Raw genomic sequence first — 227,674 nt, forward strand, 5'->3', positions numbered from 1 at the left:
CATCATGGAGCCCGGCTCGCCGCGGCTGACCAGCCGGACCTTGAGGTCGGGGTACGCCTCGGCCGCCTCGGTGGCGGCCTCGATGCCCGTCAGGCCCGCCCCGGCCACGGTGAACACCCCGGTCGGGTTGTCGCGCAAGGCGACCGCCAGCTTCGGGTCGTCGATCGTGTACGCGTTCGGCACCTGCGGGGTGCGCGATCCGAGCGCGTACACGAGCGTGTCGTAGTGGAGGTCGCGGCCGTCGTCGAGGACGACGCGGCCCGCGGCGGTGTCGATCGCGGCGGCCCGGCCCAGCACGAACCGGACGCCCGCGGGCTCCACCAGATCGGGGATGCGGAACTCGGCGAGCTCGTGGCCCGCGGCGGCCTGGTGCTGGCGCAGACGCTCGTTGAAGCGGTCGACCGGGTTGAGGATCGTGACGCGGGCGGCCTTGGTGCGGCGGGCGACGCCGACGGCCGCCATCATGCCGGTGTACCCGGCGCCGATGATGAGGATGTCGTTCATGCCCCCAAGGACGGGCGCCGGAACGCATTCGTGAGGCGCAGTGACCTAATTCACAGAGCGCCGAGCTTCTCGGGGTTGGAGACCAGGTGGATCTCCTCGATCACGCCGTCCACGAGATAGAGCATCACGACCGCCGCCGCGGTGCCGCCGGACCGGACCACGACCGCCGGACCGCCGCTGACCTCCTCGAACGTGACGCTCGGGTCCTCCGGCATGCGCCTCGTGAACGAGATGAGCGCGTTCGCGACCAGCTCCATGCCGGTGAGCGCCCGCCGCGGGGCCGGGGCCAGGCCGCCGCCGTCGCACACGAGCACCACGTCGGGCGCGAGCGCCCCCAGGAGCGCCGCGAGGTCCCCGCCCGCGCACGCCGCCATGAACGACTCCGTGGCCCGCCGCCGCGTCGCCTCGTCGGTGTCGTACCTGCGGCGCTTGGACTCCACGTGCTCGCGGGCCCGCATCGCGGTCTGCCGCACCGACGCCTCGCTGCGGTCGACGATGCGCGCGATCTCGGCGTGCGAGTACCCGAACGCCTCCCGCAGCACGAACACGGCCCGCTCCAGCGGCGACAGCGCCTCCAGGACCAGCAGCATCGCCGACGAGACGGTGTCGGCCAGCGCCAGCCGGTCCGAGGCGTCGCCGCCCGCGGGCACCGGCTCCGGCAGCCACGGGCCCACGTACGACTCCCGCTTCGCCTGCGCGGACCGCAGCCGGTCGATCGCCAGCCGCGTGGTCACCGTGACCAGGTACGCCTCCGGGTCCTCGACCACCGCGGCGTCGACGCCGTTCCAGCGCAGCCACGCCTCCTGCACGATGTCCTCGGCGTCGGTGACCGTGCCGAGGACGCGGTACGCGACCGCTTTCAACAGTCCACGCTGCTCCTCGAACACGTCCATGCGGCCGAGACTACAAAGAGGCCGGGGCCGCGCGTCCGCGGCCCCGGCCCGTTCCTTCATGCGCCCCTTACGCGGGCAGGTTCCACACCTGCGTCCAGAGCCCGTTGCAGTCGTAGATCTGGAGGTCGGTGCCGTCGGCGGTGCCGCCCGCCGAGATGTCCAGGCACCGGCCCGACTGCGGGTTCAGCAGCGATCCGTTCGCCTGCGGCGTCCAGACCTGCGCGCCCGAGCCGTTGCACTCCCACAGCTGCACCTTCGTGCCGTTGGCCGTGCCCTGCGCGTCGACGTCGAGGCACTTGCCGAACGACCGGAGGGAGCCGTCCGAGTACCGCGACCAGTCCTGGCCCGAGGCGATCCCGCACGCGTAGATCTGCGCCCGGTTCCCGTTCGCGGCCGTGTTCGTGTCCACGTCGAGGCACTTGCCCGTCTGCGGGTTCACGACCGCGCCCGTCGCGCCCGGGACCGTGCCGATCCCGAACCGCACCTCGCACTGGTTGTTCTGGCCCAGCCAGGTCGCCGCGAGGTACAGGTAGCTCGTGCCGTCCTCCCGCGGGATCGCCGGGGTCGAGTAGCCGGGGCACGACGGCACGCCGGAGGCGTACCCGCCCGTGGGGTTCACGGTGACCGGGGCGGTCGCCTCGAACCAGTCGCCCGCGCCGAGGTTCCGGTTCGCGAACAGCACCGTCCCGGACTCGGCGAGCACGGTCTTGTTCCCGGTCGGCCCGGCCACGACGCGCTGGCCGGAGAGGAGCAGCGTCCCGTTCGGGCCGCCTGCGGGCGTCCACGAGATGTACGGGGTGTGCAGCAGCTCGCGGTCGTCGGAGGTCTGCACGAGGGTGCCGCGGTCGCCCGCCGCGCCCCAGTTCAGGCCGTCGTCGGAGTACTTGATGTAGACCTCGCACGCGTGGTCGGCGTTCGTGGCGTCGCGGCACAGCTCGTAGCTCATGACGAAGCGCCCGTCGGGCAGCTCGGCGAAGGTCTGCATGCCCGGGCGCAGCAGGTTGTCGGCCGGGAAGACCACGTCGTCCTGGATGCCGGAGCTCCAGGTCGCGCCGCCGTTGGTCGACGTGTAGTGCGCGATCTTCTGGTTGTTGGTGGCGCTGTTGGAAGGCCGCTCGTCGGAGATGAAGCACGCGAGGGTGTTGTTGTCGGCCACCAGGAACGTGGGCTCCCAGATGCCGTGGCCCCACGTGTTCGGCTCGCCGGAGGTCTGCGTGCAGTTCGACAGGTACGTCCAGGTGACGCCGCCGTTCGTGCTCTTGAAGACCTCGACCTTCTGCGCCGAGTAGTTCCCGACGTCCCAGGCGGTGCCCGCGGCGAGCAGGTCGCCCGCGTTGAGCCCGTTGATGTTCCGCGGGACCTCGAAGAGCGTGGGCGCCTCCAGGTCCCAGCCGGGGGTGTTCGAGGTGATCGTGGAGATCTGGGTCCAGCTGGCGCCGCCGTTGGTGGAGCGGTAGATCGGGAGGTTCGTCGGGGCGTTGTGGCCGCCCTTGGCGAACGTGGCGAGCATCGTCTCGTTCGACGAGCCGTCGTGTTCGAGCCCGATGGCCCGCGGGTAGCCCGCCGTGCCGCTCGGGTACGTGGTCAGGTTGGGGGAGTAGAGCACCGTGCCCGGGTACGCGGCCTGCGCCGGGGTCGCGACGAGGGCCTGCGCGCCGGCGGCCGCGAGGACCGCGGCCGCCAGCAGCACGGCCCAGCGGCGCGCCGCAGCGGCCAGCCGTCTAATCACCGTCATGGGTTGCCTCCTGTGAGTGGGTGCGCCCGCATCTTTGCAGACGTTGCAAACACCATGCCAGCAATTTGCCTACGTTGCAAGAGGGCAAATCGGGCGCCTGAGCCGCGCTCAGGCCCCAGTGGACTCCCGGACCACGAGCCGGTGCGGGGCCACGACCTCCTCGGCCGGGACCGACGGGTCGTCGATCCGGGCCGCGATGCGGCGCACCGCCTCCCGCGCGATGAACGGCGTGTCGAGCGAGACCGTGCTCAGCGAGGGCCGCGCGAACCGGCCCTCCTCGATGTCGTCGATCCCGATGACCGCCACGTCCTCGGGGACGCTCAGCCCGGCGTCGAAGACCGCGCGCATCGCGCCGACCGCGAGCAGGTCGGAGAAGCAGAAGATCGCGTCGGGCCGCGGGTCGAGCGCCATGAGCGCCGTCGCCGCCTCGTACCCGTCGGTGCGGCTGTAGTGCGGCGCCGGAGTCGCGTACGCCGCCGGGACCTCCAGGCCCGCCTCCTCAAGGGCCGCTTCGTATCCGGCGGTGCGCAGCAGCGGCGTCGAGTACTCCTCCAAAGGCTGCGCCCCGATCGCGGCGATGCGGGTCCGCCCGGCCGCCACGAGGTGCGCCACGGCGTCCCGCGCGGCCTGCACGTTGTCGATCGCCACGTGGTCGAAGCGCCCGTCGAACTCGTGCTCGCCGAGCAGCACGAGCGGCATGTGCTCGGAGCGGTGCATGTCGAGCAGCTCCGACTTCGTGACGAGCGGGCTGAAGAGGATGCCGTCGAACAGCATCGTCCGGTCGTCGCCCATGAGGAGGCGCCGCTCGCGCTCGTGGTCGTGCCCGGTCTGGTCGATCATGACGCGGTAGCCGAACTCCGCGGCCGCGTCGATCACGTCCCGGGCGAGCTCGCTGAAGTACGGTACGTCGATCTCGGGCACCACGAGCGCGAGCATCCCCGTGCGGCCGGTGCGGAGGGTGCGCGCGACGGGGTTCGCGCGGTAGTCGAGCTCCTCTATCGCGGCGAGCACGCGCTGGCGCATGCGCTCGCTGACGTGGGCGTATCCGCTCACGACGTTGGACACGGTGCGGACGGAGACCTGCGCCAGTTCGGCGACGTCGCGAAGTGTTGCCGGCATACGGCCCATCCTACCGTTTGCAACGTCGGCAAAGGGGTGCTAGGTTTTGCACACGTTGGAAAATCACACAAGGGAGTGTTCCATGCAACGCCATCTCCTCCGGCGACGCGCCCTGCTCGCGTCCGCCGGGCTCGCCGCCGCGGCCCCCGCCCTGGCCGCGTGCGGACCCGACATCGCCTCCGACGAGGAGTCGGACGCGTCCAGCCTCCTCAAGGCCCCGGACCGCACCGAAGGCGAGATCACCGTCTGGGACCGCTCCGGCGACCTGTTCGAGGTCTTCGAGGGCGCCATCGCCGCCTTCAACGCCAAGTACCCCGACATCACCGTCAACCACGTGGCCATCGACATCGACGCGAAGCTCCAGAACACGCTCATCACCGGCGCCGACGTGCCCGACGGCGTGTTCCTCGACGACGCCAAGGTCGGCGGCTTCACCGACTACCTGTGGGACCTCAGCGACGTGCTCGCCCCTTACGCCGCCGACATCGCCCCGCAGAAGCTCGACGTCAACACCGTCGCGGGCGGCGTCTACGGCGTGCCCTTCGACCTCGACCCGGGCCTGCTGTTCTACAACGCGACCGCGCTCGAAGCCGCCGGGATCGACATCGACGCCATCGCGACCTACGACGACCTGCTCCAGGCCGCCCGCGACTACCAGGCCGCCGTCCCCGGCTCGGCCCCGATCCACCTGGAGCAGTCCGCGTTCCTCGGCCAGCTCCAGCTGGAGATGTACGCGAGCCAGCTCGGCACCTCCATCGCCGACGCCGACGGGAACCTCCGCCTCGACACCCCCGAGTTCGAGCGCATCCTCACGTTCCTCGACACCGTGCGGCAGGAGGGCCTCGGCACCCGCGCCGAGTACCTGACCCCCACCGACATCGCCGAACTCGACAACGGCAACCAGGTGTTCTACCCGTGGGCCATCTGGTTCTCCTTCGCGCCGCAGCAGGTCCTCACCGAGACCACCGGTGACTGGCGCGCCGTCCAGCTCCCCGCCTGGGACGCGGGCGGCGCCCGCTCCGGCGCCATGGGCGGCTCCTCGTTCGTGCTCCCCAAGGACGGCAAGAACGCCGACCTCGCGTGGCTGTTCTACGAGTTCCTCATGTTCGACGAGGCCGGGTACACCGCCGTCTGGGGCCCCGGCGACGTCTACCCCGAAGGGCTCGCCACCTCCATCCCCAGCTACACGCCCGCCGCCGACCCCGCCAAGCCCCTCTACAGCGGGATCACCGCGCTCGGCGGCCAGGACCTGTGGACCGTCGCCACCGAGGCCGGGGCCCAGATCCCCGGCGGCACGCCCACGCCCGCCTGGTGGACCGGCGCCGTCGACTACCTCGGCAACGACCTCCAGCGGATGCTCGACGGCGACCTGACGCCCCAAGAAGTCCTCGCCCAAGCGAGCGAGGACATCCAGACGAACCTGGTCGACCGCCAGTGACGGCGCTGTCTGCTGCACCCGCGACCCGGCGCGCCCCTCGCGCCGGGCGCGGCCCGCGCCTGCGGCGCCGCCTCGCGCCGTACGTCTTCGTCCTGCCGTTCGTCGCGGTCTTCGCCGCCTTCAGCGTCTACCCGCTGTTCTTCACCGCCCGCCTGTCCTTCACCGACTGGCGCGGCACCGGCGCCGCCACCTGGGTCGGCTGGGACAACTACACGTACCTGCTCACCAACCCCGCGTTCTGGGCCTCCCTCGGCAACTCCGCGGTCCTGTGGCTCCTCATCGTGCCCGTCCAGATGGTCCTCGGCATCCTCGTCGCCGTCCTGCTCAACAACGCGAAACTGAAGCTCCGCGGCCTCTACCGCGTCGCCTTCATCGTCCCGTTCGTGACGCCGCTCGTCGCCGTGGCCCAGATCTGGGTCGTCCTGTTCGACCAGCGCTACGGCGCCGTGAACGCCTTCCTCGGCCTCTTCGGGCTCCCCGACACCGGCTGGCTCACCACCAGCGCCTGGGCCAAGCCGACCCTCGCGCTCCTGTTCCTGTGGAAGACCACCGGCTTCATCGTCATCATCCTGCTCTCGGGCCTCCAGTCGATCAACGCCTCGATCTACGAGGCCGCCGACCTCGACGGGGCCTCCAAGACCCGCCAGCTGTGGAGCATCACCGTCCCGCTCCTGCGGCGCACCATCGGCTTCGCCGTGGTCCTCCAGACCCTCGCGGTGTTCCAGATGTTCGCCGAGCCGTTCGTGGTCACCCAGGGCGGGCCGTACAACTCCACCACCACCGCGGGCTACTACCTCTACAACCACATCACCCGGGCGGACCTCGGCACCGGCGCGGCGAACTCGTTCCTCCTGGTCGTCCTCGTCATGGCGCTGTCGCTCCTGTTCGTCCGCCTGCTGCGAGCGAAGGACTGACGATGGCCGCCAACCCGGAACGCACCCGCCCGCACGTCGGCTCGCACGTGCTCCTGATGATCCTGCTCGTCGCGTTCCTCTTCCCCGTCGGCTGGGCGCTCCTGTCCGCGTTCAAGCCCGCCGACGACATCATCAGGTCCCCGCTGACGTTCGACTTCGGGACGTTCACCCTCGACAACTACACCGCGATGTTCCAGGACGTCCCCATCGGACAGGGCTTCCTCAACACCGCCGTCGTGCTGCTCTTCAAGGGCGCCGCCACCATGTTCCTCGCCCCGCTCGCGGCCTTCGCCTTCGCGAAGTACCAGTGGATCGGCAAGAACCTCGTCTTCGGCGCCGTCCTCATCACCCTCATGCTCCCCACGATCGTGCTCATCATCCCGCTGCTGCTGGAGATGAAGGAGCTCGGCTGGGTGAACACCTACCAGGCGCTCATCCTCCCCGGCGCGGTCGACGCGTTCGCGATCTTCTGGATGCGCCAGGTCATCAGCGCCGTCCCCGACGAGCTCCTCGACGCCGCCCGCGTCGACGGCTGCGGCGAGTTCGCCATCTTCTGGCGCGTCGTCGTCCCCGTCATCCGCCCCGGCCTCGCCGGCCTCGGCGTCCTCACCGTCATGAACATCTACAACGACTTCGTCTGGCCCGTGGTGGCCGCGAGCTCCGAGCGCATGGCGACCCTCCAGGTCGTGCTCTCCACCCTCGCGCAGAACATCACCGGCAACCGCATCGGCGCCGACTACGCCACGGTCACAGGCGAACTGCTCGCGGCGAGCTCCGTCGCACTCGTCCCGCTGCTGGTGCTGTTCATCCTGCTCCAGCGGCACTTCATCAACGGCATCCTCGCCGGCAGCGTGAAAGGCTGACGCATGACCCTCCCACCCGCAACCCCGCGACCGGAGTACCCGAGGCCCGACCGCGACCGCTCCGCGCGCTGGCTGAACCTCAACGGCGCCTGGGACTTCGCCGCCGACGGCTTCGCAGGCCCGATCACGGTCCCGTTCGCGTGGGAGAGCCGTGCCTCGGGGGTGCGGCGGACCTGGCTCGAACACGGCACGTACCGCCGCACCGTCACCGCACCCGCCGAATGGGCCGGGTCCCGCGTCGTCCTCTCGTTCGGGGCCGTCCACCACCACGCGGTCGTGCGCATCGACGGCACCGTGATCGGCGAGCACACCGGCGGTTACGAGTCCTTCGAGTTCGACGTCACCGACGCCCTCGCCCCCGGCGTCCCGGCCGTCCTCGAAGTCGAGGTCCACGCCCCCGCCGACAAGCGCGCCATCGCCCACGGCAAGCAGCGCTCGATCCCGCGCGACGACTACGACGGCGTCTCCTTCACGCCCACCTCCGGGATCTGGCAGACCGTGTGGCTCGAAGCCCGCGGCCGCACCTACGCCGAGTCCGTGGCCCTGCGCGGCGACAGCCTCACCGGCATCGACGTCACCGTGCGCCTCGCGGGCGACGCCCCCGCCGGGGCCGCCGCCACCGCGACCGCCGACACCGGCGAGACCGTCGCGCTGACCGCCGACGCCGACGGCATCGCCAAGGGCCGCATCGAGATCCGCGACCCGCGCCTGTGGAGCCCCGCGCACCCGCACCTCTACCGCGTCGAAGTCCGCACCGGTGAGGGGGACACCGCCGACCTCGTCGCCGCCACGACCGGCCTGCGGCACTTCGAGACCCGCGGCGAGGAGCTCCACCTCAACGGCGAGCGGATCTACCTGCGCGGCGTCCTCGACCAGGGCTACTGGCCCGACACCGGCCTCACCGCCCCCGACGCCGCCGCGCTCCTGCGCGACCTCGAACTCGCCCGCGGCCTCGGCTACAACCTCGTGCGCAAGCACCTCAAGTTCGAAGAGCCCCTGTGGCTCCACGAGGCCGACCGCACCGGCATGCTCGTGTGGGCCGAGCCCGCCTGCCCGAGCCGCTTCTCGCCCGAGGCCGCCGCCGCGTTCGAGGCCCAGCTCCCCGCCATGGTCGAACGCGACGGCAACCACCCCTCGATCGTCATCTGGGGCCTGTACAACGAGGAGTGGGGCCTCGACTGGGACATCCCCGGCAGCCCCGCCCGCGCCGAGGCCGCCGTCCACGCCTACGAGGCCCTGCGCGCCCTCGACGCGACCCGCCCCATCGTCGAGAACTCCGGCTGGTCCCACGTGCGCACCGACCTCCTCGACTGGCACTACTACGAGCCGAGCATCGCCGGATGGAAGGACGCCGTCGCGCGGCTCGCCTCCGGCGAGCAGGAGGACTTCCCGGTCCGCCTCGGCCCCGACTTCGTCGTCGACAAGTCGCTCTACGGCGGCGAGGACTTCCCGCGCGCGGGCGTCCCCATCGTCAACAGCGAGTACGGCGAGGGCTTCACCAGCCTCGAACGGGCCTGGCACCTGCGCTGGGAGACCCAGGAGCTGCGCCGCCACGACCGCTTCGCCGGGTACGTGTACACCGAGTTCGCCGACGTCGAGCACGAGGCCGCGGGACTCCTCGACGCCGACCGGCGGCCCAAGGACTGGGGCGGGGCCGTCCCCGCCGACGTCAACGCCGACACCGTGCTCGTGCTCGACCTGGTGCCCCTCGCCGCGGGCGCGGACATCGAGCCGCCCGACGCGCCCTTCGCGCTCGACGTGCACGTCTCGCATCACGGCCCCGGCGCCGCCTCCGGCACCGTCCAGGCCGCGTGGGTCCCCGCCGGGGCCCCGGTCGGCATCGCCGTCCCGCAGCCGCAGACGGCCACCGACCCGGTCAAGGCCGAGCCGTTCCGGCTCTCACCGGCCGTGACCCTCACCGTCCCGGCCCACGCCGGTCCCGGGCGCCTCCTCGTCTGGCTCGCCGACGACGAGGGCCGCACCCTCGCCCGCGCCTACCTCGACGCCGCCGAGACCGAGCCCCCGAACCGCCGCGGCGCCCGCCCCGGCGAGTTCCAGGACGCCCCGGTCCCCGGCCTCGCCTGAGACCCGATGGCCGGCGCCCCGAAAAGGGGCGCCGGCCCGGTCCGGACCCTGGGATTGCGTTGACACCCGGCCCCGGGCGACCTAGCTTGTACAGGCAAGGTTGTACCGGTAAAGCAGACCAGGCTCAAGGAGCACCCACCCGTGAATCGACCGATCGTCCGCCACGCGCCAATCGTCGGACGCGTCCCCCACCTCCTGCACGGCGGCGACTACAACCCCGACCAGTGGCTCCCCACCAAGGAGACCACCTGGAAGGAGGACATGCGGCTGGCCCGCCTCGCCGGGATCAACACCCTCTCCGTCGGCATCTTCTCCTGGGCCGCGCTCGAACCCGAAGAGGGCCGCTACGAGTTCGGCTGGCTCGACGAGATCCTCGACCTCATGGCCGAGAACGAGATCACCGCCGTTCTCGCCACCCCCACCGGCGCCCGCCCCGGGTGGATGAGCCGCAAGTACCCCGAGGTCCTGCGCGTCAACAGGGACCGCACCAAGAACCTCCACGGCGGCCGCCACAACCACTGCCTCACCTCGCCGGTCTACCGCGAGAAGACCACCGCGATCAACACCGCGCTCGCCGAGCGCTACAAGGACCACCCGGCGCTCGGCGTGTGGCACCTCTCCAACGAGTACGGCGGCGAATGCCACTGCGACCTGTGCCAGGAGCGCTTCCGCACCTACCTCCAGGGCCGCTTCGGCTCGCTCGACGAGCTGAACCAGGCGTGGTGGACCGGCTTCTGGGCCAAGACCTACACCGACTGGTCGCTCATCGAGTCGCCCTCCGAGCACGGGCGCGGCGAGCAGGACATCCACGGCCTCAACCTGGAGTGGATGCGGTTCACCACCGAGCAGTACGTGGACTTCTACCTCCACGAGACCGCCCCGCTCAAGGCGATCACCCCCGACGTGCCGCGCACGACGAACCTCATGGGCACCTACCCGGGCATCGACTACTACCGCCTCGCGCAGGTCCTCGACGTCGTCTCCTGGGACTCCTACCCCGAGTGGACCGGCACGGACAAGGACGCCGCCAAGGGCGCCCGCGCCTCCTTCCTCCACGACCTGACGCGCGGCCTCAAGGGCAAGCCGTTCATGCTCATGGAGTCCTCGCCGTCGGCCACGAACTGGCGCCCTGTCGCCAAGCTCCACCGGCCCGGCGTGCACCTGCTCCAGTCGCTCCAGGCCGTCGCGCACGGCTCGGACACGGTGCAGTACTTCCAGTTCCGCAAGGGCCGCGGCGGCTCCGAGAAGTTCCACGGCGCCGTCGTCGACCACGAGGGCACCGAGAAGACCCGCGTCTTCAAGGACGTGGCCGAGGTCGGCGCCCGCCTGGCGGAGCTCGACGGCGTCGTCGGCACCGACACGCCCGCCGACGTCGCGGTGGTCTACGACTGGCACCTGCGCTGGGCCCTGGACGACCAGAAGGGCATGCTCCAGCAGCGGACCGCCTACGAGCGCACCGTGATCGACCACTACCGGGCGTTCTGGGAGCAGGGCGTGCCCACCGACGTCATCGACTCCTCGCTCATCGCCGCCCCGGGCTACCTGGACCGCTACAAGGTCCTCGTCGCGCCGATGCTGTACATGCTGCGGCCCGGCGTGCCCGAGGCGATCGAGGCGTTCGTGCAGCGCGGCGGCACGTTCGTCGCCACGTACGCGACCGGCTACGTGGACGAGCACGACCGCACGTTCCTCGGCGGCTTCCCCGGCCCGCTCCGCGAGACCCTCGGGATCTGGGCCGAGGAGATCGACGCCCTCTACCCCGAGGACCGCAACGCGATCGAGTGGGACGGCCGGTCCTATGAGGCCGTCGAGCTCTGCGAGCTGATCCACGCCGAGACCGCCGAGCCCTTGGGCGCGTACGGCGCCGACTTCTACGCGGGCCGCCCGGCCCTGACGGTGAACCGCCGCGGCGAGGGCAAGGCGTACTTCATCGCCGCCCGCACCGGGGACGACTTCCTCGCCGACTTCTATGGCGGCCTGATCGCCGAGTCCGGTGTGGAGCGCGCCCTCGACGCCGACCTCCCGGCGGGCGTCACCGCGCAGGTCCGCACCGACGGGACCACCGACTACGTGTTCGTCCTCAACTTCACCCCGGAGGCCGTCGCGTTCGAGGCCGGCGGAGAGACCGTCGAACTCGCCGCGTTCGGCGCCAAGGTGATCGAGCGCCCGCGCGCGTAGCGACGACGCGAAGGGCCCCGCCGAGTCGCCTCGGCGGGGCCCTGTCCCTTTCCGCTAGTTGATGACCAGCTCGAACGTCGTCGTGTTGTTCCTGATGTCCTCGTGGTTCCCGCTCAGTTCGAGGCCGTTGAAGACCGCCTCGCCGACCGCCGGGCCCTGGCCCGCCTCGGGCATCTCGTTGACCCAGATGCCGATGCCGGACTTGGACTGGAACTCGTCGCCGCTGAGCTGCGCCCCGGTGATCGTGATGTCGGTGAAGACCGTGTCCGCGACCGGGAACTCAGGCTGGCTGCCGGTGTACTTGGTCTGGAACATGATCCCCGCGTAGGTCGGGTCCACGATGTCCACATCGCTCACCCTGATCCCCTGGAACACCTTGGACGCCGAGAACAGCCAGATCCCCGGGAACGTCTGCTGCCCCCAGAAGTGCCCGCCCGCCCTGACGACGGAGATGTTGTCGAAGTCCGTGGTCGGACTCGACCCGAAGCCGTCCATCGGGTACCCGAAGTCCAGCGAGCTGATCGTGATCCCCGAGTACACGAGCGTGTCCGCGATGTGGATGTCGCGGAACGTGTTCCCGGTCCCGCCGTAGACCGCCAGGCCCGCGGCCCGCCACGTCAGGATCGAGGTCAGGTTCTCGTAGACGTTCCCGCTCTGGAGCCCGCCGCCGGAGTCGGTGGCGGCGAACAGCGCGAAGCTGTCGTCGCCCGAGGCCCGCGACTCGACGTTCTGCACCAGGTTGTCGGTGCTCCCGTTCGTCATGTTGATCGCGTCGGCGAACAGGTTCCGGGCCCTGGAGTCCGTGATCCGGATTCCATCCATGTTGGAGCCCCAGAACATGCACACCTGGTGCTCGGTCCACGTGTTGTCGATCGTCATGTCCGAGACGTTCTGCCAGTCGAAGACCTTCCCGGGCCCGTCGATGCGGCTGGTGTAGTTCCCGAAGTACGCGAACCCGGAGAACGTCGAGCCGTTCGCGGTGGCCTCGGCGCGGAAGCCCACGTCGGTGTTCTCCTGGCTCTGGGGTGCGTAGAACCGGGTGTACCAGGGCCCGGCGCCGATGACCTCGACCGCCTTGCCGTACACCTGGAACTTCTGCGCCGTCGAGTAGTCGCCCGCGGGCAGGTACACGCCGTCGAGGTTCCCGGTGGTGTCCATGCGGACCTGGTCGAGCGCGTTCTGCACGGCCTGGTGCGTGAACCCGCTGGGCTCGACGTACCGCGCCGGGTCCGGGTTCGCGATCGGCGCGACCTCTTCGAGGCTGATGAAGTCGATCGCGTAGTAGGCCGCGGTGTTCGCCGCGTCCTTCTGGAGCCGGATCGTGCTCCCCGCGGGGATCACGTCGTCGAGCAGCACGTTCGCCTCGTCGTAGATGTGCCTGGCCGGACCGGAGCTCGGCGAGTTGTTCGGGCTCGCCTCGGCCCCGTACAGCCACGCGTACTTCGAGGTGAGCGTGACCGGTTGCAGGTACTGGCCGTTGACGTACAGGTTCAGCGTCGCGGTGATGCCCCCGCCGCCCGCGGCGTCGGGGATCGCGAAGCGGGTCACCAGCGTGTTCGTGTCCGCGGTGGTCGTGAACTGGACGTACTCGCCGGTCCCGTCGAGGACCACGGCCTGGCGCCCGCTGGCCTCGCCCGCGAGGTCGCCGATCTTCCGGTTGGGGGCGAGGATCTGCGCGCCGCCGCCGGGAGTCGCGTGCTCCGCTTCGTCGAGTGTGTACGGCATGTCGGCGCCGCGCCCGACCGACAGGGTCCGGCTCGCGGTGTTGTTGCCCTGCTTCACTTCATGCTCGTTGCCGTCCACGGCCACCGCGACCTCCACGGCGTACTGGCCGTCGGCCGCGGTCCACGAGCCCAGGTCGATCGCCCCGGAGCCGCCGCCCGCCGCGATGACGCCGCTGTACGAGCCGGTGAAGGTCCGTACGACCGCGCCCGTGTCGCTGTTGACGAGCTTGAGCGTGACGCCGTGCGCGCCGCTCGCCGACGCCAGGCTGCCCTGGTTCCCGATCGTCACCGAGAAGTCGACGGTGTCGCCCGCGGACGGGCTGCTCGGCGACCACGTGACCGCCGAGGCCACCAGGTCCGAGGTGGCGATGGCGCTGACCGCCAACGGGTCCGGGTGCGTGTACTCGTTGTCGGCTTCGTCGCTCTCGACCACGGTCCCGTTCGGGTCCACCGCGGCGCCCACCTCGTGGTCGCCCGCCGTCAGCGAGCCGATCGGCACGCTCACCGTCGCCGCCGCACCGGCCGCGAGGCCCGGTACCGCTGCGCTGCCGATGATCTCGCCGTCCACCGTGAGGTCCACGGCGGTCGCGGGGGAGGACACCTCGCCGGTGTTCTCCACGCGGGCCGAGAGGGTGACCGCGTCGGTCTCGCTCGGCGCGGCCGGGCTCCACGACATGGCGGTGACGGCCAGGTCCGCGGCGGGCGCGGCCTCGCCGAACACCTGGAACTCGGCGACCTGCCCGTTCGGGGCGCCCGTGTTCCCGGTGAACTGCAACCGGATCTCGCCGTACGTGCCCGAGACGGGGATGGAGACGGTGTTGCCCGAGGCCGGGTCGAACGCGTACTGCGCCGACGCCTTGATCTGCGCGAAGTCCCCGCCCGCGGCGTCGCGCGCGAGCACCGAGAACGTCTGCGTCCGCGCGCCCCAGACCGGATCGGGGTTGAGCTTCACCACGATCCGGTCGAGCTCGGCGTTGAGCCCCAACGCCACGGTGAGCGTGCTCGGGTAGGCCCCGTTCGCGCCCTCCCAGTACGTGGTGACGTCCCCGTCGTTGGCGTTCGCCGCCGCGAACGTGTGCACTGTGGAGGACGCGGTGATCGGCTTGTGCACGGCCAGCTCGCCGGTCTGCGAGGGCGCGCCGGACTCGCCGTAGACCTCGAACTCGCTGATCTGCGCGGCGGGCCAGCCGGTGTTGGCGGTGACCACGAGCCGCACGTAGCGCACGTCGGCGGCGTCGAGGTCGATACTGACGGAGTTGCCGCTGTTCGGATTGAACGTGTAGCCCTGCGCCGCGGCCAGGGTCGTGAAGCTCGACCCGTCGGCGCTGCCGCGCACCTCGATGGTCTGGGTCCGGGTCTGCCAGGCCGGGAGCGCGGGCAGTTCGAGGACCACCTCGCTCACGTCGGCGGCCGACCCGAGGTCCACCTGGATCCACTGCGGGAAGGCGCCGTTCGCGCTCTCCCAGTAGGTGCCCTGGTTGCCGTCGGCGGCGTTGGCGGCCGCATAGCCCTGCGTCTGGCTGCTGGCGGTCATCGTCCTTCCCGCCGCCAGGTTGTCGTCGCCTGCGGCCTGGACGGCCGCGGCGGGGACGAGCGCTGCCGCCGCGGCGACGACCGCAGTCGCCGCCGCGATGGCGAGGCGCATGAGTTTCATGATGACTCCTTGTTCGGGGGAGGCGCGTTCCCGGTCCACTGCAGGCGCATTCCGCGCAGCATGCAGTGGATCGACAAGCGTCGATCTCTTAGGGAGTTTGGAGGTATGAATCGGCTGGGTGAGATAGGTTTAGCGCTATACCTATTTCGTGATTCTAATCCGGAGAAATTACGCTTGTCAATACGTCGCTCTCGTCGTCCCCATGGGAGCGATGGGCAGAAATGACCGGGCCCCGGCGCCGCCTGCACGGTGGCGGTTCCGGGGCCCGGTCTGCTTTTTCAAGCGGCGCTACGCGAAGGGGTCGTCGTCCTCGTCCTCCGGGCCGCCGCCCCAGGTGTCCTCTTCCTCGGCGAGCCAGTACTTCATCTCGTGGTCCTGGTCGTCGCCGGGGCGGCCGCCGGGGGCGCCGCCGCCGACCATGCCGCCGCCGTGCGCGCCCGAAGCGCCCATGCCCTTGCCGCCGGCCGCACCGGCCGCGCCCGCGGCACCGGCGCCCATGCCGCCGCGCAGGCCCGAGCCTGCACCCGTGCCGCCGACGCCGCCGCCGCGAAGGCCCGAGCCGCCGGAGGAGCCGCCGAGGCCGCCGCCGCCCTTGAGGCCCGAGCCGCCGCCGAGGCTGCCGGGCTTGTTCCCGCCGAGCCCGCCGACGCCGCCGGGCTTGGAGCCGCCGGGGCCCGCGTTGCGGATCGAGGTGTAGCCGGGGATCTTGCCCGGCTTGGTGGTGCCGGTGGTCGAGCCGGGCTTCAGGCTGCTCGTGGGCGGGCGCAGGCTGCTGGGCACCAGGCTGGTCCCGCCGCCGTAGCCGCCCGGGATGCCGCCGCCCCCACCACTGCCGGTGAGGCCGCCGCTGCCGCCGATGCTCCCCGGAGTGGAGCCGAGGCCGCCGCCGCCCCCGGCGAGACCGCCGGAGACGTCGTCGAGGTCCGGAGGCGTGGGGGAGGAGTAGGACCCGTTGCCTCCGAGGCCGTCGAGGCCGCTGCCGCCGCTGATGCCGCCGGGAGGCGCCCCGGTGCTGCCGTAGCTGCCGAGGTTGTCGGGGTCCTGGCCGGAGTCGAACGGGTTCTCGTCGTTCAGGCCCTGGAGGTCGCTGCCGCCGCCGTAGCCGCCGGGCGGGTTCCCGGACCCGTTGATCGGGTTGCCGTTCGCGTCCAGGCCGCTCCCGTTGAGCCCGCTGCCGTTGAGGCCGCTGCCGCCGGGGGTGTCGCTGAGCTTGGTGAGGTCGGTCGGGCCGGTCTGGTTGCCCAGGCCGGAGGTGTCGACGTCGGGCATCCCGCCCGGGCCGCCGCCGTCGTCGAGCCCGTCGGAGCCGGGGAAGTCGGTGTCCGGGCCCTCGTTGAAGGTGGTCTGCTCACCGGGCTTCGAGTCGGGGGCGATCTCGGTGACCTGGGCCTCGACGTTGCTGTGCCGCTCGGTCACCTCCTCGTTGACGCGCGCGGCCTCCTCTTCGAGCTGGCTGGAGCCCTGGGTGCCGAGCGTGTCGAGCCGCTGCGTGGAGTACTCGTCCGCTTTGGACTCGGCCAGCGCCTGGCCCTTGAGGCCGTTCTCCTCGTAGTCGGGGTTGGCGGTGACGTACTCGTTCCACATGTCGTACGTCTGCTGGCGGCCCTCGCTGACCTCGTCCACGATCTGCGGGTCGAACCCGGCCAGCTCCAGGGCCGCCTTGGTCTCGTCGTTCTCGCGGATCTCGCAGTTGCGGAAGAACGGGGGGCGGATGTGGATGCGGTGGGAGCCGCAGCTGGTGCCCTCCATGTAGAACTTCGGCGCGGGGTAGACGCACGCGGTGCCGCCCTGCTGGTCGAAGATCTCCGACTGCTTGGTGTCGAGGACCTTGATGACGCCGTCGGCGCCGTCCTCGCCGCCGATGTCGTTCCCGATGGTCTTGCAGTTCTTGAGGACGGTCTCGACCTGCTCCTCGAACGCGTCGAAGTCGTCGCCCTTCCAGCCCGAGGACAGGGTGGCGAGGCCCTGCTCCAGCTTGGGCCCGACGGTCCGGAAGTCCTCGTAGAAGTCCGTCCAGGCGTCGCGGATCGTGTCGAGCGCGTAGTCCGCCTCCGGCTGGGGCCGGATGGACTTGACCATGCTCTGGATCGTCTGGCCCTCGGGGAGCATCATGGTCCCCTCGCGGGCCGCGCGGAGGTTGTTGATCTGGGAGGCCTGCGGCACGGCCGACATGAGCTTGACCCAGGCCGCCTCGGCGGGCTCCTCCACTTTGCACGTGCAGTCGCCGGTCTCGCAGGAGGGCTTGACCAGCAGGCTGTTCTGCGCAGTGGTGAACTGCGAGCCCGACTGGCCCTCCTCGATGTCCCCGTAGTCTTCCTTCTCGATCTCGGCTGCTTCGGTCATGCGCCCGTCTCGCTCTCGGCTCGCTGGAGGATGTCGGTCTGGATCTGGGTGAGGTGCTCGCCGGTGACCCAGGCGACGAGATCCTCGGTGGTGAAGGGGTACACGGCCATCGCCTCGGGGCTGGAGTCCGGGTAGAACTCGGGCGCCGACTCGTAGGCGCTCGCGCCGGGGTCGTGCAGGAAGTCCACGGACAGGTAGACGACCCAGTCGCCCTTGCGTCCGTAGGCGTCCAGGTAGGTCCGCTTCTCGGTCTCGGCGGTGATGTAGAGGCTCTCGTCCCACTCGCCCGCGAGCTCGCCCTCGGTCTCGCCGGTGTAGGCGATCCCGGCGGCGTTCTCGCGGCGCTGGGCGACGCGGTCGGCGAAGTTCGCCTCCGCCTCGGCCTCGTCGTTCCAGGGGGCGAGGCCGCCGCGGATCGCGGCGTCGCCGGTCGAGGAGTACTCGAAGGTGCCCTGGACGTCCTCGAACGTGGCGAGGTCGAACAGCCCCGCGCACCCGGCGGCCTCGGCGTCGACGCCTTCCCCGATGGCGTCGCTCTGGAGTTCGCCGTCCACGGCGGTGACGCCGAGCTGCGCTTGGAGATCGGCGAAGTCCCCGAAGACCTCGCAGCCGAGCCAGTCGCCCATGACGGCGTATGACCCGCTCGGCGCGTCTTCGTCGGTTTCGGTGCCGGTGGCCGAGCATCCGGCCAGGGCGAGGGCGGCGAGGGCCGCGGCCGCGCCGCTCATGCGTCGCGACACGCTACAGCTCGCCCTCGTAGCTGGTCATCTCGTTCACGGTGGCGTCGTCGGCCTCGTCGGACAGGTCGATGGAGTCCTGGAGGGTCTCCATCATGCCGCTCAGGGAGACGCGCAGGTTCTGGAGGTTGTCCCAAGTGGTCGAGTGGAAGGTCTCGTAGTTCGTGCGGGCCGTCGCCGAGGCGTCGAGCTGGCCGAAGGCGGGGAGCCGTCCGAGGACCTCGCCCTTCTTCAGCCGCGGGATGATGTCGTCGAGGTGGTCCAGCTGCTCCTGGATCAGGGTCTTGTACTCCTGGAGCGCTTCAGTATCGAGTGTCCGCTCAGCCATGGGGTCGCCGATCTGTGTGTCCGAAAGGGTATGAATACTCGGTATTTGATTACGGTTGTCCACCATACTGATCGACCGCCACACGGACCGCACCGGGACAGAGAGCGTTCTCTCAGCTCGGCCCCGGTGCGCCCTACTCCGGGCGCGGGCGGGGCCGGATTGGTTGGCAGGCCAATATTATGCAGTCTTTTCGGAAGTATGGGACCGGCGGGCCCTGAAGTCAACGAGGGCGATCATTCGCTCACGGTGCGGTTACCGGAACGTCATCGCCGCTTCACGGGAGAGCGCGATCCGTTCACTCCCGCGCCGCGCCCGCGAACCCGTCGAGGAGCGCGGCGAGCGCGAACTCGAAGCGCCCGTTCAGATCCGCGGCCCCGCCCTGCACCGCCGCGGCCAGCAGCGGGAACGCTTCGGCGTCGACCGCGTCCGGCCCCAGCGGATCCGGTCCGGCGCCCGCCTGCACGGCGGCCTCGCCGATCGCGAGGCCGGTGATCGCGTGGATCATCCGCAGGCCCTGCGCGGGGGAGAAGCCCGCCTCCCGCAGCGCGCCCAGGACCGCTTCCACCGTGGACATGGTGCGCGCCGTCAGGGCCGGACGGCCCGCCAGGAGCGGCACGACCTCGGGGTGCGCGAGCAGTGCGCGCCGCATCGCGAGCGCGTATCCGCGCAGCGCCTCCTGCCAAGTGCCGCCCTCGGGCCGGGCGGCGACCGCGCGCTCGACGACCCGCTCCACGAGCCCGTCGAGCAGGGCGTCCTTGTTCGGCACGTAGTGGTAGAGCGACATCGCCTCGATGTCCAGCTCGGCCGCGAGCCGCCGCATCGTCAAGGCGCCCAGGCCTTCCCGCTCGACCAGCCCGAGCGCGGCCTCCAGCACCCGCTCGCGGCTCAGGCCCGCGCGCTGCCCCCGGGTCCGCTTCGCGCCCATGTGGCTCCCGTCGCGTTGACGATTCTTACGTTGTAAGTCTAGCATTGCCCGCAGAAAACTTACGTTGTAAGAATCCGGATTCCGGGAGGAACCATGACCACCGCGACCGCCCCCGCCGACACGCGCATGCGCCGAATTCGCCTGGCGCTCTGGACCGGCCTCGCCCTCCAGCTCGCCCTCGCCGCGCTGCCGCTGCTCGACCTCGCCACCCTCGACACGATCACCGGCCACGTCGAGGCCGCCTACCCCGACTGGAGCGCCGGAGACGTCGCCCTGGACCGCAACGCCATCACCTGGTCCCTCACCGGCATCGGGGTGCTCGGCGCGATCGGCTGGCTCACCGCGCTCGCCCGCGCCCGCCGCGGCGCCCCGCGCATCGCCGTGACCGTCCTCTTCGCACTCGGGCTCCTCACCTCGCTGACCGTCCTCTCCATGGGCGGCGAGCAGTACGACCTGATCGTGCCGCTCGGCTACGGCCTCCTCGGCCTGCTGCCGGTGCTCGCCGGGCTGGCGGCTGTGGTCGCGGTGTGGCGCAAGGACCGATAGGCTGGCGGCCATGATCGTGGCCGGAGCCGAATCCCGCCCGGGCTCGGCGGCGCCGAACGAGGACCTGCTCCTCGTCGCCGACGCCTGGGCCCTCGTCCTCGACGGCATCACCCGCTACCCCGACGACGGCTGCGTCCATGACGTCCCCTGGTACACCGCCGCCCTCGCCGAGACCGTCGCCGTCCACATGTCGGGCCCGCCCCGCCCGCTCGCCGAAGTCCTCACGGCCGCAATCGAAGCGGTGAACGCCCGCCACGCACCCACCTGCGACCTCGCCAACCCCGTCACACCCGGAGCCACCGCAGCCCTCGTCCGCTCCCGCGGCGAGGCCCTCGACTGGCTCGTCCTCGGCGACTGCGCGATCACCTGGCGAGACCGGGACGGCAAGTGCCGCACCGAGACCGACGACCGCCTGGACCGCCTCGCCGACCCGCCGCGCGGGCCCGGTCGCTACCCGGTCGAGTACATCGCGCAGGTCCGCAACCGCGACAACGGGTACTGGGTCGCCGCCGCTGACCCCGGCGCGGCCGCCATGGCCTACACCGGCACCGCCGAGGGCGTCGCCGACCTTCTGCTCTGCACCGACGGCTTGACCCGCCTCGTCGAGCGCTACGGCCGCACCTGGCCCGACCTCATGGCCCTCGCCGCCGACCGCGGTGCGGGCGCCCTGCTCGACCTGGTCCGCGAAGAGGAGCGCAATGACGGCGCGCCCGCCCGCAAGCGCCACGACGACGCCACCGCCGTCCTCCTCCGCTTCGCCGACCACCCGTTTGCATCGTTGTAGAATCGCCACCGACTGAGGAGGTGCCATGGCGGTGACCCTGCGCGACGTCGCGGAACTCGCGGGCGTGTCGTTCAAGACGGTCTCGAACGTCGTCAACGGCTACCCCCACATCCGGCCGGCGACCCGCGAGAAGGTCGAGCGCGCCATCGCCCAGCTCGGCTACCAGCCCAACCTCAGCGCCCGCAGCCTGCGCTCGGGCCGCACCGACACGATCGCGCTGGCCGTCCCCGAGCTCAACCTGAGCTACTTCGCCGAGCTCGCGAGCTTCGTCATCGCCGCCGCCGAGGAAGCGGGGCTGGTGACCCTCGTCGAGCAGACCGGCGGCGACCGCGACCGCGAGCTGGCGCTCCTCCAGAGCCCCCGCCTCAACCGCACCGACGGCCTCATCCTCTCCCCGCTCGGGCTCGGCGCCGAGGACGCCGCGGCGCTGGCCGGGCCGCTCCCGGTCGTCATGCTCGGCGAGCGCACCTTCGAGTGGCCCTGCGACCACGTGACCATGCAGAACGTCGCGGCCGCCCGCGCCGCCACCGAATACCTCGTCGACTCCGGCCGCCGCCGCATCGCCGTCATCGGCGAGAACGAGGCCGAGGTCATGGGCTCGGCCCGCCTGCGCCTGCGCGGCTACCGGGAAGCCCTGGCCGCCAAAGGCATCGAATACGACGAGCGCCTGGTCGCCCGCGCGACCCTGTGGCACCGGGCCGACGGCGCGCACGCCATGCACGACCTGCTCGACCGCGGCGTCGAGTTCGACGCGGTCTTCGGCTTCAACGACACCCTGGCCCTCGGCGCGATGCGCGTCCTCCAGGAGGCGGGCCTGCGCGTCCCGCAGGACGTGGCCGTCCTCGGCTTCGACGACCTCGACGAGGCCGCGTACGCGATCCCCTCGCTCACCACCGTCGACCCCGGCCGCGAGTGGATCGCCCGCACCGCGGTCGCCACCCTGCTCGCCCGCATCAGCGCCGACGGCGCCGACGCCGAGCCGCAGACCCGCGCCGCGGACTTCTCCGTCGTGGCGCGCGAGTCGGCCTGATCCGGGCGCGGAATCCCGTTTACAACGTTGTAGAAACACCGCCCGGGTTTAGCCTGTTCTGGTGTATCCGCAGGTGGCCGCCATGATCACGAAACGGGAAAGAATCGCGCCGAGTGCCCGCGCGGCGTTGACATCCGGAGGAGGATGTTCCTACGATCCTGAAGTTACAACGTTGTAGAACGAAGGTCTCCGGCGTTGGACCACGCGCAGACAGCGCAGTCTCGCTTTGAGAGGGAACTCCGAAATGACACGCAAGCGAATCCTCGCGGGGGCCGTCGGCGCGGCGCTCGCCATCACCGGCACGGCCGCCTGCTCCGGCGGCGACGACGGCGGCCCCGTCGAGCTGACCTTCTGGCACGGGTACACCGAGGCCGACGGCGACGTCCTCCAGGGCATCGTAGACGACTTCAACGCCGCCCACGACGACGTCGAGATCAAGACCGAACTCAAGACCTGGGCCAGCATCGACGACACGCTCCTGACGGCCCTGTCGGCCGGCGAGGGCCCCGACATCGTCGCCATGCCCGCCGAGCGCCTCCCCGTCTACGCCGACAAGGGCGCGTTCGCCGAGCTCGACGACTTCTACGCCGACGAGTCCAGCAACACCGCGAACCTGAACCCGGGCGCGGTCGACATGGAGACCGTCGACGGCGTCAAGTACGGCGTGCCCACGGGCTTCGTGCCGCTCGCCGTCTACTACAACCAGGCGCTGTTCGACGCCGCGGGCGTCACCGAGTTCCCGCAGACGTGGGACGAGTGGGTCGCCACCTCGCAGCAGCTCACCGTGGACGAGGACGGCGACGGCACGCCCGAGCAGTACGGCGTCGTGCTCCCCGACCACGCCACCGTCGCGAACGGCCTGTGGCCGTCCCTGTTCTACGGCAACGGCGGCGGCATCGTCGAGGACGGCCAGGCCGTGATCGACTCGCCCGAGAACGCCGCGACCCTGGAGTTCTGGAGCAACGCCATCGTCGGCGACCAGATCTCGCCCACCGGCGTCGACGGCGTCGGCGCGGACGAGCTGTTCAGCGGCGGCCAGGCGGCGATGACCGTCGGCGGCCCGTGGATGGCCTCGATCGCCACCGAGAACAACATCGACTACGGCATCGCCGCGCTCCCGGCCGGGCCGCAGGCCCAGGCCGCCTCCGCGATCGGCGTCTCCATGGCCGTCACCGTGGACTCCTCCAGCGCGGAGCAGGAAGCCGCCGAGGAGTTCTTCTCCTTCTTCCTCAACGACGACAACTCCGTCGCCTGGTCGCTGGGCTCCGGCTGGCCGCCGCTGCGCACCGACATCCCGGCCGAGGCCGTCGCGGAGAACCCGGTCGTCGCCTCGCTCACCGAGATCGCGGGCACCGGGCAGCCGCTCCTGCCGGGCGTCGTCAACACCACCGACGTGCTCAGCGCGGTCGACGAGCTGACCCAGCAGGCGGTCGCCGGGGGCGACATCGACGCCCTGCTGGCCGAGGCGCAGACGAAGGTCCAGGAAGCGCTCGACGAATAGCGGTCCGGCGGAGGCGCGTCCCCTTGGCGCCTCCGCCGACCCTTCCCGCCTTCGTTCCGTCCGGAGAGGAAGCCATGTCCACCGAGAACCCGACCGCCCGCCGGTACCGGCCCCCGGCGCCGCTCGGCGGGCGCCGCCGCGCCACCGGCAGCCCGCTGGGCCGCAACGCGAAAGCCTGGGCGTTCCTGGCGCCCGCCCTCATCATCCTGGCACTGTTCGTCGTCTGGCCCATGATCTCGGCCCTCCGCCTGTCCTTCATGGACGCCAGCGGCTTCGGCCGCGAGGAGTTCATCGGCCTGGAGAACTACGTCACCGTCTTCACCGACCCCGACGTGCGCGACGCCGTCCTCAACACCCTGCTCTACACCGTCCTGTTCACGCCCACCGCCGTGATCGCCGCGCTCGCGCTCGCACTGCTGCTCAACAGCCCGCGCATGCCGTTCCGGTCGTTCTTCCGCACGGCCCTGTTCGTGCCGTTCGTGGTCTCCTTCGCCGTCGCGGCGTTCGCCTGGAGCTACCTCATCGACCCGCAGGTCGGCCTCCTCAACTACTGGCTGCGCGGCATGGGGATCCAGATCGGGAACGTCCTGGAAGACCCCCGGCTCGCCATGCCCGCCGTCGCGCTCGTCGCCGTCTGGAAGCTCTTCGGGTTCTACTTCGTGATCTTCCTCGCCGGGCTCCAGGACATCCCGACCTCGCTCTACGAGGCCGCCCGCATGGACGGCGCCGGGCCCTGGAACCGCTTCCGGAACGTCACGCTCCCCCTGCTGTCCAACACGATGGCGTTCGTCCTCATCTTCGCGATGATCGCCGCGCTCCAGGCCTTCGACCAGATCTACGTCATGACCGGCGGCGGCCCCTACGGCCACACGCAGACCCTCGTCATGGAGATCTACGAGTCCGGCTTCCGCAAGCTCGACCTCGGGTTCGCCTCCGCACTGTCGTACGTGCTCCTCATCGCGACCCTGCTGCTCAGCCTCGTGCAATTCCTGTTCTTCGGCCGCAAGGAAAAGGACCTGTCCTCATGAGCGCCCTCCGCCTGCGCCTGCGCGAGACCAGGCCCTCCACCGTCCTCGCCGTCATCGCGCTCGTCGTCGTCTCCGCGATCGTGCTGCTGCCCATCGCGATCATCGTCCTCACCGCGTTCAAGCCCGCGGCCGAGGTCAACGCCTACCCGCCGAGCCTCCTGCCCGACCAGTGGACCCTCGACAACCTCAAGGAGGTCACCTCCGAGCTGCCGTTCGCGCGGCTGGTCGGCAACAGCTTCCTGTTCGCCGGGGGCGTCACCGCGTTCGCGCTCGTCTTCGACTCGCTCGCCGCGTACGCCCTGGCCCGCATCGACTTCGCCGGGCGCAAGGTCCTCCTCGTGGCGATCATCGCCACCCTGATGATCCCGTTCCAGGCCACCCTGATCCCGCTCTACCAGCTCGTGGCCGACTTCGGCTGGGTCAACACCTACGCCGGGCTCATCGCGCCCCGCGCCGCCGACGCCTTCGGGATCTTCTTCCTGCGCCAGTTCTTCCTCTCCCTGCCCCGCGACGTCGACGCCGCGGCCCGCATCGACGGCGCCTCCGAGTTCCGGGTCTTCCGCTCGGTCGTGCTCCCCAACGCCGTCCCCGCCCTGCTCACCTTGGGGCTCTTCACGTTCGTCAACAACTGGAACGACCTGCTGTGGCCGCTGGTGTTCACCACCGACGCGGACATGGGCACCATCACCTCCGGCCTGACGCTCCTCACCGGACCCAGCGGCATCGTCCCCCACGGCGTGATGATGGCCGGATCGCTCATCGCGATCCTGCCGCTCGTCATCGCGTTCCTCCTCATCCAGCGCCGCTTCATCGAGAACATCGCAACGACAGGACTCAAATGACCTCCCACCCATGGCACCGCGACGGCAGGCTCCACTTCGCGGTCGGCGTCGAGGACACCTTCGTGCCGCAGTCGCGGCCCGGCGAGCGCGCGATCGACGAGTACGCGCTCACCGAGCACTACGACCGGTGGCACTCGGACCTCGCGCTGGCGGCCGACGCGGGCGCCGAGCTGGTGCGCTGGGGCGTGCCCTGGCACCGGATCGAGCCCGAGCAGGGCCGGTGGGACTGGGGCTGGCTCGACGCCGTGATGGACCGCTTCGCGGAGCTGCGGCTGCGGCCCGTCGTGGACCTCATGCACTACGGGACGCCGCTGTGGATGGAGCAGCAGTTCGCGAACCCCGACTACCCGAAGCGGGTCGCCGAGTACGCCGCCGCGGTCGCCGAACGCTATGCGCACCTTGGCGTCACGGACTACACGCCGGTGAACGAGCCGATGATCCACGCGCTGTTCACGGGGGAGTACGCGTACTGGCCGCCGTACCTCTCGGGCCCGGAGGGTCTGAGCGCCATGGTCGGGCAGCTCGCGCGCGGGTTCGTGCAGACCCAGCGCGCGGTGGGCGACGTCCTCGACGGCGCCGTGTTCGTCCACGTGGACGCGGGGATGCGCTTCACCGGCGACACCGACGCGCCCGAGCACCGCGAGCACGCCGCGCGCCTCAAGGAGCAGGTGTTCCTGGTGGAGGACCTGGTGACCGGCCGCGTCGGCGACGCGCACCCGCTCGCGCCGTTCCTGCGCGGCCACGGCTGGAGCGACGCCGACTTCGCGTGGTTCGCCGAGGCGCCCGTGCGCCCCGATGTCGTGGGCGTCAACTACTACCCGCTGCACTCCACGGAGGTCTTCGAGGCGGGCGTCTTCCACACCGGCGGCTTCCCCGACCCGCGGCCCGTCCAGGACGACGGCACCGCGGGCCTCGCCGAGCTGCTGCGCGGCGCCGCCGAGCGGTACGGCGCCCCGGTGATGCTCACCGAGACCTGCGTGACCGGCACCGTCGAGGCCCGGCTGGCCTGGCTCGACGAATCGGTCGCGGCACTGCACGACCTGCGGTCGTCCGGTGTGGACGTCGTCGGGTACACATGGTGGCCGCTGTTCGACATGTACGAGTGGACCTACCGCCACTCGGAGGCCCCGCGCGAGGCCCACCGGCTCACCATGGGCCTGTGGGAGCTCCGGGAGCGCGAGGGGGGCCTGGCGCGCGTGCGCACCGCCATCGCCGACCGGTTCCGGTTCCATGCGCAAGCGGCGCAAAGAAACTGAGATAATTCGGCGTCCCTGTGCATAGTCCCGTGGGAGGCGGGTAGTCGCCTGTCGGAAGGACTTGCGTCCAGGGGACGAGGCCGTCGACCCGGCACCGGGGGGATTCGGGTCGGCGGCCTCACGCAACCGCGAGGAGCCCCACGGCGACCGCCGCGACCCCCAGCCCCGCGAGTTGACTGCGCTGCAACCGCTCCCCGAGGACGCGCCGCGCGAGCAGGACCGTCCCGGCCGGGTACAGCGCCACGATCACCGCCACCACCGCGAGGTCGCCGCCGCGCGCGGCCAGCAGGAACAGCAGGTTCGCGATCGAGTCCAGCGCGCCCGCCGTCGCCGACAGCGCGTATGCGGGCTTCTCGTCCCCGAGCCGCCGGTGCAGCAGCGCCGCGGCCGACAGCGTCAGCGCCGACGCCACGGCGCGGCCCGCGATGAGCGGCGCGACCCCGCTGTCGGCGGGCGCCTGGTGCAGGAACACCAGTTGCAGCGCGATGGCCGCCCCCGCGCCGACCGCGAGCAGCAGCGCTTTCCTTGCGGGCCTTGCCGACCGCGCGCCGGGCCCGGCGCTCACCAGCACCACCGCGGCCAGCGCCAGCGGCAGCCCGGCCAGGCCCGCCGCGCCCAGGTGCTCGCCCTGGACCAGGCCCACCGCGACCGGGAGCATCGCCGAGACGAGCGCGGTGACCGGCGACAGGACGTTCATCGGCCCGATCGCGAGCGTCCGGTACAGCAGCAGGAACGCCGCCGCCGAGGCGACGCCCGAGGCCGCGCCCCACCCCAGGCTCGCCGGAGTGAACGTCGCGCCGAGCAGCGGCCACAGCGCCAGCTCCACGACCAGGCTCGCCGGGGCCGCCACCATCACCGTGCGCAGCACGTGCGCCTTCCGCGCGCCCAGCCCGCCGAGGAAGTCGGCGGCGCCGTAGGCGAGGGAACTGCCCAGCGCGAGCACGAGTGCGATCAAGGCGACCTCCGGGTTGTACTATCTAAACGACCGGAACGAATACTAGACCGACCGTCGCGGTTCATCAAACCGACCGCACCGACCATTCGAGCGAGGAACGCCACATGGCCGAGGCCGACGCCGCGCTGCGCACCGTCGCGCACAACGTCAAGACCGCCCGCACCCGCGCCGGGCTCTCCCTCGACGAGCTCGGCCGCCGCGCCCAGGTCAGCAAGGGCGCCCTCGTCGCCCTCGAAAAGGCCCAAGGGAACCCCAACCTCGCCACCCTCGTGCGCCTCGCCGACACCCTCGGCCTGTCCGTCTCCGCGCTCATGCAAGGGCCCCAAGCCGACCGCGTGCGCATCGCCGACGCCGCCGACACCGCGCCCCTCTGGACCGGCGCCCACGGCGGCGAGGCCCGCCTCATGCTCACCACCCCCGGCCCCGCCCCCGTCGAGGTCTGGCGCTGGCGCCTCGAACCCGGCGACGCCTACCCCAGCCACCCCCACCAGGCCGGCGTCCACGAGACCGTCAACGTCCTCACCGGCGAGATGACCCTCGTCCTCGACGGCGCCGAGCACCCCCTCCGCGCGGGCCAGACCGCCGCGTTCCCCGCCGACGCCCCCCACGCCTACCTCGGCGCCGGAACCGGGACCTGCACGCTCCTCATGACCGTCCACCTCCCTCCGGGGCCCGCCTCCGCCCCGGCCGCTCTCGATGGCAGCATTGGGGAGTGATCAACTTGCCGCAACTCGGCGGCGCCGGGGCCCCGGCCGAGACCACCGACACGGCGACGCACGAGGCCGCCGCGCCCGACGTCCCGTGGACGACGATCGTGCACAACGACCCCGTCAACCTCATGAGCTACGTGTCGTACGTCTTCCGCACCTACTTCGGCTACACCGAGTCCATGGCCGAGAAGCTCATGCTCGACGTCCACAACAAGGGCCGCGCCGCCGTCTCCAGCGGCAGCCGCGAGGAGATGGAGCGCGACGTCCACGCCATGCACGGCTACGGCCTCTGGGCCACCCTGACGCAGGACAAGTGATGCAGGGCTTCGAACCGTTCCCCGGCGGCGCCGCGATCCGCCTCGGCGACGCCGAGACGAGCATCCTCCGCGGCCTCGCCGACCAGCTCACCGACCTCCTCGCCACCCGCGGCGAGCCCGCCGACGACCCGATCGCCGCGATCTTCGAACCCGGCCCGAGCCAGCCGCCCGCCGACCCCGTCCTGGCCCGGCTCTTCCCCGACGCCTACGACGGCCACAGCGAGTACGCCGCCGAGTTCCGCCGCTTCACCGAGAACGACCTCCTCGCCCGCAAGCGGGCCGACGCCCGCGCCCTCGTCGCCGACATCGACGCCCTCGGCCCCGGCGGCGGCGTCCTCAGCCTCGACGCCGACGACTGCCGCCACTGGCTCGGCGCCCTCAACGACCTGCGCCTGGCGCTGGCCGTGCGGCTCGGCATCGAGACCGAGGAGGACGCGGACGCGCTGTTCGACCTGCCCGAGGACGACGACCGGGTGCCCACGGTGATCGTCTACTCCTGGCTCAACCTCCTCCAGGACACGCTGGTCGAGACGATGATGCCCTAGGCCCGTCCCAGATCCCGGACCAAGATTGCTTTAAACCTATCGAAGACGTAGGATTCGCAGGCTGCCCCCTATGCCCGAGCCGAATCCAGGGAGTGACCGCCCGATGCGCCGACTCTTCAGCTTCCCGAACCCGGTGAACGAGGTCGCCGCGCGCCTCGTCGCCGCGGGAGTCGTCCTCATGGGCGTCGCCGCGCTGGTCTTCCAGGCCGAGTGGCTCGTCGTGGTCATCGCCCTGGGCTTCATCGCCCGCGTCGCCACCGGCCCCACCCTGAGCGTCCTCGGCCAGCTCGTCACCCGCGTGATCGTCCCGCGCCTCCCGGTCGAGCCCAAGCCCGTCCCGGGCCCGCCCAAGCGCTTCGCGCAGGGCATCGGCGTCGCCTTCTCGGTGACTTCCGCGCTTCTGCTCCTCGTCTTCGACGCCGACCTCGCGGGCTGGATCGTCCTCGCCGCCCTCGCCGCGGCCGCGACCCTCGAATCCGCCCTCGGGTTCTGCCTCGGCTGCAAGATGTTCGCCCTCCTGACGAAGGCCGGCCTCATCCCCGCCTCGGTCTGCGAAGCCTGCAACGACATCACCGCCCGCACCGAAGCGAACCTCCGCCGCAAGGCCGCGGCCGTCTGACGCCGGTCCTAACCGCCGATGGTGCTGAACACCTTCGGCCACCAGGCCCCTTCCTCGAACGCCCGCTCGTCTACCGCGCGGAGGGTGAACCGCATGCCCTGGTTGAAGACCGCCCTCGCGTCCCGGGCGCCGGTCGCCTCGACGGCCGCGCCGATCCGGCGCAGGAACTCCACGAACCACCGGTAGTTCGAGTTCACCCCGCGGACGGCCGTGTTCGCGGCGTCGAACTGGAGGACCTCGGCGGTCCCCGGATCGAGCACGTACAGGAGGCCCGACCCCGGCCCGACGGCGCCGAGCACGATGAACCGCACGTCGAGATCGGTGCCGTCGGCGCTGAGCCGGATCTGGTCGAACACCTTGAGGCCGTCGGGGAGCTCGGTCGAGAACACTTCGGGGAGGCTCTCGGGGACGTCGAGGTCGTCGGGGAGCGACGCCGCCGGAATCCCCTTCGCGATCCAGGCGTCGCGCGGGTACTTCATCGCACGCTCACCTCAGGGTTCCTTCGAGCTGCATGAGGGCGATCGACCACCAGGACTCCCGGTCGGCGAGGGCCGCGGGGTCGACGGCGTGGAGGGCGGCGCGCAGGGCCTTGGCCCGCGCCGGCCGCCCGGCGGCGCCGGAGTCCGCGTCCACGAACCGCGCGAAGTGGTACAGGAACTCGGTCAGGGCCTTGAACGTGGAGTTGACGAGTTCGAGCGTGCCCTCCGCGACTCCGAGGAGCAGGACGCGCCCAGAGGCGGTGTCGAAGCAGAACAGCATGTTGTCCCGGTCGGAGGGGACGCCGCCGATCACCTTGAGCTGCAACGCGCCGTCGCCGCCGAGGTTGACCGTGTCGTAGAGCTCGAACCTGCCGGTGAGGTAGGCCGTGTACACGGCCGACATCTCCACGGGGAGGAAGTCCACGTCGGGGTAGGCGGCCGCCGGGGCCGCGAACTCCCGCATCCACTGGTCCCGCGGGAAGCGGATGATGTTGTCGGGCTCCCACGCCCGCACGTACGCGTCGCGGTCGGTCACTGCCCCTCCTCGACGAATCCGGCCTCGACCAGGTACAGGTACCAGGGGTCGGTCTCCCACCATGGCTCGCGCTGCCTGTCCACGGGGCCGCGGATCTCCTTGTGGCGCGGGCCGATCGCCACCGTGTCGATGAACTCGGGGACGTCGGCGCAGGTGAGCACCGCGGGGGAGTCCCAGCCGTACTTGAAGTACGAGCCGACGTACACCATGACCTCGCCGGACTCCGCGTCCATGAGGAGGGCGTCCTCGTAGCCGATGTCGCCGATCCGCACCCACTGCCGGTCGTCGATCGGCTCGCCGGCCGCGTCGACGGGCCGCTGGGGGGCGATCTGGTCCTCGGGCCTGACGTCGACCCCGCCGAAGCTCGCCGCGGCCGTCAGCCGGTAGAAGTCGCCCAGGCCGCCGGGCCACTCCCGCGCCGGCTCGGCGCCCTCCGCGATCTCCACGACGACGTAGGTCGCGTACGGCGGGTCCTCGTCGGCGTCCTCCCAGCGGCGTTCGAGCTCCTCGACCGCCCCGGTCGAGCGCAGCTGCCCGATCTTGCGCGCCATCGCGTCGGGGTGGTCCATATCGCGCCTCACTTACACGGAGTATCGGCGCAGAAGGTCCCGCTGGTAGTCGAGGACGGCCTGCTCCCTGTCGGTTGTCTCGGTGGGCTCGCCGACCACGATGCCCGGTTCGGAGTACCTGGTGTAGTCGGCCTGGTAGCAGTGGTCGAAGATGACGACGAGCCGCTGCGGGGTGAGTTCGGGGCCGGTCTCGGCGAAGCACAGGTAGTAACTCATGAGGAGGTCCGACGCCCCGGGCTCGGCCGACTCCTGGATCGCCTCGTCCATCCCTTCGAGCAGCGCGTCGTCGGTCGGCGCGATCGCCAGCCCCGCGTTCACCGCGGCCCGGACCGCGGCGCCCGCCCGGGCGACGAGGTCGGCCACGACCGGATCGCCGATCGGTGTCGCGAAGTTCCCGACCGTCCACTGCAAGTGCTCGGCGGCGATCGCGAGCCGACGCGCGGGGGACATGGCCGCGAAGATCGCCTCGAACCGCCCGATCTCGTTCAACGGGAATGGCATGTGGGTCCTCTCTACCAGCCGACCAGGCTGCCGCCGGGATCGGCGTCGCTGTCAGCGCGGCAGTCCTGCTTCGTCTTGTTGTTCGGATTGTCGTCGCAAGGCGCCTTGCCTGGGGAGAACCGTACCGGGTCCTGCGGCAGGCTGCGATAGGGTTCAAGGTCGCCGTGTCCGGCGGCCTCGGCCTTCCTCCGCTCGGCGAGCGCGTTGAGCATCTGCTGTTCGGCGTGGTTCTTGCCGTCCTGGCGGATGTCGTCGCCGGAGACGCGGTTGTACCCCATCTCCTCTGCCTTCATGCGGAGGTAGGCGTCGGTCTTGGCGTTGGCGCCGTTCGTGGTGTAGTAGAGGTTTCCGTTGGCGTCCTGCGCGGTCGCCACGGTGAACCATTTCTTCGCCGACGGCCCGTAGAGGTCGACGAGCAGGCCTTCGAGGGTCTCGGCGTCCTGACGGAGCTCCTGGTCCGTCTTGTGCGGGATGTTGTTGTTGTGATCAGTGGTGACCTCCACCTGCTTCTCGACGTTCGAAGGGTCGACGCGCTGCACAGAGACGCGCGCGTCCAGGACCCGGGTTCTCGTGTCGACCTGCGCGCTGGTCTGGCCGGTGGAGCTCAGCCGATGGAACTTCCGCTTGCCTTTGCGGACGTGCAGGCCGAGGAGCGCGAGGAGCAGCGGGAGGACGACTGCTCGGCGGAGTGTGTGTCGCATGCGGGGTTCCTCATCCGAACAGGAGGTCGCGGAGGGCGGAGATGGAGTCGATGAGGCCGGTGATCCAGCCGAAGATCTTGCCGACCCATTCGGTGATGCGCATGACGGCCTTGGGGATGACCCAGGCGGCGCCGATACCGACGGTGAAGGCGACTTCGGCGGCCCAGGCGATGAGGGAGCCGATGCATTCGGCGACGAAGTCGCGCACGAACTCGCGGACCATGGACACGAGCTGCCCTGCGCCCCGTGTCGCCGTCGCCATGGAGAGGGCGGTGCCGCCGACGCAGGCGAGCACGTCGACGTTGGCGTCGGCCTTGTCGCGGTAGGCGTCGGATGCCGCGCCGTCCCAGGACTCGACCTCGGCGATCGCCGCGTCGAGTTGCGCGGACATATCGAAGCACTCGTTCGCAACATTGTCCCAGGTCATCGCGTGGGACTCGACGAGCGTGGGGTTGCCCGCGAGCATGTCGAGGGCATCCTGGAGGGGCTGGACGTGCTCGATGAGCCAACCGACGCCCGCGGATGCGAGGGTGCCGATGGGATCGACGACTGCGCCGACGGTCTCCAGCGCCACGCCGAGTCCTGCTACGGAGGCGTCGATCCAGGAGCCGGAGTCGATGGCCATCGCCAGACCCGCATAGGACTCGACGATTCCTGCGCCTGCGAGACCCGCGCCCGGCTGCGCGGGCACGTCGCCTTCGGTGGCAACGAGGTCGTTCAAGGGGTCGCCTCCGTTGTTCAGAGAGAGTTCTGGATGTCGCGGTGGGCCGCGGCCACATCCTCGTCTGCACTGTCGTAGCTGTCCGCGGTGGTGCGCAGCGCCTCGGCGAGCAGCTCTAGGTTCTCCCGGGCCATAGTGGTGAGTTCCTTCTGCTCGTCCTGGCGCCCCTGCAAGATCGGGGGCAGGAACTGGCAGATGATCCCGTACGCCTCGTTGTCCTGTGCGATGGTGTCGATCGCGGAGAGAATCGAGTCGAATCGCTCGCGCACGGCGTCGATACTGACCGCATGGGTGCGCAGGTCGTCGGAGACGACTTCGAAGTGGTCGCTCACTGCTGCTCCTCCTCCTCGGGCTCCGGGAACCGCATCTTGATGGAGTCGACGAGGGCCCGCGCGGTGGGGGAGGACTCGGAGAGGCGCTCGTTGACGGCGGCCTTGGCGGCTTCGAGGAGGTTCTGCCCCGCGGCCTGGTACGCCTCCATGAACTGGCGTTCGGCGTGGCGCAGTTGCATGCGCTGCATCTCAGTGGAGAACTGGACGCCGATGACGGCCCCGGCGGAGTTCAGCTTGACGGCCACGACCCCGTTGCGGTCCATGCCGATCGCGGTCAGCTCCTGGACGGCCTCGGAGGCCGCGACGGCGTCGGCCGCCATCTTGTCGGCTTTCTCCTTCCAGTCGGCGAGCGCCGCGCGCGCATCGTCCGGACTGGAGATGTTCGCGTAAGGGTTGTCCATTGCTGCTCCGATCCGGTTGGGGGCCCAACACAGAAATATAAGCCTTCTTCACCTTCGGTGGGGAACCGGGCGTGGCGCAACGGAATCAATGAGTGCTATTGGGACTGGAGTGTCGGAAGGGGTGGATGGCTTGGCATGAATTGGGGATAAAACGATGTTCGCGGCCTCAGTCGGCCGGGAGGTGCCGCGACACGATGCCCGCGGCCGCCTTGACGGGCACGGCGCCGTAGGCGAGGCCGCGGTCCGGGCCGAGGCGGGTGGCGCAGAAGGCGTCGGCGACTTCGGCGGGGGCGTGGGCGATGAGGAGGGACGCCTGGAGGGCGAGGCCCAGGTCCTCGGTGAGGCGCCGGGCGGAGCTCTGGTCCGCTCCGGACATGAGGAGGCGCTTGACGCCGTCGAGGTGGGTGGCGAGGCGGGCGTCCGCCGCCGCGGCCGGTTCGACCTCGGCGAGGAACGCCTCCGCGGACTGCGGCGAGGTCGAGAGGGCCCGGAGCACGTCGAGGCAGATGACGTTGCCCGATCCCTCCCAGATGGACAGCAGCGGCTGCTCGCGGTAGCGGCGCGCGAGCGGCGCCTCCTCGATGTACCCGTTGCCGCCCAGGCATTCCAGGGCCTCGGCGGCGTGGCCGGGGCCGCGCTTGCACACCCAGTACTTGGCGACGGCGGTGGCGAGGCGGCGGAACGCGGCGTCGCCGGGGGTGTCGTAGGCCGACGCGAGGCGCATCATGACCGCGGTGGCGGCCTCCGACTCGACGCAGAGGTCCGCGAGGACCTGCGTCATGAGCGGCTGGTCGACCAGCCGCGCGCCGAACGCACTCCGGTGGGCCGCATGCCAGGTCGCCTCGGACACGGACTGCCGCATCCCCGCGGCGGTGGCGATGACGCAGTCGAGGCGGGTGTGGTTGACCATCTCGATGATCACGGAGACGCCGCGGCCCTCCTCGCCCACGCGGTGCGCGAGGGCGTCGTGGAATTCGATCTCCGCGGAGGCGTTGGACCGGTTGCCGAGCTTGTCCTTCAAGCGCTGCAAGCGGATCGCGTTCAAAGTCCCGTCGGGCAGCACGCGGGGGAGCAGGAAGCAGGTGAGCCCGCCGGGCGCCTGGGCGAGGACCAGGAACGCGTCGTTCATCGGCGCCGAGCAGAACCACTTGTGCCCGCGCAGCGCGTACACGCCGTCCGCGGTCGGCGTCGCCCGCGTCGTGTTCGCGCGCACGTCGGAGCCGCCCTGCTTCTCGGTCATCGCCATGCCGACGAGGACGCCCGCCTTGTCGGCGGCGGGCCGCAGCCCGAAATCATAAGTGCGCGAGGTGATCCGCGGTTCCCACTCGGCGGCGAGCGCGGGTTCGGCGCGCAGGGCCGGGACGGCCGCATAGGTCATCGAGATCGGGCAGCAGTGCCCCGGTTCGATCTGCGCGAGCAGGGAGAGGATCACGGCGCGGGCGGCGTGCGCGCCCGGTCGCGTTTCGGCCCAGGGCATCGCGTGGGCGCCGTGCTCGACGGCCAGGCCCATGAAGCGGTGCCAGGAGGGGTGGAAGTCGACCTCGTCGGCGCGGTTGCCGTACCGGTCGTGGGTGCGCAGCACGGGCGGGTAGCGGTGCGCCTCCTCGGCCCAGCGGGCCGCTTCGGCGCTCGCGAGGACCTCGCCGAGCGCCCGCGCGTCGTCGCCGATCCAGGCCGCGCCCGTGCGCGCCGCGGCCTCGACGAGTGGCCGGTTGGCGTCGAAGAGGTTGCGGCCCACCAGGGGCGGGGGCTGGTTGACGACGGTGTGGGTCTCGGTCATGGCGCGCTCCAGGCTCGGCGGTTCCCACATGGTAGTTCGGCGGCCGGGCCCGGGGCTCGGCCGCCGCGGCTCGTCCGTCTAGTAGGGACCGACCGGGAGGCGCCGCGCCGAGAGCGCGGAGGTCTCCGGGAAGTCGAGGTTCGGGCAGCTCAGGCCCTGCTCCGGCTTTTCGCGGTCGACGAAGTACGCGTTCACGGCGTCGTCGACGCAGGCCGAGAACCCGCCGTAGATGGTGTGGAAGTAGCCCTCGTAGGTGATGAGGTGCCCGTCGGCCTGGTCGGCCGCGGCCAGCGTCCACGGGTAGACCGTGGCCGGGTCGTGCTCGTTGCCGATGAAGACGATCGGCGGCGCGGAGCGGGGGATGTCGAGCTCGTCGCGCTCGTTGGTGTAGTCGATGTCCGAGCCGATGCAGGTGAGCGCGTGCTGGTTGTACGGCGTCCACTCGACGTTCGGCGAGTCCGCGGCGAGGTCGCCCAGGAGCGACTCGAACTCGTCGTAGTCCTCGATCTCCCAGCCCCAGTCCTGGCACCAGGCGGGGTAGTAGAGGTACTCGAACAGCTCGGGCTCCTCCTGGAGCAGCCCGGGCTCGGAGGGCAGCACGGCGCCGTCGCGCATGGCCTCGTACTCGATCGCGAGGGTCGGCCAGGCCTGCGGGTAGTTGGCGGTGAAGGTGTAGAGCTCCGACAGCGTGATGAAGTCGAGCGGCAGGCCCTCGTACGGGTCGATGAGCTCTCCGGCCCGCGCCTTGTCCTTGATCCCGGCGTAGACGGTCTCGACGTCCTCGCCGTAGAGCGCGCACTCGGGGGTCGACTCGCACCAGGCGGCGAACTCGGTGAAGTTCTGCTCGACGGCCGCGGTCTCGGTCCGCATGAAGTCCCAAGTGGACTCCAGGCTGTGGTCCATGTTGCCGTCCAGGACCATCGTGCGGATGTTCCGCGGGTACTGCTCGGCGTACTGCTGGCCCATGATGGTGCCGTACGAGTAGCCGAGGTAGTTGAGCTTGCCCTCGCCGAGCGCCCGGCGGATGCGCTCCATGTCCTCCACGGTCTCAAGGTTCGAGACGTGGTCGAACAGGCGGCCGGTGTGCTCGCGGCAGTCCTCGGTGAGCGCGGCGTTGGCGTCCTCGCGGGCCTCCCAGCTGGCCTGGTCGGTGGGGAACGGCGCCTCGACGGCGTCGAGGAGCGCGTCCTCGCTGCACAGCACCTGCGTGCTGGTGTTGATCCCGCGCGGGTCGAACCCGACGATGTCGAACCGCTCGGCGGCCTCGCCGGTGAGCGGGCTGCCGTTCATGATGGACCCGGCGCCGGAGCCGCCCGGCCCGCCCGGGTCCATGAGGATCGTGCCGATCTTCTCGTCGGGGTTCAGGGCCTCGCGCTTGGCGAGGCCGATCTCGATGGTGCCGCGCCAGGGCCGGTCGTAGTCGAGCGGCACCTTGATCTGGGCGCACTCGACGGGTTCGGCCGGGTCGACCTCGGGGCACGGGCCCCAGTCGATGCCGCTGCGGTTCGCGTTGGCGGCCAGCGGGGACGCGGCGAGGAGGGTGAGCGTGAGCGCGGCGGCCGAAGCGGCCGCCGCGAGGATGCGGGTGCGTGGTCTCAAGCCGGAGTTCCTTCCGATCGAGGGGGTCCGAGAGCGTGGTTCGCTCGGTTCCTCTCAGGATTGTAAGGAACGCACCGAATTGTCGGGGCCCGCAGTCGACATCCCTTTAGTCCGTCAAAGCCCTTGCGTCCCAACACTCACGGCAGCAGCATCCGCTCCAGATGGGACTTCAGCTCCGCGTCGATGTCCACCGACGCCGGGTCGTAGAGCCACTGCACCTGGAGCCCGTCCCACAGGGCCACGAACCAGGCGGCCTCGCGGTGCGGGTCGCGGTCGGCGCCGATCTGCCCGCTGTCCTTCAGCATCGCGAACACGGACGCGAAGTGCGCCACGACCCACTCGAATCGCCGCTTGAAGTACCCGTGCGCCGGGTGCGCGAGCGCGGTCGCCTCGCCCGACAGGACCGTGTACAGCTCGATGAGGCCCGGCCGGGCGGCGTCGCCGCGCGCGCCCTCCACGACCTCGCGCAGGAACGCCCTGGGCGCCAAGGGCTCCCGGATGCGCTCGTTGACGCGCTCGTCGCGGCGGGTGAGGACCGCGGTCAGCAGCGCGTCCTTCGACCCGAAGTGGTGCAGGAGCGTCGACTTGGAGGAGCCGACCCGGGACGCGATGTCGCTCAAGGAGGTCGAGGAGAACCCGCGCTCGGCGAACAGCTCGGTGGCCGAGTCGAGGATCTTCGCGCGCCGCTCGCGCCCCGGCGCGTACCCCGACGCCTCGGCCTCCGGGCCGTCGAGGACCGGCACGGCCATGCCCGCCTCCGCGTCCGGCGCTTCGGCCGAGAGGTCGCCGCCGGGCCCGGCGGGCCGCGCGTAGTACGCCTCCAGCTCGGTCGGCACGTCGAGGCCGTCGAGGTACAGGGACATGATCTGGAGCCCGTCCCACACGGCGATGAGCGCCGAGTCCACAGTGTGCTCGCCGTGGCTGAGGGTCCGCAGCTGCGCGTAGCGGCGCCGCACGTGCTCGTGGGCCGGATGCGAGGCCGAGGCCGCGTCGCCGGTGAGGGCCGCGAACAGCTCCACGTACCCGGTGGTCTCGGCGTTCCGGCGGGCCAGCGCCGGGACCGCGGTCTGCGGCGGCAGGTCGGCGTGGGCCGCGTACCAGTCCTGGTTGGCGTCCTCCCAGCGCCCGAGCAGCGCCAGGAGCAGCTCGTCCTTCGAGGCGAAGTAGCGCAGGAGCGAGGCGTGCGAGATCCCGGCCTTCGCGGCGATGCCGCGCAGCGAGACGCCGCCGAACCCCTCGGCGGCGAACAGGTCGCGGGCCGCGTCGAGCAGCTCCTCGCGGCGGGCGAGGCCGGGCGCGTAGCGGCGCACTTCGGGCACGCGGGCTCCTTTCGGGCAGTACCGCCTGGAAGCGGCACGGATGCGCCGCGCCGCCAAGCCTATACGTCCTTGAGGAAATTCCGAGGCCAAAAAGCTAACCAGTCGGTCAGGATTCGAGCTACAGTCCAGTCAGCGGGGGCGACGGCGCCCCCTCTGGAGAAAGGTCCCCCGATGACGACGATGTCACCTACGGCCGCCGAAGCGCCCCTCGCTCCCGCCCGTGAACCGCGCTCGTACCCCTTCGCGCTCGCCGGAGCCAACTTCGGGCTCTACGTCGCGCTCCTGACCCCGGTCATGGTCTCCATGGCCTTCAAGGTCCAGCACCTCACCGCCACGCCCGGGGAGGCCGCCTCCTCGCTCGGCCTGGTCCTCGGCGTCGGCGCGTTCTTCGCCCTCGTCGCCAACCCCCTGGTCGGCCGCCTGTCCGACCGCACGACCTCCCGCTTCGGCATGCGCCGCCCCTGGATCCTCGGCGGCGTCGCCACCGGCTTCCTCGCCCTCGCGCTCATCGGCGCCGCCCAGTCGGTGTGGCTCGTCCTCCTCGGCTGGTGCGTCGCCCAGGCCGCCCTGAACGCGGTCATGGCCGCCGCCAACGCCACCCTCCCCGACCAGGTCCCGGCCGAGCGCCGCGGCAAGACCTCCGGGATCGTCGGCATCACCACTCCGCTGGGCATCCTCGGCGGCTCGTTCCTGGTGAACTTCATCGACGGCGACTTCGCCCGCTTCACCGTCCCGGCCGTCCTCGCCGTCGTCCTCTGCACCCTCTTCGCGCTGACCCTCAAGGACCGCGTGCTCACCGAGAAGCCCGCCCAGCGCCTCACCTTCGGCCAGTTCCTCGGCTCGTTCGTGTTCAACCCGGTCAAGCACCCCGACTTCGGCTGGACCTGGCTCACCAAGTTCCTCGTCATGTTCGGGTACGCCGGGATCGCCGCCTACCTGCCGTACTACCTCACCGAGAGCTTCCACCTCAGCGAGTCCGAGGCCGTCTCGACGATCCTGCTCGCCAACATCGCCTCGATGGTCATGATGGCCCTGTCCAGCCCCATCGGCGGGATCATCTCGGACCGCCTCGGCAGGCGCCGCGCCCCCGTCGCCTTCGCCGGGGTCGTCATGGCACTCGGCCTCGCGATCCTCGCGTTCGCCCCGAACACCGGCGTCGTGATCCTCGCCCAGGGCGTGATCGGCCTCGGCGCGGGCGCGTTCTTCTCCGTCGACCTCGCGCTCGCCACCCAGGTCCTGCCCAACCCCGACGACACCGCGAAGGACCTCGGCGTCCTCAACATCGCCAACGCCCTGCCGCAGTCGATCGCCCCGGCCATCGCCCCCGCGATCCTCGCCGTCGGCGGCGCGACCCCTCTCGGCGGCTACCCGTTCTGGTACCTGTTCGGCGCGGTCGTCGCGCTGGCGGGCGCCGTCCTGGTCTACCGCATCAAAGCCGTGAAGTAGGAAGGGAAACCGCAATGTCCGATATAGACACCCGCTACCGGGACGCCGCGCTGCCCGTGGAGGACCGCGTCGAGATCCTCCTCTCCCAGATGACCCTGGAGGAGAAGGCCGGGCTGTGCTTCCACACCATGATCGTCCCCAGCCAGGACGGCGAGCTGGCCGGACCCGACCCGATGTTCGGCGGGCCGTCCAACGAGGAGTACGTGAACGGGCTCCTGATGAACCACTTCAACCTCCTCGGCGGCATGCCCTCCGCGCGCCTCGGCGCGCGCTGGCACAACCGCCTCCAGGAGGCGGCCCTGAAGACCCGCCTGGGCATCCCGGTCACCATCTCGACCGACCCGCGGCACGCCTTCAGCGACAACCCCCTGGCCGCGTTGGCCTCCGGCGCGTTCTCGCAGTGGCCCGACATGCTCGGCTTCGGCGCCCTCGGCGACGAGGGCCTGGTGGAGCGCTTCGGCGACATCGCCCGCCGCGAGTACACGGCCGTGGGCATCCGCGTGGCCCTGCACCCGCAGATCGACATCGCCACGGACTCGCGCTGGGCCCGCCAGCTCAACACCTTCGGCGAGGACCCGGCCACCGTCGCGCGCCTCGGCGCCGCCTACATCCGCGGCTTCCAGGGCCCCGAGCTCGGCCCGGAGTCCGTGGCCGCCATGGCGAAGCACTTCCCCGGCGGCGGCCCGCAGAAGGACGGCGAGGACCCGCACTTCCAGTACGGGCGCGAGCAGGTCTACCCCGGCGGGCGCTTCGAGACCCACCTGGGGCCGTTCGAGGCCGCGTTCGCGGCGAAGGTCTCGCAGATCATGCCGTACTACGGGATGCCCGTGGGCACCGAGTACGAGGAGGTCGGCTTCGGCTTCAACAAGTCCGTCATCACCGGGCTCCTGCGCGAGCGGTACGGCTTCGACGGGATCGTCTGCACCGACTGGGGCCTCATCTCCGATTCGGAGATCATGGGCCAGCCGTTCCCGGCCCGCGCCTGGGGCGTCGAGCACCTGAGCCCGCGCGAGCGGATGGTCAAGATCCTCGACGCGGGCGCCGACCAGTTCGGCGGCGAAGCGATCCCCGACCTCCTGGTCGACATCGTCAAGGCCGGGGAAGTGAGCGAGGAGCGCCTCGACGTGTCCGCGCGCCGCCTCCTGCGCGAGAAGTTCGTGCTCGGCCTGTTCGACCGGCCGTTCGTCGACGAGGACGAGGCCGAGCGCATCGTCGGCTCGCCCGAGTTCGCCGCCGCCGGGGAGGCCGCCCAGCGCGCCTCCGTGACGCTGCTGACCAACGACGGCATCCTGCCGCTCCCTAAGGGCCGCAAGCTGTACGTCGAAGGGATCGACCCCGAGACCGCCGCCGCGTACGGCACCGTCGTCGCCACCCCCGAGGAGGCCGACGCCGCCGTCATCCGGCTCCAGGCGCCCTTCGAGGAGCGCGGCACCGTGTTCGAGAACTTCTTCCACGCCGGGTCGCTCGACTTCCCGGACGAGACCCTCGCGCACCTCGCGAAGGTCGCCGCCGCCGTCCCCACCGTGGTGGACGTCTTCCTCGACCGGCCCGCGATCCTCGGCCCCGTCGCCGACACCGCCGCCGCCCTCACCGCCACCTACGGCACCGGCGCGGCGGCCCTCCTCGACGTCCTCACCGGAAAGGACCGGCCGCGCGGGAGGCTCCCGTTCGACGTCCCGTCCTCCACCGAAGCCGTCGCCGCCAGCCGCCCCGACGTGCCCTTCGACACGAAGGACCCGCGCTTCCGCTTCGGCCACGGCCTCTCCTACTAGTCGAGTTCGCGGCATGCGGGGACCGTGTGCTACGGTTCCCGCATGTCCGCCGTCCGCTGGTATCAGCGCTTTACGCAGGCTCCGGGTGGAGCCCGCGGTCACTTGCGCTGACCACACGGACACCCGGAGCCACGCGGCAGAGACATCCGTCTCTGCCGTTCGTCGTTGAGGCGGGCCGGCACCGGGCAGCTCTGAGTGGATTCCCACCCGCCTCTGCACACCAGAGGAGACTTCCGCTCGATGAGCACGCCTGCCGAACACACCACCGGCGACGCCCCGCAGACCAGCGACCTGCGCATCCGCGGCTTCCAGCCGCTCGTCGCCCCGGCCGTCCTCCGCGGCGAGCTGCCGCTGGGACCCGACCGCGCCGCCCTCGTCGCCGACAGCCGCGCCGCCGTCAAGGACGTCCTCGCCGGCGACGACGACCGGCTCCTCCTCGTCGTCGGCCCCTGCTCGGTCCACGACCCGGCCGCCGCCCGCGACTACGCGCAGCGCCTCGCCGCCGCCGCGGCCCCGCTCGCGGACGACCTGCTCGTCGTGATGCGCGTGTACTTCGAGAAGCCCCGCACCACCGTCGGCTGGAAGGGCCTCATCAACGACCCGCACCTCAACGGCACCCACGACATCGCGACCGGCCTGCGCCTCGCCCGCCAGGTCCTCCTCGACGTCCTCGATACGGGCCTGCCGGTCGGCTGCGAGTTCCTGGAGCCGCTGAGCCCGCAGCACATCGCCGACGCCGTCTCGTGGGGCGCGATCGGCGCGCGCACCACCGAGTCGCAGGTGCACCGCCAGCTCGCCTCCGGGCTGTCGATGCCCATCGGCTTCAAGAACTCCACCGACGGCGACCTCGGCGGCGCGATCGACGGCTGCCGCTCGGCCGCCGGGGAGCACACGTTCTTCGGCGTCGACGAGGACGGCCGCGCCTCCATCGTCTCCACCAGCGGCAACCCCGACTGCCACATCATCCTGCGCGGCGGGCGCGGCGGCCCGAACTACGGACCCGCCGACGTGCGCGACGCGCTGGCGCTCCTCGCCAAGCACGGCATGACCGAGTCGCTCGTGGTCGACGCCAGCCACGCCAACTCCGGCAAGGACCACGTGCGCCAGGCCGAGGTCGTGCGCGAGGTCGGCGACCGGATCGCCGCGGGGGAGCGGGGCATCGCGGGCGTCATGATCGAGAGCTTCATCGAGCCGGGCCGCCAGGAGCCCGCCCCGCTCGACACGCTCGTCTACGGCAAGTCCGTCACCGACGCCTGCATCGGCTGGGACGAGACCGAGCGGCTGCTGAACGAACTGGCCGCCGCGGTCCGCGCCGGCCGCGAGCACCGCGCCTGAGAAACGACGAACGGCGCGCCCGGTACCGGGCGCGCCGTTCACTCCGCGTCGGGGTTGATCACCTGGTACAGGGCGTGGTCCTGCCAGCGCCCGGCGATCCTGAGGTACGAGGGCGCGAGCCCGTACCGCACGAACCCGTTGCGCTCCAGCACTTTCTGCGACCCGGTGTTGTGGACGAGGGTCTCGCCCTGGATGCGGTGGAGCCCGAGCTCGCCGAACGCCACGCCCTTCGCGAGCCGCACGGCCTCAGTGGCGATGCCTTTCCCGTTGGCGCGCTTGTCGACCCAGTACGCGATGCTGCACGACTGGAACGCGCCGAGAATGATCGAGTTGAGCTGCACCTGCCCGGTGATCCGGCCGTCGTCGAGGATGACGAGGCTCCGCCCGGTCCCGATCTCCGCGCCCGCGATCGCATTGGCGATCACCTCGGCCGTGCCGCGCTCCGTGAAGTGCTCGTCCGACCGCAGCGGCTCCCACGGCGCCAGGTGGTCGCGGTTCTCGCGCCGCAGCTCCGCGACGGCGGCGGCGTCGCTCAGATGCACGGGCCGGATCGAGATCATGCGGACGGCTCCTAGCGCTGGGGCGGGTATCCGGGCGGGGGCTGCTGCCACTGGCCGGGCTGCTGCGGGTACTGCTGGGGCTGTTGGCCCGGTTGAGGGTACTGCTGCTGCGGGTAGGCGCCGGGCGGCGGGTACTGGCCGGGCTGCTGGGGGTAGGCGGCCTGCTGGGGGTACTGGCCGGGCTGGGGCTGGTGCATGGCGACGGCCGGGTTCTGGCGGCCGCGGGCGATCTGGACGACGGTGAAGACGCCGAAGGCGGCCATGCCGACGCCGACGATGAGCAGGATGACGCCGGTGCCCTTGTTGTCGCTGCGCTGCTCCTCGATCGTGCGGTCGGTCGAGCTGCCGTCGTCGTACGTGGTGCAGATGTCGCCTTCGGCCATCGTCTGGCCGCCGCAGTCCACCTCGTCGGAGGTGGTCATCGTGATGCCGCCGTAGAACATGAACGGGGCCATGATGAGCGCGATGATGCCGTAGAACTTGGTCCTGCCGGACACGGGTGCTCCTCGCAGGGGTAGGGAAATGGACGAGGGCGACCCTATACGCCCGGTGCAAGAATTCTAGTACTAGAATAGCGGCATGGACGCCCTCACCGACGCCGAGCTGACCATCCTCGGCCTGCTCGTGGAGCACCCGCGCCACGGCTACGAGCTGGAGCACGTCATCGAGGAGCGCGGGGTGCGCAACTGGACCGCGCTCGGGTTCTCCTCGATCTACTACGTGCTCGACAAGCTCGCCAAGCGCGGCCTCATCGAGGCGATGGGCCCGCGCGCCTCGGCGAAGTCGCGGGTCCCCTTCGCGGCCACCGAGGCCGGGCGCGCGCAGTGCGCCGCCGCCACCCGCGAGGCGCTCGCGGAGCCCTCGCCCGTGCGCGCCCGCGTGCTCGTGGCGATGGCGAACAGCGCCGCGCTCCCGGACGCCGATGTCGCCGCGGGCCTGGCCGAGCGCCGCGCGGCCCTGCGCGAGCGACTCGCCGAACTGCGCGCGATCCGCGCCGCGCAGGAGCCGCTCCCCGTCGCCGCCCGCGGGATCTTCGACTACAGCGAGGCGATGCTCGAAGCCGAGATCGCCTGGGCCGACACCACATTGACGACCTACGACCAGGAGACCGCCATGGAGAAGTACGACGTCAAGCAGGCCCGCAAGGACCTCTACGCCCCCTCGGCGAAGGACTTCGCCGTGGTCGAGGTGCCCGAACTGCGCTACCTCGCGGTCGACGGCCACGGCGACCCGAACGCCGACACCGCCTACAGCGACGCCGTCGAAGCCCTCTACAGCACCGCCTACACCCTCAAGTTCGCGAGCAAGGCCGACGGCCGCGACTTCACCGTCGGCCCCCTCGAAGGACTCTGGCGCGCCGACGACCTCTCCGCGTTCGTGGAGCGCCGCAAGGAGGACTGGGCCTGGACGATGCTCATCAGCCTCCCCGAATGGATCACCGACGACCAGGTCAAAGCGGCGGTCGCCAAGGCCGCCGAGAAGAAGGACAACCCGGCCCTCGCGAAGCTCCGCGTCCTCACCCTGAACGAGGGCGCCAGCGTCCAGATCCTCCACCGCGGCCCCTACGACGACGAGGCCCCCACCCTCGACCGACTCCACAACGCCTACATGCCCGCGAACGGTCTCGCCTTCAACGGCGACCACCACGAGATCTACCTCAACGACCCCCGCCGCACCGAGCCCGCCAAGCTCAAAACGGTGCTGCGCCAACCGGTCCGCCCGGTCTAGGACTCCTCGGTCCGGTAGACGCGGAAGCCCCGGGACTCGTAGTTGCGGAGGGCCACGGGGGAGTCGTCGGTGCAGGTGTGACCCCAGACCCGCTGCGGGGATTCGATTGCGGGCCAGCGGGTGTGGAGCGTCCAGGCTTTGGCGATGGCTTCGGTGAGGAGGTGGCCGCCGAAGCCCTTGCCGATGAAGTCGGGGAGCAGGCCGAAGTAGGCGAGTTCGACGTCATGCGGGTTGGTGCCGTCGAGTTCGGCGAAGCCGATCGGGGTGCCGCGCACGCAGCCGACCCAGGTCTCGACGCCGGGGCGGTCCAAGTAGGCGCGCCATTCGGCCTCGGACCAGACGAGGCGGTCCGTCCAGTTCCAGTCGCCGCCGACGGCCGTGTAGAGGAACCGGCTGAACGCGGTGCTCGGGATCTCGGCGCGCACCAGGGAGACCGGCTCGGCCGGGGCCTTCGCCGGGTTGAGGCCGGCGCGGTCGCGCATCTCGAAGTACCAGGTGGTCAATGTCATGCGGTCCCTTTCTCGCGGTCGCCGGATGATCGCACATGCGAGGATCGGGAACCGTGACCGCCCTACCGCACGACGCCCTCGCCTGGACCGCGCTCGCGGTCGGCGCGCTCTTCATCGGCTTCGCGAAGGCGGGGATCAGCGGCACCTCCTCGATCGCGATCGTGCTCTTCGCGGCCGTCATGCCCGCCAAGGAGTCGACCGGGGCGATGCTCCTGTGCCTCATCCTCGGCGACCTCTTCGCGATCCGCTACTACTCCCGCCACGTCGAGTGGCGCATCCTCGCCCGGCTCGCCCCGTGGACCGTCATCGGGGTCGTCGCGGGCGCGCTGGTCCTCGACGCCGTGAACGACGCGGTCGTGCGCCCGCTCATCGGTGTCATCCTCCTGGCGCTCCTCGGCCTCCAGCTCGCCATGAAGTACGCCCGCCGCGGCAAGGACGACGCCCCCGAGCTCCCGCCGCTCCTTCGCCACGGCGCGTCGGCCGCAACAGGGACGGCCGCGGGCGCGGCCACGATGCTCGCGAACGCCGCCGGGCCGGTCATGGTCCTCTACCTGTTCCTCGCCGGGTTCTCGAAGCTCCAGTTCCTGGGGACGATGGCCTGGTTCTTCCTGGCGGTCAACCTCTTCAAGGTCCCGTTCAGCGTGGGCCTGGGCATCATCGACTGGGGCACCGCGCTCCTCGCCGCCTGCCTCCTCCCGGCCGTGGCCGTCGGCGCGCTGGCGGGCCGGGCGGTCGTCAAGCGGGTCGAGCAGCGACAGTTCGAGATCGCGACGCTCGCGATGACCGCGGTCGGCGCGGCGCTCCTCATCGTGTGAGGCGGCCCGCCGCGGCCTGGAGCGCGGCGGCGAACGCCGCGGTCGCGGGCGGGTCCGGCGGCTCGCCGTAGGTGAGAAGGTGGATGCGTCGGCGGAAGCCGGGGATCTCGGTCGCCTGCACGCCCTCGCGGTGGTGGGTGCGCAGCGCCAGGCCCGGGTTCGCGGTCACGCCCAGTCCCGCGGCGATGAGGGCGTGCTGGACGACGATGTCGTCGCTGGTGTACGCGATGTCGGGCGTGAAGCCGACCGCCGCGCAGGCGTCCAGGAGCTCCTTGCGGCACCGCGGGCAGCCGCCGATCCAGGCGGAGTCGCGATTGCCGAGCAGCGTCTGGTCGGGTTCGACGCTGGTCAGGTACATCGGGTCGTCGAAGAGGTGCACGCCGCGCACGTCAGCGGGGAGGTCGTCGTCGTAGCGGAAGACGATCGCGGCGTCGACCTCGCCGTCGCGCAGCAGCCCCAGCGAGATCTCCGGATGGGCCTCGACCAGGTTGACCTCGATCCCGGCGTGTTCGCGGCGCATCGCGGCCACGGCCTCGGGGACGATGGTGCTCAGCACCGACTGGAACCCGGCGAGCCGCACCCGCCCGGTCCGCAGGCCGACCATCGCTTCGAGCTCGGCCTCGGCGGCGTCGACGCGGCCGATGATCTCGCTCGCCCGCCGGGCGAGCATCTCGCCTTCGGGAGTGAGCCGGATGCCGCGGCCGACGCGCTGGACGAGCCGCGCGCCGGTCTCGGCCTCCAGCCGGGCGAGGTGGTGGCTCACCGAGGGCTGCGCGTAGTGGAGGTGCTTGGCGGCCTTGGTGACCGAGCCGTGCGCGGCCACCGCCGCGAGGACCCGGAGCCGCACGATATCGAGCATTCATCAATCCTATCGATCGGTTTCCTCAGAATCCGGCATTGGACTGATGGAACGATCCGGGGGAGGCTGGAGCCATGACCACCACGATGATCACCACGCCCGGCCTGGCCGACGTCACCACCGGTATCCGGTACGCGCTCCGCAGCGCCGCCGACTGGACCGACGCGGCCCGCCTCGTCGCCGACGAACTCCGCGGCCGCCTCCCCGACATCGCCGTCCTCACTCCCGAGCAGCGCCTCGGCGACCCGGACAAGCCGACCGGCCACCTCCTCCACGCCGAGCCCGACGGGAGCTTCTCCGTCACCGCCGTCGTCTGGCGGCCCGGCCAGGCCACCCGCATCCACGACCACATCACCTGGTGCGTGGTCGGCGTCCTCCAGGGCGTCGAGCACGAAGAGCTCTTCGACGCCGACCTCAATCCCGTCGGCGTCAACGACAACCGCCCCGGCGAGGTCACCGGCTTCGCCCCTCCCGGCGACATCCACCGGATCGTCAACTCCGGCACCGAGACCGCGATCTCGCTGCACGTCTACGGCACCGACCTCAGCCGGGTCGGCAGCAGCGCCCGCCGCTACTACGAGCCCGCGAACGCGGAGAACTGAGGCATCCCATGGCGACTCGCCAACTCATCGTCCAGCAGTGGACCACCGTCGACAACATCGTCGCCGAGGAGGACGGCGGGCTCAGCTTCGTCTCCGGAGAGCCCTTCGACGACGACGTCCAGAGCCCGTTCAAGGACAGCGTGATGGGGCTGATCGACTCCGTCGACACGCTGATCCTCGGCGCGAACACCTACAACATGTCCAAGGGCTACTGGCCGTACGCCGAGGACCAGGGCGAGTACGGGCGCAAGCTCAACGCCCTCACCAAGTACGTCGCCTCGTCCACACTGGAGGAAGCGCCGTGGGGCGGCTTCCCCGCCGCGACCGTCACCCGCGACGCGGCCGCCACGATCCGCGAACTCAAGCAGCAGGACGGGAAGCACCTCTGGCTGTGGGGGAGCCTGACGCTCATGCGCTCGCTCATGGACGAGGGCGTGGTCGACCGGTTCCGGCTGATGGTCTGCCCGGCCTCCCGCGGCAAGGGCACCCGCCTGTTCGAGGACCGGCACGACCTGGAGCTGATCGAGGCGGCCGGGTTCGACAACGGCGTAGTCGTGCTGGACTACGCGGTCAAGCAGTGAACGAGGCAGGAGACTTCCCATGAGCGACAACGCCACCGCCCAACGGGCGACCCGACTGCTCACGCGGCCGTACACGATCAACGGGCTCGACCTGCGCAACCGCGTCGTCATGGCGCCGATGACCAGGGGCCAGTCGCCCGGCGGCGTGCCCGGCGAGAACGTCGCCGCCTACTACGCCCGCCGCGCCGCGGGCGGGGTCGGGCTCATCGTCACCGAAGGGACCTACGTCGGGCACGCCTCGACCTGGGCCAGCGACAGCGTGCCGCGGTTCCACGGCGAAGCGCCGCTCGCGGGCTGGCGGCGGGTCGCCGAGGCCGTCCACGCGGCGGGCGGCCGGATCTTCCCGCAGCTGTGGCACGTCGGCGCCGACCGGGACCCCGGCACCGGGCCGGTGCCCGACGCCGACGTCCTCAGCCCCTCCGGCCTCGGCACCGACGGCGAGCCGAAGGGCCGCGCGATGACCCGGGCCGACATCGACGCGGTGATCGCGGCCTACGCCGAGAGCGCCGCCGCCGCAGAGCGCCTCGGCTTCGACGGCGTCGAAATCCACGGGGCCCACGGGTATCTCATCGACGAGTTCCTGTGGGCGCACACGAACCGGCGCACCGACGCCTACGGCGGCGACCTGTCCTCGCGCGCCCGCTTCGCCGCCGAGACCGTCGCGGCCGTCCGTGCCGCCGTCTCCCCGGATTTCCCGGTGAACTTCCGCTTCTCCCAATGGAAGGGCGGCGCCTACGACGCCAAGCTCGCCGCCAGCCCTATCGAACTCGAACAGCTCCTCGCGCCGCTCGCCGACGCCGGAGTCGACGCGTTCCACGCCTCCACCCGCCGCTACTGGCTCCCCGAGTTCGACGGCAGCGACCTCAACCTGGCGGGATGGACGAAGAAGCTCACCGGCAAACCCGTGATCTCCGTCGGCTCGGTGGGCCTCGACAAGGAGTTCATGGGCCCGGAGGGCATGGCGTTCACGCCCGGCACCACCGGCATCGACCGGCTCCTCGACCGTATGGAGCACGACGAGTTCGACCTGATCGCCGTGGGCCGCAGCCTCATCGCCGACCCCGACTGGCCGCGCCGCATCACCAGGGGCGAGCCCACCAACCCGTTCACCGCCGGACTCCTCGGCTCCCTCGCCTGAGGCCGCTGGGCCCGATCGGGGACTCCCGGCGAAATGCCAGCTCGGAAGGGTTGGAACGGGATTGGTAGCATCGCGAAATGACCTCCTCCGGACAAAAGCGCGCTGAACCGACCAAGCAGCGCGGCTGGCTCGCGGCGAACTACAGCATTCCGGCGCGGATCGTGACGGTGGTCGGGGTGCTCGCGAGTGCGTGGGGCCTGGCGGCCGCGGTCGGCGACACCGAGGGGGAGAACCCCGTCAGCTGGCTCATGTTCATCGGCCCCGCGCTCGCGGGCGCGTTCCCCACGATCGAACTCGCGTGGCGCCGCGACCGGGACCTGTCGATGGCGACGGTCAAGCCGCGCTGGTTCGTGTTCCCGCTGTTCGGGGCGCTCGGGGCCGTGATCGTCATGGGCGTCACCGAGATCGTCATGCGCGCCTCGGGCGCGGTCGCCGCCGCGCAGGCGCAGAACAAGTGGCACTACTGGTTCGCCGAGGACGGGCCGTCCGCGCCCTCGATCGCGTTCGGCCTGCTCGGGTACGTCGCCGGGCTGCTGCTCGCCGTCGCCGTCTACGTCGTGGTGCTGTGGCCGCTCCAGATCCTCCTGCGCCCGCACCAGGCGATCGACGAGAACATGATGGACACCTCGGAGGAGAACTTCCGCCGCAACCGCGCGGCCCTGGCCCTCATGCCGATCATCGTGGTCGTCGCCGTCGTGATCGCCATCGGCCTGACGTCGGAGAACACCGTGCTCGCGGTGGTGGCGATCGCGGTCGAAGTCGGCCTGGTCGTCGCCGGGATGGCGCTTCAGCGGGTCGACAGGAAACGGCGGGCCGCGGCCGGCGTCGGCACAGGCGTCGAGATCGGGCGGAAGCGCTCCTAGCCCCTGGCGAGCTTCTTCGCGTAGGCCACGTCGTGCTCGCGGGTGTCCGTCTCGGTCACGAGCGGGATGTCCTTGAGCAGGGGTGTGCGGGCGGCCGCACGGAGTCCCTTGTCTCCCAAGAGGCCCTCGCCGAGCGTCGCGTGGCGGTCGCGGCGGGAGCCCTGCGGGTCGCGGCTGTCGTTGTAGTGGACGAGGCCGATCCGGTTCGGGCCGATGTCGTCGGTGAGTTTGCGGAGGGACGCGGCGAGCGCCCGGGCGTTCGCGAGCGGTTCGCCCGCGGCGTGGAGGTGGCAGGTGTCGAGGCACAGGCCGACCTCCTTGATGCCAACGGCGTCAAGGTATTCGGCGGTGGTCTCGAAGGTGTGGGCCATCGCGTTCGAGGCGCCCGCGGTCGGCTCCACGAGGAGTCGCACCGAGTCGGGGGCGTTGTCGAGGACCGCCCGGTACGCGGGGCCGATCCGGCGGAGGGCCGCGTCCCGGTCGCCGTCTTTCGAGGAGCCCGCGTGGACCACCACGCCCACCGCGCCGAGCTTCGCGGATTCGACCAGCGCCGCCCGCAGGTGCTCGACGGACTTCTGAAGCGCGTCCTTGTCCGGGGACGCCAGGTTGAGCAGATACGAGGCGTGGACGTACACCGGGAGCTTCCGCTCCGCGCACTCGTTGCGGAAGCGCTCGGCCAGCGACGCCTCGACCCGCGGGAGCGCCCACCCGCGCGGGGAGCCGATGAAGATCTGGATGACCTCTGCGCCGATCGCGTCGGCCTCGGCCAGGCCCTTCTTGACCAGGCCCCCGCCGACCGGCACGTGCGCGCCGATCGGCCGCTTCTTGGCTGCCACCGCTCTGTCCCCCTTCGTCGCCCCACATTGTTCCGCATCGGGGGCGCGGGCGGCGGGGGTTCCCCGGTCAGCGCCAGACGACGCGCAGGTTGTCGCGGTGGCCGAGGCGTTCGAGGTTGACGGCGAGGGCGTCGCGGAGGTTGGAGAGGGACGCGCCGTCGTCGGCGGTCACGAGGAGCGAGAGGGACTCGGGGCCGAAGTTGAGGAGGCCCTCGCCGATGCCGAAGTGGAGCCGGTAGCCGCCGGGCAGCGGCTCGACGGGGACCTTGCGGCCCAAGTGCTCCGCGAGGAGGTCGGCGTAGCTGGCCGATCGCTGGGTCGCGACCTCGGCTGTGGAGGCCAGCAGGCCGCCCTGGTCGTTGCGGATGGTGGTCGTCTCGATCATGCGTTCCCCTCCGAGAACTGCGTTCCGTTGCCCCGTCCCGTCGCCGTTCGGGTACTCCCGCAGGCTAATCACCGGGAGGCCTATTTGTCAATGACGACAACAAATCCAGCGAGGGGCCAGGTTGACACAGGTGTTATCGATAAATATATTGATATCAATGTGACCGTGCACATACTCCAGATAGGAGCACTCTATGCCGTCCTCACCTCTGAGTCGACGCCGCCTCTTCCAAGCGGCCGGAGCGGCCGCCGTCGCGACCGCCGTGGCCGCTCCCGGCACCGCCCACGCCGCCGTCGCCCCCGTGCGCACCGACATCGGGAACCTCGCGCAGCCCTTCGCACTCGGCCGCGTCAAACTCAATGCCGGGCGCTGGCTCGACAACCAGAACCGCACCCTCTCATACCTCCGCGACGTCGACGTCAACCGCCTCCTCTACAACTTCCGCGCCAACCACGGCCTCTCCACCGGCGGCGCCGCCGCCAACGGCGGCTGGGACGCCCCCGACTTCCCCTTCCGCACCCACATGCAGGGCCACTTCCTCACCGCCTGGGCCCAGGCCTGGGCCGTCCTCGGCGACACCACCTGCCGCGACAAGGCCAACACCATGGTCGCCGAACTCGCCAAGTGCCAGGCCAACAACGCCGCCAAGGGGTTCGCCGCCGGATACCTCTGCGGCTTCCCCGAATCCGACTTCACCGCCCTCGAAAACGGCACCCTCTCCAACGGCAACGTGCCCTACTACGTGATCCACAAAACCCTCGCCGGGCTCCTCGACGTCTGGCGCCTGATCGAGAACACCCAGGCCCGGGACGTGCTCCTCGCCTTCGCCGGATGGGTCGACACCCGCACCGCCCGCCTCACCACCACGCAGATGCAGAACGTGCTGCGCACCGAGTTCGGCGGCATGAACGCCGTCCTCGCCGACCTCTACCAGCAGACGGGCACCGCGCGCTGGCTCACCGCCGCCCAGCGCTTCGACCACGCCTCGGTGTTCGACCCGCTCGCGAACGGCACCGACGCGCTCAACGGCCTGCACGCGAACACCCAGGTGCCCAAGGCGATCGGCGCCGCCCGCGAGTACAAGGCCACCGGCACCACCCGCTACCGGAACATCGCGGACAACTTTTGGTCGATCGTCACCAGCGCCCACACGTACGCCATCGGAGGGAACTCCGAGGCCGAGCACTTCCGCCCGGCGAACGCCATCGCGTCCTACCTGGACACCGACACCTGCGAGGGCTGCAACTCCTACAACATGCTCAAGCTGACCCGCGAACTGTGGCAGCTCGACCCCGAGGACGCCTCCTACTTCGACTTCTACGAGCGCGCCCTCCTCAACCACCTCATCGGCTGGCAGGACCCCGGCAGCGCCCACGGCCACATCACCTACTTCACGCCCCTGAAAGCGGGCGGGCGCCGCGGCGTCGGCCCGGCCTGGGGCGGCGGCACCTGGTCGACCGACTACAACTCGTTCTGGTGCTGCCAGGGCACCGGCATCGAGACCTTCACCAAGCTCATGGACTCGGTGTACTGGTACGCGGGAACCACCTTGTGGGTCAACCTCTTCACCCCCTCCACCCTCACCTGGTCCGAGCGCGGCATCACCGTCGCCCAGTCCACGACCTACCCCGTCTCCGACACGACCACCCTCACCGTCACCGGCTCCACCAGCGGCTCCTGGACGATGCGCCTGCGCATCCCCGCCTGGACGCAAGGCGCGACCGTGGCCGTCAACGGCGCCGTCCAGAGCATCGACACCACCCCCGGCACGTACGCCGCCCTCACCCGCACCTGGGCCTCCGGCGACACGGTGACCCTCAAGCTCCCCATGCGGCTCGTCGTCGAGCCCTCGAATGACAACGCTGAAGTCGCTGCCGCGATCTACGGCCCCACCGTCCTCTCCGGCAACTACGGGTCCACGACCCTGAGCGCCCTCCCGGTCCTCGAACCCGAGTCGATCCAGCGCACGAGCACCTCATCGCTCGCCTTCACCGCGACCGCCAACGGCGCCACCGTGAACCTCGGCCCGTTCTACGACGCCCACGGCCACAACTACACCGTCTACTGGAACACCGGCGGCGGTAGCACCGACGCACCCGCCTACAAGCTGTACAACGCCAACTCGAACCTCGTCCTCGGCGTGCGCGACATGTCCACCGCCGACGGCGGCCTCGCCGTGCAGTGGAACGACACCAGCACCGCCGACCACTTCTGGGAGCTGGTCGTCTCCGGCTCGGCCCTGAAGATCCGCAACCGCAACAGCGGCAAGGTCCTCGGCATCCAGGACATGTCCACCGCCGACAACGCCGCGGCCCTCCAGTGGGCCGACAACGGCACCGCCGACCACCTCTGGACCCCCGTCGACCAGGGCGACGGCACCCACAAGCTCCGCAACTCCAACAGCTCCAAGCTCCTCGGCATCTCCGGCGCCTCCACCGCCGCCGGGGCCCAGGCCGTGCAGGCGCCCGACGACGGCACCGCCGACAACCGCTGGCGCTTCGTCCCCGCCGGGGCCCGCCGCATCCAGAACGTCAACAGCGGCCTGGTCATCGGTGTCCAGAACATGTCCACCGCCAACGGCGGCCTCGCGATCCAGTGGGCCGACAGCGGCACCGCCGACCACCTGTGGACCGCGGTCCTCGACACCGGCGGCTACTTCAAGCTCCGCAACTCCAACAGCGCCAAGGTCCTCGGCGTCGAGAACGCCGCCACCGCCAACGGCTCCCGCATCATGCAGTGGGACGACAACGGCACCGCCGACCACCGCTGGCGCCTGCGCTGGGGCAGCGGCAACGCCTTCCGCATCCAGTGCGCCAACGGCGGCCGGGTCCTCGGCGTCACCAACGCCTCTACCGCCTCCGGCGCGCAGATCGTCCTCTGGGACGACAACGGCACCGCCGACCACCTGTGGAGGTTCATCTAGCATCGAAGGCGTCGGCGGGACCGGTCTCCGCTGGACCGGCCCCGCCGCCGCGCGTCCGCCTCGGAGCCCGGACGATCGGGGAGGCATCGGGGAGGCCCAGTGGTGTACGGCAAGACGGACCAGGAACGCTACGAGCAGAAGACCGCTCAGCTCAAGGCGTTCGCGAGCGACGACGACGAGCACGGCCTCACCGTCTCGCCCCGCACCCGCGCCCGCGCCGCCGGCCGCGCCCTCAACGCCGCCGAGTCCCACCTCTCCCGCCTCGACCCGCTCCTCACCGACATCCGCTCCCGGTACGCCGAGGCCCTCTTCCGGGCCGGAACGGGCGCCAGGCGCCTGCGCGACCACCTCGGCTACGTCATCCGCGAAGCGAGCGTGGTCCACGGCCCCGACTCCCCGGAGGTCCGCAAGCTCAAGACCATCCAAGCCGAGGAGCGCCCCATCGGCGGCGCCCGCGCCCTCCGCAAGATCGAGCGCATCCGCGCCCAGGCCGACGAGCTGCGCGAGACCGGCGGCCTCCCGTACGCCTTCGCCATGCAGGACCTCGCCGAACGCCAGCGCGCCGCGGGCCGGCATGCGGATTTTCAGGAGACCGTCGGCTCCCTGGTCCGGGACCGGAATGTTTTGGGCCTCACCGATGACGAGCAGCTCCTCTTCGCCCAGCTCGTCGGCGCCGCCCTCATGGAGGCCGGAGAGGTCGAACTCGCGCTCCCGCTCCTGGAGGAGGCCCAGCGGCAGCCCGGCCGGCCCGCCGAGGTTCTCCCCGGCACCGGCGACTGGGAGACCCTGTTCCTTGCCGTCACCACGGCCGCTTGCGAACTCGCCAACGGCAAGCCCAAGGCCGCCGAGGACGTGCTGCTCGGGGTGCTCACCTCGTTTACGGATGATGCCGACGACCCGGACAAGCACCTCGTCAAACTCCGGCATCGCACGGTGTTCGAACTCGGCACCGCGGCCTTCCTCCAGGGCCGGACTGGTGAGGCCGTCGAGCGCTTCCAGGATGCCTGCGACCTCATTGCCCGCACGGCGAGTCCGCAGGAGGCTACCTTCACGGCCTACCGCAATACCAGGGTCTATGCGGAGATTCGCGCCCGCGGCGAGTGACCCTATATCCTATAGGAAATAGGATATAGGGCTCTGATGCTCGTTCCTGGCCGGTGGTGGTGGGGGTTAGATCGGGCGGCGACGATGGGGTGCGTTGGCGAGTGGGGTCGGGTCGGTTGCCTTGGGGCGGTTGGGGGTGCGGCGGGTCCGGGTGCGGAATGTGAGGGTATTGCCCACCTGTGGGTGATGACAGTGGTTGGTGGGGCAGGGGATACTTGGGGTACGCACAAGGACAGGGAAATCGTACAGGTGTCGAGTAGGTGCAAGCAGACTAAGCCAAGCCTCTGGCCTACTGGCAAACCGGACTTCTTCCGAGGCAGCGCCCCCGTCGCGAGATGTCGGACCAGGCGGATCTCATCCTCGCAGTGCTATCGCGACCCGCAGCAGTCAACCATCCCGCAGGGGACATGGTGATCGGGCGGCAGACCCCCGGGAGGGATCACCCCGACCGGAGGCAGTGCTCCTTACGAGGCACACGACCGGACCGCCACCGCGACCGACCACACCAAGGCCACCAGCGCGAACCAGAGCGTGAACGCGGGCAGCAGCGCCACCCGGCCGGGCATCAGAGGACCCGGCACCGACGCCACCGCCCACGATGCACCGCTGCGATCGCACGCATACCGGCCACTGTCCGGACCGCCACCGCTATCTACTGTGCGCGCGCTCCCGCAGTCGCTCGGCGAGGAACGAGACCACCTCGGCCCGCGCCGGCTTCGCCGCAGGGACGAGGCCCGGGGTGCTGATGAACCCGTGAGTCGCTCTGGGGTACACCGCGATCCGCGCGTCCACGCCGTCCTCGCGCAACCGGTCCACGTACCGCTGCCCGTGGTCGAGGGCCATGTCGAGGCCGCCGACCACCACCAGTGCCGGCGGCGCGCCCGCAAGGCTCGTGAACGTGACAGGGGAGTACGCGGCCCGATCCACATCGGGAGGGAAGGCGAGGTCCGCCGACCGGCGGAACTTCGGGACCGACAGCCCCGGCTGATGCGCATTGCGCTCGACGGAAGGGTAGTCCATGAAGGACACGGACCAGTCAGTGGCAGGATTGGCGAGCACCTGGGCCCGGATCTTTGGGCCCTCCTCGCGGGAACGCAGCGCCATCATCTCGGCGATGGTCCCGCCCGCCGACTCGCCGAACACCGCGATCGACTCGGGGTCCACACCCCAGCCGAACGGGTCCGATGCGAGCGCGTCGAGGGTCTCGATACCGTCTTCGACCGGAGCCGGGATCGGGTGCTCAGGGGCGAGCCGGTAGTCCACGCCGACCACGACCGCGCCCAGCGCGGCCGACATGCCGCTGTTCACCCAGTCGTTCTGCTCAGAAGCACCCGCGATGAACCCGCCGCCGTGGAACGACAGCACCAGCGGCAGCGGCCCTTCCGCGCGCACGGGCCGGAACACGCGCAGCCGCAGCCGCCGCCCGGGCAGGTCGAGGAACCGCTCCTCGACCCGCGCGCCCGGATCGGGCCGCCCGGTCACCAGCCGCAGCAGCGGCGAGGCCATGAGCTTCTCGGACTTCGCGCGCATCGCGACGACCTCTTTCGGGCCGACCGCCTCCCAGTCGACCTTGTCCTTCATCAGCAACCGGACGCCGAGGTGGGGTTTCAGGGACATGGCTTCCTCCGATCTCGAATACGCTACTCGAAGTAGCGTAATTTCAGGATAGCCTGTCCGGGTGCCAGCATCTACTTCGTCGTCGGCCGGACGGCCGCGCGCCGACCTGAACGCCACGGTCTTCGCGGCCACGCTCCGCACGGCCGACGAACTCGGCTACGCGGGAGCGACCATGGACCGCATCGCGGCGGCGGCCGGGACCGCGAAGACCACGCTCTACCGGCGCTGGCCTTCAAAGGGCGCGTTGATCATTGATTGTCTGTTGGACGTCTTCAGTCCGATGCCCGAGCTGGGGGAGGACCGCACGGCGGCGCTTGCGGGCGCGGTGCGCTGGCTCGCCGGGAAGATCGGAGAGCCGGGTGTCGGCGCCGCCTTCGCCGGGGTCTTCAGCGACGCGGTCAACGACCCGGCTCTGCGGGAACTGCTGAGCACCCGTTTCCAGGCGCCCTATCTTGAGATGTTGAAGGACTACCTCGGCGAATCTGAACAGCGGATCCTGATGTTCATCGACGTCATCACCGGCACCTTGCTCCACCGCATGGGCATGATCGGCCGCCCTATGGACGACGAGGATGTCGAGATTCTGATCCCTATGGCGCTCAGAGCGTTCGAATAAGCGCGGAGAAGTCCTGCTCGCTCAGATCGAACATCGGAGAGCCGTCGCCGAGTTTCGAGTCGCGAACGTGGAAACCGGCGTCCTCGCAGGGGGCGATTTCCACGCAATTGCCGCCACCGCCACTGTCGCTGAGGCTGCTCTTCCTCCAGGAACGGCGCAGCTCGACGCAGTTCCCGCCGCCGCCACTGCTGCTCCGGGTGCTCTTACGCCAAGCGGTTACGTTCTGCATCAAGGAATTCCTCCAAGTCGTTGCAGCGGGTCCAGTTCCCCTTGATGCGCTCATGGTATCCCTCGACCCGCTCCAGCTCCTCGATGCACCAGCTGCGGTCATGAATCTGAACGTAGACGAATGGCGGACCCGCGGTCCTGCTCTTGCCTGGGACATATACCTCGAATGGTGCGCCGAGATTGCTCGGACCGACCATGACCCGGATCTCCCAGTTGGGCAGGGAGTTCCACTCCCGGATCGCCTCAATCTGCTCATGGCGGGCGGCGGCGTCCATGACCTTGAGGTCGTAGAAGCAGGTCGCCCCCATGATGATGCTCATCCGGTAGGGGTCGGTGCGGAGCTTGATCCCTACCTGCCGCTCTTGCTTGAAGTCGGCACCGAACTCGGTCTCCTCATTGGTCATGCCCTCAGCCGGCTGCAACACCTGCTTGTCGTACTCCCGGATTTGGAGGATGCCCGGGACGAGGTTCGACTCGTACTTCCAGATGGAGCCGTAGTGAAGCTCGGCCTTCGCAAGCCCCAGCGCGTTGTATCGCGGCACGTTCTCCAGGTTGAGGCTCAGCTTGTCGCGGGCGATGTTCGCCAGGAACTGGCTGATCTCCTCACCCATCCCGAGCTCCTTACCGATGCCGATCATCTCGGCGTAGGTCGGGATCGTCGCGCTCTTCTCCCAGTTGCGCACCGTCTGCTCGCTGATGCCGAGGATGCCCGCAAGGCGCTTCGGCGTGAGGTTCTGCTTGATCCGCGCATCGGCGAGATGGGTGCGGATATTCCAGCTTGTAAGCGGCGAGGGATCGGCCATGTGCACCTCCGTCGTACCTGGTGGGACATTTAGGTTCCCATGTCCCCAGGGCAAACGAGAACCGCCACGGGCGGCTAGTTCCTTTGTGCTTTCAGCGGTCCCAAAACTTGCGCGCAAGAAATCGGCCAAAAAATTTGGGTCCCCCTGCGACAGAGTCAGATCAACGACAAATCCGCTCGAAACCGTTGCGGGGCAGGTAGCATCCGCTGCCCCGCCAACCACGCACTCGCCGAGACGGTGTTCAGCTTGGGCTGTATCGCGACCGAGCGGCGTTAAGCCTTGCCGTCCGCTTCGAGGGACTTCGCGAGCGGGCGCTCGACCTCGGGGGAGCCGGCGGCCTCGGCGAGGTGCTCGCGGAGCACCCGCAGGTAGGTCGGCCGCGCCTCCTCCACTTTGGCCCGGCCCGCCTCGGTGATCTGGGTGTAGACGCCGCGCCGGTCGTTCGGGCAGACGTACCGCTCGGTCAGGCCCAGCTTCTCCAGGCGCCCGACCAGGCGGCTCAGCGAGCTCTGGTTCAGCGGGATGGCGTCGGCGAGGATCTGCTGGCGCAGGTGGCCGTCGTCGTCTGAGAAGTGAAGTGCCGCAAGGGCGTTGTACTCCGAGAGCGAGAGGCCGTGCTCGGCGGTCAAGGCGCGGTTCGCGGCGTCGTCCACGGCGCCCTGGAGGATGCGCATCGACTGCCAGTGCCGCTCCAGCTCCGAGGGGAGCAGGATGCTCGGACTCACCGTGGTGACTAGTGGCATGCCATCGACCTCCTGGACTCGCGGCGCGTAACGGCGCTGAAACCACTTTATCATGCACCTCCATAACTTGCGCTTGCAACTCATGCATAGACGTATTATGCTTGTGCATAGAATGGCCCGCGAGTCCAAGCATTCCCAGAGAAGGAGTCCGGAGCGCCATGCCTCTAGCCCTCTTCGCGCTGATGATCAGCGCATTCGGTATCGGCACCACGGAATTCGTGGTGTCGGGCCTGCTGCCCGAGATCGCCGACGAGATGAAGGTGGGCCTGCCGACCGCGGGCCTCCTCATCTCCGGCTACGCCCTCGGCGTCGTGATCGGCGGCCCGATCGCCACCGCCGCCGGGACCCGCTTGCCGCGCAAGAACATGCTCATCGTGCTCATGGTGCTGTTCATCGCGGGCAACATGATCGCCGCCGTCGGCGTCTCCTACGGCCTCTTGATGACCGGCCGCATCGTGGCCGCCGTCTGCCACGGCGCGTTCTTCGGCGTGGCCTCCGTGGTCGCCGCCGACCTTGTCGACGAGTCCAAGCGCTCGCGCGCCATCTCCATGGTCTTCACCGGCCTCACCGTCGCCAACGTGGTCGGATCGCCGCTCGGCACCTGGGTCGGGCAGGGCTACGGCTGGCGCGCGACCTTCTGGATGATCACCGTGTTCGGCCTGGTCAGCCTGGCCGGCATCGTGTTCCTCGTGCCGCGCCAACCGCGCCCGGAGGAGACCAGCCTGCGGCGCGAGCTCGCCGAGTTCAAGAGCCTGCAAGTGTGGCTCGCCGTCGCCATCGCGGGCCTGAGCATCGGGGCCCTGTTCGCGGCCTACAGCTATGTCGCGCCGCTCATGACCGAGGTCGCCGGGTACTCGCCCGCCGCGCTCACGCCGCTGCTGGTCCTGTTCGGCGTGGGCCTGGTCATCGGCAACCTCCTCGGCGGCCGGTTCGCCGACCGCGCGCAGGTGCCGACGCTGCTGGTGACGACGGCGCTGCTCGCAGTCGTGCTGGTGGCGTTCACGTTCACCGCGCACTTCCAGATCGCCGCGGCCGTCACGCTCATGCTCGTAGGCGGCGCCGGGTTCGCCACCGTGCCGGGCTTCATGACCCGTGCCATCGACAAGGCCAAGGGCGCCCCGACGCTCGCGTCGGCAGTCGCCTCGTCCGGTGCGAACCTCGGCATCTCGATCGGCGCGTACGTCGGCGGCCTCACCATCGGTGCAGGGCTCGGCTACACCTCGCCGGTGTGGGTCGGCGCGGCCATGGCGGTGCTCGCGTTCGGTGTCACGGCCTGGTCCGGGGCGCTCGACCGGCGACCGAACCGCGTTGCGCCGCAGCCGGTCCCGGTCCACGAACCGGCCTGAACGCAGGGACCGGCCGCGCCCGCGCGGCCGGTCACCGGGCCCCGGCCACCAGCCGGGGGAGCAACTCGCCGATCGGCTCGCGCAGCACCGCGTCGGCGTCCCCGTCGTACGGGGTGGGCTCGGCGTTGACGATGACGAGCCTGATCCCGCGGGCCACCGCGTAGTCGCACAGCCCGGCCGCCGGATACACGCCGAGCGAGGTGCCGACGGCGACGAACAGGTCCGCGCCCCTCGTGGCGGCCACCGCCGTCTCGATCACCTCGGGGACCAGCTCCTGTCCGAACGAGATGGTCGCGGACTTGAGTATGCCGCCGCACTCCAGGCAGGCCGGGTCCGTTTCGCCCGCTTCGATGCGCGGCAGTACGTCGAGCATCGGGTTGCGGTCGCCGCAGTCGAGGCACACGACCTCCCGGACCGTGCCGTGCAGCTCCACCACCCGCGACTCGGCGGACCCGGCGGCCTGGTGCAGGCCGTCGATGTTCTGCGTGAGGATCGCCCGCAGGCGCCCCGTCGCCTCGTAGTCGACCAGCGCCCGGTGCCCCGCGTTCGGCTCGGCCGTCCACACCGGACTCACGAGTCGCGCCTCCCACGCCTGCCTCCGCACGCCCGGGTCGGCCAGGTAGTTGTCGATGGTGAACATGAACTGGGCCGCGGGGTTCTTCGTCCAGACCCCTTGCGGCCCTCGGAAGTCCGGAATCCCGGACTCGGTGGAGATGCCGGCGCCGGTCAGCACCACGGCGGCCTCGGCCTCGGCGAACCACTGGGCGACCTCGGAAACGGATGCGTCGTTCACCTGTCGCAACCTACCGCACGGTATGCGCATAATGGAGTCCGTGTCTCGCGCACCCCTCCGGAAGGCACCGCATGACAACTGAACCACTGTCACCCCTCCGCCGACTCGCCCGCAGGGTGCCTGCCCCGCTCAAGCGCGAACCCGTGGCCGCCGCGGTCGGGAACGCCTCGCTCCTCGGGGTCGGCTACCTCATCCTGGGCCGCTACCGGCTCGCCGGGCTCGCCGCCGCAGGCTCGCTCGTGCTGGTCATCGGTGTGGCCGCGAGCGAGCCGCCCGCCTGGCCTTGGCGCGCCGCCCTCCTCGTGTGGTGGGCCGCCTCGATCGCCCACGGCTGGTACGCCGGAGCCAACCGGACCGACTGGCGCGCAAGCGAACCCGCGCCACCCCTCGGGCGCCGCCCCCGCGAGATCGGCCTCGGGGCCGGAGCACTCGTGCTCCTGGCCGTGCTCGCCGTCGCGGTCCACGCCCGCGCGGTCGGGTTCGGTGTCGCACAGGCCCACGAGGACGGCGACTGCGCCACCGCGAGCGAACGCGCCCAAAGCCTCGGCGCCCTCGACCGCATCGTCGACGGCCTCGCCGCCGCCGACGCCCGCGACCAGACGGAAGCCTGTGCGCTCCTCCTTGCGGCGCAGGAGATCGCAGACGAAGGCCCCAGCGCCGCCGTCGCCGACCTCACCGACTACCTCGATCACCCGGGCGCACGCTGGGACGGCGCGCTCGACCTCCGCACCGACGTGCTCTTGGACCTCGCCGCTTTGGAGCTCACCGACGCGCTCTCCAGCGGCGCCACCCCGGCCGAAGACGGCTTCGACCACCTGGCGACCGTGCTCGACGCGACCCCGAACCGCGCCGAGGAGGCGCAGGCCGTCGTCGACGACTTCCTGGCCGCGCTGCCCGCCGCCCAGCCCTGCGCGGTCATGGACGTCGCGGCGCGGACCTTCGCGGACCCGGAGCGATTCGGCGGCTTCGAGGGCGTCGACTCCTCGGTCGAGGCCGCAGCCCCCGCTGCGATCCTCGGCTGCGGCGCCGAACTGACGGCCGCAGGCGACTACGACGCCGCCGTCGCCGCCTATGAGCTGTTCCTCGACGAGTTCCCCGACCACCCCGACCTTGTGACCGCCCAGGGCGGCTTCGACCTGGCGACCGTCAGGCCGCTGCTCGACGGCTGGCCGGAGGACCCGACCGTCACCGCACCGAGCTACTGCCGACTCCCCGAGCCGCTGTCGACCGCCCCCGACTACGCGGGCGCGGGGCCGCACCGCATGGCGCTGTTCGGGTTCGACCACTCCGACGCGCTCCCCGGCGACTGGATCGCCGGCGACATCACCGAGGCGTCGATCGCCGTGTGCTCGGGCTCGCTGGAGGAAGGCGAGCGCGTCGGCTCGTGCGACTACGAAGGCGGTGTGACCGTCGAGTTCTTCACCAAGCGGTTCCAGGTCACGGTCATCAACGTGCGCACGGGGGAGCAGATCTATGAGGGCCCGATCGACGTGGGCGGCGACTGCCCCGACACGATCTACTTCTTCGACGAGCCGCCTTCGTCAATGTCGGTCGACTCCACCGACGCCGACTTCGAGGCCGCGTTCTCCGCCTTCGTCAACCCCTGAGCGCGAAGCGGCGGGTCGGCCCCGGGGAGGGCCGACCCGCACTGGTTTCCTTGAGGATCAAGCGATCTTGCGGTGGTAGGCCGCCATCGCGAACACGTACGCGACGACGAGGATGCCGACCAGCCAGGCGAGGGCCACCCAGATGTCGTCCCCGACCGGCTGCTGGGCGAACAGGGCCCGGATCGTGTTCACGATCGAGGTCACCGGCTGGTGCTGGGCGAACCACTCCACCGGCGCGGGCATCGTGTCGGTGGGCACGAACGCCGAGCTGATGAACGGCAGGAAGATCAGCGGGTAGGAGAACGCGGACGCGCCGTCGGGCGACGAGGCCGTGAGTCCCGCGATCACCGCGAGCCAGGTGAGGGCCAGCGTGAACAGGATGAGGATGCCGGCCACCGCGAGCCACGCGAGCGGGCCCGCCGAGGTGCGGAAGCCCATGAGCAGGCCCACGAGGACGATGACCGCCACGGAGATCAGGTTCGACACCAGCGAGGTGAGCACGTGTCCCCACAGGACGGCCGACCGCGCGATCGGCATGGAGTGGAACCGCTCGAAGATCCCGGACTGGAGGTCGCCGTACAGGCGGTACGCGGTGTAGGCGATGCCGCTGGCGATGGCGATCAGGAGGATGCCGGGCAGCAGGTAGTTCACGTAGTTGTCGGTGCCCGCCTGGATGGCGCCGCCGAAGACGTACACGAACAGGAGCATCAGGGCGATCGGCGTGATCGTCACGGTGATGATCGTGTCCAGGCTGCGGGTGATGTGGCGCATCGAGCGCCCGAGCATGACGCCCGCGTTGCTGACGGTGTGCGCGCTCATAACCGCTCCTCCTTGTCCTGCTTGCCGTTCGGGGTCTTGTCGCCGACGAGCGCCAGGAAGACCTCTTCCAGGCTCGGCTGGCGCTCCACGTATTCCACGGTCGCGGAGGGCAGCAGCGCGCGTAGCTCGGCGAGCGTGCCGTTCACGATGATGACGCCCTGATGGAGGATCGCGATCCGGTCGGCGAGCTTCTCGGCCTCGTCGAGGTACTGGGTGGTCAGCAGGACCGTGGTCCCGTTGTCGGCGAGGTTCTGGACGATGCCCCACACCTCGATGCGGGCCTCGGGGTCGAGCCCGGTGGTGGGCTCGTCGAGGAAGATCACCGGCGGGTCGCCGATGAGGCTCATCGCGATGTCGAGGCGGCGGCGCATGCCGCCGGAGTAGGTGGCGACGCGCCGCCCGCCGGCCTCGGTGAGGCCGAAGCGCTCCAGGAGGCCGTCGGCGACCTCCTTGGGGCGCTCGACCTGCCGGAGCTTGGCGATCATGACGAGGTTCTCGCGGCCGGTGAGGATCGGGTCGACCGCCGCGAACTGGCCGGTGAGGCTGATGGACTCCCGGACCTTGCCGGGCTCGGCGGCGACGTCGAAGCCGTTGACGGCGGCGATGCCCGCGTCGGCCTTGAGCAGGGTCGAGAGGATGCGGACGACGGTGGTCTTGCCCGCGCCGTTCGACCCGAGCAGCGCGAAGATGCTGCCGCGGGCGACGTCGAAGTCGACGCCCTTGAGGACGTGGAGGTCCTTGTAGGACTTCTGGAGTCCGCTGATGCGGATCGCCGGTTCAGGGGTGTTCATGGCTCCTCGGTTCAGTGGTGGATAGAGGGTGAGCAGCAGGCCCAGGTCGAGCACGGCTCACTCGCAGAAGATGCGGACCTTGGTGTCGGTCTGGTCGACGTCGAGGGTGAGCTCGTCGAGCGCGTCGACGAGGTCTTCGAGCTGGTTCGGCTTGATCTCGGTCAGGTCGATCGGCACGCCCTGCTTGACGAGCTCCTCGTTGGCGCGTTCGAGCGCCTGCGGCGGCACGAAGACCGCGAGCCGCATCCCGGCGCGCAGCAGCTTGAGCGGCACGCGGATGTTCACCTTGGTCTCGCCGCTGTGCTCGTCGTTCGCGTCCACGATGAGGCGCAGGAACTTCGGGCGCTTCCCGCGGACCGCGGGCGCGGACTCGGGCTCCTCGGTCTCGACGGCGGTGAGGAGGCGCTCGGCCTCGTCGGCGGTGATCTTGCCTTCTGCCAGCATCTGGAGGATCTGGCGGCGCTGTTCGTTCATGGTTTCCTGGTTTCCTTTGCTGTTACCTGATGGAGAGGAGCAGGTCCGTGCGGCCCTGCTCGACCTCGATGCGGGCGCCCGGCAGCGCCCAGAAGAGCCGCCCCACGCCGGCGAGTGTTCTGAAGGGCGGCAGGTCGTACATGAGGCACGCGATCACCCCGCCGATGACGGCGAGCACGAGCAGCGGCGAGAGCAGCAGCACGATGGGGATCACGGGCAGGAAGAGCCGCCGGTAGCGGCCGTCGCGGCGGCGCCAGCGCGCCGTCACCAGCTGGGGGATCATCGGGACCTCTCAAGTTCGGCCAGCGCCTCGTCGACGCTGATGTCCCCTTGGCGCAGGCGCTCGATGACGTCCGCGCCGGAGGGGGCCGGGTCGGTTTCGATGAAGTCGAAGTGCCCGGCGATGCGGTTGAGCCGGGCCTTGACCGTCGGGTAGCTGATCCCGAAGATCCGCTCCATCTCCTTGATCGAGCCGTGCGACTTGACGAACGCGACCACGAAGACCTGGTCCTCGGCGCTGAGCTGGGCCAGTTGCGGCGGCTCGAACTCGCCTTCGACGGCGATCCCGCTCTCGGTGAGGCGGACGCGCTCGACGACGAATTCCTGCCCTCGGGTCAGGTCCGTCAGCTCCTGCCAGTCCATCTCGGCCCCTTCTCGTCGGTGGTGTGTTCCTTCTTCATTTGTACTTTGAGATTCTCAAGGTGTCAACTCCAGAATCTTGAGTTTCTTAAGTTTGAGTTTGAAGGCATGAAAAAACCGCCCCCGAAGGGGGCGGTTCGTCCTGCTATGTGTAGTTGTGGTGCGGCGGTCTAGCCGATCGCGGGGTAGGCGGCGACGCCGCCGCCGTCGCCCCACGTGCCCGCGACGGTGTCGGCGACCGCGGTGTACTCGTTGACGACGTACGGCGCCACGCCTGGGGAGATCCCGGTCGGCTGGCCGGTGCGCACGTCGAGGGCGGCCGGGGTGGTGTTGTCGGCCAGGCCGTACGCGATGCCGTGCCACACGGCGGTGACGTTGATTCCGGGTTCGGCCTCGGTGGTCTCCCAGAGCCATTCGCCGGTCGCGGCGTCCAGTGCGCCCATCCAGAAGCCCGGGGCGCGGACGAAGCAGACGACGGTCTCCTGGCCGTCGAAGCGGCACTCGTGGCTGCTGAAGTCCCGGTCCTCCTGGCGGACGACGTTCCCGGTCGCGGTCTCGAACAGCATGTTGTACGGCTCCTGGCCGTTCTCCAGGGAGATGTGGGAGCCGAGCGCCACGAAGTAGTTCGGGCCCGCGGCCTGGAGCTCGTACATGCCCTCGATGGCGAGGTCCTTGTTCGCCCACTTGGGGGTGCCGTCGGCGATGAGGAGCCCGTCGTAGTTGGAGCTGGTCTCCGTCGACGGCGCGACCACGACGTCGCCGCTCACGAGGTAGGGGGCCAGTTCGGCCTCCCACGCGACCGACTGCGCCGCCGTGTCGAAGGCGACGGTGTACACGTCGAAGACCTTGATGAGGACGACGCCTCCGGACTCGCCCATGGCCTCGGCGTGCTCGTAGCCGCCGTAGGCCAGTGCGGGCAGCTCGACCGGGACGTCGAACACGACTTCGCCGGTGGCTCCGTCGACCGCGACGACGTCGAGGTCGTAGTTGTATTCGGCGTCTTGGACGATGAACGGCGCGATGACCAGCGTCGTGCCGCCGGACTCGATGACGAGCGGGGCCTCGAACGGGTTCTCGCCGACCATGCCGGTCGTCTGCATCGGCGGCATCGGCGTGCCGGAGGCGGGCACGACGTCGGGCAGGGCCTCACCGGTGGCGGTGTCCACGACCTGGAGGCGCTCGGCGGAGGCGATGAACGCCTTCGTCCCGACGAGGGCCACCGGGAGCTGCTGGACGTTGGAGCCGGTGGTGTTCATCTTGGAGGCCACGGCCTCGGGCGGGAGCGCCACGCCCGCTTCGAAGTCGAACTCCTTGGGCGGGTCGAACGCCTGGGCCTCGGTCTCCTCTTCCGCCGCGGCGGAAGTCGCGGCCTCATCGGGTTCGTCGATGGTGCCGCTGTCGTCGCTGCACCCGCTCAGGAGCAGTCCCGAGGCGGCGAGGCAGCACAAAGCCGCTCTGATCTTCATGGTGGATGCGTTCACTTTCCTGCCGGGCAATGACGGAGAAACGCGGTCATTGTAGGCGCGGACCACCACTGCTGCCCGCAGCGCGCGCGAGGGCCGCGGCGCCGTCTCCGGCGGCGCCGCGGCCCCTGACTCCTTTCCCCCCGCGGCCTACTCGTCAGGGACGAAGTCGCCCACGAGGTGGAGGTTCTGGATGGCGGCCATGCCCCACTGGGCGGCGTCGTTGGTCGCCATGCGCGGCCACCAGTCGGTCGGATTCAGCGTGGTCTCGACCCGTTCGAACGCGGGCCAGTCGGGGGAGTCGCCGCGCCAGTACTCGGCCTGGGTGCGGAAGACCTTCCAGGTGTGGCGGGCCTGGTCCTCGTCGCCGGTGCGGGCGTAGACCTGGGCGTTGCCCCGCGAATACGCCCACAGGAACAGGTCGCCGAAACGCGAGCCGTACTCGGCCTCCTGCTCGGCGCGGGTGGCGGTGTAGAAGCGGCTGTAGCGGAGCCAGTCGGCCTCGAACGCGGGCATGTCGACCTGCTGGAGCAGCTCGGCGACGATCTCGAAGCGGCCGAAGCCGCTGGAGAGGTTCGAGCGCTCCACCACGGGGGTCTCGGCGATCGCGTACCGGCCGGTCTCGGTGTTGTAGAGCGCGCTGCCCTGCGCGAAGCCGTTCGGCTGCGCCGCAATGGTCTCCATCGTGCCGAGGACCTTGTCGCGGCAGAACTCCCAGTCGGGTCCGCGCCGCTCCCATTCGGTGAGCCAGGCGGCGGCGAGCGGCGCCCAGCTGGTGCCGAAGCCGATATCCACGGCCGTGGGGTCGGGGTCCCACGGGTCGGTCTCGGGGTCGCGGATCTTGCGGCCGGTGTCGAGGACGAGGGCGGTCAGCTCGGAGTCGTGCAGGGAGTGGAGGATGTCGCCCACGCGCTCGTCGGCGGTCAGGTAGTAGAAGTACCGCCAGTAGTTCGCGTTGGAGATGCGCACCTGCTTGGACGAGTCGCCCCAGTGCATGACGCCGTGCCGCGTGCCGAGCCCCGCCCAGTCGCCGATGTGGTAGGTGTTCACCTCGGTCGTCTTGCGGGTCATGGCCTCCGCGAAGCGGAACGACTCGGCGGTGCCGGTGTGCAGGTAGTACTGCCACAGCCACTGGTCGGTGGAGAACTCGGAGTTGTCCCACGCGTAGCCGCCGACGTCGTAGCGCCAGACCTTCCGGTCGCCGTCCTGGGAGTGCATGACGTCGCCGTAGTCCCAGAAGCCGTACCAGTGGCGCTGGCCCTGGGCCGCCTTGTAGTACTGGAAGTTCGCGTCGAGCACGTCCTCGGTGAACTCCTTGAACGGGTGCGAGCGGTCCACGGGCCCCACGAGCCCGCCGAACGCGCCCGCGGCCGCCAGGTGCTCGGGCGGGGCGGCGACCTGCGGCTGGGCGCGGACGGCGTCGGCCATGGCGCCCAAGCGATCGTGGCTCGGGGTCGCGTCGAGGGCCCAGAACAGGAGCTCGGTGGTGCGGGCGACGCCGTAGGGGGTGTCGAAGCCGGCCTCCCAGTCCTCGTAGGTGATCTCCAGGGCGTCGAGCTGCTTCGCGTAGGTGTCCTGGCCGAGGCCGTCGTGGTAGAACCGGTTGTCCATCGGCTGGGCCTCGGGGGACCACATCCACACCGTCACGGAGGCTTCGTCGGTGTGCGCGCCCCGGATGTCGAGCCCGGAGGGGTGGCGCTGCCAGAAGTCCTTCATGCCGAACGCGAACCCGCCGGAGACGCCGCCGACGTACCCGAACCCGGAGGAGCGGCGGCCCTGGTCGACCGGGACCCAGGCGTGGCCCTCCTTGGTGCGCTTCTTGATCTGGTAGCCCTCGGAGGTGAGCTGGGTGAGCGAGTAGTCGCCCCAGTCCGGGATCCATTGCAGGCGCGTGGTCACGCGCTGGTCCCACGTGGACGGATCGGGGAGCGCGGTGCCCGCGATCTGCGCTTCCCGCACGGCCGCACCGGGGTCGCGCCGCATGCCGGTGACGGCCTTGACGGCCTCGGTGAGCTGGCCGTGGCCCTCGCCCACGAACCGCACGTGCCGGTCGTACATCGCGTCGGACATGGCGACCTTGAAGCGGACGCCGAGTCCGGCGATGAAGGCGTCGTCGCCGTCGGAGTCGTAGACGAACGTGTGGACCATGCGGAACGACTCGCCGCCCGCGTAGAAGTACAGGCGCACGGTGAACGGCAGCCAGGAGCGGCCCCTGCCGCGGGTCTTGCGGTGGGTGCCGTCGATGCGGACGACCGCGCGCAGCGGGCCCTCCTGTTCGACGCTCACTTCGTCGATGTCGCTGGCGTAGCGGTCGCGGGTGACCGAGCCGGTCTCGGGGTCGGGGGCCTCGGCCTGGGTGATGTTCACGAGGTGGCCGGAGGACGCGATGGTGCGGTCGCCGCGTTTGACGTGCTTGACGAGGTCGGTGCCGGACTTGCCGATGCGCACCGAGATGACGCCCGTGTCGATGTCGATGTGGCTGCGGGACTTCGAGACCGACACGACGTGCTCGGACTCGGCGGGTGCGCCCGCTTCGAGCGTGAAGGACTCCTGCCTGGCGTCGGGGCCGATGGCGTGGGCGGTCCACTTCAGGGAGCCGTCGGGCCAGTAGGCGAGGGGCCAGGTCTGGACGGGGACGGGGGCGCCGTCGGCGCCGGTGAGCTTGAACTGCTGGTCCTCGGCGAAGCGGCCGGGGCCCCACGGGACGCCCCAGGTGGAGCCGGGGGACTCGGCGGGGGCGCCTTCGAGCCAGTCGAGCCGCACCGAATCCGGTCCGGCGTCGGTCGAGGGGCCGGTCTGGGCGTGCGCGGGCGCGGCCTCGAACAGGGCGGCCGCCGCCGCGACCCCCGCGCCGGCGGCGAGGACGCCGCGGCGGCTGAAACCGGTGCTGGACATGGGTTCCGGAGCGGGTGAAGGGCTGGTCACGTTGCCTCCAAGAGGGGGAGCGGACGGGTCTGACTTAAATCGTTTTAACTCAGGGGGTTCAATATAGTCACACATCGATGTATCGTCAACCGATCGAGGGTGAGCCACATTCGGCCGACGCGAATGTCGGGTACGGGGTCTGGCGGCGCGCCCATTCCACCGGCATACTTGGAGCGATCATGAAAACGTTTAAGCGACTCCCGGCGATCGGGGCGGTGATCGGCCTCGCGGCCGCTACCGCCTTCGCCGTGGGCGCCACGACCACCCACGCCGAAGAGCCCGACGTCGGAGCCCAGCAGACCGTGCGCACCATGGAGGACCTCGGCCGCAGCGTCGTCGCCGTGCGCAACGGCTCCAGCGTCTTCGTCAGCTGGCGCCTCCTCGGCCTCGACCCGAGCGGCATCGGCTTCAACGTCTACCGGTCCGCGAACGGCGGCGCCTGGACGAAACTCAACTCCTCCGTGCTCACCGGCGGCACCAACTACACCGACACCGCCGCGAACCTCGCGCAGGCCAACGCCTACCGCGTCGTCCCCGTCGTCGGCGGCGCCGAGCAGACCCCCAGCGGCTCGTTCACCCTGAGCGCCAACCACGCCGACGAACCGGTCGTGCGCATCCCCATGCGCGCCGGCGGCCCCGTCAAGTTCACCTGGACCGGCGACCTCGACGGCGACGGCGAGTACGACTACGTGGTCGACCGCCAGACCTCACCCCAGTCGATCGAGGCGTACACGAGCAGGGGCCAGTTCCTGTGGTCGGTCAACCTCGGCCCCAACTCCACCAACCAGGACAACATCGAACCGGGCTCGGCGACCATCGACGTCGGGCACTGGGACGGCGTCACCGTCTACGACTTCAACACCGACGGCTTCGCCGACGTCGCCCTCAAATTCGCCGACGGCACCGTCTTCGGCGACGGCCAGACCTGGACCCACGCCGACGACAATCGGCAGTGGATCGGCATCCTCGACGGCCGCACCGGGGCCCTGCGCAACTACGTGAGCATCGCCCAGGACTACCTCGCCGACGGGCCCATGGCCGCCCAGTTCGGCGTCGGCTACCTCGACGGGCAGCGCCCGTCCCTCATCGCCTCCATGAAGAACCGCCAGGACAGCGGCGGGTTCAACATGATGATCGCCGCCTACTCCTGGTCGGGGCAGAACCTCACCCAGCAGTGGAAGTGGAACCGCGGCTCCACGAACGCCGCCGACGGCCACAACATCCGCATCGTCGACGTCGACGGCAACGGCACCGACGAGGTCGCCCACATCGGGTTCGTCCTCAACAGCAACGGCACCCTCCGCTACTCCCTCGCCGACCAGGGCATCCAGCACGGCGACCGGTTCCACATCGCCGACATCGACCCCGCCAACCCCGGCCTCGAAGGCTACGGCGTGCAGCAGGACAACGCCTCCGGCCTGCGCGAGTACTACTACGACGCCGCCAACGGCCAGATGATCTGGCAGCACACCCTCGAAGGCACCGCCGACGTCGGCCGCGGCATGGCCGGCGACGTCGACCCCCGCTACCCCGGCATGGAGGTCTGGTCCTTCGACGGCCTCTACAACGCCTCCACCAACACCCTCACCGAACCCGACACGTCCCTGCGCCCCTGGCCCCAGCTCGGCCTGTGGTGGGACGGCGACACCTCAATCGAACTGCTCAACGACGGCAAGCTCGAAGAGTGGGACCCCCTCAACCCCAAGCCCACCAACAGCCTGCCGCGCATCGAGACCGTCACGAACTACGGCGCCGTCAAGGCCGCCCAAGGCGGACCCACCCTCGTCGGCGACCTCCTCGGCGACTGGCGCGAAGAGGCCGTCTACACCAACGCCGCCTACGACCAGCTCATCATCTTCACCACCGACAAGCCCACCACCACCCGCCTGTACACGCTCGCGCACAACCCCGAGTACCGCAACTGCATGACCGTCCACGGCTACATGCAGTCCCACCACGTCGACTACTACCTCGGCTCGGGCATGACCACCCCGCCCGCGCCCCCGATCACCTACTAGCGCCGCACCGCGGGGCCGCCCCGGCGGCCCCGCCCGACCCCATGGATTGAACCGACTGTGACCACTCCCTTGCGGGCCTTCGGCCCGCTCGACCAGACCCGCACCGGCTGGCAGCGCGCCGCCCTCGCCATCGGACGGCCCGGCCTCGACCTCGCCGTCCAAGGCCCCGACGCGATGCCCGTGACCATGTCGAACCACACCCACAACGAGAACTGGTTCGAACAGCTCATGCGCCCGCTCTGGGGCCTGGCCGCGGCCGCCGACGCCGTCCCCGACGACCTCTGGGACGCCGTCACCGCCACCATCGCCCGCGCCGTCGACCCCGGCGACGACTGGTACGCCGGGGACTTCCACGACGGCGCCCAGCGCTGCGTCGAGGCCGCCGCCCTCGGCTGGGCCCTCGCCACCGCCCCCGAACGGCTCTGGGAACCCCTGGCCCCCAAGGCGAAGGACCACACCATCGCCTGGCTCTCCCAGGCCTACACGACCGGAGTGGTCGACAACAACTGGCACTACTTCCCGGTGCTCGTGGGCCACGGCCTCGACGCGATCGGCGCCGACCGCGACCCCGCCGTCGCCCGGGCCCACCTCGACCGCATCGGGGAGTTCGACCTCGGCGGGGGCGTCTTCAAAGACGGACCCCAAGGGCGCGTGGACTACTACAACCCCTTCGCGTTCCACACCTACGCGCTCCTGCACTACCGCCTCGGCGGCGACGACCGCTTCGTGGAGCCCGCCGCCGAGTTCGCGCGCGGCTTCCGGTCCTGGTTCGCCGCCGACGGCGCGGCCGTCCCCTACGGGCGCAGCATGGGGTACCGCTTCGCGCAAGGGTCCCTGTGGGGCGCGCTGGCCGCCGCCGACGTGGAGGCCGTGCCGTGGGGAGAGGCCGCCGGACTCAGCCGCCGCCTCCTCGAATGGTGGTGGGACAAGCCGATCCTCACCCCGGACCACCGGCTGAGCGTCGGGTACGGCTACCCGAACGACGCGCTGGTCGAGCAGTACCTGACGGCCGGATCGCCGTGGTGGGCCTCGAAGGTCTTCACCGGGCTCCTCGCCCCGGCGGACCATCCCTTCTGGACCTCTGAACCCACGGACCTCGAACCCGGGACCGCGGTGTCTCCGGCGGCGAAGACCATCCACGTCAGGGGCCACGACGGCGACGTGATGCGCCTCAACGGCCAGGACTGGCGCGAGAAGATGCGCGGGGGCAAGGACACGTACGCGCGCCTCGCCTACTCCTCGCTCGCGGGGTTCTCGCGCTCGGTGGACGGCCCCGGCCTCGAAGCGGCCGCGCCGGACGGCGCGCTCATGCTCTCCGACGACGGCGTCCACTGGCGCGGCCGCGAGGACTCCGTGGAGTCCCGAGTGGGGGAGCAGGGCCTCACGGTCGCCTGGTGCCCTTGGGAAGACGTCACGATCATCTCGGAGGTGGAGGCGTTCTGGAGCGGATGGCAGGTGCGCACCCACACGATCGAGACCGCGCGGCGCCTCCACACCGGCGAGGGCGCCTGGTGCGTCCCGCGCGACGGCGCCGAGACGATCGCCGGCGAGTTCGCGGCGATCGCGACCTCGCGGGGCATCCGCAGTTCGGTCATTCCCGAGGACGGGCGCGAGCGCAGCGTCATCTACCCGGTGCCGGGCACCCACATGTACTGGCCCGCAACGGTTCTGCCGGTCGTCACCGGCGTGCTCGAACCGGGGACCCACGTCCTCAAGGCCCGGTTCTACGTCGGCAGGCACGAGCGACCCGCTTGACAGGCTTCGAAACCGCGATCTAAGGTGACCGCGACACAAGTTAAAACGATTTAACCCCCACGCCCCATCCCCTCACGAAGGAGTTCAATGATGAGCCGCAACCCGATCCGCCGCCGGACCCTCCTCACCGGCGCCACCGCCTCAGCCGCCCTCGCCGCCGCCGCAGCCTGCGGCGACGACGGCCCCGCCGGGACCGCCGACGACCCCGTCGAGATCAGCTTCGAATGGTGGGGCGACGAGGCGCGGGCCGACATCACCAAGCAGGCCGTCGACCTCTTCATGGAGAAGAACGAGGGCATCAAGGTCGCCGCCAACTTCGCCGACTACCCCGCCTACTGGGAGAGCCTCACCGGCCGCATGGCCTCGCGCGACCTGCCCGACGTGTTCCAGATGGACTACCCGCGCCTGCGCCAGTTCGGCGCCTCCGGGATGCTCCTGCCCCTCGACGGCCTCGTGGACACCGCCGACTTCCGCGAGGGCGTGCTCGACACCGCCAAGCTCGACGGGCAGCTCATCGCCGTCCCCGTGGGCACCAACGTGTTCGGCCTCATCTACCGGCCCGACTGGTTCGAGGAGCACGGCATCGCCGTGCCCGAGGCCGGCTACTCGTGGGACGACTACACCGAGCTCATCCGCACCCTCACCGCCGCGCTCGGCGACGGCAAATGGGGCGGCAGCGACTGGACCGGGTCCTACCTCCTCGCCGAGCTGTGGCTGCGCCAGCAGGGCGACAGCTTCTACTCCGACGACGCCGCGAGCCTCAACTTCACCAAGGAGCAGCTCGTGGAGTGGTGGTCGATCGCCGCGCCGCTCCAGGCCGACGGGTCCGTGCCCTCCCCGGAGGAGACCGCCGCCGAGAACGCCCCCGGCGTCGCCGCGGGCACCATCGCCACCGAGATGCGCTGGGACACCGCCGTCAACGGCTACTGGTCCACCGTCACCGACGGCGGCGGCACCCTCGGGATCATCGCCCCGCCCACCGCCGACCCCGCCAACCTCGCGCTCCACCTGCGCCCCGCGATGCAGTACGTCGTCGGCGCGAACTCCGAGCAGCCCGAGGCCGCCGCGAAGCTCATCGAGTTCCTGCTCGGCGACCCCGACGCCGCGAAGATCCTCGGCACCAACCGCGGCATCCCCGCCACCAAGACCGCCCTCGACAACGTCGAACTCGACGCGGCCTCCCAAGCCGTCATCGACTACGAGGCCACCGTGGAGGGCCACCTCGCGGGCGCACCCGTCGTCCCGCCCGCCGCCGCGGGCGCCGTCGAGGCGAAGTTCACCGAGATCTACCAGCAGGTCCAGTACGCCACCATGACCGCGGCCGAGGCCGCCGACCTGTTCTTCACCGAGGCGGAGACCCTCTTCGCCAGCGAGCAGTAACTCCGGCCGCGGGCCCTATATCCTATAGGATATACGATCCGCGGGGGCGGGGGCGTCTGAGGGGTCGCCCCCGCCCCGCCCTTGACACCCGCGTGCCAGGCGGCGATCATTGTTTCAGGAACCGTTTGCAGAAACTCTGAAACTGCACCTGAAACCGAGGCGGACAGCTTGGCGCGCAAGGCGAGCGACAACAACGGCGGCAAACGCCAGACGACCATCCGCGAAGTCGCCGAGCGCGCGGGCGTCTCCGTCGCCACCGTCTCGCGCATCCTCTCCGGCACCTACCCCGCCGCGCCCGCCACCCGTAGCAAGGTCATGCGCGCCGTCGAAGAACTCGACTACGTCGCCAACCACCACGCCCGCGCCCTCCAGGGGACCACCCGCAAGAGCATCGCGATCATCGTCAACTCGGTGATCTCGCCCCACTACGCCCATGTGGCCCAAGGCGTCCAGACCCAGGCCGCCGAGGACGGGCGCCTCTGCCAGATCGGCACCAGCGGCGGCGACGCCGAACGCGAACTCGCCATGGTCCAGTTCATGCGCGAGCAGCACCCCGAGGCCGTGATCCTCGTCGGCAACGTGAACGCCGACGACGAGTACAAGGCCCGCATGAGCCGGTACGCCCACGCGCTGGCCTCCGTCGGCTCCCGGCTCGTCCTGTGCGGGCGCCCGCCGCTCGGGCCCGACGCGCCCGCGGTCGTCGTGGAGTACGACAACACCGGCGGCGCGTTCGCGGCCACCAGCCACCTGCTCTCCAACGGCCACAAGCGCATCCTGTTCCTCGGCCGCCGTCCCGGCTACACCACCCCCGACGCGCGGATCGCCGGGTACCGGGGCGCCCTCGCCGCCCACGGCGTCCCGCACGACCCCTCGCTGGAGGTCGACGGCACCTTCGAACGCTACGAGGGCTACCGGATGATGCGGTCCCGCCTCGCCGCGGGCCCGCCCGACTTCACCGCCGCGTTCGCCGCCAACGACCAGATCGCCGCCGGTGCCCGCCAGGCCCTGGTCGAGCACGGCCTCTCGATCCCCGGCGACGTCTCGCTCATCGGCTTCGACGACCTCCCGCCCGCCGCCGACATCGACCTCACCACCGTCTACCAGCCCCACGAGGAGCTCGGCCGCACCTCCGTGCGCCTCGCCCTCGAACACGCCCGCAACGGCGGCCCGCCGCCGCACACCACCCTCGGCGCGCACCTCGTCATCCGCGGGTCCGTGGCCCCGCTCGTCAAGTAGCGCAGCACGTCAGCGCCCGGCCGGATGCGGCCGGGCGCTTCCTCATGCCCCATGTGTTTACGCCGTAAACACGGATGTGTATGGTGTAAACATGACCACGACCCCCGACCGGATCGTCGCCGTCGCAAAGGAACTCGTCGCCGACGGCGGCAGCGCCTCGGTGAGCATGCGGAAGATCGGCGACGCCGTCGGCCTCTCGCCCATGGCCGTCTACCGGCACTTTCCGAGCCGCGAAGCGCTCCTCGACCGCGTCGCCGACGACCTCTTCACCGAGACCTACGACCGCTTGAGCCGCAAGCACATCCCCGACGACACCGTCGAAGCCCTCCACGGCGCCGTCGACGACCTCGTTGACCTCGCGCTGGAGCGGCCCCACCAGTTCGCGTTCATGTTCATCGAGCCCCGCGAAGGCGCCCGCGTCTACCCCGCCGACTTCAGCTCCGGTCGCTCCCGCCTGTTCGGTCTGCTCACCGGCATCATCGAATCCGGCCTCGCGAAAGGCGACCTCGCGCCCGCCGAGCCCTGGGCGCTCGGGCTCGCGGTCACCTCCGGCCTCTACGGCCTCGTCGCCCTCTACCAAGGCGGGCGCATCGCCCCCGACCCCGACGCGTTCCGCACCCTCTGCCACGACACCCTCGAAAGGCTCCTCCATGGCATCCTCGCCTAGACCCCTCCCGTGGATCCTCCTCGGCGCCTTCGGGACCGCCGTCATGCTCGCCCTCGGCTTCTGGCTCGACCCCGTGTGGTGGCTGATGTGGACCGCACCGATCCCGATGCTCCTGGCCGTCCCGCGGCTGGGGTTCTGGGCCGCGCTCCTCACCGCCGAAGCCGCCTGGCTCGGCGGCACCGCCCGCATCTGGTGGTACCTCGCCGACTCACTGGAGATGGCGCCGGTCTTCATCGTCGTCTCGGTCGTCGTCTTCACCGGGCTCTACACCGCCGCGACGCTCCTGTACCGGGCTCTGATGCGCCGCGGCCGCCACTGGGCCGCGTTCCTCGCCTTCCCCGCGGGTGTCGTCGCCGTCGAGTACCTCGGGTCGGTCATCAACGCCGACGCGGGCGGCGAATGGTGGAGCCTCGCCTACACCCAGGCCGGGCAGACCGCGATCCTCCAGCTCGCGTCCGTCACCGGCATCTGGGGGATCACCTTCCTGCTCATGGCGATCCCCTCCGCCGTCGCCACGATCCTCGCCCCCGGCGCCCGCCGCGGACTCGCCGTCGGCATCGCCGCGACCGCCGCGGCCTGCCTCGCCGCCGCCCTCGTCTTCGGCCTCGCCCGCCCGGTCGACCAGGGCCCCACGGTCCGCGCAGGTGCGCTCGCGCTCCCCACCGACGAGGACTCCATCCCAGTCGACACCGACAAGGCCGAAACGCTCTTCGCCCGCTACGCCCGCGAGATCGAACGCCTCGGCGCCGCCGACGACCTCGACCTGCTCGTCCTCCCCGAGAAGGTCTTCCACACCACCGAAGCGCAGACCGGCCCCTACCTCGACCGCTGGTCCGCCCTCGCCGTCTCCTCCGGCATCGACCTCGTGCTCGGCCTCGCCGTGGAGTCCGACGGCCACACCTACAACGCCGCCGTCTGGATCCCCGCGAACGGCCACAACACCGCCGAGTACCGGAAGCAGCACCTCATCCCCGGCCTCGAAGACTGGATGACCCCCTCCGACAACGGACCGGTGTCGATCCCCGGCGTCGGCGGCGGCTGGGCCCTGACCATCTGCAAAGACCTCGACCACGCCGCCGCCATCGCCGAGTACGGAGACGAGGACTTCGGGCTGGTCCTCGCCCCCGCCCTCGACTTCACGATCGACGGCTGGTGGCACTCCCGCGTGGCCGTCACCCGCGGCGTCGAACAGGGCTTCTCCCTGGTGCGGGCCGGGCAGATCGGCCTCATGACCGTCAGCGACGCCCGCGGGACCGTGCTCGCCGAAGACGCCCGCCTCGCCGTCGCCGACGTCCCGACCGAACCCGTGCAGACCGTCTACGACCGGCTCGGCAACTGGTTCCTCATCCCGGCCTTCGCAATCCTCCTCGCGGGCATCGTCCTTGCAGTGGTCCCTCGCCGCGGCAATGTGGCAGCATCGGACCCCGACACCAAGGAGTGACATGACCGCACCCATCGACGCCGTCGTCTTCGACGTCCTCGGCACCATGGTCGACGAGCCCCGCGGCCTCGCCGCCGCCATCCGCGAAGCCGCGCCCGGCGGCGACACCGATGCGCTGCTCGCCTTGTGGCAGCGGCATATCGAACGCGAACAGGACCGGATCGTCAAGGGCGAGCGCCCCTTCGCGACCGCCGACGCCCTCGACGCCGAAGCCGCCGCAGCGGTCGCCGAGCAGGCCGGAGTGACGGACGCGGCCGTCATCGCCCGCCTCGCCGGCGCGGGGCGCCGCCACACCGCCTGGGACGACTCGGCCGCGGGCCTCGAACGCCTCGCCCGCACGTTCCCCGTCCTCGCCCTGTCCAACGCCAACCGGGCCGCGCTGCTCCACCTGACCGCGCACGCGGGTCTGCGCTGGCACCAGGCGCTCTCGGCCGAGGACGCCCAGACGTACAAGCCCGCGCCCGCGGTCTACCGGCTCGCCGTCGAAGCGGTCGGCAGCCCGCCGGAGCGGATTCTCATGGTCGCCGCGCACGCGTGGGACCTCCGCGGCGCACAGGCGATCGGGATGCGGACGGCCTACGTGCGCCGCCCCATCGGTGACCCGCCCGCGCCGGAGGACGAGTTCGACTGGCAGTGCGAGAGCCTCGGCGAACTCGCCGAGGCCCTCGAAGCGGATTGAGTTACAGCGGCAGGCCGGGCGGTTCGACCTCGCCGCGCCAGCCGCCGGACTCCGTGCCGCGGTCCTCGATGTAGAACTTGAACCGCTGCATGTCGCCCTTGACGCGGTGCGTCAGGAACCCGGCCTTGTCGGCCACGGTCTCGGCGAACCCGTCGGGGTCGATCTCCATCTGCGCGGTGACTCGGGTGTGGTCGTCGTCCAGGCGGTGGAACGTGACCACGCCCGCGTGCGCGGGCCCGGAGATGGACTTCCAGGCGACCCGCTCGTCGGGATGCTGCTCGGTGATCGCGGCGTCGAACTCGCGGGCGACGCCGCCGATGCTCATGCGCCAGTGGGTGAGCGTCTCGCCGATCTGCTGGACCTCGTCGACACCCTCCATGAAGGACGGGAAGGTCTCGAACTGGGTCCACTGGTTGTACGCCGTGGAGACCGGGACTTCGACGTCGACTGATTCGGTGATGCTGCTCAAGGCAGACCTCCTTCGGTCGCGGAACGCGCCGGTCGGCGCGTCGTCTTCCGCCCTCCGGTTACCCGGGGAGGCGGCCCGCACACCTCAGAGGGCGGTGGGAACCCGCGTGGTGACGAGGCCGACGTCGCTGAGGAAGCGTTCGAGCGCGATCGTGGCGATGCCGGTGGCGACCGAGTTCCCGCGCACCGTGGACACCTCGACCTCCAGGTCGGCGGCCGAGTCGCCGGGCGCCTCCTCGACCACGCTGCGGCGCACCGCGGGCACGAGGTGGTCGCCGAGCGCCCACACCGTCCATCCGGTGAGCGTGATGGTCTCGGGGTTGACGATCGCGACGAGGTCGGCGAGCGCGGCCCCCAGATAGCGGGCGGTGCGCTCGATGGTTTCGGTGACGGCCGGGTCGGGTTCGGGCGGCTCCAGCGCGGTCGCCAAGGCGCCGATGAAGTCCCGCTGGTGCGTGACCGAGGCGAGCCGGTGCTCGGGGTTGATCGCTCCCAGGGTCCGCTGGATGCCGTCGGCGCCCACGTACGCCTCGACGCAGCCGCGCCTCCCGCACCGGCAGGGCCGCCCGTCGAGGGCGAGGAGGCTGTGGCCCCATTCGCCCGCGAAGTTGGTGGCGCCGCGCAGGATCGCGCCGTTGAGGATGATCCCGGCGCCGACGCCGGTGCCGAGGTTCACGGTGATGGTGCTGGAGTGCTTGCGGCCCTGGCCGAACCACAGTTCGGCGGTGGCGATGGCCTTGAGCGGGTTGTCGAGCACCACGGGCAGGCCGAGGCGCTCGTGGATGCGGTCGAGGTGGCGCCACGCGGCGTTCGGCATGACGGGGGAGGCCCCGCCCCAGCGCTGCATGGAGCCCGGGAGCGAGATGCCCACGCCGAGCACTTCGCCGCGCGGCGTGCCCGCCTCGGCCAGGGCGGCGTCGACGGCGCGCGCGATGCCGTCGACGACCTCTTCGGTCTCGTCGTGCCGCTCGTCGGCGGCGACCTCGGCGGAGGCGACTTCATCGAGGGCGGCGTCGAACACGACCGCCCTGATGTACGTCTCCGCGACGTCGACGCCGACGATGCGGCCGCGATCCTGGTTGAGCCGCAGGAGTGTGGTGGGCCGCCCGACCCGTCCGCTGGCGACACGCGCTTCGGTGACGATCCCGCCCGAGAGCAGGTCGCTGACGACCGTCGCCACGGTCGCGGTGCTCAGTCCCGTGGTGCGCGCGAGGTCGTTGCGGGTGGTCTCGCCCGCGGTGAGCAGTGCGTGCAGGACGTCGAGCCGCGACTCGCTGCGGATGTCGCGTGAAGTGCGCCTGGTGGGGGCCATGTCGGTACTCCTGGGGGCTCGGATCTACTCCGGTGCGGGGGCTGCGGTGACGCGTGAGAGGCGCGGCTGGACGCCTCCGGCGGTGCCGCGGGCCAGCACTCTGACGGTACCGGAGTTCCACTCGGCGGGGATCCACAGTCGACCCAGATCGCCGCCGGTGAACCGGGGCCGGTGCGGGTCGTCGAGCCAGACCCGGCCGAGCAGTTCCCCGTTGGCGAAGGCGCTCAGACGGACCTGCTCGCCCTCGAACCGGAGCGACTGCCCGCCTGCGGGGACGGGCACGTCGAGCCACGCCTCCTCACCGGGGGCGAGGTCGAGCGGTAGGTCGACGGCGAGCCCTTCGGCGTCCTGGCCCGCGAGCGCGATGATCGCCGCGTCGTTCTGGGCCTCGACCTGCCAGCCGCGCACGGCTTCGAGCCGGAGCAGTTCCACAGGGCCGGAACCGGAGCCGGGCCAGTGCGGCGCGGTGACCGCCACTTCGCGGCCCTGTCCGGGCTCCAGGTGGACCCACGGGTCGAGCGGGCTGACGATCCGCGCCTCGCCGTCCACGGCGACCTCGACCGGGAGGGTCAGTTCGCCGAGGTGGAAGGCGTAGTGGGTGACGCCGTCGACCGGGAGCGCGCGGCGGTAGGTCGCCGGGCGGCCGATGCGGGTGCTGCTCCAACCGCCGAGGCTCCGCACGGGCGCGGGGTCCCCGGCCCACTGCGAGCCGCCGTCGACGGTCCACAGTGCGTGGACGTCCTCGCGTTCCACGACCGCCCAGACCTTCCCGAGGCCGCGGAGCGACCCGAGCGCGAGGCCCGGGAGCCGCGCGTCGTCGAAGTTGGCGTGGCCCCAGGTCTCCACCGTGGCGTCGATCCGGGACTTGCCCGCGGCCTGCACGGTGATGGTGGCGCCGTACACGACCCGGGTCGGCTGCGCCTCCCCGTCGAGCGCGAGGTCGACGATGTCGGCCGCGCCCTCGATGAGCAGTTCGCCGATCCCGTCGATGCCCGCGCTGTAGTGGGTGCGTCCGCGGTGGACGCCCACGGTCTCGGAGACCGGCGGCAGGTCGTGCGCCTCGGTCCGGCCCGAGCGGGTCGGCAGCGCGCGCCGGTATGCGGCGGTGAGCTCCTCGGCTTCCCCTGCGGGGCCGTGGATGACGCCCTGCGCGCCGTCGGCGTCGGGCACGTCCTCCGGGTGGAGGACGACGACCTCGACCTTGCCCACGGTGCGCCGCACCGGGTTCCCGGGCTCAGGGGCCTCGAACGCGGCGATCTCGCTGTTCACGACCACGGTGCTCGGCACGCGCGAGGCGAACCCGAGCCCGTTCGCGGTGGCGCTCACCAGGTCCGCGGACGCGAACCCGAGCACGCCGGACAGGCCGAAGCCCTCCAGCGGCAGGTCCTGCACGATGAGCGCGGTCGAGCGCGGCGCGAGCGCCACTTCGATCCCGCCGACCCGTGCGGTTCCGGGCTTCTCGGTGAGGTTCGGGACGCCGGTGACCGTGCCGCCGCCGTCGAGGACGAGGCGCGACGGGGACGAGCTGGTGGTCACCGAGACCGCTTCGACGCCTTCGGCTGCGGTGGTCCGGGCCTTCGCCAGGGCCGGTCCGAGCGTGCGCGCGAGCGCGGTGAGCACGCGGGCCTCGGCCGTCTCCGGCCGCGCCTCGCCCACGGGGGAGAGGTAGCCGCCGAAGTCGTAGTCGTGGGTCATGAACCCGCCCGGGTCGCCCCAGTTGCCGACCGACGGCGTGTACCCGAAGTCGTAGCCCGAGCCCTGGAGGTACGGCGCGATCAGGGTCGCGCCGGAGACGAGCAGGCGGCGGAGCGTGGCGTGGCTGCGGTTGGTCTCGGTGACCAGCAGCGGCAGGCCGCGCGAGGCCACCAGGTCGGCGTAGCGGCGCACCTCGGCCTCGACGAACGGCGAGCGGTCGTCGGGGTAGAAGTTGAACGCGGGCGCCACGCCTTCGACGTCGCCGTTGGCGCCGACCAGGTCGCCCTGGCCCGCGCACGCGATGAGCGGCACGTCGATGCCGTGGCCGGTCGCCATGTCCCGCAGCGCGGTGATGTAGGCGTGCCGGTCGGCGGTGTCGAAGAAGTCGAGCTCGTTCTCCAGCTGCACGGCCACGACGGACCCGCCGCGGCCCCACTGGCGCGCCGCGAGGAGCGGCATCGCCCGGTCGAACCAGCCGCGGACCTGCTCCAGGAATCGCGGTTCGGCCTGGCGCACACGCAAGTCCGGGTCCAGGCCCAGCCATGCGGGCAGCGCCCCGCCGTCCCACTCGGAGCAGATGTACGGGCCGGGCCGCGCGACGACCGCGAGGCCGGCCTCATGCGCGAGGTCGAGGAACGCCCCGACGTCGCGCCGTCCTTCGAAGTCCCACACGCCGGGGGCGGTCTCGTGGAAGTTCCACGGCAGGTAGACGTCGATCGCGCGGTAGCCGGTGGCGCGGACCGCGGCGAGCCGAGCCTCCCAGGTCTCCCGAGGGAGCCGGAAGTAGAACAGCGACGCGCACAGCAGCGCCTCTTCGCGGCCGTCGAGCACGAGCCCGGTGGGGTCGAGCCGCACGGCCGAAGTGGACAGATCGGTCACTACTTCACCCCTGCACTTCCGCCTTGGAGGTTCATCTCGTAGAGGTACTTCTGGCCGAGGTAGTAGATCGCGATCATCGGCAGCGTGAGGATGATCGACCCGACCATGACCAGGTTCCACGGCGGCAGCTGCATCTCGTTGCTCGTCCCCGTCATGTACTGGAGGCCGAGCGCCAGCGGCATCGACTCCTCGGAGTTGAGGTAGATGAGCGGGCCCATGAAGTCGCCCCACGCGTGCGTGAGCGTGAAGATCGCGATGGCGGTGAGGATCGGCCACATCATCGGCAGGATGATGCGCCGGTAGATCCCGAAGTACCCCAGGCCGTCCATCTGCGCCGCCTCGTCGAGCTCGCCCGAGATGCGGGAGACGAACTGCCGCACCAGGAACACGTTGAACGCGTTGGTGAAGAAGTTCGGGATGATGAGCGGCAGGTACGTGTTCACCCAGCCGAGCTCCTTGAACAGCAGGAACTGCGGGATCATCGTGATCTGCGCGGGGATCATCATCGTGGCGAGCACGATCATGAACATGACGCCCTTGCCCGGGGCCCGCAGGCGCGCGAACGCGTACCCGACGAGCGAGGACGAGAGCACCTGGCCGACCGCCGAGAGCGTGGCGATGAGGACCGAGTTGAGGACGAACCGCCCGACCGGCAGGCCGGTCGCGGTGAACACCTCGGTGAAGTTGCGCCACTCGAACTCGGTCGGGATCACGGTGAACGCGTTCTGCGCGCTCGTCTGGTCGCTCGCGAGCGAGATCGACACCATGAGGATGAACGGCACGAAGAAGATCGCGGAGACGATCAGGAGCACCGCGTACGTGGCGGGCGAGGCCTTGAACACCGACAGCAGGCGCGGCTCGCGCTCGCCGGTGAGCTTCTTGCGCCCGGCGCGGGGCTTGGTGGCCAGAGCGGTCATCGGACCTCCTGCTCGTAGAAGACCCAGCTGCGGGACGTGCGGAACGCGATGAGCGTGAACGCCATGATGACGATGAACAGCAGCCAGGCGACGGCCGACGCGTACCCGAAGTGGTAGAACGAGAACGCCTCGCGGAACAGCAGCGGCACCATCATCTGGCTCGCGTTGTCCGGGCCGCCCGCGGTCAGGATGTACACCTGCGAGAAGATCTGGAACGAGCCGATGAGGCCCATGATCAGGTTGAAGAAGATCACCGGGGTGATCTGCGGGAACGTGACCGACCAGAACTGGCGCCAGGCGCTGGCGCCGTCGATCTCGGCGGCCTCGTACAGCTCGCGCGGGATGCCGTTCATGGCCGACAGCAGGAGCACGGTGGCCCCGCCGGCGCCCCAGGCGGACAGCACGATCAGCGCGGGCTTGACCCAGGTCGGGTCGAGGAGCCAGTTCGGCCCTTCGATCCCGAACCACCCGAGCAGTTCGTTCAGCGGGCCCGAGGGCGCCAGCACCATCTTGAAGACCATCGCGGTCGCCACGAGCGGCACCAGCGTCGGCAGGTAGATGAAGGTGCGGAAGAGCTTGCGGCCGCGCACCCGCTTGTTCAGCAGGTTCGCCAGCCACACGCCGATCACCAGGCCCAGCGGGACCGAGATGAGCGCGTAGTAGAACGTGTTCCCCAGCGCCTTCCAGAACACCGGGTCGCCGGTGAGCGCCTTGGCGTAGTTGTCCAGGCCGACCCATTCGGGCGGCGTGAACGAGTCCCACTCGGTGAACGAGATGTACACGGAGGCGATCATCGGGCCGAGGAGGAACCCCACGAACCCGATCAGCCACGGCGAGATGAAGAGCCAGAAGTAGAAGGCTTCCTTCTTGCTGCGCGACGACATTTTGCGGCGCCTCCCGGCGCGGCGCGCACTGCGCACCGCGCCGGGGGCTTCGTCGATGGTCTTCGACATCGTTGAGGCCCTAATTAATCGGTGATGATCGATTCGAGCTGCGTCTGGATCTTGTCCAGCTCGGTCTGGGCGTCGCCGCCCTCGTTCCAGAAGGTGCCCAGGTTGTCGTCGAAGGCCGCCTGCATCTCGTTCCACTGCGGGATGAACGGCGCGCGGAAGATGAAGTCCGCGGACTCGCCGAACGCGGCCATGTTGAGCGGCTTGGTCGCCCACGACGGCGTCAGGAACGCGTCGGACTGCTGCACTTCGAGGTTGGCCGGGACGTCCTGGGCCTTGTCGATGATGACCTCCTGCGCGTCGGCGTTCGTCAGGAACTCGATGGCCTTGAACGCGCGCTCGGGGTTCTTGCAGTCGCGGGAGATCGCCAGGCCCGAGCCGAAGGCCGAGACGGCCTGGTCGACGCCGCGCCACATCGGCGCGATGTCCCAGTTGAAGTCCACGTCGAGGAGGCCGCCGATGGCCCAGAAGCCGGTCGTGTTGATCGCGACCTTCTGCGCGACGAACGCAGGGTCCCCGCCCATGTCCGGGCCCATGTCCGCGTACTCGGCGGCGGTCGGCACGACGTGGTCCTTGTGCGCGAGGTCCCCGGCCCACTGGAGGGCCTGCACGACCTCGGGGGAGTTGATCGTCGGCTGCCCCGAGTCGTCGATGATCTGCCCGCCGTTCTGGTAGGCGAAGGACCACCACTGCGGCCACCAGCCGGCGCCGCCGTAGCCCCACTGGGTGCCCGCCACGGTCAGTTTCTCCATGGCCGCCTGGGCGTCCTCCTGGGTCCACTCGGCGGTCGGGTACTCGACGCCCGCGGCGTCGAAGAGGTCCTTGTTGTAGTAGACGATCATCGCGCCGGAGCGGTCCGGGATCGCGTAGACCTTGTCCTCGTAGCTGTAGAGGGTGCCGACGGCGCCGAAGCGCTCCTCCAGGTCGAGGCCGGCGTCCTTGGCGTAGTCGTCGAGCGGCAGGATCTGGCTCTTCGAGGAGTAGGTGTTGACGCCCTCGGCGACCTGCATGATGTCGGGGCCGTCGCCACCGGCGATCATCGTCTGGACCTTCTGCTCGTACTGGTCCGAGGGGATCAGCTGGAGCTCGATCTTGACGTCGGGGTTCGCCTTCTCGAACAAGTCGATGCGGGCCTGGTAGGTCTCCTTGTCGAGGTCGCCGCCCCAGACGACCATCTTCAGGGGGCCGTTGCCGTCGTCGTCGCCGCCTCCGCACGCCGCAAGGACGGGAACCGCGACGCCCGCGGTGGCCGCGGCCTGGACCAGTGTGCGCCGGCGAATCTTGTTCTCCATTGTCTCGGCCTTCCTCGGTCTTGCGCCGACTACACCGTCGGCACGGGGTTGAGACGGGGGTAAATCTAACCCATAGATAAATGGTTGGATAGACCGGCGTAGATAACAATTCGAGCAACGTCGCCCCAGGTGGGGGACCGATTGACCGATAAAAGTGTTATCGGTAAGATGCAGTGCGTCACAACCCAAGGGGGACACGGACGTCCGAACGGCCGCACAACACCGCACCACGGGATGGCATCATTGCCGCGTACCGCGAGCGAACGGAGTGGTGGACGTGCCCGACCTGCCCCCGCACATCGGCATCGACCGGCCCGGCTCCTTCAGCCGGTCGGTCTTCCACGAGCGCCACCCCGTGCTCATCGCCAACCTCCTCGCCGACCACCCCTACCCGCCGCACATCGCCGAGGCCCTCGAAGCGCTCCTCGCCGAGTCCCTCGCCGGAACCGTCCCGCCCCGCACCCCCGGCGGCCCGGAAATCCACACCTGGCACCTCGAAATCGCCGCCCACGCGGGCCGCCCCTGGGACTCCCTGCCGTTCCTGTGGGCCGAGGCGTACTTCTACCGGCGCCTCCTCCGCGCCGTCGAGTTCCACCACTACGAGAGCCCCTGGTGCGGGGTCGACCCCTTCGCGCCCCAGAAGCGCGCCCAGCTCGACGGCCCCGAACTGCGCACCGACCTCGACGCCTACGCCTCGCTCGAAGGCGCCGCCCCCGACGACCGCCGCCGCGCCCTCCTCCTCGCCGCCCTCTGGGGCAACCAGGCCGACCTGGGCTTCCGCACGAACAATCCCGACGCCGACACCGCCAACGGCGACCTCGTCGCCGACGACTCCGACGCGCTGTGGGCGCTGGCCGACGCGCCCGGCGACGCCCCCGTCATCGTGGTCGCCGACAACGCCGGACGCGAGATCACCGCCGACCTCGCGCTCGTGGACCACCTGCTGGAGACCGGCACCGGGCCCGTCGAGCTGCACCTCAAGCCGCACCCGTACTTCGTCTCCGACGCCACCGGCCGCGACGTCGTGGACACGCTCGACGCCCTCGACCGCGACCCGCACCAGGCCGTGCGCGACCTCGCCGGGCGCCTGCGGGACGCGATCCGGCTCGGCTGGCTGCGGCTGCGGTCCCACGGCGCGTACGTCCACCCTACCGACTACCGGACCCTGCCCTCGGACCTCGCCGAGGAGTTCGCGGCCGCGAAGCTCGTGATCCTCAAGGGCGACCTGAACTACCGCCGCCTCGTGGGCGACCGCCAGTGGGACCCGACGACCCCCTTCGCGGAGGCCGCCGGGTACTTCCCGGGCCCGGTGGCGGCCCTGCGGACCGCCAAGTCCGACCTGGCCGTCGGGGTCGACCCCGCCCGCCTCGCGAAGCTCGACGCCGACGCGCCCGACTGGCGCCTCACCGGCACCCGCGCCTTCATCCAGGTGAAGGCTTAACCCTTGAGCCCCGAGTGGGCCAGGCTCTCCACGAACTGGCGCTGCGCGATCAGGAAGACCACCAGGACCGGGACGACGGTCATCGTCGCCGCCGCGAGCTGGGTGTTCCACATCTCCCCGCCATAGGGGTCGGTGAACCTGGTGAGCGCCTGCGGGAGCGTGAACAGCTCCGGCGACGTCAGGTACACCGTCGGCTCCAGGTACAGGTTCCACGAGGACAGGAACGTCAGGATCGCCACCGCCGACAGCGCGGGCCGCGCCAGCGGCAGGCAGATCCGCCGCCAGATCCCGAAGCGGCCCAGGCCGTCCAGGCGCGCGGCCTCCTCCAGCTCCACCGGCAGCGCGATGAAGAACTGCCGCATGATGAACGTCGCGAGCACGCACGGCGCCGCGAACGCGGTCACCAGGATCAGCGGCCAGTGCGTGTTCACCATCCCCGCCTGCTTGAACATCTGGAACAGCGGCACGATCGTCACCTCGCTCGGCACGAGCAGGCCGACGAGCACCACCACGAACAGCAGGTTCCGGCCGGGGAATCGGATGCGCGCGAACGCGTACCCGGCGAGCTCCGACACCAGCAGCACGATCAGCGTCACCACGAGCGCGATGTACACGCTGTTGAAGTACTGCCTCGCGAACGGCTGGAACGCGAACGCCTCGCTGTAGGCCGCGGCCGTGGGGGAGTCGGTGAAGAACGACGGCGGCGACGCGAAGATCTCGCTCAGCGGCTTGAACGACGAGGCGACCATCCACAGCGTGGGGATCACGAACGGCGCGGCCAGCACGATCAGCGCGGCGTACAGCGCGATCCGGCGCGCGAGCGGACCGAACGGCCGCGGCGCGGTCTCAGTCCTCATAGAACACCCACTTCCTGCGCAGCTGCCACTGGATAACCGTCAGCACCATCACGAACGTGAGGAGCATCAGCGCGAGCGTCGAGCCGTATCCGATGTCGTTGAAGCTGAACGCCTGCTGGAACACGTAGTAGACGAGCACCGTCGTCGACAGCCCCGGCCCGCCCTCGGTGAGCACCGCGATCTGCGCGAACGACTGGAGCGCCCCGACGATCGTGATGATCGCCGTCAGCAGCAGCGTCGGCGAGATGAGCGGCAGCGTGATCCGGAAGAAGATCCGCCGCGGGTCCGCGCCGTCGAGGCGCGCGGCCTCGTACAGCTCGCCGGGGACCCCTTGCAGCGCAGCCAGGAACAGGACCATGTTGATGCCGACGCTGCGCACCACCTGCGTGAACGTCACCGCGACCATCGCCGTCGGGCCGTTCTGGAGCCAGTTCGGGCCGTCCACGCCGACCAGCGCGAGGACCCCGTTGACGCCGCCGTTGTCCTGGAGCAGGAAGCCCCACACCAGGGTCCAGGCGACCACCGAGACCACCACGGGCGAGAAGAACAGCGTCCGGAACAGCACCGCGCCCTTGAAGCGCCGGTTGAGCATCACCGCGAGCGCCAGGCCCAGCACGATGTTCAGCGCCACAACGCCCCCGGAGAACACCGCGGTCGCGCCGAGCACGCTCGGCAGCGCCGGGTCGTCAAGGGCCGCCTGGTAGTTGCCGCCGCCCACGTACGTCAGCTCGCCGGTGAAGATGTTCCAGTCGTTGAGGCTGTACCAGATCGCCAGCCCCACCGGCACGATCACGAACACCAGCACGCCGACCAGCTGCGGCGCGATGAACAGGTAGCCCGTCGCCGCGTCGGCGCGGCCCATCGTCCACCACCGCCGGGGCCGCGCGGGAGCCCCCGGGACGGCCGCGGCCGCCCCGGGAGCGGGTCGGGTCCCGACCGCCATTACTTCGCGACCAGCAGCGGATCGACGGCCGAGCACACCGAGGCGAGCACGCCCGAGATGTCGGCGTCGGGCGCCCACATCGCGTCGAGCTCGGTCTTCGCCTTCTGCGCGATCTCGGCCGGGTTCGTGTGGTTCGGCAGCGTCACCGCGTCGGCGATCTGGTCGACCACGACGGTCTGGAGCTGCTCGGCCGTGAACTTCTCGTTGTTCGCCGCGAGCGCCTCGCCGGTCAGCAGCGACTGGCGCGGCGGCGGGAAGTACTGGGCGAGCTGCGCCGCGTTCTCGGGGTTCGTCAGGTACGCGAGGAACCCGGTGGCCGCCTCCGCGTTCGGGCTGGAGGCGAGGACGCCCATGCCGGCCTGGCCGATCACCGAGTAGTCGCCCGCGGGGCCCGCGGGCAGCGGCGCGATGTCGTATGCGAAGGACCCGTCGAGGTTCCCGGCGCGCGAGACCTGCGCGACCGCGAAGGCCGCGTCGCCGGCGAAGAAGTCGGCGGTCGTGCCGGGGCCGGGCATCGACTCGTCGGTGTAGATCGCCTTGTGCAGGAACGTGAACGCCTCGGTCATCTCAGGCGAGGTGAACCCGCACTCGGTGCCGTCCTCGTTCCAGGCGCTGGCGCCGAACCCGGTCCAGATCGTGGCGAGGGTGTTCCACGAGGAGTAGTTGAAGTCGTTGACGACGAAGCCGCCCTTGCCGGTGGCGTCGTGGACGGCCGCGCCGATCTCGGACACCTTGTCCCAGGTGAGGCCCGCGGGGTCGAAGGTCTGCCCGGCCTCGGCGAGGAGGTCGGTGTTCACGTACAAAGCGAAGGGCGAGTTGGAGAACGGGTAGGCGTACAGCTCGCCGTCCCGGCTGAACTCGCCGGTGACGCTCGGCAGCAGATCCCCGTAGTCCCAGCCTTCGGTGCCTTCAAGGGCGTCGGTGAGGGGGACCAGTGCGCCGGAGTCGATGAGGTCGGCCGAGAGGTCGCCCATCCACGCCAGGTCGGGGGCGTTGCCGCCCGCGATCTGCGTGGTCAGGGTGGTGTTGTACTCCTCGAACGGGAGGCTCTCGAACGTGATCGACGTGATCTCGGGGTGGTCGGCGATGTAGGCGTCGGCGATCGAGTCGAAGAGCGCGAGCTGGTCCTCGTTGGAGGTCCAGACGGACATGCGCAGCTCGATGTCCTCCGTGGCGGCGTCAGTGCCGCCGCCGCAGGCGGCCGTGGTCGCGAGTGCTCCCAATGCGAGGGCGCTGACCAGCTTCTTTGCTGTCGTGGGCATGATGTGTTCCTTTTAGTAGCCGATGATCTCGGGCCAGTGGATTTCGACGCCGGCCTCGGTGAGGGCGGCCTGGAACCGGCGGACCAGTTCGGGTTTCGCGAGGACGTCCCCGGGGTGCAGGGAGCGGTCGAGGCAGAACGCGGCGAGCTCGCCGGCGGATTCGCCGACGTTCCACTCGACGGGGTGGAGCCGGTAGGCGCCGTTGGTGATGTGCGTGGTGCCGATGTTCTTCGCGGCGGGCAGGAGGTTGCGGGTCTCGACGGGCACGAGGGCCCCGAGCGGGATCTCGAAGGGGGCGCACTCGACGTCGATGTAGTTGTCGCCGCCGGTGGAGGGGTGCAGGTCGATGCGGTACATGCCGACGCCCACGGAATCCTCGAACGTCGCCGGGCGGCCGTGGCCGCGGACGGCGACGGCCACGTCCTGCTCGACGACGGTGCGCATCGCGCGGATGCGGCGGGACTCGCGGATGTACGGCGCCTGCGCGAAGCCGTCGTCGGTGCCGACGACGTCGCCGCGCAGGCGCAGCCCGGGCCACCCGGTCCCCCCGTCGGGCCGGGGCGCCTCGGTCTGGAGCCAGTACACGAACGAGCGCGACTGGGCCTTGGCGGCGCGCAGGTGCTCGTCCCGGTCGGGCGTGTCGATGACGTTGCCGCCCAGGTAGTCCAGCTGCGGCCAGTTCGCGAGCACGATGTCGCTGTCGAGGCTGCCGGGCAGGAACGTCTCGCGGGCGGCGATGCGCCGGAACACCCACAGGTCGAGGTCGCCGGGGTCGTCGCCGTGCGCCTCCTTGCCGCCGACGGTGTCGTACGGCGGGTTGACGTTGAAGGTGCGGGTCTCGGGTTCGAGGGTGCGCGGGCTGGGCGCGGTGAACGACAGCATCGCGTCGCCCCAGAACTCGGGCGCGAGCGAGCGCCAGTGGTCGTAGTCGGCGGGCCGCTCGATGGTGTGGTCGCCGTCGACGTGGTCGAACACGAAGCACCAGGCGATGGACTGCATGTTCGCCGGGTCGGCGGTCTCGGGGGCGCTGGGCTCGCCGGTCTCGCCGCGGCCCTCGGCGCCGGTGACGTACGCGGTGCCGGTGAGGGGGAGCAGGTCCCCGGTCTCGGTCGCGTCGAGCACGAACGCCGCCTCCACGACCGTGTCTGCTCCGGTCTCCTGGTGCCGCAGCGTCACCGATCGGACGAGGCCGTCGGTGGTCTCGGCGGCGACGGGCACGTGGGGCTGGAGGACGGTGAGCCGCCCGCTCGACAGGTGCGGGGCGAGCATCTTCGTGATGACCGCGAGCGCCACGCGCGGCTCGTGGCAGAGGCGGCTGACGCGCCCGCGCCCGGGGTTGAGCTGCGGGTCGCGGCGGGCGGCGTCGGTGAGTGGGTAGGCGTCGCGGTAGTAGGCGCGGATGCCGTCGCGCAGTCGCCGGTAGGTGGCGGTGATCCCGAACTGCTCGACCCAGACGTGCTCGTCGGGCGGCACGGCCTGGCTGGTGAGCTGGCCGCCGAGCCACGGGTACTCCTCGGAGAGCACGACCCGGCGGCCGCGGCGCAGGGCCGCGAGCGCCGCGGCGACGCCGCCGAGCCCGCCGCCGACGACCCCGATGTCGGTCTTCAGATGCCTCATCGGGTGCCGCCGCGGAGGATGAGGGTCTCGCCGAGCGCGACCTCGCCTTGCAGGAGCCGCTGGATCTCGATGCCGCCGTGCTCTTCCGCAGGCGTGGAGATGAGCTGCTGGAGGAGCGCGAGCGCCTCGGCCGCGACCTGCTGGCGCGGGGTGTGGAAGCCGGAGAGGGTGCGGCCGCCGATGCGGTGGCCGCGCACTTCGGCGAGGGCCGCGAGCGACAGGCTCGGGTCGGCGAGGACCAGGGCGGCGTCCTCCACGAGGAAGGCATCCTCGGCGAACACTGCGGTCGCGCCGGACCTGGCGACGACCTGCGGCAGGTCCGAGAGGTCGTCGCCGACGATGAAGGGCGCCACGGCGAGCGCGCCGGGGGCCCGCCCGATCGCGGCGAGGCGGTCCCTCGCAGTGGGGCTGTTCAGGTCCCGGTGCAGGTAGAGGACCTTCTCGTGGCCGAGTTCGACGGCCCGGTCCAGGAGCCGCCCGGTGAGGGCGCCGTAGTCGATCCCCACGTACGGCACGGGCGCGTCGGTCTCGTCGCGGCGGCCGACCGCGACGAACGGGAACGACTCGGCGACGAGCCGTTCGAGGTCCTCGCCGTCCATCTGCTGGCCGAGCAGCACGCAGCCGTCGGCCAGGCGCAGCCGCGTGTTGCGGTGGAACAGGCGCCTGCGGCCCTCCTCGACGGGGGAGGACGTGAAGAACAGCAGGTCGCAGCCGAGGCTCTCGGCGGCGCGCTCGATGCCGTTGAGCAGCGGGCCGTAGAAGTCCATCGACTCGGGCGTCAGCGCCGACTCGTACGTGAAGACCCCGAGGATCTTGTTGTCGAGCCCGGCGAGGCGGCGGGCGGCGGGGTCGGCGACGTACGTCGACTGCTCGATGGCGCGGCGCACGCGCTCGCGGGTGGCGTCGGGGATGCGGATGTTCGACCCGTCCCGGTCGTTGAGCACCATCGAGACGGTCGTCTGGCTGACTCCGGCGATGCGCGCGATCTCGCGCTGCGTCACCTTGCCGGGCTTCCCTGTCATCTGTCGTTGTCCCATCGATCTCGATAATGCGCATTAGCAGCGCGGTCCTCGGAACGATAATACGTAACATCAAAATCCGCAAGACCCCTTGACACGCCCAGGTCCGGCCCGGCACGATGAGCGGCACTCGCAGATAATGCGAATTATCAGAACCAGCATGGGAGACAGACGATGACGTCTGACCGATCAGCGTTGACCCGGCGCGGCCTCCTCGGCGCCACCTTCGCCGCGGGCGTACTGCTCGCGGCCGAAGCGAGCCCCGTCGAAGCCTGGGCCGCCGAGGGCGACGTGACCCTGAGCGCCGGCGGCGTGAGCATCCTCGCCTCCGTCGGCGGGCGCCTCGCGATCCGCGACGGCAGCGGCACCACCCGCTCGGCGGGCTCGAAGTTCCAGATCAAGGACTCGGCGGCGGGCATCCAGCTCTCGACCGGCGGCACCCCGGTCCTCACCGCCCTCGCCGACGGCACCCCCGCGATCCGGATGGACTACACGATGCCCGCCGCCGCGGGCGCCGTCACCGTCGCCGGGTACTTCACGGTGTCCACCAACCACGTGCACCTCGAATGGCACGTCACCGGCCCGTCCACCCTCATCCCCGACGGGTTCCTCTTCAGCCGCGCCATCCAGGCCCCCACCGAGGCCGACGCGTACGTGCCCGTCACCGAATGGGTCCGCGACTCAGGCGGCGGCATCCCCTACGAGCACACGACGGGCATCGCCCACGCCTCCACCTGGGGCGCGCTCCACGGCATGTTCCTCCTCGCCGACTCGCGGCAGGCCTGGACCAACGCCACCTGGATCCACGCCCCGGGCGTCGTCCAGTCCGACGGCTCGATCATCTCGACCGCGGACTTCTTCTTCAGCGACAAGCGGCCCTCCGCGACCGCCTCCATCGGCACCGCCCAGGACCTCGGCATCGAGATCTGGACCGAGCAGCCGTTCAACCTCTGGGCCGCCGCGGGGGCGACCGCGAGCATCCACGTCCAGGTCGCCAACGGCGCCGCCGCGACCCGCGCCGTCGACCTCGACTGGTGGGTCAAGGACTTCAACGGCACCCAGCTGACCGGCGGGAACCTCACCGGGTCCGTCCCGGCGGGCGGCACGTGGGACCACGTCATCAGCGTCCCGACCCCGGCCGCGGGCATCGCCACCGCCGAGGTGATCGCCTCCTACGGCGGCCAGGAGGCGTTCGCGCGCACCAACATCGGCGTCCTCGGCGCCCACACCTACCAGTCCGGGTCCGAGAGCATGTTCGGCATGGCGAACTACCCGTGGCTCCAAGTGCCCTCGGCGGACGCGCTCCTGGACCTGTGGCAGCTCGCGGGCGTCAACCGCGTGCGCATCGCCTACGACGGCGGGCCCGGCCTGCCGCCCGCCGAGTTCGACGCCCGCGGCATGGCCCACAACATCGAGCTCCAGCCCGACCTCACCGTCGACGACGCCGCCGCGGCCGCGTGGGCGCAGGTCAACACCGACAAGGCCGTCGCCGCCGGGGCCGAGTACTTCGAGGTCGGCAACGAGCTCAACCGGCCCTTCAACACCGGCGACGCCGCCCAGGCCTACATCCACAAGGCGCTGCGGCCCGTGCGCGACTACGCGGCCTCCATCGGCGCCGACGTCAAGCTCCTCAACAACGGCCTCGCGGGCATGGACGAGCCGTGGGTCGAGAACTTCATCGCGGGCGGCGGCTGGGACCTCATCGACGGGTTCGCCTACCACCCCGGGCGCGGCAACTTCACGCCCGACTACATCCCCGACGGCGACGACTGGGACGCGGGCGCCACCGGCACCTACTGGAACTTCCTCGGCGGGCTGCGGCGCCTCCAGGCGATCATGGCCGTCCACGGCGAGAAGGAGATCTGGCTGACCGAGGCCTACGCCTGCACCCGCCCCAACGGCTGGTGGAACGACACCTACCGGGCCGCCGCCGAGAACGTCTTCCTCACCCTCGCGCTCGCGAAGGCCGAAGGCATCCGCAACGTCTGCTGGTACCAGTTCCACGACTCCGTGCTGGGCAAGCCGCAGGTCGCCGACCCCGAGAACGTCGAGTACCACTTCGGGCTCGTCAACCGCGACACCAGCCCCAAGCCCTCGCTGCTCGCGTACGCCACGGCCGCAAGGGAACTCGACCAGGCCACCCCGCTCGGCCGGCTCACCTTCGCCGACCCGCTCGCGAAGGGCCTCCTGTTCGACACGCCCGCAGGCGAAGCCGCCGTCCTGTGGCACCGCGCCGACGGCTACATCCTCAACCCCGACCACGACCCGGCCGACCGCAACTTCCCCGCCCCCGAGGTGTGGGAGGACCACTGGCCCACCAAGACCGGCCTGTCCGTCAAGGCCGCCGGGACCTCCCTGACCCGCGTCGACTGCATCGGCCAGCGCGCCGCCGTCCCCGTGTCGAACGGCCGCGCCACCGTCACACTCGACGGCGCCCCGCGCCTGTTCCTCGGCACCGACCTCGCCGCGAACCTCGCTGCGTAACAACGAGAAAGGCCGCCCCCGGGGGAGTGTTTCCCCGGGGGCGGCCCCTCTTATCTCCCGATCACACGTCGGTCTTCTTCAGGCGGAACGCCGCCGCGGCGAGCGTCACCGCCACCCACCCGGCGAACACCGCGATCCCCGCGCCCGGCGAGAGCCGGTCCGACGTCTCGGTGAGCGCGTAGACCGCGCCGCCCGCGTTCGACGGGAAGTACGGGTTGAGCGTGTCGTACCAGGAGTCGGGGAGCAGCATCGCCAGGCCCGGCAGGATGAGCAGGATGCTCACCAGCGCGGCGATCCCGCCCGCCGGGGACCGCAGCAGCGCGCCCAGCGCCACCCCGAACACCGCCACGAGCCCCAGGTACAGGGCCGCGCCGAACAGCGCGCGCAGCACGCCGTCGTCGGTGAGCGACAGGGAGATCGCCTCGCCGTCGAGCCCGACCGAGCCGATCAGGAACGCCGCGAACACGCCGACCGCGCTGATCGCGAACACCGCGCCGCCCGCCAGGATCGCCTTGGCCCACAGGACCGGGAGGCGCTTGGGCACCGCGGCGAGCGTCGAGCGGATCGTGCCGGTCGAGTACTCGCCCGCGGTCGACAGGACCCCGAACACGCCGACCACGAGCGACGCGAACGACAGGCCCATGAGCGCCAGGCTCACCGCGTCGAGCGGGCGCCCCGAGATGCCGGGCGGGCCGTCGGTGACCCCGGCGCCGTCGTACGTGAACGCGCCGATCGAGCCGAACAGTCCGAGCAGGACCAGGCCGAGCGCGAGGCAGATCCACGTGGACCTGATCGTGCGGAACTTCGTGGCCTCCGAGAGCAGGACCCGCCGGAACCGCACCGGCTTCACCGGGGTCCGAGTGATATTGCCGCCCTCCGCGGGGCGTTCGAGTGCGATGGTCATCGCGCGCTCCTTCCGTCCGCCGGGGCACTGCGGTACTCCAGCTCGTCAGTGGTCAAGTCCATGAACGCCTCCTCCAGGGAGGCACCGAGCGGCGTCAGCTCGTGCAGCGGCACGCCGTGGCGCAGCGCCACCTGCCCGATCGCGCGGGCGTCGAGCCCCGACACCAGCAGCTCCGTCTCGTTCGAGGCGGTCACCGCGACGTCGGGCCCGGCCAGGAGCGCCTGCAGCTTCGCGGCCTCGTCCGAGGCCACCTTCACTGCGCCCGCACCGGACTCGCGCACGAAGTCCGCGACCGTGGTGTCGGCGAGCAGCCGCCCGCGGCCGATGATGACGAGGTGGTCGGCGATCTGCGCGGTCTCGCTCATCAGGTGCGACGACAGGAGCACCGCCCGGCCCTCCGCGGCCAGGTCGGCCAGGAGGTTCCTGATCCACAGCACCCCTTCGGGGTCGAGGCCGTTCACCGGCTCGTCGAGCATGACGACCTCCGGGTCGCCGAGCAGCGCGGCGGCGATGCCGAGGCGCTGGCCCATGCCGAGGGAGAACGCGCCGACCCGCTTGTGGGCGACGCTGCCGAGCCCGGCGAGCTCGATGACCTCGTCGACGCGCTTGCGGGCGATGCCGTGAGTCTGCGCGAGCGCCGTCAGGTGCCCGACCGCGGAGCGGCCGGGGTGGACGGACTTGGCCTCCAGGAGCGCGCCGATCTCGTGGAGCGGGGCGCCGTGCCCGGCGTAGGCGCGGCCGTTGACGGTGACCGTCCCGGCCGTGGGGGCGTCCAGGCCCAGGACCATCCGCATGGTCGTGGACTTCCCGGCCCCGTTGGGGCCCAGGAACCCGGTGACCTCGCCGGGCTTCACGGTGAAGCTCAGGCGGTCGACCACGGTCTTGTCCCCGTAGCGTTTGGTCAGTTCGCGTGCCTCGATCATCGCGGTTCCCTCGTTCCCTGTAGCGCCGCGTTCTGCTCGCGGCCTCATGGGAACGACGCTACGGACGGGAACCTCTCACCGCGTGGGCCTGAACGCGGGTCTTTCGCGGGCCCGGGTCGTACCTGGGTCGTACCCGGGCCTACGCGCTCACGCTGAGGCGGGCCTTGGACGGATGGTGAGCGTCTGCTGCGCGTGCCCGAAATGCCCGGTCGTGTCGTGGAGGGCGCTGGACGTGGTGCCCAGGCCGGTGGGCCCGAAGACGACCGTGGTGTCGAGGCCGAGCCAGTGCCCGACGGGCTGGCGGAACAGGTGGATCGTGAGGTCCACGTTCGGGAAAAGCCACGCCTCGGGGCTCTCGCGCACCGAGGCGCCGTTCGCGGTGTCGACCAGGCCGGCGAGCCTTGCGAGGCTGCTCGCGTCCTCGCCCGCGGCGACCGGGACCTTCGCCTTGATCCACGCGGTGACCCGCCCCGGCTCGGGCGTGCCGACCGGGCGGGCCTCGATGGACCGGATGTACCCGCCCGGCCAGACCCGTTCGAGGTCGACGGGCGCCGCGGTCTCCGGGCCCGGCAGCGGCGCGTCCTCGCCGCCCGCGATCTTCTCGGTGTCGAGCGCGACCGCCCGCCACACCCGCGCCCGCACGGCCGCGCGCCCGCCCGAGACCACCGTGGCCTCCAGGAGCTCGATCGTGCGTCCCGGCCGGACCACCGCCACCTCGACCTCGAACGGGTCCAGCGGCAGCACCCCGAGGATGTCGACGCTGATGCGGCTCACCGCCATCCCGTCGGGCCCGCGCCGGGCGCAGAACCGCTCGACCTCGTGGACGATGAGCCCGTTCATGGGGCTGATGTGCTGCTCGCGGACGTTCCAGGCGCCGCCCGTGTGGGGCGCGGGCTGAAACCGGGCGGAGTCGCCGCTCTGGTCGAGCCGGACGAAGTAGCCGTCGTGCTGTTCGGTCATGCAGTGAATCTAGGGGACGTGGAGTTCGAGCGCAGTGAGCGCCGCCTCGTCGCCGATGGCGCGGATCTCCGCGATGCGGTCGCCCTCGAAGCGGAGCGTGAAGACCATGAGGAGGTTGCCGCGCGGGACCACGGCCACCGCGACCTCGCCGTCCAGCAGGACCGCCCGCGCCAGTCGCGCCTGGCCCGAGAACGCCTCCGCGACCGCCTGCGCGCCGACCAGGTGGGTGCCGCTGCTGAGCCGGATCGCCGCGTCGTCGAGGCGCATCGTGACGCTCGGGTCGAGGAGCGTCAGGAGCGTGGCGAACTCGCCGTCCCTGGCGGCCTGGAGGAACGCCTCCACCGCCCGGTGCCGCCGCGCCAGGTCGCCGTCCACTTTCGACGTGCCGCGGACGCGCAGGCGGGCCCGGCTCGCGATCCGCTGCGTCGTCTCCGGGCTGCGCTCCACGATCGGCGCGATCTCCGCGAACGGCACCGCGAACAGGTCGTGGAGCACGAACGCGAGCCGCTCGACCGGCGACAGCGCGTCGAGGACCACGAGCATCGCCAGCCCCACCGAGTCGGCGAGCACCGCCTCCTCCTCGGGGTCGACCCGCCGCGCCAGCCGCACCTGCGGCTCCTGGCCGTCGAAGGGGTCCTCGCGCCGCGACTGGCGCGAGCGCAGCAGATCCAGGCAGACCCGGCCCGTCACCGTCGTCAGCCAGCCCGCGAGGTTCTCCACCTCCGAGACGTCCGCGCGCGACGCCTTCAACCAGGCGTCCTGCACCGCGTCCTCGGCCTCGCTGAGCGAGCCGAGCATCCGGTACGCCACCGCCCGCAGATGGGGCCGGTGGGCCTCGAACTCGAATTCCGAGATTTTTTCTTCGCGCATCCGTCTGGTTCCTTCGCCGCCGTCCGTCAGAGCAGTAGAAGCAACCCCGACAGGAAGCAGATGGTAGCCATGGAAACTCCGATCACCCAAACCGCTCTGGTCACCGGCGCCAACAAGGGCCTCGGCCTGGAGACCGCCCGCCGCCTCGGCGCCGAAGGCTGGAAGGTCTTCCTCGGCGCCCGCGACGAGGCCCGCGGCCGCGCCGCCGCCGAGAAGCTCGCCGCGGACGGCATCGACGTGGTCTTCGTGCAGCTCGACGTCACTGACGACGCATCGGTCGCCGCCGCCGAACGGCTCGTCCGCGAGCACACCGACCACCTCGACGTCCTCGTCAACAACGCCGGAGCGCCCGGCACGGCCGTCCACCCGTCGAAGGCCACCGTCGCCGACCTCCACCCGGTGTTCGACGTCAACGTGTACGGCACGGTCCGCGTCACCCACGCGTTCCTCCCGCTCCTCCAGGCTGCCGAAAACCCGCGCGTGGTCAACGTCTCCAGCGGCGGCGGTGCCTTCTCGGTCGTCACCGACCCGAACCAGGCCGTCTCCAAGATGCACGAACTCGCCTACAGCACTTCGAAAGCCGCCGTGAACATGCTCACCGTCCGCTACGCCCAGGCGTTCCCGGACATCAAGTTCAACGTCGTCACCCCCGGCGAGATCAGCACCGGCAGGTTCGCCGCCACCGACATGAACATGCACCGCGGCGCGCTCACCGTCACCGAAGGCACCGACGTGTTCATCCGCCTCGCCACCATCGGCGCCGACGGCCCCACCGGCACCTTCTCCGACCGCCTCGGCAACGTCGCCTGGTGAGACGACCCGGACCGGCATGGAAGCGATTGCCTCTGATGCGGCAGACTACGGTCACCAGCGAACCGAGGAGGCCTCCATGCCGGTCCACCCCTACTTCACCGCCATCTTCAGCGGCGAGGGCGAGCCCTTCGCCGACGCGGCGTGGGACACCGGCGGCGTCGCCATCGAGGACACGGCCGTCGAAGGCCCGCACGGACCCGTGCCGATCCGCACCTACCGGCCCGAAGGCGCCCTGAGCGGCGCGATCCTGTGGGCCCACGGCGGCGGGTTCTCGCACGGGGACCTCGACATGCCCGAAGGGCACGTCGTCGCCGTCGAACTCGCCCGCCGCGCGCAGGCGTTCGTCGTCTCCGTGGACTACCGGCTCGCAGACGGAGAGCGGACCCGCTACCCCGTGCCGATCGACGACGTGCACGCCGCCTGGACCTGGCTCGCCGGGCGGGACGAGTTCGCGGACGGGCCGATCGGCATCGGCGGGGCCAGCGCGGGCGGCGCGCTGGCGATCTCGGCCGCCTTGCGCGCCAGGGACATCGGGCCGCGGCCGGCGGATGCGCTGCTGCTGGCCTACCCGTTCGCGCACTACCCGAACCCGTCGCTCGACTGGAGCCTGTACCCGGAGATGGCGGCGATCCCGGCCCGGTTCGACACGGCGAGCGTCGAGGGCATGGTCCGCAACTACGTGGGCCGCATCAGCGACGTGCCCGCCGACGCCCTCCCGGGCGCGGCCCGGCTCGACGGGCTGCCCGCGACCCGCATCCTCGTCTCCGAGTACGACGACCTGCGCGCCTCCGGGGAGCTGCTGGAGCGCCAGCTCGCGGAGCTGGGCGTCCCGGTCGAGCTGTGGGTCGCGCCGGGCATGACGCACGGGCACCTGAACCACCCGCCGCACCTGCCCGAGATCGACGAGTCGATCAACTTCCTTTCAAAAGGGCTCAGTCTCGCCAAGGGCCTCAACGGCTGAAGCGGGTCCGCAGCACGTACGGCATGATGCCGCCGTGCCGGTGGTAGGCGGCCTCGCGCGGGGTGTCGAGGCGCACGGTGACCTGGAATTCGACGTCGTCGGCTTGCACAGTCGCGGTCCCGCTATCGGTCCCGCTGATCGTGTACGCCTCGAAGCCGGTGAGCCCCAAGGTCTCCGCGTTCTCGCCGGGGAGGAACTGGAGGGGGAGCACGCCCATGCCGACGAGGTTGGAGCGGTGGATGCGCTCGAACGACTCGGCGATGACGGCCTTGACGCCGAGCAGCGCCGGGCCCTTCGCCGCCCAGTCCCTTGAGGACCCCGTGCCGTACTCCCCGCCCGCCAGGACGATGAGCGGGACCCCGGCCTCCCGGTAGGCGGCGGCCGCGTCGAACACGGTGGCCTGCGCGCCGTCGCGGACGGTCCAGCCGCCCTCCGTGCCGGGGGCGAGGCGGTTGCGCAGGCGCACGTTCGCGAAGGCGCCGCGGGTCATGACCTCGTGGTTGCCGCGGCGGGAGGCGTAGGTGTTGAACGCCCCTTCGGGGACGCCGCGGTCGCGGAGGTGCCGGCCCGCCGCGGTGTCCGGCCCGATGGCCCCGGGCGGGGACATGTGGTCGGTGGTGACGGTGTCGCCCAGGTGGAGCAGCACCCGCGCGTTCACGATGTCGCCCACCGGTTCCGGTTCCTTGGAGAGGCCATCCAGGTAGGGTGGTCGCCGCAGGTAGTCGGAGGCCGCGTCCCAGGCGAAGACCGCGCCCTCGGGCGCGTCGAGGGAGCGCCAGCGCTCGTCGCCGCCGAAGACGTCGGCGTACGCCTCGGTGAACATGCCGGGATCGATCGACTCGGCGATGACGGCGCGGACCTCCTCGGGGCTCGGCCACAGGTCCGCCAGGAACACCGGCGCCCCTTCGGGATCGGTGCAGAGCGGCTCGGTCGCGAGGTCGGCGTCCATGGTCCCGGCGAGGGCGTACGCGACGACCAGCGGCGGCGAGGCGAGGAAGTTCATGCGCACTTCGGGGTTGATGCGGCCCTCGAAGTTCCGGTTGCCCGACAGGACGGCCGCGACGGACAGGTCGCCCTCGCGAACGGCTTGCGAGACGGCGGGGATGAGCCCGCCGGAGGCGCCGATGCAGGTCATGCACCCGAACCCGGTGAGGTGGAAGCCGAGCGCGTCGAGGTGCGCGGTGAGCCCGGCCTTCGCGAGGTAGTCGACCACGACGCGGGAGCCGGGGGAGAGGCTGGTCTTGACCCACGGCTTGGGGCGCAGGCCGCGGCGGTCGGCGTTGCGGGCGAGGAGCCCGGCCGCGACCATGACCGCGGGGTTGGAGGTGTTGGTGCAGGAGGTGATCGCGGCGATGGCCACGGCCCCGTTGTCGATGGAGGATATATCGCCGCCGATGTTCACTGGCGTGGGCCGGGACGGCCGGTCGAGGGCCTCGCGGAAGCGGCTGCGGGCGCGGTCGAGCCGGACCCGGTCCTGCGGGCGGCGGGGCCCGGCTAGGGAGGGAACGACGGTCCCCAGGTCCAGGTCGAGGGTCTCCGCGTACTGCGGCGGGCGTTCGGGGTCGTGCCAGAGGCCCTGCGCCTTCGCATACGCCGCAATGAGGTCCAGCTGCGCTTCGGGCCGGCCGGTGAAGCGCAGGTAGCGGATCGTCTCGGCGTCGACGGGGAAGTACGCGCAGGTGGACCCGAACTCGGGGCTCATGTTCGCGATGGTGGCCCGGTCGGGCACGCCGAGCGCGGCCACGCCGGGCCCGGAGAACTCGGTGAACTTCCCGACCACGCCGCGCCGGCGCATCAGCTCCGTCAGGTGCAGGACCAGGTCGGTGGCGGTCGATCCGGGCGGGAGCGTGCCGGTGAGGCGCACGCCCACCACCTGGGGGAGGAGGATCGACACGGGTTCGCCGAGCATCGCCGCCTCGGCCTCGATGCCGCCGATGCCCCAGCCGAGGACGCCGAGGCCGTTGACCATCGTGGTGTGGGAGTCGGTGCCCAGGCACAGGTCGGGGAAGGCCCATCCGTCGCGGTCCTCTACGACCCGCGCGAGGCGCTCCAGGTTGACCTGGTGCATGATCCCGGTCCCGGGCGGAACGACTGCGAACCGGTCGAAGGCGCCCTCGGCCCATTTGAGGAACCGGTAGCGATCGCCGTTGCGCTCGTACTCGCGCTTCGTGTTGAGCGCCAGCGCATCAGGCCGCCCGAAGTGGTCCACGATCACCGAGTGGTCCACCACGAGCTCCGCGGGGATGACCGGGTTCACCTGCCCGGGGTCGCCGCCGCGGGCGGCGACGGCGTCGCGCATCGCGGCGAGGTCGGCGAGGGCCGGGACGCCGTTGGTGTCGTGCAGGAAGATCCGCGACGGATGGAGGTCCACCGCGGTCGCCGTCCCGGTCCCTTCCCAGGCCAGCAGCGCTTCGACCTGGTCGGCGGGGGCGCGGTGGCGCAGCAGGTTCTCCAGGACGATCCGGAGGCTGTAAGGCATCCCCGCGGGCGCGAGGCCCCCGATCCGGTGGATCAGGCGCCTCGCGCCGCCCGCGTCAAGTTCGCCTTCGGTGTCGAAGCCGTTGCGGGCGTTCACGGCCGGGTTCCTTCGAGGGTGAACGGGACGCCGCAGTCGGCGGCGAGCGCCCGCAGGCCGTCGATCGTCTTGGCGGGCAAAGCGACCCCTTCGCGGCGACCGCGGGCCTCGTTGCGGGCCTCGATCTCCCCGGGCACGACGACCTCCTCGGCGCCGGGTGCGGGCGCCACGCCTTTCGTCGTCGCGATGAGGTCGGCCATGCGCCGGTCGAACTCGCCGCGGTCGATCAACGCGTCCACCTGGATCGCGAGCACGAGGTGCCCGCAGCCGCTGCGCGCGTCGGGCACATAGGGACCGGCGACGCCGGTGCCGTAGGAGGAGCCGGTGAGGACCCCCGAGAGGATGTCCATCATGAACGCGATCGCGTACCCCTTGTGCCCGGCCATCGGCAGCAGCGTCCCGGCGATGGCCGCGGTCGGGTCGGTGGTCGGCGCGCCGGTCGCATCGGTGGCCCAGTCCGCCGGGATCGCCTGGCCGCGTTCGCGGGCGGCGTAGATCTTGCCGCGCGCGACGAGGGTGTTCGCGATGTCGAGGACGACCGGCCCGTGCTCCCCGCCGGGCACCGCGATGGACCACGGGTTCGCGCCCACGGTCTTGTCGCGGCCGCCCCACGGGGCCATCGCGGGGCTGCCGTTGGTGGTGAGGATGCCGACGCATCCGGCGTCGGCGATGCGGCGCGTCCAGTACGCGGCGGTCCCGAAGTGCCCGGAGTCGCGGACGGCGACCACGCCGACGCCGTGCCGCCCGGCGCGCTCGACCGCCTGGCGGCAGGCGTGGTCGGCGAGGACCTGCCCGATGCCGTCGTGCCCGTCGACCACGGCGACCGCGCCGAGGTCGGCCACGGTCTCCGGCTCGGTGCGGGCCTTCATGGCACCGGACTTGAGCCGGGCGGCGTACCAGCCGAGGCGAAGCATCCCGTGCGACGGGTGGCCTTGCAGGTCAGCGGCAGTGAGGCTGGCGGCGACCAGGTGCGCGTCGGCCTCGGGCACGCCGAGCGCGGCGAGGACGGCCGCGCCGAACCCGGTGAGGCGGTCGGGGTCAATGGTGCTCATCGCACGGTCCCTTCGGTGAGCGGTCGGGGCGAAGCGGTCATTCAGGCGCGCCCGATCGCGGCGACGACCGCGGCGGTGAACGCGGTCGTGGACGCGCTGCCGCCCATGTCGGCGGTGGAGACCCCTTCCCGAACGGCCGCTTCGACTCCGGCTTCGAGGCGGTCGCCCGCGTCGAGCGCCCGCGGGTCCTCGTGCTTGGCCGCGAGCCAGCGCAGGAGCATCGCGGAGGACAGCATCATGGCGATCGGGTTCGCGAGGTCGCGTCCGGCGATGTCGGGCGCGGACCCGTGCGCGGCCTGGGCCATGGCCTTCGTGTCGGACGCGTTGATGGAGGGGGCGATGCCGAGGGACCCGGCGAGCTCCCCGGCGAGGTCGGAGAGGATGTCGCCGAACATGTTCTCGGTGACGATGACGTCGAACTCGTGGGCGCGGCGCACGAGGTGGACGGTCATGGCGTCGATGTGGAAGTCGTCCACGGCCACGTCGGGGTAGGCGGCGCCGACCTCCAGGCACACGGATTTGAACAGGCCGGTGGTCAGCTTGAGCACGTTCGCCTTGTGCACGATGGTGACCCGCTTGCCGCGGGTGCGCGCGAGCTCGAACGCCTCGCGGGCGATGCGCTCGACGGCCTGCCTGGTGATGATGCCCATGGCGATCGCCGTGTCGGGGGTGGGCATGAACTCGCCGGTCCCGGCGTAGGTGGAGCGGTCGGCGTAGAAGCCCTGCGTGTTCTCGCGGACGATCACGAGGTCGGTGCCGGGGACGACGGCGTCGCCGCCCTCGAACGCCTTGGCGGGCCTGATGTTCGCGAACAGGTCGAAGCGCTTGCGGATGGTGCCGGAGGGGTTGAGGAGGGAGCGGTGCGGCTCGGGGTAGGCGGCGGAGTCGTGCGGGCCGAGCAGCCACGCGTCGACCGCTTCGAGGGCCTCCAAGGTGCTCTCGGGCACGGCCGTGCCGTGGGATCCGATGGCGGCCAGGCCGAGCGGCAGCTCCCGCCATTCGACGGGCGCGAGGCCCGCGGCCAAGGCGGCGGCGTCGACGGCGGCGACCGCGGCGGGCACGATCTCGGGCCCGATGCCGTCGCCGTGGAGGACGCCGAGTGCGTAAGACGTGGTCATGTGTGTCCTTTCGGGAGTTACTTGGCGGCGGGGACCGGTTCGGCGTACAGGAGCGCGTCCTCGGGGCCGAACAGGAGGTCCGCTTCGCCGCCGAGGCGGGCGCGGGCGCTGTCGACCTGGACGGTGCGGTCGCCGACCTGGAACAGGTACTCGTAGCGGGAGCCGACGTAGGAGCCGGTGACGACGGCGGCGCGGAGGGCGTTCGCGCCCGCGGCCGCGGTCCCGGCGGGGACGGCCTCCAGGCGCTCGGGCCGCACGGCGACGGTGACCGGGTCGCCTTCGCGCGCTTCGAGTCCGGAGGCGATCCGCACGGTGCCCGCGCCGTCGAGCTCGACGTCGACGAGGCCGCCGGTGTTGGCGGCGACGCGGCCGGGCAGGAAGTTGCACCGGCCCACGAACGCGGCGACCTCGGCGGCGGCGGGGGTCTCGTAGATCTCGACGGGCGTGCCGACCTGGGTCATGCGGCCTTCGGACATGACGGCGATGCGGTCGGAGAGCGCGAGTGCCTCCTCCTGGTCGTGCGTCACGTACACGGTGGTGATGCCCAGGTCCTCCTGGAGCCGCTTGAGCCAGGCCCGCGCCTGCTCGCGCAGCTTCGCGTCCAGGTTGGACAGCGGCTCGTCGAGCAGGAGCACGGTCGGGGAGTACACGAGCGCCCGCGCGAGGGCGACGCGCTGCTGCTGGCCGCCCGAGAGCTGGTGCGGGTAGCGGCCGGCCAGATGCGCGAGGTCCACTTTGGCGAGGGCCTCGGCGATGCGGCGGTCCCGCTCGGACTTCCCGATCTTCCGCAGTTTCAAGGGGAGTGCGAGGTTTTCGGCGATGGTCTTGTGCGGCCACAGCGCGTACGACTGGAACACCATGCCGAGGTTGCGCTCCTCGGGCTGGAGGAACACGCCGTCGCCGACGAACACGGTGCCGCCCACGCTGATCGACCCGCCGGTGGGCCGCTCCAGGCCCGCGACGCAGTTGAGGGTGGTGGACTTCCCGCACCCTGAGGGGCCCAGGAGCGTGAAGAACTCGCCGTCGGCGATCGTCGCGTCGACCCCTTCGAGAACGGTGGTCTCGCCGAACCGCTTGACCAGGTTGGAGATCCGGACGTCAGGCATGGTCGCCCCTTTCTTCTGCCTTGCTGCGCATGAGGAGTCCCGCGAGGCCGACGAACGCGACGGTGATCGCGATCTGGAGTGTGGCGAGGGCGGCCACCGAGCCGGTGTTGCCCTGCTTCCACAGCTCCAGCATCGTGGTGCCGATGACGTTCGACTCGGCCGAGGCGAGGAACACCGCGGGCGAGTACTCCTTGAGGATGATGACGAAGGTGAGGATCAGCGCCCCCGCGAACGCGGGCGTGACCAGGCGCGCGAGGACGCTCCAGAACGTGCGCAGCCAGTCCGCGCCCGAGACGCGGGCCGCGTTGTCGAGCTCGGTGCCGATCTGCATGGCCGCCGGTGCGACCGACCCGAACGCGCTCGGCAGGGCTCGCACGGAGAAGCCGACGATGACGGCGAGCAGAGTGCCCTGCACGAGCCCGCCGAGGCCGAACGGCAGGTACGCGAACGCCCAGAACATGCCGATGCCGACGATGATCCCGGGCATGGCCTGCGGCGCGAGCGACAGGAACTCCACAACCCGGCCGTAGCGGAACGTGGAGCGCTTGGACACCATGACCGCGGCCGTGGCGAGGAGGCTGACGGCGACGGCGCCGACCGCGGAGACGATGAGCGAGTTGGTGATCGACTGGACGTACGAGGCGAACGAGAAGATCCGCTCGTAGTTCTCGACCGTGAGCGTCTCCAGCGGCGACTGGAGCGGCGTGAACACCAGCGTGAACGACCGGAACACGAGCCCGCCGATGGGGATGAGCGCCCCGAAGGCGAGGTACACGGCGATGAACGCCGCCGCGACCCACTTCAGGCCGCCGATGTCGAGGCGCCGCGGCCGGGTGGCCTTGCCGCGCACGGACACGAACCGCTGCGCGTTGCGCAGTAGCTTCGCCTGCACCACGACCGCCGCCACGGTGAGGACCAGGATCACAACCGAGGCCGCGCCCATGACGCCGTAGTCGGGGTTGATCGACTTGAGGCCGTGGTGGTACAGGAACGTCGAGAACACCTCGATGCCCACCGGCTGCCCGTAGATCAGCGGGATGCTCAGCGTCTCAAGGGACACGGAGAACACCAGGATCGCCGAGTACACCATCGGCGGGCGCAGCATCGGGATCACCACCGAGAACAGGACGCGCAGCGGCCGGGCCCCGCACACCTGCGCGGCCGACTCCAGCGACGCGTCCGAGCGCCGCAGCGCGTTGGCGCAGAACACGTACGCGATCGGCGCGAGCGCCACCGCCTCCGTGAGCGCCATGCCGGGGATCGAGTACAGGTCCCACGGGACGGTCCCCACGAGGTCCCGCACCCACACCGACACGAACCCGGCCGGGCCGTACATCGCGATCCACCCGAACCCGAGGATGAGCGAGGAGATGAAGAACGGCCACTGCATCGCCGCGGCGAACACCCGCCCGCCGGGCAGCTTCGTGCGCACCACGACCACGGCCATCGGCACCGCGAACGCCAGCGCCAGCACCGTCGTGAGCGCCGAGAACAGCGCCGTGTTCAGCGCGACGCGCCCGAACCCGGCCTCGGTGAACAGCCGCGTGTAGTTCTCGACCGTGAACAGGCCCCCGGCCTCGTACAGGGGACGGTCCATGAGGGACTGGATCAGGGTGGGGACGACCGGGGCGAGCGTGAACAGGGCCACGACGACGAGCACGGTCCAGTAGACGGCGTGCTCGCGGCCGAGCCCGAAGGGGCGGCGCCGCCGCGGCAGGCGCCCGACCTCCTCGGCCTCGGGCGGCCGGGCCGGGGGCGCTTCGGTGACCGCCATCAGCTCCCGCCTCCCAGCAGGCCGTTCCAGCGGCCGGTGAACTCGTCCACCTCGGCCTCGTCGACGAGCGCGTAGGGCGCGAAGACGATCGCGTCCTCGCCGACGGCGTCGACGACCTCCTGGTAGGTGTGCAGGCCTTCGACCTGCTCGACGCTGTCGCGGTAGGAGGCGAGGCCGCCTTCGGCGACGGCCCGCTGGCCCTCCTCGGACAGCAGGAAGTCGACGAACAGGCGCGCGGTGTTCGGGTGCGGCGCGCCGTGGGCGATGCCGATGCCGCGGGGGAGCAGCACCGTCCCGTCCTGGGGGAACACGACCTCGAACAGGCCGCCGGAGTTGGCGACGACGGGGTTGGCGGGGGCGGCGCTGATGAAGAACCCGGCGAGGTACTCCCCGGCGAGGATCTTCTCGTTCTGGGTGCCCGAGGAGGTCTCGGGGCGGGCCAGCGGCAGGAGTGTCTCCAGGTGCTCCCACGCGTCGGGGACGTGCTGGGTGAACGTGTGGGAGACGGTGAACCCGAAGGCGCCGCCGACGTCGCGGGCGGTCAGCTTGTCCTTGAACAGCTCCGTGTCGGCGGCGACGAGTTCGGCGAGGTGGCCGATGCCGGTGGGCGCCTCGGGCATGAGCGAGGTGTTGTAGGCGATGGTCTGCGGGTCGACGGACATGGCGTAGACGTTCGGCAGCAGCAGCGCGAACTCGGGGAGGTGCGCGAGCTCGGGGGAGTCGTGGGCGAGGAGGTGCTCCTCGCCGCCGGCGTACTCGGCCCAGGCCTGGGCGGCGTTGGAGACGACGAGGTCGGCGGGGGAGCCGTTGGTGGCCTGCTCGGAGAGGATCCGCTGGAAGACCTCGTCGCTGTCGAGGTTGGAGGCGTTGATCTTCTCGACCCACGGGTACTTCTTCTGGAAGTCGCGGAGGATCGGCGCCCAGTTCTCCTGGTCGGTGTTGGAGTAGATCTCCAGCTCGCCGCCCTCCTCCTTGGAGGCGGCGAGGATGTCGGCGTACTCGGCGGGGTAGTAGTCGGGGACCTGCTCGGCGTCGATCTCGTTGGCGGGCAAGGGGGTCTCGTCCTCGCCGCACGCGGCGAGCGCGCCCGCGGCGCCGATGGCGGCGGCGCCGAGGAGGCCCCGCCTGGTCAGTGCGGGGGGAAGGGGTCGAGTGGACATCGCTGCCGCTCCTTTGCGGGGTCGTGTCGTCAGTGACAGCCGAAGGTTATAGGTTATAACCTCTGGCTGTCAAACCCGCTACCGTGCTTTTCTCGATTCCCAAGCCCGTCCCGCGGGCGCACGCCGTTCGTCTCCGCAAGGTAGGCTATAACCTCCATCAGAGGAGGACAGATGATCCAGCCCTTGCCGGCGGCGACGAAGAGCGAGTTCGCGTACCAGGTTCTGCGCGAGCAGATCCTCTCCGGCGAGCTCGAACCCGGGCAGGTGCTCAACCAGGCGGTGCTCGCTCCCGCGATCGGCGTCAGCACCACGCCCCTGCGGGAGGCCCTGCGCCGCTTGAGCGCCGAGGGCCTGGTGGACCTCGGCACGCACCGCGACTCCCGCGTCTCGCCCCTGACGGCCGAGGAGGCCCGGGACCTGCTGGAGATCCGCCGCTCCCTCGATCCGCTCGCGGCCTCGCTCGCCGCCGAGCGGCGCACCACCGAGGACATCCGCCTCATCCGCGAAGCGGCCGAGCAGGTCCACGCCCTCCCCGACGACCCGAGCGTGCCGGACCTGGTGGCGCACCGCCGCTTCCACGCCGCGGTCTACCGCGCCTCCCACAACGACCTGCTCGTCACCACGCTCGACGCCCTGTGGGACAAGGCCGACCGCTACCGGCGGCTCGGCCTGGAGGCCCGCCGCTCGCAGGCCGACCGGGACCAGAAGGACGCCGAGCACCGCGAGCTCGTCGACTGCATCGTCGCCGGGGACGTCGAGGGCGCGGCCGGGGTCATGCGCCGCCACATCGACACCAGCCTGGGCGCGACAGCGGCCTCCCGCCTCGGCGCCCGGCCCGCGTCCGTCTAGAGCGCCGCCTAGTCCGTGAACTTGGAGTAGGTGCCCGCCTTCGGGAACAGCGACCGCGCCCGGTCGAGGTCCGGGGCCACGAAGCGGCCCTCGGCCGCCACCAGGATCGTCTCGGGGTCGTCCTCGGGGCACACGCTCCCTGCCACCGTGATCTTGCGGCCCTCGATCCCGGTGACCCGAGCCTTGAGCAGCAGCGGCATCTCGACCGGCACCGGCCGCTGGTACCGCACGTCGAGGCCGATCGTCATGGCGGGCAGGCCCTTCGCCGCGCACGCCCAGCCCATCAGCTCGTCCAGGAGCATCGCGCTCAGGCCCCCGTGCGCGTACCCGGGCGGGCCCTCGTGGACCACCCCGAGCACGCACCGCCCGACCATGCCGTCGCGGTCGGTCTCCTCGATGTCCATCGGCGGCGCGATCGGGCTGCCGTGGCCGGTCGCGGGGCTGAACATGCGCAGCCCGAACGGGAACACGTCGACGTCCGGGACCTCGGCGCGCTCCCTGCGCCGCCCCGTGAACCGCGCTTCGAGCCGCTTGACCTCCCCGGCCAGCTCCTCCAGGACCGCAGTGGGGGTCTCGGTGCGCGCCATGGTCTCCACGAGCGCGCGCATCTCGCGCCCGAGCTCGGCGACCGCCTTGCGGCGCAGTTCGAGGTCCTCGCTGGACATCCGCGCTCCTCCTGTATATGACGACCGTTATAATCGGAGGCCAGGCTACCACGAGACCGTGAACGGAGTCCGACCGTGACGCGCGCCGAACCGCCCTCCCGCGAGCGCATCGTCGCCGGGGCCGCCGACCTCATCGCCCGCCGCGGCCTCAGCGCCGCCAGCATCCGCGAGACCGCCCGGCACGCGAACGCGCCCCTCGGGTCCACGTACCACTACTTCCCTGAAGGCAAGGCCCAGTTGGCGACCGAGGCCGTCCAGTACGCCGCGGCCTCCGTCGAGCGGCACATGCGCGCGGCCATGGACGCCGGGCCCGCCGCGGGTCTCGCCGCCTACCTCAAGCGCTGGCGGGACATCGTGGTCGGCAGCGGGTTCCGCACCGGCTGCCCGGTGCTCGCCGTCGCCGTCGAGGAGCCCCCGGAGGACGAGTTCCCGCCCGCGCTGCGCGCCGCCGCCGCGGCCTTCGACCGCTGGGAGCGACTGTTCGCCGAGTCCCTCGAAGCGCACGGCGCCGACCCCGAGGAGGCCCGCGACCTCGCCACGCTCGCCGTCGCCGCCGTCGAGGGGACCGTGGCGATGTGCCGCGCCAAGCAGACCGCCGAGCCGCTCGACCGGGTCGCGCGCCGCCTCGAAGCGCTCGTCGCGGCCGCCGTCGCGCACTGACGTCCGTCGCGGACGGTGACCGGTCCGTCCATATCGGTGCAACCCGCCGACCTGGGCGTTGTCCGCTCACCAGGGTCAGTAAGGTCGGTTCCCACGACCCTTTGCCGCCGCCCGCGCGTGCGCGGTGGCGGCCGTCTGAAGGACGAAATCGGCAATGAGTAGACCTTCACCCCGATCGAGCATCCACGCGCACCGGATGCCCCCGATGACGAACTGGCGCCGCGTGCTCATCGTGGGCGGCACCGCGATCGGCCTGATCGCGGCCACCACGATCGGCGCGGCCGTCGCCATGACCGGAGGCGGCTCCGGGGCGGGCGACAGCACCGACGGCGCCGAGCCCACCGCGGGCTCACCGGCGGCCGCAACCGAGACCGTCGCTTCCCCGACCCCGTCGCCCTCGCCGACCGAGGCCGCGACCTCCGCCGCTCCCGAGGGCGACGGCATGTGCGACCGCGCCCCCGCGGCAGGACCCGACGTCACCGTCACCGCAGTGGACGCCAACGTCATCGGCGCCGGGGGAGAAGGCGACACCGACCCGCTCCCCGCAGCCATCGCCGCCGCCCCCGACGGCCGGTCCTGGCTCGCCTGGGACGGCACCGACGACCGCATCCACCTCGCCCGCCTCGACTGCGGCGACGCGATCGACGGCGAGCCCTTCGACCTCGAAGGGATCGACCTCCAAGACGTCATCGCCGACGCCGACGGCGTCACCGTCCTCGTCACCCGCGAAGGCGACTGCGGCGACGGGCCCCTGTGCGGCGGCGAGTCCAGCCCCTGCCGCACGATGCACATGGTGCGCTTCGACAACGAAGGCGCGCAGGTGTGGGAGCGCCAGGTGACCAACCTCGGCGACGGCCGCTCCGGCTACGACGACGGCGCCCGCTTCGTGTGGTGGTACCAGCACCACGGCCGCCTCGCCTCCGACGGCGCCAACACCGCCGCGTACTTCGGCGTCGCCATCACCGTCGCCAACGGCGACTGCGTCGACATCCACGAAGGCGACCGCATGCAGGTCGTCGACCCCGGCGGCGGCCTCGCCGACCACCCCGACGCGTTCGCCGTGGGATGCAGCCACTCCTGGACCGCGCGCATCGCCTGGAACGCCGACCGCGACGAGTTCGGCATGGTCTGCGCCACCGACAACCAGTGCCGCATCGCGATCCCCGCGTACACCACCGTCGCCCCCGGCGAATGCGACGGGAGCCTGTTCGGCGGCGACCTCGTCGCCGTCGGCGACGGCTACTGGACCGCCTGGAGCCAAGGGGGACGGGCCCGCCTGGAGCACTTCACCGACGGGCCCTCCGACACCACCGTGGACACCGGCGCCGACACGAGCCACCCGCACCTCGTGGCGTACGGCGACGACCTGCTCCTGGCCTGGGAGACCGGGGACGGCATGACCGCGCAGGTCCGCGACGCCGGGTCCGGCTCGCCCATCGGCGACCCGTTCGACATCGACGTCCCGGACCACGACTACCAGGCGTTCAAGGCATATCCTGACGGCAGCGCCGCCTACCCGGCGGCCGACGACGGCGCGATCCGCATCGCCCGGGTGATGCCCCTCGGCTAGAAAGGCCCCTCATGGCACCGCTGCACCTCATCGCCCTGATCGCCGCGCTGCTCAGCGCGGGGCTCATGGCCGGGCTGTTCACCGGCTACTCCTATTCGGTGATGCCCGGCCTGAAGATCCTCGACGACCGCGCGTGGATCGCCGCACTCCAGCACATCAACCGCGTCATCATCAACGGCCGCTTCATGACCGCGTTCCTCGGCTCGGTCGTCTTCGCGCTCGCCGCCGTGATCCTCGGCTGCTTCCTCGACGACAAGTCGGCACTGCCGTGGACGATCGCCGGACTCGTGTGCAATCTCGTCATGTTCATCGGGACCATGGCGAAGAACGTCCCCCTCAACGACCGCCTCGAAGCCGCAGGCGACCCCGCCGCCATCGAGGACCCCGCCGCGCTCCGCGGCGACGTCGAGGAGCCGTGGACCAAGTGGAACCACGTGCGCGGCATCGCGTCCCTCCTCGGCCTCGCGGCCCTCGCGTGGGCGCTCTACACCACGGGTCTGAACGCCTAGAGCAGGTCGGCGCGGTGGACCAGGGCCGCCGCGCCGATCAGCGGCGCGTCCCCGCCGAGCTCGGCGCGCACCACCTTCAGGTCCGCCGCATAGGCGTTGACGGCGTGCTCGCGGACCGCCGCGGCCACCAGGTCCGGGTAGTCATCCGCCACGAACGAGAACCCGCCGCCGATCACCGCGACCTCCAGATCCAGGAGCGTCGCGGCGTTCACCAGGCCCAGCCCCACCGCCCGCGCCGACCGGCGCACCGCCGCGACCGCCACATCGACGCCCGCGGCGTAGTCGCGCGCCAGGTCCTCGCCGCTCGCCCCGTCCCAGCCCTCGCGCTGCGCCCACCGCACCGTGCTCGGCCCCGACGCGATCCCCTCCACCGTCGCGTCGTGCGCCGACGAGGCGATCCGGTCGACCACGACCTGCCCGAGATGGCCCGCGTTCCCGCCGCCGCCCGAGACGATCCGCCCGTCGCTGACCAGGCCCCCGCCCACGCCCGTCGACACCACCATGACCAGCGCGTTCCGCACCCCGCGCGCCGCGCCGAGCCACGACTCCGCGAGCGCGATGCACGTGCCGTCGAGCCGCAGCGACACCTCGTCCAGGCCGCTGACCTCCCGCACGAACCCGGTGATCCCGAAGCCCTGCATCGCCGGCAGGTTGATCGGCCCGATCGTGCCCGCACCGAGGTCCACCGGCCCCGCCGAGCCGATCCCGGCCCCCGACACCGCCGCCCACTCCGGGGCCGCCGCGCAATGGCGCACCACCTGCGCGATCGCCCGCTCCCCGGCAGCCCGGTCGGCGGCCGCGGCCGCCCCCGTCGCCGCCCGCGAGCGCGTCCCCTCGACCACGGTCCCGTCCGCGCGCACCAGCGCGGCCTCCACCTTGGTGCCGCCCAGGTCGAGCGCCATCGTCACGTTCATGCCGCGAGCCTACCGAGCGGTCACGCCTCACAGACGCGCGGTGATCGCCGCCGTCACCTCGTCGGTCGACGCGGTCCCGCCGACGTCGCGGGTCAGCACGCCCGCCGCCGACGCCGCCTCGATCGCCCGCTCGATCCGCGCCGCCTCCTCCGGGAGGCCCAGGTGCGCCAGCATCAGCGCGGCGCTCCCGATGGCGCCCACCGGATTCGCGGCCCCCCGGCCCGCGATGTCCGGGGCCGAGCCGTGGACCGGCTCGAACATCGACGGGAACCGCCCCTCGGGGTTCAGATTCGCGCTGGCGGCCAGGCCCAGGCTCCCGGCCAGGGCCGAGCCGAGGTCGGAGAGGATGTCCGCGTTCAGGTTCGAGGCCACCACCACCGACAGGTCCTCGGGGCGCAGCACGAACTTCGCGGCCATCGCGTCCACCAGGACGCTCTCGGTCTCCACGTCGGGGTAGTCGGCGGCCACGCGGCGGAACACGTCGTCCCACAGGACCATCCCGTACTGCTGCGCGTTGCTCTTGGTGACGCTGGAGACCTTCCGGCGGGACCTGGTGCGCGCCAGGTCGAACGCGAAGCGCATGATCCGCTCGCACCCGGCCTCGGTGAACAGCGCCGACTGGATCGCCACCTCGGCGCCCTCGCCGCGCGAGGCGAGGTTCCGGCCCCCGATCCCGGCGTACTCGCCCTCGGAGTTCTCCCGCACCACCACCCAATCCAGCTCGGCGTCGTCGGCCTTGCGCAGGGGGCTCACCACGCCCGGCAGGAAGTGCACGGGCCGCACGTTCGCCCACTGGTCGAAGCCCTGGCAGATCCGCAGCCGCAGCCCCCACAGGCTCACGTGGTCGGGGACCGTCGGCCACCCCACCGCCCCGAAGTAGATCGCGTCGAAGCCCCTGAGGACCTCCAGGCCGTCCTCGGGCATCATCCGGCCGTGCTCGGCGTAGTAGTCCGAGCCCCACGGGAACTCCTCCCACTGAAGGGAGAACCGCCCCTCGGCCTGCAACTTGTCGAGCACGGCCCGGCCCGCGGCCACCACCTCCCGCCCGATGCCGTCGGCGGGGATGGCGGCGATGCGCAGCGGCCGGTCCATGGAAGCTCCTTCGTGCCTGGGACGGTTCGCATCGAGTCAACACCCGGTCACGCCCCCGAGTCCAAGACCGGTTCGCGATGGCGCCCATCGGGAAGCCCTATCGGTCGCGCCAGTCCTCGGCCATCGCCACGAACGCGCGGGCCGCCGGGCTCAGCCCCTCGGGGCGGCACACCAGCGACACGTGCAGGTGCCAGGCGGGCTCGATCCGCCGCACCGCCGCGCCGGTCCGCTCCGCGAGCGGCGTCCACGACGCGGGCATGACCGCGTGGCCGAACCCGGCCAGCACCAGCGGCAGGATCGAGGTCCGGTGCGCGATCTCCGCGGCCAGGCGCACGCCGTCGACGTCGGCGAGCAGGTCGTCCACGAAGCGGCGCATGATGCTCCCGCGCTGGGAGGCGATGAGCCGCAGGCCCCGGAAGTCCTCGCGGCCGACCGTACCGCCCGGAGGCAGGTCCGCGCCGGGCGGGGAGATGAGCACCAGCGGCTGGCTCTCGATCGGCACCACGCGCAACTCGGCAGTGCGCAGGTCCTCGGCCGACCCGAGCAGGCCGACCTCGCTCGCGCCGGTCCTGACGTGCGCCACGACCTCGTCGGCGGTGAACGCGCCCTCGACGTTCACGACGATGCCCGGGTACCGCTCCACGAAGCGGGTCATCATCGCCGTGAGCGGCTCGATCCCGGGGGAGGGCATCGACACCATGTCGAGGCGGCCGCGTTCGAGCTCGCGCACCGACAGCGCCGCGTCGCGGGCGGTCTCCAGGTCCCGCAGGACCTGCCGCGCGGGCTCGACCAGGCGCCGCCCCGCGTCCGAGAGGACCACGCCGCGCCCGACCCGGTGGAACAGCTCGACGCCCAGGCTCCGTTCGAGGTTCGCGATGGCCTGCGACAGGGACGGCTGCGCGATGTGGATCTGCTCCGCGGCCTTCCCGAACCCGCCGTGGTCGACCACGGCGAGGAAGTACCCGAGCTGGCGTGCGTCCAATGCGGCTCCGCGACTGGATCGTAGATCCTATAGGAAATAGGATATAGGGTTCCGGGCGCCCGACACCGGGCGCCGTTCCCCGGAGTCTAGTGTCGAGCGCCCGATTTGCGCTAGTTCGTTCAGCTCCCGATGCCGGTGAACACGACCATCAGCGGCATGAGCGCGATGATGACGACCGCGCCGATGAGGTCGAACGTGACCCCGGAGCGGATCATCTTCGTCATCGGCACGCAGCCGGTGCCGTAGACGATGGCGTTCTGCGGCGTCGAGACCGGCAGCATGAACCCGAGCGAGGCCGCGAACGTCGCCGCCAGCGCGGGCACCAGCGGATCGACCCCGGCCGCGGCGGCGAGCGGGATGATGATCGGGACCACGACCGCCGCCGACGCCGTGTTCGACGTCGTCTCGGAGATGAGCACCGCGAGGATCACGGCGAACGCGGTGATCGCGAACGCGCTGGTGATGCCGAGGGCGTCGGAGGCGCCGTTGCCGATGGTCTCGGCCAGGCCGGTCGAGGAGAGCATGGCGCCGAAGATGATCCCGGTGCCGAACAGGAGGATCGTGCCCCAGTCGATCTTGGCGGCGTCCTTCCACGTCAGGGTCGCCTGCTGCTTCGACCAGTTGACGGGCAGCACGAACAGGAGCGCGGCGCCGATGACGGCGGCGACGCCCTCGTCGAGCCGGTCGCTGACCGTGGCGTACGCGCTGGAGTCGGTGCCCGAGACGAGGCCGACGACCGCGGGCACGAGCCACAGCGCCACGGTGACGCCGAAGGCGATCACGGTGTTCTTCTCGGCGCGGCTCATCGGGCCCTGCTCGGCGCGGCGCTCGCGGATGAACTCCTCGACGCCTTCGATGCGGCGGATCTCCGGCTTGTTGACCAGGAGCAGCACGGTCGCGAGGACCGCGAACATGATGAGGCAGATCGGGAGCGCGGCGAGCATCCACTGCCCGAAGGAGATCCGCTCGCCCGTGGCCTCCTCGATGAGGCCCCGGCCGATGAGGTTCGGCGGCGAGCCGACGGGCGTCATGAGCCCGCCGACGCTGGCGCCGTAGGCGAGCATGAGCATGAGCGCGGTGCCCACGCGCAGGCGCATCGGGTCGAAGTCGGGCCGCACGGTGCCCTGGCTCTGCATGAGCTTGGCGATGACGGCGAGGATGCCCAGGGCCGTGGGCATGAGCATCGCGACGGTGGCGGTGTTGGAGATGAACGCCGACAGGACGCAGGTGATGGCGCCGAAGGCGATGATGGTGCGGAACGTGGACCGCCCGACCCCGGGCAGGCCCAGCACGAAGTACGCGACCCTTTGCGCCACACCGTGCTTGAGCATGGCTTGCGCCAGAATGAACGCGCCGATGAACGTGAAGATCGTGGTGGACCCGAAGGGCGCCAGCACGTCGTCGCCGGGGGCGACGCCGAGGACCACGATCGCGGCGACGCCGATGAGGCCGCCGACCGGGATGGGGATGGGTTCGCAGATCCACAGGACGACGACGCCGAGGAGCACCGCGGCCAGGGTCTGCTGGTCGCCGGGCATGTCGAGCGGCAGGAATCCGAACACGAGGCTGACGAGGGGCGCGAGGAACCAGCCGACGAGGCGCCGGCCCTTCTCGAACTTCTCCTCGGCGCCCGAGCCGAGCTCGGAGAGGCTGCGGTAGGTGGACCCGCCCAGCAGGGCCTTGTCCACATCGGTGCGAGGGGATTCGGAGGGCGCTGCCGCTCCGTGCTCGGCTGTTGAAGCCATGCCTCCTCCTTGAGGGATTGACTGTGGCCACTGTCTCACCCGGGAGGGGATACGTCCAAGAGTCGTGTCCTTTGCGGCATATAGGCTTCGCCTATGGCTCAGGGTCCCACGGGGACTCGCGGTCAGGGCCGCAGCGGCGCGGCGGAGTCCCTGACGACGATGTGCGTGCCGAGGACGACCCTGTCATCGAGGTCCGGTCCCCTGTGGAGCGCGAGGCGCACGGCCTCGCGGCCCAGCTGCTCGTGGGGGACGTGGACCGTGGTCAGCGCCGGGGTCAGGTCGGAGGCCAGGGGGATGTCGTCGAAGCCGACCACCGAGACGTCCTCGGGGACGCGCACGCCCCGCCCGCGCAGGGCCTTGAGCACCCCGGCGGCGACCATGTCGGTGGCGGCGAAGACCGCGGTGGCGTCGGTGCGCTCGTCCCACAGCGCCTCCGTGACCGCGGCGCCGCTCTCGCGCGTGAACGTGCCGGGCCGGATGAGCCCTTCGTCAACGGCCACACCGTGGTCGGCGTGCGCCCTCCGGTAGCCGCGGACGCGCTCGTCGGTCGTGGACAGCCCGGGCTCGCGGCCGACGTACGCGATCCTGCGGTGCCCGTTGGCGAGCAGGTACGCGGTCATCGCGTACGCCCCGCCCTCGTTGTCGTACTCGACCACCGTGGCGGGCACGTCGGGCCCGGGGGAGGGACGCCCGCACAGGACCAGGCGCGACCCCGACTTGTCCAGGGCGCGTGCGAAGGACGCCATCCGCTCGGTGTACGTGTCGGTGTCCTGGGCGCCGCCGACGAGGATCACCGCCTCGGCGCGCTGCTCGCGCAAAAGCTCCACGACCGCCAGCTCCCGCTCCGGGTCGCCGTGCGTGGTGCACAGGAGGCACAGGCGCCCTTCGGAGGCGGCCTGCTGCTCCACGCCGCGGGCGATGAACGCGAAGAACGGGCCCGTCGCGTCGTCCAGGACCAGCGCGACGGTCTTCGTGGTCGCGCCCGCGAGCGCGCGGGCGTGCGCGTTGACGACGTAGTCGAGGTCGCGCATGGCGCGCAGCACCTTCGAGCGGGTCGGCGGGGCGACCGGGTAGTTCCCGGCGATGACCCTGGAGACGGTCATGGCCGACACGCCCGCGCGCTCGGCCACGTCGGCCAGCGTGGGGCGCCTGCCCGGTTCACTCCGTCTGGGCACCGAGGGCCTCCGTCTCTACGCCTGGCGCCAGCGCAGGTCGCCGTCGACCAGATGCGCGAGCGGGCGGCCCGCGGCCAGCCGCTCGGCCTCCTCCACGATGTACAGTCCCATGCGCGCCAGCTCGTTGCCCTGCGACCCGGCGACGTGCGGGGTCAGGAACACGTTGGGCAGCGAGAACAGCGGCGAGTCCGCGGGGAGCGGCTCGGGGTGCGTGACGTCGAGGACCGCGGAGATCCGGCCCGTCGTCAGCTCCGCGATGAGCGCGTCGGTGTCCACGAGCCGCCCGCGAGCGGTGTTGATGACCACCGCGCCGTCCTTCATGGCCGCGAACCGCTCGGCCCCCAGCAGCCCGGCGGTTTCGGCGAGGTCGGGCGCGTGCAGGCTCACGATGTCCGCCTCGGCCACGAGGCGGTCCAGGTCCACCAGCTCCGCGCCGAGGTCGGCGGCGTCCTCCACGTACGGGTCGGCCAGGAGAATGCGGAAGTCGAAGGGCCGCAGCAGCTCCAGGATCCGCCGCCCGATCCGCGACGCCCCCACGATCCCCACGGTCCGGCCGAAGTTCCCGACCTCGGGGTGGATGTAGCCCAAGGCGAACGACCGGTCCGCGCGGAACGCCTCCCGCAGCGCGAAGACCCCCTTGCCCGCCAGGAGGATCGCCGCGAGCGTGTACTCCGCCACCGGCAGCGCGTTCGCGTCCGCCGCGGACGAGACCGCCAGGCGCTCCCATCCGGCGTCGGCCACGAGCGGCTTCACCGACCCGGCGGCGTGGAGCACGGTGTGCAGCCGCGGCGCGCGTTCCAGCGCGGCGGCGTCGAGTCGCGGTGCGCCCCAGCCGGAGACGACGACCTCCGCGTCCGCGAGCGGCGCGAAGCCCCCGTACCGCTCGGCCACGTGCGCGGGGTCGATGTCGAGCACCGCGCGCAGCCGCCGCATGAGCGGCTCGGGGAACAGCCGCGGCAGGTGGACGGGGTCCATGGCGAACAGCGCGGGCAGGCGATCGGCCACCGGAGGGCTCCTTCAATCGTGAAGAACAGTTATCGGTTTCTACCATAGGAGCCGAACGCCGACTTGTCGAGTCTCGTTCCCGAGCCGCCGCTCGGCCGCGGCAATACGCCGCTGACCTGCTTATTCTCGCGCTGGGGCAACCTGATCGACCGATTCCGGTAACGATTCGGCAACGTCGGCTTGTGTTCGCGAGCGCTTGCTCCTAGCATCGCAGATAGCGGTATCTATGCGATGCCCGACAGCCTCTCACCGCTTGAAGGAGAAGACATGCGAAACGCAAGGGCGCGTTCGTCGGCCAAGCCGGCGCGCGGACTCTCACGCCGTTCGCTCATGCAGTCCGCCGGGGGTCTCTCGATCGCGGCCGCCGTCCCGCTCGCGCTCGCCGGGTGCGGCACCGGGGGCGGCACGACCGGCGGCAAGACCGCGATCCGGTTCCTGTACGCCACGGGCGACGAGACCTGGAACTCCGTGGCGAAGGCCGTCGCCGACGCGTTCAACGCCCAGAGCGCCACCGCGGTCGTCGAACTCGACCCGCTCCCCGCGGGCACCGACTACCCGACCGCCATGAAGACCATGGACGCCACCGGGAACTGGCCCGCGCTCGTCGACATGCGCGACACCCTCACCTACCTGGAGGCCGGGAAGCTCGCCCCCATCCCCGAGAGCGTCTCCAGCCTGCTCAACGACGAGGTCTACGCCCCCGCCGAGGACGGCGACGTGTACATCGTCCCCACCACCGCCCTCAACGGCGAGCTCGGCTTCAACATGGTCTACGACAAGGACTACTTCGAGGAGCACGGTCTCGCCGTCCCGACCACGTACGCCGAGTTCATCGCCCTCCTCGACGCGATCCAGGCCAACGGCGACGCGCCCCTGGCGACCGCCGCTGGCGAGATCTGGCCCTCCGACCAGCTGTGGAAGCCCCTCGCCGCCCCCACCTTCGCCCAGTACTCCGAGGCCGGGGGCTTCTGGAACGCCGTGCGCGCCGGGGACGCCTCGATCGAGGACCTGAGGGAGCCCCTCCAGCGGCTCAAGGACATCACCGACGCGTACGTCCTCGAAGGCTGGCAGTCCACCCAGGACGCCCAGACCACGACGCTCCTGGTCAACCGCCAGGCCGTCATGTCCACCTCCTCGGCCGGGATCGGTCGCCTCAACGACGTCAACAAGGTCGACCCCGACTTCAACGCCGGGATCTTCTACGTGCCCGCCGACGACGGGAAGCTCAACGTCCTCAAGGACGACGTCAACGGCGACTCCGCCTCCGGGTTCGCGATCTCCTCGCAGGCGAAGGAGAATGGCGGCAAAGAATACGACGCGGCCGTGGAGTTCCTGGAGTTCTACTACTCGGTCGACGCCTGCAACCTCATGGAGGAGACCGGGATGATCGCCCCGAACGTCAAGGCCTCCGACGAGATCGTGCGCAACTCGACCATCCCCGGCGCGGGCGACTACTTCGCGCTGCTGGAGAACCCGAACCTGAACTTCTTCCAGAACCCGACCGCGTGGGCCGGGTTCAGCACCTTCCACACCTTCTTCCGGCAGGCGCGCATCGAGATGCAGGACGGCCAGACCACCATCGACGAGTGCATCGCCAAGTCCCAGGAGGAGTTCGACAACCAGGCGGAGAACGAGTGACCGCGCAGCTCGCCGAACGCCCGGCCGCCGTCTCCGGCGGCCGGGCGCCCGCCCGCGCCCGGCGCTTCACGCGCCACCGGGCCGTGATGCTCCTGTTCATCGCGCCCGCGCTGATCGTCTACGTGCTCATGGTGATCGCGCCGTCGATCCAGTCGATCCAGCTCAGCCTCACCGACTGGGACGGCATCAACCCCGCGTACGACTACGTGGGCCTGGCGAACTACCGGGACATCCTCGCCAGCGACCGGTTCTGGAACGCCACCAGGAACACCCTGATCCTCGGCCTCGGCTCCGCGGTGATCGTCAACGCGATCGCCCTCGGCGTCGCGCTCCTGCTCGACAAGCTCCACCACGCGCAGGGCTTCTTCCGCACCATCGTGTACCTCCCGGCGCTCGTCTCGGGCTTCATCGCCGCCACGATCTGGAAGTACATGCTCAACTTCAACTTCGGGGCCGTCAACACGATCCTGCGCGACCTCGGCTTCGACGACGCCGCCATGGACTGGCTGGGCGACAACGAGATCGTCGTCGGCGTCCTGCTGTTCATCATCTGCTTCACCCTCGGCGGCAACACCACCCTCATCTACCTGGCGAACCTCCAGTCCGTCCCGCAGGACCTCGTGGAGGCCGCGAAGATCGACGGCGCCTCCCGCGGGCAGGTCTTCCGGTACGTCACCTGGCCGATGCTCGCCGGGGCCGTCACCGTCAACATGACCCTCATGATGATCGCCGGGTGGACGATCTTCGACCAGGTCATGGTCCTCACCGCGGGCGGACCCGGGTTCGTCTCCGAGACCATGGCGTTCTTCATCTACAAGGTCGGCTTCGGCGAGTACCGCGCCGGGTACGGCTCGGCTGCCGCCATCGTCCTGTTCATCGTCGTCATGGCGACCACGGTGCTCGCCAACCGGTACATGCGCAGCAGGGAGGTCCAGGCATGAGCGAGTCCAAGCGCCGCAGAGAGAAGCGGCGGCTCACTCCGGGAGAGGTCGTCGTCATGGCGGTCCTGTCGGTCCTCGTCCTCGCCGTGTCCTTCCCGGTCCTGTACGCGCTGCTCAACTCCTTCCGCAGCTACGCCGAGATCACCAAGGACCCCATGGGCCTGCCGACCGGCCTGAGCTTCGAGAACTACGCGCGGCTGTTCCAGACCACCGACTACGGCGAGGCGCTCGTCAACACCCTCGTCATCACCGTCGGCACCCTCGTGCTCCTCATCGCGATCGTCCCCATGGCCGCGTGGGGCATCGAGCGGATCGGCGGGCGCTCCTCGCGCTGGATCTACCTGCTGTTCATCGCCGGGCTCATGATCCCCTTCCAGGTCCGCATGATCCCGCTGGTGTCCTCCATGAACCAGATCGGCCTGTACTCGACGCTCACCAGCGTCATCCTCGTGCACCTCGGCGGCGCCGCCTCGTTCGGCATCCTCCTGTACTGCTCCTTCATCAAGGGCGTGCCGCGCGAGGTCGAAGAGGCCGCCGAAGTGGACGGCGCGGGGAGGCTCCGCACGTTCTGGTCCATCGTCTTCCCGATGCTCCTGCCCGTGACCTCGGCGTTCGTCATCATCCAGGCCCTGTCGCTGTGGAACGACTTCTTCATCCCCCTGGTCTTCCTCGACTCGTCCTCGGCGGGCACCATCAACGTCGCCCTCAGCCGCATGGTCGGGCTCCTCACCTCTCAGTGGGAGCTCATCTACACCGGCGCGATCCTCGCGATCGTCCCCTCGGTGATCCTCTTCGCGGCGTTCCAGCGGTACTTCATCAAGGGCATGTCCATCGGGGCGGTGAAGGGGTGACCTCCTGGCTCGCCTACGACTCGCGGCTCTCGCGCACGCTCCTCGCCGTGTTCTGGTGGTTCGCGACCTCCGTGCAGCTCTTGGCGACGGCGATCCCGTTCGCGTTCGCCGGGCAGCTCGGCCTCACCCACCTCGGCCTGTGGGCGGGCGCCGCCGCCGCGCTCCCGGCCGGGCCCGGCCTGTACGCGGCCCTGAAGTGTATGCGCGACTTCGCCGCCCACGGCTACCCCGGCGCGCCCTTCCGCACGTTCTGGACCGCCTGGGCCCGGGGCTGGAATCGCCTGTGGCGCATCTGGACCGGCGCGGCCGTCCTCGGACTCCTCCTCTCCTACAACGCCGTCCTCTACGGCTCCGGCGACGCCGCGTTCGCCGCGGTCTGCGCCGCCGCCGCGCTCGTCCTCGCCGCCCTCATCGCCACCGCGAGCGCCTCCCTCGCCGGGGCCGAGGGCCCCGCGCTGGCGGTCCTCACCGCGGCCCTGCGCGCGGCGGCCCGCCGCCCGCAGGCCCCGGCCGCGTGGCTCGCGGTCGCGGCCCTCGCGTACGCCGCCGCGCTCATCCCGGTGATCGGCCCGAACCTCGCGCTCTTCACGCCCGCGGCCGCGGCCTGGGCGATCGTGATCGTCAACGCCGCCACCGGCTTCGACCGACAGGCGGCCTGAGCCGGGGCGCGCGGTCACATGAGGACACCTCCGGTAGGGTGGCGGTTCGGACAGCCGTAAGGTTTGTTCTGAGAAGACCGGATTGCTACACGGAGGTCGGTGACCATGGGCGGCTTCAACGTCTCCCCGGAGACCATTCGCCAAGCGGCTGACCAGCTCGACGCGGGCATCGAAGAAGTGCAGGCGCTCTACGACCAGTTCACCGCCTCCGTCGAGCAGTACGCCGACGCGTTCGGCGGCGACATCATCGGCACCGCGGGGGGCATCGGCCACCAGGTGCTCATGGACGCCGCCGACGGGTGCTTCACCACCAACATCGAGGACCTGACCACCATCTCGCAGGCCCTGCGGGACATGGCCGACGACCACGAGGTCTCGGACGACGAGATCGCCGCGGTCTTCTCCAAGCTCCAGGGCGACCTCCAGTCCGGCCCGGCCCAGTCCGCTTAGGAGCCCGCTCGCATGGGAATGCAACTGCCCTCGGAGCTCATCACGCTCCTCGGCGTCCTAGGATACGAATGGCCCGAGTCCGACGAGGAGTCGATGTTCAAGCTCGGCGGCGAGTGGACCGCCATGGCCGACCAGCTGGACGCCAAGATCGAGTCGCTCCAGGTCGCCGCCCGCACCGTCGTCGAGAACAACACCGGCGCCCACATCGACGCGTTCCAGACCGAGTGGGAGGGCGAGGAGTCCTCCGCGTCCAACCTCGCCGACGCTGGGGACCCGGCGAACAAGGTCAACATCGCCCTGACGGTGATGGCCGGGATCGTGCTCGCTCTGAAGATCCAGATCATCGTGCAGCTCGCGATCCTCGCGGTCCAGATCGCCTGGGCCATCGCTACCGCGCCGGTCACCTTCGGCGCCTCCCTCGCGCAGATCCCCATCTTCAAGGAGATCGCCGGGATCATCATCGAGCAGCTGCTCGACATGGCCATCGGGAGGGTCCTCAATGGGTAGGAGCGTCGTCGGAGGCAGGAAGAACAGCGACCGCGACGGCGGCGCGGGCATCCTCACCAAGCTCCTCAACGACCCCAAGTCGTTCAAAGAAGCGCAGAAGAAGGTCCGCCAGGCCCAGGGCGGCGGCAAGAAGTCCAAGGGGCCCGAGACGTTCCCGAACCTGGACCCGCCCCTGAAGCGCGGCCCGAACCACATGACGCCGAGCGGCGACAAGGACCTCGACCGCCAGCGGCTGCGCGAGGCGCTGCACGACAAGATCGACGAGGTGTCGGACGGGCGCGACCCGACGACGTTCTGGTCCGGCGCCCAGCGCCGCCCGTGCATGAGCGCGGTCTGGGACCGCGAGTCGGGCCGGGTCTACTACAACCACAACACCAAGGGGAAGGTCCTTGAGGACCCCGACGGGCTCCACCCGATCCTGAAGGACCGGTACGACGAGTACAAGAAGGGCGACGGCGGGACCTGGAAGCAGTACGAGCCCAACCAGAAGGACCACGGCGAGCCGGGCACGCACTCCGAGACCCGGGCCACCAACGAAGCCCTCCTGGACGCCGAGACGGACTACGCCAAAGGGGAGCGGCGCGACAAGCCGAAGCTCGACGACTTCATGGTCGACAATGCCAACCCCTCCAACAAGGACTTCATGCCGTGCTGCCCCCAGTGCACGCAGATGATCGACGGCGTCGACGGCGCCGACGCCGGCTGGGACAAGGACGAGCAGGGCAACAAGAAGCACCGCACCGGCAAGACGGGCCTCTAGAGTGATGACGACGCTAAGGTGGGACTGGTGAGACCGCATTACGACCCCGTCGGGGCGACCGTGCCGGAGCAGTCGCTCCGCCTCGACCTCGACCAGGTGTACTGGCACGGCTCCGAGCGGTTCACCGGATTCCTCGGCGAGACGGTCCCGAGCGGCAACTACGAGTTCCAGGGCTTCCGCGACGGCGTGCTCGAAGGCCCCAGCGGCGAGCTCTCTCCCGACGGAGACCTGGTCTTCGAGGAGTGGTACCAGCGCAACACCCTGCACGGCATCACCCGGCGGTTCAGGCCCGACGGCACCCTGGCGAACGCCACCGGGTACGAGTACGGGGTCGCGATCTGGACCGTCCGGTTCGACGTCGACGGGCGCACCGTCCTGTCCACCGATCGCACCGAGCTCACCCCGGGAGTCGTGAGGTCGCTGGAGATGATGCGCGCCGACGTCCCGATGCCGCCGCTCCTCGGCCCCGAGTACGCCGCGGACCTGAACCGGCACTGACCCCGGGCCCCTCACGCGCCCGCTCCGGGCCGCTTCGCGGGGAACCCGTGGGCGCGGGCGCCGACTACCACCGCCGCGACCGGGGCCATGAGGACCAGGGCGCCCCAAGGGAACGAGCCGGGCCCGAGGAGGCCGATCATGAGGCCGCCGACGGCCCCGCCCGCGGCCATCGAGGAGTTCCAGGTCGTCACCAGGAGCGCCTGGCCCCTGTCGCCGCCCGCGTCGTTGACCGCCGTCTGGAGGAGCGTCGGCACGCCGCCCCAGCCCAGCCCCCACAGGACGACCGCGGCGAACAGCGGCGCGGGCTGATCCGCCCAGGCCGTGAGCGCCGCCGCCGCGACGAGGAACAGCCCCGCACTGGCGACCGTGAGGACCCGCAGGCGCCGGTCGACGAGCGTCCCGGTGACGACGATGCTCACCGCCGAGGCGACGCCGAACACGAGCAGGACGGTCTCGCGCCGCGCGTTCATGCCGTTGGCGTCCAGGAACGTCGCGATGTAGGTGTACAGGATGTTGTGCGCGAGGACGTAGGCCGCGACGGTGAACAGGACCGGGACGACCCCGGGGAGCCTGAGCGCGGCGAGGATCGGCTCGCGCTTCCCGGCCTTCCGGCCCGGGAACTCGGGGACGGAGGCGCGGATCCAGATCGCCAGGAGCGCGGAGACGGCGGCGACGAGCCCGAACGTGAGGCGCCAGCCGAGGAGGTCGCCCATGAAGGTGCCCAAGGGGATGCCGAGGGAGAGCGCGAGCGGCACGCCCGCCATGGTGAAGGCGATGGCGCGGCCCTGGAGGTGCGGCGGGGCGAGCCTGCGGGCGTAGGCGACGAGCTCGGCCCACACGACCGCGGCGGCGACGCCCGCGGCGAGGCGCAGGGCCATGGTGAGCGCGTACGAGTCGGAGACGGCGGTGACGAGGTTCGCGACGGCGAACGTCAGGGCCGCGGCCAGGAGGAGGCGCCTCCGGTGCCAGGCGGCGGTGGCGGCCATGACCGGGATCGCCGAGACGCCGGTGGCGATGGCGTAGACGGTGAGGGTCTGCCCGGCGGCGGCCTCGCTGACGCGGAGGTCGGCGGCCATCTCGGGGAGGACGCCGGCCGGGAGCGCTTCGGTGACGATCGCCATGAACGCGGCGGTGGCGAGGGCCAGGAGCGGCACGACCGGGAGGGTCTGCCGGACGGGCGGAGTGTCGACTCGGGTTGCGGTCATGACCGGAAGCCTCCAACCTTGACACCTATGTCAGGGTCAAGGCGGCGTGGCCGGGGTCATACGGGTGCGGGCCCCGACTTCCGCCGAGGCCCGCGTCCATTAGCGCCTCGCGGTGGTCGGGTCGCCGATCACTCTGGGGGAGATGACGATCCGGTCGAGGTTCGGGGCCCATGCGTCGGGGTTGCCGAGGCGCAGGGGCTGGTCCGCGGTCGCCAGCGCGACCGGGAAGGACCGCTGGGAGAAGCTGTCCCACGAGTACGTGTACCGGAAGTAGGCGTGGCCGACCTCGGTGCCGGCCTCGGTGGCCTGGAGGAGCCGGTCCACGACCTGCGGGTTGTAGTCGTGGTCGCCCGACAGCTCGGCGTTGGCGTAGTACACGGTGACGTCGTAGTCGCCGGGCGCGGCGAAGCCGTCGCGGGGGAGTTCGATCGCGTTGGCCGCGCCGCTGCCGACCCAGCCGACGTAGGCCATGCCGGAGGCGTTGGAGCCGGTCGACTCGGCGAGGTCCGTGACCGCCGCCGAGCCCAGCAGGACGGCGTCCTCGGCCTCGATCGACACCGCGGACGCATCGGCGGCCCGGTTGCGGACCGTGGTCAGCGACTGGACCGTCGCGCCGTCGGGGGAGCGCAGCTCGATCTCGTTGATCCCCTCGACGAGGTGCACGGTGGCGCTGGAGCGCCACTTGCCCTTGCGGGCCGACGTGAGCTCCGCGGTCGGCTCGCCGTTGACGACGAGTTCGACCGAGGACGCCTTCGCGGAGGACCAGTCGACGGCGAGGTCGTAGTAGCCGGTCTCCATCGCGTTGGCGTACAGGTCGCCGCGGCCCTCGCCCCGGAGCTTCGCCGAGCCGCGGTCGCTCCCGTTGGCCCAGTTCAGGACCGCGCCGTCCTCCAGCCGGAACGTGGTGGCCGGGTACACCGTGGACTCCTCGGTGACCGAGGTCAGCGAGACCTTGTCCAGGGTGATGTCGGAGTTCGGGAGTACGGTGGCGCCGTCCTCACTGGAGCGGATCGAGAGGAGGTGTTCACCCGCGGTGAGGTCCACGAGGACCTCGGCGCTGCCGCGGTACTGCCAGCGGCTGTTGGCGTTGAGCGCGAGGTCCGCGGCGTACTGGATCGTGCCGGAGGCGGTGTCGTCGACGAACAGCGCGTGGCGGCCGGGGACGCCGGGCGCGCCGCCGACGACCTGGAGCCGGTAGGTCCCGTCCGCGGGGACCTCGACGGTCCAGTCGGCGCGGGAGGTCGCCTGGTTGAACGAGCCCACGTCCTGGCCGCCGGAGGCGAGGAACTTCCAGCCGCCGTTGGCCTGCGGGTCCTGGGTGTAGACGGTGGCGTCGGTGAGGTCCAGGTGCTCGGCCTCGACCGAGGCGGTCCACGGCTGGGCCGCGGCGCCGGCCTCGACGTCGCGGGCGCCGTCGGGGGTGATGACCACCTGGTATCCGGCGTACCGGTCGTACACCGGCACGTCGAGGCTCAGGGCGCCGTCGCCGAGTTCGACGCCGTCGAGGGCCTTGACCACCCGCGGGGTGTCGGTCAGCCCTTCGGCGCCGTTGAGCGCCGCTTCGCGGACCTCGATGTCCACCTTGCTCCCGAAGATGGACCGGTCGAGGCCGCTCAGGTCCAGGGTCACGTCGTTCCCGGTGCCGCCGAACAGGACCGTGGCGCGCTTGTTCGCCTCGTCGATCGCGCCGATGCCCTGGAGGGTGTCCACGGCGTTCAGCTCGGGCGGGGTGACGGCCACGGTCTCGGAGCCTTCGAGGTCGCCGTACCACTTGAACATCCACCACCCGGCGTTCGCGCCGTTGGGGCGGGCCGAGTTGTCGGAGAGGTTCCCGGCGTAGTTCCAGTACGCGACCTGCGCGTCCACCTTGGTGTCCTCGAACATCGCGAACCACTGGACGAGCTGGCCGGGCACGCCCATGTCGCGGAGCATCCCGTACTCGGTGATGTTGACCGGGATCGGGTCGAGGCCCAGCTCCTGTTCGAGCGCCCGGTAGTCGGCGAAGTTCTGCCGGTAGGTCGCCAGGTTGTCGATGCCCAGCTCGTGCCAGATGAAGATGTCCGGCAGGGACCCGTGCTCCTTGGCGAACCGGAGGAGGTCCTCTGACCGCTGGGGCTGCCAGCGGGTGTCGCCGGGGCCGCCGATGCGGGCGTGGCCGAGGCCGTGGCGGTCCCAGACCTCCTGGATCTTCTCGTAGGTGGCCTGCCAGTCGGCGAGGAACTGGTCCTTCTGGTTCGCCCAGTCGGGGTACCAGTTGCCGCCGTCGGGCTCGTTGTAGGGGATGAACACGTAGTCCTGGGGGCGGTCGGAGTCGGTGGCGACGGCCTCGGCCACGAACTCGGTGACTTCGAGGAAGTCCCAGACGCCGTTGGGCTCCTCGGTGTAGGCGCCGGTGGCCTGGTCGTAGGTGCGGTCGTCGCCGGGGCGCTTCCCGCCGTTGTACGGCCACTCGGGGTAGTAGTCCTGCACGTAGATGTACAGGTCCTGGCCGTGCTTGTCGAAGAAGCCGTCCTCGATCTTGATCGCGTCGCCCGAGGGGTGCTGGGTCCCGTAGGGGGCCTTCTGCGACGAGTTGGTGATGTGGGCGCCGTTGATGACGGCCTGGGTGGGGGCGCCCTCGTCGCCGAACCCGTAGAGCGTGCCGGAGGCGCCGCCGCGGAACTCGCCGGTGCGCTGGGCGAAGTCCACCGCGAGCACCTCGGTCTCCGCGGCGCTGGCGGGCGTTCCGGACAGGCCGGTCACGGCCGTCGCGGCGACCGCTGCGGCAGCGACAGTTGCCATCGGTCTCCTCATCGTGTGGTTCCTCTTCTCATTGTCGTCATTGACAGGGGTCGATCTTCGACTGACGGCCCGACCGTACCGAAATCTGATAACGATTTCAAGACAAGATTTGAAATCGATATCAGGACGCGTTACGGTACCGATTGAAATCGATATCAGGCGTCCGGACCGCGGACGCCTGCGCCGAACACCAGGACAAGGGGCATCGTGGCCGAGCAGTTCACTTGGGGCAGTAGCCGACTCGCACTCCGGTTCGAGTGGGGGGAGGACGCGCCGGTGCGCGTCGCCGGGATCGTCCGCGGCGACCGCGCCACCGGCCTCCACGCGCTCCCGCTCGTCGAGGTCGCGACCGCCGCCTCCGGCCACCGCCCCGCCGCCGACCGCCTCGCCCACACCCGGCTCGGCGAACTGCTGCGCCACACCGGGCACGCCGAGACCCGCACCGCCGCCGGCCGCGTCCTCACGATCGAGCAGGCCGCCGAGGGCCTGCACGCCACCACCGCGATCGAACTCCTCGACGCCGCCGACGGCGCGATCCGCGCCCGCACCACGATCACCGCCGACACCGTCCAGGTCCTGCGCTCCGTCGCCACCTGGACCATGGGCTTCACCCGGACCGGCGGCGGCGACCATGACGACGACTTCGCCGCCTGGCACCGCGTCAACGGCGTCAGCGACTGGTTCGGCGAAGGCCGCTGGGCCCGCACCCCCCTGCGCGGCAACGACTTCCCGCGCCTGTCCACCGAACTCGCCGGAGGGGACCACGACCCCCGCGGCCACTGGTCCGCGACCTCCGACGGCACCTGGTCCACCGGCCACCACCTCCCCGTCGCGGGCGTGGAGACCGACGGCCTCGCCTTCGCCTGGCAGATCGAGCACAACGGCGCCTGGCGCTGGGAACTCGGCGAAGACCTCCGCGGCGGCTACGTCAGCCTCTCCGGGCCCACCGACACCGACCACTCCTGGACCCGCGTCCTCCACCCCGGCGAATCCTTCACCACCGTCCCCGCCGCCATCACCGCCGGAGACGACTTCACCGGAGCGGTCGCCGCCCTCACCGCCTTCCGCCGCGCCGCCCGCCGCCCCCACCCCGACAACGCCGCCATGCCCGTGGTCTTCAACGACTACATGAACACCCTCAACGGCGACCCCACCACCGCGAAGCTCCTCCCGCTCATCGCAGCCGCCGCGAACGTCGGCGCCGAGATCTTCTGCATCGACGCCGGCTGGTACGACGACTCCGGCGACTGGTGGCCCTCCGTGGGCGAATGGCGCCCCTCCACCACCCGCTTCCCCGGCGGCCTCGGCGAAGTCATCGACGCCGTCCGCGGCCACGGCATGGTCCCCGGCCTCTGGCTCGAACCCGAGGTCATCGGCGTCAACAGCCCCATGGCCGACCGCCTCCCGCCCGAGGCGTTCCTCCAGCGCCACGGCCAGCGCATCGCCGAACACCAGCGCTACCACCTCGACCTGCGCCACCCCGCCGCCATCAACCACCTCGACGGCGTCGTCGACCGCCTCGTCGCCGAGTTCGGCATCGGCTTCTTCAAGTTCGACTACAACATCAACCCCGGCCCCGGCACCGACCGCGACGCCGACAGCGTCGGCGACGGCCTCCTGGAGCACAACCGCGCCCACCTCGCCTGGCTCGACGGCGTCCTCGACCGCCACCCCGGCCTCGTCGTCGAGAACTGCTCCTCCGGCGCCATGCGCATGGACTTCGCCGTCCTCTCCCGCCTCGCCATGCAGTCCACCTCCGACCAGCAGGAGTTCACCAAGTACCCGCCGATCGCCGCCGCCGCGCCGATCGCCCTCCTCCCCGAACAGGCCGCCAGCTGGGCCTACCCCCAGCCCGGCATGAACGAGGAAGAGGCCGCGTTCTGCCTCGTCACCGGCCTCCTCGGCCGCTACTACGTCTCCGGGCACCTCAACGAGATGACCGACGCCCAGCGCACCGTCGTCGCCGAGGCCATCGCCGCCGCCAAGACCCTCCGCACTGACATCGCCGCGAGCACCCCCCACTGGCCCGCGGGCCTGCCCGGCTGGACCGACCCCTGGACCGCCCTGGGCCTCACCGCACCCGGAGGCGACCTCGTCTCCGTGTGGCGCCGCGGCGGCCCCGCCGCCACCGAACTGCACTTCCCGCACCTCGCCGGACGCGACGTCCACGTCACCACGGTCTTCCCCGCGGCCCTGCCCGAATGGAAGACCGACTGGGACGCCGCCACCGGCACCCTCACCGTGCGCAGCGACGGCGCCCCCGTCGGCGCCCGCACCCTGCGCCTCACCACCTCGAAGTAACCGCGACAAGGAGCGATTCAATGAAGAACAGGTTCCGCAGCACACTCGCGCTGGCCGCCGCGGCCGCCGTGGCCCTCGCCGGGTGCTCCGACCCCGGCGCCGGGGACTCGGACGCCGGACCCGCCGACTGGCCCGCGCAGGACGCCGACCTCTCCGGCACCACCCTCACCATCTGGGCCGCCCAGAACTCGAACACCGTGCCCGACAGCGTCATCGCGGGCTTCGAGGAGCTCACCGGCGCCGAAGTCGAAGTGGTCACCATCCCCGACCCCTACGAGCAGGGCGTCCAGACCAAGGTCGCCACCGGCGACAAGCCCGACCTCGCGTTCTGGCAGCCCACCGCCTCCCAGCTCACCGCCCTCAACGCCTCCCAGAACCTCCAGTCCCTGGAAGGCGCCCCCTGGCTCGACTTCTACGACCCGGCGCTGCGCGACATCACCGGCATCCTCGACGACACCCGCTACGCCGCGCTCATCACCACGCCCGCCGTCGAAGGCGTCTACTACAACAAGGAGGTCTTCGCCGCCAACGGCGTCACCGACCTCCCCACCGACTGGGACTCCTTCATCCAGCTCGCCCGCGACCTCAAGGCCGAAGGCACCACCCCGTTCTACGAGATGGGCGCCGACCGCTGGGCCACCCAGTGGTGGGTCCAGGTCCAGCTCGCCGACGCCGCCGAGGACGGCCTCTGGGACCGCGTCAACGCCGGAGAAGAATCCTTCACCGACCCGACCATCCAGGGCGCCATCGACACCTACAAGTCCCTGATCGACGAGGGCCTGTTCAACGAGGACATCAAGACCGCCACCTTCGAGGACCAGGGCGCGGCCCTGCTCGACGGCGACGCCGCGATGGTCATGCAGGTCAACTCGTTCTTCGGCCAGCTCCAGTCCCTCGCCGACACCGAGGAGCTGAACCAGAAGATCGGGTTCTTCCCGATCTCCCCGTCCGGCAACACCGGCACGTTCATCCCCGACCAGTCGAACGCGCTCGTCGCCTTCAAGACCGGCGACGCCGACCGCGAGTCCGCCGCCCGCCAGCTCCTGTCCTACTGGCTCGGCGACGGCTACGGCGACTTCGTGAACGCCCAGTCCACGGTCTCGCTCCAGCCCGGCGTCGAGACGCCCGCCGACGTCCCCGAAGCGCTCCTGTCCGTCTCCGAGTCCGTCGGCGACGCCGCCGGGTCCATGCAGGCCCTCGCCATCGCCAACCCCGACCTGTACCTCTACCTGGCCGACATGATCCAAGGCACCAAGACCCCGACCGAGGTCGCCGAGGCCACCCAGGCCCAGTTCGCGGAACTGGCCAAGGCCCAAGGCGCCGAGGGCTTCTAGACCGCCCCCGAGGGGGCGCCGGCAGGCATGGCCGGCGCCCCCGCACCTCGGCTTGAAAGGCAGACACATGAGCTCGAACGCCCTCGGAGTCCCGCGCTCCCGGCACCGCGACCACCCCTTGTGGTTCCTCATCCCGGCCCTGGCCGTCCTGGTCGTGTTCTTCTTCGTCCCGACCCTGTTCAACTTCGTGTACGCGTTCACGGACTGGTCGAGCTTCAAGAGCGCCATCAACTTCGCCGGGACCGACAACTTCGTTTCCCTGTTCTCCAACGGGACGCTCCTTAACTCCCTCAAGGTCACCCTCGTCTACGCGGTCCTGGTGGCCCTCTTCCAGAACCTCTTCGGCCTCGGCTTGGCGCTGCTCCTCGAACGCGACACCGCCGTCAACCGGGCCGTGCGCGTCGCGTTCTTCATCCCGGTGGTCATGTCCGCGCTGGCGGTCGGCTACATCTTCCAGGCGCTCCTCAAACCCGACGGGGCCCTGAACGGCATCCTCGGCTGGCTCACCGGCACCGACGTGTCGATCCCGTGGCTCGGCTCCACGACCTGGACCATCGTGGTCGTCGCGATCGTCCACGCCTGGAAGTGGATGGGCCTGTCGATGCTCATCTACCTCGCCGGGCTCAAGACGATCAATGAGGACGTGCTCGAAGCGGCCCGCCTCGACGGCGCGAGCCGCTGGACCATGTTCCGCGCCATCAGGTTCCCGCTCCTGGCGCCCGCCGTGACGTTCAACGTCGCGACCGCGCTCCTCGGCTCCATGAACGGCTTCGACATCGTCCAGGCCACCACCGAGGGCGGCCCCGGCGGGACCACCGAGCTGCTCAACATCTTCATCTTCCGGACCTTCGGGCAGGGCCTGTTCGCGCAGGCCACGACCATGAGCCTGGTCCTGTTCCTCATGGTCGCGATCCTCGCGTTCCCCGTGATCCGGTACCTCCGCAAGCGAGAGGACGTCCTGTGACCGCCCTGTCAGCCCGCCGCGCCCCCAGGCGCCGCCTCGGCCAGCCGATCGCCGCGATCCTCGTCGCCGCGGCCGTCCTCGGCGTCCCGTTCTGGCTCGTCGTCGCCACCGCCGGGAAGGACCAGGGCGAGGCCCTCGACCCGAACCTGTCCGCGCCCTCGCAGTGGCACCTGTGGGAGAACTTCTCGACCGTGTTCACCGACGGCCGCATGCTCTCGGCGTTCTTCGGGAGCCTCCTCGTCATGGTCCCGTCCGTGGTCGGCGTCCTCGTCCTCGGCTCGATGGCCGCGTGGATCCTCGGCCGCCGCGGCGGGCGCCTCACCGCGGCGATCTACGCGCTCGGCATCTCCGGGATCGTGCTGCCGCCCGCGGTCGTCACGATCGTGCTCCTGCTGCGCCAGCTCGGCCTCGCCGGGACCGCGCTCGGCATGATCGGCGTCTACATGGGCATGTACCTGTCCACGGTGATCTTCTTCGTCACCGGCTTCGTGCGCACCATCCCGCACGAGCTCGAAGAGGCCGCCCGCGTCGACGGCGCCGGGCCGGTGCGCGTGTTCATCCGGATCATCCTGCCGCTGCTGCGGCCCGTGCTCGCTACGGCGACGATCCTGATCTGCCTGTACATCTGGAACGACGTGTTCTACGCGCTGTTCGTCATCGGCGGCCGCATCGACACGCTCCCGCTCAACCTCTACCAGGTCGCCAGCGCCGGTCTGTATCTCCAGAACTGGCACCTGATCTTCGCCTATATCATCCTCATGAGCCTGCCCTTGCTGATCACGTTCATGGTCGCCCAGCGCAGGATCATCTCCGGCATCACCAGCGGAGCGGTGAAATGAAGCAGGGCACGAGCGGGACGGTGACATGAACAGGGCCGGGAACCCGACGATCTCGGATGTGGCAGCCCGCGCGGGCGTGTCCGTCCCGACCGTGTCCCGCGTCCTCACGGGCGCGGCGCGGGTCAGCCCGGCCAAGCGCGAGCTCGTCGAGGCCGCCATCGCCGACCTCGGCTACCGGCCGAGCGCGGCGGCGCGCGCGCTCGTCTCGCGCAAGCCGCAGACGATCGCGATCATCGCGGGGAACACCTCCCGGTACGGCTATGCGGAGACGATCCGCGGCATCGAGATCGCCGCGCGCGCCGAGGGCTACACGGTGATGATCACCGTCGTGGAGTCCGCCGACGAAGTGGACCAGGCCATCGAGGCGACGCTGACCCAGCCGCTCGCGGGCGTCGCGGTCCTCAAGTTCGACCCGCCCGGCGTCGCGGCCCTCGGCAAGATCCCCCCGCACCTCCCTGTGGTCGCCCTCTCCGGCGTCCGCGAGCCGAACACCGCCCAGGCGGTCCTCGACGAGGCCGCCGCGGCCGACGAGCTCACCGAGTACCTCCTGGGCCTGGGCCACGCCACCGTCCACCACGTCCGCGTCCCGCCCTCGCGCAAAGTGGACGGCCGCACGACCGGCTGGCGCCGCGCCCTGCGCCGCGCGGGCGCGGACATCCCGCCGCTGATCGACGCGACCTGGGACCCCAAGAGCGGCATCCCGATCGGCCGCGCCCTCGCCGCCGACCCCGCCGTCACGGCCGTCTTCTGCGGCAACGACGAGATCGCCATGGGCGTCATGCGCGGCATCACCGAAGCGGGCCTGCGCGTCCCCGACGACATCTCCGTCGCCGGCTTCGACGACAACCCCCTCGCCGAACTCTGGAGCCCGCCCCTCACCACCGCCCGCCAGGACTTCGCCACCCTCGGCCGCCGCGGCTTCCAGCTCCTCCTCAACGCCGTCAACGGCACCGACGACCGCCGCCACTCGACCGAACGCCCCAAGCTCATCCTCAGAGAAAGCACCGCCGCCCCGAACCCCGGACGACGCGCCGCCGCGTGAGGAGCGGGCCGTCGCCCGTCCCGGTGAGCTTCCAGTCGGGGGCGGCGGCGGAGCTTCGGCCTCTAGTACGCTTGCCGGATACGGAAATTCGCGTACCCCTATTCGATTCCGGAGCACGTCAATGCGATTCGCCGTCCTCGGACCGCTGCGGATCAGCGCGCCCGCGGGCGCGGTGCAGCTCAACGCATTGCAGGAGCGCCTGCTCGGGATGCTGCTGCTCGCCGAAGAGCGGCCCGTCCCGGTCGACGTCATCGCGGGGGAGCTGTGGGGCGGGACTTTAACGCCCGCCGCCGATGAGCGCATCACCTCGCTTGTGGACGGTCTGCGGCGGGCCCTCCCCGGCGACGGCACCGCCGCGTTCACCCGCAGCGGCACCAGCCACCGGCTCGCGGTCCGGCCCGGCGAGACCGACATCGGGGCCGTCCGCCGCGACGTCCAGGACGCCCTGGTCCACGTGCGGTTCGGCGAGGACGAGCCCGCGGCCGCGCTCTTCGACGCCGCGCTGGCCCGCTGGCGCGGCCGCCCCCTCTCGGGCCTGACCGGCCCCTACATCGACGCCGAAGCCGCCAGGCTCCTCGAATTCAAGGCCGAGATCGCCGAAGCCCGCTTCGGCGCGATGCTCCGCCTCGGCCGCCACGACACCCTCATCCGCGAGGCCCGCGAAGCGGTCCGCGACCGCCCCCTCGACCAGGACGCCGTCCGCCGCCTCATGGCCGCGCTCGCCGCCGCCGGACGCGACAGCGACGCCAAGCAGGCCTACGAGGAGCTCGAAGCCCGCCTCGCCGCCCGCGCAGAGCGGCCCGCGCCCGAACTCCGCGACCTCCTGGGCCGCATCGCCTCCGGCGAACCCCCGCCCCCGGCCCCCGGGCCGCATCCCCCAGGGCCGCACCAGCTCCACCCCGCCGTCCCCGACTTCACCGGCCGCACCGCCGCCCTCCGGCGCCTCGACCGCAGCCGCGTCCGCCGCGCCTCCGGCGTCGTCGTCTCCGGCCCCGCGGGCATCGGCAAAACCGCCCTCGGCCTCGCCTGGGCCCACCGCAGGCACGCGGACTTCCCCGACGGGCAGCTCTTCGCCGACCTGCGCGGCACCACCCGCCCCGCCGACCCCCTCACGGTCCTCCACGGCTTCATGCGCGACCTCGGCTTCCCCGCCGCCGCGATCCCCGACGACCCCGCCCAGGCCGCCGCCGACTTCCGCGCCTACGCCGCCGGGCGGCGGCTCCTCGTCTTCCTCGACGACGCCCGCGACGCCGACCAGGTCCTGCCCCTCCTGCCCGGCACCGGCGGCGCCTTCACCATCGTCACCGCCCGCAACCCCATGGAGCGGGTCGAGGCCCGCAGCGACATCGACGCCCTCGAACTCGACGGCATGGACACCGCCGAAGCCGAAGCGCTCCTCCTGCGCCGCATCGGCACCGCCCCGTCCCCGGCCGCCACCGCCTCGCTCGCGCCCCTCATCGCCCGCTGCGGCGGCCTGCCCCTCGCCTTGAGCATCGCCGCCGACCTCCTCGGCGACCCCGCGCCCACCGGCCGCCACCGCGCCGCCGGCCGCACCGGCCTCCAGACCGTCCTCGACGAGTCCTTCCAGCGCCTCGGCGCACCCCAGCGGCGCCTCTACCTCACCCTCGCGCCCCTGCCCGGGCCCGGCGTCCCCGCGCACCTCGCCCTCGCGCTGGCCCGCCGCGCCGGAGACGACCCGCAGCGGCTCCTCGCCGACCTCGTCGACTCCCGCTGGCTCCTGCACGCCGACGACCGGTACGAGGCCCACGCGCTCGTCGCCGACTACGCCGCCGACCTCGCCGCCCGCGAACTCCCCGCCGCCGACCGCGACCTGGTCCGCGACCGGATCATCGCCCACTACCACCGCCGCGACGCGCCCACCGCCGACTACGAGTTCCTCACCGCCGCATACGAAGCCTGGTGGGAGCACCCCAACGCCTCCCGCCTCGCCAGCGTCCTGTGCGCCTACGCGCAGCGCGGCCACCGCCCCGCGGAACTCGCCCGCCTCGGCGAGCGGGCCGCCGCGGCCACCGCCGACCTCGGCCCCGTCGAGCGCGCCCGCCACTGCAACCTCGTCGTCGTCGCGGCCTACGCCGCAGGCGACCCCGCGACCGCCGCCGACTTCGGCCGCCGCACCCTCGCGCTCCTGGACCGCACCCCCGGCGGCGACCGGATCGGCACCGCCCGCGCCAACCTCGGAGGCGCGCTCGCCCGGCTCGGCCGCCACCGCGAGGCCCTCCCCGTCCTCGAAGCGGCCGTCGCCGCCGCCCGAGCGGGCGGCGCCTGGGACGGCGTCGTCACCGCGTCCCTCTCCCTCGCCGACACCCACAAAGGACTCGGCGACTTCGCGGCGGCCGAGGCCGTCCTGCTCGCGGCCCGCGCCGTCGACCGGGACCGGTCCCGGGGCCTGCGTGCCACACTCATCAGCACCCACCTCGACGACCTGCGCCCCCACTCAGCGCGCGAGGGAGCGGCCCCATGACTGAGTACTGCCTCCGAGACGACTGCCCCGGCGAGGGCACCGGCGTCTTCGACGAACGCGGCCACTGCGACGAATGCGGCCACCACCGCGACGCGCCCGCCGCGCCGCCCCCGCCCGCCGACGACCTGTTCCCGCCCTTCGACGACGCGGACACCAATGAACTCGCGACCGTGTTCATCGACCCGGTCCCGCCCGACAGCCAGCGCCGCTGCCGCAAGAACCACCGCGTCGGCTTCACCAGCGACGGCCGGTCCGGCCCGCTCGTCGGCCTGTGCGAGGAGTGCGCCGAGCCGTTCGACTTCACCAACTACCTGCAAGCGGGCGACGTCGTCGCCGGGCAGTACGAGGTCAAGGGCTGCATCGCCCACGGCGGCTTCGGCGGCATCTACGTCGCCCACGACCGCAACCTCGACAACGACGTGGTGCTCAAAGGGCTCCTCGACCCCGCCGACCCCGCCGCCCAGGCGATCGTCGAGGCCGAGCGCCGCTACCTCGTGACCGTCAAGCACCCCAACATCGTCGACATCCACAACTCCGTCAAGCACCGCTTCCCCGACGGCGCCGAGTACGACTACCTCGTCATGGACTACGTGCGCGGCCGCTCGCTCGGCGACCGCGCCCACCCCGCGCGCCTCGGCCGCCACGCCGTCGCCCCGATCACCGCCGCCGGGTTCGCGCTCCAGATCCTCGACGCCTTCGCGTACCTCCACGGCTACCAGCTCGTCTACTGCGACCTCAAGCCCGGCAACGTCATCCAGTCGGGGGACCGCCTCACCATCATCGACCTCGGCGCGATGCGCCGCATCAACTTCGCGGGCGGCTCGATCTACGGCTCCCGCGGCTACCAGGCCCCCGAGATCGAGCGCGAGCACCTGCCCGACGCGGTCTCGGACCTGTACACCGTCGGCCGCACCCTCGCCGTGCTCGCGCTCGGGTTCCCCGCCGCGCAGCTCGTCGGCGACGAGGTCCAGGAGACCCCGCTGCCCGAGCGCCCGCCGAACTTCAACGAGTCGCTCTACCGGTTCCTCCAGCGCGCCTGCGACCACGACCGCGACGCGCGGTTCGCCACCGCCGACGAGATGGCCGACCAGCTCCACGGCGTGCTGAGACAGCTCCTGGCCGACGCGGGCGAGCGGCCCGCCCCGGTCGCCTCCGACCGGTTCGGCGTCGAGCGCGGCGCGTTCGCGGCCGGGCTCGCGAACCGCACCGACACCGTGTTCGAGACCGCCCGCGGCGCCGCCGCCCGCACCGTCCTGCCGGTGCCGCTCGCCGACCGCGCCGACCCCGCGTACACCGCGCTCGCGACCATCGCGATGCAGCCCCCGGACCGGGCCATCGAGCTCGCCGAGTCCCTCCCCGAAAGCGACGAGTCACGGCTCGCCCTGCTGCGCATGGCGATCGAGGCCGACGCGCCCGAGACCGACCGGCTCTTCGCGGAGGCCGCCGCCCGGTTCGGCGTGGACTGGCGGCTCGACTGGTACCGCGGCGTCCGCGACCTCGGCCGCGACCCCGAGGCCGCCGCCGGGCACTTCCGGAAGGTCCGCGCGCACCTGCCCGGCGAGCTCGCGCCGATGCTCGCCCTCGCCGTGTGCACCGAACTCGCCGCGGACGGCGCGCCGGCCGGCCTGGCCCAGGCCGCGAAGCAGTACGAGCAGGTGCGCCGCACCGACCCCACCTACACGAGCGCCGCATTCGGGGTCGCCCGCTGCTCGGCCGACTCCGCGGTGCGCCTCACCGCGCTCGAAGGCGTCCCCGCCGCCTCCAGCCAGTACCGGGCCGCCCAGCAGGCGCTCGTCGCCGAGCGGGTGCGGCGCGGCCCCGACTGGGAGGCGATCGTGGCCGCGGGCGCGAACCTCGCCAACCTCGAAGGGCTCGACGCCCTCCAGGCCGACCTCGCCCGCGCCGAACTGTGGCGGGCCGCGCTGGCGGTGATCGGCCCCGGCCTGGAGGACCCGTCGCGCCGCATCGACGGCGTGCCCCTCACCGCCGCGGCGATGGCCACGGCCTACGACGCGGTGCTGCGGCGGATCGCCGCGAACTGCGACTCGCCGCTGACGCGGTGGGCGCTGGTGACCGAGGCCAACCGCAACCGCCCCCGCACCTGGCTGTGACACCCCCCGCAGGAGGACCGATGGACCCCGAATTCACGCTCAGCGTCGGCCACAACCGCTGGATGGAGCCCGGAAAGACCGCGCTGACGGCCGCGCTCACCGTGACGAGCCGGACCGGCGCGGGCCCGGCGGGCGACGTCGCCGAGGTCATCGTCATCGACCGGTCCGGGTCGATGACCGGCGCGAAGCTGCGCGAGGCCAAGCGCGCCGCGAAGGCCGCGCTCGACGTCGTCCGCGACGGCGCGCTGTTCGCGGTCGTCGCGGGCGGGTACGAGGCCGTGCCCCAGTACCCGCGCGACGGGACGCTCGCCCGCGCCGACCCCGCCACGCGACGCGCCGCGACCGCGGCCATCGCCACCATGCGGTCCGGCAGTTCCACCGAGACCGGCGTGTGGCTGCGCGCCGCCGCCGACCTCCTCGCCACCCGGCCCGGCGCGATCGGGCACGTCCTGCTCCTCACCGACGGCCTCGTCACCCAGAATCCGGAGAGCTTCCACCGCGACCTCGAATACTGCCGCGGGAAGTTCGGGTGCGACTCGGTCGGCATCGGCCTCGACTGGAGCCCCGCGCAGCTCGCCGCCATCGCCGAGCGCTTCCAGGGCCGGTTCAAGTTCTGCGAGCGCCTCGACGAGCTGCCCGCGTACTTCGCGGAGATCTCCGCGCGGGCCATGTCCAAGGCCACCGACGACGTGGAGCTGATCGTCTACGGTCCCAAGGGCACCCAGCTCGCCTCGATGGACCAGATGGGGCCCGTCGTCGACCTCGTGCCCGGCATGCGGGCCCTGTCCGACCGCAGCTGGGCGTTCCCGCTCGCCGCGTGGGGCGCCGAGGAGCGCGAGTACATCCTGGGTCTGCGGCTCCCCGAGACCCGCACCGGCCTGCGGCGCAGCGGCCAGATCGAACTGCGCGTCGGCGGGGAGACCGCCGCGGAGGCGGAGTTCGACGCGGTCTGGACCGAGAACCAGTCCCTGTTCCTCGCGATCGACCCGAAGGTCGCGGCCCTCACCGGGCAGCTCGAACTGAGCGAGGAGATCGGCCGCATCCTCGCCGCCGTGCGCGCGGGCGACTACGACACCGCCACGCACGCGGTCGCGCGCGCCTGGGAGAAGGCCGACGACGGCGGCTTCGAAGGCATGAAGGACACGCTCGCAAGGATCGCCGACATCGACCCGGTCACCAGGAGCGTCACGCTCCGCCGCGGCCGCGCCGACGAGATCGCCACCGCGACCCAGCGGTTCGACACCGAACCCAGCTCGCTCGTCACGGGCCGCAAGGGGGACGCGGCATGACGTACGCCTGCCCCAACGGGCACCGCTCCACCGACCCCGACGCGTGCAGCGAATGCGACATGCCGATGTCGGACGAGGTGGGCCTGCCGCGACTGCCCGCCGCCGCCCCGCCCGCCCGCTGCCCCGCCTGCGGGAAGGCCCAGCCCGGCGGCTTCGCGTACTGCCCCCACTGCGGCGCGAGGCAGTCCACCGGGCCCGAACCGCTCGCCCCGCCCGTCGCGGTCGCCGACTTCGAAGCCGTCGTCTCCGTCGACCGCGCCTACTACGACGAGACCCGGGCCACCGGCGGCGACGAGCGGCCCCCGTTCCCCGGCTACGCCCCCGAGCGGACCGTCAGGCTCGACGGGGCCGCCACCGAGATCGGCCGCGTCCACGACCTCAGGAACCCGCCCCGGCCCCTCCCGCCCGTGAACCTCGCCGAGCGGCCCGCCGCCGACCTCGGCGTCTCCCGCCTCCACGCGGTCCTCCAGCGCGACGGCGACGACTGGACCGTCACCGACCTCGACTCCAAGAACGGCACCTACGTCGCCGGGACCCGCCTCGAACCCGGCGCACCGCGCGCCATCGGCCCCGACGAGACCGTCAACCTCGGCTTCTGGACCGCGATCCGGCTGCGCCGCAAGCCCACCGAAGGAAGCCGCCCGTGAACGCCGCCCCCGACGAGGCCGCCCTCGGCCGCCTCGGACTCGCCCGCGGCGCCGCCGGGGCCCGCTCCCTGTGGGTGCGCGCCGCCGTCGCGGTCGCCGCCCTCGCCGCCATGTTCGCCTCCCTCGCGGTCGCCGTCACCGCCGCCCGCGGCGCCCTCGACGTCATCGGCCACGAGTCCGGCCGCCAGGTCGTCGCCACCGTCGACCTCTACGTCGCGCTCAGCGACGCCGACACCAAAGTGGCGACCGTGCTCCTCCTCGGCGCCGACGCCCCCGTCGAGACCGAGGCCGCCCTCCGCGAATACGCCGCCCTGCGCGGCGACATCGCGAAGTCCCTCCTCGAAGCCCACCGCCTCGCCGGGGCCGCGCAGACCCAGCGCGACACCATCGAGTCCATCATGGGCTACTACGGGCAGTACGAGCAGCTCGCGGCCGAGGCGCTCCTCCTCGCCGACCTCGCCGACTACCCCGCCGGCCAGGTCCCCGAGGACGTCCTCGCCGCCTACCGGGCCGCCGCCGACCTCATGCAGGGCTGGATCCTCCCGCAGGCCTACAACCTCACCCTGGAGAACGGCACCATCGTCCGCGAGTCCCACGACGGCGCGCAGTCCGCGATCGGCTTCGGGCTCGCCGCCGTCGCCGCGACCGGGGCCGCCGCGCTCGCGGCCCTCGTGTGGCTGCAACTCCACCTCGCCCGCGCGTTCCGCCGCCTCCTCAACCCCTCCCTCCTGGTCACCACCGCCGTCGCCGCCCTCTACCTGTTCACCGGGCTCGTCGTCCTCGGCGCCGAACGCGACGCCCTCGACGAGGCGAAGAGGGACGGCTTCGACACGACCATGTCCCTCAAACGCGCCGAAGCGATCTCGACCAGCCTCCACGCCGACCAGGTCCGATACCTCCTCGACCCCGCCCGCGTCGACGTCTACGAGCAGACCTTCCTCGACAAGGCCCAGCAGCTGCTCTACATCGACGGGGCCGGGAACCTCGCCGACTACCGGACCGGCCTCGGCGGCGGCTCCGACCAGGGCCTCATCGCCGCCGGGCTCGACCGCGGGACCGCGGGCGACGCCGCCCTCGCGTCCTACGCCTCCCTCATCGACGCCGACGCCGCCATGCGCGCCGACACCGCCGCGACCCCCGCCGAGCGGCTCCGCGCCGTCACGGACGCGCTCGCCGAATACGAAGGGGACCTCGCGGCCCTCGTCGAGGCGCGCCTCGACACCTTCGACGACGCGATCGGCGACGGCGAGGACGCCATCGCCGACTTCGCGTTCCTCCTGCCCGCCGCCATGGTCTCGCTGATAGTCCTCACCTTCAGCGGCCTCGCCCCCCGACTCAGGGAGTTCCGATGAGACGCACCGCCGCCGCACTGTGCGCCGCCGCCCTCCTCGCGACCGGCGCCTGCGCCGCCGACGACCCGGAGTCCATCGTCGACAAGGAGGTCCTCCGGATCGGCGTCCCCGACGACTACCCGCTCCTCGGCGCCCCCGACGAGAACGGCGACCTCGTCGGCTTCGAGATCGACGTCGCCGAGCACCTCGCCGCGGAACTCGGGGCCGAACCCCGATGGGTCCCCGTCGCCAACGAGGACCGCGAGGCGTTCCTCCAGGCCGGCAAGGTGGACATGGTGGTCGCCGCCTACTCGATCACCGCCGACCGCAAGCAGGAGATCGACTTCGCCGGGCCCTACGTCCTGGAGTCCTTCAACGTCATGGTCCGCGAGGACGACGACTCGATCGCGACCCTCGGGGACCTCGAAGGCAAGACCGTCTGCGACTCCAGGTACTCCAACGTCGTCCTGCGCATCGAAGGCGAGCACGGCGTCCAGGTGGACACCTATGAGGTGCGCTCCTTCGCCGACTGCCTCGACATCCTCGCCGAAGGCGGCATCGACGCCATCGCCACCGACGAGTTCGTCCTCGCCGGACTCAAGTTCAGCCGCTCCGACCTCCGACTGAAGATCCTCGACATCCGCTTCTCCAACGAGCGCATCGGCATCGGCCTGCGCTCCGGCGACACCGCCGGATGCGAGGCCCTCAACCGCGCCATCACCGAGATGTACACCGACGGCACCATGGCCCGCACCCTCCAGGAGTGGTTCGCCTCCGAAGGCCTCGACGTCGCCGACCCGCCCATCCCGCAGTTCGAAGGATGCGAATGAGCACCGCCACCGCCCCGCGCACCCGCACCCCGCGGCAGGTCATCGCCGCCTGCGCCGTCGGCACCTCCCTCGCCTGGTACGACTTCTTCCTCTACGGCACCGCCGCGGTCCTCGTCTTCAAGCCGCTGTTCTTCCCCGGGAGCGACCCCGCCACCGGCACGCTCCTCGCGTTCGCCACCTACGGCGTCGGCTTCCTCGCCCGCCCCGTCGGCTCCATCGCCTTCGGCTACCTCGGCGACAGGTACGGCCGCCGCCAGGTCCTCTCGGTGACCCTGCTGCTCATGGGCATGTCCACCTTCCTCATCGGCATCCTCCCCACCCACGCCTCCATCGGCACCACCGCCGCGGTCATCCTGGTCCTGCTCCGCTTCGCGCAGGGCCTGGCGCTCGGCGGCGAATGGGGCGGCGCGGTCCTGCTGTCCATCGAGCACTCCGGCCGCTCCCGGTGGGGCCTGGCCGCCGCGTGGGTCCAGTTCGGCGTCCCCGCGGGGAACATCGCCGCCGTCGGCGTCCTCGCCCTCTGCAACGCCGTCCTCGACGAGGCCGCGTTCGCGACCTGGGGCTGGCGGCTCCCGTTCCTCATCTCCGCGGCGCTCGCCCTGGTGGGCCTGTGGATCCGCGGCAACGTCGCCGAGTCGCCCATGTTCGCCGGACTCCCGGCCACGGGCGGCAACCCGCTCCGGGAGGTCTGGGCCGGGCACCGGCGCGCGCTGGCCGCGTCGTTCTGCGCCCGCGTCGGCGTCGACGTCGCGTTCTACATCTTCACGCTCTACCTGCTGACCCACCTCGACGACCGGGTCGGCCTGCCCTCCTGGGTCGGCTTGACCGCGGTCGTCGCCGGCTCGACCGTGCAGCTCGCGCTCGTGCCTTGGTTCGGCCGCCTCTCGGACCGCCTGGGCCGCAGGGGCATCGCCGCCGCGGGTGCGGTCGCCTCCATGGCCTGGGCCTGGGCGTTCTTCCCGCTGCTCGACACCGGCTCGACCTGGCTCGTCATGACCGCCGTCGCCGTGGCGCTCGCCGCCCACGCCGCGATGTACGGCCCGCAGGCGGCGTTCATCGCCGAGCTGTTCCCCACGCGAGTCCGCTACTCCGGCACCTCCCTCGGCTACCAGCTCGCGGGCGTCGCGGGCGGCGCGCTCGCCCCGATCATCGCGCTCCTCCTCTTCGACGCCACCGGCACCACCCTGACGATCTCCCTCTACGCGACCCTCGCCCTCGCCGTCACCTTGTACGGCCTCGCCACGGCCCCGCCGCCCGCCGAAAGCTAGTCGCCGAAGTCGATCGAGCCGGTTCGTCTCGCGTCGGTCTGGAACCACCCGAGGGCGGTGGCCGCGAGGGCGAGCCAGACTGCGGATGTTCCGGCGGCGAGGGCTGCTTCTGCCAGGACCGCAGCGGCGGGGGCGTCGGCTATGGCGAGGCGGACCGCTTCCAGGGCGTGGGAGGCGGGGAAGGCCGCGGCGAACCATTGGAGGCCAGCGGGCCAGAAGGACGCCGGGACCATGACGCCGCAGACTGCGGTCATCGTCAGGAGAGTGATGTTCGAGAAGACGTTCCGCAGCCGGTGGAACCGCAGCGACAGGCTCCCGCAGCACAGGCCGACCGCGTAGTTCGTCAGGGCCGTCAGCAGGATCAGGGCCACGGCCGCGAGCGAGTCGCCGAGGCCCAGGCGCAGACCGAAGAAGGGGGCCAGCGCGAGGAGCGCGATCGAGGAGGAGAGCGTCCCGGACGCGACCCAGAACCAGCTGCGCGCCGCGAGCACCACGACCATGCCCGCCGGGGCCGCCGCCAGGAGCGACAGCGTGCCGCTGAACCGCTCCCAGGTCGTCGACGCCGACGCCATCATCGTCTCGTTCACGGCGATGAAGACCGCCGCGCCCACCAGCAGGAACCGGGTCCGCTCGGCATCGCCCAGGAGCGCGCCGAGCGTCGAGTAGAACACCACCTGGCACAGCACCCGCACCATCCACCCGAACGCCCACGTCGTCGGCGTGTAGACGCTCCGCAGATCCGTCCACCCGGACCACATCGTCTGCCGCAGTACCGCGATCGCGTTCACGCGAACCCCACCGTCCCGTTGCGCCGGACGCGCCGCACGAGGCGGTGCGAGAGCCAGGACCCGGCGGCGAACGTCGCGGCCGCCAGGCCGAGCACCGCGGCCAGGCGCGGCCAGAACGCGGCCACCGGCTCCGGCGCGAGGCTGTCGCGGAGCAGGTCCGTGGCCCACGACAGGAAGAACACGCGCGAGAGGGCCTCGACCCCGGACGGCAGCAGTGCCACCGGGACCATCGCGCCGCCGAGCAGGTACAGCGGGAACGTCAGCGAGTTCTGGAAGCTCCGCACGTTCCGCCCGACGACGAACACCGCGGCCATGAGCACCCCGGTCGCCGCGATCCCCGCCGCCGTCGCGGCCAGCGTCAGCGCGAACACCAGCGGGTGGGCCACGTGCACGACCACGCCGAACCCGACCGCGCCGACCAGCCAGCACTCGGCGATCCCGGCCAGGCTCACCGCGGTGATCGCCGCGATCCGCCCCAGGAGCACCGTCGCCAGCGGCGCGGGAGTCGTCAGGACCGCCTCCAGGACCCCGGCGGTGCGGTCGCGGAAGATCGTCTCGCCCGCCTCCATGACCGCCATGCCGATCGAGGCCATCACGGCGGGCGCGAGGATCGCGTACGGCGCGAGGTCGGCCCGGCCGCCGTGCTCGGTGACCGACAGCAGGATCACCGCGAAGAACGGCGCGGTGACAAGCATCAGGAGCGTTCCGAGGTCGCGCCGGAACTCGCCGAGCTGGAACCGGGCCGCCGCCCAGAACGCGGGGGAGGAGCCCCTCACGGCCGCACCGCCATCCCGCGGTCCCCGATGAGGTGCAGGTACACCTCTTCGAGGCTCGGCGGCGCGGTCGACACGTCGGTCACGCCCGCCTCCACGAGCGTGCGCAGCACCGGCAGCGCCGCCCCGCCGCGGTCGGTTTCGACCAGGACCGCGCCCGGCCCGGTCGCCCGCACCCGCTCCACCCCCGGCAGCGCCGCGAGCCGCGCCGCCAGCGCCTCGGGGACGCCCGAGGCGCGGACCCGCTCGTGCCGAGAAAGGAGCTCCCCGAGGACCCGCGGGTCCTCGCACCGCAGCAGCCGCCCGCCGTCGATGAACGACACCCGGTCGCACAGCGCCTCGGCCTCGGCCATGTCGTGCGTCGTCAGCAGCACCGCGCGGCCCTCGGCCCGCAGGTCCTTCACCAGGTCCCGGAACTCGTGCGCCGACACCGGGTCCATGCCCACCGTCGGCTCGTCCAGCAGCAGCACCCGCGGGTCCCCGACGAGCCCCCGCGCCAGGTGCAGCCGCTGCTTCATGCCCCGCGAGAACGTCTCGACCGCCTCGTCGGCGCGCGGACCCAGGCCCACCCGCTCCAGCAGCTCCGCTGCGCGTCGCCGCCCCTCGCGGCGGCCGTGCCCGTACAGCGCCGCCCAGAACCGCAGGTTCTGCGCCGCCGTCATCCGCGCGTACAGGCCCCGCTCGCCGCCGAACACGATCCCTAGGAGCGGACGCACCCGCTTGGCGTCGGCGACCACGTCGAGGCCCTGCACCCGCGCCGTCCCCGCCGTCGGCAGGAGCACCGTGGAGAGGATCTTGCACAGCGTCGTCTTGCCCGCCCCGTTCGGGCCCAGCAGCCCGTGGACCTCCCCGGGCGCGACGGCCAGATCGAAGTCGTCCAGGGCCCGCCGCGGCGGGCCGCCCTTCACGGCGAAGTCGCGGACCAGGCCCCGCACCTCGACCGCCGGGGCCTCGATTCCAGTGATGCTCATGGCAACAGCGTCGCCTCCGCACCGGGCCGGTGCAATACGTGTTTCCACGTACGCGCCCGCCCCGCTAGCCTTGGCCCCATGTCCCCGCTCATCGCCCGCGACGCCGAGTTCGCGCGCATCGCCGCGGCCTGGGACTCGGTCACCGCAGGCGACGGCCCCGCCGCCGTCACCCTCATCGGCGAAGCGGGCATCGGCAAGACCCGGCTCCTGCGCGAAGCCGCCGCCCTCGCCCCGCCGCTCCTCCTCGTCGGCACCGCTCGCGCCGACGCCGCCGCACCCCACGACTGGTTCGCCGCCGCCACCGCCGAGACCGAACCCCCCGGCGGCACCGACCCCCGCCTGTGGCGGGCCCTGCGCCAGGAACCCGCCGAGGCTCCCGCGCCGCTCCCCGACGGCGCGCTCCTGCGCGGCGCCGTGCGCACCCTCCGCCGCCTCGTCGGCGACGGCCCCGCGCTCCTGGCCGCCGACGACCTCCACTGGCTCGACCCCGAGAGCCTCGCCCTGTGGGCCGAACTCGCCGCCGCCTGGGACCTCCCCGTCCTCCTCGTCGCCGCGTCCCGCCCGCCCGAGGAGGCCCGCCACCCCGCAGCGGCCGCCCGCACCCTCGCCCGCCTCGACGCCGCCCGCACCGCGGACACGATCGCGCTGCGGCCCTTCACGGTCGCCGAGACCGGCGCCCTCCTCGGCCGCAACGCGCGGCACGCCCGCGCCGTCCACCGCCGCACCGGCGGGAACCCGTTCTGGGTCAAGGAGCTCGCCGCGGCCGGGGCCGCCGCCGCGCCGCTCCCCGGACGCCTCGCCTCGCTCGTGCGCGCCCGCCTCGCCGGAGCTGACGAGCACGCCTGGCGGCTCGCCCGCGGCCTCGCTCTCCTCGGCGAGCAGACCCGGACCGGCGTCGCCGCCGCCGTCCTCGGCGCCGACCTCCTCGACCGCGCCCTCCCGCAGCTCACCGCCGCGGGCGTCCTCCTCCACGACGGTGACGCACTGCGCTTCCCCCACGCCCTCATGCGCGAGGCCTTCGCCGCCACCGCGCTCCCCGCCGAAGCCGCCGCCGTCCACAAAGCGGCACTCGACGCCGCGCTCGCCCGCGGCGACGATCCCGCGGTGGCCGTCCACGCCCGCGCCGCCGGCGACACGGACCTCGCCGTCGCCGCCGCCGACCGCACCGCCGCGAGGCAGCTCGCCGACTGGCACACCGAGTCCGCGCAGCGCACCGCCGAAGACGCCCTCGACCTCGCCCCCGGCCACGAGGGCCTGCGCGCCACCGCCGCCCGCGCAGCCCTCCTCGCGGGCGACTACGACGCCGCCCGCGCCCACTTCGCCAGGATCGCCGCCGCTGGCGACGACGCTGCGCGCTGCATCGCCCACCTCCACCTCGCCGAAGTGGACTGGCACCAAGGACGCGTCCAGGACCAGTGGCGCAGCCTCGAAGCGGCCGAGGCGCTCGCGGCCCCCGGGAGCGTCGAGCAGGCCCGCTGCGCCACCGGCCGCGCCATGGCGTACGTCCGCTCCGAGCAGTACGAGCCGATCCCCGCGCTCTGCGACGCCGCCGAACCGCTCTTCGCCGAGCACGGCCTCGACGTGCAGCGCCGCTCGGCCGCCATCAGCCGCGCCACCGCCCTGTACTACCTGGGCGACACCGAAGCCGCCGTCCGCCTCCTCACCGACGTGTGGCGCGAGGCCGAGGCCGCGGGAGACCTGCGCAAGCTCAGCCGCGCCGTCAACAACCTGCTCGCCGTGCACCTCGCGGACCTGCCCGAGGCCCAGGCATGGCGGCTGTACGACCGCGCCGTGGCCGCCGTCGGGGACCTCGGCATGGCCTCCTGGGGCGGGAAGATCACGCGCGTCGGCGCCGACGCGGCGATGGCCTTCGGCGATCTCGGCCGCGCCTGGGACCTCCTCAGCGCCCGCGCCCGCGAGGAGTCCGACCCGCACGAGCGCGCCGTCCTCGCGGCGAAGGCCGGGCTCCTCGCCGTCGAACGCGGCGACCTCGAAGCGGCCGAACGCCTCTGCCGCGAGAGCCTCGACCTCGTCTCCGGCATGGACCAGGGCTGGGTCGTCACCTACCCGCACTGGCTGGCGCTGGCCCTGGCCGCGCACCGCGGCCGCCGCCCCGAGATCGAGGCGGCCTTGCGCGCCTACCGCGACGCGGTCCCGCCGGAGCTGCACCGCCGCCGCGAGACCCGCGTCATCGAGGCCGCCCGACTCGCGCTCCCCGCGATCGGATTCGAAGCGGCGCAGCGGTTCCTGACCGACTGCCTCGGAGCGGTCCCCGGCCCGGCCGCGAACCCGGACGCGGCCCTGTTCTGGATGACCGCCCGCGCCGCTTCGGGCGACCGGGACGGCGTCCTCGCGCTCGCCGACGCCGCGGCCGCGAACCCCCTGCCCGCGTGGGCGAGCATCGCCCACCGGCTCGCCGCCGCAGCCGGCCGCGACCGCGACACCGCGATCGCCCACGCGCGCGAAGCCGTCGCCCTCCTGGAACGCTGGCCCGGCCATGCGCGCGACGCCGCCGAAGCCCTCCTGTCGTCCCTAGAGGACGAACCAGTGCTGACGGCGCGCGAGACCCAGGTCCTCGCCGCCGCCGCGCGCGGCGACTCGAACCGCCGGATCGCGGCGGCCCTCGGCATCTCCCAGCGCACCGTCGAGGTCCACATGTCCCGCCTGCTCGCGAAGACCGGCACGGCCAGCCGCACCGAGCTCGTCGCCCGGCATCTCAAGCGCGCCTTACGCGTCGGGGCAGAGGGCGATCCGGATCAGCTCGTCCGCGGCGGCTTCGAGGGCGTCTCCGTCGTGGTAGCCGTGGCGGTCGATGGCGTTCCAGGCCATGGAGATCTGGCGGTCGCCGTCGAGGGAGTGGAAGGACTGGGTCTCGTGGCCGAGGCTGTCGCCGTCGTGGCCGAAGAACACTTCAGGGCCGCCGTCGCATTCGAGGGTGATCCTGAACAGGCCCAGGCCGTAGTCGAAGCTCTTGCCCGTCTCCTGGAAGTCGGTGGCCTCGGCGAGCTGCGCCGGGGTGAGGAGCGTCCCGTCGACCAGCGCGTCGTAGAAGTCGTTGAGGTCGCCGATGGTCGAGACGACGCCGCCGCCCGCCCACAGCTGGCTGCTCGACAGCTTCGACGTGTCGACGTAGGAATGCGCGGGATCGCCGGTGCTCAGGTAGGGCACGGGGTGCGGGCCGCGGATGCCCGAGCCGTGCGGGTCGGCGAAATACGTGTCGGCCAGCCCGGCGGGCGCGAAGACGCGCGCGGCCAGCTCCTCGCCGAGCGGGTTCCCGGTGACCTCCTCGACGAGCATCCCGAGGGCCGTGTACCCGGTGTTGGAGTAGGAGAAGCCGGTCGGCCGCGGGTCCTGGACGCCGATCGCCACGAGTTCCTCGGGGCTGTAGTAGGTGCGGTAGTTCGCGTAGAAGTCGGTCATGTCGCCGTTCTCGAACACCGACGCGTACAGGTGCGGCAGGAAGTCCGGGACACGGCCCTGATGCTGCATCAGCTCCCGGACCGTGGGCTGGTCGCCGTAGGGGAGCAGGCCGGGCAGGTACGCGTCGAGCGGATCGTCGAGGTCGATCGCGCCCTCCCCGTCGAGCTGCAGCAGGACCGCGGCCGTCATCGACTTCGTGACGCTGCCGATCCGGATGCGGTCACCGGCCTCCACATCGTCGGCCCACGGCTTGAAACTTCGCGGCCCCTCCGCTTCGGCCCACACCTCGTCGCCGTCGCGGACCTCCACGACCGCCGACTGGTCGCCCAGCCGCATGAACTCGTCGAGCGCCGCTCCGAGCGCCTCGGGATCGAGCTCCCGCTCAACGGGAACGGCGGGAGCGAACGCGAGGCCGAGCGCCAGGGCCGCGGCGGAGATCATCGTCGTCATCCCTGCAACGCTATGGGCCCGAACGCCTCCGATCGATCCCGTGCACTGGCCCGTTCGCGGTAACGCCTGCACTACTGCGGCTGGTCGTAGTGGCGGCAGCGGCCCGGGAGGATCGCGGTGAGGCGGTCGGCGAGGACCGCTCCTGCCGCGGCGGCGCGGGCGGGTTCGCGGTAGACGAGGTCGGCGAGGCCGTCCACGAGGGCCGTCAGCTCGACCGCGGCCAGCTCGGCGTCGGTGGCCGCCTCCGTCTCGCCGCACTCCTTGCCGTTCTCGATGCCTTGGGCGACACGGCCTCTGAGGACCCCGGCGGTGGCGACGGCGACCTCTGCGGCGGTCGGGACGTCCATGGCGCGGGCCTGGAAGGCGCGGGAGACGCGGTGCTCGCCGTGGCGGGCGGGGTCGAGGGGGAGGAGCTCGCACAGGCAGTCGAGCATGATCGCGCGGATGGAGCGGCCCGCGGCCTCGCCGTCGGCGGTGCGGGCGGCGACGCGGGCGAGGAGGTCGGCGGTGAGGCGCTCGTAGGCGAATAGGAGCAGCTCGTCCTTGGAGGCGAAGTAGTGCTGCACCAGGCCGACCGAGAACCCGGCCTCGCGGGCGACGGCCGACATCGTGGCCGCGTCGAGGCCGTCGTGGGCGATGAGTCGGTGGACCGCCGCAGCCATCTGGGCGCGGCGGAGATCGTGGTCGGCGGTCCTCGGCACCCGATAATCATACCGTTGTATGGTTATCGGGTTGCCATACCGCCGTATGGTTATCGCCAGGACCCCCGACACCCAGGGAACACCCATGCAGATCCCCGTCCTCGCCGCCACGCTCGCGGCCTTCGCCCCGCTCATGCCGCTGCCGCAAGTGCCGGCCGAGGAGCAGCCCTACTACGACGTCGCCGAGTACTTGGAACGGCGCTTCGAGGAGACCGGCGTCCCCGGCGCCGCCTACTCCATCGTCGACCTCGACGGGAACTCCTATTCGGTCGGCTGGGGCGCCGACGGCTCCGGCGACCCCGTCGACCTCGGGACCCCGTTCCTGTGGGGGTCCGTCGCCAAGCCCGTCACCGCGGCCGCCGTCATGACCCTCGTCGAAGACGGACGCCTCGACCTCGACGCGCCCGTCACCGACTACCTCCCGGACTTCACGCTCGCCGACCGGGACCGCTCCGACCGCATCACCGTGCGCGACCTCCTCCGGCAGACCACCGGCATCCCCGAGGGCACCGGCCTCACCGACCGCCTCGACCACCACGACGACCCCTACGGCGACGCCGTCGCCGACCTCGCCGCCGTCGAGCCGATCAGTGAACCGGGCGAGTCCTTCGAGTACGCCAGCGCCAACTACGTCGTCGCGGGCGCCGTCGTCGAAGCCGCCGCCGGGATGCCCTACGAGCAGTACCTGCACGAAGCGGTCCTCGACCCGCTCGGCATGACGGGCGCGGTCACCACGGCCGAGGACGCCGCCGACGTCCCCCGCGGCCACGCCGTCGCCTTCGGGCAGCCCTTCCCCGTGAAGACCCGCTTCGACCAGACCGGCCCCTCCTACGGCTACCTCGGCGGGAACATCCAGGACCTCACCGCGTTCGCCGTCGACCAGCTCGGCGGGTCCGCGATCCTCACCCCCGAGTCGGTCGCCGAGACCCACACGGGCGCAGTCGAAGTCAACGACACCGTCGACTACGGCCTGGGCTGGCGCGTCGACTCGCGCAACGCCGACCTCGGCACGACCACCGTGTGGCACACCGGCGGCGCCCCCGGCTTCTCCGCGGGCGTGATCCTCCTGCCCGAACTCGGCCGCGCCGTCGTCGTCGCCCAGAACCGCTACGGCTACTTCGAGGACGCCGCGCTCATCGGCACCATGCTCGGCGCCGCCCGCATGCTCGCCGGGGGCGACCCGGTCGAGCCCGAGACCGACCTCCTGTACCCGTCGCTGCTCGCCGGGCTCTGCGTCCTCCTGCTCGCGGCGCTCGCCACGGTGTACCTGACGTTCCTGCGCCTCGGCAAGGCCCGCAAGGCGAACCGCCCGCTCACCATCACCGGCATGGCCTGCTGGGTCCTCGCCGCGCTCGCCGCCGCGTACGTCTCGTTCGCGCTCGTCCCGGGGCTCGCCCCGAGCCGGGCCGCGTTCTTCGGCATGATGCCCGACGTCGCCTGGCTGTTCACCGCCCTCGGCGTCGCCGCCCTGCTCACCGCCGCCGTGCGCGTCTGGGCCGGGACGGTCCGACTGCGCCGCACCCCGGACTAGCCACCAGCGAACAAGGGCGCCGCCTCCCGGGGCGGCGCCCTTCGTTGTGCGCGCTTCTTTACATGCGGGCAACGAGAGTTCATACGGCCGTGCTCGACGTGAACGGCGGTGAAACATCGCGCCCATAGCTTGTACCCAGAGCGGATACGACGCTGTATACGCACTCGTACACCGCCGCAGCCTGCGGCGACGCCCCCTTGCAGACCCGGCACCCCTCAGTCCCGGGACGCTCCTCTGCGAAAGGTCAACTGCACATGCCACTTCGCCTCAACGCCAGGCACCTCGCCCGAACCCTCGCCGCCACCGCCGCCATCACCGGCCTCGTCGCCACCGCCGCGTGCGGCTCCCGCGCGGGGGAGGAGACCGCCGCCGCCGAGTCCTGCGTCGACACCTCCGGCGACACCATCAAGGTCGGCGCCCTCAACTCCCTCTCCGGCACCATGGCCATCTCCGAGACCACCGTCCGCGACGCCATCACCCTCGCCGTCGACGAGATCAACGCCGCAGGAGGCGTGCAGGGCAAGGAGATCGAGATCGTCGCCGAGGACGGCGCGTCCGAGCCGACCGTGTTCGCCGAGAAGGCCGAGAAGCTCATCCGCGAGGACTGCGTCGCCGCGGTCTTCGGCGGCTGGACCTCCGCCTCCCGCAAGGCCATGCTCCCGGTCTTCGAGGACAACGACTCGCTCCTGTACTACCCCGTCCAGTACGAGGGCCTCGAAGCCTCCGAGAACATCTTCTACACCGGCGCCACCACGAACCAGCAGATCATCCCCGCGCTCGACTACCTCGCCGAGACCGGTGTCAAGTCGATCTACCTCGTCGGCTCCGACTACGTCTTCCCCCGCACCGCCAACGCGATCATCAACGCCTACGCCGAAGCCCACGGCATCGAGGTCCTCGGCGAGGACTACGTGACCCTCGGCTCCACCGAGTTCTCCACCATCGTCAACCAGGTCAAGGCCGCAGACGCCGACGCCGTGTTCAATCAACACCCTCAACGGCGACTCGAACGTCGCGTTCTTCCGCGAGTACGCCAACGTCGGCCTCACCGCCGAGGAGATGCCCGTCATGAGCGTCTCCATCGCCGAAGAGGAGGTCGGCGGCATCGGCGTCGAGAACATCGAAGGCCAGCTCGCCGCCTGGAACTACTACCAGACCGTCGACTCGCCCGCGAACACCGCGTTCGTCGAGGCGTTCAAGGCCGCCTACGGCGCCGACCGCGTCACCTCCGACCCCATGGAGGCCGCCTACAACTCCGTCTACCTGTGGGCTGCAACGGTCGAGAAGGCCGGGTCCTTCGCGGTCGCCGACGTCCAGGCCGCCGCCGACGGCGTCTCCTTCGACTCCCCTGAAGGGACCGTCGTCATCGACGGCGAGAACCACCACGTCACCAAGACCGCCCGCATCGGCCGCATCGACGCCGACGGCCTCCTCTACACCGTCTGGGAGTCCGACGGCCCCATCGACCCCGACCCGTTCCTCGACGGCTACGACTGGGCCGCCGACCTCGCGGTGACCGAGTAGCACCCCCGGCGATCAGGAAGGAGACACCGTGGACCTCCTCGTAGGACAGCTCTTCACCGGCCTCAGCACCGGCTCGATCCTGCTCCTCGCAGCGCTCGGCCTCTCGCTCACCTTCGGCCAGATGGGCGTCGTCAACATGGCGCACGGCGAGTTCATCATGGCCGGCTGCTACACCGCGTACGTCGTGCAGCAGGCCGTCGGAGACGCCGGCGTCTCCCTCCTGATCGCCCTCCCCGCCGGGTTCCTCGTCGGCGGCGCGATGGGCCTGGTCCTCGAAGCGCTGCTCCTGCGGCGCCTCTACCACCGGCCGCTCGACACGCTCCTGGTCACCTTCGGCGTCGGCCTGATCCTCCAGCAGGCCGCCCGCGACGTGTTCGGGGCGCCCGCGGTGAACGTGTCCGTCCCCGAGTTCCTGCGCGGCGGCGTCGACCTCCTCGGCGTCACCGTCCCCAAGACCCGCCTGTTCATCATGGCGCTGGCGGTCGTGTCGGTCGCCGCCGTCGCCCTGGTCCTGCGGTTCACGCCCGCCGGGCGGCGCATCCGCGCCGTCGTCGGCAACCGCGACCTCGCCGAGACCGCGGGGATCTCCTCGCGGACCGTGGACGCCGCGACGTTCTTCATCGGCTCCGGCCTCGCCGGGGTCGCCGGAGTCGCGTTGACGCTCATCGGGTCGACGAGCCCCACGACCGGACAGTCGTACCTGGTGGACGCGTTCCTCGTGGTCGTCGCGGGCGGCCTGGGCCGCATTAAGGGTGCGGTGGTCGCCGCCGTCGCGCTCGGCGCGATGCAGGCGGTGTTCGAGACGTACTCGACGGCGTCGCTCGCGAAGGTCGGCGTCTTCATCGTCATCGTCGTCTTCCTGCAACTGCGCCCGCAGGGCCTGTTCACGCTGCGAACCAGGAGCCTCGCATGAAGTTCTTTCAATCGCGCCTCGGCACCTGGACCGGCTTCGCCGCCGCCGCGCTCGTCCTCTTCGGCCTCGCGCCGCTGCTCCTGTCAGGGTTCCGGCTCGGGCTGCTCGCCCAGTTTCTGTGCTACGCGATCGTCGCGGTCGGCATCGGCCTCGCCTGGGGCCGCGGCGGGATGCTCACCCTCGGGCAGGGCGTGTTCTTCGGCATGGGCGCCTACCTCATGGCGATGCACCTGAAGATGGCCGACGCCGAGTTCCGCAACGGGCCCGGCGCCGTCCCCGACTTCATGGAGCTCGCGGGCATCCGCGAACTCCCCGCCTACTGGGCACCGTTCTCCTCGCCCGTGTTCACGATCGCGATGATCCTGCTCCTGCCGACCGCGTTCGCGGTCCTCCTCGGCCTCGCGGTCTTCAAGCGCCGCGTCAAGGGCGCGTACTTCGCGATCCTGTCCCAGGCCCTCGCCGGGGCGTTCGCGATCCTCCTCATCGGGCAGCAGTCCCTCGGCGGGTTCAACGGCCTCAGCCGGTTCCGGTACTTCTTCGGGTACAACCTCGACGACCCGGTCAACCAGCAGATGCTGTACTTCATCGCCGCCGGGATCCTCCTCGTGGTCCTCGCCGTCGCCCTGCAACTGCGGCGCTCGCGCTACGGCGAGCTGCTCGTGGCCGTGCGCGACGCCGAAGAGCGCGTGCGGTTCCTCGGCTACGACGCCGCGAACGTCAAGGTCGTCGCGTACGCCGTCGCCGCCCTGTTCGCCTCCGTCGCGGGCGCGGTGTTCGTGCCGATCGTGGGGATCATCTCCCCGGCGAGCATCGGGATCGTCCCCTCGATCATGTTCCTCCTCGGCGTCGCCATCGGCGGCCGCGCGACGCTCCTCGGGCCCGTGATCGGCGCGCTCGCCGTCGCCTGGGCCCAGACCGCCCTGTCCGAGCAGTTCCCGTCGGCGTGGACCTACGCCCAAGGGCTCCTGTTCGTCCTCGTCATCGCCCTGCTCCCCGGCGGGATCGCCTCGGTCGCCGCCGTCACGAAACGGTTCCAGCGCAAACCAGTGGAGGCCGCAGCATGAGTGCCGCATTGAGCTGCAAGCAGATCGAAGTCGCGTTCGACGGGTTCAAGGCCGTCGCGGGCGTGGACCTCGAACTCGACCGCGGGGAGGTGCACTTCCTCATCGGCCCCAACGGCGCCGGGAAGACCACCCTGGTCGACGCGATCACCGGCCTCGCCAAGTACACCGGCTCGGTCGTCAAGGACGGCGAGGAGCTGCGCGGCAAGAAGGTCCACCACATCGCCCGCAAGGGGATCGGCCGGACCTTCCAGACCGCCACCGTCTTCGAGAACCTCACGGTCGCGCAGAACCTCGACATCGCCGCCGGGGCCGGGCGCTCCCCGTGGACGCTGCTGCGCCGCCGCAAGGACCTGCCGCAGCACGTGGCGGACACCATGGAGCGCATCGGCCTCAAGGACAAGGCCGACACGCCCGCCGGGATCCTCGCGCACGGCCAGAAGCAGTGGCTGGAGATCGGGATGCTCCTCGTCGGCGACGCCGACGTGCTCCTCCTCGACGAGCCGATCGCCGGGATGGGCCACGAGGAGCGCGAGACCACCGGCCTGCTCCTCCACGACATCGCCGCCGACCGGGCCGTCGCCGTGGTCGAGCACGACATGGACTTCATGCGGGCGTTCGCCCACCGCGTCACCGTCCTCCACGCCGGGGCGGTCCTCGCCGCCGGGACCGTCGACGAGGTCTCCGACGACCCCCGCGTCCAGGAGGTCTATCTCGGCACTGCGAAGGAGAACGCCGATGCTGCGACTGCATGACCTCACCTGCGGATACGGCCGCTCGGCCGTCGTCCACGGCGTGGACCTGGAGATCGGCGCCGACGAGGTCGTCTCCGTCATGGGCCACAACGGGGCCGGGAAGACCACGCTCCTGCGCGCCGTCGTCGGCCTCATCCCCGCGATGAAGGGGACGGTGGAGTTCGACGGCACTGACGTCACCGGCAGGCCCACCAACAAGCGAGTCAAGGCAGGCATGGCCTACGTCCCCCAAGGCCAGCAGTGCTTCGCGCACCTCACCGCGGGGGAGAACCTGCGGCTCGTCGCCGACGGGCGCAAGCGCGGCCGGGCCCTCATCGACGAGCAGCTGGACCTGTTCCCGGCCCTCCGCGGCCTCCTCGGCCGCCAGGCCGGGCTGCTCTCGGGCGGCCAGCGCCAGCAGCTCGCCATCGCCCGCGCGCTCATCACCGAGCCGCGCCTGCTCATCCTCGACGAGCCGACCGAAGGCATCCAGCCCAACGTGGTCGCCGAGATCGAGTCGACCATCGTGGACCTCGCCGAGCGCGGCGGCCTGTCGGTGCTCCTCGTGGAGCAGCACCTCGGCTTCGCGCTCCAGGCCGCGAGCCGCTACTACGTGCTCCGTTCGGGCCGCGTGGCCTCCTCCGGCCCCACCGGCACCGAAGCCGAGACCCGAGTCCGGGAGGCGATGGCCATATGACGTTCTCGCCATTGCCGGACACCGAAGGCCCACTGGCCGAACGCGTCTACATCGCCCTGCGCGCCGACCTCATGAACGGCCGCTACGAGCCCGGCAAGCGCCTCGGCGAGGAGCGCCTCGCCGGGAACTACGGCGTCTCCCGCACCCCGGTCCGCGAGGCGCTCAGCCGCCTCGCGGCCGACGGGCTCGTCTCGCGCGAAGTCGACGGCCTGTACCCGTACCGGCCGCGCATCGAGCAGCTCAACGACCTGTACGAAGTGCGCCTCACGCTCGAACTGCGCGGCCTCGCCCGCGCCGCCGCCGACCCCGACGTCAAGCACGACCCGGACCTCCTCGGGCCCGAGCTCGACCGCTGGTACCGCCTGCGGGACGCCCCGCCCGGGCCCGACGCCGGGTTCGTGGAGTCCGACGAGCGATACCACCTGACGCTCCTGGCGTCCTCGGGCAACCCGCAGCTCGCTGAGGCCCTCAAGGTCGTGAACAACCGCATCCGGCCCGCCCGCATGTTCGACTACTTCACGGCCGAGCGCATGGAGTCGACCATCGCCGAGCACATCGCCATCGCCGAAGGCGCCCTCGACGGGCGCTACAGCGAGGCCACCGCGATCCTCACCCGCCACATCGAGACGTCCCGGTCCATCGTGGTCGGCCGCGCCGAGGCCGCCCTGACCTGGGCCCACCTCGCGAACGCCGTCCGGCCCTAGCACTTCGAGAGCGAGACCCATGTTCGAGCGCATCCTCATCGCCAACCGCGGCGAGATCTCCCGGCGGATCACCCGGACCGCCCACCGGCTCGGGATCGAGACGGTGGCCGTCTACTCCGAGGCCGACGCCGCGTCGCTGCACGTGCGCGAGGCCGACGAGGCCGTGTGCGTCGGGCCCGCGGCCCCCGCCGAGTCCTACCTCAACGTCGACGCGATCCTCTCCGCCGCCAAGGACACCGGCGCGCAGGCCGTCCACCCCGGGTACGGGTTCCTCGCCGAGAGCGCCGAGTTCGCGCGCCGCGTCGCCGAGGCCGGCCTCGTGTTCATCGGCCCTACCCCCGGGCAGCTGGAGCGGTTCGGCGACAAGGTGACCGCCCGCGAGGCCGCCACCGCCGCAGGGGTCCCGCTCGCCGCCGGGACCGCCGCGCTCGACACTGCCGAGCAGGCCGTCAAGGCCGCCGAGGCCATCGGCTACCCCGTCATCGTCAAGGCGTCCGCGGGCGGCGGCGGCATCGGGATGCGCGTCGCCGAGGACGCCGAAGCGCTCGCCGAGGTGTTCGCGTCCGTGAAGCGCCTCGCCGCCGACAACTTCGGTGACGACTCGGTATATATCGAACGCTATGTATTGCACGCCAGGCACGTCGAGGTCCAGGTCTTCGGCGACGGCGAGGGCCGCGTCGTCTCCCTCGCCGACCGCGACTGCACGCTCCAGCGCCGCCACCAGAAGGTCATCGAAGAAGCCCCCGCACCCGGACTCCCCGACGCCGTGCGGGACGGGATGCACACAGCGGCCCGCGCGCTCGCGGCCGAAGCGAAGTACCTGTCGGCCGGCACCGTCGAGTTCATCTACGACGCCGACCGCGAGGAGGCGTCGTTCCTGGAGTTCAACACCCGCCTCCAGGTCGAGCACCCCGTCACCGAGGCGGTCCTCGGGATCGACCTGGTGGAGTGGATGATCCGCGCCGCCGCGGGCGACACCGCCTTCCTCGACGGCCTCCCCGACAGCGCCTTTCACGGGACCGGCCCCGCCGTCACCGGCGCGGCCGTCGAGGCCCGCGTGTACGCCGAGGACCCCGCCCGCGGGCACCTCCCCAGCGCCGGGCTCCTCACCTGCGTCGACCTCCCCGAGACCGCCCGCGTCGACACGTGGATCGAGCGGGGCCTTGAAGTCCCGGCCGTCTACGACCCGATGCTCGCCAAGGTCATCACCACCGGCGCGACCCGCGCCGACGCCTGGGCCGCGCTCGCGGACGCCTTGGGCGAGACCAGGATCGAAGGCGTCCACACCAACCTCGGGCAGCTCCGGGCCGCCGCGGTCGACCCGCGGGTGCTCGCCGTCGAGCACGACACCGGCACCGTCGCCACGATCGAGGACGCCTCGCCGCGCATCGACGTGATCGCCGCCGGGGTCCTCACCACGGTGCAGGACTTCCCGGGCCGTATCGGCTACTGGCAGGTCGGGGTGCCGCCGTCGGGTCCGATGGACGACCTGTCGTTCCGGCTCGGCAACCGCGCCCTCGGCAACGACGAAGGCGTGCCGGGCCTCGAATGCACGATCGCGGGCCCGACGCTGCGCTTCAGCGTCCCGGTCACGGTGTGCGTCACCGGTGCGCCCGCGCCCGTCACGCTCGACGGCGCCCCCGTCGAGCAGTGGGTCCCCATCGACGTGCCCGCGGGCGGCGAGCTCGCGGTTGGACAGATCATCGACGCGGGCGCCCGCACTTACGTGCTCTTCCAAGGCGGCCTCGACGTGCCGACGTTCCTCGGCTCGGCCTCGACGTTCCCGCCCGGCCGCATCGGCGGCTACACCGGCGACCAGCTGCGTGCGGGCGACCGCCTGCTCCCGGTCCCCGCCACCGGGACCACCTCCCCGGTCCCGGTGGCGGACCGCCCGTCCTTCGGCCACGAATGGACCCTCGCGGTCACGCCCGGTCCGCAGCCCGCGCCGCACTACTTCACCGTCGCGGACATGGAGCGGATCTACGACGCCGAGTGGTCCGTGCAGGTCCATGCCGGACGCTCCGGCGTGCGCCTCGACGGGCCGCGCCCCGAGTGGGCCCGCACCGACGGCGGCGAGGCCGGGCTCCACCCCTCGAACCTCCACGACAACCCGTACTCGGTCGGCACCGTGAACTTCACCGGCGACACTCCCGCGCTGCTCGGCCCGGACGGGCCCAGCCTCGGCGGGTTCGCGTGCCCGTTCACCGTCACCACCTCCGACCGGTGGAAGCTCGGGCAGCTGCGCCCCGGCGACGCCGTCCGGTTCCTGCCCGTGGACGAGGCCGAAGCGGACCGCCTGCGCGCCAATCCGGTCGCCGCGCCCGTCCCGCTCGTCGGCGCCGCCCGCGACGAAGCGACCCTCGCGCTCATCGAAGCCGGGGACGACCGGCCTGCCGTCGCCTATCGCCGCGCCGGGGACGACGCGATCCTCCTCGAATACGGGCCCATGCACCTCGACCTGGCCCTGCGCATGCGGGTCGGCGCCCTCATGGACGCCCTCGCCGCCGCGAACCCCGCCGGGCTCATCGACACCACCCCCGGCGTGCGCTCCCTCCACCTGCACGTCGACCCCGACGTGCTCCCGATCCGCACCCTCACCGGGCTCCTCACCGAACTCGAAGCGGACCTGCCCGACACCGGCGACATGACCGTGCCCTCCCGCGAAGTGCGCCTGCCGATCTCCTGGAACGACGCCGTCGTCGACGAGGCCATCGCCCGCTACTCCACCAACGTGCGCGACGACGCCCTCTTCAACCCCTCGAACATCGAGTTCATCCGCCGCATCAACGGCCTCGACTCGATCGAGGACGTCGCCGACATCGCCACCGCCGCCGAATGGCTCGTGCTCGGCCTCGGGGACGTCTACCTCGGCGCCCCCGCGGCCGTCCCCGTCGACCCGCGCCACCGCCTCGTCACCACCAAGTACAACCCGGCGCGCACGTGGACCGCCGAAGGCACCGTCGGCATCGGCGGCTCCTACATGTGCATCTACGGCATGGACTCCCCGGGCGGCTACCAGCTCGTCGGCCGCACCGCCCCCATCTGGGCCGGCCTGCGCGACCTCGCGTCCTTCAAGGACGGCCTGCCGTGGCTGCTGCGGTTCTTCGACCGCGTCGTCTTCGAGCGCGTCTCCGAGGAGCAGCTCGCCGAGACCCGCCGCGACCTCGCCGCTGGACGCGCCGAGATCGACATCCGCGAAGGGACGTTCGCGTATGCCGACTACCGGCGCCTCCTCGCCGACAACGCCGACTCGATCGACGCGTTCCGCACCCGCCAGGCCGCCGCGTTCGAAGCGGAGCGGCAGCGCTGGGCCGACGCGGGGGAGTTCGACCGCGACCACACCGAGCCCGCCCCCGGCGGCGGGAACGCGATCGAGCTCGCCGACGGCGAGACCCTCGTGGAAGCGCCGATGGCCGCGAGCGTGTGGCGCGTCAACGTCGCCGAAGGCGACACCGTCGCCGCCGGGGACGCCGTCGTCGTGCTCGAAGCGATGAAACTGGAGATGCCCGTAGTGTGCACCGTGTCCGGGACCGTGACGCGCGTGCTCGCCGCGCCCGGCGACCAGGCCGCGCCCGGCGCGCCGCTGCTGGTCATCCGATAAACAACGTGGACAACAGGACAGGGGACCGAGTGAACACCGTGGAACGCGTCGAGGCCGCCTACGCCCGCATCCGTGAGGCCGACCGGCCCGAGGTCTGGATCAGCCTGCGCGAGGAGGCCGAGGTGCTGGCCGAGGCCGCCCGCATCCAGGCTCGCGTCGACGCGGGCGACCGCCTGCCCCTCGCCGGGACGGTCTTCGCCGTCAAGGACAACGTGGACGTCGCCGGGCTGCCCACCACCGCGGCCTGCCCGTCCTTCGCGTACACGCCGATCCAGGACGCCACCGCGGTGCTGCGCCTCCGCGCGGCCGGGGCGATCTGCCTGGGCAAGACCAACCTCGACCAGTTCGCGACCGGCCTGGTCGGCACCCGCTCCCCGTACGGGCCCGTCCGCGCCGCCGCCGACCCCGACCGCATCTCCGGCGGGTCCTCCTCCGGGTCCGCCGTCGCCGTCGCCCTCGGCATCGCCGACTTCGCGCTGGGCACCGACACCGCCGGATCGGGCCGGGTCCCCGCCGCCCTCAACGGGATCGTCGGCGTCAAGGCCACCCTCGGCCTCGTCCCCGTCGACGGCGTCGTCCCCGCCTGCCCCTCCTACGACTGCCTCACCGTCTTCGCCCCCGACCTCGACCTCGCGACCCGCGCGATCCGCACCATGACCAGCGAGAGCGCACTCGACCCCGCGTCCCGGCCCTGGCCCGCGGACGCCCCGCTCGCGGCCCCGCCCGCCGCGCGGGCCGCCGTCCCCGTCGAGGCGAACCTCGCCGCGCTCGACCCCGACTTCCGCCCCCTCTGGGACGCCGCCCTCGCGCGCTTCGCCGCTGCGGGCACCGAACTCGTCCCCGTCGACGTCCAGCCGCTCCTCGACGCCGCGCTCCTGCTCTACGAAGGCGCGCTCGTCGCCGAGCGCTACGCCGCCTTCGGCGCCCACATCGAGGCCCAGCCGGGCGACGCCGATCCCACGGTCGCCGAGATCGTCAAGGGCGCGGGCAAGTTCAGCGCCGCCGACCTCGTGGCCGACCAGCAGCGCCTGCGCACGGCCCGCCTCCGCGCCGCCGACCTCCTCGACGGCTTCGACGCGCTCCTGCTCCCCACCGCGCCGCTCCACCCCCAGATCACTGAAGTCCAGGCCGACCCCATCGCCGTCAACGCCGCCATGGGCACCTACACGAACTTCGTGAACCTCCTCGACATGGCCGCCGTCGCCGTCCCCGCGGGCGCGCACGGCACCAAGGGCTTCGGCGTCAGCGTCATCGTCCCCGCCTTCCACGACCAGGTCGCCCTCGACCTCGCCGCCCGCGCCGGGGACGTCCCCGCCCCCCGCTACGCCCCCCGCGGGACCGAACTCGTCGTCTTCGGCGCCCACCTCACCGGCATGCCCCTCAACCACCAGCTGCTCGCCCTCGACGCCCGCTTCGACGGCGAGGTGACCACCGCCCCCGCCTACCGCATGTACGAACTCGACACCGCGCCCCCCAAACCCCTCGTCGTCCGCACCGCCGACGGCGCCGCGCTCCCCGGCGAACGCTGGCTCCTCAGCCCCGCCGCCCTCGGCACGTTCCTCGCCGGCCTCCCCGCCCCCATGACCCTCGGCAAGGTCGAACTCGCCGACGGCACCTGGGCCACCGGCTTCGTCGCCAACGAACCGGCGGGCGAGGACATCACCGCCGCGGGAGGCTGGCGCAACCGGCGCGGCTGACGGGTGTCGTACCCGCGTGCGAGGATCGGGGCATGGATTTCCCCGATCTCCGGGCGCACCTGGTCGCCGAAGCCGCCCGCTTCCGCGCCGCCGCCCTCGCCGCCGCACCCGACGCCAAGGTGCCGTCCTGTCCCGAGTGGACCGCCACTGATCTGCTCGACCACGTGACCGGGGTGTACGACCACAAGCTCCAGTCGATGCGGCTGCTGCGCGAACCGGCCGAGGCCGATCGGATCGCGCGCGGCGGCGTGGCCGTGGAGCGGTTCGACGCCGCGCTGGCCGAGCTGCTCGCCGAGTTCGACGACCGCGGCCCGGAGAGCCTCGCCTACACCTGGTACGGGCCCGACCAGACCGTCGGGTTCTGGATCCGCCGCATGGCGCAGGAGACGGTGGTCCACCGCGTGGACGCCGAGCTCGCCGCGGGACTCCCGGTCGCGGAGATCGACGCGGCGCTGGCGCTCGACGGGATCGACGAGATGGCGACGGTCATGCTCGCGTGGGGCTCGCGCGCCTACCGCGAGTGGGTCGCCGACGCCGTCGCCGCGAACCTGGGCCTGGAGGTCGGACTCGACGCGGGGGAGCGGGCCTGGACCGTGTCCGTGACCGCCGCGGGCATCGACGTCGCCGACGGCGCGGGCACCGGGACCGTCGTGTCCGGGACGCCGGGGGAGCTCCTGTGCTGGCTGTGGCGGCGCCTCCCGGTCGACGCGGTCACCGTGGACGGCAAGGCCGAGGATGCGCAGGCCCTGTACGACCTCGTCGAAATGTTCGCGCAGTGACCGCCCTGCCCTACCCCGGCGCCGTGCAGGCCGAACCGCTCCCGCAGAGCCGCGTCGGGGACCGCGACTTCGACCTCCTCGCAGTCGACCCGGGCCTGAGCGCGATCGGGATCGACCGCGCCGACGGGACCGTTTGGCTCCTGCCCGACGGCGGCGACCCGTCGCCGGTCAACGCGGGCCGCGCCGAGTTCGACGCGTGCGCCGCGATCTACGCCGAGGCCGCAGCCGAAGCCGAACGCCTCGCCGCCGAAGGCTTCAGCGACGACGAGGACCCAGGGGACGCGTTCACCGACGCCCTCCTGGAGCGCTTCGAGGCCGTCGACCCGGTCGCGGTGGCCGACGAGAACGGCTTCTGGTCGACCGCCGCCGAGGAGCTGGGCTACGCCCTGCCCGCGTGAGCCGCGGCCGGGCGGTGCGCGGCGAGCGCGCGGTCGAGGTCCGTGATGAGGTCCTCGGGCGCTTCGAGGCCGATCGAGAGCCTGACGATGCTGTCGGCGGGCTTCGCGCCGTCCGCGACCGGCCGGTGGGTGAGCGCCGCCGGGTGCTGGATCAGCGAGTCCACGCCGCCCAGCGACACCGCGTGCGTGAACAGGCCGACCGCGCCCGTCACCTGCTTCGCCTGCTCGAAGCCGCCGCGCAGGTCCACGGCGATCATCGCGCCGGGCCCGCGCATCTGCACGCCCAGCAGCGGGTCCCCGCTCGGGTAGTGCACGCGCGCCACGGCCGGATGCCCCCGCAGCCACGCCGCGACCTGCTCGGCCCCGGCCTGCTGCGCCCGGACCCTGACCGGCAGCGTCGTCAGCCCCCGGTGCAGCAGGTACGCGCCGAGCGGGTGCAGGAGCCCGCCGGTGACGGCCCGGACCCGGCGCAGCGCCGCCGCGGTCTCGGCCCCGCACGCGATCACCCCGGCGATCACGTCCCCGTGCCCGCCCAGGTACTTCGTGGCGGAATGCAGCACCATCGCGGCCCCGAAGTCGGCCGGGTTCTGGAGCACCGGCGTGGCGAACGTGTTGTCCACCAGCACCGGGACGCCTTGGGCCGCCTCGACGACCGCGTGGATGTCGACCAGGTCGAGCGTGGGGTTCGCCGGGGTCTCCAGCACCACCATCGCCGTGTCGGGCCGCAGCGCCGCGGCCACCCCGGCCGCGGTGCAGTACGTGGTCTCGGTCCCCAGCAGGCCCGTCGACAGCAGGTGGTCGGTCCCGCCGTACAAGGGCCGCACGGCCAGCACGTGGCGGCGGCCCGTGCCCGCGGTCGCCGCCAGGACCGCCGCGGTCATCGCCGCCATCCCCGAGGAGAACGCCACGGCCTCCTCGGTGCGCTCCAGCCGCGCGAGCGCCGACTCGAACCGGGCGACCGTGGGGTTCCACAGCCGCGCGTACACGTTCCCGCCCTCCGTGGTCGGGGCTCCGCCGGAGGCCATCGCCTCGTACGACAGGCCGCCCGCCTCGATGTCCGGCAGCGGGTTCGTGGTGGACAGGTCGATCGGGAGGGCGTGCACGCCGAGTGCGGCGAGGTCCTCGCGGCCGGCGTGAACGGCGATCGTGTCGGGTTGCAGCCACGGCGAAGTCATGACCGGACTCTAGGCAGATCCCCAACCTGCTGCAATACTTGCCGCGGAAACCCCCGGCATAGCGGGATACCAGTGCAGATTCAGCGGGAGGAGCCGTCATGGCCGAGGTGCGGCCGAAGAAAACGCAACCGGTCCCGCTCGACGGCACCGACCTCGCGATCCTCGCCGCGCTCGCCGAGGACGGCCGCATGACCAACGCCGCCATCGCCTCCCGCGCGGGCGTCGCCGAGTCCACCTGCGCCTACCGCGTCAGGGCCCTGCGCGAATCCGGGGTCGTCACCGGCATCCGCGCCCACCTCAGCGCCGAAGCCCTCGGCCGGCCCCTCCACGCGATCATCAAGGTGCGCCTGGGCTCCCACAGCCGCGAACTCGTCCACCACCTGTACGACCGGCTCACCACCCTGCCCGGGGTCCTCACCGTGTTCCACGTCGGCGGCGACGACGACTTCCTCCTGCACGCCGCGGTCGCCGGGCCCGAAGCCCTGCGCGACCTCATCCTGGAGCACATCACCGTCCACCCGATGGTCCGCCAGACCGAGACGCAGCTCGTCTTCGAGGTCCGCGACGGCCGCGGCCTCCTCCCGTGACGACGGCAGGCCCGGACCGACCGGCCCGGGCCCCCTTGCATTGCGCCGCTAGGCGATGCGGATGGTGTTCCAGCTCATCGCGGGAAGCTCCACAGTGATCAGGCCGTCCTTGACGACGACGTCGCCGTTGGCGACCGGGGCGACCCGGTCCTGGTCGTCGAGGGTGTTCTTCGCGTCCCGGTCGGCGTCCGTGAGCGTCGAGACCGTCACGTCCCCGACCTGCACCGACGACGCGTCGATCTCCAGGGTCATCGGGGTCTCCAGGTCGCGGTTGACCGCGAACACCGTGACCGACCCGTCCTCGCCCGCCACCGCGACCGAGTGGAGGGCCGAGACCTCGCCGTACTTCTTCGTGTCGAAGGCGGGGGAGTCGGCGTTGACGTTCAGGACCGTGCCGCGCCCGTACTTCGAGGCCTCGGCGAACGGGAAGAACGTGGTCTGGCGCCACGCGGGCCCGCCCGGCTCGGTCATGATCGGCGCGATCACGTTGACCAGCTGCGCCAGGCACGCCGCGGTCACGCGGTCCGAGCGCCGCAGCAGCGTGATGAGCAGCGACCCGAACACGACCGCGTCCATCGCCGAGTAGTGGTCCTCCAGCTGGCGCGGGGCGATCGACCACGGCTCGGGGCGCTCGCCGGTGGGCGCGGTCTGGTACCACACGTTCCACTCGTCGAAGGAGATGTTGATCTTCTTGTCGCTCTTGAGCTTCGCGCCCACCGCGTCGGCGGTGGCGATGACCCCGTCGATGAACAGCTCCATGTCCTGCGCCGAGGCCATGAACGAGGTGACGTCGCCGTCGAGCGGGTGGTAGTAGGCGTGCGCGGAGATGTAGTCCACCGACTCGTAGGTGTGCGTGAGGACCTCGTTCTCCCATGCGCCGAAGAACGGCATGCCGCGCGAGGACGAGCCGCACGCGACCAGGTCGAGGTCGTCGGAGCCGTCGATGAACCGCAGCGACCGGGCGGTCTGGTCGGCGATGCGGCCGTACTCGGTGGCGGTGCGCTGGCCGATCTGCCAGGGGCCGTCCATCTCGTTGCCCAGGCACCACAGCTTGATGCCGTAGGGCTCCTCGTCGCCGTGGGAGCGGCGCAGGTCCGACCAGTACGTGCCGGAGGGGTGGTTGGCGTACTCGAACAGGTCGAGGGCCTCCTGGAGGCCGCGGGTGCCGAGGTTGACGGCCATGTTCGGCTCGACGTCGACGGTGCGGCAGAACTTCATGAACTCGCCGAGGCCGAACTGGTTGGTCTCGGTGGTGCCCCACGCGAGGTCGAGGCGGCGGGGCCGGTCCTCCTTGGGGCCGACGCCGTCCTCCCACCGGTAGCCGGAGACGAAGTTCCCGCCGGGGTAGCGGATCATGGTCGGGCCCAGCTCGCGGATGAGGTCGAGGACGTCCTCGCGGAGGCCGTCGGCGTTCGCGGTCGGGTGCTCGGGCTCGTAGATGCCCGTGTAGACGCACCGGCCGAGGTGCTCGACGAACGACCCGAACAGCCTGTCGGGGACCTCGGCGACGGTGAAGCGGGGGTCGAACTCGATGCGTGCGCGGTGGTGGTCGGCCATGATCGCCTCCGGTAGGGACTGCGTGGTGAACGGTAACCCGGGCACCCTGAAGTCCCGGTAGCCGTGACGCTACCAAAGATTGCTTTACCGGTACAGTACCGGGGTCGTCAGAGTTCGAGCGCTGTCGAGGCCCGCGCGATCAGCTCCGGCTGGAACACCACGTTGCGGTGCGTGTGCTCCGTGCCCTCGGCGATCTCGTCGAACAGGAGCTGCGCCGCCGTGCGACCGAGCTGGGCCCGCGGCTGGCGCACCGACGACAGCGGCACGGCCGCCGCGGCGGCGAAGTCGATGTCGTCGTAGCCGACGATCGCGCACTCCTGCGGGACTTTCACGCCGTGCATCGTCAATCCCTGGAGCGCGCCGAGCGCGACGAGGTCGTTGGCGCAGAACACGGCCGTGGGCCGGTCCTCGCGCCCGAGCATCGCCTCCACGGCCTCGCGCCCGGCCTGGAAGTTCAGGCCCGGGGTCGCGAACACCTCCAGCTCGACGCCCGCGTCCTCGCACACCTCCCGGCAGCCCTCGTACCGGTCGGCGACCTGCGGGATCGCCGAGGGCCCGCCGATGAACGCGATCCGCCGGTGCCCGCGCTCGACCAGGTGCCTCGCGGCGAGGCGCCCGCCCGCGACGTCGTCGACGGCCACCGAGCAGTGCGGGTGGCGCCCGGCGCCGCGGTCGACCAGGACCACGGGGATGTCGTGCCCGGTGAGCCGCTCGATCCACGACGCCGACGAGTCGTCCACCGGGGTGATGAGCAGGCCCAGGACCCGCTGCTCCTCAAGGAGTTCCAGGTGCCGCCGCTCGCGGCGCACGTCCTCGCCGGAGTCGCACACGGTCACCACGCCGCCCGCGGACTCCACCAGGGGCTCGGCGCCGCGGACCACGTCGGTGAAGAACGGGTTGGCCACGTCGAGGACCACGATCGCGACGGTGCGGCTGCGCCCGGCCCGCAGCTGGCGCGCGGAGTCGTTGCGCACGTAGCCGAGATCGGCGATGGCGGCGAGCACGCGCGCCCTGGTCTCCTCGGCGACGGCCTCGGGCCGGTTGAGCACATTGGAGACCGTCCCGACCGAGACGCCGGCCGCTCGCGCGACGTCTTTCATACTGGTAGTGGTCATGGTCACCTCAATGAGTCTATCGGGGGGCGGGGGCGCAGGCGGCCCGCCGATTGAAACGGTTCAACCGTGAACGGCGAGCTTGAGGAGCATATACCGAACCGTGTTCGAATTTCTTCCCGGCCGCGGCTTGACAAGCGCTTGCTTCCCGTTCTACTTTATCGAAATCCGTTCATGAAACGATTCAAAAACACGGCGTTCACACGCCGGAGCCCGCACCCTTCAGGGAGGAACCCCGTGACCGCTGCGCCACCCACCCGCGTGTGCTTCACCCTCCGCGTCAGACCCGACCGCATCGAGGAGTACAAGGAGCGCCACGCCGCCGTGTGGCCCGACATGCTCCGCGCCCTCGCCGCGACCGGCTGGACGAACTACTCCCTGTTCCTGGCCGAGGACGGCCTCCTCGTCGGCTACCTGGAGACCCCCGACTTCGACGCCGCCCGCGAGGCCATGGCCCGCACCGACGTCAACGCCCGCTGGCAGGAGTCGATGGCCCCGTTCTTCGAGGGCACCGGCGGCGCGCACGCCGACGACGCGTTCAACGTCCTCACCGAAGTGTTCAACCTGGAGACCCAACTGGCCGCGGCCGACGCCGCCGCTGAAGGAGCCCGCAAATGAGCGACCGCACACCGTACGCCAAGCAGGTCCTCGCGGGCCAGAGCATCGAGATGCCCTCCTGGGCGTTCGGGAACTCCGGCACCCGCTTCAAGGTCTTCGCCCAGCAGGGCGTCCCGCGCGACCCGTACGAGAAGCTCGCCGACGCCGCCCAGGTCCACAAGTACACCGGCGCCGCCGGGTCCGTCGCCCTCCACATCCCCTGGGACAAGGTCGAGGACTACGCCGACCTCGCCCGCCATGCCGCGGACCTGAACGTGCGCATCGGGACCATCAACTCGAACACGTTCCAGGACGACGACTACATGCTCGGCTCGGTCTGCCACCCCGACGCGAAGATCCGCCGCAAGGCCGTCGACCACCTCCTCGAATGCGTCGACATCATGGACGCCACCGGCTCCGCCGACCTCAAGCTCTGGTTCGCCGACGGCACCAACTACCCTGGCCAGGACTCCATCTCCGGGCGCCAGGACCACCTCGCCGAGTCACTCGCCGAGGTCTACGCCCGCCTCGGCGACCACCAGCGGCTCCTGCTCGAATACAAGCTGTTCGAGCCGTCGTTCTACACCACCGACGTCCCCGACTGGGGCACCGCGTACGCGCACTGCCTCAAGCTCGGCCCCAAGGCCCACGTGGTCATCGACACCGGCCACCACGCGCCCGGCGTCAACATCGAGTTCATCGTGGCGTTCCTGCTGCGCGAAGGCAAGCTCGGCGGCTTCGACTTCAACTCCCGGTTCTACGCCGACGACGACCTCATGGTCGGCGCCGCCGACCCGTTCCAGCTCTTCCGGATCCTCCACGAGCTCACCCTCCAGGACGTCCTCCTCCCCGATTCGGGCATCGCCTACATGCTCGACCAGTGCCACAACATCGAGCCGAAGATCCCCGGCCAGATCCGCTCGATCATGAACGTGCAGGAGGCGACCGCCAAGGCCCTCCTGGTCGACCACGACGCCCTTGCCGCCGCGCAGCAGGCCGGCGACGTGCTCGGCGCGAACGCGGTCCTCATGGACGCCTACAACACCGACGTGCGCCCGCTCCTGGCCGAGGTCCGCGCGGAGAAGGGCCTCGCCGCCGACCCGATGGCCGCGTACGCCGCCTCCGGGTACGCCGAGGAGATCAAGGCCGCCCGCGTCGGCGGCGCCCAGGCCGGATGGGGTGCGTAAGTGAGCGCTGTCAACGACCTGATCACCCGCTCGAACCGCCTCGGTGCGGACAAGCGGAACACGAACTTCGCGGGCGGGAACACCTCCGCGAAGGGCGCCGAGACCGACCCGGTCACCGGCGAGGACGTCGAGCTGCTGTGGGTCAAGGGCTCCGGCGGCGACCTCGGCACCCTCAAGGAGTCCGGGCTCGCCGTGCTGCGCCTGGACCGCCTGCGCGCCATGGCGGACACCTACCCGGGCGTCGATGAAGAGGACGTCATGGTCGAGCGCTTCGACTACTGCCTCCACGGCCGCGGCGGCGCCGCCCCGTCGATCGACACCGCGATGCACGGCCTCGTCGACGCCGCGCATGTGGACCACCTCCATCCCGACTCCGGGATCGCGTTCGCGACCGCCGCCGACGGGCCCGCGCTCACCGAAGCCTGCTTCTCCGACCGCGTGGTGTGGGTCGACTGGCGACGCCCCGGCTTCCAGCTGGGCCTGGACATCGCCGCGATCAAGGAGGCGAACCCGCAGGCGATCGGGTGCATCCTCGGCGGCCACGGCATCACCGCCTGGGGCGCGACGTCCGAAGAATGCGAAGCGAACTCCCTGGAGATCATCCGCGGCTGCGAGGCCTACCTCGCCGAGCACGGCAAGCCGGACCCGTTCGGCGACAAGGTCGCCCAGTGGGCTCCGCTCGGCGAGACCGAGCGTCGCGAGCGCGCGGCCGCGCTCGCGCCCGTCGTGCGCGGCCTCGCCTCCACCGACCACCGCCAGGTCGGGCACTTCACCGACGCCCCGGAGGTCCTCGACTTCCTCGCCTCGGCCGAGATGCCGCGCCTGGCCGCGCTGGGCACCTCCTGTCCGGACCACTTCCTGCGCACCAAGGTCCGGCCCCTGATCCTGGAGACCGCCGCCGACGCGCCCCTCGCGGACGTGATCGCGCAGCTCCAGGAGCGCCACGCGGCCTACCGCGAGGAGTACCGCGCCTACTACGAGCGCTTCGCGACCGAGGACTCCCCGGCGATCCGCGGCGCGGACCCGGCGATCGTCCTGGTCCCCGGCGTCGGCATGTTCTCCTTCGGCGCCGACAAGCAGACCGCGCGCGTCGCGGGGGAGTTCTACGTCAACGCGATCAACGTGATGCGCGGGGCCGAGTCGGTCTCCACCTACGAGCCGATCGCCGAGTCCGAGAAGTTCCGCATCGAGTACTGGTCCCTCGAAGAGGCCAAGCTCCAGCGCCGCCCCAAGCCCAAGCCGCTCGCCGGGCGCGTCGCGCTGGTGACCGGCGCGGCCGGGGGCATCGGCAAGGCCACCGCCGAGCGCCTTGCGGCCGAAGGCGCCTGCGTCGTCATCGCCGACCTCGACGCCGAGAAGGCTGCCGCCGCGGCGGCCGAGATCGGATCGGCCGACGTCGCGGTCGGGGTGTCCTGCAACGTCACCGATGAAAGCGCGATCAAGTCCGCATTGGACGCGGCCGCGCTCGCGTTCTGCGGCGTCGACCTCGTCGTCAACAACGCCGGGCTCTCGCTGTCCAAGCCGCTGCTCGACACCACGGCCGCGGACTGGGACCTCCAGCACGACGTCATGGCGAAGGGCTCGTTCCTCGTCTCCCGCGAGGCCGCGCGGCTCATGATCGCGCAGGGCCTGGGCGGCGACATCGTCTACATCGCCTCGAAGAACTCGGTGTTCGCGGGCCCCAACAACATCGCGTACTCCGCGACCAAGGCCGACCAGGCCCACCAGGTGCGCCTCCTCGCCGCCGAACTCGGGGAGCACGGCATCCGCGTCAACGGCGTCAACCCCGACGGGGTCGTCCGCGGGTCGGGGATCTTCGCCTCCGGGTGGGGCGCGAACCGCGCGGCCGTCTACGGCGTCAAGGAAGAGGAGCTCGGCCAGTACTACGCGGGCCGGACCCTGCTCAAGCGCGAGGTGCTCCCGTCTTCGGTCGCCGACGCGGTCTACGCGCTCGTCGGCCCCGACCTGGGCCTGACCACCGGCGTCCACATCCCCGTGGACTCGGGTAACCCCCAGGGGTTCCTACGGTGACGATCCTGGCTGCCGTCGACCTCGGCGCGTCCTCCGGGCGCGTCATGGCCGCCCGCGTCGCGGACGGGGACCGGATCGGCCTCACCGAGGCCGCCCGGTTCCCCAACCGCGCCGTCCAGGTCCGCGGGCGCCTGTACTGGGACGTCCTCGGCCTGTGGTCCGGCGTCCTCGACGGCCTGCGCGCCGTCGGCGAGGCCGTCTCGATCGGCGTCGACTCCTGGGCCGTGGACTACGGCCTCCTCGACGCCGACGGCCACCTCATCGCCAACCCCTACTGCTACCGCGACGCCCGCGGCGCCAAGGCCAAAGCGGACGTCCTCGCCCGCACCGCCCCTGAGACCCTGTTCGCGCTCACCGGCATCCAGCCGCAGCCGTTCAACACGGTCTTCCAGCTCACCGCCGACGCGCCCGGCGCCCACCGCGCCCTCCTCGTCCCCGACCTCCTCGCCTACTGGCTCAGCGGCGAGGCCGCCTGGGAGGCCACGAACGCCTCCACCACCGGGCTCCTCGACCCCGCCACCGGCGACTGGTCCGCAGCCGCCGCGGACGCCGCCGGGATCGACCTCGGCCTCCTCGGCCCGGTCACCCCCACCGGCACCGTCCTCGGCCCGGTCCTCCCCGAGATCGCCGACGCCACCGGCCTCGCCGCCACCACCCAGGTGATCGCGACCGCCAGCCACGACACCGCCGCCGCCGTCGCGGCCGTCCCCTACGAAGGCCCGAACGCCGCCTACATCTCCTGCGGCACCTGGTCCCTCGTCGGCACCGAACGCGACACCCCCATCGCCACGCCCGCGGCCCTCGCCGCCGGGTTCACCAACGAGCGCGGCGCCGACGGCACGATCCGCTTCCTGCGCAACGTCGCCGGACTCTGGCTCCTCTCCGAGTCCGTCGACACCTGGCGCCGCCGAGGCCACGACATCGACCTCGCCGACCTCCTCGACGCCGCCGGAAGAGAAGAGCGCCTGCGCTCGGTCGTCGACCCCGACGACCCCCGCTTCGCCAACCCCGGCGACATGCCCGAGCGCCTCCGCGCCTACTGCGCCGAGACCGGCCAGCCGGTCCCCGAGACCCCCGCGCAGATCGCCGCGTGCATCCTCGACTCCCTCGCGCTCGCGCACCGCCGCGCGATCGACGCCCTCGAAACCCTCACCGGCGAGGCGGTCCACACGATCCACATCGTCGGCGGCGGCTCCAAGAACGCCCTCCTGTGCCAGCTCACCGCCGACGCCACCGGCCGCCCCGTGCTCGCCGGACCCGACGAGGCCACCGCCCTCGGCAACGCCCTCGTCCAGGCCCAGGCCCTCGGCCTCATCGGCCCCGGACCCGACGCCCGCCGCGCCGCGGCCCGCGCCTCCGCGCAGCCCAGGCGCCACGAACCCCAAGGGCCGCAAGGCCCCTGGGAGCAAGCCACCCGACGACTGTCGGGACCGCCTCAATAGATCCCGAAGGCCCGCCCTCGGCGGGACCCCTCATTTCAGAAGGAGCAATCAACGATGATCCGCCATCCTCACCGCCTGCGGCGCCGATCCCTCCTCACGGGCGCCTCGGCCGCCGCCGTGCTGGCCGCCGCCGCGGCCTGCGGCGACGACGGGCCCGCGGGCACCGCCGACGACCCGATCGAGATCAGCTTCGAATGGTGGGGCGACGAGACCCGCGCCGACCTCACCAACCAGGTCATCGACCTGTTCCAGCAGAAGAACGAGGGCATCAAGGTCAAGGCGAACTTCGCCGACTTCCCGACCTACTGGGAAGGAATGGCCGGCCGCATGGCCTCGCGCGACCTGCCCGACGTCTTCCAGATGGACTACTCGCGGCTGCGCCAGTTCGGCGGCGCCGGGATGCTCCTGCCGCTCGAAGGCGTCGTCAAGACCGACGACTTCCGCGAGGGCTTCCTCGACACCGCCAAGCTCGACGGCCAGCTCATCGCCGTCCCGGCCGCGGGCAACACCCTCGGCCTGATCTACCGCTCCGACTGGTTCGAGCAGCACGGCATCGCCACCCCCGCCCCCGGCTACACCTGGGAGCAGTACGGCGCCGACATCGCCACCCTCACCCCCGCCCTCGGCGAGGGCAAGTGGGGCGGCGGCGACTGGGCCGGGCAGTACCACTTCATGGAGCTGTGGCTGCGCCAGCAGGGCGGCTCGTTCTACACCGAGGACGGCAAGGCCCTCAACTTCACCAAGGAGCAGCTCGCCGAGTGGTGGGCCACCACCGCGGACCTGTACGCCGCCGGGAACGTCCCGCCGGTCGAGACCACCATCGAATGGACCGAGGACGGCCTCGTCCAGGACGCCCTCGCCTCCGAGATCGGCTGGGACAACTTCATGCCCGGCTTCTCGCCGACCGTTGCGGAGAACGGCGGCACGCTCGCCCTCGCCGCCCCGCCGAGCCTCGACCCCGGCAACCTCGGCCTCTACCTCAAGCCCTCGATGCAGCTGGTCATCTCCGGCACCACCGAGCAGCCCGAGGCCGCCGCCAAGTTCATCGACTTCTTCCTCGGCGACCCCGAGGCGATCGCGATCCTCGGCACCAACCGCGGCATCCCGGCCACCAACACCGGCCTGGAGAACGTCGAGCTCGACGAGTACGCGCAAGCCGTCCTCGACTACGAGGCCAGCGTCTCCGAGTACCTGACGACCCCGCCGCCCGCCCCGCCCGCCGCCACCGGCGCCATCGAGGTCAAGTTCGGCGAGATCTACCAGCAGGTCCAGTACGCGGCCATGACCACCACCGAAGCGGCCGACCTCTTCTTCACCGAGGCCGAGACCCTCCTCGCCTCCGAGCAGTAGTCCCTCCCAGGGCCGCGCGGCGCCCGTTCGCCGCGCGGCCCGAAAGCCAACGCCGATAAGGAACCTCACCGTGACAGCTCCTCCGACCGCGGCCCCGCCCGCGGCAGACGAGGCCGGAGCCACCGCGCAGGCGAAGAAGCAGAAGGGCGCCGCCAAGCGCCGCCCCTCCCTCTCCCGCCGCGGCGAACTGCTCACCGGCTACACCTTCATGACCCCGTGGATCATCGGCTCGCTGGTGTTCACCGTCGGGCCCATGCTGTGGTCGCTGTACCTCTCGTTCACCGACTACCACCTCGTCCTCGGCGGCGACTTCATCGGCTTCGAGAACTACCGCGCCATGTTCGAGGACCCGATGTTCGCGCGGGCCGTCAAGGTCACGCTCCTGTACGTCGTCCTCGCCGTCCCGCTGAAGCTCCTCGCGTCCCTCGCCGTCGCCATGCTCCTCACCCAGAAGCGCCGCGGCATCGGCTTCTACCGGGCCGCGTTCTACATGCCCTCGCTCATCGCCATGAGCGTCGGCATGGCCCTGGTCTGGAAGGCGCTCTTTGCCGCCGACGGCCCCCAGGACCAGTTCATGAGCCTCTTCGGCTGGGAAGGCGGCGGGTTCATCGGCAACCCCGACGTCTCCATCCTCATGCTCGTGCTCCTCAGCGTCTGGACCTTCGGCGCGCCCATGGTCATCTTCATGGCCGGGCTCCTCCAGGTCCCCGGCGAGCTCTACGAGGCCGCCGAAGTCGACGGCGCCGGCAAGTGGCACCGGTTCGTGCACATCACGATCCCCATGCTCTCCCCGGTCATCTTCTTCAACGTGCTCATGGAGACCGTCCACGCGTTCCAGATGTTCGGCCCCGCCTTCATCATCGGCGGCACCGCGGGCGGCCCCGCCTGGTCCACGCTCTTCTACACCGTGCGCATCTACGCGCTGGCCTTCGTCGACCTGCGCATGGGCTACGCGTCCGCATGGGCGTGGATGCTCGTGCTCGCCGTCGGCGTGGTCACCCTCATCATGTTCCGCGCCGCCAAGAACCTCGTCTACTACGCGGGGGAGGACAACCGATGACCGCCGCCGAAGCAACCACCGAACCCCGAGTCGTCGGCCGCCGCCAGCGCACCGCAGGGGAAAAAGGACGCTCCGTCCTGTGGCACCTGTGCCTCCTGGCGTCCCTCGTCGTCGTCCTCTACCCGGCGTTCTGGGTCCTCACCGCGTCCATCAAACCCAACGCGGACATCATCACCGACCTGTCGCCGATCCCCGCGACGATCACGTGGGAGAACTTCGCGAGCGCCTTCGACGGCCTCGCCGGGGTCCCGCTGTGGCGGTTCTTCTGGAACTCGTTCGTCATCGCCGCCCTGTCCGTGATCGGCATCGTCGTCTCCTGCTCGATCACCGCCTACGCCCTGGGCCGCCTGGAGTTCCCCGGCCGCAAGGCCATGTTCGCCGTCGTCATCGCGACGCTGCTGCTGCCCGGCCAGGTCATGCTCATCCCGCAGTACCTGATCTTCTCCGAACTCGACGTCGTCAACACGATCTTCCCGCTCGTCATCGGCAAGTTCCTCGCCCTCGACGCGTTCTTCGTGTTCATGTACATCCAGTTCCTGCGCGGCATCCCCCGCGAACTCGACCAGGCCGCGACCATTGACGGCGCCGGGCACTTCCGCATCTTCTTCTCGATCATGCTGCCGCTGCTGCGCCCCGCGATCGTGACCTCCTCGATCTTCACGTTCATCGGCTCCTGGAACGACTTCATGGGCCCGTTGATCTACCTGCACGAGATCGAGAAGTTCCCGCTGCCGCGGCTCCTCCAGTCCTACAACAACACCGAGGCCGTCTCCAACTACGGCGGCATGATGGCGATGACGCTGCTGTCGCTCGTCCCCGTGGTGCTGTTCTTCCTGGTCTTCCAGAAGTTCCTCATCAAGGGCATCGCCACCTCCGGGGTCAAGGGCTGATGGCCGCCATCGCAAGACCGAGACGGCAGGCGTTCGGCGAGGGCTTCGCGCTCTTCGCCGAGTGCCTGCTGACCGGCGTGTGGTTCGCCCTCGCCGCAATCCCGGTCGTGACGGTCCCGGCCGCGCTGGCGGCCGCGTCCCGGCACCTGCGGGCCTACGCGGAAGGGGACTCCACGTCGTGGGGCTCGTTCTGGGCGGACTTCCGCGAGGCGTGGCGCACCGGCTGGAAGACCGGCCTCGCGATGATCGGCGCGGCCCTGCTCCTGTCGCTCAACCTCGCGGTGCTCGCGCAGGAGGGCGTCCCGGGCCGGCCCGGCTTCGCGCTGGCGACGTTCGTCGTCGCAGGGCTCGCGGCGACGGTCCTGCTGCGGGCCGCCGCGGAGTGGGCCCCGGGGGAGCGGTGGCGGGACCTGTTCGCCCGCGCCCTCGACGGCACCCGCACCGACCTCGGCGGCACGGGGATCCTCCTGGGCGGCGTGGCGGTGCTCGCGGCGGCCGCGTGGGCCCTGTGGCTCCTGGCGGTGCCGATGGCCGGGTGCCTGGCGGGGGCCGCGGTGGCGGTGCGCCGCAGGGCGCTCCAGCGGGCGGAGGAGGACGCAGGGGAGTAGTCCTCACGGCCGAGCCGGGCCGCCGGTGCCTACTGCCGCAGAAGGACGGGTATTCCTTCCAGCGACGGGTGTCGATGCTTGCTAGCGTGGGGATACCACCCCCAGTGGTCCGGCCGTCACGGCCGCGCCCGTGAACCCGCACGGAGGCAACCATGTCCGACACCTCGCCCCCCAAGACCCGCCCCGGATCGGTCACCCTCGCGGTGTGGCTCCAGATCCTCCTGGCCCTGTTCCTGCTCGCGCAGACGGCCCTGAGCTTCGTCTACGGCCCCGACGCCGCCGACGCGGCCGAGGACGCCCTCGAAGCGCAGGGCGTGGCCATGTCCGACCTGCCGCAGGGCACCTCGTTCGAGTCCGGCCCCGGCGCGCTCGTGTTCAACATCGTGCTCGCCGCGGTCCTCGTGGTGCTCGCGCTCCTCAACGGCGCCGGGAAGCGCCCGGCCCGCGTCCTCACGTGGGTCCTCCAGCCGATCATCCTGGTGTGCACGCTCGCCGGGATGCTGTCGACGCTGTTCCTCTCCCAATTCCTGTCCTACGCGTTCGAGAACTCCGGCGACGAGACCCTGGAGGCCCTCGACGTCGACGCGATCGTGGACGCCGTCACCGGCGCCTACCCGTCCTGGACCGCGGTCGTCTCCTACGGCGCCCTCGCCCTGGGCATCCTCGGCTCCCTGCTGGTGATCGTCCTGCTGGCCGTGCCCTCCGCGAACGCCTACTTCCGCAAGGAGGAGCCGGAGAAGTTCATCCCCGGCGCCCCGCCCGCCTAGGCCCGTACGGCACCCGATCCGAGACCCGGGCCGATCCCACAGGATCGGCCCGGGTTGTTTCCTATCACGTTTTGCATAAGAGTTATATCGACTCCGAGGCGTACCGCCTCTTGTAGAATCGCGGCCCCACCTCGGCCTCGGGTCCCGATAACGCCGGGCTTCGCCCGTCAACTACACAAACAAGGGCTCGAATTTCCGCGGTACGCGTGTCGGTGCCTACGGCTAGAATCGCGGTACACCCACCGAAGCGAAACGAAACGACCACACACCGCTCGCCCGCCGGCGAGCGAGAGGAGACCGACCCAGGGCACCGGGCCGCCACGGCGACCGGCGCCGCCGAGAGGAACGCCTTGAGCAAGTCAGCCGACGCAGCGCCGCCCGCCGGATGGGGCGTGTGGACCTGGCCCAACCTGGTCACCGCCGTGCGCCTCCTCGGCATCCCGCTGTTCTGCTACCTCCTCCTCGGCACCCAGTACTACTGGCAGGCCGCGGTCGTCCTCGCCGTCGGCTCCGGCACCGACTGGGTCGACGGACAGCTGGCCCGCCACCTCAACCAGGTCTCCAAGCTCGGACGGCTCCTCGACCCGTTCGTCGACCGGCTCTACATCCTCACCGCGCTCCTGGCCCTCACCTACGTGGGCCTGCTGCCGTGGCTGTTCACCCTCGCCGCGCTCGCCCGCGAGGCCGTCATGGTCGGCATGGTCATCGTGCTGCGCTGGCACGGCCACGCCCCGCCGCAAGTCCACTTCCTCGGCAAGGCCTCCACGACGATCGTGTTCTGCACGTTCCCGGTGCTCGTCATCGCCGGTCTCGTGCCCGAGGCCGACTTCTGGGCCAAGCCCCTCGGCTGGGCCCTCGCCTGGTGGGGCCTGGGCCTGTACTGGCTCGCGGCCCTGGTCTACCTGCGGCAGGCCCGCGGGCTCCTCAAAGCAGGGAGCCCCCGCACCGAGGTCGCGGCGTGAGCAGGGAAGCGGTCCCACCGCTGCTTCTGGAAGCGGCGTTCCGTCACGCGGCCGCCGCCCCGCCGCAACGTCCGTTCTGACGGGCGATACCGTCATGGACGTCCGACCCCGCAACAGGGCGGGGGCGCTCGCAGAGGGGGGCACCAGGTGATTCCGGAAGAACTGCGCTATACGGCGGAGCACGAGTGGGTCGAGCGCCGCGACGGCAACGTCGTGCGCATCGGCATCACCGAGTTCGCGCAGAACGCGCTGGGCGACGTCGTATTCGTCCAACTTCCGGAGGCCGGTGCCGAGGTCCGCGCCGGCGAGGTGGTCGGCGAAGTCGAGTCGACCAAGAGCGTCTCCGACGTGTACGCTCCCCTGACCGGTAAGATTCTTGCGTGCAATGACGAATTGTCGGAATCCCCGGAATTGGTGAACAGCGACCCCTATGCGGCGGGCTGGATGTTCGACATCGAAGTCGAGGATGCCGGCTCGCTCAGTGCTTTGCTCGACGCCGGAGCATATGCGAAGCTTACGGAGTGACCAGAGGGTCCAGACTTGCTAGAAGGTGGCAATCCCATGACGCGTTCGAATGACGAGTTCCCTCCGCCGGATGTCACGGCCACGATGAACCTGTCCGCCCTGCAGGAGGGCGGCGAGGTCGACGCGGAGCTCAACTCCGCCCGGTTGGCGGACTCCCTCCCGGCGGGCACCGCGTTGCTGGTGGTCCGCCGCGGACCGAACGCCGGTGCGCGCTTCCTCCTCAACACCGAGGTGACGACCTCAGGGCGCCACCCCGACTCCGACATCTTCCTCGACGACGTGACCGTCTCGCGGCGCCACGCCGAGTTCCACCGCGACGCGGCCGGTTTCACCGTCCGCGATGTGGGCAGCCTGAACGGGACCTACGTGAACCGCGAACGCGTGGAGACCGCGGGCCTCGGCAACGGCGACGAGGTGCAGATCGGCAAGTTCCGCCTGGTGTTCATCTCCGGCCCCAAGCCGGCCGCCTGACCCCGGCGCCGTACCCCGGCGCGCGCTGCGCGCGCGTCATCGGCGCAGTAGGCTGAGAGTCTCAGGACCCGCCCGGGTTTCCCTGGCGGGTCCTTATCATTTGACGGCGATACCGTTGGAGGCGTTACCGGTGCGGATGATGACCGTGGTCGGGGTCCGCGTGGAACTCCCGAGCAACCAGCCGGTGGTGCTCCTGAAAGAGGTCGACGGGAATCGATACCTGCCGATCTGGATCGGGACGGTCGAGGCTGCTGCGATCGCCTACCAGCAGCAGGACGTGCAGCTCTCCCGTCCGCTGACCCACGACCTGATCCGCGACGTGCTCGACGCCCTCGACGTGACGCTCACGTCGGTGGAGATCACCGAGCTGCGCGACACGATCTACTTCGCGGAGCTCGTCCTCGACGGGCGCACGCGCGTCTCCTCCCGCTCCTCCGACGCGATCGCGATCGCGCTGCGCACCGAGGCCCCGATCTGGTGCGCCGACGCCGTCCTCGACGAGGCCGGGGTGGTCCTGCCGGACACCCAGGAGGACGAGGTGGAGAAGTTCCGGGAGTTCCTCGAAGAGGTCACGCCCGAGGACTTCGAGGAGAACCGCTGACCCCTCGCGGACGGGTCGAGGTTTTCTCTGGTTCAGCCCATGGTGGAGGGTCGCGGCGTTTAGGCTCAGCCCGTAGTGCACCGCTGAGCTCGGAGGACGCGCCATGGACGCCCACAGTGAACCCTCGGGACGCCAGGTGGTCCCGCCCAGTCAGATCCGCGGCTGGCGGGGGACGGCGGCGTGCCGGGTCGTGGGGATCACCTACCGGCAGCTCGACTACTGGGCGCGCACGGGCCTCGTGGAGCCGAGCATCCGGGCGGCGTCGGGCTCGGGGTCGAACCGGCTCTACTCGTTCCGCGACATCATCGTCCTGAAGGTCATCAAGCGGCTCCTCGACGCGGGCGTCTCGCTGCAGAACATCCGCAAGGCCGTCGAGGCGCTGCGGTCGCGCGGCGTGAAGGACCTCGCCGAGATCACGCTCATGTCCGACGGCTCGACGGTGTACGAGTGCCGGTCCGCGGGCGAGGTCATCGACCTGCTGCGCGGCGGCCAGGGCGTCTTCGGGATCGCGGTCCGCTCGACGGTCACCGAGGTGATGGGGCGGCTGGCGACGCTGCCGGGCGAGGCCCCGGTGAAGGCCCCGACCCAGCTGCACGCGCCGGATCAGGCGGCCGTGGGCCACACGACGGGCGTGCCCGTTCGCCGACGCGGGGCGTCCTGACCTACCATGGCGGCAGAGCCGGAAAACCGGGCGGGAGAGATCGTGGGCCTCATGCGCTACACGGCACCGAAGGGGCAAGTCCCTCGCTTCAAACTCTCAGGTACCAGGACCGTTCGGAACAGGCCGCTCTGAAGCCGCTCACCCGGTGACAGACGAGGGGATGCCAGTGTCGTCCCATGTCACCGGAGGTACCGTGACCGACCGTTCCGCTTTCGCCGCCCGCCACATCGGCACCGACCCCGCCGACCAGGACGCCATGCTCAAGGCGGTCGGGTACCCGAGCCTCGAAGCGCTCATGGACGCGTGCATGCCCGCGCTCATCCGCTCCTCCGACGGCCTGGCCCTGCCCGACGCGGTCACCGAGACCGAGGCGCAGGCCGAGCTCCAGGGCCTCGCCGACCAGAACCGGCCCATGCGGTCGATGATCGGCCTGGGCTACTTCGGCACCCACACCCCCGCGGTGATCCGCCGCAACGTCCTCGAAAACCCCTCCTGGTACACCGCGTACACGCCCTACCAGGCGGAGATCTCCCAGGGGCGCCTTGAGGCGCTGCTCAACTTCCAGACGATGGTCGCCGACCTGACGGGCCTGCCCGTGGCCGGTGCGAGCCTCCTCGACGAGGCCACCGCCGCGGCTGAGGCGATGCTGCTCGCGCGCCGCGCGGCCAAGCGCGGCGCAGGCGACGTGTTCGCCGTCGACGCGCGCGTGCTCCCGCAGACCCTCGCGGTCCTCAAGACCCGCGCCGAGCCGGTCGGCATCGACCTCCAGGTGACCGACCTGTCCGCCGGAATCCCGGAGGGCGCCTTCGGGATCCTCCTCCAGTACCCGGGCGCCGACGGCGCCGTGCGCGACTGGAGCGCGGTCGCGGAGGCCGCCCACGCGCAGGGCGCCCTCGTCACCGTCGCGGCCGACCTGCTCGCGCTGACGCTCCTCGCGGCGCCGGGCGAGTTCGGGGCGGACATCGCCGTGGGCTCGACGCAGCGGTTCGGGATGCCGATGGGCTTCGGCGGCCCGCACGCGGGCTACATGGCCGTCGCGGAGAAGCTCCAGCGGCAGCTGCCGGGCCGCCTCGTGGGCGTCTCGCGCGACTCGGGCGACAAGCCCGCGCTGCGCCTCGCGCTCCAGGCCCGCGAGCAGCACATCCGCCGTGAGAAGGCCACCAGCAACATCTGCACCGCGCAGGTGCTGCCCGCGGTCATCGCGTCCTCGTTCGCCGTCTGGCACGGCCCCCAGGGCCTGCGCGCCATCGCCGAGCACGCCGCCGCCCAGGCCGCGCGCCTGGCCGCGTCCCTCACCGCCGCCGGGATCGCCCTCGGCTCCGAGGCGTTCTTCGACACCGTCACCGCCACGGTGCCCGGCCGCGCCGACGCGATCGTCGCCTCGGCCGCCGACCGCGGCGTGAACCTGCGCCGCGTCGACGCCGACACCGTCGCGGCCTCCTGCGACGAGACCACGACCGACGCCGACCTCGACGCGGTGTGCGCCGCGTTCGGCGTCCCCCTCGCCGCACGGACTACCGCCGCGGTCCCCGCCGGACTCGCGCGCGAGTCCGCGTACCTGACGCACCCGGTGTTCACCGCCCACCACTCCGAGACGGCGATGATGCGCTACCTCAAGCGCCTCGCCGACATGGACTACGGGCTCGACCGCGGCATGATCCCGCTCGGGTCGTGCACGATGAAGCTCAACGCGGCCGCGGAGATGGAGCCGATCTCCTGGCCCGCGTTCGCCGACGTCCACCCCCTCGCCCCCGCCGACCAGACCCGCGGCTGGCGGGCCCTGATCGACCAGCTCGAAGGCTGGCTCGCCGACGTGTGCGGCTACGCCGCCGTCTCCGTGCAGCCCAACGCCGGCTCCCAGGGCGAGCTCGCCGGGCTCCTCGCCATCCGCGCCTGGCAGCACGACCGCGGCGAGACCGGCCGCGACGTCTGCCTCATCCCCGCCTCCGCCCACGGCACCAACGCCGCCAGCGCGGTCCTGGCCGGGATGCGGGTCGTGGTGGTGGCGTGCGACGAGGCCGGGAACGTGGATCTCGCCGATCTGGACGCGAAGATCGCGGCGCACGCGGACAGGCTCGCGGCGCTGATGGTCACCTACCCGTCGACGCACGGGGTGTACGAGTCGACGATCGTGGAGGTGTGCGCGAAGGTCCACGATGCGGGCGGGCAGGTGTACGTGGACGGCGCGAACTTGAATGCGCTGCTGGGGTGGGCGAAGCCGGGCCGGTTCGGTGCGGACGTGTCGCATTTGAACCTGCACAAGACGTTCTGCATTCCGCACGGCGGGGGCGGTCCGGGTGTGGGTCCGGTGGCGGTGGCCGAGCATCTGGTGCCGTTCCTGCCTTCGGACCCGTCGGATGCGGCGGGGCCGGTGGGTCCGGTGTCGCAGGCGCGGTGGGGGTCGGCGGGGATTCTTCAGATTCCGTGGATGTATCTGCGGATGATGGGTTCGGCCGGGGTGACGGCGGCGACGGCGTCCGCAGTGCTTGCCGCGAATTACGTGGCGGCGCGGCTGCGGGAGCACTTCCCGGTGCTGTACACCGGTGAGCACGGCCTGGTGGCGCACGAGTGCATCCTCGACCTGCGGGACCTCTCCAAGGAGTCGGGGGTGACGGTGGAGGACGTGGCGAAGCGGCTCATCGACTACGGGTTCCACGCGCCGACGATGTCGTTCCCGGTGGCGGGGACGCTCATGGTCGAGCCGACCGAGTCGGAGGACCTTGCCGAACTGGACCGGTTCGTGGATGCGATGGTCGCGATCCGCGCGGAGATCGCCGAGGTGGCGTCCGGTGCGGTCGCGGTGGAGGATTCGGCGCTGCGGGCGGCGCCGCACACGGCTGCCGTGGCGACGGCGGATGTGTGGGATCGGGCGTATTCGCGGACGGAGGCGGCGTGGCCGGGCGGTGTGTCGGCGGCGAAGTACTGGCCGCCGGTGGGTCGGATCGACAATGCGTGGGGTGACCGTAACCTGGCGTGCACGTGTCCGCCGATCGAGGCGTTCGGGGAGTAGTTCGACGGGAGGTCCGCTCACTACTGTGGGCGGGCCTTCGACGTGCGGGCTCTACACTGGCTGCCGACGATCCCCCCAGGAGTTGAGCGCATGGTTTTCGGCATTGAGCACAAGGTGAAGTCCCACCGGACGGGGCGGCGGCGCAAGAAGGGCGGCCAGCAGAAGCTGGTGGCGCCGTGGATTGTGATCACGTTGGTGTCGGTGCTGGTGGCGTCGGGTTTGACGTGGGGTTTTGTGGCGCTGTTGCGGTCGGGGTGCTCGGGTGAGGTGTACCGGGTGACGGTGGCGGCGGCGCCGAGTGTGTACGGGTCGTTGGGGGATGCGGCGCAGGAGTGGGAGCGGGAGCAGCCGGAGCTGAACGGGGAGTGCGTCGGGGTCGCGGTGACGGAGGTGTCGGCGGCGGATGCGTCTCGGGGGATCACGGGGACGTGGGACACGATGTCGTTCGGGAAGCGGCCGGTGGCGTGGGCGCCTGATGCGCAGGCGTGGGCGTCGTGGATGACGTCGAGTGAGGCGACGGCGGGGTATGTGTCGTCGGATCCGGTGGCGTTGGGTGAGGCGGGGTCGGTGCTGGCGGTCGCGGAGTCGACGGCGACTGAGCTGGGTTGGGTCGGTGGTGAGCCGCCGTCGTGGGCGGATGTGGTGGCGGCGGCGTCGGCGGGGGAGATCAGTCTGGCGGCGGCGAATCCGCGGTCGTCGACGGAGGGTCTGGTGGCGTTGTTGAACGCGTCGTCTGACGGGGCCGGGGGGTTCTCGCAGGCGGCGGCGGATGCGTATGCGGCGGCGATCGAGGCGGGGTCGTCGGCGGCTGATGCGGAGGGGTTGAAGAACGCGTATGTGGAGGCGGCGGACAGCAGTCAGGTGATGACGATGCTGGACTACCAGGTCGAGGATTTCAATTCGTCTTCGGAGTCGGCGGATCCGCTGGTGCCGGTGGTGCCGTCGGGGTCGTCGGTGAGCGCGGTGGCGTCGTACATGGTGCTGGGCGGTGCGGCGTGGGTGTCGGAGCCGGATGCGCGGATCGCGGAGATGTTCGGGGAGTACGTGTCGGGGCAGGTCGAGTCGGGGGCGTTCTCGGACCCTGACCTCAAGCCGGTCGATGATGCTGCCGCTGCCCTGGGTCAGGCGACGCCGGAGACGGTGGGCGCGGCGGTGCGGGCGTGGCAGTCGGGGGCGCAGGATTTGAACGTGCTGTTCCTGCTGGACTGGTCGTCGGCGGTGATGGAGGAGACCGTGGAGTACGAGGGGGACACGGTCGAGGCGGGGATCGCGGCGGTGCGGATGGCGGTGGACATGGTCGGGGAGATGGAGCCGACGTGGCGGGCCGGGTTGTGGGAGTACGGGGTCGGCGCGGGCGAGGATCAGAACTGGCGGTCGGTGGCCGAGGGCGCGGAGATGTCCGATGATGCGAAGAGCGACCTGACCAATACGCTGTACGACCTGTCGGAGGAGGCGGTGTTCGAGGGCGGCTCGCCCCTGTACGACTCCCTGGTGGCCGCCTATGCGGATCTGAACGCGAACCTCGTGGAGGGCGCGGCGAACGTGATCGTCGTGCTGACGAACTCGGGTGAGGACACGGCGAGCCTGCCGACGGTCGGCGAGACGGCGGATGCGCTGGCGGGGATGGCGGGGTCGGCGACGGTGTACACGGTCGGGTTCGGTGAGGCGAATGCGGAGAATCTGACGCAGTTGGCGGCGGCGACGGGCGGGGAGTACCTGCCGGCGCCGTCGGAGGGCGGGGTGCTGGGGGCGATCGCTCCGGCGTGAGGTGCCCCACTCGGCGCTCTCGGGTCGGGTGGGCGGCGGCGACAATGGGTCCATGTCGATCTTGCGGTCCGTGCCCCCCGCGCCGCCCGGTGCCGATCCGGGCTGCCGGGCGCGCCTGGTCGAGGTGGACCGGCTCGAATGGCGTGTCGGTGACGGCGGCGACCCCGCGGCGCTCGCCGAGGCGTTCTGCGACGAGTACAGCGGCCCGCATACGGGCGAGGACGGCTCGGTCTGCGGCGTCGCGGTCTTGATTTCCGCCGCGGCGGGTGCGGTGATGGCGGGCGGCGCGACGGGCGCGCCCACCCCGGTCCCGGCCGTCCCCGACCTGGCCCTGGTCGCCTACGCCCACGGGAAGCGCATCGACTCCGTGCCCGGTGATTTCACGGTGGGGGAGTGGCGGCGCTCCTGGTCGCAGGCCGATCATGCGAAGGCGGTCGTCGCCGTCCAGGAGGCGATCGGGCGGGGCCAGGTGTACGTCGCGAACGTCGTCGGCCACCGGTCCGCGCCCTGGTCCGGGGACCCGGCGGGGATCGCGGCCGCGGTCGCCTCGATCCCCGGTGCCGCGTGGGGCGGGGTCGTATCCGGGGAGGACTGGCTCATCGCCTCCGGGTCCCCCGAAGCGTTCGTGACCGTCGCCGGCGGGCGCGCGGCGACGTACCCGATCAAAGGCACCGCGCCCGCCACCGCCGAGGGCCGGGCGGACCTGCTCGCGTCGGTGAAGGAGCGCGCCGAGCACGTCATGGTCGTCGACCTCGAACGCAACGACCTCGCCCGGATCGCCGTCCCCGGGACGGTCGCCGTGGAGCGGCTGTTCGCGCTCGCGAAATGGGACCGGCTCTGGCAGGCAGAATCCACAGTGGTGTGCGATCTGGAGCCGGGCACCGGACTCGCGGACCTGCTGCGGGCGATGTGCCCGCCCGGGTCGGTCACCGGCACGCCGAAACTCGCGATGCTCGACCTCGCCTCCAGTCTGGAGCCGGTCGGGCGCGGGCCCGCCATGGGCGCCTTCGGGTACGTCCAGGACGGCCGCGTGGACCTGGGCGTGACGATCCGGACCGTCGCCCTGGACGCGCACCGGGCCCACCTGTGGGCGGGCGGGGGCATCACGTGGCGGTCGGACCCCGACGCCGAAGTCGCCGAGGCCGACGCGAAAGCCGAGGCCGTGGCCGCCAGGCTCAGTCCCGCGAGGCCCGCCAGATCTTGATCGTCTGCTCCTTCGCCTGCTCCCTGAGCGCGTCGGGCCACTCCGCCCGGTACAGGCGCAGCCGGGGCGTGGAGGAGTCGAGCTCGACCACGCAGCCCAGCGCCATGGGAGGATCGGGGTGGAGCCGCTGGAGCCAGACCGTGCCGGCGTTCCCGTCGTCGCCGCTGACCTGGATGGTCCTATGTTCCAATTGGAACTGTCCTAGGATTTTCGGCTCGCTCATGCCCGAGTCCTCACCGTTCTTGTCCCACCGATAGAGGCGACGCGGCGGTTCGTGTCAGCGAGGCGCCTGCGGGCCCGCATCAATCTTTCCCACCCCTGTGCGGCCGTGTCAATACCCGGGGCGACACCTGCCCGGGTGAACCGGGCCCGCGCCGGTCCACTGGAGAGCCCCGGGCGAACCCGGCACGAGGGCACCGCGGGTGTGCGAGGCTGGTGCGCATGAGCAGCGACGCCGACGCCCCGGGCCCCTTCGACGGCGCGTTCGACCTGGCGCGGGCCGGGGACACCGACCGGCTCGCCGCGCTCCTGGCCGCAGGGCTCCCCGCCGATCACGCGAACGAGTCAGGGGACTCGCTGCTCATGCTCGCGGCCTACCACGGCCGCGCCGACACCGTCCGCGCCCTCATCGCCGCCGGGGCCGACCTCGACCGGTGCAACGACCGCCAGCAGTCGCCCCTCGCGGGCGCGGTCTTCAAGGACTACGACGACGTCATCGCCGCGCTGCTGGACGCCGGGGCCGACCCGGACGCGGGCACGCCCTCGGCCCGCCAGACCGCCGCCATGCTCGACCGCGACACCTTCCACCCTTAGACGGCGCGCATGCCCTCGGGCAGGCGCCCCCACGCGTGCAGGTCCGTCAGGTGCTCCTCCAGCGACGCCGCGAACGCCCCCGCCGCCTTCGTCAGCGGCGCCTCCCGGCGCGAGGCCAGCGCGATCGTGCGGCTCGCCCCCGGCGGCGCGAGGGGGGTGGCGCGCAGGCCGGGCCGGGAGGCGGCGATCATCGCCGGGAGCAGCGCGATCCCCAAGCCGGCCTCGACGAGGGACGCGACGGCGTCCGTCGCGCCGCCGTCGACGCCGGTGCGGGGGGTGAATCCGGCCTGCTCGCAGGTGGTGATGGTGAGGTCGCGCAGGTCGTAGCCGTGGGCGGGGAGGACGAACGCCTGCTCGCGCAGTTGCGCGAGCCCGATGTAGGCCTGGCGGGTGAGGGGCGGGAGGTGGGCGGCGGAGGCGACGACGAGGGCTTCGGCGAGGATCGGCTGCACGGACAGGGTCGGGTCGGCGCCGGTGTCCCCGGCGGTGAACGCGAGGTCGAGGTCCCCGGCGGCGAGGCGCTCGGCGAGGGGCCCGGAGCCGTCCTCGGTGAGGGTGACGCGCACGCCCGGGTGGGTGTCGCGGTAGCGGATGAGCAGGGGGGCGACGAGCCAGGAGCACAGGGACGGGGTGGCGCCCAGGCGCAGGTGCCCGGCGCGGACGGCGAGGACGTCGTCGATGTCGGCTCTGGCGGCGGCGTGGGCGGCGGTGATGCGGCGGGCGTGCGGCAGGAGGGTCTGGCCGGCGTCGGTCAGTTCGATGCGGCCGCGCGAGCGGGTGAGGAGGGGGGCGCCGAGCTCGGTTTCGAGGGCCTGGATCTGCTTGCTCAATGACGGTTGTGTCACACCGAGTTCTTCGGCCGCGTGAGTGAAATGTCTGGTTTGTGCGACGGTGAGGAATGCCTGGAGCTGCTGCGGGCGCATGTCCATAACGTATCGGCATGGAACCGGGTGCGGCCATGAATTGGACCGGTGACGCCTGTCGCGTCTAGCATCCGGTCGTGTCTACGGATTTGCAACCGCGCACCGCCGCGAAAGCGGCGAAACGCGCCCAAGCGGCCCGGAAGCCCTGGCGGTCGAACATCGGCCTGAAGATCGCCATGGCCGTCTCCGGCGTCCTGATGGTCCTGTTCATCATCGCCCACATGGCCGGGAACCTCCACATCTTCGAAGGCCGCGAGGAGATGAACGCCTACGCGGCGGGCCTGCGGTCCTTCGGCGAACCGCTCCTGCCCCACGAGTCGCTGCTGTGGGTGCTGCGCATCGGCCTGATCGCCTCGATCGCCGTCCACATCTGGACGGGGATCGTCCTGTCGGCGCGCGCCCACCACGCCCGGCCCGTCAAGTACGCGCACCGGCACAAGAACCGGGGCGAGTCGCGGAACGCCTACCTCAACATGCGGTTCGGCGGCATCGTCATCTTCCTGTTCGTGATCTGGCACCTGCTGGACCTGACCTGGCGGACCGTCAACCCCGTCAAGGAGGTCCACGACGCCTACGGCGCCGTCGTCGCCACGTTCGACCCCTCGCGCTGGCCGGTCACCGTGTTCTACCTCCTCGCGCTCACTGCCCTCGGGATCCACCTGCGGCACGGCATCTGGTCGGCCGTGCAGACCATCGCGGGCCCGGACACGAAGTGGCGCAAGCGCACCCAGGCGGTCGCGCTCGCCGTTGCCGTCATCATCGTCGCAGGGTTCGCGATCGTGCCCCTGTCCGTCACGTTCGGTTTGGTGAGTTGAGATGAGCATCGACTACTACCGCGAGGGCGAGCCCGTCGCGGACACGAAGGCCCCCGCGGGCCCGATCAGCGAGCGGTGGGAGAAGCGCCGCTTCTCCGGGCGCCTGGTGAACCCCGCGAACCGGCGCAAGCTCCGCGTCATCGTCGTGGGCACCGGCCTCGCCGGGGCCTCGGCGGCGGCGACGCTCGGCGAGCTGGGGTACCGGGTCGCGAACTACTGCTTCCAGGACTCGGCGAGGCGGGCGCACTCGATCGCCGCGCAGGGCGGCATCAACGCCGCGAAGAACTACCGCAACGACGGCGACTCGGTGCACCGGCTGTTCTACGACACCGTCAAGGGCGGCGACTTCCGCTCCCGCGAGTCGAACGTGCACCGCCTCGCCGAGGTCTCCACCGAGATCATCGACCAGTGCGTCGCCCAGGGCGTCCCGTTCGCCCGCGAGTACGGCGGCCTGCTCGACAACCGGTCCTTCGGCGGCGCGCAGGTCTCGCGCACCTTCTACGCGCGCGGCCAGACCGGCCAGCAGCTCCTCCTCGGCGCCTACCAGGCGCTCCAGCGGCAGGTCGCGGCCGGGACGGTCGACCTGCACACCCGCCACGAGATGCTCGAACTCGTCGTCGTCGACGGCCGCGCCCGCGGCATCATCGTGCGCGACCTCGTGACCGGCGAGATCACCACCGAGCTCGCCGACGCCGTGGTCCTCGCCTCCGGCGGGTACGGGAACGTGTTCTTCCTGTCCACGAACGCGAAGGGCTGCAACGTCACCGCCTCGTGGCGGGCCCACCGCAAGGGCGCCTATTTCGCGAACCCCTGCTACACGCAGATCCACCCCACGTGCATCCCGCAGTCGGGGGACCACCAGTCGAAGCTCACGCTCATGTCCGAGTCGCTGCGCAACGACGGGCGCGTGTGGGTGCCCAAGTCCAAGCACGACGAGCGCCACCCCGCGGACATCCCCGAGGACGAGCGCGACTACTACCTGGAGCGGCGCTACCCCGCGTTCGGGAACCTCGTGCCCCGCGACATCGCCTCGCGCGCCGCGAAAGTGGTGTGCGACGAAGGGCACGGCGTGGGCCCGGGCGGCCTGGGCGTCTACCTCGACTTCGCCGACGCCATCAAGCGCCTCGGCAAGAAGGCCGTCGAAGCGAAGTACGGGAACCTGTTCGACATGTACGAGCGGATCACCGGCGAGAACCCGTACGAGCGGCCCATGCGCATCTACCCGGCCGTGCACTACACGATGGGCGGCCTGTGGGTCGACTACGACCTGTCGTCGAACATCCCGGGCCTGTTCGTGACCGGCGAGGCGAACTTCTCCGACCACGGCGCGAACCGCCTCGGGGCCTCGGCGCTCATGCAGGGCTTGTCGGACGGGTACTTCGTCCTGCCGAACACGATCTCCGACTACCTCGCCGACGGGCCCTTCGAGGCCGTCGACGAGACCCACGAGGACGTGCAGGCCGCGCGCCGCGAGGTCGACGAGCGCATCGCGTTCTTCCTCGGCAACGACGGCGACCGCACCGTCGACTCCTTCCACCGCGAGCTCGGCAAGATCATGTGGGAGTACTGCGGGATGGAGCGCACCGACGAGGGCCTGCGCAAGGCCATCGGCCTCATCCGCGACCTCAAGGCCGAGTTCTACAAGCGCGTCAAGGTCACCGGCAAGGCCGAGGAGCTCAACCAGCAGCTGGAGAAGGCCGGCCGGGTCGCCGACTTCTTCGAGCTCGGCGAGCTGATGTGCATCGACGCCCTGCACCGCACCGAGTCGTGCGGCGGGCACTTCCGGGCCGAGTCCCAGACCGACGAGGGCGAGGCCAAGCGCGACGACGACAACTTCTCGTACGTCGCCGCCTGGGAGTACGGGGAGAACGCGCCCGTCCTCCACAAGGAATCGCTCGTGTTCGAGTACGTCAAGCCCACCCAACGGAGCTACAAGTGAAACTCAAGCTGCGAATCTGGCGTCAGGCCGACGCCGACGCCAAGGGCCGGATGGTCGCCTACGAGCTCGACGAGGTCTCCGAGGACGCCTCCTTCCTGGAGATGCTCGACGTCCTCAACGAGCGCCTCATCTCCGAGGGCGAGGACCCGGTCGCGTTCGACCACGACTGCCGCGAAGGCATCTGCGGCGCCTGCTCGCTCGTCATCGACGGCCAGCCGCACGGCCCGCAGGCCGCGACCACGACCTGCCAGCTCCACATGCGCAAGTACAAGGACGGCGACTCGATCGACATCGAGCCGTGGCGCGCCGGGGCGTTCCCGGTCATCAAGGACCTCGTCGTCGACCGGTCCGCGTTCGACCGGATCATCCAGGCCGGCGGGTACATCTCCGCGCCCACCGGCACCGCCCCCGACGCCCACGCCGTCCCGATCCCCAAGCAGGACGCCGACGCCGCGTTCTCCGCCGCGGCGTGCATCGGCTGCGGCGCGTGCGTCGCCGCCTGCCCCAACGGGTCCGGGATGCTGTTCATGGGCGCCAAGGTCGCGCACCTGGGCCTGACCCCGCAGGGCCAGCCCGAGCGGGCCACGCGCGTCCTCGGCATGGTCGCCGCCCACGACGAGGCCGGATTCGGCGGGTGCACCAACACGGGCGAGTGCTCGGCGGCGTGCCCCAAGGAGATCGGCCTCGACGTCATCGGGCGCCTCAATCGCGACTTCCGCAAGGCCGCCGCCCGCGCCGCCTGACGCAAAACCGAAGGGCCCCAGCCTCTGGCTGGGGCCCTTCGCCGTGAATCCCCGCGGTGGCGGGGCAAACGGTTCGATGTCGATCGAGTCGCCGTCTTTGCACGGCTCATATCCGCGTATGCGGGTTGGAAAGCGGCCCCCAGCGTGACGCTGGGGGCCGCTCGTTCTTTCTCCTGCCCCGCGTGAGCGGGGAGACCCCAGGGGGAATTTCCGTCCCACGTGAGTGGGTCAATGCCGCCCCATGTAAACAACGACCCGGACGCGCCTCGGACGCGCCACTTGACGGTGACCCGCGTCTCTCTTTCCTTGCGGGTGACGCCGCGTCAGCCGATACCGTCGAACCCGCACCCGACGGAACGGAGACACCCCGTGGACGAGTGGACCACCGCGCAGGTCGCCCGCCTCGCCGGCACCACCGCGCGCACCCTGCGCCACTACGACGCCATCGGCCTCCTCACCCCCGCCGACACCGGCCCCGGCGGCCAGCGCCTGTACCGCCGCGCCGAACTCCTGCGGCTCCAGCAGATCCTCCTGCTCAAACGCCTCGGGCTCGGCCTGGGCGACATCGGCGCCGTCCTCGCCGGAGAGCAGTCCGAGACCGAGGCGCTGCGCCGCCACGCGGCCCAGATCGCCGCCGAACGGGACCGCCTCGCCCGCCTCGCCGACACCGTCGAGGCCACCATCCGCCAACTCGAAGGAGGCCGCCCCATGGCGCCCGACACCTGGTTCACCGGACTCGACGCCCCCGACGAGCGGGACCGCGCCCGGCGGGCGTGGGCGCAGCAGGTCGTCGAACGCGCCTTCGCCGCCCTCCAGGCCCTCACCCCCGAGCAGCGGCGGGCGATCCCCGCCCAGATGCACCGCATCAACACCGCGCTCGCCGCCCTGCGGTCCGAAGGCCGCGGCCCCGCCGACGCGGCCGTCCAGGACGTCGTGGCCGACCACTACCGGCTCGTCGAAGCCCACTGGGACTCGACCCCCGCCCCCGAGGCGTACCGGCGCCTGGCGGCCCTCTACACCGGCGACCCCCGCTTCCGTGACCCGTGCGAGCAAGTCGCCCCCGGCCACGCCGCCTACCTCGCCGCGGCGATGACCCGCTACGCCGACACCCGCCTGTAGCGTCGCGGGCATGGACGACGCCGACCTCGAACTGCTCGCCGCCGCCGCGAACGCCGTCATCGACGCCCTCCCGCCCGAGGCGGTCGCCGACTTCCTCGCCTGGGCCGAGGCGGTCTGGGCCGCCGCCACGTAAGCTCTGGGCATGCGCGTTCCCCAAGGGCTGTACCGGATCTACGCCCGGCAGTTGCGGCGGCGGCTCGACCCGGCGCTGCTGCCGCGGCATGTCGCGGTCGCCATGGACGGGAACCGGCGGTGGGCCCGGTCGCAGGGGTTCGCCGACGCCGGGATCGGGCACCGGTACGGGGCCGAGCACCTCGACGACCTCCTCGCCTGGTGCCACCAGCTCGGCATCGGGCACGTCACCGTCTACGTCGCCTCGGCCGACAACCTCGCCAAGCGCGACGGCGCCGAGGTCGCGCACCTGATGGCCATGGTCGAGCAGATCGTCGCCGAGCGGCTCACCGAACCGTCGAGCCCGTGGCGGCTGCATCTGGCCGGGCGCCTCGACACCGTCCCCGGCACGACCGCCCGCGCCCTCAAAGACGCCGCCGAGGCCACCGCCCACCGCGACGGCGCGCACTTGACCGTGGCGATCGGGTACGACGGGCAGACCGAGATCGTCGACGCCGTCCGCTCGCTCCTGGAGGCCGAGGCCGATCGCGGCGGCGACCTCGCCGACCTCGCCGCGCGGATCACCGAGGGCGACATCGACGCGCACCGGTACACCGCGGACCTGCCCGGCGCCGACCTGATCATCCGCACCTCCGGGGAGCGGCGGCTCTCCAGCTTCCTGCTGTGGCAGTCGGCGGGCGCGGAGCTGTCGTTCTGCGACGTGTACTGGCCCGGGTTCCGCCACGTCGACTTCCTGCGGGCCCTGCGCGACTACGCCGCCCGGCGCCGGGACCGCCTCGCCGGGGCCTAAGCGGCCCAGGCGATGTCGATCTTCGCATCGGGAGCGGCGGGCATGGCCGCGCGCATCCCGGCCGGGCCGGCGACCACGGCGGTGAACCCGTCGGGGCCGGGCGTGAACCGGCGCTCGGCGTTCGCGGGGACGACGAGCGTGTCGCCCGCGGCGGCCTCGGTGCGTTCGCCGTCCACTTCGACCTCGGCGGTCCCGGCGGTGAAGGCCCACACCTGGTCGGCGTCGATCAAGTGGAGCGGCCCGGCCGTGCCGGGGGCGGCCTCGACGCGCCACAGCGGGAACGGGGCGCCGCCGAGGGTCGGGGAGGCGAGGGTGGTCATGACCGCCGCGGGGGTGGCGGTGCGGCGGGTGTCGGCACTGCGGACGATGCGCATGGGGGAATCTCCTAGGATGGACAACATGGTTGCCCATATAGTAAACCTGGTTGTCGATCATGGTTGAGCCGCCCCCCGGACACGAGCTCCCGCTGCGCCTGTTCGCCGCGTTCCGCGCCGCCGTCGACGCCGTCCACGCCGACCTCGCCGCCGCGGGCCACCCCGACCTGCGGCCCATGCACGGGTTCATCTTCCAGGCCATCGGCACCCAGGGGACCACCGCCGTCGAACTCGGCGCGCGCCTGGGCGTCACCAAGCAGGCCGCCGGGAAGACCATCGCCGCCCTCGAACAGCAGGGGTACGTCGAGCGCGCCCCCGACCCGGCCGACGCCCGCCGTAAAGCCGTGCGCCTCACCGCGAAAGGACTCGACGTTCTCGACCGGTCCGCGCGCACCTTCGACCGCGTCCGCGCCGCCTGGGCCGCCCAGATCGGGCCCGAGCGCCTCGACGCCCTCGAAGCCGACCTCGCGGCCCTCGCCCCCGGCGAGCCGTTCCGCCTCGACGCCCCCGGCTGGTTCAGCGGCTCCTGAGCAACAGGCGCCCTAGACCACCCGCGCCGGGCCCACCCGGCCCGACAGGCGCACCCCGCCGCCCGGGAACGCCTCCGCGCGGATGCGCGAGGGCGACCCCAGGCCGTCGCCCATCGACACCACGACCCGCACCGGCGCCGCCGCCACCAGCGCACCCGCCAGCGCCGCGGCGCTGTTCGCGTTCGCCACGTCCTCGTCCACGCCGATCGAGGGCGCGAACATCCGCGCCGCGAACCACCGCTCGCAGACCTCGGCGTACACGAAGCAGCCCAGCAGGCCCGCCGCATCGCAGACGGCCTTGAGCGCCGCGAAGTCCGGGCGCAGCCCCTCCAAGGCTTCGGGCCGCACGGGGACCAGCAGGCGCTCGCGGGCCGTCCCCGCCGCCAGGACCGGGCCCGCCGCCTCGGCCCCCAGGGCCGCCAGCGCGGGCCCCGGCTTGGGGAAGGCGCGATGCCTAGTGGTCCCGGCGTCGAACCACGGGCCGTCCGCGCCGATCCCGCCCAGGAACACCCGGCCCCCGGCGCGCAGCCGCCACTCGTCCCGACCGTCGAGGGACTCCAGGACCGCGAGCGCGGCGAGGGTCCCGTGCCCGCACGCGGGCAGCTCCCCGGCCGCGGTGAAGAACCGCAGCCCCACGACACCGGGGTCGGTGCGGTCCAGGAACACCGCGTGCGAGGTCCCCGCCGACAGGGGCACCCGCGCCCGGTCCGCCTCCGCGAACCCCTCGTCGTCGACGACCGCCGTCGGCGAGCCCGTCCCCGCCGCGCCCCGCCAGCACGCGTCGACCACCAGGACCTTCACCGGTCGGGGTGCGCGGCGATGAACCGCTGGGCCGACCGCATCAGCGGCTCGTACTCCGGCGCGGCGTGGCGGGTGTGGAGGCGGTCGCACAGTCCGGCGAGGGCGTGGGCGAGGTCGGCCATGAGCGGGCCCCGCTTGCCGTCCTCTGCCAGGGCCATGAGCATCGCCACCCACACCGGGCCGTGGTCGCGGAAGTTCAGGTGGAGGTTCCGCTCGCCGTGCCGGTCGGCCGCGGCGAGCAGGTAGTGGACCTCGGTGGCGATGCGCCACCCGATCCCCGGCGCGGGCGCCACGAGCGCGGCCACCGCGGGCTCGGCGGCGTGCAGGGCGACCGCGGCCAGGCCGAGGTCGCAGCGGGCCGTCACCGTCGGCGGCGCCTCCCGCCCGGCCGGGTCGGGGCACAGGCGCCGCACCAGCGCCGGATCGTCGAACGCGCCCCGCCCGGCCGCGGTCTCCAGCGCCGTCCGCAGCGTCACCAGGTTCGGGGCCGTCAACGGCTCGGCGTCGGGGAAGTACTTGCCCAGCAGCTCCTTCGCGCCCCGCGCGTGCGCGCCGCGCCCGGCGGCCGCGTGCAGCGCCGCGGCCAGGCGCAGGCTGTCGCGCAGCAGCGCGTCCTGACGCCCGGCGGCGAGGAGCATCCGCGCGGCCTGGTCTGCCGCGGCCACCGCCAGATCGGGGTCGGCGGCGCGCCCGAACACCCGCGCCGCGCGCGCCAGCGCCGACGCGAGGTCCGCGAACCCGGCGCCGGCCGGGTCGTTCGGGTCCGTGTCGTCGAGGGCGTTCAACGCCGCGTCGGCCTGCACTGCGGCGGTCAGCAGCCGCCCGGCGCGCACCGCCGACTCGGCGAGGTCCATGCGCTGGCGGGCCTTCGCAGGGCCGACCGCGCCGAGCGCATCGGCGACCTGCGCGCGCTCGCGCTGGGCCGCGAACGCCGCCGCGTAGTCGCCCACCGCGGTATGGGAGGCCGCGGCGGACGCGAGCAGGTCGGCGAAGTCCTCGCGGGACCCCCGGTCGCCCGGATGGCCCGCGAGGCGCTCGCGGTACTCGGCGGCGGCGGCCGCGAACGCGGGCAGGGCGCTGCGGTGCTCGCCCGCGGCCGCCAGCCGGGCCGCGTCGCGATGGGTCCGCCGGGCAAAACGCCGAATCGGCATACGGACTCCTCAATGGGGGGATCGAGGCGGTAGCGCACCTGGTCGGGACGGACCGGGCACCCTATCGGGTCCTTCATGGTAGAGCACGGCGAGCGTTTGCGGATCGGCCGATCAGTCGATGACGACCATGTCAGGGCCCGGATGGCCCAGGAACCGGTCATGCGAGATCTCCCAGCCGTACGCGCCCGCGTCCGCGAACACGAGCCGGTCCCCGACCCCGATGGACTCGACGCGCCGGCCGCCGTTGAGGACGTCGCGGGGCGTGCACAGCTCCCCGCACACCCTGACCTCCACGTCGGTCAGCACCGCGCCCGTGCGCGGGCCCGGCACGACGTCGAAGGGGTGCGCGTACCCCCACGCCGCGGGCAGACGGAAATGGTGCGTGCCGCCGCGCACGAGCGCGAACGCCCGCCCCGCGACGGTCTTCACGTCGACGACCTCCGCGGTGTACCAGCCCGCGGCCGCCGCGAGGTACCGGCCCGGCTCGACCACCAGGTCCACGCCCGCGTCCAGGAACCGCCCCGGCCCATCGCCGAGGGCCGTCGCGACGGCGTCGAGGTCGAGCTCGTCGCCGCGCGGATCCGCGCCCAGGCCCCCGCCGACGTTCACATACCGGAGGCCGAATCGGCCCTCCGATGCGGTTGCGGCCCAGGCGAGCGCGTCGCGGACGTGCGCGGCGTACGCGGCGGCGTCGAGGCAGTTCGAGACCGCGTGCAGATGGAACCCCGCCACATCGAGCCCCAACGCCAGCGCCTGCCCGAGGGCGGCGAGCGCGGTGTCCTCGTCCATGCCGAACGGCGTCGGCGCCCCCGTCATCTGATGTGAGCCCGGCAGCGCCCGGCCCCGGTTGACCCGCAGCGCCACCGGCCCCGCGAACCCCGCCGCCGCGAGGGCCTCCAGCTCCCTGACGCTCTCGGCGTGCATCACCAGCGGCGTCCCGCACGCCGCGGCCGCGGCGATGTCCGCGGGGGTCTTCGCGGGCCCCGAGAACGCCAGACGCCTGGCCCCTGCTGATTGCGCGGCGGCGAGCTCGCCGCCGGAGGCGCACTCGATCCCGTCCGCGCCGCGCGCCGCCGCGGCCAGGATCGCCGGGTTCGCGCACGCCTTCATCGCGTACAGGACCGTCCACTCCGGGAACGCCGCCCGCACCGCCGCCAGGCGCGCGCCGAGCACGCCCGGGTCGTACACCCACGCGCTGGCCGGGGATTCGAGGGCCTCGACCGCGACGCGGACTTTCGCCGGGATGCTCATCGGCGCCCCATCGGGTTGTCGACGAGGGCCTCGACCTCGCGGCCCGGCTCCAGGCGCATCGACAGCAGCGCCTTCGTCGGCTGCCGCTCGGCGAGGTAGCAGTCGCGGTCGGCCGCAGGCAGGTCGAGCGAGGCGACGAGGTCGGCGAGGTCGGCCCAGAACGCGGCGGCATCGAGCCCGCAGTCGCGCGACAGCGCGGTCACCAAAGCGGCGAGGTGGTTCTGGAACAGCGTGTACGCGACCTTCGCGCGCACCTGGTCCATCGAGGCCGCGTTCACCGGACTCCCCTCCGGCAGCTCGACGTCGAAGGGGACGGTCGGCAGGTGGAGGCGCGCGCCGCCGAGGTCGCGCGAGACCGCGGCGACCGGGACGGGCCCGTCCATGGCGACCAGGCTGTTCTGGAGGTGCGCTTCGAGGCCGATGCCCATGGCGGCCTTCGCGAGCACCGGCGGCACGAACAGGGCCGCATAGGCGCGCAGCCACGCCGCCGGGTCGCCGTGCCAGTCGGCGTACTCCGCGGCCATGCTCACCCCCGTCACCGGCGAGAGCGCGGCGAGCGCGGTCGCGGGCACGCACACCGCCCCCGCCGGGGTCACGTTCGACAGGGGCGCGCGGGCGATGGCGGTCAGGTCCCGGCGGCCCGGCAGCCACGCCCCGGCGAGGTCGGGGACGAGCCGGTGCGGCCCGCCGGTGCCGAGGGCGGAGTCGAGAGCGGTCAGGTGCGCGGAGAGGACCGGCGCGAGGAGCGCGGTCGCGGGGGAGATGTCGCGGCGCGTGGAGGTGATGTGGATGCCGAGCGCGAGCTTCAGGAACCCGGGGGCGCGGTGCCCGGCGAGGGTGCGGACCGCGGCGGTCGGCCACGCCGGGACGGTCTCGTCCAGTACTTGAAGCCGCTTGTCCGCGAACAGGTCCGCGTACTGGGGGAGCACGCGGTGGTCGAGCTGCCAGGGGTGGACCGGGACGACCGGGTCGGGCAGGTCGAGCCCGGCGAGCATCGGGTGGGTCCGGAAGTCGGCCCCGGACCGGTCGAGGATGCCGGTGCGGTCGGCGACGAGGCGGATGCGGACCGGGCGGGGCGTCTCCAGGTCGTACCGGTCCAGGTCGCGGCGGTGCCAGCCCAGGCGGGTGCGCGCGCACGGGTGGAGCTGGTGGCCGTCGGTGGCGAGGGTTTCGAGCAGGCGCGCGGCGGTGTCGGCGTCGCCGGTGCAGGCGGCGACGAGCCGCGCGAGGCTCGGCGCCCCGGCCCGGGCGGCGAGCGCCGCGAAATGCCTGCGGCGCACGGCGGCGCGGGCCCTCGCGAGCGCCCGGCCCTGCTTCGCGGATTCGAGTTCGGCGGCCAGGTGCGCGGGCACCGGCGCGCCGAGGATCGCCTCCAGGGCCTTCACGGGGTCGCCGTCCTCACCGCTATCGGGATAGTCGAGCTGGTTGAACGGGCCCTCGGGGGCCGGGGCGGGCCCGGTCCGGTACCCGGCGAGGTCTTCGCGCCAGGCCGCGGCCATGATCTGGTCGGTCAGGTTCACGCCGCCGCCAGCGGGTTGTCGACGCGCACCCAGATGTCGTCGGTCGCGTTGTCGGCCAGGCGCATCGCCGTCGTGGCCTTGAGCGGCCAGGGCCTGCGCAGGACCGCGTCGGCGATCCACGACTCCAGACCCATGCCCCGCACTTCCTTCGCCACGGCGGACCACCACTTGCCGGGGTCGGTGCCCGACCAGTCGGCGAACGAATCGACGATCGATGTCAGCGTCGTCGGAAACAGCGCGGCGAGGAGTTTGACCAGGCGCGCCTCCCGATCGGGCTCGGGGAGGTCGCCGATCAGCTCGGGCCAGTCCTCGGGCGGGACGCGGACCCCGCCGAAGTCCCGGTACACCAGGGACGTCGGCAGGTCCCCGGTGAACGAGGCGAGCGTGTTCTGCCCGTGCGCCTCCAGCGCCACACCCGTCTCGGCGAACAGCCGCAGCGGCGCCAGCGCGACCGCGACGAACGCCTCCCACCATGCCTCGGGGTCGTCCCCGGTGAACGCCACGGCGATCGGCCGCCCGTCAGACGGGCACGTCTCGGCGAGCGCCGCGAGCGGGACCGCCCGCGGGTGGCCGATCGTATGCGGGGCGGGCCGGAGGATCGCGGACAGGCCCGGATCGGGTTCGCCGTCGAGGCTCGCCCATACGGCGGTCTCCGGCAGGAGCGCGATCCCGCAGCGGCGCGCTGGCGCATCGAGGCGCTCGGACAGGAAGTACCCGTTGTGGACGGCGGCGGCCGAGACGTGCCGGACCGCCGAGGTCAGCTGGAGGTCCACGGCGGTCTTGACGTGCCAGTCGCCGGTCGAGAGCGTCCGCAGGCTCATCAGCGGCGCCGCACCGCCCCACACTTGCCCGGGGCCGTCGAGGCCGCGCCGGGCGGCCTGCCACGGGTGGACCGGCAGGAGCGGCAGGCCCTCGTCGTCGGTGTAGGTCGCGGCCCGATCGGGGACGCCGTAGCGCCCCAAATCGATCCGGGCCCGGTGCTCGGGCGCGTAGGCGCGGATCTCGTCGTCGGTCAGCCCGCCGCGCGAGCGGGCGAGCGGGTGCACCGGATGCCCCAGGAGCACGGCCTGCTCGAACCACACCGACGGGTCCGGGTACTCGGCCGCGGCGGCGGCCCACAAGTCCGTCGGGTGCGGGCGGGCCGCCTCCAACGCCAGAGCAGTGCCGCGGACGGCCGCGGCGACCTCGCCGGTGAACCGTGCCGCGTGGGGCGATCCCGCGCTGATCGACGCGGCGATCTCGACGGCGCTCGACCCTGTTGCGGGCCCGGGGAGGGGTTCGCGGTCGGCGGCGGCGCGGAGGCGGTCGGCGACGATCGCGTCGGCGCGGGCGGTGGCGTCCATTGCCTGAACCCTACTGTCCGCACCCGCCCGTGTGGAGGGTGCGATTGCTCACGGAGCGCGCATAAGCGCAGCGTAAGAGTGTCAGGTGCGGACGGCCGGGGTGCGGTCGCCGGTGCGCGGGCCCGGGACGGCGGCGAGGCGCATCCGCAGGGCCTGGAGGACCGGCAGGTCGTAGACCGCGCCCGCCGAGGCGAGCCACAGGCCGATGTCGGCGGCGGCCTGGCCGACCGCGACGTCGTGGACGGCGGCCTCCTCCCCGGCGCGGGCGGCCTCGGGGAGCGTCGGCCACAGGACCCAGCCTTGGACGTGCGCGTCGGGGAGGGCCGCGGTGAGGACCTTGACGGCCTCAGGGAGGTTCACCGAGTCGACGTCGGCGCTGTCGCGGCCGACCGGCGCGCACAGCAGCGCGATCCGGTCGCCGCACACGATCGCGTGCGGCACGCGCGTGTCCGGCTCGGCCGGGAGCGCCACGAACAGGCGCGCGGCCGGCAGGTTCGTGAGGACTTCGCGCAGGAGCTTCCCCGTGGGCCGGTCGGCCTTCGGACGGGTCCCGACGGGCCCGAACGCGTTGAACTGGCGCAGCGCGGCCCCGACCTGGCGGCGCAGCGCGACCGTGTACCGGACCCGTTTCACCGTCCACGCCAGGGCGGCCCCGGTGAGGACGTACACGCCCAGGGCCCACCCCCACGGCGTGGAGGGCCCGGCGAGGGCGATGACCGCGGCGGCGAACAGGGTCGCGAAGATCAGCCGCCCGGTGGGCGGGGGCGGGGCGGTGTCGGGGCGGCGGCGCAGGGCCCGGCTGGTCTGGACGACGACGATCATCGCGATCGCGATCGTCACCGGGATGGCCAGGAGCAGGAAGATCCACGAGTCGGAGGCGAACGCCTGGCCGAGGAACCCCAGGCCCATGAACACCCACACGGCGGCGGCCGCGATGCTGACCGCGGCGGCGATCCACGCCGAGGGCCGGTAGACGGGCCGGGCCAGGCGCAGGCGCGCGTGCCAGGGGACGGCGACGAGGGCGCCTTCGGTCGGGAAGGCGTGCTGGACCGGTTCGGGCGGGGGCGCGACGTTCCAGCCGCGGACCTTCCGGTGGGAGGGCTTGGCGGCGGCCTTGCCGTAGCGGCGGGCGGCGCGGCGCCCGAAGCGCAGCAGGTCGTACTCGCGGCGCAGCCCGGCGTGCGAGAGGGTCTCCCAGGCGCCTTGGACGAGGTGGAACTCGGCCTCGTCGCCGCCGCGGTCGGGATGGGTCTCGCGCAGGCGCCGGCGGTAGGCGGCCTGGATCTCGTTGCGTGGTGCCTGCGGGCTCACCCCGAGGACGCGGTAGTGGTCTGGTTCGTTCACCACGGCTCCCGGTCGGTCGTACGGGGACGGGCCTGTGCCCGGAGAGGGGGATCGGGCGTCGGACTCGACGGTAATGGAGCCCCCAATCTACCGCCGGTTCGCCCCTTTCGGTGTCGGCAGGTCCCGAATTTTCGCACCGCCGCACCCGGACGGGTGAATCCCGGCCCGATCCGCCGCCACAGTGGAGGCCGCGAAGCCGCTTCATGAAACTGCTTGCAGCGCTGGGACCTGCGGTTTCCTTCGCGCCGATGGGGCCGCGTGTTCGATCGGGCGCGCGGCGGACGGGCGGTGCGTTCCTTTGCGTCGCTCCCCACTCGCGGCGGGTTCGGCGACTTCGGACAGTGCCAGGCGGCCATTCGCGTTTGTCGATCCGTGTGCGCGGACGCCGACGGCCCCGCACTCGGTGCGGGGCCGTCGGTCGCGACGACGCGGTCGCGGGGGTCGGTCGGCGGCTGCCGGGCCCGCCGAGCCGGGGCCCGGGGCTAGCCCTGCCAGAAGCGGGCCAGGGCCTGCGCGGCCGGGTCGTCGATGTCGGCGATCGCGTACTCGGACGCGTCGACGGAGTTCACCCACGGCTCGGCCTCGGCCGACCCGAGCGCGTCGAGGTCGACCCACGGGTAGCCGTCGACCGGCTCGGGCACGTCCAGGTCCAGTTCGGGCGGGAACGTCGGCGGGTTGTCGGCCTCGTCGAGGAGCAGGTCCTCATACGTCGCGGCGTAGGCGGTCTCGTCGCCGCCGGTCGCGTCGTCGCCGTCCTCGTCGTACTCGGCGTCGACGCTGAAGCCCTCGTCGAGCGGCTCGTCCTCGTCGAAAGCGTCGTCCTCGAGAGCGAACGCCTCCAGGCCGTCCTCGTCGGGAACCTCGCCGGTGTCGAACTCGTCGAACCCGGGGGCCTCCTCGCCGTCGTCGTCGAGGCCGTCGCCGAACTCGTCCGCGGACGCTTCGGGGTCGAAGGGGTCGAACTCATCCATCGGATTCCTCATCTCCTGGTACGAGGGTGCGGGCCTTGGCGAGCACCTCGTCGAGCTGCTTGACCTTCTGGGCCATGGAGTCGCGGCGCTGCTTGAGCGCGGCCTGCTTCTTCGCGCGGGCGGCCTGGTCGGCCTTCGCGGCGTTCTCGGCCGCGGAGATGCGGGCGTCGAATTCGGCGGCGCGGCGCTCCAGGGCGTCGTCGAGGGTGGAGTTGAACACGAACTCGACCTCGGTGAACCGGAACCCGATCTCCTCGTTGAGGTTCGCGCGGGCCTCGGCGATGACGCGCTGCACCCACTGCTTCGCGGCCTGCCGGTCGCCCTGGATCTTCCTGCGGTACAGCAGGAACGCGGCGGCGGCGAGCCCGATGCCGACACCGGACGCGGTCAAGGCGACGGAGGCGACCGATCCGGCGACGGCGGTCAGGCCGATCATGCCCGCGCCGGCGGTGACCGCGCGCCCGGCCATCATCGCCACACCAGCAGAAGACGCCATGAGGAGCGCGCCGTCCTGGTTCGCGTCGCGGCGGGCCCGGCCCGAGGCCGCGGCCCGCAGGCCCGCGGAGATCGAGTTGGTGGCCTGCATGAGCTCGTCCTCGGTGAACACCTGCCGCAGGACGCGCTCGGCGAGGAGCACGAACCGCTGGTGCAGCTCGCCCGAGAGGCGCGCGGCGATGCCCTGGAGGGCGATGTCGATGCGCTGGGGGAGCGATTCGAGGGCGGCCTTGTTGGCCTTCTCCAACTCGTTCAGCAGGGCCTCTTCGAGCTCCTGGAGGTGGGCGCGCAGGCGCCCCTGGACCTCGATCTTCGCGCGCTGGGTCTCCACGCGCAGCGCGAGGTTCGCCTTCTTCGTCTCGGTGCGGCGGGCGTTGAGGGCCTGCTTCTTCTCCTCCTTCAACCGGTTCGCGGTCTCGGGGTCGGGGTCGTAGGCCTTCATGTCCTCCTGCGCGGAGATCGCCAGGCGGGAGAACTCGGTGCGCACCGCGCGCACGACGTTCGCGGCGACCAGGGCCTTCCCGGCGGCGCCGACCTTGACCAGGGCCCGCTGCATCTTCCCGATCCCGGACTCCTTGGCGAGGGCCTGGCGGGTCGGGCCCTGGGAGTTCAGCGCGTGCTCGGCGAGCATCGCCGAGACGGGGAAGTGCGGGGCGTTGCGGAAGCGGGGCGCGTGCGCCTCGATGAGGGACCGGTTCTCCTCCAGGACCGTCCGCCAGCCCGGGTACGTGTCGGTCTTCGTCAGCGCGAACACCACGAAGTTGACGCGCTTGGACGCTTCGGTGAGGAAGTCCAGCTCGGTCTTCGCCATCGGCGAGGACGCGTCGGTGACCATGATGAGGCAGGTGGCGCGGGCGACCGCTTCGAGGGCGATCTGCGCGTGGTCGGGGTCCAGGCCGCCGGTGCCGGGCGTGTCCACCACGGACATGTGCTTGAGCAGCGCCGACGGGTGCCCGACGAGCATGCGCCGCGGCGGGACCATCCCGGGCGGCATGGTGCCCAGGCGGGTCGCCCAGTTCCGCAGGTCCCCGACGCCCAGGAGCATCGGGTCGGCGGCGCCGGGCTGCCAGGCGCGCACCGACGCCTGCTCGGCGTACGCGAACTCCAGATACGCGGTCGTGGCGACCTGCGCGTCCACCGGCGACAGGCCCGGCATGCCCAGGAGGGCGTTCACCAGCGAGGACTTGCCGCGCTTGGTCTCGCCGACGACGACGGCGACGGGCTTGTCGGGCTGCCAGCGCGCGACCTCGTCGACCTCCGCGGCCGCGCGGGCGTCCACCGTCCGCAATGACGCGTTCCCGGCCTTCGCGGCCTTGGCGCACAGCTTGTGGATCTGGGCGGCCGGGTTCGGTTTCGCGGCGGCCTTCTTCGCGGGCGCCGGATTCGCGGACGCGGCCGCTGCGGCGGCGGGGGCGGCGGTGTCGGTCATGCCCGGACCCCCTGGCCGCGGTAGACGGTGACGATCGGGTGGCGCAGGATGCGGCCGCGGTCGGTGTAGCCGATCTGCTCGGTGCGGGCGATGATGCCCTCGTCGGCGGGGCCGCGGGCGGCGACGGTGGAGCCGGCTTCGTGGACGGCGGGGTCGAAGCGCTGGCCGGTGGCGTCGACCTGGGCGACGCCGACCTTCGCGAACGCGCCGTCGAGGTGCTGGGCGAGCGCGGGGGAGGTGGCGCGGTCCCTCATCCACACGCAGGTCTCGACCAGGACGGTCCGGTCGGCGGCGTTCTGGGCGGCGCGGGCGGAGTCCTGGAGCTGGCCGACGGGGATGGCGCCGGAGGCGGCGCCGGTGCCGGGGGCGGGCGCGAACGGCGGCGGCTGGAGGGGCGCCGCGGCGGCGGGGGCGGTGATGGACTTGCCGGCGATGAAGGCGACGGCGGCGGTGACGAGGACCGAGCCGGCGGCTATGGCCAGGACGCGCGCATCGAACCCGCCGCCGGTGAGGAACACCGCGCCGAGGGCCGCGGCGGCGAGGCCGACGAGGGCCCCCACCAGCGGTCCGCCGAGTCGATTCGTCACTTTGCTCTCCTTATGTGTGAACGCTTGTCGCTGTCAGCCGAGGCGTTGGGCCAGCAGATGGAAACCACGATGCACCACGTTCGCCACCCGCGCCTGGGACGGGGTGGCGCCGCCGTTGGCGAAGGCCCGCCAGCGTGCGGCGGCTTCGATGGCGGCGCGGCGCAGCTGCGGGCGGGCCTCGCCGGGCAGGCCCAGGACGACGCCGGCGTCGTCGGTGAGCGCGAGCCGCGCGACCTCGGCCTCCATGGCCTCAGGGAGCGCGACCTGCCCGGTGGTGACCTGCGCGGCGGCTTCGAGGAGCGGGAGGCGGTGGTATTCGGGGCGGGCGACGATCGACTCGACCGCGCCCCGCAGGAGGTCCCGGTCCGCGGCGGGCCCGGAGGCGGCGGCGGCGTCGAGGCGCCCGAGGGCCCATCCGGCCTTGATGACGTCGGCGCGGACGCCGAAGATCTGGTGGAGGGTGGTGCGCAGCCGCGGGAACCCGGAGGCGGCGAACAGCAGCCGCACCAGTTCACCCGTGGCGAGGTGGGGGCTGGCCTGGAGGTGGGCGATCGCGAAGTGGATGCCGTACAGGTCCAGGCGCTCCAGCAGCCGCCTGCGCTGGTGCTCGTCGACGGGCGACTCGGTGGACAGGAACAGCCCGGCGGAGGCGAGCATGAGCGCCCGCTTCTCCTCGCCGAGCCCGGCGAGGGTGCGCAGGGCCTCGCAGTCCGCGGCGGTCAGCAGGCCCGCTTCGGCGGTCTCGGCGAGGAGCCCGACGACGGGGACGACGTCGCAGACGGCGCGGCGCAGGACGTTCGCCTGGTCCCCGGCGATCGGGCCGGCGACGGGCCAGGGGTCCTGCCCGGGGCCGGGGGCGAGCTTGTCGGCCTTGTTGTACAGGCCCAGGGCGTTCATCGGCGAGGACGACAGCTGCTGCGAGGCCTTCGAGAACGCCTCCAGGGCGTCGACGTCGTCGGCGCGGACCTGCTGGGTGAACACGTAGATGATCGCCTCGGCCGATTCGACGGCGGCCTTGGAGTCGTCGTCGACGTCCTCGGCGATCGGCGCGGCGAACAGCATCTCGCGGGCCGCGTCCGAGATCTCGGTGTTCACCGACTGGAGCCCGGGCGTGTCGACGACGGTGAGGTCGCGGAGGCGGTCGGAGGACAGCTGCACGTCGATCATCGCGGCCTCGTCGGCGGGGATCGGCAGCGACGTCGGGATCATCCCGTTCGCGTCCAGGGGGACGGCGTGCTTGACGCCGTTGCGGGCGACCACGTCGACCCGGTCGGCGGGCCCGTACCGGAACTGGGTCACCACCCGCGTGCACTCCCCGGCGGCCGTGGGCGCGACGCGGCGGCCGATCAGCGCGTTCACGAGTGTGGACTTCCCGGCCTTCAGGCGTCCGGCGACGGCGACGCGAAGGGGCTGCCCGAGCCGGGCCGCGACCTCCTCGACCACGGGGCGCGACGCGGGGGAGACCTTGCCGGCCAGTTCCTCGCACATGCCCGCCACGCTCGTGGTGAGTTGTCCTGCCACCATGGTCCCCGCGTCCGCCCTCTCCTGTAGTCTCGTCGGTCCGTCCGGGCGCTGCGCCCGGTATGCGGCACTCCGGTCGCCGACGCCGGTCTGCGGCATCGAAGCTTCCGCAATATCATGAGAGGCGTCGGCGGTCCGTCGACACACACGAGATTACAAACCGCGACCGCCCGGCCGCCTCCCCCATTCGTGCCACAGCGTTAGGAGCCCCCTTGGCCGCCCCGCCCACGCCCGGACTGGCGCCCCCGATCGCCTCGACGCCCCTCGGGGTCGCCAACCGCGACGATGCCCTGCGCGCCATGGCCGGCGCGCTGGCGGGACCGGGCCTGGTGGTCGTCACCGGCCCGCCCGGGTCGGGGCGGACCCGGCTGCTGGAGCGGCTCGCGCGCGCCTCCAAGCGGCCCGTGCACGCCGGCGGGGGCCTGGCGATGCTCTCGGGGCAGCCCGCGCTCGCGCTGGAGCGGGCGACGCGGGCGCGGATGCCCGCCGACGACCTGCCGCTGCTGGCCGAGGCCGTCTACTCGCGCACCCGCGGGGGCCTGCTCGTCATCGACGACCTCCAGTGGTGCGACGCGGCGACCCTCGCGGTCCTGCCCGTGCTCGCCGAGCGCCTCCCGGTGGCGGCCGCCCTGCGGATCCCCAACCGGCTCGGCGAGGACGCCCTCGCGCGGCTCCTCGCCGCCGCCACCGTCATCGCGGTCCCCGAGCTCACCGAAGCCGAAGCCGCAGCGCTGGTCGCCGAGGCCGCCCCGGCGCTGCCGGCGACCAGGGCCGCGGCGCTCGCCTCCCGCGCGGGCGGCAACCCCCTCGCCCTCACCGCGCTCGCCAAGCGCGCCGCGCACACCGGGCCGGGCGAACCCGACGCGGGCCTGCCCGGCGACCCCGCCTCCGCCGCGGCGGCCGCCATCGCGGACCTGCCCCGGGCCGGGCGCACCGCCCTGGCGGTCCTGGGCCTGCTCGGCCGGCCCGCGCACCCGTCCCTGCTGGGCGAGGGCGCGCAGGTCCTCGCCGACGCCGGGCTCGCCGTCGCCGAGGGGCCGTTCCTGCGCCCGGCGTCGCCGTGGATGGCCGAGATCGCCGCGGGCATCCTCGACACCGAGGCCCGCCGGTCCATGCACGAGCACCTCGCCGACGCCACCCAGGGCGTGGAGTCCGCGCGCCACGCCCACGCCGCCGGACTCGCCGCCCGCGCCCTCGCCACCGCCCTGGCCGCCGCCGACGGCGCCGGCCCGCAGACCCGCGCCGAGGCGCTGCTGCTCGCGGCCGAGATCGACCCCGCGCACGCCGTCCCGGCCGCCCGCGCCGCCCTCGAAGCGGGCCGCACCAACGCCGCGCTGGCGGTCCTCGACCGGGCCCCCGCAGGCGGCGACACCGCCGTCGTGCGCGCCTGGGCGCTCCTGGCGGTCGGCGAGACCGGCCGCGCCCGTGCTGCCCTGAACGATGCCCCCGAGGGCCCCGAGACCGACCAGCTGCGGCTGCTGTGCGCCCCGGCGGCTGAACGCGCGCTCCTGGCCGAGGAGCTGCGGGCCGCCTACCCCGACCTCGCCCATCCCGGGCTCGCCGCGGCGCTCGCCGGGGACGACCCCGACGCGCTCGCCGCCGCCGAAGCGCTCGCGCGCGACGCGGGGGACGCGACGACCGCCGCGTGGTGCGCGTGGTCGCGGGTGATCGCCCTCGCCGACGCCGCGCGCCTCGTCGAGGCCGAAGCGGTCGCCCACGAGGCCGCCGACCGGGCCGGCGCCGACGGCGCCTACTCGTGGCAGACCCGGTTCCTCGCCGCCGCCGCCTGGTGCCTCGTCCTGTCCGGGACGGGCCTGGACAACGTGATCGCCGCCGCGCAGTCCCTGGCCGACCATGCGCTCCCGGCGGTCGCCGACACGCTCATCGCCGCCTCCATCGCCCTCGCCGAAGCCGACACCGGCGCGCTCGGCGCCGCCCGCGCCCGCCTCTCGCGCCTGCACGACGCCCCCGCGGCGCTCGACGGGCTCGTCGCATGGCTGGAGCACGAGACCGCGTGGCTCGACGGCCAGCCCGGCCCCGAAGCCCCCGAGGCCCAGCCGGGCCTGGTCGGCGGGCTCGCGCACATCACCGGCCGGTGGATCGCCTACGACACCGGGACCGAGCCGGTCGCCGCCGACGCCACCCCCTGGCCCGCGCCCGTGGCGACTACGCTCGCCGCGTGGGACAAGGCCGCACCGGGCCCGTTCGCGCAGGCCGCCTCCGCATGGGACGGCCTCGCCGCCCGCGAGCAGGTCCGCTGCCTCCTCGCGCTCGCCGCCCACTCCGGTGAACCCCAGGCCGCTGTCGCGGCCCTCGAAGCGGCCGAGCGGATCGCCGACGAGCACGGCCTCATCGTCCTGGCCGGGCGCGCCCGCCGGGGCCTGCGCCGCCACGACGTGCGCCGCGACCGCCGCTCGGCGCGCGGCGGCGGGGGACTGACCGACCGCGAGGCCGAGGTGCTGCGCCACGTCGCCTCCGGGCACCCGTCGCGGCGGATCGCCGAGATCCTCGGGATCACCGCCGAGACCGTCGAGACGCACATCCGCTCGGGGATGCGCAAGCTCGGCGCGAAGACCCGCACCGAAGCCGCGGTCCTGCTGTCCGCCGCGCCGGCCGAAGGCGGTGAGGGCTGATGGGCGAACAGGTGCCCCTGCATGTCGTCGCGGCCGGGAGCGACGCCGACGCGCTGGTGCGCCGGTGCGCGGCCGCGGGCTGGTCGGCGCACCGCGGGTTCGCGCTCCTGGAGCCCGCGTGGGACCTCGCCGACCGGCGCCTGGTGTGCCACGGGGCCGTCGGCGACGACCACACCGCGTCCCAGGCGGTCCTGGCCGCCGCCCGCGGCGCCGGGATCATCGCCGTCGCCACCGGGCAGCTGGCGCTCAACCTCGCCGCCGACCTGCGCCGCGTCGGCCCCCTCGGCCTCACCCCGGGCAAAGCCGAAGCCGCCGACGGCCTCGACCTGGACGCCGAGCAGCGCGCCCTCCTCTCGCGCCTGGCGGCGGGGTCGACGATCGCCGCCGCCGCCGAAGCCGAGTTCGTCTCGTTGCGCACCGCGAACCGCCGCATCGCCGCCGCCCGCCAGTCCCTGGGCGTCAAGACCACCCGCGAAGCGGTCATGATCTACATCAAGCACGCCCGCGACTAGCCGCCGGAGCCGAGACACAGCCGGGCCCGGTCCGCCTCGCGGCGTCCCGGGCCCGTCGGCTCCGCGGGTGCGGCTACTTCAGCTCGGCGAGGCGCGCTTCGGCCTCTTCGAGCTGGCGGCGCAGGCGGGCGGCCTCCTCGGCGGCCTCGGAGCGGATCTTCTCGACCACTTCGGAGACGACCTCGTTGACCTCGTCCGATCCCGAAGCCTGGCACATCGTCAGCGCGTTCGTGTGGGCGACCTTGGCGCCCTTGACGACCGTGCGCGCGCCGCGGGCCGCGGCCACGGACCACTCGCCGTCCTCATAGGTCAGCGTGACCGTCAGCTCGGGGTGCTTGGCGGCCTGGGCGCGCGGGCGCGCGGCCTTCTTCTTGACCACGGGCTCGGGCGCGGACGGTGCGGGTTCGGTCACGGTCTTCCTCTCGCTCACAACGGGTTTCGGTGCAGGTGTCGGCTCGGGCGCTCTGGTCTCGGGCGCATCGTCGGGCAGCAGGCCGGGCCCGGTCGGCGCGGCGGCGCGCTGGCGCGGCGCCGTCCGCCTCGCCCCCTCGCCGGGGGCGGGCAGGCGCAGCTCCGCCGCGGAGAACGACAGCTCGTCGGACCCGAACGCGACCTGCACGAAGTCGTCGACGCCGGCCGGGTCGAGGGCGACGACCTTCCCGGTGCGCCCGGCGACCTGCCCGGCCGCGTCGGTGAACACCACCTTGGGTTTCTTCCCTTGCGCCAGCACCGCTTCGAGATGGGCGATGTCGGCACTCGACAGTGACATCGGGGGCTCCTTCACATGGGTTCGGAGGCACGGCACTCGAAGGCGCGGCCTGGTGAACTGGACTGCATCCTCCAATACCTACACGCCGGGTCCGACACTGCCCCGCCCCGCAGTCGCGCGCACCGCCGCCGATGTCGGTGCAGCGCGTTACGGTCGAAGCCATGGACACCGCGCCCGGGCGCCCGCCCGCGGCCTACACCGAGCGGCCCGCACCCGACCCGGCCTGGTCGCCGTGCCTGTGGGTGCGCCGCGCCCCGCACCCGGCCACCACCCGGGTCGTCCCCGACGCCTGCACCGACCTGCTGTGGCACGGCGGCCGACTGGAGATCGCGGGCCCCGACACGGGCCCCCGCGACGTCCCCCTCGCCGCCGGGACCGTGATCGCGGGGATCCGGCTGCGCCCCGGCGCGGCCCGGATCCTCCTCGGCGACGTCCCGGCCACCGCGGTCGCCGACGCCCAGCCCGCCCTCGCCGACCTCTGGGACCCCGGGCCGCTCGCCGACCGCCTTGCCGCCGCAGGCGACCCGTGGGACGGTGCCGCGATCCTCGCCGGAGCCCTCGCCGCCCGCGCCGTGCGGTTCGCGCCCGATGCGGCCGCGCTGGCCGCCGCGCGGGCGCTCGACGTGCCCGAGCCCCCGCCCGTCCCGGTCCTGGCCCGGGCCCTCGGGTTCTCCGAGCGGCAGCTGCGCCGCCGCGTCGCGGCCGCGTTCGGCTACGGCCCCAAGACCCTCGAACAGATCCTCCGGTTCCGGCGGGCCACCGCGGCGGGGGAGCGGGGCTGGGCGCGCATCGCAGCCGAGGAGGGGTACGCCGACCAGGCGCACCTGGCCCGGCAGGTGCGCCGCTGGTCCGGCGTCCCGCCGACTCGCCTGCGCTTACGCCGTGCCCTCCCACGCCTTGAGGACCCTGACGGCGTCGACGGTGAACCCCGGGCGGGCCTGGAGCTCGATCCCGTTGTGCCAGCGCCGGTAGTGGATCGGCCAGCCCCCATCCGCGTCCTGCTCGGCGGCCCGGAAGTCCAGGGCCGCACGCATCTCCGCTGGACTGAACCAGGCCGCGGCGGCACTGGCCGGGTCGGGGGCGAAGTCGCAGGCGAGGTGGTGCTCGCCGGGCGCGTACCCCGGCGGCGACTCCACGCCCTCCCAGTCGGCGGGGTCGAGGAGCACCAGGCCCGCCCCGCGCACGAGCTCGCCGATGCGCGCGGCGGCCTTGCCGGCCCAGACCCGGTCGGGTGCGGCGCCGAGGAAGGCCGCGACGCTGAACACCTCGTACGGGTGGCTCGCTTCGAGCGCGTCGATCCGGTCGCGGCAGAACGCGGCCGCGCCGTCGATCCACGGGTGCTCGACCCCGCTGCGCAGCAGGTACCCGGCCGCCCTCGCGGTCGTGAGCAGCCCGCCGCGGTCCTGCGGCGGGGCCTGGACCCACGGCGGGTGCGGGTAGACGCTGATCGTCTCCAAAAGGTCCGGGACACCCCCGTCCGGGGCCGTGTGCACCGCGAGCCAGTCGCACACGCCCGCGCCGGTCGCCTGGTCGAGGACCCCGGCCTCGTCCAGGATCGCCAGCGCCGTCATCGCGGCGAGCGGCTGCGGGTCGGGGCCCTTCACGTCCGGTTCGAGCGCGAACGCGAACCCGCCGTCGCCGGTCCGGTGCGCGAGCACCGCCGCCCGCACCCCTTCACTCGTCCCGGTCCCGGCCAGGCGCGCCATGCGGCGCTGGTCCACCAGGCTCCCGGTGCGCCACACGAACTGCGCGGCGCGCTCCAACTGCTCTGCATCGATCCGTTCCATGGCCCTCACGCTAAAACCCGCGCCCGGCCCCGGGCTTGAACGAATCGGCCAGGCCGTGACGGGCGTGAATATCGGCTGGGGTTCAGTCCCGCGACACTTCCGATTCCCTCCGCCGCCCACCTGCGCCTTTACGCTCCGGTCATGAGAGTCGCACTGGTCACCGAATCCTTCCCGCCGCAGATCAACGGCGTCGCCCGCTCGGTGGCGCGGGCCGCGGCCCACCTCGCGTCGCGCGGGATCGAACCGGTCGTGGTCGCCCCCGCGCCCGGGCCGGGCCCGCGCCCGGTCTTCGACTGGCCCGTCGTCCACGTCCCCTCCGTGCGGCTCCCGGCCTACCGGCACTTCCGCGCCGGACTCGCCACCAAAGCCCTCGACGACGCGCTCGACGCCCACCGGCCCGACGTCGTCCACCTCGCCAGCCCCTTCGGGTACACCGCGCGCGCCGCGGCCTGGGCCGAGCGGCGCGGCGTCCCCGCCGTCGCGGTCTGGCAGACCGACCTGCCCGCCTACACCCGCGCCTACCACCTGACCGCGTTCGAGCAGCTGGTGTGGCAGCGCCTCAAGTCGATCCACTCCCGCGCCGCGGTCAACCTCGCCCTCTCCGAATGCACCGCCCGGTCCCTCACCGCGCAAGGGATCGGCGGCGTCGCGGTCCTGCCGCACGGGGTCGACACCAACCGGTTCCACCCCGCCTTCCGCGACACCACCCTCCACGACGCGCTCGCGCCCGACGGGGAGCTCCTGGTCGGCTACGTGGGCCGCCTGGCCCGCGAGAAGCAGCTGCACTGGCTCGCCGACACCGCCGCGCTCCCTGGCGTGCGCCTGGTGATCGCCGGGGACGGCCCCCGCCGCAAAGCCCTGGAGCGGCTCCTGCCGCAGGCGCAGTTCCTCGGCGCCCTCCACGGCACGGACCTGTCGCGCCTGTACGCCTCCCTCGACCTGTTCGTCCACACCGGGCCGTTCGAGACGTTCGGGCAGACCATCCAGGAGGCCCACGCCTCCGGCGTGCCCGTGCTCGCCGTCGACGCCGGCGGCGCGCCCGAACTGGTCGACCCGGGCGTGGACGGCACCCACTTCCCGGCCGGCGACACCGCCGCGCTGGCAGGGCTCGTCGCCTCCCTCGCCGGGCAGCGGGACGTGCTGCGCCAGTGGGGGCGGCGCGGACGACTGAAAGTCCGCGGCCGCACCTGGGAGGCCGAAGGGGACGCGCTCATCGAGCACTACGGGCGGGCGCTCGCACTGGGGCCGGCGCGCGGCGGCCTGCGCCCACCCGTCCCCACGGCTTGACGTACGACAGGATCGTCGCGCCGAGGTAGACCCCCGAGGACACGATCGGCGCGGCGATCACCTGGTCGTCGAGGACCTGCAACCGGTCCGGGTCGAGGATCGCCGCAGTCGCCTCCAGGCCCGGGAGCAGCGCGAAGACCGTCGCGGCGAACGCGGCCACCGTCGCGATCAGCTTGACGAGGACCCACTTGTGCGACGGTCCCCAGCGGGTCCCGAACATCAGCACCACACCGGTACCGATAGCGACGAGCCCGATCGGGACCGCGATCGCGGAGGCGAGCGCGTCCATGGCGGTCCCGGCCGCGAACTGCACGGCCGCGTCCTCAGTGGTGACGGCCCGGACGCCGAGGACCAGGAGGCTCAGGCTCAAACCGAGCCAGGCGACCGACGAGGCGACGTGGGCGATGACGAAGGCCCGGTACGCGGGGCGGCGGAGTTTTCTCATACCGTCCACGCTCGCCCCCGCGCACGGGCGGGCGCATCGGAGCAGACGCGTATCCGCCCCTACGCCCACCCGCTGACCCCGTCTAGATCGGCTCCGCCGCGACCGCCGCAGTACTGCGCCTCGTCCACTTCAAGCCCACGAGCGGGAACACCAGGACCGACACCATCGCCGCCCCCACCATCGCCGCCGCGACCGCCTCCTCCACCAGGCCCCGCTCCGCCGCAGTCGACGACGCGATGACCACGATCGGCAGCTGCGTCGCCGCGAACGCCGCCAACGCACCCCGGTCCCGCCCCGCCAGCGCCTTCCGCGCGAACAGCCACGTCACCGCCCCGCGCACCACCGCGAACACGAGCAGGAACACCGGGATCAGCGCCAGCGCCACCGGCGACCCGAGCAGCTCGTCCAGATCGAACGTCACACCCGTGTACACGAAGAACACCGGGACGACCGCACCGAACCCGATCCCGTCCAGCTTCGACTGCACCAGCGCCTCCTCCCGCCCGTCCAGCGCCGACAGCAGCACATGCATGCACACCCCCGCCGCGAACGCCCCCAACGCGATATCGACGCCGATCTCCGCCGCCAGCAGCACCGCCCCCAGCAGCACCAGCACCGACAAACGCACCGCCAACTGCGCCGACGTCCCCAACGTCGCCGACAGCAGCCGCCCCACCCGCGCCGACCGCCGCAGCGACCCGATCGCCGCCGCCGCAACCGCAAGACCCGCCAACGCAATAGCCAGCGTCGTCCTCCCCGAATGGTGACCCTCCGAATAGAACAACGCCAGCAACGCGATCGGCGCGAACTCGCCCACCGCCCCCACCGCCATCAGATGCGGCCCCACCGGCCCCGCCAACAGCCCCGAATCCCGCGCGATCGGCAGGATCGTCCCCAGCGCCGTCGACGACACCCCGATCGCCAGAATCAGCACCGCCGCACCGGCACCGGCCGCCCACATCGCCCCCGCCGCCAGCGCGAACGACACCACCCAGCCCGCCGACGCCGCTACGATCGGCCGCCCCCGCACCGCCCGGAAGTCGATCTCATACCCCGCCAGGAAGAACAGCATCGCCAACCCCAGCTGCGAGACCGTCTCCAGCAGCACCCCGGTCTGCACCAGCCCCAGCACCTGCGGCCCGATCACGATGCCCAGCACGATCTCCACCACCACGCCCGGCAGCCGCACCCACCGCTCCAGCCGGTCCACCAGCAGCGGCGCCGCCACCGCCGCCATCGCCAGCACGACCAACTGCACCGACAACCCGTCCCAGTCCACCGCCGGAGCTTAAAGCCCCGCACCGCCCCCCAGGACCCGAAACGGGGCCTAACCCCACCCCGCATCGGGGGAGCAACAGCACTACCGGACAGTAACCAGCGGACGTAGCCTCGAACCATGGCACTGGCACCCGCGATCCACGACCCCAAACCCCGCCTGCGCGGCTGGCTCCACGCCGGCGCCTTCCCCATCGCACTCCTCGCCGGACTCGCCCTCACCGCCACCGCCCCCACCTACGCCGGACGGATCTCCGCCGCGATCTACGTCGCCGCCTCCGCCCTCCTGTTCGGCGTCTCCGCGCTCTACCACCGCACCAACCTCACCCAGCGCGCCACCGCCGCCCTCAAACGCCTCGACCACGCCAACATCTACCTCATCATCGCCGGCACCTACACGCCCATCGCCGTCCTCGCCCTCGACGGCACCGCCCGCACCGCACTCCTCGCCGTCATCTGGACCGGCGCCGCCGCAGGCGTCGTCTTCCGCGTCCTCTGGCACGGCGCCCCGCGCTGGCTCTACACCGCCCTGTACATCGTCCTCGGCTGGGCCGCCGTCTTCGTCACCCCGCAGCTCGCCGCAGGCGCCGGCATCGCCGCCACCGTCCTCATCTTCACCGGCGGGATCCTCTACACCGCCGGCGGCATCGTCTACGCCCTCAAGCGCCCCAACCCGTCCGTGCGCTGGTTCGGATTCCACGAAGTGTTCCACGCCTTCACGATCGCCGCCTACATCGCGCAGTTCGCCGCCGTCGCACTCGTGATCCACTCGGCCGCCTGACGATAGGATCGGCGTACCGACGACGGAGGGAGCGCCGCCATGAGCGACCGCCAAGCCAGGGGAGTGGAACGGGCCATCCAGGAAGCCGAGGCCCGCGGCGAGTTCAAGAACCTCCCCGGCGCCGGAAAACCCCTCCCGGGCATCGGACAGCCCCTGCACGAAGACTGGTGGCTCCACCAGCAGGCCACCCGCGAGAGCATGGGCCTGGACGCCCTCCCGCCCGCACTGCGCCTCGGCAAAGAACGCGAAGACCTCCCCGCGACACTCGACGCCCTCGGTGACGAGGCCGCCGTGCGCGCGGCCGTCGAGGAGCTGAACGGGCGCATCCGCAAGGCCCTCATCGGGCCCGTGGAGGGCCCGCCGCTGCGGTTCGGGCTCATCGACGTCGACGAGGCCGTCGCCGCATGGAAGGTACGCCGCCAGTAGCCGAGCATCGGTCCGGCGGCCACGCTCGACAGTGCTTGCTGCTTGACGGCGTCCTCTTCTTGACAGTGCCCAGATTCACTTGACAGTGTCTAGTTTCAGGCGCATCCTTAACTTGACACTGTCAAGACCGGCTTTGCGCCCCGCACCGAAGGCACACCCATGGCACCCGTCATCACGCTCACCGCCGTCACACTCCTCGCCCGCCTCGCCGGGCTCCTCGGCGCCGACGCCCTCACCGACTGGCAGCTGTGCCTGCGCATCGGCCTCGCCGCCATGTTCACCCTCACCGGCGCCGTCCACTTCCACCCGAAGTTCCGCACCGACATGGCCCGCATGATCCCCGAACGCCTCCCCGCACCCGCGCTCCTCGTCGCCCTCACCGGCGTCCTCGAACTCGCCGGCGCCGCCGGACTCCTCATCCCCGCCACGGCCACCGCCGCAGCCCTGTGCCTCGCCGCGCTCCTGGTCGCCATGTACCCCGCGAACTACTCCGCCGCCAAACGCGGCATCCCCCTCGCCGGATCGCCCGCCACCCCCATCGGCATCCGCACCGCCGAACAGGCCCTCTTCATCGCCCTCTGCGTCCTCGCCGCACTCTGACGAATCCCGCCCCGGGCACGGGAAAGGCCCGGACCCCCACCGGGTCCGGGCCCCTTGCCCACGCCTATAACGCTACCTGGCGTCCCAACGTCAGATACGCGAACCCGAGCAGACCCCGGTGACCCCGCAGCCACCAGGCACGATGCGCATCCGCCGCCGCCCGCACCTCCTCGGCCCGCTCATGGCCCGGATTGGCCTGCAACCAGACCTCCTTGTCCATGAGGAACTCCGACTCGAAGTCGTCCCACTCGTGCTGCTCCACCGACTCCACCCGCAAAGGCCGCAGCCCCGTCGCCACCGCCGCGTCCACCAGGTCCGGCAGCAGCAGCCACTCGTCGGCCTTCGTGTCCGGCCACATCCCCGCCAGCTCCGCCTCCGTGGGCGTGCGCTGCCAGATCCCGTCGCCGAACAGCAGCCGCCCGCCCGGCTTCACCAAAGGCGCCAGCGCCGCCACCGCCTGCGCGCTCGTCCCGAACGCATGCGCCGCACCGATGCAGATCACCAGATCCGCAGGCTCGGTCCAGTCCTCGCCCTGGTACTCCACGAATTCGAGCCGGTCCGCGATGCCGCGGCGGACCGCGCCCGCCCGGCCCCGCTCCAGCAGCTCCAGATCCGAGTCGATCCCCACCGCCTTCGCGCCCGGAACCCGCTCGGTGATGCGCTGGAGCAGCTCGCCCCACCCGCACCCGATGTCGACGATCGACGACGGCGCGAACGCCGCGCAGTCGTCGACCTGCCGGTCGAAACGCCACTTGGCGATGGGGGAGTTGCAGTCGAGGTGGCCGTACCGCGCCGGCCTGTCTTGAGAAGTCATCGCCCGGACCGTAGCAGCGGCCCGCCCAGGGCGCAAACGCGAACCCCCGCCTACACTCACGGCCATGATCCTCGTCCACGCGTACGTCTGGTCCCTACCCGAGCACCGCGACGCCTACCGCGCAGGCCTGCGCGCACTCCAGGAATCCACCCTCGCCAGCGACGAAGGCTGCCTCGACTACCGGTTCTGGGAATCCGTCACCGAACCCGGCGCGTTCGTGTGTGTCGAAGCCTGGACCGACCGCGCCGCCCTCGACGCCCACCTCGCCGCACCCCACCACACCGCCGGCTCCGCGGCCCTCGACCCCTACCGGGCCCGCCCCGCCGACGTCCGCGTCTACGAAGCCCACCCCACCGACCTCTGAAACCCCGGGACCGCAATCGAGATGCACGCGTCGCACCCCGATGGCACACTCGCACCCATGACCGACGACCTCAAACACCACCTCCAGCGATACCTCCAGACCGCCCGCGAAGCCCTCCTGTGGAAACTCGACGGCCTGGGGGAGTACGACCTGCGCCGCCCCCTCACCCCCACCGGCACCAACCTCCTCGGCCTCGTCAAGCACTGCGCCGCCACCGACGTCGAATACTTCGGCCTCTGCTTCGACCGGCCCTTCCCCGACCCGCCCGCCTGGTTCCCCCTCATCGAGACCGTCCCCAACATCGAGATGTGGGCCACCGCCGACGAGACCACCGAATCCATCACCGGCCTCTACAAGCGCGTCTGGGACCACTCCAACGCCACCATCGACGCCCTCGACCTCGACAGCGAAGGCACCGTCCCCTGGTGGCCCGAAGAACGCCGCACCGTCACCCTCGGCCGGATCCTCGTCCACATGATCGCCGAGACCAACCGCCACGCCGGACACGCCGACATCGTCCGCGAGACCATCGACGGCGCCGCCGGGCTGGGCGAACGCAACTCCAACCTCCCGCCCGCCGACCAGTTCGACTGGCCCGCCTACCGCGACCAGGTCGAACAAGCCGCCCGCACCGCAGCAGGCGAATAAGACGAACCGGGGGCCCGCAACCGCACCGGGCCCCCGACACCACGCGACGCCAGGGGAGTACCCCTACTCCCGCGCCGGCACCCGCGCCTCCGCCGCCAGCGCCCGCTCACGCCACGACCCCGCCTCAGCCACAAGCTCGACACGAGCCGCCTCCGCAGCCTCCAACCTGGAAGCCAGCACCCGCAGATCCGCCACCGCCGACGCCGCCTCGCCCTGCAACCGCTCCACCACCGAGCCGCGCTCGGCCGCCAAAGCCGACGCCTGCTCCGCATCCCGACGCGCCACCGCCAACTCCGCGACCAGACCCTCCACACGCGACCGCTCCCGGTCCCGCTCCACCATCACCGACGCCACCCGACCCTCAGCTCGCTCCAGCGCCGCCTCACCGGCCCGCAGCGCCTCAGCCGCCTCCGCCTCCACCCGCTCCGCACGCTCCCGCGCCACCTCCGCCTCACTGCGCGCCGCCACCGCCGCCCGCTCGGCCTCCTCACGGCCCGCGACCGCCGCGTCCCGCGCCACCACCGCAGCCGCAGCCTCGCCCCGCGCCGCCTCCGCATCGCCAACGGCCGCATCACGCTCCGCGACCGCCGCCCGCGCCTCACCCAGCGCCCGACCCGCCTCCTCACGCGCCGCCTCAGCGTCCTTCACCGCCGCCACCCGCGCCGACACCGCCTCCTTCGCCCGCACCTCAGCCGCCTCCGCGACCCCAGTAACCCGCTCCACCTCAGCCACCGCCGCCCCAAGCTCGTCACGCAGCGCCGCCGCACGACCCGCCACCTCGTCCCGCTCCGCACGCGCCGCAGCGACCGCGCTGGCGGCCTCGGACCGGACCTCCGCGATCCGCGCCTCGACCTCCGCGGGGTCCGTCTCGGCCCGCAGCGCCTCAGCGAGCGGCGCCAGCGCCGACGTCATCGACTGCTCGATCTGCTCGTATAGCTCCTCGGCCCGCGCCAGCGCGCCCTCCAGGCCGGGCGTGGCGCGGCGCAGCTCGCGCTGGCGTTTCGCCTGGGAGGCGCAGTCGCCGTCGGCGCAGTACAGGCGGGGCCGTCCGCGGCCGGGCTGCTGCGGGATCGGCGTCCCGCAGCGCTTGCAGAGCGTGACGGTCCGCGGCCCGGCGGCTTGGGCGGTCTGACTGGTCTGGTTGCTGGCATCTGTTTTCGTCATGCCCACAGCCTAACATTATT

205 protein-coding genes, 3 pseudogenes and 1 riboswitch (1 of these 209 running past the window's edge) are annotated in these 227,674 nt (G+C 71.8%); of the genes and pseudogenes, 112 read left to right on the forward strand and 96 right to left on the reverse strand.

From position 1 onward, the window contains the following. From WA640_RS12025 to WA640_RS12040, 4 genes are all read right to left on the reverse strand, one after another. Positions 1 to 504: the beginning of an NAD(P)/FAD-dependent oxidoreductase gene (locus tag WA640_RS12025; protein ID WP_335987887.1), read on the reverse strand. Its footprint begins 615 nt before the window's first position; only the first 504 of its 1,119 coding nucleotides appear in the window; it begins with the start codon at positions 502 to 504; its stop codon lies off the left edge, out of view. Between the two features lie 50 nt (positions 505 to 554). Next, complete coding sequence (gene sigJ, locus WA640_RS12030; RefSeq protein ID WP_335987888.1) at positions 555 to 1,397, reverse strand: RNA polymerase sigma factor SigJ; 843 nt, start codon at positions 1,395 to 1,397, stop codon at positions 555 to 557. Positions 1,398 to 1,464: 67 nt separating this feature from the next. After that, positions 1,465 to 3,132, reverse strand: a complete 1,668-nt coding sequence (locus WA640_RS12035) for a ricin-type beta-trefoil lectin domain protein (protein ID WP_335987889.1) — start codon at positions 3,130 to 3,132, stop codon at positions 1,465 to 1,467. Positions 3,133 to 3,240: 108 nt separating this feature from the next. Next, entirely contained in the window at positions 3,241 to 4,251 is a 1,011-nt protein-coding gene (locus tag WA640_RS12040; protein ID WP_335987890.1) for a LacI family DNA-binding transcriptional regulator, read from the reverse strand. A gap of 82 nt (positions 4,252 to 4,333) precedes the next feature. On the opposite strand from WA640_RS12040, the gene WA640_RS12045 reads away from it, so the two are divergent. From WA640_RS12045 to WA640_RS12065, 5 genes are all read left to right on the forward strand, one after another. Next, positions 4,334 to 5,689 carry an extracellular solute-binding protein gene (locus WA640_RS12045; protein WP_335987891.1) on the forward strand — a complete coding sequence of 452 codons (1,356 nt, stop codon included), beginning with the start codon at positions 4,334 to 4,336 and terminating at the stop codon, positions 5,687 to 5,689. Further along, positions 5,686 to 6,603, forward strand: coding sequence for a carbohydrate ABC transporter permease (locus WA640_RS12050; protein ID WP_106363558.1), 918 nt, complete (start codon positions 5,686 to 5,688; stop codon positions 6,601 to 6,603). The genes WA640_RS12045 and WA640_RS12050 overlap by 4 nt, the downstream gene beginning before the upstream one ends. A gap of 2 nt (positions 6,604 to 6,605) precedes the next feature. Beyond that, positions 6,606 to 7,466 carry a carbohydrate ABC transporter permease gene (locus WA640_RS12055; protein ID WP_335987892.1) on the forward strand — a complete coding sequence of 287 codons (861 nt, stop codon included), beginning with the start codon at positions 6,606 to 6,608 and terminating at the stop codon, positions 7,464 to 7,466. 3 nt (positions 7,467 to 7,469) lie between these two features. Beyond that, entirely contained in the window at positions 7,470 to 9,551 is a 2,082-nt protein-coding gene (locus WA640_RS12060) for a glycoside hydrolase family 2 protein (protein WP_335987893.1), read from the forward strand. A 141-nt stretch (positions 9,552 to 9,692) separates the two neighbouring features. Then, positions 9,693 to 11,729 (forward strand): beta-galactosidase, encoded by a 2,037-nt coding sequence (locus WA640_RS12065; protein WP_335987894.1) that lies wholly within the window; start codon positions 9,693 to 9,695, stop codon positions 11,727 to 11,729. A gap of 54 nt (positions 11,730 to 11,783) precedes the next feature. Here the strand turns inward: WA640_RS12065 and WA640_RS12070 are convergent, their stop codons facing one another. The 5 genes from WA640_RS12070 to WA640_RS12090 all read right to left on the reverse strand — a co-directional run bounded on the left by WA640_RS12070 (position 11,784) and on the right by WA640_RS12090 (position 19,440). Further along, positions 11,784 to 15,098 carry a discoidin domain-containing protein gene (locus tag WA640_RS12070; RefSeq protein ID WP_442904751.1) on the reverse strand — a complete coding sequence of 1,105 codons (3,315 nt, stop codon included), beginning with the start codon at positions 15,096 to 15,098 and terminating at the stop codon, positions 11,784 to 11,786. A 297-nt stretch (positions 15,099 to 15,395) separates the two neighbouring features. Then, the gene (locus WA640_RS12075) at positions 15,396 to 17,450 is read right to left on the reverse strand and encodes a hypothetical protein (RefSeq protein WP_335987897.1); all 2,055 of its coding nucleotides are present in this window, start codon (positions 17,448 to 17,450) and stop codon (positions 15,396 to 15,398) included. Next, positions 17,447 to 18,178 carry a hypothetical protein gene (locus WA640_RS12080; protein WP_335987899.1) on the reverse strand — a complete coding sequence of 244 codons (732 nt, stop codon included), beginning with the start codon at positions 18,176 to 18,178 and terminating at the stop codon, positions 17,447 to 17,449. Before WA640_RS12080 ends, WA640_RS12075 begins: the two co-directional genes overlap by 4 nt. 13 nt (positions 18,179 to 18,191) lie before the next feature. After that, positions 18,192 to 18,515 (reverse strand): hypothetical protein, encoded by a 324-nt coding sequence (locus WA640_RS12085; RefSeq protein WP_335987900.1) that lies wholly within the window; start codon positions 18,513 to 18,515, stop codon positions 18,192 to 18,194. Between the two features lie 295 nt (positions 18,516 to 18,810). Beyond that, positions 18,811 to 19,440, reverse strand: coding sequence for a TetR/AcrR family transcriptional regulator C-terminal domain-containing protein (locus tag WA640_RS12090; RefSeq protein ID WP_335987902.1), 630 nt, complete (start codon positions 19,438 to 19,440; stop codon positions 18,811 to 18,813). A 93-nt stretch (positions 19,441 to 19,533) separates the two neighbouring features. Between WA640_RS12090 and WA640_RS12095 the strand changes: the two genes are divergently transcribed. The 7 genes from WA640_RS12095 to WA640_RS12125 all read left to right on the forward strand — a co-directional run bounded on the left by WA640_RS12095 (position 19,534) and on the right by WA640_RS12125 (position 26,427). Beyond that, entirely contained in the window at positions 19,534 to 19,986 is a 453-nt protein-coding gene (locus WA640_RS12095; RefSeq protein ID WP_335987904.1) for a hypothetical protein, read from the forward strand. Between the two features lie 10 nt (positions 19,987 to 19,996). Continuing rightward, positions 19,997 to 20,770, forward strand: coding sequence for a protein phosphatase 2C domain-containing protein (locus WA640_RS12100; RefSeq protein WP_335987906.1), 774 nt, complete (start codon positions 19,997 to 19,999; stop codon positions 20,768 to 20,770). A gap of 25 nt (positions 20,771 to 20,795) precedes the next feature. Continuing rightward, positions 20,796 to 21,800, forward strand: a complete 1,005-nt coding sequence (locus WA640_RS12105) for a LacI family DNA-binding transcriptional regulator (protein ID WP_106363547.1) — start codon at positions 20,796 to 20,798, stop codon at positions 21,798 to 21,800. A gap of 244 nt (positions 21,801 to 22,044) precedes the next feature. Continuing rightward, on the forward strand, positions 22,045 to 23,301 hold the full coding sequence (locus tag WA640_RS12110) for an ABC transporter substrate-binding protein (protein ID WP_335987907.1): 1,257 nt from the start codon (positions 22,045 to 22,047) through the stop codon (positions 23,299 to 23,301). A 74-nt stretch (positions 23,302 to 23,375) separates the two neighbouring features. Further along, positions 23,376 to 24,329, forward strand: a complete 954-nt coding sequence (locus tag WA640_RS12115; protein ID WP_106363545.1) for a carbohydrate ABC transporter permease — start codon at positions 23,376 to 23,378, stop codon at positions 24,327 to 24,329. Next, the gene (locus WA640_RS12120; protein WP_335987908.1) at positions 24,326 to 25,171 is read left to right on the forward strand and encodes a carbohydrate ABC transporter permease; all 846 of its coding nucleotides are present in this window, start codon (positions 24,326 to 24,328) and stop codon (positions 25,169 to 25,171) included. Before WA640_RS12115 ends, WA640_RS12120 begins: the two co-directional genes overlap by 4 nt. Then, a complete protein-coding gene (locus WA640_RS12125; protein WP_335987909.1) occupies positions 25,168 to 26,427 on the forward strand; it encodes a family 1 glycosylhydrolase in 1,260 nt (419 codons plus the stop codon). The genes WA640_RS12120 and WA640_RS12125 overlap by 4 nt, the downstream gene beginning before the upstream one ends. A gap of 118 nt (positions 26,428 to 26,545) precedes the next feature. On the opposite strand, the gene WA640_RS12130 is transcribed toward WA640_RS12125, so the two are convergent. Continuing rightward, positions 26,546 to 27,382 carry a DMT family transporter gene (locus WA640_RS12130; RefSeq protein ID WP_335987911.1) on the reverse strand — a complete coding sequence of 279 codons (837 nt, stop codon included), beginning with the start codon at positions 27,380 to 27,382 and terminating at the stop codon, positions 26,546 to 26,548. A gap of 104 nt (positions 27,383 to 27,486) precedes the next feature. Between WA640_RS12130 and WA640_RS12135 the strand changes: the two genes are divergently transcribed. The 4 genes from WA640_RS12135 to WA640_RS12150 all read left to right on the forward strand — a co-directional run bounded on the left by WA640_RS12135 (position 27,487) and on the right by WA640_RS12150 (position 29,573). After that, positions 27,487 to 28,098, forward strand: a complete 612-nt coding sequence (locus WA640_RS12135) for a helix-turn-helix domain-containing protein (protein WP_335987913.1) — start codon at positions 27,487 to 27,489, stop codon at positions 28,096 to 28,098. Beyond that, positions 28,095 to 28,409 (forward strand): ATP-dependent Clp protease adapter ClpS, encoded by a 315-nt coding sequence (clpS, locus tag WA640_RS12140; protein ID WP_335987915.1) that lies wholly within the window; start codon positions 28,095 to 28,097, stop codon positions 28,407 to 28,409. The genes WA640_RS12135 and clpS overlap by 4 nt, the downstream gene beginning before the upstream one ends. Next, on the forward strand, positions 28,409 to 28,954 hold the full coding sequence (locus tag WA640_RS12145; RefSeq protein ID WP_335987916.1) for a DUF2017 domain-containing protein: 546 nt from the start codon (positions 28,409 to 28,411) through the stop codon (positions 28,952 to 28,954). Before clpS ends, WA640_RS12145 begins: the two co-directional genes overlap by 1 nt. Positions 28,955 to 29,057: 103 nt before the next feature. Beyond that, complete coding sequence (locus WA640_RS12150) at positions 29,058 to 29,573, forward strand: DUF4395 domain-containing protein (RefSeq protein ID WP_335987918.1); 516 nt, start codon at positions 29,058 to 29,060, stop codon at positions 29,571 to 29,573. An 8-nt stretch (positions 29,574 to 29,581) separates the two neighbouring features. Here the strand turns inward: WA640_RS12150 and WA640_RS12155 are convergent, their stop codons facing one another. The 11 genes from WA640_RS12155 to WA640_RS12205 all read right to left on the reverse strand — a co-directional run bounded on the left by WA640_RS12155 (position 29,582) and on the right by WA640_RS12205 (position 38,510). Then, positions 29,582 to 30,052 (reverse strand): SUKH-4 family immunity protein, encoded by a 471-nt coding sequence (locus WA640_RS12155; RefSeq protein ID WP_335987920.1) that lies wholly within the window; start codon positions 30,050 to 30,052, stop codon positions 29,582 to 29,584. A 7-nt stretch (positions 30,053 to 30,059) separates the two neighbouring features. Next, positions 30,060 to 30,587, reverse strand: coding sequence for an SUKH-4 family immunity protein (locus WA640_RS12160; protein ID WP_335987921.1), 528 nt, complete (start codon positions 30,585 to 30,587; stop codon positions 30,060 to 30,062). Further along, on the reverse strand, positions 30,584 to 31,156 hold the full coding sequence (locus WA640_RS12165; RefSeq protein ID WP_335987922.1) for a hypothetical protein: 573 nt from the start codon (positions 31,154 to 31,156) through the stop codon (positions 30,584 to 30,586). Before WA640_RS12165 ends, WA640_RS12160 begins: the two co-directional genes overlap by 4 nt. A 12-nt stretch (positions 31,157 to 31,168) precedes the next feature. Next, positions 31,169 to 31,657 (reverse strand): hypothetical protein, encoded by a 489-nt coding sequence (locus WA640_RS12170; RefSeq protein WP_335987924.1) that lies wholly within the window; start codon positions 31,655 to 31,657, stop codon positions 31,169 to 31,171. An 11-nt stretch (positions 31,658 to 31,668) separates the two neighbouring features. Then, positions 31,669 to 32,358, reverse strand: a complete 690-nt coding sequence (locus WA640_RS12175; protein WP_335987925.1) for a hypothetical protein — start codon at positions 32,356 to 32,358, stop codon at positions 31,669 to 31,671. Between the two features lie 10 nt (positions 32,359 to 32,368). After that, positions 32,369 to 33,079: a hypothetical protein gene (locus WA640_RS12180; protein WP_335987927.1), complete on the reverse strand. Its 711-nt coding sequence runs from the start codon at positions 33,077 to 33,079 to the stop codon at positions 32,369 to 32,371. A gap of 17 nt (positions 33,080 to 33,096) precedes the next feature. Further along, positions 33,097 to 33,411 carry a type VII secretion target gene (locus tag WA640_RS12185; RefSeq protein WP_335987929.1) on the reverse strand — a complete coding sequence of 105 codons (315 nt, stop codon included), beginning with the start codon at positions 33,409 to 33,411 and terminating at the stop codon, positions 33,097 to 33,099. Further along, complete coding sequence (locus WA640_RS12190; RefSeq protein WP_335987931.1) at positions 33,408 to 33,812, reverse strand: hypothetical protein; 405 nt, start codon at positions 33,810 to 33,812, stop codon at positions 33,408 to 33,410. Before WA640_RS12190 ends, WA640_RS12185 begins: the two co-directional genes overlap by 4 nt. Positions 33,813 to 33,978: 166 nt before the next feature. Further along, entirely contained in the window at positions 33,979 to 35,592 is a 1,614-nt protein-coding gene (locus WA640_RS12195) for an acyl-CoA dehydrogenase family protein (RefSeq protein WP_335987933.1), read from the reverse strand. Positions 35,593 to 35,670: 78 nt separating this feature from the next. After that, a complete protein-coding gene (locus WA640_RS12200) occupies positions 35,671 to 37,191 on the reverse strand; it encodes an alpha/beta hydrolase (protein ID WP_335987934.1) in 1,521 nt (506 codons plus the stop codon). A gap of 137 nt (positions 37,192 to 37,328) precedes the next feature. Further along, entirely contained in the window at positions 37,329 to 38,510 is a 1,182-nt protein-coding gene (locus WA640_RS12205; RefSeq protein WP_335987936.1) for a TetR/AcrR family transcriptional regulator, read from the reverse strand. A 171-nt stretch (positions 38,511 to 38,681) separates the two neighbouring features. Here WA640_RS12205 and WA640_RS12210 point away from each other — a divergent pair, with 171 nt between their 5' ends. From WA640_RS12210 to WA640_RS12220, 3 genes are all read left to right on the forward strand, one after another. After that, the gene (locus WA640_RS12210; protein WP_335987937.1) at positions 38,682 to 39,956 is read left to right on the forward strand and encodes an MFS transporter; all 1,275 of its coding nucleotides are present in this window, start codon (positions 38,682 to 38,684) and stop codon (positions 39,954 to 39,956) included. A 14-nt stretch (positions 39,957 to 39,970) separates the two neighbouring features. Further along, positions 39,971 to 41,728 carry a glycoside hydrolase family 3 protein gene (locus WA640_RS12215; protein ID WP_335987938.1) on the forward strand — a complete coding sequence of 586 codons (1,758 nt, stop codon included), beginning with the start codon at positions 39,971 to 39,973 and terminating at the stop codon, positions 41,726 to 41,728. A gap of 240 nt (positions 41,729 to 41,968) precedes the next feature. Then, positions 41,969 to 43,063 (forward strand): 3-deoxy-7-phosphoheptulonate synthase, encoded by a 1,095-nt coding sequence (locus WA640_RS12220; RefSeq protein ID WP_335987939.1) that lies wholly within the window; start codon positions 41,969 to 41,971, stop codon positions 43,061 to 43,063. Positions 43,064 to 43,101: 38 nt separating this feature from the next. Here WA640_RS12220 and WA640_RS12225 read toward each other — a convergent pair whose 3' ends face one another. Further along, positions 43,102 to 43,623, reverse strand: coding sequence for a GNAT family N-acetyltransferase (locus WA640_RS12225; protein WP_335987940.1), 522 nt, complete (start codon positions 43,621 to 43,623; stop codon positions 43,102 to 43,104). A gap of 11 nt (positions 43,624 to 43,634) precedes the next feature. Next, positions 43,635 to 44,120: a hypothetical protein gene (locus WA640_RS12230; protein ID WP_335987941.1), complete on the reverse strand. Its 486-nt coding sequence runs from the start codon at positions 44,118 to 44,120 to the stop codon at positions 43,635 to 43,637. A gap of 82 nt (positions 44,121 to 44,202) precedes the next feature. On the opposite strand from WA640_RS12230, the gene WA640_RS12235 reads away from it, so the two are divergent. Then, positions 44,203 to 45,351 (forward strand): GyrI-like domain-containing protein, encoded by a 1,149-nt coding sequence (locus WA640_RS12235; RefSeq protein WP_335987942.1) that lies wholly within the window; start codon positions 44,203 to 44,205, stop codon positions 45,349 to 45,351. Here the strand turns inward: WA640_RS12235 and WA640_RS12240 are convergent. Beyond that, positions 45,348 to 45,860, reverse strand: a complete 513-nt coding sequence (locus WA640_RS12240; RefSeq protein WP_335987943.1) for a GNAT family N-acetyltransferase — start codon at positions 45,858 to 45,860, stop codon at positions 45,348 to 45,350. The two genes, WA640_RS12235 and WA640_RS12240, sit on opposite strands and share 4 nt — an antisense overlap. A gap of 53 nt (positions 45,861 to 45,913) precedes the next feature. Between WA640_RS12240 and WA640_RS12245 the strand changes: the two genes are divergently transcribed. Continuing rightward, a complete protein-coding gene (locus WA640_RS12245; RefSeq protein ID WP_335987945.1) occupies positions 45,914 to 46,675 on the forward strand; it encodes a sulfite exporter TauE/SafE family protein in 762 nt (253 codons plus the stop codon). Here the strand turns inward: WA640_RS12245 and WA640_RS12250 are convergent. Further along, the gene (locus WA640_RS12250; RefSeq protein WP_335987946.1) at positions 46,665 to 47,534 is read right to left on the reverse strand and encodes a LysR family transcriptional regulator; all 870 of its coding nucleotides are present in this window, start codon (positions 47,532 to 47,534) and stop codon (positions 46,665 to 46,667) included. The genes WA640_RS12245 and WA640_RS12250 overlap by 11 nt on opposite strands. 74 nt (positions 47,535 to 47,608) lie before the next feature. On the opposite strand from WA640_RS12250, the gene WA640_RS12255 reads away from it, so the two are divergent. From WA640_RS12255 to WA640_RS12270, 4 genes are all read left to right on the forward strand, one after another. Continuing rightward, the gene (locus tag WA640_RS12255) at positions 47,609 to 48,136 is read left to right on the forward strand and encodes a cysteine dioxygenase family protein (protein WP_335987947.1); all 528 of its coding nucleotides are present in this window, start codon (positions 47,609 to 47,611) and stop codon (positions 48,134 to 48,136) included. Positions 48,137 to 48,144: 8 nt separating this feature from the next. Continuing rightward, a complete protein-coding gene (locus tag WA640_RS12260) occupies positions 48,145 to 48,717 on the forward strand; it encodes a dihydrofolate reductase family protein (RefSeq protein ID WP_335987948.1) in 573 nt (190 codons plus the stop codon). Positions 48,718 to 48,736: 19 nt separating this feature from the next. Beyond that, positions 48,737 to 49,855, forward strand: a complete 1,119-nt coding sequence (locus WA640_RS12265) for an NADH:flavin oxidoreductase (RefSeq protein ID WP_335987950.1) — start codon at positions 48,737 to 48,739, stop codon at positions 49,853 to 49,855. Between the two features lie 77 nt (positions 49,856 to 49,932). Continuing rightward, entirely contained in the window at positions 49,933 to 50,718 is a 786-nt protein-coding gene (locus WA640_RS12270; protein ID WP_335987951.1) for a hypothetical protein, read from the forward strand. On the opposite strand, the gene WA640_RS12275 is transcribed toward WA640_RS12270, so the two are convergent. After that, a complete protein-coding gene (locus WA640_RS12275; protein ID WP_335987953.1) occupies positions 50,715 to 51,554 on the reverse strand; it encodes a deoxyribonuclease IV in 840 nt (279 codons plus the stop codon). The two genes, WA640_RS12270 and WA640_RS12275, sit on opposite strands and share 4 nt — an antisense overlap. Positions 51,555 to 51,621: 67 nt before the next feature. After that, on the reverse strand, positions 51,622 to 51,939 hold the full coding sequence (locus tag WA640_RS12280) for a DUF2218 domain-containing protein (RefSeq protein WP_335987954.1): 318 nt from the start codon (positions 51,937 to 51,939) through the stop codon (positions 51,622 to 51,624). Positions 51,940 to 52,132: 193 nt separating this feature from the next. Here WA640_RS12280 and WA640_RS12285 point away from each other — a divergent pair, with 193 nt between their 5' ends. Continuing rightward, a complete protein-coding gene (locus WA640_RS12285; RefSeq protein WP_335987955.1) occupies positions 52,133 to 54,862 on the forward strand; it encodes a beta-L-arabinofuranosidase domain-containing protein in 2,730 nt (909 codons plus the stop codon). Positions 54,863 to 54,964: 102 nt separating this feature from the next. Next, complete coding sequence (locus WA640_RS12290; RefSeq protein ID WP_335987956.1) at positions 54,965 to 55,966, forward strand: hypothetical protein; 1,002 nt, start codon at positions 54,965 to 54,967, stop codon at positions 55,964 to 55,966. A gap of 648 nt (positions 55,967 to 56,614) precedes the next feature. On the opposite strand, the gene WA640_RS12295 is transcribed toward WA640_RS12290, so the two are convergent. Next, positions 56,615 to 57,583, reverse strand: a complete 969-nt coding sequence (locus WA640_RS12295) for an alpha/beta hydrolase (protein WP_335987957.1) — start codon at positions 57,581 to 57,583, stop codon at positions 56,615 to 56,617. Positions 57,584 to 57,644: 61 nt separating this feature from the next. Between WA640_RS12295 and WA640_RS12300 the strand changes: the two genes are divergently transcribed. Next, positions 57,645 to 58,199: a TetR-like C-terminal domain-containing protein gene (locus tag WA640_RS12300; RefSeq protein ID WP_335987958.1), complete on the forward strand. Its 555-nt coding sequence runs from the start codon at positions 57,645 to 57,647 to the stop codon at positions 58,197 to 58,199. On the opposite strand, the gene WA640_RS12305 is transcribed toward WA640_RS12300, so the two are convergent. From WA640_RS12305 to WA640_RS12315, 3 genes are all read right to left on the reverse strand, one after another. Beyond that, positions 58,183 to 58,428, reverse strand: coding sequence for a DUF397 domain-containing protein (locus tag WA640_RS12305; RefSeq protein WP_335987959.1), 246 nt, complete (start codon positions 58,426 to 58,428; stop codon positions 58,183 to 58,185). The two genes, WA640_RS12300 and WA640_RS12305, sit on opposite strands and share 17 nt — an antisense overlap. Further along, positions 58,403 to 59,230, reverse strand: coding sequence for a Scr1 family TA system antitoxin-like transcriptional regulator (locus WA640_RS12310; RefSeq protein ID WP_335987960.1), 828 nt, complete (start codon positions 59,228 to 59,230; stop codon positions 58,403 to 58,405). The genes WA640_RS12305 and WA640_RS12310 overlap by 26 nt, the downstream gene beginning before the upstream one ends. Before the next feature lie 272 nt (positions 59,231 to 59,502). After that, positions 59,503 to 59,973 carry a MarR family winged helix-turn-helix transcriptional regulator gene (locus tag WA640_RS12315; RefSeq protein WP_181245726.1) on the reverse strand — a complete coding sequence of 157 codons (471 nt, stop codon included), beginning with the start codon at positions 59,971 to 59,973 and terminating at the stop codon, positions 59,503 to 59,505. Positions 59,974 to 60,131: 158 nt separating this feature from the next. Between WA640_RS12315 and WA640_RS12320 the strand changes: the two genes are divergently transcribed. After that, entirely contained in the window at positions 60,132 to 61,319 is a 1,188-nt protein-coding gene (locus WA640_RS12320; protein WP_335987961.1) for an MFS transporter, read from the forward strand. Positions 61,320 to 61,350: 31 nt separating this feature from the next. On the opposite strand, the gene WA640_RS12325 is transcribed toward WA640_RS12320, so the two are convergent. Continuing rightward, on the reverse strand, positions 61,351 to 62,112 hold the full coding sequence (locus WA640_RS12325; RefSeq protein ID WP_335987962.1) for an SIR2 family NAD-dependent protein deacylase: 762 nt from the start codon (positions 62,110 to 62,112) through the stop codon (positions 61,351 to 61,353). 71 nt (positions 62,113 to 62,183) lie between these two features. Between WA640_RS12325 and WA640_RS12330 the strand changes: the two genes are divergently transcribed. Then, positions 62,184 to 63,719: a hypothetical protein gene (locus WA640_RS12330; RefSeq protein ID WP_335987963.1), complete on the forward strand. Its 1,536-nt coding sequence runs from the start codon at positions 62,184 to 62,186 to the stop codon at positions 63,717 to 63,719. 57 nt (positions 63,720 to 63,776) lie between these two features. On the opposite strand, the gene WA640_RS12335 is transcribed toward WA640_RS12330, so the two are convergent. The 7 genes from WA640_RS12335 to WA640_RS12365 all read right to left on the reverse strand — a co-directional run bounded on the left by WA640_RS12335 (position 63,777) and on the right by WA640_RS12365 (position 70,800). Beyond that, entirely contained in the window at positions 63,777 to 64,538 is a 762-nt protein-coding gene (locus WA640_RS12335) for an ABC transporter permease (protein ID WP_335987964.1), read from the reverse strand. Further along, positions 64,535 to 65,329, reverse strand: coding sequence for an ABC transporter ATP-binding protein (locus WA640_RS12340; RefSeq protein WP_335987965.1), 795 nt, complete (start codon positions 65,327 to 65,329; stop codon positions 64,535 to 64,537). The genes WA640_RS12335 and WA640_RS12340 overlap by 4 nt, the downstream gene beginning before the upstream one ends. Before the next feature lie 57 nt (positions 65,330 to 65,386). Further along, positions 65,387 to 65,803: an SHOCT-like domain-containing protein gene (locus WA640_RS12345; RefSeq protein ID WP_335987966.1), complete on the reverse strand. Its 417-nt coding sequence runs from the start codon at positions 65,801 to 65,803 to the stop codon at positions 65,387 to 65,389. Positions 65,804 to 65,825: 22 nt separating this feature from the next. Next, positions 65,826 to 66,086: a hypothetical protein gene (locus WA640_RS12350; RefSeq protein WP_335987967.1), complete on the reverse strand. Its 261-nt coding sequence runs from the start codon at positions 66,084 to 66,086 to the stop codon at positions 65,826 to 65,828. After that, positions 66,083 to 66,445 (reverse strand): DUF2089 domain-containing protein, encoded by a 363-nt coding sequence (locus WA640_RS12355; protein WP_335987968.1) that lies wholly within the window; start codon positions 66,443 to 66,445, stop codon positions 66,083 to 66,085. The genes WA640_RS12350 and WA640_RS12355 overlap by 4 nt, the downstream gene beginning before the upstream one ends. A gap of 167 nt (positions 66,446 to 66,612) precedes the next feature. Continuing rightward, complete coding sequence (locus WA640_RS12360; RefSeq protein WP_335987969.1) at positions 66,613 to 67,908, reverse strand: hypothetical protein; 1,296 nt, start codon at positions 67,906 to 67,908, stop codon at positions 66,613 to 66,615. 147 nt (positions 67,909 to 68,055) lie between these two features. Beyond that, positions 68,056 to 70,800: an exo-rhamnogalacturonan lyase family protein gene (locus WA640_RS12365; protein WP_442904752.1), complete on the reverse strand. Its 2,745-nt coding sequence runs from the start codon at positions 70,798 to 70,800 to the stop codon at positions 68,056 to 68,058. Positions 70,801 to 71,009: 209 nt separating this feature from the next. Between WA640_RS12365 and WA640_RS12370 the strand changes: the two genes are divergently transcribed. From WA640_RS12370 to WA640_RS12400, 7 genes are all read left to right on the forward strand, one after another. Then, entirely contained in the window at positions 71,010 to 72,848 is a 1,839-nt protein-coding gene (locus WA640_RS12370) for a rhamnogalacturonan lyase family protein (protein ID WP_335987971.1), read from the forward strand. A 57-nt stretch (positions 72,849 to 72,905) separates the two neighbouring features. Further along, positions 72,906 to 74,603: a DUF2264 domain-containing protein gene (locus WA640_RS12375; protein ID WP_335987972.1), complete on the forward strand. Its 1,698-nt coding sequence runs from the start codon at positions 72,906 to 72,908 to the stop codon at positions 74,601 to 74,603. Between the two features lie 90 nt (positions 74,604 to 74,693). Next, positions 74,694 to 75,983, forward strand: a complete 1,290-nt coding sequence (locus tag WA640_RS12380) for an ABC transporter substrate-binding protein (protein ID WP_335987973.1) — start codon at positions 74,694 to 74,696, stop codon at positions 75,981 to 75,983. 168 nt (positions 75,984 to 76,151) lie between these two features. After that, positions 76,152 to 77,219: a LacI family DNA-binding transcriptional regulator gene (locus tag WA640_RS12385; protein ID WP_335987974.1), complete on the forward strand. Its 1,068-nt coding sequence runs from the start codon at positions 76,152 to 76,154 to the stop codon at positions 77,217 to 77,219. Positions 77,220 to 77,310: 91 nt separating this feature from the next. Continuing rightward, a complete protein-coding gene (locus tag WA640_RS12390) occupies positions 77,311 to 77,886 on the forward strand; it encodes a TetR/AcrR family transcriptional regulator (RefSeq protein WP_335987975.1) in 576 nt (191 codons plus the stop codon). Continuing rightward, on the forward strand, positions 77,870 to 79,327 hold the full coding sequence (locus WA640_RS12395; RefSeq protein ID WP_335987976.1) for a nitrilase-related carbon-nitrogen hydrolase: 1,458 nt from the start codon (positions 77,870 to 77,872) through the stop codon (positions 79,325 to 79,327). Before WA640_RS12390 ends, WA640_RS12395 begins: the two co-directional genes overlap by 17 nt. Position 79,328: 1 nt before the next feature. Next, a complete protein-coding gene (locus WA640_RS12400) occupies positions 79,329 to 80,006 on the forward strand; it encodes a haloacid dehalogenase type II (RefSeq protein WP_335987977.1) in 678 nt (225 codons plus the stop codon). 1 nt (position 80,007) lies between these two features. On the opposite strand, the gene WA640_RS12405 is transcribed toward WA640_RS12400, so the two are convergent. The 6 genes from WA640_RS12405 to WA640_RS12430 all read right to left on the reverse strand — a co-directional run bounded on the left by WA640_RS12405 (position 80,008) and on the right by WA640_RS12430 (position 87,519). Next, positions 80,008 to 80,475: an SRPBCC family protein gene (locus tag WA640_RS12405; protein ID WP_335987978.1), complete on the reverse strand. Its 468-nt coding sequence runs from the start codon at positions 80,473 to 80,475 to the stop codon at positions 80,008 to 80,010. Positions 80,476 to 80,559: 84 nt separating this feature from the next. Beyond that, the gene (locus tag WA640_RS12410) at positions 80,560 to 81,786 is read right to left on the reverse strand and encodes an ROK family transcriptional regulator (protein ID WP_106363490.1); all 1,227 of its coding nucleotides are present in this window, start codon (positions 81,784 to 81,786) and stop codon (positions 80,560 to 80,562) included. A 24-nt stretch (positions 81,787 to 81,810) separates the two neighbouring features. Beyond that, on the reverse strand, positions 81,811 to 84,360 hold the full coding sequence (locus tag WA640_RS12415) for a beta-galactosidase (RefSeq protein ID WP_335987979.1): 2,550 nt from the start codon (positions 84,358 to 84,360) through the stop codon (positions 81,811 to 81,813). Then, the gene (locus tag WA640_RS12420) at positions 84,360 to 85,277 is read right to left on the reverse strand and encodes a carbohydrate ABC transporter permease (protein WP_106363488.1); all 918 of its coding nucleotides are present in this window, start codon (positions 85,275 to 85,277) and stop codon (positions 84,360 to 84,362) included. Before WA640_RS12420 ends, WA640_RS12415 begins: the two co-directional genes overlap by 1 nt. Continuing rightward, positions 85,274 to 86,161: a carbohydrate ABC transporter permease gene (locus WA640_RS12425; RefSeq protein WP_442904753.1), complete on the reverse strand. Its 888-nt coding sequence runs from the start codon at positions 86,159 to 86,161 to the stop codon at positions 85,274 to 85,276. Before WA640_RS12425 ends, WA640_RS12420 begins: the two co-directional genes overlap by 4 nt. An 83-nt stretch (positions 86,162 to 86,244) precedes the next feature. Beyond that, the gene (locus WA640_RS12430; protein ID WP_335987981.1) at positions 86,245 to 87,519 is read right to left on the reverse strand and encodes an ABC transporter substrate-binding protein; all 1,275 of its coding nucleotides are present in this window, start codon (positions 87,517 to 87,519) and stop codon (positions 86,245 to 86,247) included. Between the two features lie 277 nt (positions 87,520 to 87,796). Between WA640_RS12430 and WA640_RS12435 the strand changes: the two genes are divergently transcribed. After that, positions 87,797 to 88,960 carry a damage-control phosphatase ARMT1 family protein gene (locus tag WA640_RS12435; protein WP_335987982.1) on the forward strand — a complete coding sequence of 388 codons (1,164 nt, stop codon included), beginning with the start codon at positions 87,797 to 87,799 and terminating at the stop codon, positions 88,958 to 88,960. Here the strand turns inward: WA640_RS12435 and WA640_RS12440 are convergent. From WA640_RS12440 to WA640_RS12460, 5 genes are read right to left on the reverse strand one after another with little or no spacing between them, the layout of a single operon-like run. Beyond that, positions 88,957 to 89,817: a carbohydrate ABC transporter permease gene (locus WA640_RS12440; protein ID WP_335987983.1), complete on the reverse strand. Its 861-nt coding sequence runs from the start codon at positions 89,815 to 89,817 to the stop codon at positions 88,957 to 88,959. The two genes, WA640_RS12435 and WA640_RS12440, sit on opposite strands and share 4 nt — an antisense overlap. Continuing rightward, positions 89,807 to 90,760, reverse strand: a complete 954-nt coding sequence (locus WA640_RS12445) for a carbohydrate ABC transporter permease (protein ID WP_442904735.1) — start codon at positions 90,758 to 90,760, stop codon at positions 89,807 to 89,809. Before WA640_RS12445 ends, WA640_RS12440 begins: the two co-directional genes overlap by 11 nt. Then, positions 90,760 to 92,022: an ABC transporter substrate-binding protein gene (locus tag WA640_RS12450; protein ID WP_335987985.1), complete on the reverse strand. Its 1,263-nt coding sequence runs from the start codon at positions 92,020 to 92,022 to the stop codon at positions 90,760 to 90,762. The genes WA640_RS12445 and WA640_RS12450 overlap by 1 nt, the downstream gene beginning before the upstream one ends. A gap of 12 nt (positions 92,023 to 92,034) precedes the next feature. Further along, positions 92,035 to 93,639, reverse strand: coding sequence for an FAD-dependent oxidoreductase (locus WA640_RS12455; protein WP_335987986.1), 1,605 nt, complete (start codon positions 93,637 to 93,639; stop codon positions 92,035 to 92,037). Continuing rightward, positions 93,636 to 94,661: a LacI family DNA-binding transcriptional regulator gene (locus WA640_RS12460; RefSeq protein ID WP_335987987.1), complete on the reverse strand. Its 1,026-nt coding sequence runs from the start codon at positions 94,659 to 94,661 to the stop codon at positions 93,636 to 93,638. Before WA640_RS12460 ends, WA640_RS12455 begins: the two co-directional genes overlap by 4 nt. A gap of 171 nt (positions 94,662 to 94,832) precedes the next feature. On the opposite strand from WA640_RS12460, the gene WA640_RS12465 reads away from it, so the two are divergent. Then, a complete protein-coding gene (locus WA640_RS12465) occupies positions 94,833 to 97,142 on the forward strand; it encodes a hypothetical protein (protein ID WP_335987988.1) in 2,310 nt (769 codons plus the stop codon). 61 nt (positions 97,143 to 97,203) lie between these two features. On the opposite strand, the gene WA640_RS12470 is transcribed toward WA640_RS12465, so the two are convergent. From WA640_RS12470 to WA640_RS12485, 4 genes are all read right to left on the reverse strand, one after another. Continuing rightward, a complete protein-coding gene (locus WA640_RS12470) occupies positions 97,204 to 98,046 on the reverse strand; it encodes a hypothetical protein (RefSeq protein WP_335987989.1) in 843 nt (280 codons plus the stop codon). Further along, positions 98,043 to 98,969 (reverse strand): ABC transporter ATP-binding protein, encoded by a 927-nt coding sequence (locus WA640_RS12475; RefSeq protein WP_106363479.1) that lies wholly within the window; start codon positions 98,967 to 98,969, stop codon positions 98,043 to 98,045. Before WA640_RS12475 ends, WA640_RS12470 begins: the two co-directional genes overlap by 4 nt. Before the next feature lie 147 nt (positions 98,970 to 99,116). Beyond that, complete coding sequence (locus WA640_RS12480; protein WP_335987992.1) at positions 99,117 to 99,929, reverse strand: thioesterase family protein; 813 nt, start codon at positions 99,927 to 99,929, stop codon at positions 99,117 to 99,119. A gap of 9 nt (positions 99,930 to 99,938) precedes the next feature. Then, positions 99,939 to 100,799 carry a sigma-70 family RNA polymerase sigma factor gene (locus WA640_RS12485; RefSeq protein ID WP_335987993.1) on the reverse strand — a complete coding sequence of 287 codons (861 nt, stop codon included), beginning with the start codon at positions 100,797 to 100,799 and terminating at the stop codon, positions 99,939 to 99,941. Between the two features lie 69 nt (positions 100,800 to 100,868). On the opposite strand from WA640_RS12485, the gene WA640_RS12490 reads away from it, so the two are divergent. Both WA640_RS12490 and WA640_RS12495 read left to right on the forward strand, forming a co-directional pair. Continuing rightward, positions 100,869 to 101,612: an SDR family NAD(P)-dependent oxidoreductase gene (locus WA640_RS12490; protein ID WP_335987994.1), complete on the forward strand. Its 744-nt coding sequence runs from the start codon at positions 100,869 to 100,871 to the stop codon at positions 101,610 to 101,612. Between the two features lie 76 nt (positions 101,613 to 101,688). Continuing rightward, positions 101,689 to 102,573, forward strand: coding sequence for an alpha/beta hydrolase fold domain-containing protein (locus WA640_RS12495; protein WP_335987996.1), 885 nt, complete (start codon positions 101,689 to 101,691; stop codon positions 102,571 to 102,573). On the opposite strand, the gene acnA is transcribed toward WA640_RS12495, so the two are convergent. The 6 genes from acnA to WA640_RS12525 all read right to left on the reverse strand — a co-directional run bounded on the left by acnA (position 102,563) and on the right by WA640_RS12525 (position 111,358). Next, complete coding sequence (gene acnA, locus WA640_RS12500) at positions 102,563 to 105,052, reverse strand: aconitate hydratase AcnA (protein WP_442904754.1); 2,490 nt, start codon at positions 105,050 to 105,052, stop codon at positions 102,563 to 102,565. The genes WA640_RS12495 and acnA overlap by 11 nt on opposite strands. A 92-nt stretch (positions 105,053 to 105,144) precedes the next feature. Then, positions 105,145 to 106,200: an Ldh family oxidoreductase gene (locus WA640_RS12505; protein ID WP_335987998.1), complete on the reverse strand. Its 1,056-nt coding sequence runs from the start codon at positions 106,198 to 106,200 to the stop codon at positions 105,145 to 105,147. Positions 106,201 to 106,241: 41 nt separating this feature from the next. Further along, positions 106,242 to 107,318 (reverse strand): isocitrate/isopropylmalate dehydrogenase family protein, encoded by a 1,077-nt coding sequence (locus tag WA640_RS12510; protein ID WP_335987999.1) that lies wholly within the window; start codon positions 107,316 to 107,318, stop codon positions 106,242 to 106,244. A 17-nt stretch (positions 107,319 to 107,335) separates the two neighbouring features. Continuing rightward, positions 107,336 to 108,424, reverse strand: coding sequence for an ABC transporter ATP-binding protein (locus WA640_RS12515; RefSeq protein ID WP_335988000.1), 1,089 nt, complete (start codon positions 108,422 to 108,424; stop codon positions 107,336 to 107,338). Then, a complete protein-coding gene (locus tag WA640_RS12520) occupies positions 108,417 to 110,198 on the reverse strand; it encodes an ABC transporter permease (protein ID WP_335988002.1) in 1,782 nt (593 codons plus the stop codon). The genes WA640_RS12515 and WA640_RS12520 overlap by 8 nt, the downstream gene beginning before the upstream one ends. Further along, complete coding sequence (locus WA640_RS12525) at positions 110,198 to 111,358, reverse strand: ABC transporter substrate-binding protein (RefSeq protein ID WP_335988003.1); 1,161 nt, start codon at positions 111,356 to 111,358, stop codon at positions 110,198 to 110,200. Before WA640_RS12525 ends, WA640_RS12520 begins: the two co-directional genes overlap by 1 nt. A 171-nt stretch (positions 111,359 to 111,529) precedes the next feature. On the opposite strand from WA640_RS12525, the gene WA640_RS12530 reads away from it, so the two are divergent. After that, entirely contained in the window at positions 111,530 to 112,207 is a 678-nt protein-coding gene (locus WA640_RS12530) for a GntR family transcriptional regulator (RefSeq protein WP_335988004.1), read from the forward strand. 8 nt (positions 112,208 to 112,215) lie between these two features. Here the strand turns inward: WA640_RS12530 and WA640_RS12535 are convergent, their stop codons facing one another. Next, positions 112,216 to 112,872: a PaaI family thioesterase gene (locus WA640_RS12535; protein WP_335988005.1), complete on the reverse strand. Its 657-nt coding sequence runs from the start codon at positions 112,870 to 112,872 to the stop codon at positions 112,216 to 112,218. 75 nt (positions 112,873 to 112,947) lie between these two features. Between WA640_RS12535 and WA640_RS12540 the strand changes: the two genes are divergently transcribed. From WA640_RS12540 to WA640_RS12550, 3 genes are all read left to right on the forward strand, one after another. Then, a complete protein-coding gene (locus WA640_RS12540; protein ID WP_335988006.1) occupies positions 112,948 to 113,532 on the forward strand; it encodes a TetR/AcrR family transcriptional regulator in 585 nt (194 codons plus the stop codon). Between the two features lie 154 nt (positions 113,533 to 113,686). Continuing rightward, positions 113,687 to 115,102 (forward strand): hypothetical protein, encoded by a 1,416-nt coding sequence (locus tag WA640_RS12545; RefSeq protein ID WP_335988007.1) that lies wholly within the window; start codon positions 113,687 to 113,689, stop codon positions 115,100 to 115,102. An 11-nt stretch (positions 115,103 to 115,113) separates the two neighbouring features. Further along, a complete protein-coding gene (locus tag WA640_RS12550) occupies positions 115,114 to 115,611 on the forward strand; it encodes an anthrone oxygenase family protein (protein ID WP_335988008.1) in 498 nt (165 codons plus the stop codon). On the opposite strand, the gene WA640_RS12555 is transcribed toward WA640_RS12550, so the two are convergent. The 6 genes from WA640_RS12555 to WA640_RS12580 all read right to left on the reverse strand — a co-directional run bounded on the left by WA640_RS12555 (position 115,608) and on the right by WA640_RS12580 (position 122,494). Beyond that, complete coding sequence (locus WA640_RS12555; RefSeq protein WP_335988009.1) at positions 115,608 to 116,525, reverse strand: ROK family protein; 918 nt, start codon at positions 116,523 to 116,525, stop codon at positions 115,608 to 115,610. The genes WA640_RS12550 and WA640_RS12555 overlap by 4 nt on opposite strands. A gap of 27 nt (positions 116,526 to 116,552) precedes the next feature. Beyond that, on the reverse strand, positions 116,553 to 117,617 hold the full coding sequence (locus WA640_RS12560; RefSeq protein WP_106363469.1) for a tartrate dehydrogenase: 1,065 nt from the start codon (positions 117,615 to 117,617) through the stop codon (positions 116,553 to 116,555). Positions 117,618 to 117,714: 97 nt separating this feature from the next. After that, positions 117,715 to 118,599: a LysR family transcriptional regulator gene (locus WA640_RS12565; protein ID WP_335988010.1), complete on the reverse strand. Its 885-nt coding sequence runs from the start codon at positions 118,597 to 118,599 to the stop codon at positions 117,715 to 117,717. A gap of 119 nt (positions 118,600 to 118,718) precedes the next feature. Beyond that, positions 118,719 to 120,344, reverse strand: coding sequence for an SLC13 family permease (locus tag WA640_RS12570; RefSeq protein WP_335988011.1), 1,626 nt, complete (start codon positions 120,342 to 120,344; stop codon positions 118,719 to 118,721). A 122-nt stretch (positions 120,345 to 120,466) separates the two neighbouring features. Next, positions 120,467 to 121,519, reverse strand: coding sequence for a LacI family DNA-binding transcriptional regulator (locus tag WA640_RS12575; RefSeq protein ID WP_335988012.1), 1,053 nt, complete (start codon positions 121,517 to 121,519; stop codon positions 120,467 to 120,469). A gap of 15 nt (positions 121,520 to 121,534) precedes the next feature. Then, entirely contained in the window at positions 121,535 to 122,494 is a 960-nt protein-coding gene (locus WA640_RS12580; protein ID WP_442904755.1) for a hydroxyacid dehydrogenase, read from the reverse strand. 297 nt (positions 122,495 to 122,791) lie between these two features. Between WA640_RS12580 and WA640_RS12585 the strand changes: the two genes are divergently transcribed. The 8 genes from WA640_RS12585 to WA640_RS12620 all read left to right on the forward strand — a co-directional run bounded on the left by WA640_RS12585 (position 122,792) and on the right by WA640_RS12620 (position 128,828). After that, complete coding sequence (locus WA640_RS12585; protein ID WP_335988014.1) at positions 122,792 to 124,162, forward strand: ABC transporter substrate-binding protein; 1,371 nt, start codon at positions 122,792 to 122,794, stop codon at positions 124,160 to 124,162. Further along, positions 124,159 to 125,103, forward strand: a complete 945-nt coding sequence (locus WA640_RS12590; protein WP_335988015.1) for a carbohydrate ABC transporter permease — start codon at positions 124,159 to 124,161, stop codon at positions 125,101 to 125,103. The genes WA640_RS12585 and WA640_RS12590 overlap by 4 nt, the downstream gene beginning before the upstream one ends. Then, entirely contained in the window at positions 125,100 to 125,954 is an 855-nt protein-coding gene (locus WA640_RS12595) for a carbohydrate ABC transporter permease (protein ID WP_335988016.1), read from the forward strand. The genes WA640_RS12590 and WA640_RS12595 overlap by 4 nt, the downstream gene beginning before the upstream one ends. Beyond that, positions 125,951 to 126,613, forward strand: a complete 663-nt coding sequence (locus tag WA640_RS12600; RefSeq protein WP_335988017.1) for a hypothetical protein — start codon at positions 125,951 to 125,953, stop codon at positions 126,611 to 126,613. The genes WA640_RS12595 and WA640_RS12600 overlap by 4 nt, the downstream gene beginning before the upstream one ends. Positions 126,614 to 126,718: 105 nt before the next feature. Next, positions 126,719 to 127,063: a WXG100 family type VII secretion target gene (locus WA640_RS12605; RefSeq protein WP_106363462.1), complete on the forward strand. Its 345-nt coding sequence runs from the start codon at positions 126,719 to 126,721 to the stop codon at positions 127,061 to 127,063. A gap of 12 nt (positions 127,064 to 127,075) precedes the next feature. Further along, positions 127,076 to 127,570 (forward strand): WXG100-like domain-containing protein, encoded by a 495-nt coding sequence (locus tag WA640_RS12610; RefSeq protein WP_106363461.1) that lies wholly within the window; start codon positions 127,076 to 127,078, stop codon positions 127,568 to 127,570. Continuing rightward, positions 127,563 to 128,330, forward strand: coding sequence for a YwqJ-related putative deaminase (locus WA640_RS12615; RefSeq protein ID WP_106363460.1), 768 nt, complete (start codon positions 127,563 to 127,565; stop codon positions 128,328 to 128,330). The genes WA640_RS12610 and WA640_RS12615 overlap by 8 nt, the downstream gene beginning before the upstream one ends. A gap of 27 nt (positions 128,331 to 128,357) precedes the next feature. Further along, entirely contained in the window at positions 128,358 to 128,828 is a 471-nt protein-coding gene (locus WA640_RS12620) for a toxin-antitoxin system YwqK family antitoxin (protein ID WP_335988018.1), read from the forward strand. An 11-nt stretch (positions 128,829 to 128,839) separates the two neighbouring features. Here the strand turns inward: WA640_RS12620 and WA640_RS12625 are convergent, their stop codons facing one another. Together WA640_RS12625 and WA640_RS12630 are read right to left on the reverse strand one after the other, a co-directional pair. After that, positions 128,840 to 130,033 (reverse strand): MFS transporter, encoded by a 1,194-nt coding sequence (locus tag WA640_RS12625; RefSeq protein ID WP_335988019.1) that lies wholly within the window; start codon positions 130,031 to 130,033, stop codon positions 128,840 to 128,842. A 99-nt stretch (positions 130,034 to 130,132) separates the two neighbouring features. Further along, complete coding sequence (locus WA640_RS12630; protein ID WP_335988020.1) at positions 130,133 to 132,814, reverse strand: hypothetical protein; 2,682 nt, start codon at positions 132,812 to 132,814, stop codon at positions 130,133 to 130,135. Between the two features lie 207 nt (positions 132,815 to 133,021). Between WA640_RS12630 and WA640_RS12635 the strand changes: the two genes are divergently transcribed. The 12 genes from WA640_RS12635 (at position 133,022) to WA640_RS12690 (ending at position 149,252) form a co-directional block, all read left to right on the forward strand. After that, positions 133,022 to 135,115, forward strand: a complete 2,094-nt coding sequence (locus WA640_RS12635) for a glycoside hydrolase family 36 protein (RefSeq protein WP_335988022.1) — start codon at positions 133,022 to 133,024, stop codon at positions 135,113 to 135,115. Positions 135,116 to 135,135: 20 nt separating this feature from the next. Continuing rightward, positions 135,136 to 136,449 (forward strand): ABC transporter substrate-binding protein, encoded by a 1,314-nt coding sequence (locus tag WA640_RS12640; RefSeq protein WP_335988023.1) that lies wholly within the window; start codon positions 135,136 to 135,138, stop codon positions 136,447 to 136,449. 67 nt (positions 136,450 to 136,516) lie between these two features. Further along, positions 136,517 to 137,413, forward strand: coding sequence for a carbohydrate ABC transporter permease (locus WA640_RS12645; RefSeq protein WP_335988024.1), 897 nt, complete (start codon positions 136,517 to 136,519; stop codon positions 137,411 to 137,413). After that, the gene (locus WA640_RS12650; RefSeq protein ID WP_335988026.1) at positions 137,410 to 138,252 is read left to right on the forward strand and encodes a carbohydrate ABC transporter permease; all 843 of its coding nucleotides are present in this window, start codon (positions 137,410 to 137,412) and stop codon (positions 138,250 to 138,252) included. Before WA640_RS12645 ends, WA640_RS12650 begins: the two co-directional genes overlap by 4 nt. A 58-nt stretch (positions 138,253 to 138,310) precedes the next feature. Beyond that, positions 138,311 to 139,294, forward strand: coding sequence for a LacI family DNA-binding transcriptional regulator (locus WA640_RS12655; protein ID WP_335988027.1), 984 nt, complete (start codon positions 138,311 to 138,313; stop codon positions 139,292 to 139,294). A 121-nt stretch (positions 139,295 to 139,415) separates the two neighbouring features. Further along, complete coding sequence (locus WA640_RS12660) at positions 139,416 to 141,776, forward strand: AfsR/SARP family transcriptional regulator (protein ID WP_335988028.1); 2,361 nt, start codon at positions 139,416 to 139,418, stop codon at positions 141,774 to 141,776. Further along, positions 141,773 to 143,887: a serine/threonine protein kinase gene (locus WA640_RS12665; RefSeq protein WP_335988029.1), complete on the forward strand. Its 2,115-nt coding sequence runs from the start codon at positions 141,773 to 141,775 to the stop codon at positions 143,885 to 143,887. The genes WA640_RS12660 and WA640_RS12665 overlap by 4 nt, the downstream gene beginning before the upstream one ends. Before the next feature lie 20 nt (positions 143,888 to 143,907). Further along, a complete protein-coding gene (locus tag WA640_RS12670; protein WP_335988030.1) occupies positions 143,908 to 145,176 on the forward strand; it encodes a vWA domain-containing protein in 1,269 nt (422 codons plus the stop codon). After that, complete coding sequence (locus tag WA640_RS12675; RefSeq protein WP_335988031.1) at positions 145,173 to 145,823, forward strand: FHA domain-containing protein; 651 nt, start codon at positions 145,173 to 145,175, stop codon at positions 145,821 to 145,823. The genes WA640_RS12670 and WA640_RS12675 overlap by 4 nt, the downstream gene beginning before the upstream one ends. Then, positions 145,820 to 147,175: a hypothetical protein gene (locus WA640_RS12680; RefSeq protein ID WP_335988032.1), complete on the forward strand. Its 1,356-nt coding sequence runs from the start codon at positions 145,820 to 145,822 to the stop codon at positions 147,173 to 147,175. The genes WA640_RS12675 and WA640_RS12680 overlap by 4 nt, the downstream gene beginning before the upstream one ends. Continuing rightward, positions 147,172 to 147,984, forward strand: a complete 813-nt coding sequence (locus WA640_RS12685) for a transporter substrate-binding domain-containing protein (RefSeq protein WP_335988033.1) — start codon at positions 147,172 to 147,174, stop codon at positions 147,982 to 147,984. The genes WA640_RS12680 and WA640_RS12685 overlap by 4 nt, the downstream gene beginning before the upstream one ends. Further along, a complete protein-coding gene (locus tag WA640_RS12690) occupies positions 147,981 to 149,252 on the forward strand; it encodes an MFS transporter (RefSeq protein WP_335988034.1) in 1,272 nt (423 codons plus the stop codon). The genes WA640_RS12685 and WA640_RS12690 overlap by 4 nt, the downstream gene beginning before the upstream one ends. On the opposite strand, the gene WA640_RS12695 is transcribed toward WA640_RS12690, so the two are convergent. The 3 genes from WA640_RS12695 to WA640_RS12705 are packed head-to-tail and all read right to left on the reverse strand — an operon-like array spanning position 149,249 to position 151,784. Next, a complete protein-coding gene (locus tag WA640_RS12695; protein ID WP_335988035.1) occupies positions 149,249 to 150,040 on the reverse strand; it encodes an ABC transporter permease in 792 nt (263 codons plus the stop codon). The genes WA640_RS12690 and WA640_RS12695 overlap by 4 nt on opposite strands. Next, on the reverse strand, positions 150,037 to 150,816 hold the full coding sequence (locus WA640_RS12700; protein WP_335988036.1) for an ABC transporter permease: 780 nt from the start codon (positions 150,814 to 150,816) through the stop codon (positions 150,037 to 150,039). Before WA640_RS12700 ends, WA640_RS12695 begins: the two co-directional genes overlap by 4 nt. Further along, positions 150,813 to 151,784: an ABC transporter ATP-binding protein gene (locus WA640_RS12705; protein WP_335988037.1), complete on the reverse strand. Its 972-nt coding sequence runs from the start codon at positions 151,782 to 151,784 to the stop codon at positions 150,813 to 150,815. Before WA640_RS12705 ends, WA640_RS12700 begins: the two co-directional genes overlap by 4 nt. 78 nt (positions 151,785 to 151,862) lie before the next feature. On the opposite strand from WA640_RS12705, the pseudogene WA640_RS12710 reads away from it, so the two are divergent. After that, a pseudogene (locus tag WA640_RS12710) lies at positions 151,863 to 154,478 on the forward strand (AAA family ATPase); the annotation flags it as partial. Between the two features lie 33 nt (positions 154,479 to 154,511). On the opposite strand, the gene WA640_RS28835 reads toward WA640_RS12710, so the two are convergent. Both WA640_RS28835 and WA640_RS12715 read right to left on the reverse strand, forming a co-directional pair. After that, entirely contained in the window at positions 154,512 to 155,654 is a 1,143-nt protein-coding gene (locus WA640_RS28835) for a serine hydrolase domain-containing protein (RefSeq protein WP_442904756.1), read from the reverse strand. Positions 155,655 to 155,725: 71 nt separating this feature from the next. Beyond that, positions 155,726 to 156,355 carry a TetR/AcrR family transcriptional regulator gene (locus tag WA640_RS12715; RefSeq protein WP_335988039.1) on the reverse strand — a complete coding sequence of 210 codons (630 nt, stop codon included), beginning with the start codon at positions 156,353 to 156,355 and terminating at the stop codon, positions 155,726 to 155,728. A gap of 85 nt (positions 156,356 to 156,440) precedes the next feature. Here WA640_RS12715 and WA640_RS12720 point away from each other — a divergent pair, with 85 nt between their 5' ends. From WA640_RS12720 to WA640_RS12775, 11 genes and pseudogenes are all read left to right on the forward strand, one after another. Beyond that, positions 156,441 to 157,886 carry a serine hydrolase domain-containing protein gene (locus tag WA640_RS12720; protein WP_335988040.1) on the forward strand — a complete coding sequence of 482 codons (1,446 nt, stop codon included), beginning with the start codon at positions 156,441 to 156,443 and terminating at the stop codon, positions 157,884 to 157,886. 254 nt (positions 157,887 to 158,140) lie between these two features. Beyond that, positions 158,141 to 159,410, forward strand: a pseudogene (urtA, locus tag WA640_RS28840) (urea ABC transporter substrate-binding protein). A gap of 28 nt (positions 159,411 to 159,438) precedes the next feature. Beyond that, complete coding sequence (gene urtB / locus WA640_RS12735; protein WP_106365739.1) at positions 159,439 to 160,323, forward strand: urea ABC transporter permease subunit UrtB; 885 nt, start codon at positions 159,439 to 159,441, stop codon at positions 160,321 to 160,323. Next, positions 160,320 to 161,387, forward strand: coding sequence for an urea ABC transporter permease subunit UrtC (gene urtC / locus WA640_RS12740; RefSeq protein ID WP_106365738.1), 1,068 nt, complete (start codon positions 160,320 to 160,322; stop codon positions 161,385 to 161,387). The genes urtB and urtC overlap by 4 nt, the downstream gene beginning before the upstream one ends. Then, positions 161,384 to 162,139 carry an urea ABC transporter ATP-binding protein UrtD gene (gene urtD / locus WA640_RS12745; protein ID WP_335988042.1) on the forward strand — a complete coding sequence of 252 codons (756 nt, stop codon included), beginning with the start codon at positions 161,384 to 161,386 and terminating at the stop codon, positions 162,137 to 162,139. Before urtC ends, urtD begins: the two co-directional genes overlap by 4 nt. Next, positions 162,123 to 162,815 (forward strand): urea ABC transporter ATP-binding subunit UrtE, encoded by a 693-nt coding sequence (urtE, locus tag WA640_RS12750; protein WP_335988043.1) that lies wholly within the window; start codon positions 162,123 to 162,125, stop codon positions 162,813 to 162,815. Before urtD ends, urtE begins: the two co-directional genes overlap by 17 nt. Then, complete coding sequence (locus WA640_RS12755; protein WP_442904736.1) at positions 162,812 to 163,519, forward strand: GntR family transcriptional regulator; 708 nt, start codon at positions 162,812 to 162,814, stop codon at positions 163,517 to 163,519. The genes urtE and WA640_RS12755 overlap by 4 nt, the downstream gene beginning before the upstream one ends. 19 nt (positions 163,520 to 163,538) lie before the next feature. Further along, a complete protein-coding gene (gene uca / locus WA640_RS12760; RefSeq protein ID WP_335988045.1) occupies positions 163,539 to 167,120 on the forward strand; it encodes an urea carboxylase in 3,582 nt (1,193 codons plus the stop codon). A 29-nt stretch (positions 167,121 to 167,149) separates the two neighbouring features. Beyond that, on the forward strand, positions 167,150 to 168,817 hold the full coding sequence (gene atzF, locus WA640_RS12765; RefSeq protein ID WP_335988046.1) for an allophanate hydrolase: 1,668 nt from the start codon (positions 167,150 to 167,152) through the stop codon (positions 168,815 to 168,817). A gap of 32 nt (positions 168,818 to 168,849) precedes the next feature. After that, positions 168,850 to 169,596, forward strand: coding sequence for a maleylpyruvate isomerase family mycothiol-dependent enzyme (locus WA640_RS12770; RefSeq protein WP_335988047.1), 747 nt, complete (start codon positions 168,850 to 168,852; stop codon positions 169,594 to 169,596). Next, positions 169,593 to 169,994 carry an SUKH-4 family immunity protein gene (locus WA640_RS12775; protein ID WP_335988048.1) on the forward strand — a complete coding sequence of 134 codons (402 nt, stop codon included), beginning with the start codon at positions 169,593 to 169,595 and terminating at the stop codon, positions 169,992 to 169,994. The genes WA640_RS12770 and WA640_RS12775 overlap by 4 nt, the downstream gene beginning before the upstream one ends. On the opposite strand, the gene WA640_RS12780 is transcribed toward WA640_RS12775, so the two are convergent. Beyond that, positions 169,976 to 171,169 carry a trans-sulfuration enzyme family protein gene (locus WA640_RS12780; protein WP_335988049.1) on the reverse strand — a complete coding sequence of 398 codons (1,194 nt, stop codon included), beginning with the start codon at positions 171,167 to 171,169 and terminating at the stop codon, positions 169,976 to 169,978. The genes WA640_RS12775 and WA640_RS12780 overlap by 19 nt on opposite strands. 98 nt (positions 171,170 to 171,267) lie before the next feature. Here WA640_RS12780 and WA640_RS12785 point away from each other — a divergent pair, with 98 nt between their 5' ends. After that, positions 171,268 to 171,756: an Lrp/AsnC family transcriptional regulator gene (locus WA640_RS12785; RefSeq protein ID WP_335988050.1), complete on the forward strand. Its 489-nt coding sequence runs from the start codon at positions 171,268 to 171,270 to the stop codon at positions 171,754 to 171,756. A gap of 48 nt (positions 171,757 to 171,804) precedes the next feature. Here WA640_RS12785 and arfA read toward each other — a convergent pair whose 3' ends face one another. Together arfA and WA640_RS12795 are read right to left on the reverse strand one after the other, a co-directional pair. Further along, positions 171,805 to 173,313, reverse strand: a complete 1,509-nt coding sequence (gene arfA, locus WA640_RS12790) for an arabinosylfuranosidase ArfA (protein ID WP_335988051.1) — start codon at positions 173,311 to 173,313, stop codon at positions 171,805 to 171,807. 107 nt (positions 173,314 to 173,420) lie between these two features. Beyond that, positions 173,421 to 174,428, reverse strand: a complete 1,008-nt coding sequence (locus WA640_RS12795; protein ID WP_219926895.1) for a LacI family DNA-binding transcriptional regulator — start codon at positions 174,426 to 174,428, stop codon at positions 173,421 to 173,423. Between the two features lie 234 nt (positions 174,429 to 174,662). Here WA640_RS12795 and WA640_RS12800 point away from each other — a divergent pair, with 234 nt between their 5' ends. From WA640_RS12800 to WA640_RS12880, 17 genes are all read left to right on the forward strand, one after another. Continuing rightward, the gene (locus WA640_RS12800) at positions 174,663 to 175,043 is read left to right on the forward strand and encodes an L-rhamnose mutarotase (protein ID WP_335988052.1); all 381 of its coding nucleotides are present in this window, start codon (positions 174,663 to 174,665) and stop codon (positions 175,041 to 175,043) included. Further along, positions 175,040 to 176,209, forward strand: coding sequence for an L-rhamnose isomerase (rhaI, locus tag WA640_RS12805; protein ID WP_335988053.1), 1,170 nt, complete (start codon positions 175,040 to 175,042; stop codon positions 176,207 to 176,209). The genes WA640_RS12800 and rhaI overlap by 4 nt, the downstream gene beginning before the upstream one ends. Then, positions 176,210 to 178,240 (forward strand): bifunctional aldolase/short-chain dehydrogenase, encoded by a 2,031-nt coding sequence (locus tag WA640_RS12810; RefSeq protein ID WP_335988054.1) that lies wholly within the window; start codon positions 176,210 to 176,212, stop codon positions 178,238 to 178,240. It begins immediately after the preceding gene. Beyond that, positions 178,237 to 179,682 carry a rhamnulokinase gene (locus WA640_RS12815; RefSeq protein WP_335988055.1) on the forward strand — a complete coding sequence of 482 codons (1,446 nt, stop codon included), beginning with the start codon at positions 178,237 to 178,239 and terminating at the stop codon, positions 179,680 to 179,682. The genes WA640_RS12810 and WA640_RS12815 overlap by 4 nt, the downstream gene beginning before the upstream one ends. A gap of 54 nt (positions 179,683 to 179,736) precedes the next feature. After that, the gene (locus tag WA640_RS12820; RefSeq protein WP_335988056.1) at positions 179,737 to 181,032 is read left to right on the forward strand and encodes an ABC transporter substrate-binding protein; all 1,296 of its coding nucleotides are present in this window, start codon (positions 179,737 to 179,739) and stop codon (positions 181,030 to 181,032) included. Positions 181,033 to 181,102: 70 nt separating this feature from the next. Continuing rightward, on the forward strand, positions 181,103 to 182,092 hold the full coding sequence (locus WA640_RS12825) for a carbohydrate ABC transporter permease (RefSeq protein WP_219926893.1): 990 nt from the start codon (positions 181,103 to 181,105) through the stop codon (positions 182,090 to 182,092). Continuing rightward, entirely contained in the window at positions 182,089 to 182,982 is an 894-nt protein-coding gene (locus tag WA640_RS12830) for a carbohydrate ABC transporter permease (RefSeq protein ID WP_335988057.1), read from the forward strand. Before WA640_RS12825 ends, WA640_RS12830 begins: the two co-directional genes overlap by 4 nt. Continuing rightward, a complete protein-coding gene (locus WA640_RS12835) occupies positions 182,982 to 183,590 on the forward strand; it encodes a DUF624 domain-containing protein (protein WP_335988058.1) in 609 nt (202 codons plus the stop codon). Before WA640_RS12830 ends, WA640_RS12835 begins: the two co-directional genes overlap by 1 nt. A 152-nt stretch (positions 183,591 to 183,742) precedes the next feature. Next, positions 183,743 to 184,357 carry a hypothetical protein gene (locus tag WA640_RS12840; RefSeq protein ID WP_335988059.1) on the forward strand — a complete coding sequence of 205 codons (615 nt, stop codon included), beginning with the start codon at positions 183,743 to 183,745 and terminating at the stop codon, positions 184,355 to 184,357. 350 nt (positions 184,358 to 184,707) lie between these two features. Beyond that, positions 184,708 to 185,319, forward strand: coding sequence for a CDP-alcohol phosphatidyltransferase family protein (locus WA640_RS12845; RefSeq protein ID WP_106365718.1), 612 nt, complete (start codon positions 184,708 to 184,710; stop codon positions 185,317 to 185,319). A gap of 147 nt (positions 185,320 to 185,466) precedes the next feature. After that, positions 185,467 to 185,844: a glycine cleavage system protein GcvH gene (gene gcvH / locus WA640_RS12850; protein ID WP_106365717.1), complete on the forward strand. Its 378-nt coding sequence runs from the start codon at positions 185,467 to 185,469 to the stop codon at positions 185,842 to 185,844. 36 nt (positions 185,845 to 185,880) lie between these two features. Then, the gene (locus WA640_RS12855) at positions 185,881 to 186,315 is read left to right on the forward strand and encodes an FHA domain-containing protein (RefSeq protein ID WP_106365716.1); all 435 of its coding nucleotides are present in this window, start codon (positions 185,881 to 185,883) and stop codon (positions 186,313 to 186,315) included. Positions 186,316 to 186,445: 130 nt separating this feature from the next. Next, complete coding sequence (locus WA640_RS12860; RefSeq protein ID WP_106365715.1) at positions 186,446 to 186,916, forward strand: bifunctional nuclease family protein; 471 nt, start codon at positions 186,446 to 186,448, stop codon at positions 186,914 to 186,916. A 103-nt stretch (positions 186,917 to 187,019) separates the two neighbouring features. Further along, positions 187,020 to 187,577 (forward strand): MerR family transcriptional regulator, encoded by a 558-nt coding sequence (locus tag WA640_RS12865; protein ID WP_106365714.1) that lies wholly within the window; start codon positions 187,020 to 187,022, stop codon positions 187,575 to 187,577. A gap of 21 nt (positions 187,578 to 187,598) precedes the next feature. Next, positions 187,599 to 187,699, forward strand: a riboswitch (glycine riboswitch). A 38-nt stretch (positions 187,700 to 187,737) separates the two neighbouring features. Next, positions 187,738 to 190,587 carry an aminomethyl-transferring glycine dehydrogenase gene (gene gcvP, locus WA640_RS12870; RefSeq protein ID WP_442904737.1) on the forward strand — a complete coding sequence of 950 codons (2,850 nt, stop codon included), beginning with the start codon at positions 187,738 to 187,740 and terminating at the stop codon, positions 190,585 to 190,587. 90 nt (positions 190,588 to 190,677) lie between these two features. After that, positions 190,678 to 192,354 (forward strand): vWA domain-containing protein, encoded by a 1,677-nt coding sequence (locus WA640_RS12875; protein WP_335988066.1) that lies wholly within the window; start codon positions 190,678 to 190,680, stop codon positions 192,352 to 192,354. A 1-nt stretch (position 192,355) separates the two neighbouring features. Then, positions 192,356 to 193,558: a chorismate-binding protein gene (locus tag WA640_RS12880; RefSeq protein WP_442904738.1), complete on the forward strand. Its 1,203-nt coding sequence runs from the start codon at positions 192,356 to 192,358 to the stop codon at positions 193,556 to 193,558. On the opposite strand, the gene WA640_RS12885 is transcribed toward WA640_RS12880, so the two are convergent. After that, positions 193,530 to 193,781 (reverse strand): hypothetical protein, encoded by a 252-nt coding sequence (locus tag WA640_RS12885; protein WP_106365711.1) that lies wholly within the window; start codon positions 193,779 to 193,781, stop codon positions 193,530 to 193,532. The two genes, WA640_RS12880 and WA640_RS12885, sit on opposite strands and share 29 nt — an antisense overlap. Positions 193,782 to 193,999: 218 nt before the next feature. Between WA640_RS12885 and WA640_RS12890 the strand changes: the two genes are divergently transcribed. Further along, entirely contained in the window at positions 194,000 to 194,371 is a 372-nt protein-coding gene (locus WA640_RS12890; RefSeq protein WP_335988068.1) for an ankyrin repeat domain-containing protein, read from the forward strand. Here the strand turns inward: WA640_RS12890 and WA640_RS12895 are convergent. Further along, positions 194,368 to 195,300, reverse strand: a complete 933-nt coding sequence (locus tag WA640_RS12895; protein WP_335988069.1) for a LysR family transcriptional regulator — start codon at positions 195,298 to 195,300, stop codon at positions 194,368 to 194,370. The genes WA640_RS12890 and WA640_RS12895 overlap by 4 nt on opposite strands. 71 nt (positions 195,301 to 195,371) lie before the next feature. On the opposite strand from WA640_RS12895, the gene WA640_RS12900 reads away from it, so the two are divergent. From WA640_RS12900 to uppS, 6 genes are all read left to right on the forward strand, one after another. After that, positions 195,372 to 196,109 (forward strand): succinate dehydrogenase cytochrome b subunit, encoded by a 738-nt coding sequence (locus WA640_RS12900; RefSeq protein ID WP_335988070.1) that lies wholly within the window; start codon positions 195,372 to 195,374, stop codon positions 196,107 to 196,109. A 1-nt stretch (position 196,110) separates the two neighbouring features. Continuing rightward, entirely contained in the window at positions 196,111 to 198,048 is a 1,938-nt protein-coding gene (locus WA640_RS12905) for a fumarate reductase/succinate dehydrogenase flavoprotein subunit (protein WP_335988071.1), read from the forward strand. Next, a complete protein-coding gene (locus WA640_RS12910; protein ID WP_335988073.1) occupies positions 198,045 to 198,791 on the forward strand; it encodes a succinate dehydrogenase/fumarate reductase iron-sulfur subunit in 747 nt (248 codons plus the stop codon). Before WA640_RS12905 ends, WA640_RS12910 begins: the two co-directional genes overlap by 4 nt. Before the next feature lie 369 nt (positions 198,792 to 199,160). Continuing rightward, a complete protein-coding gene (locus WA640_RS12915) occupies positions 199,161 to 199,910 on the forward strand; it encodes a MerR family transcriptional regulator (protein ID WP_335988075.1) in 750 nt (249 codons plus the stop codon). Between the two features lie 10 nt (positions 199,911 to 199,920). Next, entirely contained in the window at positions 199,921 to 200,043 is a 123-nt protein-coding gene (locus WA640_RS12920) for a hypothetical protein (RefSeq protein ID WP_335988076.1), read from the forward strand. Positions 200,044 to 200,052: 9 nt separating this feature from the next. After that, positions 200,053 to 200,832 carry a polyprenyl diphosphate synthase gene (uppS, locus tag WA640_RS12925; RefSeq protein ID WP_335988078.1) on the forward strand — a complete coding sequence of 260 codons (780 nt, stop codon included), beginning with the start codon at positions 200,053 to 200,055 and terminating at the stop codon, positions 200,830 to 200,832. Here the strand turns inward: uppS and WA640_RS12930 are convergent. After that, positions 200,829 to 201,206 carry a cupin domain-containing protein gene (locus tag WA640_RS12930; RefSeq protein ID WP_335988079.1) on the reverse strand — a complete coding sequence of 126 codons (378 nt, stop codon included), beginning with the start codon at positions 201,204 to 201,206 and terminating at the stop codon, positions 200,829 to 200,831. The two genes, uppS and WA640_RS12930, sit on opposite strands and share 4 nt — an antisense overlap. A 59-nt stretch (positions 201,207 to 201,265) precedes the next feature. Between WA640_RS12930 and WA640_RS12935 the strand changes: the two genes are divergently transcribed. Next, entirely contained in the window at positions 201,266 to 201,736 is a 471-nt protein-coding gene (locus tag WA640_RS12935; RefSeq protein WP_335988080.1) for a MarR family winged helix-turn-helix transcriptional regulator, read from the forward strand. Between the two features lie 12 nt (positions 201,737 to 201,748). Here the strand turns inward: WA640_RS12935 and WA640_RS12940 are convergent, their stop codons facing one another. From WA640_RS12940 to WA640_RS12985, 10 genes are all read right to left on the reverse strand, one after another. After that, positions 201,749 to 202,537, reverse strand: coding sequence for a PhzF family phenazine biosynthesis protein (locus WA640_RS12940; protein ID WP_335988082.1), 789 nt, complete (start codon positions 202,535 to 202,537; stop codon positions 201,749 to 201,751). Beyond that, the gene (locus WA640_RS12945; RefSeq protein ID WP_335988084.1) at positions 202,534 to 203,688 is read right to left on the reverse strand and encodes a hypothetical protein; all 1,155 of its coding nucleotides are present in this window, start codon (positions 203,686 to 203,688) and stop codon (positions 202,534 to 202,536) included. The genes WA640_RS12940 and WA640_RS12945 overlap by 4 nt, the downstream gene beginning before the upstream one ends. A gap of 111 nt (positions 203,689 to 203,799) precedes the next feature. Beyond that, on the reverse strand, positions 203,800 to 204,939 hold the full coding sequence (locus WA640_RS12950; RefSeq protein WP_335988085.1) for a type III PLP-dependent enzyme: 1,140 nt from the start codon (positions 204,937 to 204,939) through the stop codon (positions 203,800 to 203,802). After that, on the reverse strand, positions 204,936 to 206,459 hold the full coding sequence (locus WA640_RS12955) for an IucA/IucC family protein (RefSeq protein ID WP_335988086.1): 1,524 nt from the start codon (positions 206,457 to 206,459) through the stop codon (positions 204,936 to 204,938). Before WA640_RS12955 ends, WA640_RS12950 begins: the two co-directional genes overlap by 4 nt. Continuing rightward, on the reverse strand, positions 206,456 to 207,802 hold the full coding sequence (locus WA640_RS12960; protein WP_335988087.1) for an IucA/IucC family protein: 1,347 nt from the start codon (positions 207,800 to 207,802) through the stop codon (positions 206,456 to 206,458). Before WA640_RS12960 ends, WA640_RS12955 begins: the two co-directional genes overlap by 4 nt. Before the next feature lie 81 nt (positions 207,803 to 207,883). After that, positions 207,884 to 209,146, reverse strand: coding sequence for a J domain-containing protein (locus WA640_RS12965; RefSeq protein ID WP_335988088.1), 1,263 nt, complete (start codon positions 209,144 to 209,146; stop codon positions 207,884 to 207,886). A 482-nt stretch (positions 209,147 to 209,628) separates the two neighbouring features. Continuing rightward, positions 209,629 to 210,117 (reverse strand): hypothetical protein, encoded by a 489-nt coding sequence (locus WA640_RS12970; protein ID WP_335988090.1) that lies wholly within the window; start codon positions 210,115 to 210,117, stop codon positions 209,629 to 209,631. Then, positions 210,110 to 212,041 (reverse strand): dynamin family protein, encoded by a 1,932-nt coding sequence (locus tag WA640_RS12975; RefSeq protein ID WP_106365697.1) that lies wholly within the window; start codon positions 212,039 to 212,041, stop codon positions 210,110 to 210,112. Before WA640_RS12975 ends, WA640_RS12970 begins: the two co-directional genes overlap by 8 nt. Then, positions 212,038 to 212,628 (reverse strand): nucleotide exchange factor GrpE, encoded by a 591-nt coding sequence (locus tag WA640_RS12980; RefSeq protein WP_335988091.1) that lies wholly within the window; start codon positions 212,626 to 212,628, stop codon positions 212,038 to 212,040. The genes WA640_RS12975 and WA640_RS12980 overlap by 4 nt, the downstream gene beginning before the upstream one ends. 33 nt (positions 212,629 to 212,661) lie before the next feature. Beyond that, positions 212,662 to 214,152: a dynamin family protein gene (locus tag WA640_RS12985; protein WP_335988092.1), complete on the reverse strand. Its 1,491-nt coding sequence runs from the start codon at positions 214,150 to 214,152 to the stop codon at positions 212,662 to 212,664. Positions 214,153 to 214,361: 209 nt separating this feature from the next. Between WA640_RS12985 and WA640_RS12990 the strand changes: the two genes are divergently transcribed. Next, positions 214,362 to 216,782 (forward strand): helix-turn-helix transcriptional regulator, encoded by a 2,421-nt coding sequence (locus tag WA640_RS12990; RefSeq protein WP_335988094.1) that lies wholly within the window; start codon positions 214,362 to 214,364, stop codon positions 216,780 to 216,782. Beyond that, positions 216,782 to 217,294: a LuxR family transcriptional regulator gene (locus WA640_RS12995; protein ID WP_106365695.1), complete on the forward strand. Its 513-nt coding sequence runs from the start codon at positions 216,782 to 216,784 to the stop codon at positions 217,292 to 217,294. Before WA640_RS12990 ends, WA640_RS12995 begins: the two co-directional genes overlap by 1 nt. 73 nt (positions 217,295 to 217,367) lie before the next feature. On the opposite strand, the gene WA640_RS13000 is transcribed toward WA640_RS12995, so the two are convergent. Further along, positions 217,368 to 218,063 (reverse strand): hypothetical protein, encoded by a 696-nt coding sequence (locus WA640_RS13000; RefSeq protein WP_335988095.1) that lies wholly within the window; start codon positions 218,061 to 218,063, stop codon positions 217,368 to 217,370. Positions 218,064 to 218,224: 161 nt separating this feature from the next. Between WA640_RS13000 and WA640_RS28845 the strand changes: the two are divergent. Further along, positions 218,225 to 218,926, forward strand: a pseudogene (locus WA640_RS28845) (helix-turn-helix domain-containing protein); the annotation flags it as partial. A gap of 12 nt (positions 218,927 to 218,938) precedes the next feature. On the opposite strand, the gene WA640_RS13005 reads toward WA640_RS28845, so the two are convergent. Further along, positions 218,939 to 219,850, reverse strand: a complete 912-nt coding sequence (locus tag WA640_RS13005) for a hypothetical protein (RefSeq protein WP_335988097.1) — start codon at positions 219,848 to 219,850, stop codon at positions 218,939 to 218,941. A 141-nt stretch (positions 219,851 to 219,991) separates the two neighbouring features. Here WA640_RS13005 and WA640_RS13010 point away from each other — a divergent pair, with 141 nt between their 5' ends. Beyond that, the gene (locus tag WA640_RS13010; protein WP_335988099.1) at positions 219,992 to 221,137 is read left to right on the forward strand and encodes a glycosyltransferase; all 1,146 of its coding nucleotides are present in this window, start codon (positions 219,992 to 219,994) and stop codon (positions 221,135 to 221,137) included. On the opposite strand, the gene WA640_RS13015 is transcribed toward WA640_RS13010, so the two are convergent. Beyond that, entirely contained in the window at positions 221,061 to 221,582 is a 522-nt protein-coding gene (locus WA640_RS13015; RefSeq protein WP_335988100.1) for a hypothetical protein, read from the reverse strand. The genes WA640_RS13010 and WA640_RS13015 overlap by 77 nt on opposite strands. Positions 221,583 to 221,664: 82 nt before the next feature. Next, a complete protein-coding gene (locus tag WA640_RS13020) occupies positions 221,665 to 222,861 on the reverse strand; it encodes a cation:proton antiporter (protein WP_335988103.1) in 1,197 nt (398 codons plus the stop codon). Between the two features lie 117 nt (positions 222,862 to 222,978). On the opposite strand from WA640_RS13020, the gene trhA reads away from it, so the two are divergent. From trhA to WA640_RS13035, 3 genes are all read left to right on the forward strand, one after another. Next, positions 222,979 to 223,638 (forward strand): PAQR family membrane homeostasis protein TrhA, encoded by a 660-nt coding sequence (trhA, locus tag WA640_RS13025; RefSeq protein WP_335988104.1) that lies wholly within the window; start codon positions 222,979 to 222,981, stop codon positions 223,636 to 223,638. A gap of 39 nt (positions 223,639 to 223,677) precedes the next feature. Further along, positions 223,678 to 224,064 carry a J-domain-containing protein gene (locus WA640_RS13030; protein ID WP_335988105.1) on the forward strand — a complete coding sequence of 129 codons (387 nt, stop codon included), beginning with the start codon at positions 223,678 to 223,680 and terminating at the stop codon, positions 224,062 to 224,064. Positions 224,065 to 224,223: 159 nt separating this feature from the next. Further along, the gene (locus tag WA640_RS13035; protein ID WP_335988108.1) at positions 224,224 to 224,664 is read left to right on the forward strand and encodes a DoxX family protein; all 441 of its coding nucleotides are present in this window, start codon (positions 224,224 to 224,226) and stop codon (positions 224,662 to 224,664) included. Between the two features lie 64 nt (positions 224,665 to 224,728). On the opposite strand, the gene WA640_RS13040 is transcribed toward WA640_RS13035, so the two are convergent. Continuing rightward, positions 224,729 to 225,478, reverse strand: a complete 750-nt coding sequence (locus WA640_RS13040; protein WP_335988109.1) for an SAM-dependent methyltransferase — start codon at positions 225,476 to 225,478, stop codon at positions 224,729 to 224,731. Between the two features lie 64 nt (positions 225,479 to 225,542). Here WA640_RS13040 and WA640_RS13045 point away from each other — a divergent pair, with 64 nt between their 5' ends. Continuing rightward, entirely contained in the window at positions 225,543 to 225,842 is a 300-nt protein-coding gene (locus tag WA640_RS13045) for a putative quinol monooxygenase (RefSeq protein ID WP_335988110.1), read from the forward strand. Positions 225,843 to 225,899: 57 nt separating this feature from the next. Beyond that, entirely contained in the window at positions 225,900 to 226,490 is a 591-nt protein-coding gene (locus tag WA640_RS13050) for a DinB family protein (RefSeq protein WP_335988112.1), read from the forward strand. Positions 226,491 to 226,553: 63 nt separating this feature from the next. Here the strand turns inward: WA640_RS13050 and WA640_RS13055 are convergent, their stop codons facing one another. Continuing rightward, complete coding sequence (locus WA640_RS13055; protein WP_335988113.1) at positions 226,554 to 227,654, reverse strand: hypothetical protein; 1,101 nt, start codon at positions 227,652 to 227,654, stop codon at positions 226,554 to 226,556. Between the last annotated feature and the right edge of the window lie 20 nt (positions 227,655 to 227,674).

The organism is Glycomyces sp. MUSA5-2 (genome assembly GCF_037034145.1).
Taxonomy (GTDB): Bacteria; Actinomycetota; Actinomycetes; order Mycobacteriales; family Micromonosporaceae; genus Glycomyces; species Glycomyces artemisiae.

What these genes read in the sequence shown, in the direction of transcription:
- sigJ (WP_335987888.1), bottom strand. Translation starts at nt 1,397, where the DNA reads ATGGACGTGTTCGAGGAGCAGCGTGGACTGTTGAAAGCGGTCGCGTAC.
- WA640_RS12035 (WP_335987889.1), bottom strand. Translation starts at nt 3,132, where the DNA reads ATGACGGTGATTAGACGGCTGGCCGCTGCGGCGCGCCGCTGGGCCGTG.
- WA640_RS12040 (WP_335987890.1), bottom strand. Translation starts at nt 4,251, where the DNA reads ATGCCGGCAACACTTCGCGACGTCGCCGAACTGGCGCAGGTCTCCGTC.
- WA640_RS12045 (WP_335987891.1), top strand. Translation starts at nt 4,334, where the DNA reads ATGCAACGCCATCTCCTCCGGCGACGCGCCCTGCTCGCGTCCGCCGGG.
- WA640_RS12055 (WP_335987892.1), top strand. Translation starts at nt 6,606, where the DNA reads ATGGCCGCCAACCCGGAACGCACCCGCCCGCACGTCGGCTCGCACGTG.
- WA640_RS12060 (WP_335987893.1), top strand. Translation starts at nt 7,470, where the DNA reads ATGACCCTCCCACCCGCAACCCCGCGACCGGAGTACCCGAGGCCCGAC.
- WA640_RS12070 (WP_442904751.1), bottom strand. Translation starts at nt 15,098, where the DNA reads ATGCGCCTCGCCATCGCGGCGGCGACTGCGGTCGTCGCCGCGGCGGCA.
- WA640_RS12075 (WP_335987897.1), bottom strand. Translation starts at nt 17,450, where the DNA reads ATGACCGAAGCAGCCGAGATCGAGAAGGAAGACTACGGGGACATCGAG.
- WA640_RS12080 (WP_335987899.1), bottom strand. Translation starts at nt 18,178, where the DNA reads ATGAGCGGCGCGGCCGCGGCCCTCGCCGCCCTCGCCCTGGCCGGATGC.
- WA640_RS12085 (WP_335987900.1), bottom strand. Translation starts at nt 18,515, where the DNA reads ATGGCTGAGCGGACACTCGATACTGAAGCGCTCCAGGAGTACAAGACC.
- WA640_RS12090 (WP_335987902.1), bottom strand. Translation starts at nt 19,440, where the DNA reads ATGGGCGCGAAGCGGACCCGGGGGCAGCGCGCGGGCCTGAGCCGCGAG.
- WA640_RS12095 (WP_335987904.1), top strand. Translation starts at nt 19,534, where the DNA reads ATGACCACCGCGACCGCCCCCGCCGACACGCGCATGCGCCGAATTCGC.
- WA640_RS12100 (WP_335987906.1), top strand. Translation starts at nt 19,997, where the DNA reads ATGATCGTGGCCGGAGCCGAATCCCGCCCGGGCTCGGCGGCGCCGAAC.
- WA640_RS12105 (WP_106363547.1), top strand. Translation starts at nt 20,796, where the DNA reads ATGGCGGTGACCCTGCGCGACGTCGCGGAACTCGCGGGCGTGTCGTTC.
- WA640_RS12110 (WP_335987907.1), top strand. Translation starts at nt 22,045, where the DNA reads ATGACACGCAAGCGAATCCTCGCGGGGGCCGTCGGCGCGGCGCTCGCC.
- WA640_RS12115 (WP_106363545.1), top strand. Translation starts at nt 23,376, where the DNA reads ATGTCCACCGAGAACCCGACCGCCCGCCGGTACCGGCCCCCGGCGCCG.
- WA640_RS12120 (WP_335987908.1), top strand. Translation starts at nt 24,326, where the DNA reads ATGAGCGCCCTCCGCCTGCGCCTGCGCGAGACCAGGCCCTCCACCGTC.
- WA640_RS12125 (WP_335987909.1), top strand. Translation starts at nt 25,168, where the DNA reads ATGACCTCCCACCCATGGCACCGCGACGGCAGGCTCCACTTCGCGGTC.
- WA640_RS12135 (WP_335987913.1), top strand. Translation starts at nt 27,487, where the DNA reads ATGGCCGAGGCCGACGCCGCGCTGCGCACCGTCGCGCACAACGTCAAG.
- WA640_RS12145 (WP_335987916.1), top strand. Translation starts at nt 28,409, where the DNA reads ATGCAGGGCTTCGAACCGTTCCCCGGCGGCGCCGCGATCCGCCTCGGC.
- WA640_RS12150 (WP_335987918.1), top strand. Translation starts at nt 29,058, where the DNA reads ATGCGCCGACTCTTCAGCTTCCCGAACCCGGTGAACGAGGTCGCCGCG.
- WA640_RS12155 (WP_335987920.1), bottom strand. Translation starts at nt 30,052, where the DNA reads ATGAAGTACCCGCGCGACGCCTGGATCGCGAAGGGGATTCCGGCGGCG.
- WA640_RS12165 (WP_335987922.1), bottom strand. Translation starts at nt 31,156, where the DNA reads ATGGACCACCCCGACGCGATGGCGCGCAAGATCGGGCAGCTGCGCTCG.
- WA640_RS12170 (WP_335987924.1), bottom strand. Translation starts at nt 31,657, where the DNA reads ATGCCATTCCCGTTGAACGAGATCGGGCGGTTCGAGGCGATCTTCGCG.
- WA640_RS12175 (WP_335987925.1), bottom strand. Translation starts at nt 32,358, where the DNA reads ATGCGACACACACTCCGCCGAGCAGTCGTCCTCCCGCTGCTCCTCGCG.
- WA640_RS12190 (WP_335987931.1), bottom strand. Translation starts at nt 33,812, where the DNA reads ATGGACAACCCTTACGCGAACATCTCCAGTCCGGACGATGCGCGCGCG.
- WA640_RS12195 (WP_335987933.1), bottom strand. Translation starts at nt 35,592, where the DNA reads ATGACCGAGACCCACACCGTCGTCAACCAGCCCCCGCCCCTGGTGGGC.
- WA640_RS12210 (WP_335987937.1), top strand. Translation starts at nt 38,682, where the DNA reads ATGACGACGATGTCACCTACGGCCGCCGAAGCGCCCCTCGCTCCCGCC.
- WA640_RS12215 (WP_335987938.1), top strand. Translation starts at nt 39,971, where the DNA reads ATGTCCGATATAGACACCCGCTACCGGGACGCCGCGCTGCCCGTGGAG.
- WA640_RS12220 (WP_335987939.1), top strand. Translation starts at nt 41,969, where the DNA reads ATGAGCACGCCTGCCGAACACACCACCGGCGACGCCCCGCAGACCAGC.
- WA640_RS12225 (WP_335987940.1), bottom strand. Translation starts at nt 43,623, where the DNA reads ATGATCTCGATCCGGCCCGTGCATCTGAGCGACGCCGCCGCCGTCGCG.
- WA640_RS12235 (WP_335987942.1), top strand. Translation starts at nt 44,203, where the DNA reads ATGGACGCCCTCACCGACGCCGAGCTGACCATCCTCGGCCTGCTCGTG.
- WA640_RS12240 (WP_335987943.1), bottom strand. Translation starts at nt 45,860, where the DNA reads ATGACATTGACCACCTGGTACTTCGAGATGCGCGACCGCGCCGGCCTC.
- WA640_RS12250 (WP_335987946.1), bottom strand. Translation starts at nt 47,534, where the DNA reads ATGCTCGATATCGTGCGGCTCCGGGTCCTCGCGGCGGTGGCCGCGCAC.
- WA640_RS12255 (WP_335987947.1), top strand. Translation starts at nt 47,609, where the DNA reads ATGACCACCACGATGATCACCACGCCCGGCCTGGCCGACGTCACCACC.
- WA640_RS12260 (WP_335987948.1), top strand. Translation starts at nt 48,145, where the DNA reads ATGGCGACTCGCCAACTCATCGTCCAGCAGTGGACCACCGTCGACAAC.
- WA640_RS12265 (WP_335987950.1), top strand. Translation starts at nt 48,737, where the DNA reads ATGAGCGACAACGCCACCGCCCAACGGGCGACCCGACTGCTCACGCGG.
- WA640_RS12270 (WP_335987951.1), top strand. Translation starts at nt 49,933, where the DNA reads ATGACCTCCTCCGGACAAAAGCGCGCTGAACCGACCAAGCAGCGCGGC.
- WA640_RS12280 (WP_335987954.1), bottom strand. Translation starts at nt 51,939, where the DNA reads ATGATCGAGACGACCACCATCCGCAACGACCAGGGCGGCCTGCTGGCC.
- WA640_RS12285 (WP_335987955.1), top strand. Translation starts at nt 52,133, where the DNA reads ATGCCGTCCTCACCTCTGAGTCGACGCCGCCTCTTCCAAGCGGCCGGA.
- WA640_RS12295 (WP_335987957.1), bottom strand. Translation starts at nt 57,583, where the DNA reads ATGTCCCTGAAACCCCACCTCGGCGTCCGGTTGCTGATGAAGGACAAG.
- WA640_RS12305 (WP_335987959.1), bottom strand. Translation starts at nt 58,428, where the DNA reads ATGCAGAACGTAACCGCTTGGCGTAAGAGCACCCGGAGCAGCAGTGGC.
- WA640_RS12310 (WP_335987960.1), bottom strand. Translation starts at nt 59,230, where the DNA reads ATGGCCGATCCCTCGCCGCTTACAAGCTGGAATATCCGCACCCATCTC.
- WA640_RS12315 (WP_181245726.1), bottom strand. Translation starts at nt 59,973, where the DNA reads ATGCCACTAGTCACCACGGTGAGTCCGAGCATCCTGCTCCCCTCGGAG.
- WA640_RS12320 (WP_335987961.1), top strand. Translation starts at nt 60,132, where the DNA reads ATGCCTCTAGCCCTCTTCGCGCTGATGATCAGCGCATTCGGTATCGGC.
- WA640_RS12330 (WP_335987963.1), top strand. Translation starts at nt 62,184, where the DNA reads ATGACAACTGAACCACTGTCACCCCTCCGCCGACTCGCCCGCAGGGTG.
- WA640_RS12335 (WP_335987964.1), bottom strand. Translation starts at nt 64,538, where the DNA reads ATGAGCGCGCACACCGTCAGCAACGCGGGCGTCATGCTCGGGCGCTCG.
- WA640_RS12340 (WP_335987965.1), bottom strand. Translation starts at nt 65,329, where the DNA reads ATGAACACCCCTGAACCGGCGATCCGCATCAGCGGACTCCAGAAGTCC.
- WA640_RS12345 (WP_335987966.1), bottom strand. Translation starts at nt 65,803, where the DNA reads ATGAACGAACAGCGCCGCCAGATCCTCCAGATGCTGGCAGAAGGCAAG.
- WA640_RS12350 (WP_335987967.1), bottom strand. Translation starts at nt 66,086, where the DNA reads ATGATCCCCCAGCTGGTGACGGCGCGCTGGCGCCGCCGCGACGGCCGC.
- WA640_RS12355 (WP_335987968.1), bottom strand. Translation starts at nt 66,445, where the DNA reads ATGGACTGGCAGGAGCTGACGGACCTGACCCGAGGGCAGGAATTCGTC.
- WA640_RS12360 (WP_335987969.1), bottom strand. Translation starts at nt 67,908, where the DNA reads ATGAAGATCAGAGCGGCTTTGTGCTGCCTCGCCGCCTCGGGACTGCTC.
- WA640_RS12365 (WP_442904752.1), bottom strand. Translation starts at nt 70,800, where the DNA reads ATGTCCAGCACCGGTTTCAGCCGCCGCGGCGTCCTCGCCGCCGGCGCG.
- WA640_RS12370 (WP_335987971.1), top strand. Translation starts at nt 71,010, where the DNA reads ATGAAAACGTTTAAGCGACTCCCGGCGATCGGGGCGGTGATCGGCCTC.
- WA640_RS12380 (WP_335987973.1), top strand. Translation starts at nt 74,694, where the DNA reads ATGAGCCGCAACCCGATCCGCCGCCGGACCCTCCTCACCGGCGCCACC.
- WA640_RS12390 (WP_335987975.1), top strand. Translation starts at nt 77,311, where the DNA reads ATGACCACGACCCCCGACCGGATCGTCGCCGTCGCAAAGGAACTCGTC.
- WA640_RS12395 (WP_335987976.1), top strand. Translation starts at nt 77,870, where the DNA reads ATGGCATCCTCGCCTAGACCCCTCCCGTGGATCCTCCTCGGCGCCTTC.
- WA640_RS12400 (WP_335987977.1), top strand. Translation starts at nt 79,329, where the DNA reads ATGACCGCACCCATCGACGCCGTCGTCTTCGACGTCCTCGGCACCATG.
- WA640_RS12410 (WP_106363490.1), bottom strand. Translation starts at nt 81,786, where the DNA reads ATGGCCCCCACCAGGCGCACTTCACGCGACATCCGCAGCGAGTCGCGG.
- WA640_RS12420 (WP_106363488.1), bottom strand. Translation starts at nt 85,277, where the DNA reads ATGACCGCTCTGGCCACCAAGCCCCGCGCCGGGCGCAAGAAGCTCACC.
- WA640_RS12425 (WP_442904753.1), bottom strand. Translation starts at nt 86,161, where the DNA reads ATGTCGTCGCGCAGCAAGAAGGAAGCCTTCTACTTCTGGCTCTTCATC.
- WA640_RS12430 (WP_335987981.1), bottom strand. Translation starts at nt 87,519, where the DNA reads ATGGAGAACAAGATTCGCCGGCGCACACTGGTCCAGGCCGCGGCCACC.
- WA640_RS12440 (WP_335987983.1), bottom strand. Translation starts at nt 89,817, where the DNA reads ATGAGGACTGAGACCGCGCCGCGGCCGTTCGGTCCGCTCGCGCGCCGG.
- WA640_RS12445 (WP_442904735.1), bottom strand. Translation starts at nt 90,760, where the DNA reads ATGGCGGTCGGGACCCGACCCGCTCCCGGGGCGGCCGCGGCCGTCCCG.
- WA640_RS12450 (WP_335987985.1), bottom strand. Translation starts at nt 92,022, where the DNA reads ATGCCCACGACAGCAAAGAAGCTGGTCAGCGCCCTCGCATTGGGAGCA.
- WA640_RS12455 (WP_335987986.1), bottom strand. Translation starts at nt 93,639, where the DNA reads ATGAGGCATCTGAAGACCGACATCGGGGTCGTCGGCGGCGGGCTCGGC.
- WA640_RS12460 (WP_335987987.1), bottom strand. Translation starts at nt 94,661, where the DNA reads ATGACAGGGAAGCCCGGCAAGGTGACGCAGCGCGAGATCGCGCGCATC.
- WA640_RS12465 (WP_335987988.1), top strand. Translation starts at nt 94,833, where the DNA reads ATGACGTCTGACCGATCAGCGTTGACCCGGCGCGGCCTCCTCGGCGCC.
- WA640_RS12470 (WP_335987989.1), bottom strand. Translation starts at nt 98,046, where the DNA reads ATGACCATCGCACTCGAACGCCCCGCGGAGGGCGGCAATATCACTCGG.
- WA640_RS12475 (WP_106363479.1), bottom strand. Translation starts at nt 98,969, where the DNA reads ATGATCGAGGCACGCGAACTGACCAAACGCTACGGGGACAAGACCGTG.
- WA640_RS12480 (WP_335987992.1), bottom strand. Translation starts at nt 99,929, where the DNA reads ATGACCGAACAGCACGACGGCTACTTCGTCCGGCTCGACCAGAGCGGC.
- WA640_RS12485 (WP_335987993.1), bottom strand. Translation starts at nt 100,799, where the DNA reads ATGCGCGAAGAAAAAATCTCGGAATTCGAGTTCGAGGCCCACCGGCCC.
- WA640_RS12490 (WP_335987994.1), top strand. Translation starts at nt 100,869, where the DNA reads ATGGAAACTCCGATCACCCAAACCGCTCTGGTCACCGGCGCCAACAAG.
- WA640_RS12495 (WP_335987996.1), top strand. Translation starts at nt 101,689, where the DNA reads ATGCCGGTCCACCCCTACTTCACCGCCATCTTCAGCGGCGAGGGCGAG.
- acnA (WP_442904754.1), bottom strand. Translation starts at nt 105,052, where the DNA reads ATGCCTTACAGCCTCCGGATCGTCCTGGAGAACCTGCTGCGCCACCGC.
- WA640_RS12505 (WP_335987998.1), bottom strand. Translation starts at nt 106,200, where the DNA reads ATGAGCACCATTGACCCCGACCGCCTCACCGGGTTCGGCGCGGCCGTC.
- WA640_RS12510 (WP_335987999.1), bottom strand. Translation starts at nt 107,318, where the DNA reads ATGACCACGTCTTACGCACTCGGCGTCCTCCACGGCGACGGCATCGGG.
- WA640_RS12515 (WP_335988000.1), bottom strand. Translation starts at nt 108,424, where the DNA reads ATGCCTGACGTCCGGATCTCCAACCTGGTCAAGCGGTTCGGCGAGACC.
- WA640_RS12520 (WP_335988002.1), bottom strand. Translation starts at nt 110,198, where the DNA reads ATGGCGGTCACCGAAGCGCCCCCGGCCCGGCCGCCCGAGGCCGAGGAG.
- WA640_RS12525 (WP_335988003.1), bottom strand. Translation starts at nt 111,358, where the DNA reads ATGTCCACTCGACCCCTTCCCCCCGCACTGACCAGGCGGGGCCTCCTC.
- WA640_RS12530 (WP_335988004.1), top strand. Translation starts at nt 111,530, where the DNA reads ATGATCCAGCCCTTGCCGGCGGCGACGAAGAGCGAGTTCGCGTACCAG.
- WA640_RS12535 (WP_335988005.1), bottom strand. Translation starts at nt 112,872, where the DNA reads ATGTCCAGCGAGGACCTCGAACTGCGCCGCAAGGCGGTCGCCGAGCTC.
- WA640_RS12545 (WP_335988007.1), top strand. Translation starts at nt 113,687, where the DNA reads ATGAGTAGACCTTCACCCCGATCGAGCATCCACGCGCACCGGATGCCC.
- WA640_RS12550 (WP_335988008.1), top strand. Translation starts at nt 115,114, where the DNA reads ATGGCACCGCTGCACCTCATCGCCCTGATCGCCGCGCTGCTCAGCGCG.
- WA640_RS12555 (WP_335988009.1), bottom strand. Translation starts at nt 116,525, where the DNA reads ATGAACGTGACGATGGCGCTCGACCTGGGCGGCACCAAGGTGGAGGCC.
- WA640_RS12560 (WP_106363469.1), bottom strand. Translation starts at nt 117,617, where the DNA reads ATGGACCGGCCGCTGCGCATCGCCGCCATCCCCGCCGACGGCATCGGG.
- WA640_RS12570 (WP_335988011.1), bottom strand. Translation starts at nt 120,344, where the DNA reads ATGGCTTCAACAGCCGAGCACGGAGCGGCAGCGCCCTCCGAATCCCCT.
- WA640_RS12580 (WP_442904755.1), bottom strand. Translation starts at nt 122,494, where the DNA reads ATGGACCCCGTCCACCTGCCGCGGCTGTTCCCCGAGCCGCTCATGCGG.
- WA640_RS12585 (WP_335988014.1), top strand. Translation starts at nt 122,792, where the DNA reads ATGCGAAACGCAAGGGCGCGTTCGTCGGCCAAGCCGGCGCGCGGACTC.
- WA640_RS12595 (WP_335988016.1), top strand. Translation starts at nt 125,100, where the DNA reads ATGAGCGAGTCCAAGCGCCGCAGAGAGAAGCGGCGGCTCACTCCGGGA.
- WA640_RS12605 (WP_106363462.1), top strand. Translation starts at nt 126,719, where the DNA reads ATGGGCGGCTTCAACGTCTCCCCGGAGACCATTCGCCAAGCGGCTGAC.
- WA640_RS12610 (WP_106363461.1), top strand. Translation starts at nt 127,076, where the DNA reads ATGGGAATGCAACTGCCCTCGGAGCTCATCACGCTCCTCGGCGTCCTA.
- WA640_RS12615 (WP_106363460.1), top strand. Translation starts at nt 127,563, where the DNA reads ATGGGTAGGAGCGTCGTCGGAGGCAGGAAGAACAGCGACCGCGACGGC.
- WA640_RS12625 (WP_335988019.1), bottom strand. Translation starts at nt 130,033, where the DNA reads ATGACCGCAACCCGAGTCGACACTCCGCCCGTCCGGCAGACCCTCCCG.
- WA640_RS12630 (WP_335988020.1), bottom strand. Translation starts at nt 132,814, where the DNA reads ATGGCAACTGTCGCTGCCGCAGCGGTCGCCGCGACGGCCGTGACCGGC.
- WA640_RS12640 (WP_335988023.1), top strand. Translation starts at nt 135,136, where the DNA reads ATGAAGAACAGGTTCCGCAGCACACTCGCGCTGGCCGCCGCGGCCGCC.
- WA640_RS12645 (WP_335988024.1), top strand. Translation starts at nt 136,517, where the DNA reads ATGAGCTCGAACGCCCTCGGAGTCCCGCGCTCCCGGCACCGCGACCAC.
- WA640_RS12660 (WP_335988028.1), top strand. Translation starts at nt 139,416, where the DNA reads ATGCGATTCGCCGTCCTCGGACCGCTGCGGATCAGCGCGCCCGCGGGC.
- WA640_RS12665 (WP_335988029.1), top strand. Translation starts at nt 141,773, where the DNA reads ATGACTGAGTACTGCCTCCGAGACGACTGCCCCGGCGAGGGCACCGGC.
- WA640_RS12670 (WP_335988030.1), top strand. Translation starts at nt 143,908, where the DNA reads ATGGACCCCGAATTCACGCTCAGCGTCGGCCACAACCGCTGGATGGAG.
- WA640_RS12675 (WP_335988031.1), top strand. Translation starts at nt 145,173, where the DNA reads ATGACGTACGCCTGCCCCAACGGGCACCGCTCCACCGACCCCGACGCG.
- WA640_RS12685 (WP_335988033.1), top strand. Translation starts at nt 147,172, where the DNA reads ATGAGACGCACCGCCGCCGCACTGTGCGCCGCCGCCCTCCTCGCGACC.
- WA640_RS12690 (WP_335988034.1), top strand. Translation starts at nt 147,981, where the DNA reads ATGAGCACCGCCACCGCCCCGCGCACCCGCACCCCGCGGCAGGTCATC.
- WA640_RS12705 (WP_335988037.1), bottom strand. Translation starts at nt 151,784, where the DNA reads ATGAGCATCACTGGAATCGAGGCCCCGGCGGTCGAGGTGCGGGGCCTG.
- WA640_RS28835 (WP_442904756.1), bottom strand. Translation starts at nt 155,654, where the DNA reads ATGACGACGATGATCTCCGCCGCGGCCCTGGCGCTCGGCCTCGCGTTC.
- WA640_RS12720 (WP_335988040.1), top strand. Translation starts at nt 156,441, where the DNA reads ATGCAGATCCCCGTCCTCGCCGCCACGCTCGCGGCCTTCGCCCCGCTC.
- urtC (WP_106365738.1), top strand. Translation starts at nt 160,320, where the DNA reads ATGAAGTTCTTTCAATCGCGCCTCGGCACCTGGACCGGCTTCGCCGCC.
- urtD (WP_335988042.1), top strand. Translation starts at nt 161,384, where the DNA reads ATGAGTGCCGCATTGAGCTGCAAGCAGATCGAAGTCGCGTTCGACGGG.
- urtE (WP_335988043.1), top strand. Translation starts at nt 162,123, where the DNA reads ATGCTGCGACTGCATGACCTCACCTGCGGATACGGCCGCTCGGCCGTC.
- WA640_RS12755 (WP_442904736.1), top strand. Translation starts at nt 162,812, where the DNA reads ATGACGTTCTCGCCATTGCCGGACACCGAAGGCCCACTGGCCGAACGC.
- uca (WP_335988045.1), top strand. Translation starts at nt 163,539, where the DNA reads ATGTTCGAGCGCATCCTCATCGCCAACCGCGGCGAGATCTCCCGGCGG.
- WA640_RS12770 (WP_335988047.1), top strand. Translation starts at nt 168,850, where the DNA reads ATGGATTTCCCCGATCTCCGGGCGCACCTGGTCGCCGAAGCCGCCCGC.
- WA640_RS12780 (WP_335988049.1), bottom strand. Translation starts at nt 171,169, where the DNA reads ATGACTTCGCCGTGGCTGCAACCCGACACGATCGCCGTTCACGCCGGC.
- WA640_RS12785 (WP_335988050.1), top strand. Translation starts at nt 171,268, where the DNA reads ATGGCCGAGGTGCGGCCGAAGAAAACGCAACCGGTCCCGCTCGACGGC.
- arfA (WP_335988051.1), bottom strand. Translation starts at nt 173,313, where the DNA reads ATGGCCGACCACCACCGCGCACGCATCGAGTTCGACCCCCGCTTCACC.
- WA640_RS12795 (WP_219926895.1), bottom strand. Translation starts at nt 174,428, where the DNA reads ATGACCACTACCAGTATGAAAGACGTCGCGCGAGCGGCCGGCGTCTCG.
- rhaI (WP_335988053.1), top strand. Translation starts at nt 175,040, where the DNA reads ATGAGCGACCGCACACCGTACGCCAAGCAGGTCCTCGCGGGCCAGAGC.
- WA640_RS12820 (WP_335988056.1), top strand. Translation starts at nt 179,737, where the DNA reads ATGATCCGCCATCCTCACCGCCTGCGGCGCCGATCCCTCCTCACGGGC.
- WA640_RS12830 (WP_335988057.1), top strand. Translation starts at nt 182,089, where the DNA reads ATGACCGCCGCCGAAGCAACCACCGAACCCCGAGTCGTCGGCCGCCGC.
- WA640_RS12835 (WP_335988058.1), top strand. Translation starts at nt 182,982, where the DNA reads ATGGCCGCCATCGCAAGACCGAGACGGCAGGCGTTCGGCGAGGGCTTC.
- WA640_RS12840 (WP_335988059.1), top strand. Translation starts at nt 183,743, where the DNA reads ATGTCCGACACCTCGCCCCCCAAGACCCGCCCCGGATCGGTCACCCTC.
- WA640_RS12855 (WP_106365716.1), top strand. Translation starts at nt 185,881, where the DNA reads ATGACGCGTTCGAATGACGAGTTCCCTCCGCCGGATGTCACGGCCACG.
- WA640_RS12865 (WP_106365714.1), top strand. Translation starts at nt 187,020, where the DNA reads ATGGACGCCCACAGTGAACCCTCGGGACGCCAGGTGGTCCCGCCCAGT.
- gcvP (WP_442904737.1), top strand. Translation starts at nt 187,738, where the DNA reads ATGCCAGTGTCGTCCCATGTCACCGGAGGTACCGTGACCGACCGTTCC.
- WA640_RS12875 (WP_335988066.1), top strand. Translation starts at nt 190,678, where the DNA reads ATGGTTTTCGGCATTGAGCACAAGGTGAAGTCCCACCGGACGGGGCGG.
- WA640_RS12885 (WP_106365711.1), bottom strand. Translation starts at nt 193,781, where the DNA reads ATGAGCGAGCCGAAAATCCTAGGACAGTTCCAATTGGAACATAGGACC.
- WA640_RS12890 (WP_335988068.1), top strand. Translation starts at nt 194,000, where the DNA reads ATGAGCAGCGACGCCGACGCCCCGGGCCCCTTCGACGGCGCGTTCGAC.
- WA640_RS12895 (WP_335988069.1), bottom strand. Translation starts at nt 195,300, where the DNA reads ATGGACATGCGCCCGCAGCAGCTCCAGGCATTCCTCACCGTCGCACAA.
- WA640_RS12905 (WP_335988071.1), top strand. Translation starts at nt 196,111, where the DNA reads ATGAGCATCGACTACTACCGCGAGGGCGAGCCCGTCGCGGACACGAAG.
- WA640_RS12920 (WP_335988076.1), top strand. Translation starts at nt 199,921, where the DNA reads ATGGACGACGCCGACCTCGAACTGCTCGCCGCCGCCGCGAACGCCGTC.
- uppS (WP_335988078.1), top strand. Translation starts at nt 200,053, where the DNA reads ATGCGCGTTCCCCAAGGGCTGTACCGGATCTACGCCCGGCAGTTGCGG.
- WA640_RS12930 (WP_335988079.1), bottom strand. Translation starts at nt 201,206, where the DNA reads ATGCGCATCGTCCGCAGTGCCGACACCCGCCGCACCGCCACCCCCGCG.
- WA640_RS12935 (WP_335988080.1), top strand. Translation starts at nt 201,266, where the DNA reads ATGGTTGAGCCGCCCCCCGGACACGAGCTCCCGCTGCGCCTGTTCGCC.
- WA640_RS12945 (WP_335988084.1), bottom strand. Translation starts at nt 203,688, where the DNA reads ATGCCGATTCGGCGTTTTGCCCGGCGGACCCATCGCGACGCGGCCCGG.
- WA640_RS12950 (WP_335988085.1), bottom strand. Translation starts at nt 204,939, where the DNA reads ATGAGCATCCCGGCGAAAGTCCGCGTCGCGGTCGAGGCCCTCGAATCC.
- WA640_RS12960 (WP_335988087.1), bottom strand. Translation starts at nt 207,802, where the DNA reads ATGGACGCCACCGCCCGCGCCGACGCGATCGTCGCCGACCGCCTCCGC.
- WA640_RS12970 (WP_335988090.1), bottom strand. Translation starts at nt 210,117, where the DNA reads ATGGATGAGTTCGACCCCTTCGACCCCGAAGCGTCCGCGGACGAGTTC.
- WA640_RS12975 (WP_106365697.1), bottom strand. Translation starts at nt 212,041, where the DNA reads ATGACCGACACCGCCGCCCCCGCCGCCGCAGCGGCCGCGTCCGCGAAT.
- WA640_RS12985 (WP_335988092.1), bottom strand. Translation starts at nt 214,152, where the DNA reads ATGGTGGCAGGACAACTCACCACGAGCGTGGCGGGCATGTGCGAGGAA.
- WA640_RS12995 (WP_106365695.1), top strand. Translation starts at nt 216,782, where the DNA reads ATGGGCGAACAGGTGCCCCTGCATGTCGTCGCGGCCGGGAGCGACGCC.
- WA640_RS13000 (WP_335988095.1), bottom strand. Translation starts at nt 218,063, where the DNA reads ATGTCACTGTCGAGTGCCGACATCGCCCATCTCGAAGCGGTGCTGGCG.
- WA640_RS13005 (WP_335988097.1), bottom strand. Translation starts at nt 219,850, where the DNA reads ATGGAACGGATCGATGCAGAGCAGTTGGAGCGCGCCGCGCAGTTCGTG.
- WA640_RS13010 (WP_335988099.1), top strand. Translation starts at nt 219,992, where the DNA reads ATGAGAGTCGCACTGGTCACCGAATCCTTCCCGCCGCAGATCAACGGC.
- WA640_RS13015 (WP_335988100.1), bottom strand. Translation starts at nt 221,582, where the DNA reads ATGAGAAAACTCCGCCGCCCCGCGTACCGGGCCTTCGTCATCGCCCAC.
- trhA (WP_335988104.1), top strand. Translation starts at nt 222,979, where the DNA reads ATGGCACTGGCACCCGCGATCCACGACCCCAAACCCCGCCTGCGCGGC.
- WA640_RS13030 (WP_335988105.1), top strand. Translation starts at nt 223,678, where the DNA reads ATGAGCGACCGCCAAGCCAGGGGAGTGGAACGGGCCATCCAGGAAGCC.
- WA640_RS13035 (WP_335988108.1), top strand. Translation starts at nt 224,224, where the DNA reads ATGGCACCCGTCATCACGCTCACCGCCGTCACACTCCTCGCCCGCCTC.
- WA640_RS13040 (WP_335988109.1), bottom strand. Translation starts at nt 225,478, where the DNA reads ATGACTTCTCAAGACAGGCCGGCGCGGTACGGCCACCTCGACTGCAAC.
- WA640_RS13045 (WP_335988110.1), top strand. Translation starts at nt 225,543, where the DNA reads ATGATCCTCGTCCACGCGTACGTCTGGTCCCTACCCGAGCACCGCGAC.
- WA640_RS13050 (WP_335988112.1), top strand. Translation starts at nt 225,900, where the DNA reads ATGACCGACGACCTCAAACACCACCTCCAGCGATACCTCCAGACCGCC.
- WA640_RS13055 (WP_335988113.1), bottom strand. Translation starts at nt 227,654, where the DNA reads ATGACGAAAACAGATGCCAGCAACCAGACCAGTCAGACCGCCCAAGCC.